Origin of the sequence: Anaeromyxobacter sp. (assembly GCA_016718565.1) — a bacterium.
Lineage (GTDB): Bacteria > Myxococcota > Myxococcia > Myxococcales > Anaeromyxobacteraceae > JADKCZ01.
This window is the reverse complement of record JADKCZ010000001.1, coordinates 342,511-570,829: the sequence shown is the minus strand read 5'-3', so window position 1 is coordinate 570,829 and position 228,319 is coordinate 342,511. Positions and strand designations below refer to the sequence as shown.

Annotated in this window: 192 protein-coding genes, 1 tRNA gene and 4 pseudogenes (2 of these 197 running past the window's edge); 79 read left to right on the top strand and 118 right to left on the bottom strand. The window is 74.4% G+C overall.

The window, feature by feature from the left end:
* The 5 genes in view from mqnE to IPO09_02445 are tightly spaced (at most 8 nt apart) and all read left to right on the top strand, a layout consistent with a single transcriptional unit that may run on beyond the window.
* Positions 1 to 518: the final stretch of an aminofutalosine synthase MqnE gene (gene mqnE / locus IPO09_02465; protein ID MBK9516214.1), read on the top strand. Its footprint begins 658 nt before the window's first position; only the last 518 of its 1,176 coding nucleotides appear in the window; the start codon falls outside the window, past its left edge; its stop codon occupies positions 516 to 518.
* An 8-nt stretch (positions 519 to 526) separates the two neighbouring features.
* Entirely contained in the window at positions 527 to 2,404 is a 1,878-nt protein-coding gene (mqnC, locus tag IPO09_02460) for a dehypoxanthine futalosine cyclase (GenBank protein MBK9516213.1), read from the top strand.
* Complete coding sequence (locus IPO09_02455) at positions 2,401 to 3,651, top strand: amidohydrolase family protein (GenBank protein ID MBK9516212.1); 1,251 nt, start codon at positions 2,401 to 2,403, stop codon at positions 3,649 to 3,651. The genes mqnC and IPO09_02455 overlap by 4 nt, the downstream gene beginning before the upstream one ends.
* The gene (locus IPO09_02450) at positions 3,648 to 4,508 is read left to right on the top strand and encodes a UbiA family prenyltransferase (protein ID MBK9516211.1); all 861 of its coding nucleotides are present in this window, start codon (positions 3,648 to 3,650) and stop codon (positions 4,506 to 4,508) included. Before IPO09_02455 ends, IPO09_02450 begins: the two co-directional genes overlap by 4 nt.
* A 2-nt stretch (positions 4,509 to 4,510) precedes the next feature.
* Positions 4,511 to 5,098, top strand: coding sequence for an ArsR family transcriptional regulator (locus tag IPO09_02445; GenBank protein MBK9516210.1), 588 nt, complete (start codon positions 4,511 to 4,513; stop codon positions 5,096 to 5,098).
* A gap of 61 nt (positions 5,099 to 5,159) precedes the next feature.
* Here the strand turns inward: IPO09_02445 and IPO09_02440 are convergent, their stop codons facing one another.
* Positions 5,160 to 7,313 (bottom strand): hypothetical protein, encoded by a 2,154-nt coding sequence (locus IPO09_02440; protein MBK9516209.1) that lies wholly within the window; start codon positions 7,311 to 7,313, stop codon positions 5,160 to 5,162.
* A gap of 79 nt (positions 7,314 to 7,392) precedes the next feature.
* Positions 7,393 to 8,703, bottom strand: a complete 1,311-nt coding sequence (locus tag IPO09_02435; protein ID MBK9516208.1) for an amidohydrolase family protein — start codon at positions 8,701 to 8,703, stop codon at positions 7,393 to 7,395.
* Between the two features lie 104 nt (positions 8,704 to 8,807).
* Here IPO09_02435 and prfA point away from each other — a divergent pair, with 104 nt between their 5' ends.
* The 5 genes and pseudogenes from prfA to IPO09_02410 all read left to right on the top strand — a co-directional run bounded on the left by prfA (position 8,808) and on the right by IPO09_02410 (position 13,351).
* Positions 8,808 to 9,902 carry a peptide chain release factor 1 gene (gene prfA / locus IPO09_02430; GenBank protein ID MBK9516207.1) on the top strand — a complete coding sequence of 365 codons (1,095 nt, stop codon included), beginning with the start codon at positions 8,808 to 8,810 and terminating at the stop codon, positions 9,900 to 9,902.
* 64 nt (positions 9,903 to 9,966) lie between these two features.
* Positions 9,967 to 10,831, top strand: a pseudogene (gene prmC / locus IPO09_02425) (peptide chain release factor N(5)-glutamine methyltransferase).
* Between the two features lie 60 nt (positions 10,832 to 10,891).
* Positions 10,892 to 12,157, top strand: a complete 1,266-nt coding sequence (gene murA / locus IPO09_02420) for a UDP-N-acetylglucosamine 1-carboxyvinyltransferase (GenBank protein MBK9516206.1) — start codon at positions 10,892 to 10,894, stop codon at positions 12,155 to 12,157.
* A gap of 32 nt (positions 12,158 to 12,189) precedes the next feature.
* Positions 12,190 to 12,849: an ATP phosphoribosyltransferase gene (locus tag IPO09_02415; protein MBK9516205.1), complete on the top strand. Its 660-nt coding sequence runs from the start codon at positions 12,190 to 12,192 to the stop codon at positions 12,847 to 12,849.
* A 118-nt stretch (positions 12,850 to 12,967) separates the two neighbouring features.
* Positions 12,968 to 13,351, top strand: a complete 384-nt coding sequence (locus IPO09_02410; protein ID MBK9516204.1) for a zf-TFIIB domain-containing protein — start codon at positions 12,968 to 12,970, stop codon at positions 13,349 to 13,351.
* Between the two features lie 55 nt (positions 13,352 to 13,406).
* On the opposite strand, the gene IPO09_02405 is transcribed toward IPO09_02410, so the two are convergent.
* Entirely contained in the window at positions 13,407 to 14,099 is a 693-nt protein-coding gene (locus IPO09_02405; protein MBK9516203.1) for a molybdopterin-dependent oxidoreductase, read from the bottom strand.
* Between the two features lie 90 nt (positions 14,100 to 14,189).
* Between IPO09_02405 and IPO09_02400 the strand changes: the two genes are divergently transcribed.
* Positions 14,190 to 14,265, top strand: a tRNA-Gly gene (locus tag IPO09_02400).
* Between the two features lie 456 nt (positions 14,266 to 14,721).
* Here the strand turns inward: IPO09_02400 and IPO09_02395 are convergent.
* The 6 genes and pseudogenes from IPO09_02395 to IPO09_02370 form a co-directional block, all read right to left on the bottom strand.
* A pseudogene (locus IPO09_02395) lies at positions 14,722 to 15,693 on the bottom strand (tyrosine-type recombinase/integrase).
* Between the two features lie 2 nt (positions 15,694 to 15,695).
* Positions 15,696 to 15,875 (bottom strand): hypothetical protein, encoded by a 180-nt coding sequence (locus IPO09_02390; GenBank protein MBK9516202.1) that lies wholly within the window; start codon positions 15,873 to 15,875, stop codon positions 15,696 to 15,698.
* A gap of 32 nt (positions 15,876 to 15,907) precedes the next feature.
* Complete coding sequence (locus IPO09_02385; protein MBK9516201.1) at positions 15,908 to 16,135, bottom strand: helix-turn-helix domain-containing protein; 228 nt, start codon at positions 16,133 to 16,135, stop codon at positions 15,908 to 15,910.
* Positions 16,135 to 16,566 carry a hypothetical protein gene (locus IPO09_02380; protein ID MBK9516200.1) on the bottom strand — a complete coding sequence of 144 codons (432 nt, stop codon included), beginning with the start codon at positions 16,564 to 16,566 and terminating at the stop codon, positions 16,135 to 16,137. The genes IPO09_02385 and IPO09_02380 overlap by 1 nt, the downstream gene beginning before the upstream one ends.
* A gap of 30 nt (positions 16,567 to 16,596) precedes the next feature.
* Positions 16,597 to 18,927: a hypothetical protein gene (locus IPO09_02375; protein MBK9516199.1), complete on the bottom strand. Its 2,331-nt coding sequence runs from the start codon at positions 18,925 to 18,927 to the stop codon at positions 16,597 to 16,599.
* A 110-nt stretch (positions 18,928 to 19,037) separates the two neighbouring features.
* Positions 19,038 to 19,211, bottom strand: coding sequence for a helix-turn-helix transcriptional regulator (locus IPO09_02370; GenBank protein MBK9516198.1), 174 nt, complete (start codon positions 19,209 to 19,211; stop codon positions 19,038 to 19,040).
* Between the two features lie 81 nt (positions 19,212 to 19,292).
* On the opposite strand from IPO09_02370, the gene IPO09_02365 reads away from it, so the two are divergent.
* The 3 genes from IPO09_02365 (at position 19,293) to IPO09_02355 (ending at position 21,357) form a co-directional block, all read left to right on the top strand.
* Positions 19,293 to 20,153, top strand: coding sequence for a hypothetical protein (locus tag IPO09_02365; protein MBK9516197.1), 861 nt, complete (start codon positions 19,293 to 19,295; stop codon positions 20,151 to 20,153).
* A gap of 173 nt (positions 20,154 to 20,326) precedes the next feature.
* Positions 20,327 to 20,644: a helix-turn-helix transcriptional regulator gene (locus IPO09_02360; protein ID MBK9516196.1), complete on the top strand. Its 318-nt coding sequence runs from the start codon at positions 20,327 to 20,329 to the stop codon at positions 20,642 to 20,644.
* Positions 20,641 to 21,357 carry a hypothetical protein gene (locus IPO09_02355; protein ID MBK9516195.1) on the top strand — a complete coding sequence of 239 codons (717 nt, stop codon included), beginning with the start codon at positions 20,641 to 20,643 and terminating at the stop codon, positions 21,355 to 21,357. Before IPO09_02360 ends, IPO09_02355 begins: the two co-directional genes overlap by 4 nt.
* 246 nt (positions 21,358 to 21,603) lie before the next feature.
* Here the strand turns inward: IPO09_02355 and IPO09_02350 are convergent, their stop codons facing one another.
* Both IPO09_02350 and IPO09_02345 read right to left on the bottom strand, forming a co-directional pair.
* Complete coding sequence (locus IPO09_02350; protein MBK9516194.1) at positions 21,604 to 21,912, bottom strand: hypothetical protein; 309 nt, start codon at positions 21,910 to 21,912, stop codon at positions 21,604 to 21,606.
* Between the two features lie 49 nt (positions 21,913 to 21,961).
* Positions 21,962 to 22,519 carry a SocA family protein gene (locus IPO09_02345; GenBank protein MBK9516193.1) on the bottom strand — a complete coding sequence of 186 codons (558 nt, stop codon included), beginning with the start codon at positions 22,517 to 22,519 and terminating at the stop codon, positions 21,962 to 21,964.
* Positions 22,520 to 22,881: 362 nt separating this feature from the next.
* Between IPO09_02345 and IPO09_02340 the strand changes: the two genes are divergently transcribed.
* Genes IPO09_02340 through IPO09_02330 form a run of 3 tightly spaced genes read left to right on the top strand, consistent with a single transcriptional unit; the run spans position 22,882 to position 29,241 of the window.
* Entirely contained in the window at positions 22,882 to 24,798 is a 1,917-nt protein-coding gene (locus IPO09_02340) for a type I restriction-modification system subunit M (protein MBK9516192.1), read from the top strand.
* A complete protein-coding gene (locus IPO09_02335) occupies positions 24,788 to 26,113 on the top strand; it encodes a restriction endonuclease subunit S (protein MBK9516191.1) in 1,326 nt (441 codons plus the stop codon). Before IPO09_02340 ends, IPO09_02335 begins: the two co-directional genes overlap by 11 nt.
* 14 nt (positions 26,114 to 26,127) lie before the next feature.
* Positions 26,128 to 29,241: a type I restriction endonuclease subunit R gene (locus IPO09_02330; protein MBK9516190.1), complete on the top strand. Its 3,114-nt coding sequence runs from the start codon at positions 26,128 to 26,130 to the stop codon at positions 29,239 to 29,241.
* 22 nt (positions 29,242 to 29,263) lie between these two features.
* Here IPO09_02330 and IPO09_02325 read toward each other — a convergent pair whose 3' ends face one another.
* The 13 genes from IPO09_02325 to IPO09_02265 all read right to left on the bottom strand — a co-directional run bounded on the left by IPO09_02325 (position 29,264) and on the right by IPO09_02265 (position 42,841).
* Positions 29,264 to 29,839 (bottom strand): hypothetical protein, encoded by a 576-nt coding sequence (locus IPO09_02325; protein ID MBK9516189.1) that lies wholly within the window; start codon positions 29,837 to 29,839, stop codon positions 29,264 to 29,266.
* 305 nt (positions 29,840 to 30,144) lie between these two features.
* Positions 30,145 to 30,843 carry a hypothetical protein gene (locus IPO09_02320; GenBank protein ID MBK9516188.1) on the bottom strand — a complete coding sequence of 233 codons (699 nt, stop codon included), beginning with the start codon at positions 30,841 to 30,843 and terminating at the stop codon, positions 30,145 to 30,147.
* Positions 30,844 to 31,411: 568 nt separating this feature from the next.
* Positions 31,412 to 32,146, bottom strand: coding sequence for a hypothetical protein (locus IPO09_02315; protein MBK9516187.1), 735 nt, complete (start codon positions 32,144 to 32,146; stop codon positions 31,412 to 31,414).
* Positions 32,147 to 32,388: 242 nt separating this feature from the next.
* Positions 32,389 to 32,997 carry a recombinase family protein gene (locus IPO09_02310; protein MBK9516186.1) on the bottom strand — a complete coding sequence of 203 codons (609 nt, stop codon included), beginning with the start codon at positions 32,995 to 32,997 and terminating at the stop codon, positions 32,389 to 32,391.
* Positions 32,998 to 33,409: 412 nt separating this feature from the next.
* Entirely contained in the window at positions 33,410 to 34,033 is a 624-nt protein-coding gene (locus IPO09_02305; GenBank protein ID MBK9516185.1) for a hypothetical protein, read from the bottom strand.
* Between the two features lie 320 nt (positions 34,034 to 34,353).
* Positions 34,354 to 34,635: a helix-turn-helix domain-containing protein gene (locus tag IPO09_02300; GenBank protein ID MBK9516184.1), complete on the bottom strand. Its 282-nt coding sequence runs from the start codon at positions 34,633 to 34,635 to the stop codon at positions 34,354 to 34,356.
* A 19-nt stretch (positions 34,636 to 34,654) separates the two neighbouring features.
* Positions 34,655 to 36,079 carry a tyrosine-type recombinase/integrase gene (locus IPO09_02295; GenBank protein ID MBK9516183.1) on the bottom strand — a complete coding sequence of 475 codons (1,425 nt, stop codon included), beginning with the start codon at positions 36,077 to 36,079 and terminating at the stop codon, positions 34,655 to 34,657.
* 21 nt (positions 36,080 to 36,100) lie between these two features.
* Positions 36,101 to 36,313 (bottom strand): helix-turn-helix domain-containing protein, encoded by a 213-nt coding sequence (locus IPO09_02290; GenBank protein ID MBK9516182.1) that lies wholly within the window; start codon positions 36,311 to 36,313, stop codon positions 36,101 to 36,103.
* A 5-nt stretch (positions 36,314 to 36,318) separates the two neighbouring features.
* Positions 36,319 to 36,642: a hypothetical protein gene (locus tag IPO09_02285; protein ID MBK9516181.1), complete on the bottom strand. Its 324-nt coding sequence runs from the start codon at positions 36,640 to 36,642 to the stop codon at positions 36,319 to 36,321.
* Positions 36,643 to 37,186: 544 nt separating this feature from the next.
* Positions 37,187 to 40,732 (bottom strand): hypothetical protein, encoded by a 3,546-nt coding sequence (locus IPO09_02280; protein MBK9516180.1) that lies wholly within the window; start codon positions 40,730 to 40,732, stop codon positions 37,187 to 37,189.
* Positions 40,733 to 40,858: 126 nt separating this feature from the next.
* Complete coding sequence (locus IPO09_02275; GenBank protein ID MBK9516179.1) at positions 40,859 to 41,416, bottom strand: type II toxin-antitoxin system HicB family antitoxin; 558 nt, start codon at positions 41,414 to 41,416, stop codon at positions 40,859 to 40,861.
* A gap of 395 nt (positions 41,417 to 41,811) precedes the next feature.
* The gene (locus tag IPO09_02270; GenBank protein ID MBK9516178.1) at positions 41,812 to 42,351 is read right to left on the bottom strand and encodes a hypothetical protein; all 540 of its coding nucleotides are present in this window, start codon (positions 42,349 to 42,351) and stop codon (positions 41,812 to 41,814) included.
* A gap of 49 nt (positions 42,352 to 42,400) precedes the next feature.
* Positions 42,401 to 42,841, bottom strand: coding sequence for a hypothetical protein (locus IPO09_02265; GenBank protein ID MBK9516177.1), 441 nt, complete (start codon positions 42,839 to 42,841; stop codon positions 42,401 to 42,403).
* Between the two features lie 154 nt (positions 42,842 to 42,995).
* On the opposite strand from IPO09_02265, the gene IPO09_02260 reads away from it, so the two are divergent.
* The 5 genes from IPO09_02260 (at position 42,996) to IPO09_02240 (ending at position 45,560) form a co-directional block, all read left to right on the top strand.
* A complete protein-coding gene (locus IPO09_02260) occupies positions 42,996 to 43,286 on the top strand; it encodes a nucleotidyltransferase family protein (GenBank protein ID MBK9516176.1) in 291 nt (96 codons plus the stop codon).
* A 91-nt stretch (positions 43,287 to 43,377) separates the two neighbouring features.
* On the top strand, positions 43,378 to 43,980 hold the full coding sequence (locus IPO09_02255) for a hypothetical protein (GenBank protein MBK9516175.1): 603 nt from the start codon (positions 43,378 to 43,380) through the stop codon (positions 43,978 to 43,980).
* Positions 43,980 to 44,285 (top strand): hypothetical protein, encoded by a 306-nt coding sequence (locus IPO09_02250; GenBank protein MBK9516174.1) that lies wholly within the window; start codon positions 43,980 to 43,982, stop codon positions 44,283 to 44,285. Before IPO09_02255 ends, IPO09_02250 begins: the two co-directional genes overlap by 1 nt.
* Before the next feature lie 12 nt (positions 44,286 to 44,297).
* Positions 44,298 to 45,047, top strand: coding sequence for a hypothetical protein (locus tag IPO09_02245; protein MBK9516173.1), 750 nt, complete (start codon positions 44,298 to 44,300; stop codon positions 45,045 to 45,047).
* A gap of 39 nt (positions 45,048 to 45,086) precedes the next feature.
* Positions 45,087 to 45,560 (top strand): hypothetical protein, encoded by a 474-nt coding sequence (locus IPO09_02240; protein MBK9516172.1) that lies wholly within the window; start codon positions 45,087 to 45,089, stop codon positions 45,558 to 45,560.
* On the opposite strand, the gene IPO09_02235 is transcribed toward IPO09_02240, so the two are convergent.
* The 3 genes from IPO09_02235 to IPO09_02225 all read right to left on the bottom strand — a co-directional run bounded on the left by IPO09_02235 (position 45,520) and on the right by IPO09_02225 (position 47,019).
* The gene (locus IPO09_02235) at positions 45,520 to 45,765 is read right to left on the bottom strand and encodes a helix-turn-helix domain-containing protein (GenBank protein ID MBK9516171.1); all 246 of its coding nucleotides are present in this window, start codon (positions 45,763 to 45,765) and stop codon (positions 45,520 to 45,522) included. The genes IPO09_02240 and IPO09_02235 overlap by 41 nt on opposite strands.
* A 383-nt stretch (positions 45,766 to 46,148) precedes the next feature.
* Complete coding sequence (locus tag IPO09_02230) at positions 46,149 to 46,340, bottom strand: type II toxin-antitoxin system HicA family toxin (GenBank protein ID MBK9516170.1); 192 nt, start codon at positions 46,338 to 46,340, stop codon at positions 46,149 to 46,151.
* 40 nt (positions 46,341 to 46,380) lie between these two features.
* Complete coding sequence (locus IPO09_02225) at positions 46,381 to 47,019, bottom strand: MerR family transcriptional regulator (protein ID MBK9516169.1); 639 nt, start codon at positions 47,017 to 47,019, stop codon at positions 46,381 to 46,383.
* 573 nt (positions 47,020 to 47,592) lie between these two features.
* Here IPO09_02225 and IPO09_02220 point away from each other — a divergent pair.
* From IPO09_02220 to IPO09_02195, 6 genes are all read left to right on the top strand, one after another.
* The gene (locus IPO09_02220) at positions 47,593 to 48,324 is read left to right on the top strand and encodes a hypothetical protein (GenBank protein ID MBK9516168.1); all 732 of its coding nucleotides are present in this window, start codon (positions 47,593 to 47,595) and stop codon (positions 48,322 to 48,324) included.
* 168 nt (positions 48,325 to 48,492) lie between these two features.
* Positions 48,493 to 48,861 carry a hypothetical protein gene (locus IPO09_02215; protein ID MBK9516167.1) on the top strand — a complete coding sequence of 123 codons (369 nt, stop codon included), beginning with the start codon at positions 48,493 to 48,495 and terminating at the stop codon, positions 48,859 to 48,861.
* 512 nt (positions 48,862 to 49,373) lie between these two features.
* On the top strand, positions 49,374 to 49,895 hold the full coding sequence (locus tag IPO09_02210) for a hypothetical protein (GenBank protein ID MBK9516166.1): 522 nt from the start codon (positions 49,374 to 49,376) through the stop codon (positions 49,893 to 49,895).
* A 282-nt stretch (positions 49,896 to 50,177) separates the two neighbouring features.
* The gene (locus IPO09_02205) at positions 50,178 to 50,549 is read left to right on the top strand and encodes a hypothetical protein (GenBank protein ID MBK9516165.1); all 372 of its coding nucleotides are present in this window, start codon (positions 50,178 to 50,180) and stop codon (positions 50,547 to 50,549) included.
* 216 nt (positions 50,550 to 50,765) lie between these two features.
* Positions 50,766 to 51,146: a hypothetical protein gene (locus IPO09_02200; protein MBK9516164.1), complete on the top strand. Its 381-nt coding sequence runs from the start codon at positions 50,766 to 50,768 to the stop codon at positions 51,144 to 51,146.
* A gap of 776 nt (positions 51,147 to 51,922) precedes the next feature.
* Positions 51,923 to 54,523, top strand: coding sequence for an insulinase family protein (locus IPO09_02195; protein ID MBK9516163.1), 2,601 nt, complete (start codon positions 51,923 to 51,925; stop codon positions 54,521 to 54,523).
* A gap of 124 nt (positions 54,524 to 54,647) precedes the next feature.
* Here the strand turns inward: IPO09_02195 and IPO09_02190 are convergent, their stop codons facing one another.
* Positions 54,648 to 56,984 carry a hypothetical protein gene (locus tag IPO09_02190; GenBank protein MBK9516162.1) on the bottom strand — a complete coding sequence of 779 codons (2,337 nt, stop codon included), beginning with the start codon at positions 56,982 to 56,984 and terminating at the stop codon, positions 54,648 to 54,650.
* A gap of 282 nt (positions 56,985 to 57,266) precedes the next feature.
* Between IPO09_02190 and IPO09_02185 the strand changes: the two genes are divergently transcribed.
* A complete protein-coding gene (locus tag IPO09_02185; protein MBK9516161.1) occupies positions 57,267 to 57,683 on the top strand; it encodes a hypothetical protein in 417 nt (138 codons plus the stop codon).
* A 37-nt stretch (positions 57,684 to 57,720) separates the two neighbouring features.
* Here the strand turns inward: IPO09_02185 and IPO09_02180 are convergent, their stop codons facing one another.
* On the bottom strand, positions 57,721 to 59,388 hold the full coding sequence (locus IPO09_02180) for an alkaline phosphatase D family protein (GenBank protein ID MBK9516160.1): 1,668 nt from the start codon (positions 59,386 to 59,388) through the stop codon (positions 57,721 to 57,723).
* Positions 59,389 to 59,583: 195 nt separating this feature from the next.
* Positions 59,584 to 60,138, bottom strand: a complete 555-nt coding sequence (locus IPO09_02175) for a DUF3365 domain-containing protein (GenBank protein ID MBK9516159.1) — start codon at positions 60,136 to 60,138, stop codon at positions 59,584 to 59,586.
* A gap of 316 nt (positions 60,139 to 60,454) precedes the next feature.
* Here IPO09_02175 and IPO09_02170 point away from each other — a divergent pair, with 316 nt between their 5' ends.
* Positions 60,455 to 62,179, top strand: coding sequence for a cyclic nucleotide-binding domain-containing protein (locus IPO09_02170; protein ID MBK9516158.1), 1,725 nt, complete (start codon positions 60,455 to 60,457; stop codon positions 62,177 to 62,179).
* Positions 62,176 to 62,664: a hypothetical protein gene (locus IPO09_02165; protein ID MBK9516157.1), complete on the top strand. Its 489-nt coding sequence runs from the start codon at positions 62,176 to 62,178 to the stop codon at positions 62,662 to 62,664. Before IPO09_02170 ends, IPO09_02165 begins: the two co-directional genes overlap by 4 nt.
* Positions 62,665 to 62,827: 163 nt before the next feature.
* Here IPO09_02165 and IPO09_02160 read toward each other — a convergent pair whose 3' ends face one another.
* The 3 genes from IPO09_02160 to IPO09_02150 form a co-directional block, all read right to left on the bottom strand.
* Complete coding sequence (locus IPO09_02160; protein ID MBK9516156.1) at positions 62,828 to 64,057, bottom strand: MFS transporter; 1,230 nt, start codon at positions 64,055 to 64,057, stop codon at positions 62,828 to 62,830.
* Positions 64,054 to 64,494, bottom strand: coding sequence for a winged helix-turn-helix transcriptional regulator (locus IPO09_02155; GenBank protein MBK9516155.1), 441 nt, complete (start codon positions 64,492 to 64,494; stop codon positions 64,054 to 64,056). The genes IPO09_02160 and IPO09_02155 overlap by 4 nt, the downstream gene beginning before the upstream one ends.
* A gap of 64 nt (positions 64,495 to 64,558) precedes the next feature.
* Positions 64,559 to 66,343 (bottom strand): PAS domain-containing protein, encoded by a 1,785-nt coding sequence (locus tag IPO09_02150; GenBank protein ID MBK9516154.1) that lies wholly within the window; start codon positions 66,341 to 66,343, stop codon positions 64,559 to 64,561.
* Positions 66,344 to 66,580: 237 nt separating this feature from the next.
* Between IPO09_02150 and IPO09_02145 the strand changes: the two genes are divergently transcribed.
* The 7 genes from IPO09_02145 to IPO09_02115 all read left to right on the top strand — a co-directional run bounded on the left by IPO09_02145 (position 66,581) and on the right by IPO09_02115 (position 77,095).
* A complete protein-coding gene (locus tag IPO09_02145; GenBank protein MBK9516153.1) occupies positions 66,581 to 69,427 on the top strand; it encodes a response regulator in 2,847 nt (948 codons plus the stop codon).
* 305 nt (positions 69,428 to 69,732) lie between these two features.
* Positions 69,733 to 70,179, top strand: a complete 447-nt coding sequence (locus tag IPO09_02140) for a response regulator (protein ID MBK9516152.1) — start codon at positions 69,733 to 69,735, stop codon at positions 70,177 to 70,179.
* Between the two features lie 16 nt (positions 70,180 to 70,195).
* Positions 70,196 to 71,554, top strand: a complete 1,359-nt coding sequence (locus tag IPO09_02135; GenBank protein MBK9516151.1) for an HDOD domain-containing protein — start codon at positions 70,196 to 70,198, stop codon at positions 71,552 to 71,554.
* Positions 71,551 to 73,482 carry a hybrid sensor histidine kinase/response regulator gene (locus IPO09_02130; GenBank protein ID MBK9516150.1) on the top strand — a complete coding sequence of 644 codons (1,932 nt, stop codon included), beginning with the start codon at positions 71,551 to 71,553 and terminating at the stop codon, positions 73,480 to 73,482. Before IPO09_02135 ends, IPO09_02130 begins: the two co-directional genes overlap by 4 nt.
* A 242-nt stretch (positions 73,483 to 73,724) precedes the next feature.
* Positions 73,725 to 75,161 carry an FG-GAP repeat protein gene (locus tag IPO09_02125; GenBank protein MBK9516149.1) on the top strand — a complete coding sequence of 479 codons (1,437 nt, stop codon included), beginning with the start codon at positions 73,725 to 73,727 and terminating at the stop codon, positions 75,159 to 75,161.
* A 14-nt stretch (positions 75,162 to 75,175) separates the two neighbouring features.
* Entirely contained in the window at positions 75,176 to 76,168 is a 993-nt protein-coding gene (locus IPO09_02120; GenBank protein ID MBK9516148.1) for a hypothetical protein, read from the top strand.
* Between the two features lie 63 nt (positions 76,169 to 76,231).
* Positions 76,232 to 77,095 (top strand): FixH family protein, encoded by an 864-nt coding sequence (locus IPO09_02115; GenBank protein MBK9516147.1) that lies wholly within the window; start codon positions 76,232 to 76,234, stop codon positions 77,093 to 77,095.
* Between the two features lie 97 nt (positions 77,096 to 77,192).
* Here IPO09_02115 and IPO09_02110 read toward each other — a convergent pair whose 3' ends face one another.
* The 8 genes from IPO09_02110 to IPO09_02075 form a co-directional block, all read right to left on the bottom strand.
* Positions 77,193 to 77,603: a hypothetical protein gene (locus IPO09_02110; protein ID MBK9516146.1), complete on the bottom strand. Its 411-nt coding sequence runs from the start codon at positions 77,601 to 77,603 to the stop codon at positions 77,193 to 77,195.
* A 263-nt stretch (positions 77,604 to 77,866) separates the two neighbouring features.
* Positions 77,867 to 78,850 carry an HDOD domain-containing protein gene (locus IPO09_02105; GenBank protein MBK9516145.1) on the bottom strand — a complete coding sequence of 328 codons (984 nt, stop codon included), beginning with the start codon at positions 78,848 to 78,850 and terminating at the stop codon, positions 77,867 to 77,869.
* 135 nt (positions 78,851 to 78,985) lie between these two features.
* Positions 78,986 to 79,426, bottom strand: a complete 441-nt coding sequence (locus IPO09_02100; protein MBK9516144.1) for a hypothetical protein — start codon at positions 79,424 to 79,426, stop codon at positions 78,986 to 78,988.
* 53 nt (positions 79,427 to 79,479) lie between these two features.
* A complete protein-coding gene (locus IPO09_02095; protein ID MBK9516143.1) occupies positions 79,480 to 82,068 on the bottom strand; it encodes a response regulator in 2,589 nt (862 codons plus the stop codon).
* 166 nt (positions 82,069 to 82,234) lie between these two features.
* Positions 82,235 to 83,038, bottom strand: a complete 804-nt coding sequence (locus tag IPO09_02090; protein MBK9516142.1) for a hypothetical protein — start codon at positions 83,036 to 83,038, stop codon at positions 82,235 to 82,237.
* 156 nt (positions 83,039 to 83,194) lie between these two features.
* Complete coding sequence (locus tag IPO09_02085; protein MBK9516141.1) at positions 83,195 to 83,944, bottom strand: class I SAM-dependent methyltransferase; 750 nt, start codon at positions 83,942 to 83,944, stop codon at positions 83,195 to 83,197.
* 13 nt (positions 83,945 to 83,957) lie between these two features.
* A complete protein-coding gene (locus IPO09_02080) occupies positions 83,958 to 85,244 on the bottom strand; it encodes a phosphatase PAP2 family protein (protein ID MBK9516140.1) in 1,287 nt (428 codons plus the stop codon).
* Between the two features lie 14 nt (positions 85,245 to 85,258).
* A complete protein-coding gene (locus IPO09_02075; GenBank protein MBK9516139.1) occupies positions 85,259 to 86,416 on the bottom strand; it encodes a methionine aminotransferase in 1,158 nt (385 codons plus the stop codon).
* Between the two features lie 275 nt (positions 86,417 to 86,691).
* Here IPO09_02075 and IPO09_02070 point away from each other — a divergent pair, with 275 nt between their 5' ends.
* Both IPO09_02070 and IPO09_02065 read left to right on the top strand, forming a co-directional pair.
* Positions 86,692 to 88,947: a M3 family metallopeptidase gene (locus IPO09_02070; GenBank protein ID MBK9516138.1), complete on the top strand. Its 2,256-nt coding sequence runs from the start codon at positions 86,692 to 86,694 to the stop codon at positions 88,945 to 88,947.
* Between the two features lie 3 nt (positions 88,948 to 88,950).
* On the top strand, positions 88,951 to 91,074 hold the full coding sequence (locus tag IPO09_02065; GenBank protein ID MBK9516137.1) for an NADPH-dependent 2,4-dienoyl-CoA reductase: 2,124 nt from the start codon (positions 88,951 to 88,953) through the stop codon (positions 91,072 to 91,074).
* A 45-nt stretch (positions 91,075 to 91,119) separates the two neighbouring features.
* Here IPO09_02065 and IPO09_02060 read toward each other — a convergent pair whose 3' ends face one another.
* Positions 91,120 to 92,352: a cytochrome C gene (locus tag IPO09_02060; protein ID MBK9516136.1), complete on the bottom strand. Its 1,233-nt coding sequence runs from the start codon at positions 92,350 to 92,352 to the stop codon at positions 91,120 to 91,122.
* Positions 92,353 to 92,594: 242 nt separating this feature from the next.
* Between IPO09_02060 and IPO09_02055 the strand changes: the two genes are divergently transcribed.
* Both IPO09_02055 and IPO09_02050 read left to right on the top strand, forming a co-directional pair.
* Positions 92,595 to 93,395: a hypothetical protein gene (locus IPO09_02055; protein MBK9516135.1), complete on the top strand. Its 801-nt coding sequence runs from the start codon at positions 92,595 to 92,597 to the stop codon at positions 93,393 to 93,395.
* Positions 93,396 to 93,398: 3 nt separating this feature from the next.
* Positions 93,399 to 94,058 (top strand): hypothetical protein, encoded by a 660-nt coding sequence (locus IPO09_02050; GenBank protein MBK9516134.1) that lies wholly within the window; start codon positions 93,399 to 93,401, stop codon positions 94,056 to 94,058.
* Between the two features lie 309 nt (positions 94,059 to 94,367).
* Here IPO09_02050 and IPO09_02045 read toward each other — a convergent pair whose 3' ends face one another.
* Entirely contained in the window at positions 94,368 to 97,424 is a 3,057-nt protein-coding gene (locus IPO09_02045) for a multicopper oxidase domain-containing protein (GenBank protein ID MBK9516133.1), read from the bottom strand.
* 647 nt (positions 97,425 to 98,071) lie between these two features.
* On the opposite strand from IPO09_02045, the gene IPO09_02040 reads away from it, so the two are divergent.
* Both IPO09_02040 and IPO09_02035 read left to right on the top strand, forming a co-directional pair.
* Positions 98,072 to 100,096, top strand: coding sequence for a tetratricopeptide repeat protein (locus IPO09_02040; protein MBK9516132.1), 2,025 nt, complete (start codon positions 98,072 to 98,074; stop codon positions 100,094 to 100,096).
* A gap of 493 nt (positions 100,097 to 100,589) precedes the next feature.
* Entirely contained in the window at positions 100,590 to 102,341 is a 1,752-nt protein-coding gene (locus IPO09_02035) for an acyl-CoA dehydrogenase family protein (protein MBK9516131.1), read from the top strand.
* A 270-nt stretch (positions 102,342 to 102,611) separates the two neighbouring features.
* Here IPO09_02035 and IPO09_02030 read toward each other — a convergent pair whose 3' ends face one another.
* Genes IPO09_02030 through IPO09_02020 form a run of 3 tightly spaced genes read right to left on the bottom strand, consistent with a single transcriptional unit; the run spans position 102,612 to position 107,239 of the window.
* Positions 102,612 to 104,753: a PD40 domain-containing protein gene (locus tag IPO09_02030; GenBank protein ID MBK9516130.1), complete on the bottom strand. Its 2,142-nt coding sequence runs from the start codon at positions 104,751 to 104,753 to the stop codon at positions 102,612 to 102,614.
* A gap of 2 nt (positions 104,754 to 104,755) precedes the next feature.
* On the bottom strand, positions 104,756 to 104,920 hold the full coding sequence (locus IPO09_02025; protein ID MBK9516129.1) for a hypothetical protein: 165 nt from the start codon (positions 104,918 to 104,920) through the stop codon (positions 104,756 to 104,758).
* Between the two features lie 12 nt (positions 104,921 to 104,932).
* Entirely contained in the window at positions 104,933 to 107,239 is a 2,307-nt protein-coding gene (locus tag IPO09_02020; protein ID MBK9516128.1) for a hypothetical protein, read from the bottom strand.
* A gap of 435 nt (positions 107,240 to 107,674) precedes the next feature.
* Between IPO09_02020 and IPO09_02015 the strand changes: the two genes are divergently transcribed.
* From IPO09_02015 to IPO09_02005, 3 genes are read left to right on the top strand one after another with little or no spacing between them, the layout of a single operon-like run.
* Complete coding sequence (locus IPO09_02015) at positions 107,675 to 108,664, top strand: nucleotidyltransferase family protein (GenBank protein ID MBK9516127.1); 990 nt, start codon at positions 107,675 to 107,677, stop codon at positions 108,662 to 108,664.
* Positions 108,665 to 108,703: 39 nt separating this feature from the next.
* Positions 108,704 to 109,417 carry a lasso peptide biosynthesis B2 protein gene (locus IPO09_02010; protein ID MBK9516126.1) on the top strand — a complete coding sequence of 238 codons (714 nt, stop codon included), beginning with the start codon at positions 108,704 to 108,706 and terminating at the stop codon, positions 109,415 to 109,417.
* A 42-nt stretch (positions 109,418 to 109,459) separates the two neighbouring features.
* The gene (locus IPO09_02005) at positions 109,460 to 110,443 is read left to right on the top strand and encodes a hypothetical protein (protein MBK9516125.1); all 984 of its coding nucleotides are present in this window, start codon (positions 109,460 to 109,462) and stop codon (positions 110,441 to 110,443) included.
* Between the two features lie 47 nt (positions 110,444 to 110,490).
* On the opposite strand, the gene IPO09_02000 is transcribed toward IPO09_02005, so the two are convergent.
* The 9 genes from IPO09_02000 to IPO09_01960 form a co-directional block, all read right to left on the bottom strand.
* Entirely contained in the window at positions 110,491 to 111,039 is a 549-nt protein-coding gene (locus tag IPO09_02000; protein MBK9516124.1) for a hypothetical protein, read from the bottom strand.
* 87 nt (positions 111,040 to 111,126) lie between these two features.
* Entirely contained in the window at positions 111,127 to 112,389 is a 1,263-nt protein-coding gene (locus IPO09_01995; protein MBK9516123.1) for a PD40 domain-containing protein, read from the bottom strand.
* A gap of 8 nt (positions 112,390 to 112,397) precedes the next feature.
* Positions 112,398 to 112,589, bottom strand: coding sequence for a hypothetical protein (locus IPO09_01990; GenBank protein ID MBK9516122.1), 192 nt, complete (start codon positions 112,587 to 112,589; stop codon positions 112,398 to 112,400).
* Between the two features lie 29 nt (positions 112,590 to 112,618).
* Complete coding sequence (locus tag IPO09_01985) at positions 112,619 to 113,590, bottom strand: hypothetical protein (GenBank protein MBK9516121.1); 972 nt, start codon at positions 113,588 to 113,590, stop codon at positions 112,619 to 112,621.
* Positions 113,591 to 113,643: 53 nt separating this feature from the next.
* Positions 113,644 to 114,234 carry a hypothetical protein gene (locus IPO09_01980; protein ID MBK9516120.1) on the bottom strand — a complete coding sequence of 197 codons (591 nt, stop codon included), beginning with the start codon at positions 114,232 to 114,234 and terminating at the stop codon, positions 113,644 to 113,646.
* Positions 114,231 to 115,244, bottom strand: a complete 1,014-nt coding sequence (locus tag IPO09_01975) for a peptidylprolyl isomerase (GenBank protein ID MBK9516119.1) — start codon at positions 115,242 to 115,244, stop codon at positions 114,231 to 114,233. The genes IPO09_01980 and IPO09_01975 overlap by 4 nt, the downstream gene beginning before the upstream one ends.
* Positions 115,245 to 115,575: 331 nt before the next feature.
* The gene (locus IPO09_01970; protein MBK9516118.1) at positions 115,576 to 118,983 is read right to left on the bottom strand and encodes a fibronectin type III domain-containing protein; all 3,408 of its coding nucleotides are present in this window, start codon (positions 118,981 to 118,983) and stop codon (positions 115,576 to 115,578) included.
* A gap of 41 nt (positions 118,984 to 119,024) precedes the next feature.
* Positions 119,025 to 119,612: a hypothetical protein gene (locus IPO09_01965; GenBank protein MBK9516117.1), complete on the bottom strand. Its 588-nt coding sequence runs from the start codon at positions 119,610 to 119,612 to the stop codon at positions 119,025 to 119,027.
* 493 nt (positions 119,613 to 120,105) lie between these two features.
* Positions 120,106 to 120,504: a hypothetical protein gene (locus tag IPO09_01960; protein MBK9516116.1), complete on the bottom strand. Its 399-nt coding sequence runs from the start codon at positions 120,502 to 120,504 to the stop codon at positions 120,106 to 120,108.
* A 457-nt stretch (positions 120,505 to 120,961) separates the two neighbouring features.
* On the opposite strand from IPO09_01960, the gene IPO09_01955 reads away from it, so the two are divergent.
* Positions 120,962 to 122,119, top strand: coding sequence for a nucleotidyltransferase family protein (locus IPO09_01955; GenBank protein ID MBK9516115.1), 1,158 nt, complete (start codon positions 120,962 to 120,964; stop codon positions 122,117 to 122,119).
* Between the two features lie 18 nt (positions 122,120 to 122,137).
* Here IPO09_01955 and IPO09_01950 read toward each other — a convergent pair whose 3' ends face one another.
* Complete coding sequence (locus IPO09_01950; GenBank protein MBK9516114.1) at positions 122,138 to 122,875, bottom strand: serine/threonine protein phosphatase; 738 nt, start codon at positions 122,873 to 122,875, stop codon at positions 122,138 to 122,140.
* Between the two features lie 102 nt (positions 122,876 to 122,977).
* Entirely contained in the window at positions 122,978 to 123,421 is a 444-nt protein-coding gene (locus IPO09_01945; protein ID MBK9516113.1) for a PAS domain S-box protein, read from the bottom strand.
* Positions 123,422 to 123,644: 223 nt separating this feature from the next.
* Between IPO09_01945 and IPO09_01940 the strand changes: the two genes are divergently transcribed.
* Positions 123,645 to 125,936 carry a nitric-oxide reductase large subunit gene (locus IPO09_01940; protein ID MBK9516112.1) on the top strand — a complete coding sequence of 764 codons (2,292 nt, stop codon included), beginning with the start codon at positions 123,645 to 123,647 and terminating at the stop codon, positions 125,934 to 125,936.
* Between the two features lie 135 nt (positions 125,937 to 126,071).
* Here the strand turns inward: IPO09_01940 and IPO09_01935 are convergent, their stop codons facing one another.
* The 3 genes from IPO09_01935 to IPO09_01925 form a co-directional block, all read right to left on the bottom strand.
* Complete coding sequence (locus IPO09_01935; GenBank protein ID MBK9516111.1) at positions 126,072 to 126,311, bottom strand: DUF2249 domain-containing protein; 240 nt, start codon at positions 126,309 to 126,311, stop codon at positions 126,072 to 126,074.
* A complete protein-coding gene (locus IPO09_01930) occupies positions 126,308 to 126,700 on the bottom strand; it encodes a cupin domain-containing protein (GenBank protein MBK9516110.1) in 393 nt (130 codons plus the stop codon). Before IPO09_01930 ends, IPO09_01935 begins: the two co-directional genes overlap by 4 nt.
* Before the next feature lie 185 nt (positions 126,701 to 126,885).
* Positions 126,886 to 128,415 carry a sigma 54-interacting transcriptional regulator gene (locus tag IPO09_01925; protein MBK9516109.1) on the bottom strand — a complete coding sequence of 510 codons (1,530 nt, stop codon included), beginning with the start codon at positions 128,413 to 128,415 and terminating at the stop codon, positions 126,886 to 126,888.
* A gap of 241 nt (positions 128,416 to 128,656) precedes the next feature.
* Here IPO09_01925 and napA point away from each other — a divergent pair, with 241 nt between their 5' ends.
* Complete coding sequence (napA, locus tag IPO09_01920) at positions 128,657 to 131,398, top strand: nitrate reductase catalytic subunit NapA (GenBank protein MBK9516108.1); 2,742 nt, start codon at positions 128,657 to 128,659, stop codon at positions 131,396 to 131,398.
* 11 nt (positions 131,399 to 131,409) lie between these two features.
* Positions 131,410 to 131,910: a nitrate reductase cytochrome c-type subunit gene (locus IPO09_01915; GenBank protein MBK9516107.1), complete on the top strand. Its 501-nt coding sequence runs from the start codon at positions 131,410 to 131,412 to the stop codon at positions 131,908 to 131,910.
* Positions 131,911 to 132,135: 225 nt separating this feature from the next.
* On the opposite strand, the gene IPO09_01910 is transcribed toward IPO09_01915, so the two are convergent.
* The 5 genes from IPO09_01910 to IPO09_01890 all read right to left on the bottom strand — a co-directional run bounded on the left by IPO09_01910 (position 132,136) and on the right by IPO09_01890 (position 138,516).
* The gene (locus IPO09_01910; protein MBK9516106.1) at positions 132,136 to 133,221 is read right to left on the bottom strand and encodes an alkene reductase; all 1,086 of its coding nucleotides are present in this window, start codon (positions 133,219 to 133,221) and stop codon (positions 132,136 to 132,138) included.
* 111 nt (positions 133,222 to 133,332) lie between these two features.
* A complete protein-coding gene (locus IPO09_01905) occupies positions 133,333 to 134,523 on the bottom strand; it encodes a DTW domain-containing protein (protein MBK9516105.1) in 1,191 nt (396 codons plus the stop codon).
* Positions 134,524 to 134,646: 123 nt separating this feature from the next.
* Positions 134,647 to 135,675: an L-threonine 3-dehydrogenase gene (tdh, locus tag IPO09_01900; protein ID MBK9516104.1), complete on the bottom strand. Its 1,029-nt coding sequence runs from the start codon at positions 135,673 to 135,675 to the stop codon at positions 134,647 to 134,649.
* Between the two features lie 67 nt (positions 135,676 to 135,742).
* On the bottom strand, positions 135,743 to 136,936 hold the full coding sequence (locus tag IPO09_01895) for a glycine C-acetyltransferase (GenBank protein ID MBK9516103.1): 1,194 nt from the start codon (positions 136,934 to 136,936) through the stop codon (positions 135,743 to 135,745).
* Positions 136,933 to 138,516 (bottom strand): M28 family peptidase, encoded by a 1,584-nt coding sequence (locus IPO09_01890; GenBank protein ID MBK9516102.1) that lies wholly within the window; start codon positions 138,514 to 138,516, stop codon positions 136,933 to 136,935. The genes IPO09_01895 and IPO09_01890 overlap by 4 nt, the downstream gene beginning before the upstream one ends.
* A gap of 132 nt (positions 138,517 to 138,648) precedes the next feature.
* Between IPO09_01890 and IPO09_01885 the strand changes: the two genes are divergently transcribed.
* Positions 138,649 to 139,593: an endonuclease/exonuclease/phosphatase family protein gene (locus tag IPO09_01885; protein ID MBK9516101.1), complete on the top strand. Its 945-nt coding sequence runs from the start codon at positions 138,649 to 138,651 to the stop codon at positions 139,591 to 139,593.
* Entirely contained in the window at positions 139,593 to 141,479 is a 1,887-nt protein-coding gene (locus IPO09_01880) for a DNA mismatch repair protein MutS (GenBank protein MBK9516100.1), read from the top strand. The genes IPO09_01885 and IPO09_01880 overlap by 1 nt, the downstream gene beginning before the upstream one ends.
* A gap of 27 nt (positions 141,480 to 141,506) precedes the next feature.
* On the opposite strand, the gene IPO09_01875 is transcribed toward IPO09_01880, so the two are convergent.
* From IPO09_01875 to IPO09_01855, 5 genes are all read right to left on the bottom strand, one after another.
* Positions 141,507 to 142,130 (bottom strand): hypothetical protein, encoded by a 624-nt coding sequence (locus tag IPO09_01875; protein ID MBK9516099.1) that lies wholly within the window; start codon positions 142,128 to 142,130, stop codon positions 141,507 to 141,509.
* 83 nt (positions 142,131 to 142,213) lie between these two features.
* Positions 142,214 to 142,636 carry a peptide-methionine (R)-S-oxide reductase MsrB gene (gene msrB / locus IPO09_01870; GenBank protein ID MBK9516098.1) on the bottom strand — a complete coding sequence of 141 codons (423 nt, stop codon included), beginning with the start codon at positions 142,634 to 142,636 and terminating at the stop codon, positions 142,214 to 142,216.
* Between the two features lie 90 nt (positions 142,637 to 142,726).
* Positions 142,727 to 143,896 carry a thioredoxin domain-containing protein gene (locus IPO09_01865; protein ID MBK9516097.1) on the bottom strand — a complete coding sequence of 390 codons (1,170 nt, stop codon included), beginning with the start codon at positions 143,894 to 143,896 and terminating at the stop codon, positions 142,727 to 142,729.
* A gap of 485 nt (positions 143,897 to 144,381) precedes the next feature.
* Positions 144,382 to 146,109 carry a protein kinase gene (locus IPO09_01860; protein ID MBK9516096.1) on the bottom strand — a complete coding sequence of 576 codons (1,728 nt, stop codon included), beginning with the start codon at positions 146,107 to 146,109 and terminating at the stop codon, positions 144,382 to 144,384.
* Positions 146,109 to 146,933 (bottom strand): hypothetical protein, encoded by an 825-nt coding sequence (locus IPO09_01855; protein ID MBK9516095.1) that lies wholly within the window; start codon positions 146,931 to 146,933, stop codon positions 146,109 to 146,111. The genes IPO09_01860 and IPO09_01855 overlap by 1 nt, the downstream gene beginning before the upstream one ends.
* A 209-nt stretch (positions 146,934 to 147,142) precedes the next feature.
* On the opposite strand from IPO09_01855, the gene IPO09_01850 reads away from it, so the two are divergent.
* From IPO09_01850 to IPO09_01840, 3 genes are all read left to right on the top strand, one after another.
* Positions 147,143 to 149,194, top strand: a complete 2,052-nt coding sequence (locus IPO09_01850) for a response regulator (GenBank protein ID MBK9516094.1) — start codon at positions 147,143 to 147,145, stop codon at positions 149,192 to 149,194.
* Positions 149,195 to 149,337: 143 nt separating this feature from the next.
* Positions 149,338 to 149,928: a hypothetical protein gene (locus IPO09_01845; protein MBK9516093.1), complete on the top strand. Its 591-nt coding sequence runs from the start codon at positions 149,338 to 149,340 to the stop codon at positions 149,926 to 149,928.
* Positions 149,929 to 150,105: 177 nt separating this feature from the next.
* A complete protein-coding gene (locus tag IPO09_01840) occupies positions 150,106 to 151,155 on the top strand; it encodes a hypothetical protein (protein ID MBK9516092.1) in 1,050 nt (349 codons plus the stop codon).
* 75 nt (positions 151,156 to 151,230) lie between these two features.
* On the opposite strand, the gene IPO09_01835 is transcribed toward IPO09_01840, so the two are convergent.
* The 3 genes from IPO09_01835 to IPO09_01825 are packed head-to-tail and all read right to left on the bottom strand — an operon-like array spanning position 151,231 to position 152,648.
* Positions 151,231 to 151,794 (bottom strand): OmpA family protein, encoded by a 564-nt coding sequence (locus IPO09_01835; GenBank protein ID MBK9516091.1) that lies wholly within the window; start codon positions 151,792 to 151,794, stop codon positions 151,231 to 151,233.
* A gap of 47 nt (positions 151,795 to 151,841) precedes the next feature.
* Positions 151,842 to 152,192, bottom strand: a complete 351-nt coding sequence (locus IPO09_01830) for a hypothetical protein (GenBank protein ID MBK9516090.1) — start codon at positions 152,190 to 152,192, stop codon at positions 151,842 to 151,844.
* 39 nt (positions 152,193 to 152,231) lie between these two features.
* Positions 152,232 to 152,648: a hypothetical protein gene (locus IPO09_01825; GenBank protein ID MBK9516089.1), complete on the bottom strand. Its 417-nt coding sequence runs from the start codon at positions 152,646 to 152,648 to the stop codon at positions 152,232 to 152,234.
* Between the two features lie 384 nt (positions 152,649 to 153,032).
* Here IPO09_01825 and IPO09_01820 point away from each other — a divergent pair, with 384 nt between their 5' ends.
* A complete protein-coding gene (locus IPO09_01820; protein ID MBK9516088.1) occupies positions 153,033 to 154,274 on the top strand; it encodes a sigma 54-interacting transcriptional regulator in 1,242 nt (413 codons plus the stop codon).
* Here IPO09_01820 and IPO09_01815 read toward each other — a convergent pair.
* From IPO09_01815 to IPO09_01795, 5 genes are all read right to left on the bottom strand, one after another.
* Entirely contained in the window at positions 154,177 to 157,245 is a 3,069-nt protein-coding gene (locus IPO09_01815) for an efflux RND transporter permease subunit (protein ID MBK9516087.1), read from the bottom strand. The two genes, IPO09_01820 and IPO09_01815, sit on opposite strands and share 98 nt — an antisense overlap.
* A 10-nt stretch (positions 157,246 to 157,255) precedes the next feature.
* Positions 157,256 to 158,629, bottom strand: coding sequence for an efflux RND transporter periplasmic adaptor subunit (locus tag IPO09_01810; protein ID MBK9516086.1), 1,374 nt, complete (start codon positions 158,627 to 158,629; stop codon positions 157,256 to 157,258).
* Complete coding sequence (locus IPO09_01805; protein MBK9516085.1) at positions 158,626 to 159,861, bottom strand: TolC family protein; 1,236 nt, start codon at positions 159,859 to 159,861, stop codon at positions 158,626 to 158,628. The genes IPO09_01810 and IPO09_01805 overlap by 4 nt, the downstream gene beginning before the upstream one ends.
* A gap of 108 nt (positions 159,862 to 159,969) precedes the next feature.
* Positions 159,970 to 160,302 (bottom strand): hypothetical protein, encoded by a 333-nt coding sequence (locus tag IPO09_01800; protein ID MBK9516084.1) that lies wholly within the window; start codon positions 160,300 to 160,302, stop codon positions 159,970 to 159,972.
* 125 nt (positions 160,303 to 160,427) lie between these two features.
* Entirely contained in the window at positions 160,428 to 162,062 is a 1,635-nt protein-coding gene (locus tag IPO09_01795) for an ABC-F family ATP-binding cassette domain-containing protein (GenBank protein ID MBK9516083.1), read from the bottom strand.
* A 107-nt stretch (positions 162,063 to 162,169) separates the two neighbouring features.
* Here IPO09_01795 and IPO09_01790 point away from each other — a divergent pair, with 107 nt between their 5' ends.
* Positions 162,170 to 162,856: a haloacid dehalogenase type II gene (locus IPO09_01790; protein ID MBK9516082.1), complete on the top strand. Its 687-nt coding sequence runs from the start codon at positions 162,170 to 162,172 to the stop codon at positions 162,854 to 162,856.
* 183 nt (positions 162,857 to 163,039) lie between these two features.
* On the opposite strand, the pseudogene IPO09_01785 reads toward IPO09_01790, so the two are convergent.
* Positions 163,040 to 163,759 (bottom strand): annotated as a pseudogene (locus tag IPO09_01785) (hypothetical protein).
* 74 nt (positions 163,760 to 163,833) lie between these two features.
* On the opposite strand from IPO09_01785, the gene IPO09_01780 reads away from it, so the two are divergent.
* Both IPO09_01780 and msrA read left to right on the top strand, forming a co-directional pair.
* Positions 163,834 to 164,922, top strand: coding sequence for a hypothetical protein (locus IPO09_01780; protein ID MBK9516081.1), 1,089 nt, complete (start codon positions 163,834 to 163,836; stop codon positions 164,920 to 164,922).
* A 50-nt stretch (positions 164,923 to 164,972) separates the two neighbouring features.
* Complete coding sequence (msrA, locus tag IPO09_01775) at positions 164,973 to 165,599, top strand: peptide-methionine (S)-S-oxide reductase MsrA (GenBank protein MBK9516080.1); 627 nt, start codon at positions 164,973 to 164,975, stop codon at positions 165,597 to 165,599.
* Between the two features lie 73 nt (positions 165,600 to 165,672).
* Here msrA and IPO09_01770 read toward each other — a convergent pair whose 3' ends face one another.
* A complete protein-coding gene (locus IPO09_01770; protein MBK9516079.1) occupies positions 165,673 to 165,987 on the bottom strand; it encodes a hypothetical protein in 315 nt (104 codons plus the stop codon).
* Between the two features lie 129 nt (positions 165,988 to 166,116).
* On the opposite strand from IPO09_01770, the gene IPO09_01765 reads away from it, so the two are divergent.
* On the top strand, positions 166,117 to 166,749 hold the full coding sequence (locus IPO09_01765; protein ID MBK9516078.1) for a GNAT family N-acetyltransferase: 633 nt from the start codon (positions 166,117 to 166,119) through the stop codon (positions 166,747 to 166,749).
* A gap of 59 nt (positions 166,750 to 166,808) precedes the next feature.
* Here the strand turns inward: IPO09_01765 and IPO09_01760 are convergent, their stop codons facing one another.
* From IPO09_01760 to IPO09_01750, 3 genes and pseudogenes are all read right to left on the bottom strand, one after another.
* Positions 166,809 to 168,128 carry an MFS transporter gene (locus tag IPO09_01760; GenBank protein MBK9516077.1) on the bottom strand — a complete coding sequence of 440 codons (1,320 nt, stop codon included), beginning with the start codon at positions 168,126 to 168,128 and terminating at the stop codon, positions 166,809 to 166,811.
* Between the two features lie 45 nt (positions 168,129 to 168,173).
* A pseudogene (locus tag IPO09_01755) lies at positions 168,174 to 168,251 on the bottom strand (ArsR family transcriptional regulator).
* A gap of 54 nt (positions 168,252 to 168,305) precedes the next feature.
* Positions 168,306 to 169,343, bottom strand: coding sequence for an arginine N-succinyltransferase (locus IPO09_01750; GenBank protein MBK9516076.1), 1,038 nt, complete (start codon positions 169,341 to 169,343; stop codon positions 168,306 to 168,308).
* A 27-nt stretch (positions 169,344 to 169,370) separates the two neighbouring features.
* Here IPO09_01750 and IPO09_01745 point away from each other — a divergent pair, with 27 nt between their 5' ends.
* The gene (locus tag IPO09_01745; protein MBK9516075.1) at positions 169,371 to 169,814 is read left to right on the top strand and encodes a D-tyrosyl-tRNA(Tyr) deacylase; all 444 of its coding nucleotides are present in this window, start codon (positions 169,371 to 169,373) and stop codon (positions 169,812 to 169,814) included.
* Between the two features lie 115 nt (positions 169,815 to 169,929).
* A complete protein-coding gene (locus IPO09_01740; GenBank protein ID MBK9516074.1) occupies positions 169,930 to 170,274 on the top strand; it encodes a histidine triad nucleotide-binding protein in 345 nt (114 codons plus the stop codon).
* A 91-nt stretch (positions 170,275 to 170,365) separates the two neighbouring features.
* Here IPO09_01740 and IPO09_01735 read toward each other — a convergent pair whose 3' ends face one another.
* Entirely contained in the window at positions 170,366 to 171,127 is a 762-nt protein-coding gene (locus IPO09_01735; protein MBK9516073.1) for an acyl-ACP thioesterase, read from the bottom strand.
* A gap of 293 nt (positions 171,128 to 171,420) precedes the next feature.
* Between IPO09_01735 and IPO09_01730 the strand changes: the two genes are divergently transcribed.
* From IPO09_01730 to IPO09_01695, 8 genes are all read left to right on the top strand, one after another.
* The gene (locus IPO09_01730; GenBank protein ID MBK9516072.1) at positions 171,421 to 172,113 is read left to right on the top strand and encodes a DUF4198 domain-containing protein; all 693 of its coding nucleotides are present in this window, start codon (positions 171,421 to 171,423) and stop codon (positions 172,111 to 172,113) included.
* A gap of 38 nt (positions 172,114 to 172,151) precedes the next feature.
* Entirely contained in the window at positions 172,152 to 172,601 is a 450-nt protein-coding gene (locus IPO09_01725; protein ID MBK9516071.1) for a hypothetical protein, read from the top strand.
* A complete protein-coding gene (locus tag IPO09_01720; GenBank protein MBK9516070.1) occupies positions 172,598 to 173,599 on the top strand; it encodes a transporter in 1,002 nt (333 codons plus the stop codon). Before IPO09_01725 ends, IPO09_01720 begins: the two co-directional genes overlap by 4 nt.
* Positions 173,600 to 173,601: 2 nt before the next feature.
* Positions 173,602 to 174,237, top strand: a complete 636-nt coding sequence (locus IPO09_01715) for an energy-coupling factor ABC transporter permease (GenBank protein MBK9516069.1) — start codon at positions 173,602 to 173,604, stop codon at positions 174,235 to 174,237.
* 75 nt (positions 174,238 to 174,312) lie between these two features.
* The gene (gene nikR / locus IPO09_01710) at positions 174,313 to 174,732 is read left to right on the top strand and encodes a nickel-responsive transcriptional regulator NikR (GenBank protein ID MBK9516068.1); all 420 of its coding nucleotides are present in this window, start codon (positions 174,313 to 174,315) and stop codon (positions 174,730 to 174,732) included.
* Positions 174,733 to 175,057: 325 nt separating this feature from the next.
* On the top strand, positions 175,058 to 177,013 hold the full coding sequence (locus IPO09_01705) for an HNH endonuclease (protein ID MBK9516067.1): 1,956 nt from the start codon (positions 175,058 to 175,060) through the stop codon (positions 177,011 to 177,013).
* 186 nt (positions 177,014 to 177,199) lie between these two features.
* On the top strand, positions 177,200 to 177,814 hold the full coding sequence (locus IPO09_01700) for a PaaI family thioesterase (protein ID MBK9516066.1): 615 nt from the start codon (positions 177,200 to 177,202) through the stop codon (positions 177,812 to 177,814).
* A gap of 10 nt (positions 177,815 to 177,824) precedes the next feature.
* Positions 177,825 to 178,580, top strand: a complete 756-nt coding sequence (locus IPO09_01695; GenBank protein MBK9516065.1) for a nuclear transport factor 2 family protein — start codon at positions 177,825 to 177,827, stop codon at positions 178,578 to 178,580.
* Positions 178,581 to 178,616: 36 nt separating this feature from the next.
* Here the strand turns inward: IPO09_01695 and IPO09_01690 are convergent, their stop codons facing one another.
* The gene (locus tag IPO09_01690) at positions 178,617 to 179,210 is read right to left on the bottom strand and encodes a class I SAM-dependent methyltransferase (GenBank protein MBK9516064.1); all 594 of its coding nucleotides are present in this window, start codon (positions 179,208 to 179,210) and stop codon (positions 178,617 to 178,619) included.
* Positions 179,207 to 179,500 (bottom strand): hypothetical protein, encoded by a 294-nt coding sequence (locus IPO09_01685; GenBank protein ID MBK9516063.1) that lies wholly within the window; start codon positions 179,498 to 179,500, stop codon positions 179,207 to 179,209. The genes IPO09_01690 and IPO09_01685 overlap by 4 nt, the downstream gene beginning before the upstream one ends.
* Before the next feature lie 11 nt (positions 179,501 to 179,511).
* Here IPO09_01685 and IPO09_01680 point away from each other — a divergent pair, with 11 nt between their 5' ends.
* A complete protein-coding gene (locus tag IPO09_01680; GenBank protein ID MBK9516062.1) occupies positions 179,512 to 179,943 on the top strand; it encodes a hypothetical protein in 432 nt (143 codons plus the stop codon).
* A 166-nt stretch (positions 179,944 to 180,109) separates the two neighbouring features.
* Here IPO09_01680 and IPO09_01675 read toward each other — a convergent pair whose 3' ends face one another.
* The 3 genes from IPO09_01675 to argC all read right to left on the bottom strand — a co-directional run bounded on the left by IPO09_01675 (position 180,110) and on the right by argC (position 182,585).
* The gene (locus tag IPO09_01675; protein MBK9516061.1) at positions 180,110 to 180,376 is read right to left on the bottom strand and encodes a PilZ domain-containing protein; all 267 of its coding nucleotides are present in this window, start codon (positions 180,374 to 180,376) and stop codon (positions 180,110 to 180,112) included.
* A 332-nt stretch (positions 180,377 to 180,708) separates the two neighbouring features.
* Positions 180,709 to 181,524 carry an acetylglutamate kinase gene (argB, locus tag IPO09_01670; protein ID MBK9516060.1) on the bottom strand — a complete coding sequence of 272 codons (816 nt, stop codon included), beginning with the start codon at positions 181,522 to 181,524 and terminating at the stop codon, positions 180,709 to 180,711.
* Positions 181,521 to 182,585: an N-acetyl-gamma-glutamyl-phosphate reductase gene (argC, locus tag IPO09_01665; GenBank protein ID MBK9516059.1), complete on the bottom strand. Its 1,065-nt coding sequence runs from the start codon at positions 182,583 to 182,585 to the stop codon at positions 181,521 to 181,523. Before argC ends, argB begins: the two co-directional genes overlap by 4 nt.
* Before the next feature lie 279 nt (positions 182,586 to 182,864).
* Here argC and IPO09_01660 point away from each other — a divergent pair, with 279 nt between their 5' ends.
* Positions 182,865 to 184,001 carry a M20/M25/M40 family metallo-hydrolase gene (locus IPO09_01660; GenBank protein MBK9516058.1) on the top strand — a complete coding sequence of 379 codons (1,137 nt, stop codon included), beginning with the start codon at positions 182,865 to 182,867 and terminating at the stop codon, positions 183,999 to 184,001.
* A gap of 112 nt (positions 184,002 to 184,113) precedes the next feature.
* On the opposite strand, the gene IPO09_01655 is transcribed toward IPO09_01660, so the two are convergent.
* Positions 184,114 to 185,154: a transglutaminase domain-containing protein gene (locus IPO09_01655; protein ID MBK9516057.1), complete on the bottom strand. Its 1,041-nt coding sequence runs from the start codon at positions 185,152 to 185,154 to the stop codon at positions 184,114 to 184,116.
* Positions 185,151 to 185,789: a DedA family protein gene (locus IPO09_01650; GenBank protein MBK9516056.1), complete on the bottom strand. Its 639-nt coding sequence runs from the start codon at positions 185,787 to 185,789 to the stop codon at positions 185,151 to 185,153. The genes IPO09_01655 and IPO09_01650 overlap by 4 nt, the downstream gene beginning before the upstream one ends.
* A 115-nt stretch (positions 185,790 to 185,904) precedes the next feature.
* Between IPO09_01650 and IPO09_01645 the strand changes: the two genes are divergently transcribed.
* Positions 185,905 to 187,122: a hypothetical protein gene (locus IPO09_01645; protein ID MBK9516055.1), complete on the top strand. Its 1,218-nt coding sequence runs from the start codon at positions 185,905 to 185,907 to the stop codon at positions 187,120 to 187,122.
* Here IPO09_01645 and IPO09_01640 read toward each other — a convergent pair.
* The 10 genes from IPO09_01640 to IPO09_01595 form a co-directional block, all read right to left on the bottom strand.
* Positions 187,116 to 191,816, bottom strand: coding sequence for a translocation/assembly module TamB domain-containing protein (locus IPO09_01640; GenBank protein ID MBK9516054.1), 4,701 nt, complete (start codon positions 191,814 to 191,816; stop codon positions 187,116 to 187,118). The genes IPO09_01645 and IPO09_01640 overlap by 7 nt on opposite strands.
* A gap of 2 nt (positions 191,817 to 191,818) precedes the next feature.
* Positions 191,819 to 193,825, bottom strand: a complete 2,007-nt coding sequence (locus IPO09_01635; GenBank protein MBK9516053.1) for a BamA/TamA family outer membrane protein — start codon at positions 193,823 to 193,825, stop codon at positions 191,819 to 191,821.
* 63 nt (positions 193,826 to 193,888) lie between these two features.
* Positions 193,889 to 194,698, bottom strand: a complete 810-nt coding sequence (locus IPO09_01630) for a hypothetical protein (GenBank protein MBK9516052.1) — start codon at positions 194,696 to 194,698, stop codon at positions 193,889 to 193,891.
* A 35-nt stretch (positions 194,699 to 194,733) separates the two neighbouring features.
* Positions 194,734 to 196,275 (bottom strand): DUF814 domain-containing protein, encoded by a 1,542-nt coding sequence (locus tag IPO09_01625; protein ID MBK9516051.1) that lies wholly within the window; start codon positions 196,273 to 196,275, stop codon positions 194,734 to 194,736.
* Positions 196,276 to 196,708: 433 nt separating this feature from the next.
* Positions 196,709 to 197,680: an ROK family protein gene (locus IPO09_01620; GenBank protein ID MBK9516050.1), complete on the bottom strand. Its 972-nt coding sequence runs from the start codon at positions 197,678 to 197,680 to the stop codon at positions 196,709 to 196,711.
* 46 nt (positions 197,681 to 197,726) lie between these two features.
* Positions 197,727 to 199,094, bottom strand: coding sequence for a phosphomannomutase/phosphoglucomutase (locus tag IPO09_01615; GenBank protein ID MBK9516049.1), 1,368 nt, complete (start codon positions 199,092 to 199,094; stop codon positions 197,727 to 197,729).
* Between the two features lie 2 nt (positions 199,095 to 199,096).
* On the bottom strand, positions 199,097 to 200,218 hold the full coding sequence (locus tag IPO09_01610; protein MBK9516048.1) for a mannose-1-phosphate guanylyltransferase: 1,122 nt from the start codon (positions 200,216 to 200,218) through the stop codon (positions 199,097 to 199,099).
* Entirely contained in the window at positions 200,215 to 200,805 is a 591-nt protein-coding gene (locus IPO09_01605) for a CoA pyrophosphatase (GenBank protein ID MBK9516047.1), read from the bottom strand. The genes IPO09_01610 and IPO09_01605 overlap by 4 nt, the downstream gene beginning before the upstream one ends.
* A complete protein-coding gene (locus IPO09_01600; GenBank protein MBK9516046.1) occupies positions 200,806 to 201,639 on the bottom strand; it encodes an undecaprenyl-diphosphatase in 834 nt (277 codons plus the stop codon).
* Between the two features lie 34 nt (positions 201,640 to 201,673).
* The gene (locus tag IPO09_01595; protein MBK9516045.1) at positions 201,674 to 202,252 is read right to left on the bottom strand and encodes a 2-hydroxychromene-2-carboxylate isomerase; all 579 of its coding nucleotides are present in this window, start codon (positions 202,250 to 202,252) and stop codon (positions 201,674 to 201,676) included.
* 159 nt (positions 202,253 to 202,411) lie between these two features.
* Here IPO09_01595 and IPO09_01590 point away from each other — a divergent pair, with 159 nt between their 5' ends.
* A complete protein-coding gene (locus tag IPO09_01590; GenBank protein ID MBK9516044.1) occupies positions 202,412 to 208,597 on the top strand; it encodes a PASTA domain-containing protein in 6,186 nt (2,061 codons plus the stop codon).
* Between the two features lie 87 nt (positions 208,598 to 208,684).
* On the opposite strand, the gene IPO09_01585 is transcribed toward IPO09_01590, so the two are convergent.
* From IPO09_01585 to IPO09_01525, 13 genes are all read right to left on the bottom strand, one after another.
* Complete coding sequence (locus IPO09_01585) at positions 208,685 to 210,145, bottom strand: adenosylhomocysteinase (protein MBK9516043.1); 1,461 nt, start codon at positions 210,143 to 210,145, stop codon at positions 208,685 to 208,687.
* Positions 210,146 to 210,263: 118 nt separating this feature from the next.
* Complete coding sequence (locus IPO09_01580) at positions 210,264 to 211,244, bottom strand: metalloregulator ArsR/SmtB family transcription factor (protein ID MBK9516042.1); 981 nt, start codon at positions 211,242 to 211,244, stop codon at positions 210,264 to 210,266.
* A 570-nt stretch (positions 211,245 to 211,814) separates the two neighbouring features.
* Complete coding sequence (locus tag IPO09_01575) at positions 211,815 to 212,975, bottom strand: methionine adenosyltransferase (GenBank protein ID MBK9516041.1); 1,161 nt, start codon at positions 212,973 to 212,975, stop codon at positions 211,815 to 211,817.
* A gap of 118 nt (positions 212,976 to 213,093) precedes the next feature.
* The gene (gene ptsP, locus IPO09_01570; GenBank protein MBK9516040.1) at positions 213,094 to 214,884 is read right to left on the bottom strand and encodes a phosphoenolpyruvate--protein phosphotransferase; all 1,791 of its coding nucleotides are present in this window, start codon (positions 214,882 to 214,884) and stop codon (positions 213,094 to 213,096) included.
* Positions 214,885 to 215,157, bottom strand: coding sequence for an HPr family phosphocarrier protein (locus IPO09_01565; GenBank protein MBK9516039.1), 273 nt, complete (start codon positions 215,155 to 215,157; stop codon positions 214,885 to 214,887). It lies immediately after the preceding gene.
* A gap of 2 nt (positions 215,158 to 215,159) precedes the next feature.
* Positions 215,160 to 215,972 carry a PTS system mannose/fructose/sorbose family transporter subunit IID gene (locus tag IPO09_01560; GenBank protein MBK9516038.1) on the bottom strand — a complete coding sequence of 271 codons (813 nt, stop codon included), beginning with the start codon at positions 215,970 to 215,972 and terminating at the stop codon, positions 215,160 to 215,162.
* A complete protein-coding gene (locus IPO09_01555; protein ID MBK9516037.1) occupies positions 215,969 to 216,664 on the bottom strand; it encodes a PTS sugar transporter subunit IIC in 696 nt (231 codons plus the stop codon). Before IPO09_01555 ends, IPO09_01560 begins: the two co-directional genes overlap by 4 nt.
* A 17-nt stretch (positions 216,665 to 216,681) precedes the next feature.
* Complete coding sequence (locus IPO09_01550; GenBank protein ID MBK9516036.1) at positions 216,682 to 217,176, bottom strand: PTS sugar transporter subunit IIB; 495 nt, start codon at positions 217,174 to 217,176, stop codon at positions 216,682 to 216,684.
* A gap of 31 nt (positions 217,177 to 217,207) precedes the next feature.
* Positions 217,208 to 217,624 (bottom strand): PTS fructose transporter subunit IIA, encoded by a 417-nt coding sequence (locus tag IPO09_01545; GenBank protein MBK9516035.1) that lies wholly within the window; start codon positions 217,622 to 217,624, stop codon positions 217,208 to 217,210.
* Between the two features lie 14 nt (positions 217,625 to 217,638).
* Complete coding sequence (gene rapZ / locus IPO09_01540) at positions 217,639 to 218,529, bottom strand: RNase adapter RapZ (GenBank protein MBK9516034.1); 891 nt, start codon at positions 218,527 to 218,529, stop codon at positions 217,639 to 217,641.
* Positions 218,526 to 219,491 (bottom strand): HPr kinase/phosphorylase, encoded by a 966-nt coding sequence (locus tag IPO09_01535; GenBank protein ID MBK9516033.1) that lies wholly within the window; start codon positions 219,489 to 219,491, stop codon positions 218,526 to 218,528. Before IPO09_01535 ends, rapZ begins: the two co-directional genes overlap by 4 nt.
* Positions 219,492 to 219,526: 35 nt before the next feature.
* Complete coding sequence (locus tag IPO09_01530) at positions 219,527 to 220,357, bottom strand: hypothetical protein (protein ID MBK9516032.1); 831 nt, start codon at positions 220,355 to 220,357, stop codon at positions 219,527 to 219,529.
* Positions 220,354 to 220,653, bottom strand: coding sequence for a Bor family protein (locus IPO09_01525; protein MBK9516031.1), 300 nt, complete (start codon positions 220,651 to 220,653; stop codon positions 220,354 to 220,356). The genes IPO09_01530 and IPO09_01525 overlap by 4 nt, the downstream gene beginning before the upstream one ends.
* A gap of 131 nt (positions 220,654 to 220,784) precedes the next feature.
* Here IPO09_01525 and IPO09_01520 point away from each other — a divergent pair, with 131 nt between their 5' ends.
* Both IPO09_01520 and IPO09_01515 read left to right on the top strand, forming a co-directional pair.
* Positions 220,785 to 221,753, top strand: a complete 969-nt coding sequence (locus tag IPO09_01520) for a phosphoesterase (GenBank protein ID MBK9516030.1) — start codon at positions 220,785 to 220,787, stop codon at positions 221,751 to 221,753.
* Positions 221,750 to 222,133, top strand: coding sequence for a response regulator (locus tag IPO09_01515; GenBank protein ID MBK9516029.1), 384 nt, complete (start codon positions 221,750 to 221,752; stop codon positions 222,131 to 222,133). The genes IPO09_01520 and IPO09_01515 overlap by 4 nt, the downstream gene beginning before the upstream one ends.
* Positions 222,134 to 222,186: 53 nt before the next feature.
* Here the strand turns inward: IPO09_01515 and IPO09_01510 are convergent, their stop codons facing one another.
* Both IPO09_01510 and IPO09_01505 read right to left on the bottom strand, forming a co-directional pair.
* Positions 222,187 to 223,443, bottom strand: a complete 1,257-nt coding sequence (locus IPO09_01510) for an MBL fold metallo-hydrolase (protein ID MBK9516028.1) — start codon at positions 223,441 to 223,443, stop codon at positions 222,187 to 222,189.
* A gap of 119 nt (positions 223,444 to 223,562) precedes the next feature.
* Complete coding sequence (locus tag IPO09_01505) at positions 223,563 to 224,846, bottom strand: DNA polymerase IV (protein ID MBK9516027.1); 1,284 nt, start codon at positions 224,844 to 224,846, stop codon at positions 223,563 to 223,565.
* Between the two features lie 97 nt (positions 224,847 to 224,943).
* Here IPO09_01505 and IPO09_01500 point away from each other — a divergent pair, with 97 nt between their 5' ends.
* Both IPO09_01500 and thiO read left to right on the top strand, forming a co-directional pair.
* Positions 224,944 to 225,627: a TetR/AcrR family transcriptional regulator gene (locus IPO09_01500; protein MBK9516026.1), complete on the top strand. Its 684-nt coding sequence runs from the start codon at positions 224,944 to 224,946 to the stop codon at positions 225,625 to 225,627.
* A gap of 155 nt (positions 225,628 to 225,782) precedes the next feature.
* Positions 225,783 to 226,901, top strand: a complete 1,119-nt coding sequence (gene thiO, locus IPO09_01495; GenBank protein MBK9516025.1) for a glycine oxidase ThiO — start codon at positions 225,783 to 225,785, stop codon at positions 226,899 to 226,901.
* A gap of 51 nt (positions 226,902 to 226,952) precedes the next feature.
* Here the strand turns inward: thiO and IPO09_01490 are convergent, their stop codons facing one another.
* Both IPO09_01490 and IPO09_01485 read right to left on the bottom strand, forming a co-directional pair.
* Positions 226,953 to 227,990, bottom strand: a complete 1,038-nt coding sequence (locus IPO09_01490) for a hypothetical protein (GenBank protein MBK9516024.1) — start codon at positions 227,988 to 227,990, stop codon at positions 226,953 to 226,955.
* A gap of 93 nt (positions 227,991 to 228,083) precedes the next feature.
* Positions 228,084 to 228,319, bottom strand: partial view of a hypothetical protein gene (locus IPO09_01485; GenBank protein MBK9516023.1) — the end only. The gene runs 514 nt beyond the window's last position; the window shows 236 of its 750 coding nt (coding positions 515–750); its start codon lies beyond the right edge, outside the window; the stop codon is at positions 228,084 to 228,086.

The window sequence follows — 228,319 nt, the reverse complement described above, 5'->3', positions numbered from 1 at the left end:
TGGGGCTCAAGTCCAACGCCACCATGCTCTACGGCCACATCGAGCGGCTCGACGAGCGGGTCGACCACATGCGCCGGCTGCGGGAGCTGCAGGACGAGACCGGCGGCTTCCAGGTCTTCATCCCGCTGGCCTTCCACCCCGAGCACAACATGATCGGGAAGGCCTACCCCAAGCCCACCGGGTACGACGCCCTGCGCACCCTGGCGGTGGCGCGCCTGTACCTCGACAACTTCGACCACGTGAAGGCCTACTGGGTGAGCCTGGGCGAGCGGCTGGCGCAGGTGGCGCTGGCCTTCGGCGTCGACGACCTGGACGGCACCGTCCTGGAGGAGCGCATCTACCACATGGCCGGCTCCACCGTGCCGCAGGCGCTCTCGGAGCGGACGCTGCACGAGCTGATCCGCGCCGCCGGGCGGGTGCCGGCCGAGCGCGACTCCAACTACCACGTGCTGAAGGTGCACCAGCAGCCGCTCCCGCCGGCCGCCCCGCCGCCGCCGCATCTCTCGGTGGTCGCCTAGAGGTCCCCATGCCGAAGCTCAAGGCCGCCGCCGTCTCCTTCCTGAACGCCTGGCCCCTCACCGCCGGGCTGGAGCGCTCCGACCGCATCGAGCTGGTGCTGGCCGAGCCCTCGCGCTGCGCCGCGCTGCTGGAGGCCGGCGAGGTGGACCTGGCCCTGCTGCCGGTGGGGGCGCTGGCCGGCAAGGACTACGAGGTGGTGCCCGGCCTGGCGGTGGGCGCCGACGGCCCGGTGCAGACGGTGCTGCTGGTGGGCGACCAGTCGCCCGCCATCTGGGACGAGGTCTTCCTCGACACCGCCTCGCGCACCTCGGTGGTGCTGGCCAAGATCGTCCTCGACGCCATGGGCGTCCACCCGCGGTTCACGCCGCTGCCGGCCGAGCAGGGCGTGGCGCTGGCCACCGGCACCAAGGGGGCGCTGGTCATCGGCGACCGGGCCTTCGACGTGAAGAAGAGCCAGGTGCTCGACCTGGGGCGCGAGTGGAACAAGCTCTCCGGCCTGCCCATGCTCTTCGCCGTCTGGGCGGCCCGCCCCGGCGTGCTCACCCCGGAGGACGTGCAGGAGCTGGCCCGCGCCGCCCAGCACGGCCAGGGCCTCCGCACCGAGCTGGCCCAGAAGTTCGCGGCGCAGCGGGGCGGCGACCCGGAGCGCTACCGCCGCTACCTCACCCAGCGCATCCGCTACGGCGTGGGGCCGCACGAGATGGACGGCCTGGAGGCCTTCCTGCGGGTGGCGGCCGAGAAGGGCTTCCTGCCGCCCACCACGGTGCGCTACGCCGACGACCACGTGCGGGTGAAGCGGGTGCGCCGCCCGGTCTCGGTGGACACCGCGCTGGCCAAGGGGGCGGCCGGCGAGCGGCTCGACCCCGACGAGGCCGAGGCGCTCGACGAGCAGGCCCCGCTGCTGGAGCTGGGCCTGGCCGCCGACGCGCGCCGCCGCGCCCTGCACCCGGACGGCGTGGTCACCTACATCGTCTCGCGCAACGTCAACTACACCAACGTGTGCACCACCGCGTGCCACTTCTGCGCCTTCTACCGGCCGCGCGGGGCCGCCGACGCCTACGTGCTCACCCGCGAGGAGCTGGCGGGGAAGATCGAGGAGACCCTGCGGCTGGGCGGCATCGAGCTCCTGCTGCAGGGGGGGCTGCACCCCGACCTGGGCATCGAGTGGTACGAGGACCTGTTCCGCTGGGTGAAGTCGAGCTACCCCACCATCACCCTGCACGCCCTCTCCCCCGAGGAGATCTGGCACATCGCCCGCACCAGCGAGCTGGCGCTGGAGGCCACCATCCGGCGGCTCGTCGGCGCCGGGCTCGACTCCATCCCCGGCGGCGGCGCCGAGATCCTGGACGACGAGGTGCGGCGCCGCATCGCGCCGCTCAAGTGCTCCAGCGACGAGTGGCTCACGGTGATGAAGACCGCCCACCAGGTGGGCCTCAAGTCCACCGCCACCCTGATGTTCGGGGTGGGCGAGGAGCCGCGCCACCGCGTCCACCACCTGTCGCGCCTGCGCGACCTGCAGGACGAGACGCACGGCTTCACCGCCTTCATCTGCTGGCCCTTCCAGAGCGCCAACACCCGCCTGGTGGCCTCCGACGGCAGCGCCCACGCCTACCTGCGCACCAACGCGCTGGCCCGCCTCTTCCTCGACAACGTGCCGCACCTGCAGGCCTCCTGGGTGACCATGGGCGGCGGGGTGGCGCAGGCGGCGCTGCACATGGGCTGCGACGACTTCGGCCAGGTGATGATCGAGGAGAACGTGGTCTCGGCCGCCGGCACCACCTTCTCGATGGACTCCGAGGAGGTGGAGCGGCACATCCGCGACGCCGGCTTCCGGCCCTCGCGGCGCACCATGCGCTACGACCGGCTGGGCGGGGCCGGCGCGTGATCCGCGTCCTCTCGGCCCCCTGGGTGCTGCCCGGCCTGGCCGCCCCGGCCGGCCCCGATCACGCCGGCCCGGCCGCCGAGGCCGCCCCGCCCCTGCGCGAGGGGGCGGTGGCGCTCGACGGCGACCGGGTGGTGGCGGTGGGGCCGCGCGCCGCGGTGGAGGCGCGCCACGGCGAGGGGGAGCGGGTCGACGGCGTCATCTTCCCGGCCCTGGTGAACGCCCACCTGCACCTCGAGCTCTCCCACCTGGCCGGGCTGGTGCCCGGCGGCCAGGGGCTGCCGGCCTGGATCGAGCGGTTCGTCGGGGTGCGGCGCGCCACCGGCGAGGCCGGGGCCGTGGCCGCCATGGCCGCCGCCGCCGCCGCGCTGGTGGAGGCCGGCGTGGCCGCGGTCGGCGACGTCTCCAACACCCTCGGGTCGCTGGCGCCGCTGGCCGCCGCCGGGCTGGTCGGCACCGTCTTCCACGAGGTCTTCGGCGCCACCGACGAGCGGCTGGCCGCCGCCCGGGAGGCCGCCGCCGCCGTCCGCGCCGCCGCGCCGGCCGCGCCCCACCTGCGGGTGGTGGAGAGCCCGCACGCGCTCTACTCCACCGCGCCGGCCGGCCTGCTGGCGCTGCTGCGCGGGCCGCCCGCCTCGCTGCACCTGGCCGAGGACCCGGCCGAGCGCGAGTTCGCGGCGGGCGGCGCCGGCCCCTTCGCCGCCCTGCGCGCCCGCATGGGCGGCCCCCCCGGCCAGCCCGGCTGGGCCCGGTCCCCGGTGGCCCTGGCGGCGCCGCACCTGGCCCCCGGCTGGCTGCTGGTGCACTGCGTGGACCTGGACGACGAGGACCTGGGCCTGCTGCGGGGCGCCGGCTGCACGGTGGTGCTCTGCCCCCGCTCCAACCACCACATCTCGCGCGCCGCCCCGCCGCTGCTGCACCTGCTGGCGGCCGGCGTGCCGCTGGCCATCGGCACCGACAGCCTGGCGTCCTCGCCCTCGCTGGCGCCGCTGGCCGAGCTGGCGCGGCTGCGCCGCGACTTCCCCGAGGTGCCACCCGGCTGGCTCCTGCCGCTGGCCTGGAACGGCGCCGCGGTGGGGGCGCCCGGCCTGGGCCGCCTGGCCGTGGGCGCCGCGCCCGGGCTGCTGGCCGCGCCGCTCGACGGCCGCCCCGTCGGCGACCCCTTCGACCACCTGCTGGCCGCCTCCAGCCCCGGCGCGCCGCCGCTGCGCTGGCTGGCCCGGCACCACCCGGAGGCCCCCTCGCCGTGAGCGTCGCCGCGCTGGCCCGCATGGTGCGGCTGTCGCACTCCCTCTTCGCCCTGCCCTTCGTGGCGGCCGCGGTGGTGCTGGTGGCCCGGGACGCCCGGCTCGAGCCCGGGCGGCTGGCGCTGGTGGCGCTGGCGGTGGTGGCGGCCCGCACCGCCGCCATGGCCATGAACCGCATCGCCGACCGGCGCTTCGACGCCCTGAACCCGCGCACCGCCGGCCGCGAGCTGGTCACCGGCGCGGTCAGCCCGCGCGCCGCTTGGGCGCTCCTCACGGGCGCCGCCGGGCTCTTCGTGCTGGCCGCCGCGCTCATCTCGCCCCTGACCGGCTGGCTGGCGCCGCCGGTGCTGGCCATCCTGCTGGGCTACTCCTACGCCAAGCGCTTCACCTGGGCCTGCCACCTGTGGCTGGGGGTGGCGCAGTCCCTGGCCCCCATCGGCGTGGCGCTGGCGCTCACCGGCGCGGCGCCGCTGCCCTCCATCGTGCTGGGGGTGGGCGTGGGCGCCTGGATCGCCGGCTTCGACCTGTTCTGGTCGCTGCAGGACGCCGACTTCGACCGCTCGGCCGGGCTGCACTCCATCCCGGCCCGCTTCGGCGTGGCCGGCGCCCTGTGGTGGGCGCGCGGCCTGCACGTGGTGGCCGCGGTGGCGGTGGCGCTGGCCGGGCCGCTGGCCGGGCGCGGGGTGGCCTGGCTGGCCGGCAGCGCGGTGCTCTCGGCGGTGCTGCTGGCCGAGCACCTCTACGTGGCCCCGGGCGGCGCCCTGCGCCCCGACCGGCTCAACGTGGCCTTCTTCGACTACAACGCCTTCGCCTCGGTGGCCTTCGCCGCCTGCGCGCTGCTCGACCTGTGGGTGGCCTGACCGTGCCCGCCCTCTCCCGCCCGCCCTCGCGCGCCCCCGCCAGCTTCGCCCTGCTGCAGGCCGACCAGGCCGTGGCCGACGCGGTGGGCGGCCTGATGGAGCTGTGGGGCTTCAAGCGGCAGCTGGGGCGGGTCTGGGCGGTGCTGTTCCTCTCCGACCGCCCGCTGGCGGCGCCCGAGCTGTGCGACCGGCTGCAGATCTCCACCGGCCTGCTCTCGATGTCGCTGGCCGAGCTGCGCCAGTGGGGCGTGGTGCGCGGCGTGGAGGTGCCGGGCGACCGCAAGGAGCACTACCTCGCCGAGACCAACGTCTGGCGGCTGGTGACCCGGGTGCTCAGGCAGCGCGAGATGGAGCAGGTGAAGGGCGCCCTGGCCACCTTCGACCGGGCGCTCGGCGACCTGCGCGCCGCCCTGGCCGACGTGGACCCGGCGGTGAAGGCCCAGGCCCGCTTCAAGGCGCGGCGGCTGGAGCAGCTCATCGAGCTGACCCGCGCCGCGCTCACCGTGCTGCGGCTGCTGGTGGACTCGGCGCGCGCCGACGTGGGGCCGCTCAAGGCCCTGTCGGAGGCGCTGGCGCGCCGCCGCGAGTGAGGGGCGGCTCCGTGCGCGCCCTCCGGGCCGCCGGGGCGACGGCCGGGCGCAGGTCGGCCCGTCAGGGCGGCGACGCCACCGTGAAGGCGGCCGTCCAGAGCACGCCCTCGGCGAACGGCACGCCGGCGCGGTAGGGGGTGGCCTCGCCCGCGTCGGCCGGGCAGGAGCGGGCCGCCAGCCGGATGGCGTAGGTGCCGCCGGCCGCCAGGGTGCCCACCGGGAGCTCGAGCTCGGTGGCGGCGCCGGGCAGCACCCACCGGGCCACCCGCGCGCCCTGGGTGGTGAGGCCGTCGGCCGAGGTCAGCCGCCAGACCTCGAGGCGCATGCTGGTGGCCACGCCGGTGTTGGGCGGGAACCACTTCAGGAGCGGGGTGGCCGGCACGCCCACCCGCGCCACCAGGGCGTCGAGGTCGTTCAGGCTGGGGGCCTGGGGCGCGCCCAGGGCCGGCCCCACCGGGCTCGGCAGCGCCGTCAGGGCGTCGCGGCGCAGCACCTGGTTCACCGCGCCGGGCAGCGGCGCGGCCGTGGCGCTGAAGCGGACCGGCGCCGGCAGCTCGTAGGCGGCCTCCAGGTACTCCCGGTACTGGGGCGGCAGGAAGCGGGCGTAGGTGAGCGTGCCGGCGTCCACGTCGAGCGCGATGGCCGGGAAGCTGGCCTCCACCAGCGTGGCGGCGGCGGCGCCCAGCGGCGACGGGGCCGCCAGCGGCGCCGGGATGGCGTAGACCCCCACCCGGTGCGGCTCGCTGAGCGGCGCCGGCGCGAAGTCGGCGCCCGCCAGCTCGAACTCGGTCTGGCGCCAGTCGAGCGGCAGCAGGCCGGAGAGGTCGTGCACCAGCGTGGCCGCCGGCGGCGAGAGGGCGAACGGCTGGCCGTCGGCGATGGTCACCTTGGTGGCCTCGTCGAGGGCGGTGACGGCCACCGCCTCGCGGTACTCGATGGTGGCCACCTGCTCACCGACGCCGAAGCGGTACTGCGCCACCACCAGGTCGTCGCCGGCCACCAGCAGCGGGCCGAGCAGGGCGGCCCAGTCGAAGGCGTACGGCTCGGGGTCGCTGAAGCCGGTCCAGTCCGCCGTGGGCACCAGCGGCCGGGCCAGCTGCGCGCCCCAGGAGAAGAAGCGCAGCGAGTCGAAGCCCTGCCAGGTGTCGAGCCCGCCCAGGGTGAGCGTGGCCTGGGTGGGCTGCGTGGCCTGGGCCACGTCGGCCCGCCCGCCCCGATCCTCGCCGAGGTCGAGGTCGTCGGCGCTGCTCCCCACGGTGATGGAGCTCCCATCGGCGAAGGCCACCTTGGCCTGGTAGGCGCCCGGCTTCACCCCGGCGCGCCACCGCCCCGCCTCGGCCGCCGGCTTCATGGTGGTGACGGTGAAGCCGCCCGCGCCGTCCGGCTGCGACAGGACCACCGCGCTCACGCCGGGATCGGCCGCCACCGCGGTGGTGCCCGCCGCGTCCCCGGCCCAGTGGGTGATCAGCCTGGACACGGTCACCACCCGGCCCAGCGCCAGCTCCACCGCCACGGTGCGCGGCGAGTTGGGCGCACCGGCCGAGGCCACCGACAGGGTGGCGGTGTGCAGGCCAAGCGGCTGGCCGGCGGTGGCCGCGGTCACCGTCACGGTGTAGGGCGGCGCCGAGCCGGTCACGGCGGCGGAGAGCCAGCCGGTGGCCCCGCCCGCGGGGTAGCTGATGGAGGTGGTCGGCGCGGGCAGCGCCCCGGCGCCCACCTTGTCCACCTGCAGCGCCTGCGCGGCCGGGTCGGTGCCCACCGCCGGCGAGCTGAAGGCCAGGGTGCTGGCCGAGAGCGAGAGCGCCGCCGGGGGCGCCGCGCCCACCGTGAAGGTCACGCCGAGGGCCGGCGAGTTGTCCGCCCCCGGCGCGGTGAGGGTCACCGTGCCGGCGTAGCTCCCCTGGGCCAGGGCGCCTCGTGCGGCCGTGACCGTCAGCGTGAAGGGCGCGGCGGTGCCGCTCACCTCGGCGGTGAGCCAGCCGGCGCCGCCCTGGTAGGTCACCACGGCCTCCGGCTTCGCCAGCGTGCCGTTGCCGGCGTTGGTCACGGTGACGGCCCTGGCCGCCGGGTCGGCGCCCTCGAGCTGGGCGGTGAAGGTGAGGGTGGAGACCGACAGCTTCAGGCGGGGCGGCCTGGGGGTGGGCGTGTCGTGCTCGGAGCAGGCCGCGAGGGTCAGGGCGGCCAGGGTGGCGGCCAGCAGGCGGGGTGCCGTCATGGGTCTCTCCAGGTGCGCTCCGGAAGCGGGGCCGCAGCGGGGGCGCCGCGGGGGGCAGCAGTATCGACGGGCCGGCCGCTCAGGCCAAGAGGTGGGCCGCCGCCTGGCGCGCCCGGGCCGCCACCGCGGCCTCGTCCACGCCCAGCAGCCGCCCCTCGCGCAGCCGCACCTGGCCGCCCACGATGGCCCAGGCGGCCGGCGCCCCGGCCCACAGCAGCGCCAGGTCGCCGAGCGGCAGCGCCGGCAGCGGGACGGCCGGGCGCCAGTCGAGGATCACCACGTCGGCCACCGCGCCGGGGGTGAGCTCGCCGAAGGCCGCCCCGAAGGAGCGGCCGGCCAGCCGCGCCGCGCAGGGCCAGAGCGTGCTGCCGGCCAGGTCCTGGGCGGCGCGCGGGGTGCGGGCCTGGCCGCGCTGGAAGAGCACCGAGGCCACCAGCTCGCAGGCGGTGTCCGGGAAGAGGCCGTCGGTGCCGAGCGCCACCGCCACCCCCGCGCCGGCCAGCTCGGCCAGCGGCGGCATCTGGGTGCCCCAGAAGGCGGCGGCGCGCGGGGTGGAGGCCAGGGTGGCGCCGGCCGCGGCCAGGCGCGCCCCCTCCTCGCGGATGGTGGTGGCGCCGTGGGCCACCACGGTGCGCGGGCCCAGCAGGCCGCGCGCCGCCAGCAGGTCGATGGGGCGCAGCGCCCCGCGGAAGTAGGCCGCCGCCAGGTCGGTCTCGTCCTCGGCGATGGAGGCCAGCAGGCCGTGGCGCGGGGCCAGCGCCGAGAGGGCGGCCAGGAGGTCGTCGGGCGCGGCGTCCAGGCCGTCGAGGCCGGCCGCGCCGCGCAGCAGCGGGTGGTCGCGGTGGCGCTCGGCGAAGGCGGCCGAGGCCCCCGCCTCGCGCAGGCCCAGGCCGGCGCCGTCGCGGTCGCTGGCGCCGTAGGCCAGCACCGCCCGCAGCCCCACCGCCTCCACCGCCCGGCCGGCCGCCGCCAGCGACTCGGCGGCCCGCCCGGGCGCGGCCCGCAAGAGGTCGAAGGCGCAGGTGACGCCGCCGCGCAGCGCCGCCACCGCGCCGGCCGCGGTGAGCGCCTCGACGTGCTCCGCCTCGGCGCGCGGCTCGAGCGAGGTGCGCAGGCGGGACCGCCAGGCGTGCAGCACCGCCGGCGCCTGGCCCGGCAGGCCGGAGAGGCGCGCCAGCGTGCCCAGGGCCAGGTGGGTGTGGGCGTCCACCGCGCCCGGCACCACCAGGCGGCCGGCGGCGTCCACCTCCCAGTCGCCCGGGCGGGGCGGCACCACCTCGGGGGCCGGCACCACCGCCGCCACCCGGCCGTCCTCCAGCACCAGGGTGGCCGGCGCGGGCGCGCCGGCCGCGGCCACCAACCCTCCCCTGATCACCAGGCGTTCCGGCATGGGCGGCATCATCCCATACCGCGGGTGCTGCGGGAACCCGGCGGCTTGCCGCCCCCCGGCGATGCGGGTAAACAGGGGCGCCCACATGCTCTCCCCCCGAGGTCCTGAAGAGGCTCGACGCCATCGAGCAGCGGTTCGAGGAGCTGACCCACTCCCTGTCGGATCCGGCCGTGGCGTCCAGCGGGGAGCGCTTCCGCAAGGTCTCCAAGGAGCGCGCCGCGCTGGAGTCCACCGTGGAGGCGCTGCGCGCCTGGCGGCGGCTCACCGCCGAGATCGCCGACAACGAGGCGCTGCTGGCCGACGCCGACATGCGCGACCTGGCCAAGGAGGAGCTGGGGCTCCTCAGGCCCCGCCTGGAGCCGGCCGAGGCGCAGCTCAAGCTCTTCCTCATCCCGCGCGACCCGGCCGACGACAAGGACGTCATCGTGGAGGTGCGGGCCGGCGCCGGCGGCGACGAGGCCGGCCTGTTCGCGGCCGAGCTGGTGCGCCTCTACATCCGCTACGCCGAGCGGCGCGGCTGGAAGGTGGACCTGCTCGACACCTCGGCCGGCACGCTGGGGGGCGTCAAGGAGGCCACCCTCACCATCGCCGGCGACCAGGTCTACTCCTGGCTCAAGTACGAGTCGGGGGTGCACCGGGTGCAGCGGGTCCCGGCCACCGAGGCGCAGGGGCGCATCCACACCTCCACCGCCACCGTGGCCGTCATGCCGGAGGCCGAGGAGGTGGACATCCAGATCAGCCCGGCCGACCTGGAGATCGACGTCTTCCGCTCCACCGGCGCCGGCGGCCAGTCGGTCAACACCACCGACTCGGCGGTGCGCATGACGCACAAGCCCACCGGCACCATCGTGAAGTGCCAGCAGGAGAAGAGCCAGCTGAAGAACCGGGCCATGGCGCTCAAGCTGATGCGGGCCAAGCTCTACGAGCTGGAGCAGGAGCGGCAGCGCAGCGCCCGCGAGGCCACCCGCAAGAGCCAGGTGGGCACCGGCGACCGCTCCGAGAAGATCCGCACCTACAACTTCCCGCAGGACCGGCTCACCGACCACCGCATCGGCTACACCCGCCACAACCTGCCGGCCGTGATGGACGGCGACCTGCAGGACCTGGTGGACGCCTGCCGCACCTTCTACGCCGCCGAGGCGCTGCGCGAGGCCTCGCGCGGCGAGAGCAGCGGCGGCGGGTCGGAGCGGGGCTCCTGAGGGCCGCCAGGCCTGGCCGGCCCGCCACGGCGGGTCGCCGCCGGGCGGCCGAGCGCGGCGCGCCATGACCGAGGCCTGGACCCCCCTCAAGCTGCTGGGCTGGACCCAGGGCTTCTTCGCCCAGAAGGGCGTGGACGCCCCGCGCCTCACCGCCGAGCTCCTGCTGGCCAGCGCGCCTGGGCTGCGACCGGGTGCGGCTCTACCTGGACTTCGACAAGCCGCTCGGCGACCCCGAGCTGGGGCGCTACCGCGCGCTGGTCAAGCGGCGCGCCGAGGGCGAGCCCACCGCCTACCTGGTGGGCGCCCGCGAGTTCTACGGCCACCGCTTCCTGGTGGACGCCCGGGTGCTGGTGCCGCGCCCCGAGACCGAGCAGCTGGCCGAGGCCGCCCTGCTGGCGCTGCCCGAGGGCGGGGCGGCGCTGGACCTCGGCACCGGCAGCGGCGCCCTGGCGGTGACCCTGGCGCTGGGGAGGCCGGGGGCGCGGGTCACCGCCGTGGACCTCTCGGCCGAGGCGCTGGCCGTGGCCCAGGCCAACGCCGCGGCCCTGGGCGCCGCCGTGACCTTCCTGCAGGGCGACCTCTTCGCCCCGCTGCCGGCGGGGGCGCGCTTCGACGTCATCGTCTCGAACCCGCCCTACGTCCCCACCGATGAGCTGGCCGGGCTGATGCGCGAGGTGCGGCGCGAGCCGCGGCTGGCGCTGGACGGGGGACCGGACGGGCTCTCGGTGCTGCGCCGCCTGGTGGCCGGGGCGCCCGGCTGGCTCGCCCCCGGGGGGGCGCTGCTGCTGGAGATGCACGAGACCCACCTCGAGGCGCTGCCGGCCCTGTGCCGGGCCGCCGGCTTCGCCTCCGCCGAGGCGCGGCGCGACCTGGCCGGGCTGCCCCGCCTCACCGTGGCCCGGATGGCGGCGGCCCCCGCCCCCGCGTAGAATCCGCGCCCGCCCCAGCCACCCCCACCCGCCCCCCACCGCCGCACCGGAGCAGGACAAGTGGACAAGATCGTCATCGAGGGGGGCGTGCCGCTGCGCGGCGTGGTGCAGGTCTCCGGGGCCAAGAACGCCGCCCTGCCCATCGTGGCCGCCGCGCTGCTGGCCGAGGGCGACCACCAGCTCCGCAACGTGCCGGACCTGGCCGACGTGCGCACCATGGGCCGGCTGCTCGGCCACATGGGCTGCACCTTCGAGCGCAGCGAGGACCACCACGCCGTCTCGGTGCGGGTGCCCGCGGCGGTGACGCCCGAGGCCCCCTACGAGCTGGTGAAGACCATGCGCGCCAGCGTGGTGGTGCTGGGGCCGCTGGTGGCGCGCTGGGGCAAGGCGCGGGTGTCCCTGCCGGGCGGCTGCGCCATCGGGGCCCGGCCCATCGACCAGCACCTGAAGGGGCTGACCGCGCTGGGGGCCGTCATCGAGCTCTCCCACGGCTACGTCACCGCCACCGCGCCGCGCGGCCGGCTGCACGGGGCGGTCTTCACCTTCGACGGGCAGACCGTCACCGGCACCGAGAACGTCATGATGGCGGCGACGCTGGCCGAGGGGCGCACCGTGCTCAGGAACTGCGCCCGCGAGCCGGAGGTCATCGATCTGGCCGCCGCGCTGGTGCGCATGGGGGCCCGCATCGAGGGGGCCGGCAGCGACGAGATCCGGGTGGACGGCGTGGAGCGGCTGCGCCCGCTCGACCACACCGTCATCGCCGACCGCATCGAGGCCGGCACCTTCATGGTGGCCGGGGCGCTGCCCGGCTCCGACGTGGTGGTGCAGGGCTGCCTGGCGGCGGATCTCGAGTCGCTGGTGGAGAAGCTGCGCGCCGTGGGGGCCACCGTCACCGCGGTGCAGGGCGGCGTGCGGGTGGTGGGCGACGGGCGCCCGCGGCCGGTGGACGTCCGCACCTCGCCGCACCCCGGCTTCCCCACCGACATGCAGGCCCAGATGATGGTGCCGCTCTGCCTGGCCGACGGCTCGTCGCGGGTCACCGAGACGGTCTTCGAGAACCGCTTCATGCACGTGCAGGAGCTGCTGCGGCTGGGGGCCGACATCACCATCGACGGCAAGACCGCGGTGGTGCGCGGCGTGCCGGCCCTCTCCGGCGCGCCGGTGATGGCCAGCGACCTCCGGGCCTCGGCGGCGCTGGTGCTGGCCGGGCTGGCGGCGGCGGGCACCACCGAGGTGCTGCGCGTCTACCACCTCGACCGCGGCTACGAGCGCATCGAGGCCAAGCTGGCGCCCCTGGGGGCGCGCATCCGCCGGGCCAAGGAGTGAGGCGCCCGCCGCCCACCCGCGCGAAAGGGACCATGACCTCCGAGCTCATCACCGTGGCCGTGCCCAAGGGGCGCCTCCTCGACGAGGCGTCCAAGCTCTTCGAGGAGGCGCTGGACGTCTCGCCCAAGGCGCTGCTCTCCGGCACCCGCAAGCTGGCCGCCGACGCCCCTGAGGCCGGGCTGCGCTTCATCTCCATCCGCGCCGCCGACGTGGCCAGCTACGTGGAGCACGGCGCCGCCGCGGTGGGGGTGGCCGGGCTGGACGTGCTGCGCGAGGAGCCGCGCGACCTCTACGAGCCGCTCGACCTGGGCATCGGGCGCTGCAGCGTCATCGTGGCCTGGCCCAAGGGGGGCACGCCGCTGCCCAAGGGGGTGGCCCCGCGCATCGCCACCAAGTACACCAACCTGGCCTCGGCCCACTTCGCCGCCCGGGGGCTGCCGGCCGAGATCATCCACCTGCACGGCTCCATCGAGGTGGCCCCCTCGCTGGGGCTGGCCGACGGGATCGTGGACATCACCGAGACCGGCGAGACCCTCAAGGCCAACGGCCTGGAGGTGGCCGAGACCGTGCTGGAGGTGTCGGCCCGGCTCATCGTCAACCGGGTGGCCCTGAAGCTCCACGCCGAGCGGCTGCGCCGGCTGATCGACGCCCTGCGCCGGGTGGTGCCCGCCGCCGGCGCCGGTGGGCGTTGATCGGCGGCGCGGTGTTCGACTAAGGTCCCGTACATCCAGCACCCCTGGACCAGAACGCGTGCCTCCCCACACCTCCCCTCGCAGTGCCCAACGGTCCCGAAGGAGGACCTGACACGTCATGGATTGCCCTCGGTGCAGCGTCGAACTCGCCGCCATCACGCAGGATGAGAGCTCCATCAACCGGTGCTCGGAGTGTGGCGGCTTGTGGGTCGACGGCACGGACCTGAACAAGATCCTGTTGCACAACAACCTCCCCGCCCTGACCGCCATCGGCGGCCAGATCAACGTGGAGGAGCTGGCCGGGATGTGCCCCGCCTGCAACGTGGACCTGGTGGTGGTGGAGGGCGGCGAGAAGCTCGGCCTGCACTACGACACCTGCGAGTCCTGCGGTGGCCTGTGGGTGGAGGGCGAGGACGTGGAGGTGGTCCCCGAGACCGCCTCGTTCAAGGAGGCCTCGACCGAGCTGGCCGGGTTCTTCAGGGCCTTCGCCAAGAAGAAGTAGGCGGGCGCGGGGCCGAGGGGGCGCGCCGCCAGCGCGCCCGGGCCCGCGGCGCCCCTCACCACATCCGGTCGTCGCGCCACGGGTGCGCCGTGTTGCTGTACCCGCGGATCTCCCAGTAGCCGCGCCGGTCGTGGGTCATGAACTCCAGCCGGTTGATCCACTTGGCGCCCTTCCAGGCCCACAGCTCCGGCACCACCATGCGCACCGGGCCGCCGTGGTCCACGGCCAGCGGCTGCCCGTCGAGCTGGTGCACCAGCAGCACCGCCGGCTTGAGCGCCTCCTCGAGCGGCAGGTTGGTGCAGTAGCCGTCGGCCGCGTGGCACATCACGTGGGTGGCCTCCGGCAGCGGCCGGGCCAGCGCCGCCAGGGTCTCGAAGCGCACCCCGCGGAAGGTCATGTCCAGGATCGACCAGCCGGTGACGCAGTGGAAGTCCTGCTGGTCGTCCACCTGCGGCAGGGCGTGGAACTGGTCCCAGGTGAAGGTGCCCGGGGTGGCCACCGCGCCGTCGACGGTGAGCTTCCAGGCGGCCGGGGCCACCTTGGGGGTGAGCCCGATGTCGAGCACCGGCCACTCCGCCTGCTCGAAGACGTTCTGGCCCGGCGGCTCCTGCGGCATGCCGTGGCGGTTCTTCGGCCCGTCGCCCTGCGGCGTGGCGTCGCTGCGGGCCGGGGTGGCGGCGATCCGGTCGGCGAAGCGGGCGCGCAGCTCGGCGAGCCCCTCTGCGATGCGGCGTTCGAGGTCGGTCACGGGGCCGACTCTACCCGCAGGGCGGGCAGGGCGCAGCGCCGCTCTTGCCTTGACTCGGGGCCGGGATCGGGGCAGATCAGGGGTCGTTTCGCGGGAATAGCTCAGTTGGTAGAGCATCAGCTTCCCAAGCTGAGGGTCGCCGGTTCGAATCCGGTTTCCCGCTCCAAATCTTCAAGGAATCGCGAGGGCTTCCAGGGCGACCTGGAGGCCCTTCGTCGTAGGTGGTGCCCCGGTCCAGCAAGGAGTCCAGCAAGCCGCCGCAGGCGGCCGCCTTGGCCTCCTCGGCCTTCGGCGCGGCCGGCGCCGCCATCGGGCCGAAGGTGAGCCGGTCGGCCTCGGACTTCAGGTAGCCCGGCGCCAGGTGACCGTAGATCTCGGTGGTGGTGCGGGGGTCCCGGTGGCGCATGAGGCGCTGGACGGCCGCCGGGTTGGCCCCAGCCATCATCAGCAATGAGGCAGTGCTGTGCCGGAGATCGTGGAACCGGATGGGTCGGATGAGCATCCGGGGCCAGAGCTTGTCGCCGTGGACGGGGCACCGGCGGGGCGCCCGGTCGGGCTGGGCCTCGACGTGCCCGCAGCGCGTGCCCTTGGGGTCCCTCTTGCCCTGGGCGTTCACCCGGGCCCGGCAGACGTGGCTGTAGCCCTGGACGATGCCAGCGCGGCCCAGTGCGCGCCGGAGGACCAGCTCCAGGCCGGTCTCCTTCGACATCATGGCGCCGTCGGCCGCCGGGAAGACCAGGCCGCTCGGGGAGGCCTCGACGGCCGCCTTGAGGTAGGGGGCCAGCTCGGCCGAGATGGGGATGACGTCGGTGTGGCCGCCCTTGGTGGTGTCGTGGTCGTAGGACCGGGCCACCAGGATCAGGCCGGCGTCGAGGTTCACGTCGGTCTTCCGGAGGCCGAGCAGCTCGCCCTTGCGGAGGCCGGTGAAGACCGCCGTCGCGTACAGCGCGCGCCAGCGAGGGTCCAGGGCCTCGATGACCGCCGGCACCTCCTCGGCCTTCAGGTAGTCGGGCAGGCGCCTGGGGATGCGGCGGCGCGCGGTCTCCTCGGCCGGGTTGGGGCCGGGCCACCGGCCGAGCTTCTTGGCGTCGTTGAAGGCCCGCACCAGGTAGCCGCGGACGTGGTTGACGGTCTGGGCCGCGAGGATCTTGTCGAGGCGGCGGAGGTGGGTCTCGATGCGTGGCGGTCTGACCTGGGCCAGCGGCAGGTCGGCAAGGTCGGAGGAGAGTAGGTGCTTCGTCACCGTCCCCCTCTCGGTGTCCCAGGACGGCGTGCCTTCCCGCGTCTCCAGCCACCACTTCATCAGCTCCTTCAGCGGCCCTCCACCGTCCGCGGGCAGCCCCACCTCCAGGCCGAGCCGGACCCGGGCGGCGCGCCGCTCTAGCTCCTCGGCCAGCCGACGGGCCTCAGTCTTGGTCTTGGCGCTCGACCGCTCGTCGACCCACTTCCCGGTGGAGTCGAGGTAGCGGAGGTACCAGGCGCCCCGCTCTCGGCGCTCGACCGGCGCGCCTTGCCGGATGAGGTCCCGCGCCTCCTCCTCCGAGAGGCGCTGACCCGACATGAGCCACCGGACCCTGCGGAACACGCTCGCCATGACTACCTCGCCTTCTTGGCGGCCGGCTTGGTCGGCTTCATGTAGCCGTTCTCGACCAGCCACGCCGTCATGACCGACAAGGTCAGGTTGCTCATGCTGCGCTGTTCGGCCTTGGCGGCCTTGGCGAGCGCCACCTTCACCTCGCTGGGAAACCTCATCATCATGATGGCGTTCAGAGTCATGACTTCGTTGTATAGCGGCACGACGTACACAATCAACGTGCGGCCCTATCCACCGGGAACGAGAGGATGTTTGAGGTCGGGACGGGCTGCCCGGCGGCAAAGGCCTTGATCTGCGCTGGGAGGAACCGGCGCAGGCCGAGGATCCTCACCGACGGCAGCGTCCCGGCCGCGGCGTGTAGGTAGGTCCAAGAGACCGACACCTTCAGGAAGGCCGCGGTCTCCTTGGCGGTCCAGAGGCCGTCGTCGACGACGGCGGCCATCAGGTCCCCTTCGTGAGGAGGCCCTGACGCCGGGCCTGCCTCGTGAAGATGTTCTCCTTCGGCGGCTCCATGGGGTGCGCGGAGCCCACCATCGTCAGGTGAACCTCGTACCCGTCACCGGGCACCGGCGAGCTGGTGACGATGGCGAGCACCTTGGCCCCCACGAAGACGTCGACGTTCAGCTCCTCGCCGCTCCACACGCCCATTCTGCCGGTGGCCTGGATCATCTTCCGTAAGTTGGACGTGCTCAGGCCGTAGGTGATTGTGAAAGTCTTGGCAGGCTCGGTCGGCATTGGGCCACCAGAGAAGTACCGCCTGGACACGAGCGTGAATGTGGCGCTCTCGTGGGGGGGCTTCCCGAAGATCGCCAGGTTCTCGATTCTCAAGAGATGGGCGCCCGGCGGGACGTAGGTCGTGGTGAAATTCAGCATTTCGCTCTCCGTGTTGGCTTTCAGGTTGGACTACGAAGACACGCTCGTCGTCGCGCGCCAGGTCTCGGCCGGCCGGCCAGCCGTAACCGTCTGCTCCACAACGGCCAGGCCACGCTGCTGGAGCACCGCCAGCGCCCGCGTGATCTCCACGGTCTTCTTGTGGCCTCCGAGGATGGCGCGGCTGATGTCGGTTCGGTTCAAGCCCTCCGGCCGCTGCCGCAGGGCCGCCAGTAGCGCGTCGGCCAAGGGATCGCCCAGCTGGTCTCCGAACACGATTCGGCACGACGTTTCTGTGTACTTCCAGAAGGCCAGCGCAGCTTCGAGATGTTCCTCGCGGATCACGGCGGACAGGTCGAGGAGCGCGAAGATCATGCTGAGGCGCACGACGTGCCCTTCGGCGCGGCAGGTCAAGGCGCCGACCAGGCTGTTCTCGTCTCTGGTCAGCTCCGGGTAGACGACACGCCATCGCGCCTTGGCGGCGGCGTCGCGCTGCATCTGGCCGACGGTCTTGGCGAAGTCGATGACCTTCCTGAACTCCATGACAAACGGCTCCAGGTCTTCCTGCCTGAGGTTGCCGCCTTCCGGCAGGAGCTTGGTGCGCTCGGCATAGACGAAGAGGAACCTGTTGCCCAAGCCGTTGGCCACTTCGGTTGCGTTGAGGAGGCGCCGCAGCTCGATGGCCGTGATGTGTGCCAGGATCGAGATGGCCGGCTCGGTTGCCTTGCAGCGGTTGTTCTTGGTCAGCGTCCCGAGATCCTCGCCGTCCCAGGCCATCCGGAAGATCGAACTCAAGATGTTCCCGTCGCGGTTCATCGCCTGGAGGGCGATCGCGAACTCGGCCATCTGGACCAGGAGCCGCTTGTCAGGGACGCCGGGGTCGACCACGACCTCGACTCCCTGCTTCTTGTCCAGCTCCTGAACCTCGTCACGGACTCGGTAGACGATGCCCTCTCCCGAGCTGGGAGAGTGCTCGATGTTGTCTGACACGAACTCCGGAACGAGCGCCTTCAGCATCCGTTGCACCCAGGCCCAGCTGGTCCCCTTCCTGGCTCGGGCGGAACGCCCCACGACGACCAGGAACTCGTTGCAGTGGTGCCTGGTCGCCTCGACGAGGACGAAGGGGGCTCGGCCGAAGACACTCCCCAGCGCCACCAGGAGCTGCGCCAGGATGGCGACGGTAGATGCTTCCGTGTGGGGCTCGATGGCCCGAACGAGCCGGCCGGCCAGCCCGTGGAAGAGGCGCGGGTCCGGCTCCGGGGCGGGAGCGTTCTCCGGGCTGATCACGACGGGCATGGTGTAGGGCGCCAGCCGGGCCGCGTCGATGGCCGCTCCGAATCCCGACTTCTGCCTGAACTCCTCCTCCCCAGCGACCTTCGTCCTGGCAGCGTTCAGCGCCCGCCTGACCTTGCCCTCGATCACGGCCATGGAGGGCGGCGGGTTCGACGGGTCCGTTCCGTTGGCCTCCATGGTCGCCACCGAGCCCGCGAAGAGCGCGGTGATGTCCTCGATGTCGGCCTCGGGGCAGGTGAAGGCGATGGAGCTGGCGATGCCGTGGGCCGCGGCGTCGCGACCACCCATGTCGGCGTAGGGCTGGCCGGCGAGCAGCTTCGAGATGCCGTCCGACCAGGCGTTCTGCACGCTACGGACGCGCGCCGCGATGTCGTCCCTTGTTGGCCTGGGCTTGAGGGCCAACGCGCCCTTCTTCTCGACCAGACCGCCGATGATGGAGACCGCCGGCGCCAGGGACGGCACGGCGGTTCGCGCCAGCGCCTCGGCGTACTGCGTCTCGGTCAGGCCCAGCGCGGCCAGCGGGTCGAGGGCGAAGACGCTTACCCCGTCGGCCGGGTGGTACTCCAGCTCAGTGTCAGTCGCGCCCTCGGGGGCCGCGGGCAGGTAGAAGAGCCTGCTCGCGTCCTTGGTGGCGGGGTCGACCGCGTCGGTCCCGACCATGTCCGCGACCAGGGCCCAGATCTGGGGGTGGAGCGAGGCCGGCAGCTCGCGCTCCAGGGCGATGATGGCGCGGAACCGCGGCTCCTCGGGGCGGTGTGAGTGCGTGGAGTAGAGGACGTGGTCGAAAGCCTTGAGGGTCTCACGCACCGCGGCCATGCGGGCCGGCGTGACGTGCTCCAGATCGAGGCCGACGGCGGTCACCACCTCGACGTTGTCGAGCGCCCTGGTGGTGCCCGGCCGGAAGACCGCGGGGCTGAAGGCCAGCCCGTCCTTGGCACCGCGTCGGTGGCCGGCGGCCACGAGGGCCTTGGCGAAGTCGGCGAAGGACGGCTCGCCCGACGGGTCCGGGTTGTTGTCGAAGCGGTTGTTGTAGAAGGAGAAGCGGAAGGCGCCGGCCGGCGTGACCGGCACGTTTGTGGCGGATGCGGTACTCTTGGAGTTCATCGCGTCTTCAGCGCGGTGATGTCGGCCTGCTCGGCCGACACGAACGCCTTCCCGCCCAACGGGAAGGCGTTCTGCTATCAGCGCTGCTCCTTTGAAGTGAGGGTTCCGGGGGAGAGGTGCAGCGCGTGCTCGACTTCAGACTCCAGGGACTCCGGTGCCGGCCTGGCCCCGCGCAGGTAGTCCGAGAGGGTGCTGGGCTTCACGCCCACCTTCTTGGCGAGCTGCCACTGCGCGAGACCGCGCTCCGCCAGCAGGCCCTTCAGCTTCGACTGGTCGATCATCCGAGGCTCCGTTCGGCGGCCGTCATCTGCCGCGTGGTAGCGTCGTTATGAATGAACATGCGGAAGGGCTCTAAGGGCACGGCCCGGACGACTCGTACCCCTGCGTCGGTGGCCCCTCTTGAGGACCAGGCGCCACATCAGACGGCGCTCGTCCATGTGGCTCTGCAAGGCGTCGGCTGTGCTGCGATCCCGCGCGCTGACCTGCTCCACCGAGACCACTTCGTCGTCTGGTCCCGGTTCTACGCCTCGCTAGGACCAGGCTATGACCTCTGGGGCAATAGCGCCTGGCGTGGTGTCGCTAGTGCGATCTTCCGCGCCGACCTGGAGGCCATCTCGGCCGGCGACCGACCGGCACTGAGTGTTATGCTTGTCAGCCTCCCCCAGTCCGTTGCGCTGACTGAGGTCCGGCTCGCGCTTGTCGATGTGTTGACCCACCGTGACAGGCAGACCCTGCGCGTCCTTCTTGCCGAGGTGCAGAAGCGGAAGGCACTGCGCCCCAACGGTCGACAGAGCGAAGACGCGGCCAGGGTCCAGGAGTCACTCAACGTCGAGAACTTCCGGAGGCAGTTCAAAGTGACGCAGCCTCGCGGGAAGAAGGCGTCCTTCCGTGGAGCGATCACGTCACTCTCGGGAGAGGATCCTGAAACCGATGGGGCGGCGCGGCGGCTGCACGAGAGCGCACAGGCCGGCAGCGACAGGGAGCGAACTCTGTACCGCGTGCAGCATGATGTCGGCCACTGCTCCTTCCACCTCAACGCAGAGGACGTCATCCTGCCGGATTTCCATTCTGACGAGCTGTGGAGTGATCCTGGGTGTCCCGGCATCAAAGATCCGGAGGCGGTTCCCAGGCGCCGTACCAGGAGGAGGCTCCCGCGACCGGAACTCCACCTAATCGCCGGGCTGGACGGTTGAGGTGATTTGCTGTGGCGCTCCGTTTTGGCGCGCGGCCATCTGAGCGTCGATCCGGACCCGCCCGTACTTCGATGCGGCCGGCCCCACCTGGCTGCCTCCATGCAGGCGCTCCCCATGAAGTTCGAAAGTGCGCTAGGGTTGCCAACCTCAAGGTTTGATATTATGAATGGAGCATGGATGCTCCGGTCACTACCAAGGCGGCCCTTCTTCAGGTCCTCATTTCGGGTCCTGGCTTCGGTCTCGACCTCATTGACCGTGCAAGAACTCGCACGGGCGGCGCGGTAAGGCTGAATCAAGGTTCCGTCTACCCTGCCTTGAGATCGCTGGAGAGCAGCGGGCTCATCGAGTCGTACGAGGAGGCCGATCCCACCGGGATTCGCGGCGGCCGCCCGCGCCGATATTACCGGATCACCGCCAAGGGCCACCGTGCTGCTACGGCGCAGAGCCAAGCCATCATGGCGCTCGTTCAGTTTCAGGTGGTGCGGCCATGAGCCCAATTCTCGCCTTCGCGCTTCTCAGTCTCGTTACCGCCGCGTTGACCTTCTGGCGAGCCTACAAGGCCTACAAGCCCCGCTGTGACGCTCGCCGAGCCGCGGCCCTAAGCGAAATCAAGGACGTGGTGCGGGAGATGGAGACCGTGGTGGGGATGCTGTCCTCAGCGCGGACGGGGGTCGGCGACCTGCGTCAGCGGGCCGCATTCAACGTGCAGCAAATGGAGGCTTGCCTCAAAGCTGGGCCGGCCCTGGTTCAGACCCGCGAGCCGGCGCTCATGCTTGAAGTGCAACAAGTAGCGGCCTGCGCAGCAGCACAAGGGGATGAGGTCGACTCCCTGTACACCCAGAGCGTGAGCAAGCTTCTGAGAATGAGGGAGGTCGCTGCTTCTCAAGTCCAGCGCCTGCAACCCCTCACAGCTCGAGAGTTGCTGCTCTTTGTCCTCGGACGCGAAAGGCCACGGCCGACAAATCGGCGCGTCTACTCGGCAACCGTGAGTGCGGAGCGGGTGTTCGGCTGGTTGGAATTGGTTGTCCCTCGCCGCATTGCGGATGAGCAACTCGGCGACGCACTCGAAGTTGTCCATCAGCTCGTTCGCGCTGGGCGACCCCGCAGCCACGTTCGGGCAAAGGTTGCAGCCACGGCATTTTGGGTTCTGGTCCACACCATCGGCGCCGTAGTCTCAGGAGTCACTGGGCGCAAGGGAGCCTGAGTAGGCTCCGACTCGGCTAGACCTCGAAGGTGCGGCCGCATCCACCGACTTCCGTCGGCCCGAAGTGGCCAGAAGCGACCGTCTGCGGCCAGCCTCCCCACCTCACCGCATGCGACCGCAAGAAGGCCGGCTGGGCGTTCTCGCCGGGCATCCGTTTTTCGCCAGGCGGCTCTGGCCCCCGCCGGTAGCCCGAGCCCCGCGCGATCCGGAACCTCGGCCATGTAGCGCCCTGTGCGCGACCGCCACCTACTCGGCGCCGTTCTCCGCCTCGTCCGGGACGTGGGGCGCCAAGTCCACCAAGAGCACCTTCCTCTCGCCACCGTTCACCTCGAAGGCGAAGAGCACGACGAGCCCTGGCCGAACAGCCGACTTCGGTACCACAAGGTAGTGGATCGGGCCCTTTGGCGTATTCGCGAGCACCGGATACCGCGTCAGATCCTGGGTTCGGACAAGCTCCCACTCCACGGCATCGATCACTTCGCCGAACGCAGCGTCAGCGGCGCACAGTTGTGCCGAGTGGCTTGTGTAGTCAGTCGAAGCGATCAGGCCCGGCATTCCTACATCCCCTTCCAGTTGAACTAGAGCGGGCGCACCAAGCTCGATTTCACGCCGAGGCAAACCGCTCGACCACTAGCCCAGCCCATGTCGCATCTCCTGTCGAGAGGGGTCCGACGTCCTCCGGCAGCAGCGCCGTGAAGTACGGAATCACCTCATTGTCCAATGCGAACTTCCACCCGGGCATGCGGTGGGAGAACTCGCTAACCGCTACCGCCGAGGCATCCTTGAATGCCTCGATGACTTCATCCACAACCGCAATCTCATCTGGCTCGAACCCCTTCAAGTTTGCGCGACGCAGGGGCACCAGGCGCTTCTCGGTATAGCCACCGGGAGTTACGCCTTCGCGCTTTACCACCGCCTGCAGAGCTACGAGCTGAGCTTGAACCGGAAGCAGCCGAACTGGAGCCGGCCCGTGGGGGAGCTTCTGGTACTCCGCCCCGGTGATCGGCTTGCCAAGGTTCTCGTACGCGATGAAGTCCGCGTAGAAGAGGATCTTGTTCAGTTTCGTGGCCCCAAAGCGGACGTGCTTCTCGCACTTGGAGGCGATGTAGACGATGAGTTCGCCGAGCTTGTGCTCGTCGTAGTCGAATCCTCGATTACGCATGGCAGTCCTCCAGGGACGGCGGGTCAAAGGGACCGCACGGCATCAACACGCAGGTGCGAGGGAGCCTTGCGAAGCTAAAGGAGCACCGCGCGGTAGCGGGCACGGCACGGGCAGAGGGTATCGGTCATCGCAGTCATCGTGGCCCCCAGGCTCATATAGTGCGAGTCCGACAGACACCGCCATCCCCGGCCGGTCCACGGCGCCGCGCTTCTCACATTCCGCTGCCGTCCGTCAAGCCAGGGGTGGCCCCTTCGGGTGGACGACCGAGAGTATAGACCAATCCCGCACCGGCTGTGTAGCTGGAGAGGCGCGATTCCCGTCGGGAATGCGCCATGAGTCTGCTCCCTTGCTACGATGTCGGCATGCCAGTGACTCCGAAGCACCGCCGCAAGGCCCTGGAATGCCTTGGTCGCGACCGCCTTCTCGAACTGGCCGACCAAGCCGAGGCCGCGGTCGCGGACAGGCGCTCGAAGGACGCCGCCATCGACGCCCTGGTCCGCTCCAAGAAGGTCGACTTCGGCGCCCTCCTGGCTGGCCTGTCCCGCGACGAGTTGAAGGGCATCTGCCGAGCGCTCGACTTGGACGACTCCGGCAAGGAGAAGGCCCCCATCGTCGAACGCATTCTCTCGGTCGGCGAGGAGCCGCTAGAGGAGATTCCCAGTTCGGAGGCGGAGCCGGAGGAGGAGGCGCCGCCCGAGCCCGCCCCTGCGAAGCGCGGCCGTGCCAAGAAGGCCGCGGAGGTCTCAACCTCCGGCACCGACCTGGGCTTCGAGAACAAGCTCTTCCAGGCCGCCGACAAGCTCCGCAACAACATGGACGCGGCCGAGTACAAGCACGTCGTCCTGGGGCTCGTGTTCCTCAAGTATATCTCCGACGCCTTCGAGGAGCTGCACGCCAAGCTTGAGGCGCAGCACGCCGAGGGCGCCGACCCGGAGGCGCGCGACGAGTACACCGCCGAGCGCGTCTTCTGGGTGCCGAAGGTGGCCCGCTGGGACCACATCCAGGCTAACGCCAAGCAGCCGTCCATCGGCCAGCTCGTCGACGACGCCATGGTCGCCGTCGAGCGCGACAACCCGGCCCTGAAGGGCGTGCTCACCAAGAACTACGGCCGGCCCACGCTCGACAAGCAGCGGCTCGGCGAGCTGGTCGACCTCATCTCGACCATCGGCCTCGGCACCAAGGAGCACCGCTCCAAGGACGTGCTGGGCCGGGTCTATGAGTACTTCCTGGGCCAGTTCGCCCTCGCCGAGGGACGCCAGGGCGGCCAGTTCTACACGCCCCGGTCGGTGGTGCAGCTCCTGGTCGAGATGCTCGCACCGTACAAGGGTCGCGTCTACGACCCCTGCTGCGGCTCGGGCGGCATGTTCGTGCAGTCGGAGAAGTTCATCGAGGAGCACGGCGGCAAGGTCGGCGACCTATCCATCTACGGCCAGGAGTCCAACCCGACGACGTGGCGGCTCGCCCGGATGAACCTCGCCATTCGCTCCATCGAGGCCAACCTCGGTGCCGAGAACGCAGACACCTTCCATCGCGACCTGCATAAGGACCTCAAGGCTGACTACGTCATCGCCAACCCGCCCTTCAACGTGAGTGACTGGGGCCAGGAGCGGATCCAGGACGACGTACGGTGGCGGTACGGGACGCCGCCCGCTGGCAATGCGAACTTTGGCTGGGTGCAGCACTTCATCCACCACCTGGCGCCGACCGGCCAGGCCGGCTTCGTCCTCGCCAACGGCTCGATGTCCTCAGGCCAGTCAGGTGAGGGGGACATCCGGAAGGCGCTCGTAGAGGCCGACCTCGTCGACTGCATGGTGGCGTTGCCTGGGCAGCTCTTCTACTCGACCCAGATCCCTGCGTGTCTCTGGTTCCTGTCCCGGGACAAGTCTGGCGGCCGGTTCCGCGACCGGCGCGGCGAGGTGCTCTTCATCGATGCCCGCAAGCTGGGCCGGATGATCGACCGGACGCAGCGAGAGCTGGGGCCGGAGGACATCGCCAAGGTGGCCGGCGCCTACCACGCTTGGCGCGGTGACAAGGGAGCGGCGAAGTACGAGGACGTTGCAGGGTTCTGCAAGGGCGCCTCGCTCGACGAGGTGCGCGGCCACGGGCATGTCCTCACGCCGGGCCGGTACGTCGGTGCCGAGGACGTCGTGGACGATGGTGAGCCGTTTGAGGAGCGGTTCCCGAAGCTCCTAGCGGAATTGGAGCATCAGTTCACTGAAAGTGCCAGCCTGGGCGCATCCATTCTGACCACCATGAAGAGGCTTGCTCGTGGAACGTAGGCTTCTCCTAGCGGAGGTCGCCGACATGACCTCCGGGGGGACTCCCTCCAAGTCCAACCCTGCGTTTTGGGGCGGTAGTATTCCTTGGCTGTCAGCAAAGGACATGAAGACCGCACGCATCTACGACACCGAAGACCACGTCACCGCCCTGGGTGCGGCGAACGGAACAAGGGTGGCTAAAGAGGGGGCCACTCTGCTCCTCGTACGAGGAATGACCTTGTTGTCCGATGTGCCGATTTGCTCGGCCGGTCGTGATCTAACGTTTAATCAGGACGTGAAGGCACTCGTTGCGAAGCCAGGGGTTGATCCCGATTTCCTCTTTTACTCGGTCCTCGCAGCAAAGCCGGAGTTGCTAGGCATGGTCGACTTGGCCGGTCATGGTACGGGGCGCTTACCGACCGACCGAGTCCAGTCACTGCCTGTCTGGGTCCCCGAGCTAACGGAGCAGCGCGCCATCGCCTCCGCGCTCCGGGCCCTTGACGCCAAGATCGACCTGAACCGCCAGATGAACACGACGCTGGAGACGACGGCGCGGGCGCTCTTCAAGAGCTGGTTCGTGGACTTCGACCCCGTGCGCGCCAGGGCCGAGGGGCGGGCGCCGGCGGGTATGGACGCAGCGACGGCTAGGCTCTTCCCGGACGGCTTCGAGAGGTCAGAGATCGGCGACATCCCGAGGGGGTGGCACGCAGGTGCCTACGGCCCCGGGCTTACGGTCGTAAAGGGTAAGTCCTACAAGAGCGACGAACTCCAGCCGTCACGCACTGCACTGGTCACTCTCAAGTCATTCCTTCGTGGGGGCGGGTACCGTGCTGACGGACTCAAGGAGTACGTTGGTCCTTGCAAGCTGGAGCAGGTAGTCAACCCCGGCGAGGTTGTTGTGGCATTCACCGACGTGACCCAAGCCGCCGAAGTGATTGGTAGGCCTGCGCGCATTCGGGCAGATGAACGGTACGAAAGGTTGGTCGCGTCGTTGGACGTTGGCATCATTCGTCCGTCTGCGCCGGAGTTGCCGCCCAACTTCCTCTACTACTGCTTCCTGGAGCCTGCCTTCCGGGACCACACCTACGCGCACTCGAATGGATCTACCGTCCTCCACCTGGCGGCAGGCGCCGTAGAGAAGTACGTCGGTCTCTGGCCGTCGGTGGAGTCCGCGTCGGCGTTCGCGGCCTTGGTGCGCCCATTCGTCGAGCACCAGGACGCGAACTGGCGCCAGAGCGATGGTCTGGCAGCTCTACGCAACGCCCTCCTCCCAAGGCTCCTCTCCGGCGAGCTTCGCGTCCGCGATGCCGAGAAGGCCGTGGAGCAGGTCGCGTGAGCCCTCCTGGTCCCATAGCGCACGCCGTCGCCGAGTCCGACGTCGAGGACCTGGCGCTCCAGCACTTCGCAAACCTCGGCTATGCCGTCATCAACGGCCCCAAGATCGAGCCCGAGGGGCCAGCGGCCGAGCGTGAGCGCTTCGAGGAGGTCGTGCTCCGCGGCCGACTGGAGGCAGCGCTACGGCGCCTCAACCCCGGCGTGCCGGCCCCCGCGCTCGACGAGGCGCTCCGGAAGCTGCTCAACCCGGAGCTGCCCTCGCTCCTTCGGAACAACCAGGCCGTCCACCAGCTCCTGCGCGACGGAATCGAGGTCGACGTCGCCGCCAAGGGTGGTGAGGTGCGCGGCGTCCGCGTCCGCCTGGTCGACTTCGACGACGCCGACAAGAACGACTGGCTCGCGGTCAACCAGTTCACCGTCGTCGAGGGGCACGCCAACCGCCGGCCCGACGTGGTGGTCTTCTTGAATGGCCTGCCGGTCGCTGTCCTGGAGCTGAAGAATGCCGCGGCGGAGAACGCGACCACCCAGGCCGCCTTCCAGCAGCTCCAGACCTACAAGAAGCAGATCCCGGCGCTCTTTACCTACAACGCCCTCCTGGTCATCTCCGACGGGATGCAGGCCCGCGTCGGCACGCTCACCTCGAACTGGGAGCGCTTCGCCCCCTGGCGCACCATCGACGGCGACGTGGTGGCCCACCCGGGCTCTCTGGAGCTGTCCACGCTCCTCGACGGCATCTTCGAGCAGCAGCGCTTCCTCGACCTCCTCCGCAGCTTCGTGGTCTTCGAAGACGACCACGGCGACCTCATCAAGAAGCTGGCGGGCTACCACCAGTTCCACGCCGTCCGCACGGCCGTCGATGAGACGGTCCGCGCCACGCGCCCCGGCGGCGACCGGAAGGTGGGCGTTGTCTGGCACACCCAGGGCTCCGGCAAGTCGCTGACGATGGCCTTCTACGCCGGCAAGGTGATCCTCGACCCGGCGATGGAGAACCCCACGCTGGTCGTCATCACTGACCGGAACGACCTCGACGACCAGCTCTTCGGAACCTTTGCCCGGTGCCACGAGCTGCTGCGCCAGAAGCCCGTCCAGGCCAAGGACCGCGACGACCTCACGGCCCTGCTCCGGGTCGCTGCCGGTGGCGTCATCTTCACGACCATCCAGAAGTTCCTCCCCGAGGAGGTCGGCGAGCGCTTCCCGCCCCTCTCCACCCGCCGGAACATCGTGGTGGTGGCCGACGAGGCCCATCGGAGCCAGTACGGCTTCCGCAGCCGTATGGTTGCCGGCGAGGGCGGGGGCCAGCTCGTGGCCGGCTTCGCGCAACACATGCGCGACGCGCTGCCCAACGCCTCCTTCATCGGCTTCACGGGGACGCCGGTCGAGAAGACCGACGCCAACACGCGCTCGGTCTTCGGCGACTACATCTCGGTCTACGACATCCAGCGCGCCGTCCAGGACGGCGCCACAGTGCCGATCTTCTACGAGAGCCGCCTCGCCAAGCTCACCCTCCGGGACGACCAGAAGCCGGTCATCGACAAGGAGTTCGAGGAGGTCACCGAGGCCGAGGAGGACCTCCGCAAGGACCGGCTCCGGTCAAAGTGGGCAGCACTGGAGGCAGTGGTCGGCGAGGAGAAGCGCATCCAGGTCGTCGCCGAGGACCTGGTCCGCCACTTCGAGAACCGCGTTCAAGCTATCGACGGCAAGGGCATGATCGTCGCCATGTCCCGCCGGATCTGCGTAGACATGTACGACGCCATCGTGAAGCTCCGGCCAGACTGGGGTGACGCTGATGACACAAAGGGCGCCATCAAGGTCGTCATGACCGGCTCGGCCTCCGACCCCGAGGCCTACCAGCCCCACTTGCGGAGCAAGCTGCGCCTCAAGGATCTGGCCGACCGCTTCAAGGACCCCGACGACCCGCTCAAGCTGGTCATCGTTCGGGACATGTGGCTCACCGGCTTCGACGCACCGTGCCTCCATACCCTCTACGTCGATAAGCCCATGCAGGGCCACGGCCTCATGCAGGCCATCGCCCGGGTCAATCGGGTCTTCCGCGACAAGCCAGGCGGGCTCGTCGTGGACTACCTCGGCCTCGCCGACGCGCTGAAGAGCGCGCTCGCGACCTACACCGAGGCCGGCGGCGAGGGCAGCACCGCGCTCGACCAGGCCGAGGCCGTAGCCGTCTTGCTGGAGAAGGTCGAGGTCTGCCGCGACATTTTCCACGGCTTCGACTACTCCAAGTTCCTCACCGGCGAGCCGGCCGACCGCCTCCGGCTCCTGCCGCCAGCTCAGCAGCACATCCTGGCGCTCGAAGACGGCCGGGACCGTTTTGTGAAGGCCGTCATGGATCTGGTGAAGGCCTTCGCCCTCGCCGTGCCCCATGACAGGGCCCTGGAGATCCGCGACGAGGTCGCCTTCATGCAGGCGGTCAAAGCGGCAGTGGTGAAGTCAACCACTGGCGGCTCCGGGAAGACCGACGCCGAAATGGACCACGCCATCCGGCAGATCGTTTCCAAAGCCATCTCGGCCGACGGCGTGGTGGACATCTTCGCGGCGGCCGGCTTGAAGCAGCCCGACCTCGGCATCCTCTCGGAGGAGTTCCTGGCCGAGGTGAAGGGGATGCCGCAGCGGAACCTCGCCGTCGAGCTGCTCCGAAAGCTGCTCAACGACGACCTGAAGATCCGGAAGAAGAAGAACCTCGTTCAGTCGGAGGCCTTCTCCGAGAAGCTAGAGAAGACCATCCTCAAGTACCGCAACCGTGCCATCGAGACCGTCCAGGTCATCGAGGAGCTGATCCGGCTTGCCAAGGAGATGCGGGAGGCCCAGGCCCGCGGCGCCGAGCTAAAGCTCACCGACGACGAGGTCGCCTTCTACGACGCCCTAGAGACCAGTGACTCCGCTGTGAAGGTCCTCGGCGACGAGGTGCTGGCGAAGATCGCTCGCGAGCTGACCGAGACCATCCGTAACTCGGTGACCATCGACTGGACCGTTCGCGAGAACGTGCGGGCGCAGATCCGGGTCCGGGTGCGGCGGCTGCTGGCGAAGTACGGCTATCCGCCGGACAAACGGGAGAAGGCCGTGGAGACTGTGCTCAAGCAGGCGGAGCTTTTGGCGGCGGAGTGGGCGGCGTAGTGCGCCACACGAAGCACCCCGCCTACTCTTCCAGCCAGTTGAGCAGAGCCTTTGTCGGGCACTCAATAAGGGACTCGCGCAACCTGCAATCTGCTTTGACCTGTTCGCCGAACTCCCTGGTCAGGTTGGCGTAGGCCTCGAACGACAGCGGCTTGCCGCCTTGAAGGTTGAGTTGGGCCCACAGCAACGAGTAGTCGAATCCCTTCGCCAATGCGCTCAAGATCAACTCCCGTCTTAGCTGGCGGAGCCTCGCTGGGCTCGCCGTTGGGACGAAGCAGTAGATGTTGTCGCCGTCCAGCATGTGCGTGCTGGGCATGATCGGGATGCCAGCCTTCCTCTGCTGAGCGTCGATCTTGAAGACACGAACGCTGGCATCCGGGTAGAGCGCGCCCAGAACAGCCGCGTAGCTCATGGCGCGCTCCCTAGAGGCGACTAACAGGTGGAGGTCCATGCCTCTGGCGGACCTCTCCAGGTGGAGGGCGCCTTCAAGGGCCATCTTCGGAGTGAACAGGCCGTTGGGCGACTGGACAGAGATCGCATACTGAATCCCGCGGAGCGGCCCTCCTGCGGCTCGATTCGATGCGCGACTCTTGGGCATTCGGGCTTTCCGAGTCTAGCAGCATCGCGGCCAGTCGTACGAGAACCGACCAGCTCGGGCGGCAGCAGCTCGCCGAGTTGCCGAAGCTTGCTAAATTTGGAGAGAGGCAGGCCCCGACGGATCCCGGTCTTGCGGTAACCAACCCGCGAATATCAGGCTGATCTGCCGTCGCTTCCAATCTCGAGGTCGTCCGTCGACTCGGTCCCCCGAGACAAAAGCAAAGAGCCGGCCCCGTGAGGAACCGGCTCCGTACTTGACGGGTCAAACCATATCAGAACGGCGGGTGGAACGGCTTACCCGACAATTCAAGTGCACCACTCAATCCATTTCGAACTGTCGTCCATGCGAACGGAAAAGCCCTCACCCAGACAGCTCTGGATGCTTGCGATGAAGGCCGAAATCGCTGCAGAAAGCGCGGCGCCGCCGGTTACATAACCCGCGATGATTGCCGCAACCAAGCCAGCAACAATGGACCTCTCGACACAACTGCGAGCCTTCGCCTCGTCAGGACCTTCGACCGTAAGTGTCAACTCGTGGTGCAGTTTCTTCATCTTGATCGAGCCGAATCCGCAGAAGCCGATGGGCTGGAAACTGTCGTCGTATGAGGCAATTGTACGCGTGTAAATGACATTGCCCGCTCTGGTTGTTCTCGAGAGTGCGGCTATCGGCGCTTCAATGGTTTCTTTGCCGCCAACCAGCAATGCATCAATGGCGTTTCCATTGGCATGCACACGCACGCCCTTTAGCCATGGCGGTGCTGGAAAGACGCCGCTCGCGTGAATTGGCTGCACGACCTGAAGGACGATTCCCGACGCAGCGTCGGCTTCAAACTCGAAGTCCCACATTCCGTCGCCAGGGGGCGTAATGTAGAAGCGCGGCGAGAGTCTTGGGCTTGACCAACCCGAGGTAGGTACAGTCCCTGCGGCGTGAACCAGCAGGCGATGAAATTCGCCGAGGGAGAAGTTGAAGGCTTCGGCGCTGACTACGGTTGGAACGAGGGCCATGAGATCTCCTCAAGATGCTGTTGATGGTGTGAGTCCGTCGAATTCCCGTTTGGTGCGGCCCCCGATGTTCGACGGTGCGGACGCTACTGTCCTGTTACCGAGGAAATGTTAGGCCGTGCGCAGCGTAGAACCACGCCCCGCATGGGTTCAAGGAGCCCGGAATCCCCGTCCCGAAACCCCCGAGCCCACGTCCCAAGACCAGATCCGCGCTTTCATGGGATGAGCTTTTTCGTGGCGTTCAGGGAGGCGGGGTCGGCGCCCGTAGCGCTCTCTGATGCTCGCCTGGATGGCGCACTTGGCCTGGAGCTGGGCGGGCCCGGGTAGTGACATGGGACTGGCCGTGGGTACCGTCGGCGTCGCCTTCTGGTCCACTGTCGCCGCCCGCCGGGTATCACGTTCTAGTTCTCCTTCCAGTTCGCGTTCCGCTTCGCGCGCTGCCGCACGCACTACCGTGATCCAGGCCGCGAGCCGGACCGCGGCGTCAGCGATGGCGAGCGCTGAAGCCCTGGCCGTCCGGAGCGCGCCGGCCCCGGGCGGATCTCATCACCCAGGTCGCTCCGGATGCCCTTCACCGCCCTCGGGTCTTGAAGTGGGCCGCAGTCGGCAGATGGGTACTAGCGAGCACCTTGAACCCCATCGGCCTGCCGGCCCGGTTGCGGTGCTTCTCACACCTGATGGCGGAGCCCTCCTCGACACGTTGCCGACCCGGCTGGCCGCACCGGTCGCAGGTCTTGTACGAGCGCGCCTCCGCCCGGTCGATGGCCGCACGCACCTCGGGGTTGGCCCTACCGATGTAGAAGCGGAGCCCGCCGAACTTCTCCTTCGCCTGCGCGAGCCGGCGGTTCCAGCCGAGCTTGATGAGGCGAACGATGAGCCGCTCGATCATGGGCAGCCAGCCAACCGGGAGCCAGTCCATCTCGCCGACTGGGTAGTGCCGCTTCGGATCGTGCTCCCAGCGCAGGTCGTACTTCACCACCAGCCGGATGAAGGCTGCGCCGGCCAGGCGCTCGGCCAGCGATGCGCGGGCGAGCATGTTCCGCTCGTTGCCGGAGGGAGGCGGGCATGGTCCGCAGCCCGCCAGGACGGCATCGTAGGTGCCCGCTGGCCGGGCCAGGAGGTCCAGTGCGAGGTCCATCATCCCGCGGGCGCGGGCGATGGTGGCGAAGCCGACCAGGAGCAGCGCGGGGTCGTTGGCGGCGGTGCTCTCAGCTTGGGCCGCCTCCCAGTATTGGACGACGTCGGCCCCGGGCCGCAGCGCGGCCGCTAGGTCCACCGTCATGGGCTTGCTCTTCTTCGTGGCCATCCGGCCTCCAGGTCTGGTTCGTTACTGGGACTGCCCCTGGCAGCATTTTGCGGAGCGCAGGGACACGCGGTCCGGCGCTCGCCCTGCGTTCCACTTGTCTGTGCCACACGGGCCCTCTACTGTGGCCTCGGGGTTCGACTGCTGGGGAACCGCGTGGGCAGCTTCCGGCTGCCAGCCTCCCGCATTTTCGGTCGAGCCCCTCTTCCTCTTCACCGGTTGCTGGGCGGCCTCGACCAAGCGAATCAGCCTTCCGAGGCCTTGGATGGAAGCGCGGTCCGGCGCTCGGCCATGAACCGCCGCAGCGTGGACCGCTTCACGCCCGAGCACCGGGCCGCCTCCGCGACCGCCATGCCGGCCGCCACCTTCTCGGCCGCGGCGTAGAGCATCACCGGGGAGTGCCGGGGCCTCCCGAGCGTCTTCCCCTGCCGGCGGGCTCGCTCCAGTCCGGCCTTGGTCCGCTCGATGAGCCGGGACCGCTCCTGCTCGGCGACCCAGCCGAAGATCGCGATGAGCAGGGGCCTCACCGGCCCGGTGGTGTCGAGCCAGCTCTCCCGCAGGCTGATGACCGGGACGCCCAGCCGGTCGCACTCCAGGATCGTCGTGAGGGCGCCGGTCATGGACCGGTGCAGGCGGTCGAGGGCCCACACCAGGATGGCGCTGACCCGGCCGGCCTTCACGTCCGCGATCATGGCCTCGAACACGGGCCGCCGCTTCGCGGCGCTCTCCGTCTCCGAGTAAATGACCGCGATGTAGCCCCTGGCGGCGGCCAGGCGCTGTAGCTCTTCGAGCTGGTTCTCGGCCGTCTGGTCGGCGGTGCTGACCCGGACGTAGAGGGCGGCGGTGGCTGGCATGGTCAGGGCCCACCTTTGTTCGCAAGTTCGCAGGAGGCGGCCTGGGGGGCGCCTTCCGGCCGGGGTAGGCCGAGGGCCAGGAGCGCCAGCCGGACGACCTGGAGGGCGTCCTGTAGCTCGGCTACGGCCCTGCACAGGTTCTCCCGGGCGGCCGCTCGGCGGTCGCGGACGTCGGAGACCCTGCACTCGCGGCGGCAGTACCTCGTGGTGGTCTTCGGAACACCAGCGAGGGTGGCGGGCAGCTCACCGCCGCAGCGGGCGCAGGAAGGGGGCTGGAGAGCTGGGAGGGGCATGGCGCAGGGGGTGCCGTTCGGGGTGTGCCGCACGCGAGCGCGGCTGCGAACATGCGAACTAAGTGGCCCCTCCCGGAAGGAGGCCGCACCGGGAGGGGCCGTTCACCGCCGGCCAGCGGCTACTTCTTGGACCGGCGGGAGGGGGCGACCTCGTCGCTCTCCTCCTCCAGGTCCTCGTCCTCGTCGTCCATCTCGTCGATGCCGTCGATGTCCTCATCGACGGAGTACTCCTCGGTGATCGTCCGCTTCACGAGCTGGGCCATGGTCTGCTGCTCCTCGCCGCCCTGGGCGGCATCTGTGGTCTCGACCGAACGTAACGAAGGGCTCTTGGCCGGGGCAGGGGTGGCAGCCAGAACGTGGCGACCACTGGTCGCCACTGCGCGCATACGGCGCTTGCAGAGGCGCTTGGCGAGCCGGCGTCGCCGGTCCACCGGCGCCGGTGTGCCTGCCAACGCCGCCAGCCGGTGGGCCACCGTGGTGAAGGGGACCCCTCCAGAGGCCAGCTCGGAAAGGATGGTGGCCTGCCGGGCCATGGACGAGCGCACGGCGTCGCGCGCCGACTCCTCCACCGAGCGCTCGGCGGCGAGCCGGTCGATGGCGGCGATCTCCTGGACGGTGAGCCTGACCGGCAGGGATCTGGTCCGCGGAGCCTCGGCGCGGGCTGGACTAGGGCGTGCCTGGTGGTTGGATTCTTCCGAGGGCCGGGGATCCCCGGGAAATGCTCCGTCGAGGTGCCCTGGCACCTCGGCCGTGGCCGAGGCAGGCGAAGGCGATGCGGAATCAGGAGCTTGGGCTCCGGCGGAGGCCCCCTTCCCTGCTGGGGGACCTGGGGAATCATGATTCCCCAGGCCCTGGGGTGTTCTCTGCCTGGCTTCAGCGGGTTCCCCTCCGCGGGCGCTCTTCCTGGCCCCTCTGCTCCCCCCGCCGCCAGCGCAGAGCCGCGCCTGGGCGCTGCCAGGGCCATCGAGCCGCCGGCCGGCCGCATCGACGCCGGCGGCGGCGTCCCGGGCCGCCCTGGCGGCCACCTGGGCGCGCTGCCGCTCCCGGCGAGCTGGGCAGATGCTCATGGCCCCACCCGCCCGCCTGCCAGGTAGGCCTCAAGGTCGGCCGGCGCCACCCGGATCGAGTTGGCCACCCGGGTGTGGGCCAGCTCGCCGCCATTGACCAGCTTGTACACGGTCGCCGTCGAGACGCGGAGCCGGCCCGCCACCTCGCGGACGGTAAGGAGCCGGTCTCGGCCACCATCGACGACGTACACCGCTGGTCCGCTTCTCGGCCCAGCAAGGAGTCCAGCAAACGGGTTGGGAAGGATTGTGTTTCTAGGGGTCCGCTGTGACGTGACCATACGTCCCTGCTGTGAAGATTCAGCAGGTTGCGAAGCATTGGAAGCATTGCGACGTCCTGAGGCCGCTTCCCAAGCTGAGGGTCGCCGGTTCGAATCCGGTTTCCCGCTCCAGACTAAAGGCCGGCAGCCCCTCAGGATTCGTCCGCGGGTTGCCGGCCTTCTTCTTTCCTGGGACGGGTTCGGGTAGCAACCGGGTAACAAACTCGCCCACCATCACCGTTCGCCCCGAGCGTAGGGCCGAAGGCCCGGAGTTGAGGGGCGGCACCGTCTCCAGCACGGCCGGTCCGAACGACAGCCGGTCCACCTCAGCCCGCAGGTACTCCGGCGCCAGGTGTGCGTAGACCTCGGTCGTGAGCTTCGGGTCGCTGTGGCGGAGGATGCGCTGCACCGCCGCGAGATCCGCGCCCAGCATGATGAGCAGGCTGCCGGTCGTGTGGCGCAGGTCGTGGAAGCGAATCGGCCGCACCACCGGCTTCACCCAGAGCCTCCTGCCGTCCTTCGGGCACCGCCGCTGCTCCTGGTCCGGCGCCGGCTCCACGTGGCCGCAGCCCTGCCGCCGGCAGACGTGCCGGTAGCTCTCGACAACGCCAGCGCGGCCGAGCGCTCGCCGCAGGGTGTGCTCGAGGTTCACGTCTCGCCGCATCATCGAGCCGTCCGTCTTCGGGAAGACCAGCCCGGACGGCGATCCCGCCATAGCCACCCTCAGGAACGGCACCAGCTCGGTCGCGATCGGGATCCCGTCCTGGTGGCCCCCCTTGGTCGTGCTGCGCTCGTGGGAGCGGGCCACGGTGAGGACCTGGCGGGGGAGGTCGACGTCCGCCTTCCGGAGGGCCAGCAACTCGCCCTTCCGCAGGCCCGTGTAGATCGCGGCCGCGAACAGGGGCCGCCAGCGCGGGTCGAGCGCCCGCAGGAGCGGCGGGACCTCGTGGACCCGCAGGTAGTCCGGCTTCCGTTTCGGCACCTTCCGCTTGCGGACGTCGAGAACTGGGTTGAGGCCCGGGTACCTCCCTGCGCGCCGCGCGGCGTTGAAGGCTCGGCCAAGGTAGCCGCGGAGATGGTTCACCATCTGGGGCGAGACCTGGCCGGTCTTCGCCTGCAGGAAGCTCTCGATCCGCCCCGGTGTCACTGCCGTCAGCGGCAAGGACGCGAGCTCGGACCCGAGGAAGTGGACGCGGATCGCGCTCTCGTTAGTGACGTGTGAGGCGAGCGGCTTCGAGTAGGTGTCGAGCCACCACTGGAGCAGCTCGGCGAGCGTGCCGCCGCCGTCCTCGGGCAGCCCGACCTCGACGCCCAGCCGGACCCGCTCGGCCCGCCGCTCGAGCTGGCCCTGGAGCCGTCGCGCCTCCGCCTTGGTCCGCGCGCCGCAGGCCTTGGCGCGCCAGCGCCCCGCGTCGTCCTTCCACCGCAGGTACCACGTGCCACGCTTCAGGTACGGAGACGCCATGCTGCACCTGCCTTCATCCCCTCACCGCGCGAGCCCGGCGCCAGGCCCGCCCTCCGATGCGTGCGCGAACTCCCGAATCCGCTCCGGGACGAAGCGAACCAGGCCGCCCACCTTGAGATAGGGGAGCAGCCCGGCTTCCGCCTTCTGGTAGACCCACGACCGGCTGACCTTGAGGTACCGGGCCACGTCCCGCGCGTCCCAGAGCGTCTCGATGCCGCCGTGCCAGTCGTCCATGGCGCTCACCTCTTCGTCTGCTTCACGTCGAAGCCCGGCCCCTTCTCTCGGACCGCGATGCTCCGCTCGTAGAGCAGGTGCAGCAGGTAGTCGTACGGATCCAGGTCGAGGGCCTGGCGGTCCCGGTCGAGCAACCGAGCGGCCGGCGGCGGCAGGCCGAAGTGGTTCCGCAGCCCTTCCAGCACCCGCGTCACGTAGCCCGTCAGGTCGCTCCCCCGCCGCGTCGCCTGGCCCTTCAGGAACGTCACCAGGTCCCGTGACATCCGGAACGTCTGCATGAGCTTCTCGGTCGAGGGAACGTCCGGCTCTATGGGCTTGCGAGGTGTCATGTATAGACTGTCTCTATACAGGCCACGTACCGCTTCGCAACCCAGCGCCCCAACTGATCCGCCGCCGCCGTCAATGACTCGTCTCCCCTTCCGCCGTCCTTGCACCGCACCGCCACACCTTCACTGTCAGAAACTCCTGACTGTGCACTACCAGTCCATACCCAGTTGGTCACTTTGGACCACGTGGTCCAAGAACAGCCCGGCCCCGCCGCCCTCTCTCACTTCGAAAGAGTTCAAGCCACCAGACCGATCCCCCGATCTCGTGGTTGAGAGCGAGGGATCGGTCTGGTGGCGCGCCTCACGTCGCGACGATGCCGCTCGCTGGCGGCGGGGCCGGGCCGCTGCGTTCACGCGGAGTTACGTCGCCCAGGCCTGATCCCAACCCTGATCCGAATCCTGCTCCCAATCCTGGTGACTCCGGGACACAGCCCCCGTGAACACCCCTCGTGAGCATTTTGGACCACGTGGTCCAACGCGACGGTCGTCTCGGGCGCGCTGGCGGCGCCGGGGCTGTACCCGTTTGCTCCATTTTGAACCACGTGGTTCACGTCTTCCCGGAGGGCCCCACCTCAGCTACCGCCGTCTCCTCCGGGCCCGCGTGTAGCAACGCACCAAACTCTTCGAAGCCTCGTTCCCCGAGGCGATGGACCAGGTGTACTGCGCGGGCACGGACCTTCTCGTCCTGGCACTCGAGAGCTGCGCGAAGTGGGGGTCCGATTCGCTCGAGCCGAAGAAATGGGAAGCGCGCCTTCAGCTCTCGTTCGACGAGGAGTTCCAGGATCTCGAACGCGCCAGCAGCGTCCGCGGAGGCAAGCTCACCAAGGCGATTCCAGGCATGCGGCCGACTATGCTCGTCGGCACTCGAAAGGATGGCTGTTCTCCGACCAAGCGAGATCGCCTCCTGCGGCGGGATGTACGAGCTCGAGAGGAAGTTCAGGAGACCGTCTGCTTCCTTCTCAGAATCGGGCGTCCGCGGCGTTGCCTCCAGCTCGGCTAGGCGCCACTGCCAGAACGCGACGAGACGCGAAACGAACTCGGGGGGGACCTTGCTGTCAGGCTCACTCCACGCTGCGAACAATTCGAAGTAGACGTCGGACTTCGACTCGGAAGAAACCCGGCGGAAGATGGACTCCACGAGGGCATCCGAGTCCCCGACCTTAGCGAGTCCGCGCACGACTGCCAGGAGCACGTGCTCTGCGAGTGCGCGTGGCACAGACCAGCGACGGTCCCCCGTGGACCCCTCGTTGGTCGCGGGAATGGACTCGCATGCGCGCACGTACCAGGGACGCAGGCGGCGGAATACCGGATCGAAGAAGCCTCCTCGCAGCAGGTAGGTTCCCCACGTCGGGTTCGATACCGGATCGTGGAGTCCGCCGGCGAGAAGCGTTTCCTCGTTCCGCTCCACCCATTCGGGCACCATGAGGTACAGTTGCGGCAGGTACTGCCCGACCATGGCGAGCGCACTGTGAGTAATGGTTCGGTCGCAGCCAAGAAGCCGATCGAGCAGGGGCGCCAGCCGAGCCGCAACCGCCAATCGATGCTCGCTCTCGGACCGACCACTATCAGCCTGAGCATCTCCCCCGTTCCGGTAGTCCCAGAGCGCTACTTCAAAGAGCGCCCAGGCCGCCGATCCGCTGGGTGAATTGAGCGCGGCGCTCAGAACGTCGTCCATCGTTGTTCGTGACTCGTTTCCGGCAGTCTCCCAGACCTGCGGCGATTCCATCACGGTTGAGACGAATTGCCAGACCATCGACGCGAGCGAGGTCGGGATTCGGTTCTTGTGCGCACCGACCCGAATCATCTCAATCGCAGTGCCCGTGACCAGCCTCCAAGGGTGTCGCCATCGCTGCTGGGCGTCTGGATCCGGCCTCTCCGGTGAGGACGCCAGAACTACAACATTGGTTGCGATCGCCAGGAGCGTGTCCCAGGACACCTCCGCTTCGGGGCCGGCGCGCTGAAGTCCCACAAACAACGCGGACAAGAATCCCGGGGCCATGCGCGCATCCACGCCGCGCCGAACAATATTGAGCCCCTTCCCCGGGTCTCGAGCGGCAAGCGTCGCGAGAGCATCCTCCAGGCCGGATCGCGAAGGACGCTCCCCGAACGACTCGGCTGGTCCCTCCCATTCACGAAGGAACGACAGGAGGTCGTCGGGGGCCATCCTGCTCAGTTCATCCGGCGACCTCGGACTCGGATCCGCGCCGACCCATGTCGCGGACCCGACGAAGGCACCGACTTCGTCAAGTGCTTGCCGCTCCTCGCTTGGGACCGACGGGCTTATGCTGAGTTGCCTCGCGAGAGGGAGCAGCGCCGGCGGGATCCCATCGTGAAACCACCTGATTCGCCTAGCCTGCCAATCGTGTACTGCCGCCTCGATGTCGTCGGAGGAGATTTCACCCTGCTGGCCGCTCGACAGCGGTGATTCGCGATCGCGTCGCCATGCAGCCATCCGCCGCGCTTCGTTCGCGTCTGGCCCCCGTTTAAGAGCGTATTGGAATACGGCCTTCGCCTCGTCCGACGCGTTCACGAACTGCGACCTGAGCAAGGCCGCTGCCTCCGCTCCTCCGAAGGGCGGGTCCAGCAGCCGTTCGCCTCCAACAACGTCATTCAGTTCATCACGGAGATGGTTGCCCGCACCCGCGAGCACGCTCCACCGGAGCCGCTCGAATATCTCGTGTTTCCCCGCGAGTAACGACCAGACCTCCTGCGCGTTTTCCGCCGCCTTCTCCGCAGTTCGCGCTGCCGCGCCCGCGAGGGCGACGGCGATGGTCTCTCGCTCGTCGTCGCGTTGGGAGCGCGACTTCACGCGTTCGCACCATGACGATGTGCTACCTGAGTGCTGCGCGCTTTCACCCGCGAGTGCATCGCCGAGCGCGACTGCACGGCTCAGTTTCTGAGCAAGCAATGCGATAGTCGATACTGCATCCAGCGCCTCGAGCGCTGGAACAACGCTGTCGACGAACTCGATGAGTTCATGCGTCTCGACCTTCGTGAGAAGGTTGTCTGGCTTCCTCTTTGATACCGGCTCCTCCGTCCGCGCGTCGCCTGGAACGCTCCTGAACCACAGGAGCGCATCAGCAAGTCGGAACGCAGCCGCCTGCCCTTCCCGAGCCAGGTACCGAACGAAGGCGATCGCATCCGCGGCGACTACGAAGCCGGTCTCCTGCTTGAGCGCGGCTATCACTGCCGGCACGAGCCGACTCGCGATGGGCCCAGGCATCTTCTCCGCGGCACCGATGACGCACGATGCCACCGCCGGGTTGTCGTTTTCCTTCGGAAGCGCGAGAAGAATCTCGGCGACCCGCTCCGGCGCCGCCGCGGCAAGGCGCAGCAGGCACTGCCCTTCCGGCCATCCCTGCAGTGCCCAGCTCCCATCGGGCTTCACGAGTAGCGGTGGAGGGGACTTGAACATTCCCGCGCGTGCGAGCGGCTCGAGCCACCCGGGATGCCCGAGTTTCGAGAAGAAGTGGCGTCTCTGCTGCGGCCGGAGGAGCAGTCGGCGCGCACGTTCGACATGTTCCGGGTCGGGATTCTCGATCGCGGCGAGTTGGTCCAGTTCAGAATGCGTATCGAAGTATGGGCCAACGAGGCCGTACAACAGTTCGCTGAAGTCGAGATAGGTCTGCCGCAGCCTCGACGGCGAGGGCTTCGCACCGAAGTGGCATGACGCAGAGAAGACGCGCCTGACCCGGAACCAGGCCGTGACAAGCGCGTGGTCGGGAGGAACGGCCAACATCGAAGCAATCCGCGCTCTGTTGCTCTCGTTCTCCGCGACCTGTTCTTCGGTCGGTGCTGGCGCAGCCCCGACGTCCTCGCCGGCGAGTATCCGCTCAAGACCGTTCGCAAGTTCGCGGCCCGCGTGCGCGACGAAGAAGCACACCCCCGGGTTGCTGAGGTCCTGCAGCAGCTCATGTCCAGTGGTGAACAGACCGGACAGGTGCAGGTCCAGTCGCGCGAGCGCCTCGGCCGTGTCCCGATTCCGTGGCGACAGGCGCCCATCGCGCAGGAGTGCAGGCGAGGCGGTCACTTGGGACGCGTCCGCCACGGCTGTGCCGGCCGCCTTCATCGGATCTCCGGTGTCGTCGGCCAAGTAGCCCTCCCCAGACCGAACTGTACCTCCCCGGTGGGCTACTGGCGGAGCGTTCCTCCACCGGCCTCGGCGCGCCTCGAAGAGTTTGCCCTCGCCCGTGCCTGCCTGCCGCAGTATGGACGTTTCTCAGCGTAGCGCCCTCCCTCGCGGGGACCGTGACGGCGGCGTCGCACGGATTCGGACCCCCTCCAGCTCGGCCACCGACAGCCACAGATCGATGGCCTCCTTCGTCATGCGCTTCGCCTCGGCGAGTGTGTCGCCCTCGGTGATGCAGCCGGGTAGCCCAGGCACGCGGACCGTGTAGCCACCTGCCTTCCGGTCGGGCGTGAGCACAGCGTGGTAGACGCGCCCCCGCACGCGGAGGACCACCACGCGCCGGCCGGGACGTGCCTTCCGAGGCGTCGGCTTACCTACCACTGGCACTCCTCCACGCGGCGAAGTCCCTCCGCACCTGCCACGCCGTGGCGAAGGATCCGTATGTCGCCCTCGCCAGCGCGGCGGCCGAGAGGTCCGGTTGCCGCTCCAGCGCCGCCCACATGTCGGCCCGGTAGGTGGGCCCGATGACGAGGCGCCAGCGGTAGGCGGCGTGCGACCTGGCCAGCTCGGCTGGCTGGAGCACGTCGGCCGGCCGGTCGCGCAGGACGTTGGCCGGCACGCGGAACTTCGAGCCGGCGAAGCGGTCATCCTCCCCGTGGCGCGCCACCTGGAAGTCGGTGCCGGTCGAGAGGAGGTCGAGCCGGGGACCCCGGTAGGCGCGGGCCAGCCTGGCGAAGCGCCGGTCGGTGGCCCGCCAGCGGGCGAGCGCAGACCAGAAGGCGCGGACCCGTTTCGACTCCTGCAGCGCTGCGAGCCGCGTCAGCCGGTCGGCGTTCACGTGCCCCGAGTGGACGCCGAACCAGGTGACGAGCACGGCCAGCACGCGCAGGTCGTCGCGCTCCAGGCCCTCAATTGAGGCGGCGAGGAGGGTGTCCTCGATGTTGGGGTCCCGCGAGCCCTCTCCGCCGACGAGCAGGCCGATCCCGACCAGGTTGGCCGTGAGCTCGTCGCCGGTTGGCACCTGGGCCGGCGCGATGGCGCGCCTATGGGCCATGGCCGAGCCTCCGGCCGAGGTCGCCGAGCGTGCTGCGGACGTGGGCCGGCCAGCGGGGGTTAAGGTCCTGCGGCTCGAGCCAGACCACGGCCTCCGCCAACTCCTCCGGCGTGGGCGCGAGAGCCAGGCAGTCCGGCAGGTCGAACCCCCGGTCGCACAGGGCGAAGAGCTTCGACTTGAGGAGGTCGCCGCGGTGCAGCGAGCGGAGGACCAGCACCCGCCCGCGGAAGACCTCCTGCAGCCGCAGCTCCCACCCCGCCGGGAGCAGTGGCGCGAGCGCGCTCGGCCCGTTGTTGAGCCAGTCCTCCTTGAGCTTCCCCCCCGCGGCAGTCACCTCGGCCGCGAAGGCCCGCGACGCCTCCACCACTTCGGGAGGGAGCGCCGGGTGGAGGATGTCGCAGTCGCGCGTCTGGCGCGTGATGACCCCGAGGAGGTTGAGCGCGGCGCCGCCCACGACCACGGCCTCCAGGGCGAGGCCCCGGTCGGCCAGGTACCGGTCGAAGGCGGTGAGCGTGGTGCGCGGGTCCATGATGGTATCAGTATATCCGATACTGGACTCGGCGCACGCGCTACTCCGGTCAAGGCGGCGCCGCGCCCCTCTCAAGGGTTCGGAGCGCGGGCAGAGCGAACAGGTCCCTCGTGAGCATCAGACCGAGGTAGGCGGCGATTGCCCCGAGCGCCGGGTTCGACGGCAGGGCATCCCGCGCGCTCATGGTCTGTAGGAGTGAGCCGGCCAGCAGGATGGCCGCCGACCCCCACTGCGTCCTCAGTGCCAGCCTCCCCGAACGAGTCGATGTCAACGCGCTCCGAACCTGGCGTGCCGTCGAGGCCTGGCGGAACGCATCAGGGTTCTCCGTCAGGCCGCGTCGCTGCATGATTCCAACCGGGATGCCCAGCAGCAGCCCCCCTGCGACAAGGCCGACCGGGATCGGATGCGCGAACCACGCCAGTAGGGCAGCAGCAGCCGCCCACAGCATCGCCAGCGGCAGCGTCTTCTTCCGGTCGAGACTCCAGTGCATGTTGTTGACCCCAGATTCGCGGTCGATCCGCGAGACGGACTGTCCTGCACCATTGGTCTGGGCGTCAACTCTCAACGACCGCTCGAGCGACCGTCGCCCAGCGACCGCCCGCCGAGGGCTTCCACACCGGCCTGCCCGGCTCTACTGTCCGGACGTGCGCCGCGCTGAAGCCATCGAGTTCTTCGCCTCCCACGTGGACGACCTCCGGCGGCTTGGCATCAGCTCGCTCCTCATCTTCGGCTCGGTCGCCCGCGACGAGGCCCGGCCCGATAGTGACCTCGACCTCATCGCCGAATTCGACCGGCCGGTCGGCTACCTCGGCCTGGTCCGCGTCCAGCACGAGCTCGAGAGGCTTCTCGGCTGCCGCGTCGACCTGGCGACTCCCGGCATGATCCGGCCTGAGCAGCGGGACCGCATCTTCGGCGAGGCCGTGAGAGCCGCCTAAGGCTCGCGCCGGCCCCTCCAAAGCGAATGCCGCCTTGCTCACATGTGCTCCAGGTCACCGGGCGCACTCTCCGTGAGCTAGACTCTGCACCATGACCGCCGGAACCCTCGCCCTTCTCATCGCCAGCGTCAGCGTTGCCACCGATGGCAACCCTGACCTGCCCGCCAAGCTCCAGCCGCACCTCAAGGTGCTGGGCATGACGGTCGGGAAGGACTCGGTTGACGGAGCGCTCAAGCGCCTCGGCAAGGCAGAGATCGCGCACAACGGGCTCGATGCAGCTGCTGGGGCACGGTGCGCCTGTTTCGTCGGCTCCGATGGCACCGCCCTCGGCCTCTGTTCCAACAGCGAGGGCAATGGTCAGTCGCTGCGCCTGACCACCATCCAGCTTGCGACGACCGTCTCCCGTCTGAGCTTCGCACCCGAACTCCCCGAGGAGGCTGTCGACGTCGACGTGAAGCGTCCCAAGTGCAGCCGCCTTGCCGGCCTCTCCAAGACCGCAGGTACCGCAGGGGGCATCCACCTTGGAATGTCAGTGGCTGATGTTGTCCGGGCTCTTGGCGACTCAGGGAAGCGTACGAAGGGCGTGCTGCAGTACGGGGCGCTGCCTCCAGAGGGCTCCGGCTACACGAAGCTGACGCTCCACATCTCGGGTCAGCTGGTCGACGGCATTGTGGCGTACATGGATCGGCTGTGATGGCCAACCGTTTCATCCAGAACCGGGCCGTCGGCCTCCTACTCGGGATGTTCTCCGGCGTGACCTTGGCCTGGGTCTCCTGGGCGGCCGCCACGCCGGGGGACTTCTTCGGCAATGGCTCCCGGCTCCTCCTCCCGTCGCTCGCGGCCGCCGCCATCATCGGCGGAGCCCTCGGGAGGACATTGGCCCCTCGGCTCCCGAGGGTGCTGGTGCTCGCTGCCATGGTCAGCATCGCGTACTGGGCGATCGTCCCGGACGGCTGGTGGGCCAAACCACCGCCGGGCTACGGCCGCAGGATGCCCTGAGGCGACGCAGCCATGGTGACCCGCACAGTTGGCCTAGATGAGTACCTGTCCGCCGGCTACTTCCTGTCGCGGCTCGTTGATCCTGTACGGCCAGGCCACCGGGCCATCACGCTGGGGCACGACCACTCGCCGCGGCGGTTCTTCCCGGAGTCCTGGGCGCTGAGCTGGTGCAAGGAGCCCCCGGAGCGCCGGGTCCGCGACGCCCAGCAGTTCGGCATCGCCGGGGCCGACCTGGCTCGAGTCCACGCGTGGGCCGACGCGGCCTTCGGCAAGGCGTTTGGCGCCTGGGACGTCATCTTCCGCATCGAGGATGCCCGGACCATCGCCCGCATGTTCCTGTCCGGGGCTCAAGGCCTCGAGCTTTGGGGGCTCGGCGTCCGCCGCTCGGTCCTGGAGGGCCTGCAGCAAGGAACCGAGCCTCCACCGCAGGTGCCGGGCTACGCGCCGACCGGAGCAAGCGGCGTTCACCTGACTACGGAGCTGGGTCAGCCGCTGGCCCCCGGAGGCACTCCGCTCGGCCACGAGCCCTTGATCGCCGAGGTGGGCTGCAGCTTCAACAGCCCGGCCTCGCTCCACCTCAACGAGGCCGCCGTGTGGAATCGCCTCGGGATTCGGCCCAACGAGCACGGGCTCATCGACTCCTACGACGAGGCCCTCGCTGGATGCCGCGAGTTCGCCAGTGCGGAGGTGGCAGGACCTGCCCCACTGTCCGCCTGGTTCCCGGGCCTCATCGTGAGGTACCCGCTCGAGCCTTCCGTATGACGCCATTCGTTAGTGACATGCGGCATGGAGGGCGCCCGAATGAAGGCACTCACGCGTGACGAGGCCGTCGCCTGGTGTGCCAAGCACGACGTCTTGGTGGACGAGCGGCACCGGCCGGTCATGACCGCCAGCGCCATCGACGAGAAGATCGAGAACGACGCGGGCCGCCGGGTGGCGATGGTGCGACAGCACTTCAGGGACTTCGGTGCGCCTGGCGAACTCCTGGTCTGGTTCACCGACTGGAGCGTTTGGCCCTCGGGCGAGCTCCCCCACCTCTTTCAGCGGTTGCGGCTTTCCTACGGCGAGCACCGCCCGCTCATTGAGACCCCGGCCCAGGTCTTCGCGGCCGACGAAGTAGAGGACGCGCTCTCGTTCGTGGCGCTCGGCGTCCTCTTCCTCTGGGATTGCTTCGTCCTGAGCGCGTCGCAGGGGCCGCTTGCCTTCTACTCCCACGACGAGGTCGCGACCGTCGTCAGGTCGGCTGTGGACCGGGACGCCGGCCCCCGGCCTTGAGCGAGTGGAGGGCCAGTTGCGGGATTCTCAACGCGTTCAACACCCGCACATGCGCGAGCTCCCCCCGCTCGCACAGCTTGTAGACCGTCGCCGTGGACACCCGGAGCAGCCTGGCCACCTCCAGCACCGTCAGCATCCGCTCCGGCTCCGCACTCACGGTCACTTTTCCGGGTAGCAAGGGGGTAACAAAACCCCTGAGAAGCATCTGTTTCGGCTGGGACCGCTGGACGCCACCACCCTCCCCATCGCCAGTCGTTGCCAGCGCTTGCGAGCCCCTATCAGCCGATGGACTGTCAGTGAAGTCCATTCCCAAGCTGAGGGTCGCCGGTTCGAATCCGGTTTCCCGCTCCAGACTTTCCGAGGGGTTACCCGGCAGCGGGTAGCCCCTCGGGCGTTTCTGGGGGGTGCAGATCGTTGTCTGCGGGCGTTGTCCGCTTCGTGCCGCAGGCCCCGAGTCCTCGAATCGACCGGGGATTCTCAGGGAGGCCCGTCAGCCTCACGCGCTGAGGCCTCGGTCCCGCGCCTGCCGCGCCCGCGGTGGATCCTCTCCAGCTCGCCGGGCGGCGACCACGTGCTGGCCCTCCTGCTTCAGTAGGCGTCGAAGAACGTCTCCTCGTCGATCCCGCCCTGGCGGAGGATGGAGCTCGCGGTCCCCTCCTTCAGCTTGGCGCCCTTCTTCACGGGGACCGTGACGGGGTTGTGGCCCGGCCTGGTGAGGATGTGATGGCTGCCCGCCGCCCGGTCCAGCGTCCAGCCGAGGCGCACGAGCGCCCTGATCATCCGGAGAGCCTGCAGCGTGGCCATCCTCCCCACGGGCTTCCTACCCCGGCCTGGCCCGGCCCCCGGTCTTCGCCGGCTCGGCCGCGGAGAGCCACGCCTCGATGGCCTCCCGGGTCGTGCGCTTCGCTTCGGCCAGGTCGTCGCCCTCGGTGATGCAGCCAGGCAGCTCGGGCACCTCGACGCTGTACCCGCCCACCTCGAGGTCCGGCGTGAAGACCGCGCGGTAGGCCCTGCCACGCACCCGGACCGTGACCTCCCGGGGGGCGCTGATCCTGGTGACGCCTTCCTTGAGGTGCCGCTCCAGCGACGCCACGCTGATGCTCAGCACCACCTGGCCGTTCTCGCTGGCCTCGATCAGCTTGGTGGGGTCGTCGGTCAGCGTGAAGACCTTCCGTCCGTGCCCAACCAGGTTGAGCATGGACAGCGGCTGTTCGCCATGCCGCTTGAGGAACGCCACGGCCTTGCGGATGGTCTGGACGCTCACGCCGGCCTCGCGGAGCTGGCCGACCACCCGCAGGGCGACGAGGTCCTGGAAGGAGTAGACCCGCCGCGACCCGCGCCCGGTCGCCTGCCGCACCGAGGAGCGCACCAACCCCGTCCGCGCCCAGTGGTCGAGCTGGCGGTAGCTGATGCCGATGAGCTGAAGGACGGCCCTCGCGCCGTAGCCGGTGGCGAACATGGATGCTGAATAACATTCGTGTAGTCCAACCTCAACGCCCATGGTCGCTCGCAGCCCGCAGCTTCACTTACCTCCGTCCCCATTCGCACGACCTCCGTCGCTCTTCCTGGAGACTATCGCCAGGAAAGGCGGGACTCCGATCGTCGCCACCGCGGTCGGTAGGCGTGACGCCGAGCCCCGAGTGACTGGCGTGGCGGCCCGTGGAAGCTCTGAGGCGATCGAGATCGGCGCGGTCCACGTCCCGCGCTTCGTCTCGATCCTCTTCATCCAGGCCGGAGGACCGAGGCGGCGGCCAGCACCGGCGGCCCTTCGGGCACCCGCGCCAGGTCGGCGAGCAGGGCCGAGAGCTGCCCGGCTCGGGCTGGAGGGAGTGCGCCACCGGACGGCGACGTTGGCACGCACGACGGTTCACGGCCAGGCGCTGCCGGAACACTCCGGTCCACTCCGTATTGTCGGGCCGTACGGAGCGTGCCAGTGTGGAGCTCGGGACTCCGGAAGGGCACACGAGCGTAGCCCCCTCCGGGGCGTCGGCTCCGCACCGGGGATCTCCTCGTCTCTCGCTGGAGGAGCGCCATGCTTCGCCGGACCCTGGTCCCCGTGTCCCTTGCGCTCCTGCTCGCCGGGTGCGCCACCATCGGCACCTACCAGCCCGCCTACTTCGACCAGGACGGTACGGCCGAGGCGCCGGCGATGGACGAGCCGATCCTCGTCGTCACGGGCGCCGCCGAGGATGGCCTGGTCTTCAAGGGAGGGCCCACCACGAGCACCGGGAGCGGCCACATCCTGGAGCTTCCGCTCGGCGTCATCGTGCGAGAGGCGGCGCTCCGGGCCTTCGGGGAGGTCTCCCGCGGCGGCGCCCGGCACGGGAGCCAGCGGCCCGAGGGACCTCTCCTCCAGGTGGTGGTGACGCCACGCGTGATCACGTTCGACTGGGCGTGGCAGGCCGAGGTGTTCGGCGCGGGGAGTCCCCAGGTGCGGCTGGAGGTCTCCGTGTCGCGCCTCGACGGCGCCGGGCAGGTCGCCTGGGAGCGACGCTACCAGTTCATCGAGGAGCAGTCCCTCGGCTTCTCCGCCGTCGGCGACCTGCTCAGCTGGCTCACCCACCAGGCGGCGCAGAAGGCCATGCGCCGCGCGGCGCGGGATCTCTCCTCCGCTCCGGCCACGACCGCCCCGGCGACAACCCAGGTCCCGCCCTCCCCGATCGCTGCGCCGACGACCCCGAACCCGGCCACCGCGACGGCGCCAGCCATCGAGCTCCCCGCCCCGCCCCGCGGCCCCCTCCACCCCGAGCGCCCAGTCCGCTGAACCTCTTCCTGGAGACCGGCCTCGGCGTGGGGCACCGCCTCCCTCCCTCTCCAGGAAACGGATGGCGGCGTCTACCGGCTCAACGCCGGTGGGGGCGTCCGGCTGCTGGGCGGCGCGCGATTCCTCCGGCTGGCCGGCGAGCGCCTGGAGACCCGCGCCGCCCTGGGCATGACGGCCGGGCCGCTCGCGGAGCTCGGCGCCACCGTCCCGGCCCTGTGGCTCTCGCTCGACGCCCAGGTGACCGAGGACCTCCGGCTCGGGGCCATCTCGCTGGGTGCCGGCTGGTTCCAGCATCTCGCCGTCGATGTGAGCAACGCCGCCGTGGTCAACGAGGGGTGGCGCGGGCGACCGAGCTGGGTCGTTCACCTGGAGCACGCCAGCGATGTGACCTTTGGCACGGCCTCCTTCGGGCTCCGGCTGGCGGGGGAGCGGCTGGCCTCCGAGAGTGGGAGCGTCGTGAGCGGTCTGGTGGTCGGGGCCTACTGCTCGCTGGCAGGCGACCTGTTCGCGCCGTCGAGAACGCCACGGGCGAACTGAGCGTCGCGACCCGGACCGGACGTGGGCCTCGGAACGTCCTCGAGAAGGGCGCTGAGGGGAGCATGGCCCGCGGTGCCGAGCCGTGGGCTTGATCCGGCTCGGTAGACGGCAAGCGAACGGTCAAGGAGCTGCGCGGACTTGTCCGCGCGTCCGCGGACAACAATCGAACAATGATCTGCTGCTGGAACGCCCTTCAACGCCCCTGAACCAGCGCAACGCCCATCGTGATTCCGCGGACCTGGCCTGATCCTGCGGCCAGGGCACATTTTCCCAAGCTGAGGGTCGCCGGTTCGAATCCGGTTTCCCGCTCCAGACTCGAGAAGGGCCCTGCCTCGCGGCGGGGCCCTTCGTCGTTTCGGGCCTCGGCGATATCGGTCCAGTCGACTGGACTCGGGCGCGCCCGCCGGTTCTGATCATGAGCCAGTGGCGCCGCGACGGGCACTGTCGGGGCGGCGCTGGCCGCGGCGCGGCGGCGGGGATAGGTTCCGGCCACCTCCATGGGAGCGCCCGTGATGCTCACCGACCTCATGTCCCGCTACCTGCTGGGCGAGAAGCTCGAGTCGCTGGTCTTCATCGTCCCGCTTGGCCTGCTCAGCGCGCTGTTCGGCGCCTGGCTCCTCACCGAGCGCTTCGGGCCGTTCGCCCGCGGGGCCGCGTGGCCGTTCCTGGTCATCGGTCTGCTCCTGGCGGGGACTGGCGCCGTGGTCGGGTTCCGGACCCCGGCGCAGGTGGAGCGGCTCACCGCCGGCTTCGCCGCAGCGCCCGAGGCGACCCGGGCCGCGGAGCTGGCGCGCATGGAGAAGGTCAATGGCGCCTGGTCCGTCTACGTGGCCGTGTGGGCGACCTTCGCGGTCGCCGGGCTGGCCCTCCGGTTCGCCCTTCGGAGCCCGCTGGCGCACGGCGCCGGCGCCGCCCTCCTCTTCTTCGCAGGCGTCGGCCTCCTGGTGGACGGCTTCGCCGAGCACCGGGCGCGTGGGTACACCGAGGCGCTGGAGGCGGAGCGCGCCGAGCGGTCGGCACCGCCCGGAGGATGACGCACGGGCACCCCGTCCGCCCATGAGCACGGGGTGACTACGACGGGGCGCTCGGCGAGCCGCCGGTGATCCCCGCATCCGCACCGGGGACTCCAGGCCCTGCGTCACCGCGACGGGCCGCGCGCCCCGATCCCAGGGACGTGGTTGCCAGCTCGGCGGAACCTCGCCGCGCGCGCTGGCCCGCCTCCTGCACTGGCTGGTGGATGCGATCGCGGTCCGGGCGCCTGCCGCGTCGTCGCGGAGTACTGCACCCCTGGCGAGCCGGAAGACGGAGAGAGAGCCATGGGCCGGAAACTGGGGCGATCAGCGCTGGGCCTCCTCGCCAGCGCCGCGGTGATGGCCACGCTCGGCTGCGGTGTCACCACCGACAACGGCGGCAACCCCGACGGGACCATCACCGTCCGGAACAACTCCAGCTACGTGCTCACCGGGCTCTACGTGGCGCAGGTGAACCAGGTCAGCTGGGGACCGAACCTGCTCCCCGACGTGCTCTTCACCAGCGAGCAGCTCACCGTCCTGGTGAGCTGCGACACCTACGACGTGATGGTCATCGACGATCGGCAGCGCGACTGCGTGCTCACCGACCTCGACCTCTGCTTCGCCGACGAGCTCTGGGTGATCGACAACAGCACGCTGCGGAACTGCGGCTACTGACCGCGGCCCGGTCGGCCCGCTTGGAGGGCGCCCGCCCGTGGGGCGCCCCTCGCAGGCGTTCGCGGTGACGCCGCTGCACGGCACCGGGAGCCGGTGGGCGCCGTCCGGGCGGACGTTCGGGAACGTTCCACTCGGCGAGTGCGTGGTGGCCAGCGCACGGGTAGGGCCAGGGCTCCCGCGTGGACGGACCTCGCCCGACCCACCTATCCTCCCGGCGTGCTCTCCTCTCTCGAGGGGCTCCCCGAGCTCTGGCGTACCCGCTACCGCGGCCGCGGCTTCACGCTCCGCGCCGTGACGCGCGAGCCGAGGGCGGCCGCCATCGCCCGCGCCGAGGGGGCGGTGCAGGCCCGGCGAGGCGACATCCTCGATTTCAAGATGTTCAGCAACCTCGCCCTCACCCTCCTCGTCGAGCTGGACGCTGCCGAGGTGGTGGTGCTCGCCGACGCGCTCCAGGGGTTCGGCTGGTCGGTCGACCTCGAGCCGCCGCGCCAGGCGCTGGCCGCCCTCGCCGGCGAGCGGATCGAGGGGACGGTGCTGCTCGACTTCCCGGAAGGGGACGGCGAGCTCGTCATCCCGCTGCCGAAGGTCCCCGGGTAGGGAGTCCGCGCGGGCCTGGACGACACGCCCCCACTCCGGCGCCACCGTGTTGCCCTGCTGGTCGTCGAAGTCGTTGGCCCGGGCGTTGTGGTTGTCCCCGGAGAGGACCACCAGGTCCTTGTCGAGGGCCCGTGCCGTGCCGAGCACCGTCTCCGGTGTTCCGGTCCGGCGAGCAGGTGGACCACCACGTGCCCCTCGGGATCGGCCCGGTGGAGCGCGCAGGCCAGCGTGGCGCCGGCGACCTCCACGTCGAGCCGTGCCCTGGGTCGCGCGGAGCGCGGGAAGAAGTGGCGCTCCGAGATCAGCGGGTGGTCGAGGAGGCTCACCGCGCCCCAGCCGCCACGCTGGACCCAGACCTCCGGGAAGGCGCCCTTGATCCTGCCCTCATGGGAGGCGACCCGGCCGGAGGTGAGGTGCCTGGCCAGCGCCATCGACCAGCTCGTCGACCAGGCGCGCCAGCACCTCCGGCGCCGGCGCCAGGACGGGCGCCGCTGGAGGTGCTCCAGCCAGGTGGAGTGGTGGGGTCGCCACCTCCCAAGCTCAGCCGAACGGAGCGGGCCCTGCCGCGGACCTCCCTCGACATCATCATCTCGCCCCCCGGGCTCGGCGCGTCGTACGCTCGGTCTGTCCACCGCCCTTCCTGGTCATCCTCCCCGGGGTCACGCATGCGTGCCGCCACTGCCGTCCTCGCCGCCGCCGTCCTCTCCGTCCTGACCGGGTGCCATTCGGTCGCCTACCGGCAAGCCGCCAGGTCCCTCCAGACGGCGCCGCCGCCGATGGACCACGGGCTCGACGCCCAGGTCCTGCCGAGCGGCCTGCAGCTGGCGGTCTTCCAGGTGCCGGGCCAGCGCGACGTGACGGTCTGGCTCTCCCTGGGCGGCGGCGCCGCCGACGAGCCAGAGGAGCGCTCGGGCCTGGCCACGGTTGCAGTGCGCGCGGCCGCGCTGGCGCGACGCAGCGCGGGAGGCGCCACCCTGATCGAGCGCCTCTTCTCTGCCGGCGCCTTCTGGGACGGCACGGCCCTCCCCGACGAGACCTCCATCTCCGTGCGCTGCCGCCCTGCCGCGCTGCCGGAGGTCTTGGCGGCGCTCTCCGCGCTGCTCGAGGACCCGGCGGGCGGGCTGGACGAAGAGGCCGTGGCGGTGGCCCGCGAGGAGCTGGCCACCGGCCTGGAGCGGGACGCAGGCAAGGCCGAGGCGGCCGTTCGCGAGGTGATCCGGCTCGGGCTCCAGGGAACGCCCTTCGAGCGGAGGCCCCCGACACCGGCCCTGGCGCGCAGCATCACCCTGGAGGAGGTCGCCGCCTTCTTGCGCGCCTCCTACCGGCCGGAGCGGGCCGTCCTGGGCGTGGCCTCGGCCCGCGACGCGGAGCCCATGGCGGCGGCGGTGGTGGGCGATCTCCGCGGCCGAGCGGCCGGCGATCCGGCGAGCCCGGTGGCCCCGGCGCCCAGCTTCTCGAGCGAGCCCCCGCCCTCCCCCATCGTTCGACAGGAGATCAGCGTCACCGGGGGGGAGAAGCCACGGCTGATCCTGGCCTGGCGCGCGCCGGGGTTCCGGTTCAAGCCGGCCGCCGACATGGGGGCCCGTGCCCTCCGGGACACGCTCGGGAGCCGCGCCGCCCGACCCGACCTCGACGCCAAGGTGACCCACGTGGACGCCCACTTCATGGCCCTCGACCGTGCCGGGCTGCTGCTGGTCGAGGTGGGCCTCGAGCGGCTGGAGGACGCCCCGGCGGTCCGCAAGGCCCTGCTGGAGGAGGCGCCGACGGCGGACAGCACCTGGCGTTACCGCGGCCCGGGCGCCGACGCGGCCTGGCGCCAGTCGCTCCGGCTGGAGCGGGAGCTGGCGATGGCGCGCGGCTGGGTGGGCCCGGTCGGACGCCTGGTGCGCACCACCGGCTCCGCCGACGTGCCGACCTGGCTCGACCTGAACGAGCGGGCCCAGGTCGGCCCGAGCGTCTCGGCCTGGCTCGATGCATGGGTCGATCCCGGCCCGGCGGTGATCGCCACGGTGGCTCCTGCGCCGAGCGGACTGGACGCCGCAGGCTCGGAGCGGGCCGGCCAGGCGCTGCCGCCGGAGGCGGACGAGCGCCAGCTGGCCTGGCCGATGGCGCACAGCCTGGTGGATACGGCCGCGCCGGGCCCGGCGGCCATCGCCTCGCTCCTCGGCGCCACCGGCTTCACCGATGCCCGGCGAGTCACCCTCTCCAGCGGCCTGGAGCTGGTGGTGCTGCGCCGCCCGGCTTCCCCGGTGGTGGCCCTCAAGCTCTTCCTCCCCGGCGGAGCCCGGACGCCGGGGGAGTGGCGCCCGGCCAGGCGGGCGCTCGACGAGGCGCGCCGCCAGCTCCAGCGGGAGGGCTTCGGCCTGGCGCCAGCCGCCCTCAGCTACACCGACGGCGTGGTGATTCAGACCTATGGCGCCACGGCCTGGCTGCCGGCCGTCGTCGAGGCGGTGGCCTGCTGGAGCCGCGGGCTCTCAGCGCCGCGGACCAGGCCTCCGGGCATCGACGACGACCTGACCTCCAGGGCCTCCGAGGCCGTGCAGACCGGCGGCGCGCTGCCGCCCGCCTACGGCGGCACCACCTGGACCGAGGCGTTCCTCGACCGGGTCGGCGACGCCGAGGGCGCGGTGGTGGTGCTGGTCGGCGACGTGGATCCGGTGGAGGGGCTGCGGCAGCTCCAGGCGGCCTTCGGTCGGTTCGAGCGCCGGACCGGGGAGCGCCGCTCCGGTCCGGCCACGCCGACCTGGCCAAAGACCCGGCGGGTGATCCTGCGGGACGTGCCAGGCGCCGCCCTGGCCACCGCCACGGTGCTGCTCCGCCTGCCCGATGACTCCGACGCCGGAACCGAGGAGGCCGCGGTGCTCGACCACCTGCTCACCGACCGAGTCCAGCGCACCTTCGGCTCGAGGGGGCTGGAGGTCGGTTCCAGGGTCTGGGGCATGGGCCGGGCCGCCTTCCAGGCGCTCACGCTGGAGGGCCCGCCGGGGCTGGTGGCCCCCGCCTCCCGCGAGCTGCTGCGCCAGCTCGGCCGGCTGGCCGAGGAGGGGCCCGCCGGGCTCGACGTGGAGGTTGCCCGCTGGTCTCGGGCCCGCGTCCTGGCCTTTGCCTTCGACACCCCACACGAAGCGGTGGCCCAGCTGCAAATGCTGTCCAGCGCCGGGCTGCCGTTCGACCACGCGGACACCGCCGGTCAGCGCCTGGCCCAGGTGGACCTGGCGGCGGTGCGGCGGTACCTGGCCAAGACCGGGATCGGCGCCGAGGGGCTCCTCTTCACCGGCGACGCCGCCGCGTTGCTCCCGCTGCTCCAGAAGGAGGGGCTCACGCCCGAGGTCCTGGCGGCGCCAGCTCCACCAGCTCCCCAGGTCGAGCGGCGGTAGGCCACACCAGCGGCTACCAGAGCCGCCGCGCCGCCGACGGTGGGCTTCGAGGCGGAACTCACGGCCTGGGCGCCGAGGCACCCGCGCTCGGCCGCGAGGGCCAGGACGGAGGGCGCCCGGCCGGCTACTTCGGGGCCTCTCCCGCGGGCGGCGTGGTGACGAAGCTCCGGCCGCTCAGCTTCTCCAGCAGGGCGATGCCGAAGAGGCCGTTCACCAGGCTGTTCCCCTCCCCGCCGCCGCCGCCGCCGATCACCAGGTTCTCCGGGATGAACTTGAGGTTGCTGGCCGCGATCCGGTCGATGACGCGGATCTGCCCGAAGACCTCCCGCCCCATGGCCGCGACCTCGAGCTTGTAGGCCTCGGCGGTGGAGGTGCCCTTGGCGAGGATGATCCCGGCCTCGGCGGTGCCCACCTTCTGGATGGCCTCGGAGTCTGCGGCGGCGTTGACCTTGGTGGCCTCGGCCTTGCCGCCGGCCTCCAGCCGGACGGCGGTGGCCTGCCCCTCGGCCATCAGGATGGCCGCCTGCTTCGAACCCTCGGCCTCCTTGATGCGTCCCTCGGCGAGGTTCTTCTGGATCTCCACGTTCCGCTCGGACTCCACCACCTTCGGCTGCATGTTGGCCTGGGCCTTGGCGTTCTCCAGGCTGCGCCGCTCGTCCTGGGCCTCCTTCTGCGTGGCGAAGGTCTTCTTCTCCTGCTCGGCGATCTGGCGGTCGGTGACCGTCTTGGTGAGCTCCTGCGGCAGCACCACGTCGGCGATGAGGGTGTCCTTGGAGTCGATGTGGTGCACCCGCAGCACCGCGTCGATGTGCTCCTTGGCCTTCTCCTGGAGCTCCCGGCGCTGCGTGTAGAGGTCGAGCGCCTGGATGTACTGGGCCGCGTTGCGGAAGTGGGAGCTGATGGCCGGCTCCAGCACCTGGGAGATCATGTTCTTCACCGAGCCCAGGTTGGCGATGACCTTGGGCGCGTTCTTCACCGGGATGTGGATGATGACGCTCACGTCCATGTTGACGTTGAACGCGTCGGCGGTGCGCAGCGTGATGGTCTTCAGGCTGGAGTCCAGCTCGTGGGCGCTGGAGCGGGTGTCCGCCCAGTTCAGCAGGATCTGGGTGGTCGGCACCAGGTCCACCTTGCAGATCTTGGTGTTGAGCGGGTGCTTGCCGGGCTGGAGCGGCTCGGCCCAGATGCCCTTGCTCCCGTTGGCCACGATCTTGGCGTTGACGGCGTCGTCGGTGAGGTCGGCGCCCTCGGCGCCCACGTAGCTCGTGACCACGCCGCAGCTGCCGATCTGGACCTGGATCATGTCCACCAGGTCGATGGTGGCGAACCAGGGGTTGATGGCGTAGTTGCCGGCGCGCAGCACCGGGATCTGCAGCCCCTTCTGGCCGCCCGCCTGGAGGAAGGCGTCGGCGTTCTGGAAGTTGTCGTGCACCCCCAGCGGCAGCTCGTCGGCGGCGATCTTGGAGGGATCGGTGATGGGCTTGCCCTCGTTGATGGTCACGATGCCCACCTGGTCGGCCCCGATGTGGGTCCAGTCGGCGATCTCGATGACCTTGAAGAGCATGGGGTTGAGCCGGTAGACGCCGGGCATCAGCACGTCGAGCTGCCGCCCCTTCTCGCCGCCGTTGCGGAGGAACGCCTCGCCGTCGAAGAAGTTGCTGTGGCCGGTGACGCGGGCGGCCAGCAGCCGCCCCTCGGGGATGCGCGCGCCGTCGGTGGCCTCCACCAGGCCGACCTTGCCGCCCGGGATCTTGGTGATGGGCAGCTTCTGGACGCGGAACATGATGGTGTTGATGCGGTAGTAGCCGGGGGGCAGGAACTGGAGCTGCGGCCCCTTCTGCCCGCCGTTCTTGATGAAGGCGTCGGCGTCCTGGAAGCTGTCGCACTCCACCGGCGAGCCGAAGTTCCCGCCCTCCCGGGCCACCCGCTTGCCGTCGATCGACTCGACGTAGCCCACCTCCTTGTCCTCGATCATGATGGCCGGGACCTCGAGGACCTCGAAGAGGTGCGGGTTGATCTTGTACTCGCCCTCCGGGAGCATCGCGAGCTGCGGCCCCTTCTCGCCGCCGTTGCGGAGGAAGGCCTCCCCGTCCTGGAAGAGGTCGCACGCCACCGACCTGGCCATGAAGCTGCCGGAGGGGATGGGCGCGCCCGCGACGGCGCGCACCACGCCCACCATGTTCTCGTGGATGACGCAGAAGTCCTTCTTCATCACCCGGTAGATGAAGGGGAGGAGCAGGTGGAACCCGGGGCCGAGGACGCGCGCCTGGACGCCCACCTCGTCCGACAGCGCCACGGTGCGGCCGTCCGGCATCTGCTTCCCGAACCAGCGCCGCTCCAGGAGGATGACCTGGTTGCCCTTGGCGATGGTGAAGGACCGGGAGAGCACCACCAGGAGCAGCACGGCGCCGAGCAGCTCGAGCAGCAGCGTGAGCGACGGCACGAAAGCCTGCAGGTCCACGTCGAATCCCCCCTCTTGGCCAGGACGGCCGCCCTGCACCTTCCGGCGCGCCGTGCGAGGCGGGGATCCTACCCGACTCCTACCCTGGGTGGAGGAGAAGCTGGCGCCCCGACAGCGCTTCCTCCGGGACCTCGCTCCTCCGCGGGGCCGGAGCTCGCGCACGGATCGGCCCTGGGTCCCCTCGCCACGGCCCCCCAGGAGGCGGCACCACCGGGTGGGCGTAGCCGTACGGAGAGTCCCGACCCTAGATTCGCCGACCACCCGCCGAACGCGAGGTCCACCATGCCTGGTCTCACCGTCCGCAGCGCCATCCTCTCCAGCCTGCTCGCAGCGGCCGCGGCCTGCGGGGGCTCGTCGGATCCATCGCCCAACGAGATCTCGATCTCGCCGGCCACGGTCACGGTCCCCGCGGGCGGCGCCGGCGTCACCTTCACGGTGCAGACCGGCGCCGCCAGCACCTTTGGCTGGAGCTTGGCGCCCGGCCTCGGGACGCTGTCGAGCCAGACCGCGACGACCGTCGTCTACACGCCGCCGGCCACCGTCGGCGCCTCCACCCAGGAGGTCCTCAGCAACGCCATCTGCGCCGCCGACGCCAGCCAGCAGCCGGTCGCCCGGCGCAACGGGACCCCGACCTCGGCCATCGGCTGCGGCGGAGGGACCGAGGTGCGAGCCTCGGCGATCATCACCGTCAATCCCTGATCCACCGACGCCTGCCACCTCCGCGCCGCGTCCCCCCCTACGGCGCCACCAGCCGGCGGCCGCTGGCCCCGGGCTGCACCTTGAGCACCTTGCCGCTCTCGCTGGTGTAGGTCCGCGAGGCCACGGTGGAGACGTAGCGCCAGTCGCCGGTCACCTCGGTGGGGGTGGCGGTCACCAGCAGCCAGCCGCGCCGGCTGGTGTCGGCGTAGACCAGCGGGCCGATGAGCTGGGTCACGCCGGCGGCGAAGAGGGCGGGATCGTCGCTCACGAAGATCTCCTCGAGCCCCGGGGAGGAGACGCCCGGCCCGGCCAGCTCCACCGCCACCGGGTTGCCCTGCAGGTCGTCGAGGTCGTTGGCCCAGGCGTTGTGGGTGTCGCCGGAGAGGACCACCAGGTCCTTGTCGAGGGCTCGCGCCGTGCCGAGCACCGTCTCGCGCGCCGCCTGGTAGCCGTCCCAGGCGTCCAGGTTGTAGGGCACCGCGGGGGCCTGCAGGATGGCCAGCTCGGCCGGGGTCAGCGAGCCCGGGTCGGTGGCCGCCCGCTGCGCCAGGGCGGCGTACGCGGTCACCGTGACCTGCTGCAGGGCGATGGGCACCGGCACGTTCATCCGCCCCATCACGACCTGCTGCCCGAGCAGCTGCCAGGTGGCCGTCGACGCGCCCAGCTTGCCCTGCAGCCAGGTGGTCTGCTCGGCCCCGAGGAGCTGGCGGGCCGGGGCGCCGATGGCGGCCGTGAAGCCGGCCGCGTCGAAGGCGCCGCCGGCGCCGAAGAAGGTGGTGATGTCCACCTGGCGCTCGCGCCCGGCGTGGCGGGTGTCGAGCATGTGGAGCGAGGCCAGGGTGCCGAAGTCGAAGGAGCGGTAGATGGCGTCGGGGCGGGCGGGATCGGCGAGGCGGGTCGGCATCCACTCGTGGAAGGCCTGCATGGCCGCGGCGCGGCGGGCCGCCCAGCTCCCCTCGGTCGCCTCGGTGTGGTTCTGCGCGCCGCCGGTCCAGGCGTCGTTGGCCACCTCGTGGTCGTCCCAGACCACGATGAGGGGGACGGCGGCCGAGAGCGTCTGCAGGTCGGGGTCGGTGCGGTACTGCGCGTGGCGCCGCCGGTAGTCGCCCAGGGTGAGGAGCTCGCCCTCGGGATCGACCAGCCGGCCCAGGGCTGCGGCCTGCTCGGAGGCGTACTGGCCGCGGGCGTACTCGTAGATGGTGTCGCCGAGGTGGACGGCGGCGTCCAGGTCCGGCTCGGCGGCCGCGTCGTCGTACACGTTGAAGTGGCCGGCCGGGTAGTTGGCGCAGGAGAAGACGGCCAGCTTCACCCGGCTGACGGGGCCGGTGGGCAGGGTCTTCGTCCTGCCCACCGGGGAGACCTGGTCGCCGTGGCGGAAGCGGTACCAGTAGGTGGTGCCGGCGGCCAGGCCGGTGACGTCCACCTTGACGGTGTAGTCGGCGGCGGCGGAGGTGGTGGCGGCGCCGGAGGCGGCCAGGGTGGTGAAGGCGGCGCTGGTGGCCACCTGCCACGCCAGGCTCACCGGCTCCTGGCGCGACGGGGCGACGTGCGTCCAGAGGATGACCCGGTCGGCCAGGGGATCGCCGCTGGCGACCCCGTGGCCGAAGGTGACCGTGGTAGGCGGGTCATCCTTGGAGCAGGCGGCCAGGGCCGTGGCGAGCAGGAGGGCGGCGAGGGCGAGGCGTGGGCCTGGGGAGCGGCTCATGGTGAACCTCCACGGGTGGGCGGTGCGCGCGGAGACCGATACCCTGGGCGCGGCCGGCGCGCGTGACGGTGCTGGGTGCTTGAGGTGCCGAGTTGGCGGCGCCGTGACACGGCCCTGGCGGGTGGTCCCGTGCGGTTGGTGCGCCGGCGCGGGTGACGCGGGCCGGCATGGGGCGTGGCCGGCGCCCGGCCCGCCTCACCGGCCGGCAGGGCCTTCGGCCTTCGGCGCCTCCGCCCACCAGAAGCCGCGCAGGTCGCCGAGGGCGTACCCCACCGCGCGGTCCTGGGGGTAGGCGCGGTCGAGCCAGGCGCGGGTGCCCTCCGCGAGCGCCTGGCGCGGCGCGTGGCAGTGGAGGCAGCGGCGCCTGACCTCGATGGGCCGGAGCAGGCCGACCCGGTCGCCGAGGTCGAAGACCACCGCGGGCACGTCGGCCGCCCGCCTCCCGTCGGTGGCCGCCACGTGGGCGCGCGCCCAGGCCGGCGGCGCGTTGCCCGGGTTGCGCAGCCGGGCGCTGGTGCGCCCCACCACCACCCGGGCGTCGGGCGCCGCCCCGTCGCAGCGCGCCGCGGTGGCGTCGGGATCGCCCTCGCCGAAGCGCCGCTCCACCTCGCAGGCCGCGGCGCGGATCCCCTCCTCGGCCAGCACAAGCGCCGGCCGCAGCGCCGCCGGGGCGGCGCCGGTCTCGACGGGAACGGGCCCGGCCGACCCGGGCTGCGACGCCAGGAGGACGTGGAGGACGAGGGCGCGCATGGACACCTCCGGCGCCCTCATAGCGCCGGACGGGACCGGGCGCAGGGGCCTGGTCGCCCAGGGGCGGCGGCGGTCCGGTCCGACGCCCGCGACGGGGCGAGCCGGGCCGAGGACCGGCGGCTCGAGCGCGCGAACCGGGAGCGGCGGTACCCGCCGCGGCCCGGATCGGGTAGACGAGTGGCCATGGCGACCAGCGCGGAGCTGCTGAAGCGGGCGGAGAAGGCCGGGGCCGACGGCCAGTGGATCGACGCGGCCACCCTCTTCGAGCGGGCGGCGACCTGGAGCGGGCCATCGCCGCCTACACCAAGGGCGGCGGGTGGACCGGGCCGCCTGGCTGCTGGAGCAGACCGGGCGGGGGCCGCAGGCGGCGGCGCTCCTCTCCTCCTGCGGCCAGCACCTCAAGGCGGCCGCCCTGCACGAGAAGTCGAAGGACTACCGGCGCGCCGCCGCCGCCCTGATGCGCGCCAACGAGCGCGAGCGGGCCGCCGCCGTCTACGAGCGCGGCGAGGCGTGGGAGGACGCCGCCAAGATCTACGCCTCCCTGGGCAACCACGGCCGCGCCATCCAGCTCTACGAGCTGGCCGGGCTGGCCGACAAGGCGGTGGAGCTGCGCGCCGCCCACGCCGGCGCCGAGGCGGCCGCGGCCGAGGAGGTGCTGGAGCTGGACCCCTCCATGGAGATCGCGGCCGACCAGTACCTCGACTCCGGCACCCTGACCGACTCGATGGTGGCGCTGCTCAGGCGCGGCCGGGTGGACGACGCGGCCCGGCTCTACGGCAACTGCCAGGAGGACCTGGGCTACGGGGTGCTGGCGGCGGTGGCCGGCGACCGCGAGGTGGAGCTCAGGGCCGCCGAGATGTTCGTGGCGGCCAAGGACTACGCCAAGGCCGGCCAGGTCTTCGAGAACCTGGAGCGCTGGGCCGACGCCGGCGCCATGTTCGAGCGGGCCGACGACGCCTACATGGCGGCCGAGATGTACGTGCGGGCCGGCGACCGGCTCAAGGCCGCCGAGATGTTCGAGAAGAACTCCAGCTGGCAGCAGGCGGCCGAGCTCTACCTGGCGGTGGAGGCCTGGGACAAGGCGGCCGTCAACTTCGAGCGGTCGGTCAACCACTTCGTGGCCGGCAAGCTCTACTTCCGCATGAAGCGGATGGACAAGTCGCTGCAGCTCCTCCAGAAGGTGCAGAAGTCGGAGCAGCAGTACTTCGAGGCCTGCCGGCTCATCGGCGAGATCCTGGCCGCCCACGGCCACCTCGACCTGGCCATCCGCAAGTACCTGGAGGTCTGCCAGGCGGCCGAGCTGGGCAAGGAGACGGCCGCGGTCTTCTACAACCTGGGCCGGGCGCTGGAGCAGCGCGGCAACGTCCAGCAGGCGGCCCAGATCTACAGGCGGCTGCTCACCTTCGACTTCTCCTTCCTGGACGTGGGCGCCCGGCTGAAGGCGCTGCAGGCGGCGCCCCCGCCGGCCGCGGCCCCGCCGCTGCCCACCACCCCGCCGCCCGGCGCCTCCCCGGCCGCCCCCAGCCTGGCAGCCGCCGCCGGCACACCGGGTGCGCCGCCGCCGGCCCCGGGGCGGGCCACCCAGCTGGTCATGATGATGGACGGGTTCGACTTCCTGAAGGGCACGCCGCTCTTCAAGGAGCTGGCCCTCGACGAGATGAAGGCGGTCTACCAGGCCTTCGAAATCCGGCGGTTCAGGGCCGGCGAGGTGCTCATCGAGCAGGACCAGCCGGGCGCGGCGCTCTTCGTCCTGCGCAAGGGCACGGCCCGCGTGCTGCGCCGCAGCGGCGCCCGGGAGGAGGCCATGGCGCGCATGGGCCCGGGCTCGCCGGCCGGCGAGATGGCGCTGGTGGACGACGCCCCCACCAGCGCCCGGGTGGTGGCCGAGGTGGACGTGGAGGCGTTCTGCATCACCCGCGAGCGCTTCCAGAAGCTCCTGGCGCTGAACGACCGCATGGCGGTGAAGCTGCACCGCTTCTTCGTGGCGACCCTGGCCAGGCGGCTGCGCGCCACCAGCGAGCGGCTGGCGGGCAAGGCGTGACCTCCCAGGGCGAGCCCACCGAGCTGCGCGTCGGCGCCGACACGGCCAACCACGTCTGCCTGCGACCGCTGCGCCGCTCCTACCCGGCCACCCAGGAGTTCTGGGACGGCAACTGGCTGAAGGTGGACCTGGAGGTGCGCGCCGGCGCCTTCCGCGGCCGCTTCGAGGCCGACCTGCGCTGCGAGGAGTTCGAGCGCTTCGCCGAGCAGCTGGCGGCGCTGCAGGCCTCGGGCCGGGGCGAGGCCCTGCTGGAGACCATGGAGGGCTGGGTCTCGCTCCGGCTGGTGGCGGACCAGCGCGGCCACCTCGAGGGGACCTGCGAGGTGCGGGACGACCCCGCGCTGGGGAGCTGCCTGCGCTTCGGCCTCACCGCCGACCTGACCCACCTCCCGCCCATGCTGGCGGCGCTGGGGCTGATCCTGGTGGCCTTCCCGGTGGTGGGTCAGCCGGACGAGGCGGATGGGGCCGGCTTCGACGGGCCGTGACCGGGGCGCCGCGCCCGGCCGGCGACGCGGCGCCGCCCTCAGTTGCAGCGCAGCAGCGCCTCGGCCAGCTCGCCGGTGAAGCCCGGCTGCAGGTAGGAGACGAAGGCCCACAGCGCCACCAGCGCCAGGAGCACCAGCAGGAGGGCCCGGAGCACGGTGCGGCTCACGTGGCGCGCGCCGGGGCGGCGCCGAGGCGCGCCACCGGGACCTCGCGGACGGGCACGTTGAGGAGCGCGGCCACCAGCGCCAGCCCCACCGAGAGCCACCAGACCACGTCGTAGCTGCCGGTCAGCACGTAGAGCCGCCCGCCCAGCCAGCCGCCCAGGAAGGCGCCCACCTGGTGGAACAGGAAGACGATGCCGCCCAGCAGGGCGAAGTCGTCCGGGCCGAAGACGGTGGCCACCGTGCCGTTGGTGAGCGGCACGGTGGAGAGCCAGAGCAGCCCCATGGCGGCGCCGAAGGCCCAGGCCGTCACCTCGGTGACCGGCAGCAGGATGAAGGCCGCCAGCACCACGGCCCGCGCCGCGTAGAGCCCCACCAGCAGGCCAGGCTTGCTCCGGCGGCCGCCCAGCAGCCCGGCCAGGTAGGAGCCGGCGATGTTGAAGAGCCCCACCAGCGCCAGCACCACCGCGCCGGTCCGGGGCGGCAGGCCGCGGTCGGTGAGGAAGGCCGGCAGGTGCGTGGCGATGAAGACCACGTGGAAGCCGCACACGAAGAAGCCGACCGAGAGCAGCCAGAAGCCGCGGTGGGCCAGCGCCTCGGCCAGCACGGCGCGCAGCGGCCGGACGGCCCGGCGCGCCGCCCCGGCGGCGGGGCGCTCGGTGAGCGCGGCCGCCAGCGGCGCCATGAGCACGCCGAGCGCCGCCAGCCCGAGGAGCGTGGCGCCCCAGCCGAAGGCCTCGATGGCCGAGAGGGCGCCCGGCAGCATGGCGAACTGGCCGAGCGAGCCCACCGCCATGGCCACCCCCATGGCCAGGCTGCGCCGCTCGGGCGGCGTGGAGCGGACGATGGCCCCGAAGACCACCGGCATGGTGGTGCCGGAGAGCCCGAGCCCGATGACCAGGCCGGCCGAGGCGGCCAGCATGGCCCCGCTGTGCGCCCCGGCCATCAGCACCAGGCCGGCCACGTAGAGGGCGCTGCCCACCAGGATCACCCGGGCGGCGCCGAGGCGATCGGCCAGCCGCCCGGCGAAGGGCTGGGCCAGCCCCCACACCAGGTTCTGCAGGGCGATGGCGAAGGCGAAGACCTCGCGGGTCCAGCCGTGGTCGCGCGACATGGGCGCCAGGAAGAGGCCGAAGGCGTGCCGGATGCCGAGCGAGATGGCCAGCAGCAGCGCGCCCGCGCCCAGGATCACCGCCGGGCTCCGCCAGCCGCGGGAGGCGGGGCCGGTCACGGCGCCTCCACCTGCGCCGGGCCGGGCCGCGCCAGCGCCACCACCCGCCTGGCCACCTCGGTGAACCGCCCGGCGTCCTCGCCGAGCGCGGCCCCCAGGGAGCCCTGCAGCGCCCGCCAGGCCTCACCGGCCTGCCGGAGCCGCTCGCGTCCTGCCTCGGTGAGCGCCACCACCCGGTCGCGCAGGTCGTCGCCGGGCGAGAGCGCCACCAGCCCCAGCCCCTCCAGCCCGCGCAGGTTGCGGCCGAGCGTGCTGCGATCGAGCCCGGTGGCCTCGGCCAGCCGCGTCAGGTTGGGCGCCCCGTGCCGCTTGACCGCGTGCAGCAGCGAGAACTGGGTGACCTTGAGGCCGTGCGGGGCCAGCGCCGCGTCGTAGCGCGCCGTCAGCACCAGGGCGGCGCGGCGGGCGTTGGTGCAGAGGCAGGAGACCGGATCCATTGTGGGCATCTACCCGCATCGGCGAGGGGGCGCAACGCCTGGCCCATCCGGGACTGACGGGCGCTCACCCGGAGGCGTCGAGCACCGCGCGCACCCGCGCCAGCAGGGCGCCGGAGGTGAAGGGCTTGGCCAGCAGCTCCACCCCGGGATCGAGCACCCCGTGGTGGCTGATGACGTCCTGGGAGTAGCCGGAGACGAAGAGGACCCGCAGCCCCTGGCGCCGGCGCCGCAGCTCGTCGGCCAGCGCCAGCCCGTCCATGCCGGGCATCACCACGTCGGTGACCAGCAGCTGCAGCGGCCCCTGGTGCCGCGCCGCCACCTCCAGCGCCTCGACCCCGCCGGCCGCCACCAGCACCCGGTAGCCGCCGCTCCGCAGCGCCCGCGCCGTGATCTCCCGCACCAGCGGGTCGTCCTCGACCGCCAGCACCGTCTCGGTCCCCCCGGCCACCCGCTCCGGGACCACCGGCCGCGGCGTCACGGCCGCCGCCAGCCGGCGGGGCAGGTTGACCTCGAAGCTGGCGCCCTGGCCCGGCCTGCTCCGGGCCCACACGAAGCCGCCGGCCTGGGTGACGATGCCGTACACCGTGGCCAGCCCGAGCCCGGTGCCGCTCCCCTTCGGCTTGGTGGTGAAGAAGGGCTCGAAGAGGTGGGCCAGCGCCTCCGGCGAGAGGCCGGTGCCGGAGTCCTCCACCGTGAGGCGGACCCACTCGCCGGCCCGGGCCTTCACGTCGCGGGCGGCCTCGGCCTCGTCCACCACGTGGTTGCGGGTGCGCAGGGCCAGCCGGCCGCCGCGGGGCATGGCGTCGCGGGCGTTGACCACCAGGTTGAGGATGACCTGCTCCAGCTGTCCGGGGTCGCAGACCACCGTCCAGGGCCGGGGCTCCAGGTCGACCGAGAGCGCCACGTCCTCGCCCAGCACCCGGCGCAGCAGCCGCTCGCTGGAACGCACCACCTCGTTGAGGTCGAGCGGCACCGGCGCCGTCACCTGCCGGCGGGCGAAGGCCAGCAGCTGGCCGGTCAGCTCGCGGGCCCGGCCGCCGGCGGCGGCGATCTGCGACACGTCCTCCAGCGAGGCGGGCCGGCCCGCCTCCAGATCCTCCTGCAGCACGCTGCTGGCGCCCAGGATCACCGTGAGCAGGTTGTTGAAGTCGTGCGCCACCCCGCCCGCCAGCCGGCCCACGCTCTCCAGCTTCTGGGCCTGCTGGACGCGCTCCTCGGCGGCCAGCAGGTCCTGCTCGGCGCGCTTGCGGTCGGTGATGTCGCGGGCGTTGCCGATGAGCCCCGCCACCCGGCCCTCGGCGTCGCGGTAGGGCGCCTTGGAGGAGAGGAAGGTCCGGTAGCCCTGGGGCCCGAGGATGCGCTCCTCCAGCACCTCCGCCACGCCGGACGCCATGATCCGCTGGTCGGTCTCCATCAGGGTCGCGGCGACCGCCTGGTCGCCGTAGATCTCGAGGTCGGTCCTGCCGAGCACCTGGCCCGGCGCCTTGCCCATGACCTGCAGCGTGGCCGGGTTGGCGAAGAGCCACCGGCCGTCGCGACCCTTCAGGAACACCGGGTCGGGGATGGCGTCGGTGATGGCGTGCAGCAGCGCCTCGCTCTCGCGCAGGTGGCGGGCGCCGGCCAGGTCGCGGCGCCGGGTCAGGCGCAGCCCGGCGTAGAGCAGCGCGGCGGTGACGGCCACGAAGCCGAGCCCCTTGTAGACCGAGAGGAGACGCTGCTGCTCGATGGAGCCGGCCATGGCCGCCACCAGCGCATCGGACCCGTAGATGTAGCCCCCGGAGACGGCCGCATAGAGCGCCGGGATCCACCACTCCGGGTGCCAGTCGCGCCCGCGGCCACGTCGAGCCATGCAGCCTCCACCCTCCTGTCCGGCGGCGCCTCAGCAGCCCCGCTGGGCACGCGCCCACGATACCCCGACGCGCTGGCCCGCCCTACCCGCCGCCTCGGCGCGGCTGGCCGGGAGGTGCTGGGAGCCTGGACCGCCGCCCTGGAGGAGCGCAGGCACTGCGGCGTCTCGCCGCACGCCGGCGCGTCCCACCACGACAGGGCCTTCGCGGCGGCGCGGGTGTGGCAGCATGTCCAGTCGATGCGACGCCGTGCCACCTCCCTCGCCGTCGCGCTCCTGCTCGGCTCACCCGCCGCGACCGCGGCGGCCCCGCTGGTCCTCGACGAGCGACCGGGTCGGGAGCTCGGCGCGCACCTCGACTACCTGGTCGAGGAGGGCACCCCGCTCGACGGGCCGGCGGCGCTGGCGGCCGCCCGCGCCGGCCGCTACCGGCCGGTGGGCGCGCCGGCGCGCGGGCTCGGCGTGGGCGCCCGCGTGGTGTGGCTCCACGCCAGGCTGCAGGGGGGCCCGCCGGGCTCCTGGCAGGTCACCTGGGACCAGCCGCTGGTGGATCGGCTCGACGCCTGGGTGGTGGGTGGTGGTGCGCCCGTCCACCTCCGGGGCGGCCTGACGGTGCCGCCGGCCGAGCGCACCATCCGCCACGCCGGGCCCTACCACCAGCTCCCGCTGGCCCTGCCGGCGGGCGCGGAGGCGGAGCTGTTGCTGCGGGTGGAGTCGAGCAGGCCCGTCGTGGTGGAGGCGCACCTCTGGAGCGCCTCGGGGCTGGAGGTGCACGCCCTGGGGCTGGGGCTCCTGGCCGGCCTGGAGACGGGCGCGCTCCTGCTGGTCGTCATCCTCAGCCTGGTCATGGGGCTGGTGCGCCGCGACCGCTGGAGCGCTCGCCTGGCGGCGGTGCTGGCCGCCTACCTGGCCTACGAGCTGGCCATCACCGGCCTGGGGGCCCGCTGGCTCTGGCCGGGCTCGCCCCGGTGGGCGGTGGCCGCGCCCCCGTTCTTCGCGGCGGCGACCGCGCTGCTGACCGCCGCCTACGCGCGGGCCTACTCGGACGCCCAGGTGCACCACCCGCGCCTCGACCGGGCGGCCCGCCTCGTGACCTGGACCGGCGTGGGCTGCGCCGCGGCAGCCCTGCTGCTGCCCCCCGCCGGCCTCGGGCGCCTGGCGCTCTACTGCGGCGTGGCGCCGGCGGTGGCGGCCTTCGGCGTGATGGTGGCGCTGGGCGTGGCCGACCACCGGCGCGGCGCCGCCACCGCCCGCTGGTTCCTGGCGTCCTGCCTGGTGGTGGCGGCCTTCGGCCTGGTGCGCATCGCCTCCATCACCGGCCTCCTCCCGGGGGGGTTCGCCTCGCTCAGCGGCCTCGGCCCGGCGCTGCTCACGGCCAGCCTGCTGCTCTTCGTGGGCGTCATCGTGCGCGTCGAGGCGGAGCGGCGGGAGGCCACCGCCGGCCTGTCGCGGGCGGTGCTGGACCAGACCGCCAGCCTGCGCCAGACGGTGGCCCGGCTGCAGCTGGAGGTGACGGAGCGGGAGCGGGCCGAGCAGCAGCTGCGCGAGGCCGACGAGCGCTTCCGCATGGCCTTCGAGACCAGCCCGGACGCCATCAACCTGAACCGGCTCTCGGACGGGGTCTACCTGGCCATCAACCCCGGCTTCACGCGCATGACCGGCTGGACCGAGGCCGACGTCCTCGGCCGCTCATCGCTGGAGCTGCAGATCTGGGCCGACCCGGCCGACCGGGGCAGGCTGGTGGAGGGGCTCAGGGCCCACGGGGTGGTGCAGAACCTGGAGGCGGCCTTCCGCTTCAAGGACGGCCGGGTGCTCCAGGGGCTCATGTCCGCCCGGGTGCTGCAGCTCGGCGGCGTGCCCGCCATCCTCTCCATCACCCGCGACATCACCGAGATGCGGCGCGCCGAGCTGGAGCGCGACGCGCTGGCCGAGCAGCTGCGCCAGGCCCAGAAGATGGAGGCCATCGGGCGGCTGGCCGGCGGGGTGGCCCACGACTTCAACAACCTGCTCACCGCCATCACCGCCAACGCCTCGCTCCGGCTGCTGGACCTGCCGGTGGAGGAGGCCTGCCGGCCCTACTTCGAGGAGATCCAGGACGCCGCCGCGCGCGCCACCGGGCTGACCCGCCAGCTGCTGGCCTTCAGCCGCCGCCAGGTCATCGCGCCCAGGTCGCTCGACCTGGCGCGCCACGTCACCGGGCTGGCCAGCATGCTGCGGCGGGTGCTGGGCGAGGACGTGGCGGTGAGCTTCGCGCCGGGCGGCGACGCGCCGCCGGTGCTGGCCGACCCCGGCCAGGTGGAGCAGGTGGTGCTCAACCTGGCGGTCAACGCCCGCGACGCTGTCCGCCCCGGCGGCCGCATCGTCATCTCCACCGCGCCGGTGGAGGTGGTCGAGGCCGGCGCGGACCGGCGACCCGGGCGCTACGGCGCCATCGTGGTCCAGGACGACGGGGCTGGCATCGAGGCGGACGTCCTGCCCCACATCTTCGAGCCGTTCTTCACCACCAAGGGGGGCAAGGGCACCGGCCTGGGGCTCTCCACGGTCTACGGCATCGCCAGCCAGCACGGCGGCTTCGTGGAGGTGGACTCGGCGGCGGGCCGCGGCACCCGCGTCCGCGTCTGCTTCCCGGCGTCGGACGCCCCGCCGCTGGACGAGCCTGGGGCCGCCGCGGCCGAGCCGCTGCCCGGCGGCCACGAGACGGTGCTGCTGGTGGAGGACGAGCAGGCGGTGCGCGCCGTGACCCGCGCCCTCCTGCTCCGGCTCGGCTACCAGGTGCTGTCGGCCGGCGACGGCGCCCAGGCGCTGGCGCTGGCGGCGCGCCAGACCGGCCCGCTCGACCTGCTCCTCACCGACGTGGTCATGCCCGGCCTCAACGGCCGCCAGCTGGCCGAGCGCCTCTGGGCGGCGCGCCCCGGCCTGCCGGTGGTCTACATGTCGGGCTACTCGCAGGACGTGGTGGACCAGGCCGGCGTGCTGGAGGAGGGGCTCATCCTGGTGCAGAAGCCCTTCCAGCCGGCGCGCCTGGCGGCGGCGCTGCGGCAGGCCCTGGCGACGGGCGTCGCAGCGGCGGACTCCCGGTCGCGGTGAGCCGGCCGGCCGAGGCCGTTCCCCTGATCCGAACCTCCCCTGATCCCGGCCTCTGACCAGCGGTCGCCCGGGGCTCGGGTCGTCCATCGGGACCCAGTGGGTCCGCGACGCACCAGGCGCCGGACCTCCTGGCCTGGAAACCAGGCAGCGCTTCGTCCATGAAATCGGTGAGTTGCGAGCACCGCTCGACCCTGCGTTGGCCGTGCGCTGGGTCCCTGGATTGCAGAATCCCTCGCTGGGAGCGACAGCATGTGCGGCGATGTGGACTCGGCGCGCCCTGACGGGGCGGTGGGAACCTGGGCGTCATGACCGGGCCAGGAGAGGCACGCCGGCCGCCGCCGCGCCTGCTCGTCGTGGACGACGACGAGGTGCTCCTGCGCGCCTTCGAGCGGACCTTCCGGCGGGTCTACGACATCCGCGTCGCCTCCTCGGGCCAGGCCGCGCTCCTGGTGCTGGCGGAGCGTGAGGTGGACGTGCTCCTCACCGACTTCTCCATGCCGGTGATGAACGGCATCGACCTGCTGCAGCAGGTGGTGACCCGCCACCCGGGCGTGGCCCGCCTCATGTTGACCGCCTACGCCGACATCCCGGAGGTGGTGGCCTTGAAGCAGCAGGGGCTGGTCAGCGCGGTGCTGATGAAGCCCTGGAGCCGCGAGGAGGTCGAGGCGGCGGTGGCGCAGGCCCTCCGCCTGGCGGCCATGCGCCGCGCCGTGGCCAGCCTGCAGGTGCGGGTCGGGCCGCCGCGACCGTGACCACCCGAGACCGACCGTGACCCCCCGCGCCCCCATCGACGAGCGCCTGGCCGCCCGGATCCTGTCCTCCCCGGACCTGCCCAGCCTGCCGGCGGTCGCCTTGCGCGTGCTGGAGCTCTGCCAGGAGGACGAGGTCAACCTGGCCGCCATCGCCGCGGCCGTCGCTCCCGATCCGGCCATCTCGGCCAAGCTGCTGCGACTGGCCAACTCCGCCTCCTTCGCCACCCGCGGCAAGGTGGCGTCGCTCTCCCGGGCGGTGGCCCTGCTCGGCACCAACGCCACGCTGGCCGTCACCCTCTCGTTCTCGCTGGTGGGCGGGCGCAGGCGCCACGACGCCAGCGGCTTCGACCACGCCGCATTCTGGCGGCGCGCCCTCTTCTCGGCCATCGCGGGCCGGGCCCTGGGGCTGGTGGTGGAGCACGACCAGGAGGACGCCTTCGTGGGCTGCCTCCTCCAGGACCTCGGCATGCTGGCGCTGAACGGGGTCTTCCCCGGCGACTACGGCCAGGTCTGCCTGGCGGCCCAGGCGGAGCACGACACGCTGGCGGCGCTGGAGGCCGAGTTGCTCGGCGCGGACCACGTGCAGGTGGGCTGCCTGCTGGCCCGCCGCTGGAACCTCCCCGAGCGGCTGCAGGAGGCCATCTGCCTGAGCCACGCGCCGCCCGAGCGGCCGGCCGGACGCGCCGGGCTGACGCTGCCGGAGGCGGTCTACCTGTCGGGCTGCCTGGCCGACCTCTGGATCTCCGACCGGCCCACCGCGGCCACCCGGGCGGCCCTCGGGTCGGCCACGGAGCGGCTCGGGCTGGCGCCGGCGACGGTGGCGGCCGCGCTGACGCGCATGGCCGCGGCGGTGCCGGAGGCCTCCACCGACTTCGACCTCGACCTGGGGGGGCCAGGCCGGGTGCAGGCCGTGCTGGAGGAGGCGCAGCGGCTGCTGCAGGCGCGGCGCCCCACCGGGGCCCCGCCGGAGCCGGAGGGGGTCGGCCCCGTGCCGGCCGAGACCTTCCTCCTGCTCCTGGAGGAGGAGGTCGAGCGGGCCCGGAGCGGCGAGCGGCCAGTGGCGCTGCTGGCCTGCCGGGCGCCCGCCGAGCCGGACCAGGCGGACGCCGAGACGGCGCTGCTGCTGCTGGCCTCGCTGCGCCAGTCCGACGTGCTGTCCCGCCAGGGCGGGCACTACCTGGCGCTGCTGGTCGACACGCCAGCCGGCGGCGCGCAGGTGGTAGCCAAGCGCATCCAGGCCTGCCTGGCCGCAGCGAAGCGCGACGCCGCGGTGGGCCTGGCCTGCCTCCCGGACGCCACCATCCACACGGCCGCCCAGCTGCTCGCCGCGGCCGAGGGCCGCCTCGGGCCGGCGGCGGCGGGGGACGCGCCGTGACCCTGCGCGGCCGCCTCTCCTTCTTCGGCGCCGCCTCGGTGCTGGCCACCCTGGCGCTGGGGGGCACGGTCTACTGGGGCGCCTCGAAGGCCCAGCAGATCCTGCTGCAGCGGCAGCGGACCAGCGCGCGGGCCGAGGCCTGCCAGTCGCTCTCGCTGGCCGTGCCGGCGCTGCTCCACGGTCCGGCCGCCGACCCGGAGCTCGCCGAGACGGCGCGCCGTCAGCTCGACCTGGCCGCCGGCCTCTTCGCCCCGGGCGACGGGGCCGAGGAGGTCGAGGAGCTCCGCCAGGTGGTCGAGGCGGCCCTGCAGGCGGGCCCGGTCGGGGCCGGGGACCTGCCCGACGCCGCCGCCCACTTCGCGCGCGACGTCCTCGGCCCCATCACCCGGCTGGCCGCGCACAACCGCCAGATCGACGCCGACACCGCCCGGCTCTCCGCCGAGTCCATCGCCCGCGCCCGGGCCATCGCCGGCGTGGTGGCCGCGCTGGGGCTGATGCTGGGGCTGCTGGGGGCGACCGCGGTGGCGCCGCGGCTGCGGCGCGGCCTGGCGGCGCTGGAGGCCGGCGCCAGGCGCGTCAGCGCCGGCGACCTGACCACCCGCATCGCCCTCGACGGCACGGACGAGCTGGCCTCGCTGGGGTCGGCCCTCGACGCCATGGCGGCGCGGCTGCACGGCACCATGCTCTCGCGCGGGCAGGCCGAGGCGCTGGTGCGCGACCGCACCGCCGAGCTGGAGCGCACCCAGCAGGACCTGGCGGCCCGCCTGGCGCAGCTGGAGGCGGTGCGCATCCAGCTGGACGCGGCGGACCGGCTGGTGGCGGCCGACCGGCTGGCGCGCGGCCTGACCCATGAGATCAACAACCCGCTGGCCATCCTGCTGGCGGACGTGGAGTTCGCCTACGAGGAGCTGGAGGCGCGGGCCGCCGCGGCCCCCGGCGGCCCGCCCGACGAGGTGGTCTCGGCGCTCGGGGAGGCGCGCCAGGCCGGGCGGCGCATCTCCCTCATCGTCCGGGAGCTGATGTCCTTCTCGCGCGACCGCTCGGCGGGCGACCTGGGCCCCACCGACCTGGCCCAGGCGCTGGCCCATGCGGTGCGGCTGGCCGGCCCGGAGATCCGGCAGCACGCCACCCTGGTGGTGGAGCTGCCGCCCGGGCCGGTGCTGGTGCAGGGCAACCAGGCCCGCCTCGGCCAGGCCTTCCTGGAGCTGCTGCTGGGGGCCGCGGCCGCGGTGGCCGGCGCCGGCGGCGCCGGCAGCCAGGTGTCGCTGGTGGTGCGGCAGGAGGATGGGGGGGCGCAGGTCGAGGTGCGCGACGACGGCCTGCCCATCCCGGCGGAGCTCCGGCCGCACCTCTTCGATCCGTTCTTCACGCCGACGGCCGGCTTCGCGGCCGACAGCGCGGGGCTGCGCGGCGCCGGGCTGGGCCTGGCGAGCTGCTTCGGCATTATCCAGGCCGCCGGCGGCCGCCTGGAGGTCGACTCCGCCCCCGGCACCGGCACCGTCTTCCGCGCCTGGCTCCCGGCCGCCAGCTCCCAGAGCCGCCTGGCCCTGCGCGCCCCGGCCGCGTCGCGCAACGGCGGGCGGCCTCGCCTGCTGGTGGTGGACGCCGACCCGTTCGACTGCGCCACCGCCTACCGCACGCTCTCCAGGGACTTCGACGTGGCGCCGCACGCCAGCGTCCCGAGCGCCCTGGCCGTGGTCCGGGCCGGCGAGCGCTTCGACCTGATCCTGTGCGACCCGGCCTCCGGGCGGGCGCTGGCCGCGGCGCTGGCGGCCGACGGCTCGGACCAGGCCGGGCGGCTGGTGTTCGCGGGCGACGACCCCGCGCCGGGTGAGGCCGCCGCCCAGGGCGGCCCGGCCCGGATCCCCAAGCCCATCTCGGTGGAGCAGGTCCTGGCGCTGGTGCGCGGCGGCGGCCGGCCGGCCTGAGCGGCCGGGACGGAGTCCCCCTCCGGTCGCTGGCCGGCGTGCGGGCGGGCACCGGCCGCACCGCCGCGCCAGCCACGAGGGCGCCGGCTCCGCCACCCTCCAAGATGTCGCACCGTTTGCGACAGGTTGGCCCTTCCAGGCCGGGCGACCCGTGCGGGAGATTGGACCCCTCGGCGTGACGGTGAGTGACCAGGGCGGGCATCCGGCCCGCTCGCCGCGCGCCACCTCGGGGAGGGGACTCCATGCGAACGAAGCGGATGGCGGGGCTGCTGCTGGTGCTCGGCCTCGGAGTGGCTGGTTGCCAGGACAAGGCGAAGGACGCGCCGGAGCCACCGGGCCTGGTCGCCTCGCAGGCGGGCACGGCCGGGGCGGTGGCCCGCTTCGACGCCGACGCCCACGACGACCTGCTGGTCGGCGCCCCCTTCGCCGAGGGCGGCGGCACGCTGGGCGCCGTCTTCGTCCACCAGGGCAGCGCCAGCGGCTTCTCCCCTGCGCCCACCTGGACGCTGACCGGCGGAGACAACTTCGGCGGGCAGGTCGCCAGCGTGGGCGACCTCGACGGCGACGGCGTGGCCGACTACGCGGTGGCCGCCCTCAACGGCGACGGCCCGGACGCCTCGCTCTCCGGCGCGGTCACCGTCTACCGGGGCGGCAGCGGCGGCCAGGTGCTGCGCACGCTCGGCGGCGAGCAGGCCCTCGACAAGTTCGGCACCTCCATCACCGGCGGCTGCGACCTCAACGCCGACGGCAAGGCCGACCTGGTGGTCGGCGCCCCGAGCCACTCGCCCGGCCCGGACCGCTACCTGGGCGGCGCCTACTACGTCTACTTCGGCCCCGGGCTGGCCGACGCCACCCGCGTGAAGGTCCCGGCCACGCTGCACACCGGCATCCTCGGCTTCTCCTCGGCCTGCGGCGACCTGAACGGCGACGGTCAGGACGACCTGGTCACGGCCGCCATCTGGACCCACGGCGTCATCTGGCACGCCTCCAAGGTGCTGGTCCACTACGGCAAGGCCGGGTTCGCCCCCGACGCCGACGCCGCCGACGTGACCATCGACTCCACCAAGGGCCACTTCGGCGACGCGCTGGCCGTGCTCGGCGACCTCGACGGCGACGGCTACCGCGACCTCGCCATCGGCCTGCCGGAGTTCTACGCCATCCCGACCCCCTCGACCGCCAACCCCATGACCACCCTGAAGGGCCGCGTCTTCGTCGTGAAGGGCGGCGCCGGCACCCGCACCATCAACCTCTCGCCCCCGGTGGGGACGCCCATGCCTCCCGAGCTCCTCACCAGCATCACCGGCGGCGACTACCTGGAGCGGTTCGGCACCTCCATCGAGCCGCTCGGCGACCTCGACGCCGACGGCAAGCCCGACTTCGCGGTGTCCTCGCCCCACGGCAGCGCGGCGGGCGCCACCAGCCTGGCGACCGGGCTCTCGACCGGGAAGGTCTGGGTCTTCCGCGGCAAGGACCTGCCGGTCAACGGCGCGGCCACCACGGCGACCGCCATCGGCGCGCCGCTGGCCAGGTCCGAGCGGACGCTCCACTTCGGCTCCTTCCTGGCCACCTTCCAGCAGGGCGGGGCCACCCGCTTGCTGGTCGGGGCCCCCACCGCCAACCGCCAGGCCGGCACCGTCTTCATCGAGGACCCGGCCTCCGCCACCACGCCCGCGCCGTGACGGGAGGACCCCACATGACCAGGAACCACACCCTCGCCGCGCTCTCCTTCCTCGCCGCCACCGGCATCGCCCTCGCCGCCGCGGGCGTCTCCGCCGCCACCGGCTTCACCATGGACGGGAACAAGTGGCGGCCCGCCCCGGCGGGCCACGTCCCCGGCAAGGACAACGTCGCCGGCACCCTCGACGCCGACCACCACCCGGGCGACGACTGCGGGATCTGCCACGCGCCGGCCTCCACCTCGCCGACGGCCATCTACAGGCCTGTGGCGAGCGCCCGGGTCTTCACCATGACCGGCACCATCTTCGACAGCCGGGCCGCCCGCCGCCCCGTGCCGGGTGGCGAGCTGGTGCTGGAGGACGCCGCGGGCAACGTCCTCAGCGTGACCGCCAACGACCTCGGCAACTTCTACACCGAGGCTCCCCTGGCCGGCGATCCGTCCATCACGCCGGGCCTCTCCGACGGCTCCGACGCCTGGCGCTACAAGGCGTGGGTGAAGTCCGACGGAGGGACGCGGCCCATGATGACCATGCCCGCGGTCGGCGGGATGATGGTGCCGCGCATGAGCTGCTCCATGCACCACGTCAACTCCGGCACGGTGATGGGGGCCTGGGCCTCGCCCCGCGCCACGCTGAAGAGCTTCCCGGCCACCGGCCTCTCCTACCGGAAGCACGTCTTCCCCATCCTCCGCTCCAAGTGCGGTCCGTGCCACATCCCGGGGCCGACCGAGGCCTCGCAGGCCGGCGAGACGTTCGACTACGGCGCCGGGCTCGACCTCCTCACCTACGCCGGGTCCGCCGTGGGCATCACCGACTCGACCGGCGCGGTCCGCACCTGGACCAAGATCGGCATCCGCGCCGTGGTCAACACCGACGTGCCCGAGGCCAGCCTGCTCTTCGCCAAGACCATGGTCGGCAGCACCCACGGTGGCGGCGCCTTCTGGTCCACCGACAGCGCCGACTACCGGGCGCTGCGCACCTGGATCGCCGAGGGCGCGCGGGACAACTAGGGCCCGCCGGGGGTCGGCGCCCGCCGGCCCCCGGCCGTCCACCGAGGGCGAGCCATGCGCAGGGTGTCCACCTGTTTCCACCGGCGCTCGAGCCGGGTGGCGGTGCCGCTGCTCCTGGCGGCGCTCCTCCTCGGCTGCCCGGCCGCAGAGGACGGCGGAGGAGGGCCCGTCGGGCCGACTGGGCCGACTGGGCCGACTGGGCCGACCGGGCCGACTGGTCCCCTCTCCTGGACCTCCCTCGGCACCGCGGTCGCCGGGCCGCTGGGGGTCGAGCTGCTCTCCGACCGCCCACTCGGGACCGGCCTCGCCCTGCTGGCGGTGGAGGTCACCGGCGCGGGTGGCGCTCCGGTGGCCGACGTCGCGGTCCGCCTGGTCGCCTGGAGGGCCGCGGCGGGCGGGGTGGACCGGGTGGCGCCCGGGCTCGGCCTGCCGGTGCCCGGCGCCGACGGGCGCCACCAGCAGCTGGTGGCGTTCCCGGAGGCGGCCGCCGTCGCGGACGGCTGGTCGATCCGCGTCGACCTGGCGCGCCCGCCCGAGGCCGAGGTGAGCGCCACGTTCACCGGGCTGGCGGTGGTCGAGCGGTGGCTGGCCCAGCCCTTCGGCGAAGGTCCGGTCCGGTACCTGCTGGCCGTCCGCTTCGACGCCGCGGTCTCGGCCGACCTGAACCCCATCACGGCCTCGCTCCACGAGACCGCCGACCAGGGCGCCAGCTACGCGCCGGTGCCGGACGCCACCTTCGAGGTGGAGCCCTTCATGCCCTCCATGGGCCACGGCTCCATCGGCAGCGTCGCGCCGACCCCCACCACGACGCCCGGCTGCTACCAGGGCAGCCTGGCCTTCTCCATGGCGGGCGACTGGGAGACCACCTTCACCGTCCGGCGCGGCGGCGTGGTGCTGGGCCGCCCGGTGATCACCGTCTACTTCTGAGCCTCGCCGGCCCCCGGTGGGCGCGACGAGGGCCGGTCACCTCGCGGTGCCGGCCCCCTCGCTGCCGCGCGCGGCCCCCTCAGACCGCGCCGGCCCGCTACTCGTCGCGCTTCGCCTTGATCTCCCCCTCCAGCTTCTCGATCTCGGGCGTCACCGGCGCGTCCTTCTTCTCCTCGTCCTTGTGGCCGGCCAGGTAGGCCGCGCCGGGAGCCAGGTCGGGCGCCACCGAGGCGGCCAGCGACGAGGCGCCCTCGGCCACGTGCCCGGTCACCTTCATGACCAGGGCCTGGGCGAAGAGCGCGAACCCGATGGCCGGCAGGAACATGAGGAACGCCAGCCCGACCACCGGCACCACCAGGAAGAGCGCCGGGAAGGGCACCGAGACGTACTTCGCCGTGGCGGCGCCGGACAGCGTGCCGCCGCCCTCGGGGACCACCTCGATGGCGAAGCTGCGGGTGCTCAGGTAGTAGCCGCTCGGGACGCTGCTGTTGCCGTTGAAGGTCGTCATGGGTTCGTTCCTTTCTGAAGAGGACTATCCGCCTTTCGCGCGCACCGCGATATTGGGCCGACACCCCGATCCGGCGCCTTTGAGTCCGTGGAGGGGCGGCGGCGGCCACCCGACCGGCCAACGGTGCGGCGCCCCGGGAGGTGCGGCGCGCAGTCCGGATCCCGGCATCGGGCGAACACCCGAGCCCGGGTGGGGGAGGCCTGGAACCAGCCGGGAACCGGCCTGAAACCGGTCCGGCGGGCCCAGGAGACCCGGCCGGCCTCTCAGGCCCGGCGCGCCGCCGGCCGGGCCGGGGCAGGCGCCGCGCCGCCCAGCCGCTCCACGATCTGGAACGCCTCGGCGCGCGCCGCGGCCAGGGCCAGGTCGTCGAGCCGCAGGTGGCGGCGCGCCTCGTCCACCAGCCCGCTCCAGTTGACGTCCACCCCTTCGATGGGCGGCTCGGGCGTGGTCATGGAGAAGGCGGTGGCGTCCTGCGGCGGCGGCTCGAGGCCGGCGCCGGCCTCCCAGCAGAGCTGCTCCGCCACGATGAGCGTGGCGTTGACCAGCTCCACCTTCCCGCCGGGCGCCGGCTCGTGGTGCGTGGCCACCATGCGCTGGATCCCCTCCGGCAGCTTCCAGAGCCGCGCCAGCAGGCCGGAGGCCTCCTCGTGCACCTCGTCGAGCACCGGCGCCAGCGCCTCGAAGGAGGCCCGGCGCCAGCCCGGGTCGTCGCACAGCGCCAGCAGCGAGGCGGCGAAGCCCACGTCGTGCAGCAGGCCGCACAGGAAGGCGTACTCGGCCTCCACGTTGGTGCGCCGGCAGACGGCGCGCATGACGTGGGCCACCGCCGCCGAGTGGCGGGCCAGCCGCTCCATGGCCGCCTCGTAGCCCGGGACGCGGAAGACCTTCAGGTGGATGGCCGCCTCCAGCACCACGTCGCGCATGGCGGTGAGGCCGAGGCGCACCGAGGCCTGGTGCAGGGTCTGGATGGGCGAGCGGGCGGCGTAGGCGGAGGACTGGGCGATGCAGAGGACCCGGCCGGCCAGCACCGCGTCCTTCTGCAGCAGCGTCACCACCTCCTCGAACTTCACGTTCGGCCGCTGCGACAGCTGCATCACCTCGAGCGCCACCTCCGGCAGCATGGGCGGCTGGTAGCCGGGGGCGCCGAAGGTGCGCTGCAGGCGCACCACCACGTCGTGCCGGTCGAGCCCGCCCACCGAGTCGGCGGCGGCGGCGAGGGCGGCCTGGGTGGCCTGGGCGAGGGACATGCCGGGGAGCGTCGGTAGCCAGGGCCGTGCCAGCGCCAGGGCGACCAACCCGGCGCGAACACGGCGGGATCCGGGGCGGCGGCGGGGTCTGGACGGACCACGGGTCGCATCGACCCGGGCCGCGCCGGGGCGAGGCTAGCGCAGCACCTCGCTCACCAGGTGCTTGCCGAGCCGCGACAGGCCGCCCTCCAGCATGGCCCGCCCCTTGTCGCTCTCCAGCGTGGCCCGCATCTGCTCCGGGGCCAGGCCCAGCTCGAGGTTGATGCGGACCAGGACCGCCGCGATGGCCGGGTGGCTGGGCGCCGCCTTGACCCGCCCTCGCCGCTTCTGCACCCCCTTGGCCAGCTTGTCCATGAGCTGGTCCTCGCTGGTGCGCTCGCCCTGCACCTCCTCGAGCGCCGAGGAGAGGCCGCGGTAGATGGCCTCCAGCAGCTCTGGCCTCCCCAGGGCGCGCGACAGCCGGTCGAGCGCCTCGTCGTCGTCCACGCCCATGAGGTCGACGTAGGTCTCGAGGAGCATCTGGGCCAGGTCGGCCCGGGTGACGACGTGCGGCAGGCGGCGGGAGAAGAGGGTCACGGTGCGCGACCATACCGCGCCGGCGCGGGATGGGCAGGGCCGCGGCCGAGGGATCAGGCGCCGCGCCCCGCGTCGAGCAGCCGGCGCACCGTGGCCGCCAGCTCGGCCACCGCGAACGGCTTCTGCACGAACACGCCGTCGGCGCCGCGCGGCCCGACCCCGTCGGCGGCCGGCTCGGCGTAGCCGGACATGAAGATCACCGGCGAGGCCGGGTGGCGCTCCCGGAAGTGGCGGGCCAGCTCGGGCCCACCCAGGTTGGGCATGACCATGTCGGTGAGCAGGAGGTCGACCCGCCCGGCGTGGCGCTCCAGCAGCGCCACCGCCTCGCGGCCGTCGGCGGCCACCAGCACCGTGTAGCCCTCGGCCGCGAGCTGGCGCTGCAGCAGCGCCCGCACCTGCGGCTCGTCCTCGGCCACCAGCAGCACCTCCTCGGAGCGCCCGGAGCGGGTGCGGGCCGGCGGCGCCTCGGGATCGTGGCCGGCCGGCGCGGCGGCGGCGGCGGCGGTGTCACGCGGCAGGAACACGTCGAAGCGGGTGCCGGCGCCCGGGGCGCTCGAGACGCCCAGGAAGCCGCGGCTCTGCCGCACGATGCCGAAGACCGTCGAGAGCCCCAGGCCGGTGCCGCGGCCGCGCTCCTTGGTGGTGAAGAACGGCTCGAAGACCCGGGCCCGGGTCGGCTCGTCCATCCCCTCGCCGGTGTCGGCCACCGAGAGCCGGACGAACTCGCCGGGCGCCCCCTCCACGAAGCGCCGGGCCTCGGCCTCGCCCAGCGCCACCGCGGCGGTCGAGATGGTGATGGTGCCACCGGCCGGCATGGCGTCCCGGGCGTTGACCACCAGGTTGACCAGCACCTGCTCCAGCTGTCCCGGGTCGACCTCCACCAGCCAGGGGGCGGCGCCCGGGACCACCACCAGCTCGGCCCTCTCGCCGGCCAGGCGGCGCAGCAGCTTGTCCACCCCGGCCACCGCCTGGTCGAGGTCGAGCCGCTGCGGCCGCAGCACCTGCTTTCGGCCGAAGGCCAGCAGCTGGCGGACCAGCTCGGCCCCGCGGGAGGCGGCCCGCTGGATCTCCTGCAGGTCCTCGCGGACCGGATCGCGCTCCGCCACCAGGTCGAGGGCGGCGCCGGCGTAGCCCTTGATGGCGGTGAGCAGGTTGTTGAAGTCGTGGGCCACCCCGCCCGCCAGCGTGCCCACCGCCTCCAGCCGCTGGGCGTGGCGCAGCCGGTCGAGCAGCTGCCGCTGCTCGGTCACGTCGCGCGCCACCACCACGTAGCTGACCAGGGCGCCGGCGGCGTCGCGCACCGGGGAGACCACCATCTCCACCTCTCGCGGCTCGCCCCCGCCCGGCGCCCAGGACACCTCGCCCTTCCAGGCCTGGCCGGCCCGCATGGCCCGGGTGATCTCGGCCAGGGCCGGGCGGCCCGGCTCGCCCAGGAGCTCGCTGGCGGGCCGACCCAGGACGGCGCCGGCGGTGCACCCGGCCGCCCGGATGAAGGCCGGGTTGACGTACTCGAAGACCCCGTGGACGTCGGTCACCGCCATGGCCTCGTCGGCCTGCTCGGCCGCCATGGCCAGCCGGGCGTGGGCGGCCTCCAGGCGCCGCCGCTCGGCCACCTCGCGCTCCAGGGCGGCGTGCTTGTCGGCCACCTCCTGCCCGCGCCGCAGCGACTCCTCCAGCCGCGCCCTGAGGACCAGGGAGGCGGTGTTGAGGTACAGGGCCAGGCCCACCACCAGCAGGATGGCGCCGGCCGCCAGCGACAGGCCCAGGGCCGACGCGCCGGAGCTGAGGCCGCCCAGCAGGTCGCTGGCGCGCCGCACCAGCACCACCGAGAGCGGGTGGCCGGGCACCGCCACCCGCACGGCCAGGAGCGCGCCGCCCGCCACCTCGACCGGGCGGCCGTCGAGCGGCAGCCCCTCCAGGCCGGCCGGCGGCCCGAGCGCCACGCCCAGCGGGCGCTCGGGCCGGTAGGCGCGGCCGCCCTCGTCCAGCAGCTGGAACCCGACCCGATCCAGCGCCGCGTGCTCCCCGCCCGTGAGGGCCACCGCGACGCTGTCCTGGCGCAGCCAGCCGACCAGGTGGCCGACGCAGCGACCCTTCCACCAGTGGGCCTGCACCACCACCAGCTGGCTCGCGCCGGGGTCGATCAGCACCCGGCCCTCGACGCCGGCCGGATCGAGCGGACCGGCCCAGGGCTGCGAGCCGGGCGAGGCGCTGCCCGAGTCGGCCAGCAGGCGGCCGGCCTCGTCGAGCAGCACCAGGCGCCGGAACGGAGGCGGCTCGTTGGGCGGCGCCCGCGCCGCCTGCCGCTGCAGCTGCTCGTGGATGGGGACCAGGCTGAGCGCCAGGCCGTACTCCATGGTCATGCCCAGGTCGCGCCCGGCGAAGTAGGCCGCCACCTGGTTCGAGCCGGCCACGGTGGTGACCGCCTCGACGGCCGACGAGAGGAAGTGGCCGAGCGCCACCGCGTGCAGCTGGTCCTCCTGGGCGTGCTGCCGGAGCAGGTTCTCCCGCAGCGTCTGGGCCGAGCGGTGGTTCGAGAGGAGCAGGAGGGCGACCAGGCCGAAGAGCGCCGCGCCGGCCAGCGGCGCGAGCCAGGCCCGGAGCAGCCGCCTCAGGCGCTGGAGCCGCGCCGCCGTCACCACTCGTCCACCTCGCTGACCTGCCCCGGAAGAAGCTGGACCGGAGGTGCCCAGTGTGACCTAGACGGACGGTCCGAATCCATCCCTCATCTGCCCACCTCGCGGGTGCGACGGCTCGACCGGACACCCCGCCCGGGGTCGGGCCCCCGGCGCCCGCCTCCACCCATGGTCACCTCGACCGCACCCGCACCGCCAGCCGTGCCACCCGCTCCGCCACCCCGCGCAGCGCCGCCGGCTCCGACAGCCCCACCTGGCAGGCGAAGGTGAGCCCCTCGGAGGTGGCCAGCAGGCCGAAGCGATCCACGGCCCAGGCGGCCGGCGTCCCCTCCGCGGCCTGCCGCAGGCCAGCCAGCAGCGCCTGCCCCTGATCGTCGAGCAGGCCGGCCGCCAGCGAGGCGTCGGTGGAGAGCACCAGGAAGCCCTCGGGCCCCGCGGGTCGCGCCGCGCCGGCGGCGTTCACCAGGGCGCGGTGCTCGGCCCCGAAGGTGCCGCCCACGTAGAGGTCGAGCAGCCCCTCGGCCGCCTGGTCGGCCAGCTTCCCCAGGAACCCGCGCGCGCCCGGCGCCGCCGGGTCCGGCAGCTTCACCCCTGGTGGAAGGGCCATGGCGAGGAAGAAGGCGCCGGGCGCGGCGGCGACGCCGGGGAAGGTGAGCCGGGTGCGCTGCCGCCAGGCGCGGCGCGGCCCGGCGCCGTCCGGATCGGTGTCCACCTCCACCTGCGCCGTCCAGGCCAGCCCGGCGCTCGATCCCGAGTAGAGGAGCGCGCCGGGCGGCGCGGCGACCGCGCCGGGGACCGCGCCCGGGCTGGCCTCCCCGGTGGCCACCTGGAGGCGCAGCCCCCGCTGCGCCGCTTCGACCCGGAGCCGCTCCGCCTGCTCGGCTCGTCTCCCCGCCCCGAGCCGGCGCACGATGCCCGGGACGAGGAAGCCGAGGATCGTGAGGCCGAGCGCCAGGAGGAAGAGGTCGTCGGTCACGGGAGGTCCTGGCGTGGGGGCGGGTACCTGTCGGGCGGACCCGGCAGCGGGAGCGGTCATCCTAGGAGGGCGAGCCTGGTTCGGAAACTCCGTTCGTGCCGGACCGGATGATCGCGACTGGTGCGCCGGCGCCTGGGCGCGGCGGGCGGTGGCGCCCTACCCGATCCGCCCCGCCCGCACCGTCAGCCTCCAGGTGACGCGGCGCTCCAGCCCCGGCGGCCCCCAGGCCTCCGCCAGCGCGGCCGCCACCAGCTCGCGCGGATCCTGGCCGCGCGCCCTCCGGTAGGCGCTCACCGCCGACCAGGTGCCCAGGTAGCCCACCAGCCGCGTCAGGCTCCAGCGCTCCTCCATCACGAGCGCCGGCGCCTCGAGCTCCGGCCACGGGAAGGGGAGCGTCCGGTAGGCGGCGTCCACGTGGGCCCGCTCCGGCGGCCACCAGGGCCCGACCACCTCCCGGTAGAAGGGGCCGAGCACCGCGTCCACCGCCGGGTCCACCTGGCAGAGGTCGTAGGTGAAGGCGGCGAAGATGGCCCCGGTGCGCGCCAGGCGGTGCAGCTCCGGCCCGAGCCGCTGGTGGTCGAACCAGTGGAAGGCCTGGGCGGCGGTGACCAGGTCGGCCGAGCCGGCGGGCAGCCCGGTGGCCTCGGCCGGCGCCACGGCGTAGTGCACCCGCGGGTGGGCCTCCGCCTCGGCCACCTGCGCCGCGCTCGGGTCGAGCGCCACCACCTCGTCGAAGCACGCGGCCAGGGCCACCGAGGCCTGGCCGGTGCCGCAGCCGAGATCGACCGCCCGCCCGCGGGCCGGGGCCACCGCGGCCAGCCACTCGAAGAGGGCCGCCGGGTAGCCGGGCCGGTTGGCCTGGTAGCCCCTCGAGACGCCGGAGAAGTGGTCCTTGAAGCCCGCCATCGCGCCGTCCTCCTCACTCCCGGACCACCCGCCCCGTGGCCACCCGCACCTGCACGCCGGGCCGCTCCCCTCCCCTCACCCGCACCTCGCCCTCCTCCACCGCCACCTCGAGCCGGGCGCCGGGCGCGAACCCGCCCAGGTCCAGGGTGACCGTCCCCCGGCCGAGCCGGACCTGCAGCGGCCGCGCGCCGTCGGCAGGCAGCCGCAGGGAGACGCCGGTGCGCCGCTCGGTGAACCAGCCGAGCTGCTCGATGGCCAGCCGGGCCCCCTCGGGCCCCTCGCGCCAGGTGAAGTTGAGCCGGCTGGTGGGGAAGCCGAAGGCCTGCACCTCGTAGGCGGCGTCGAGCGCCGGCCCGGCCTCCACCCGCACGGTGGCCTGGTCCAGCTCCACCAGGAGCGGCGCCGCGCCCAGGGCCAGGAGCTGGGCCGGGCTGCGGGAGAAGGTCTTCTTCGAGAGGTAGGGGGTGGCCACCAGCACCGCGCCGGTGAGCGCCGCCAGCAGGCCGCCGGCCACCACGGTGACCAGGCGCGCCCTCCCCCGGTCGCGGGCCAGGTCGGCCTCGGCGGGCGGCGGCGGCGGGCGGTCGAGGTCCATCAGCCGGTGCAGCCCGAGCGCGGTGAGCCAGACCAGGCCGCCGGCCCAGGCCACGTCGCTCACGAAGTGGCCCCCGGCCATGACCCGGGCCGCGCCGAGCAGGCCGGCGGCCCCCAGGCCACCCAGGAGGAAGCCCCAGGCGGCGCGCCGGTGGCGCCTTCGCAGCACCAGCCAGGGCACCCCCACGTAGAAGCCGATGGCGCAGTGGCCGCACGGGAAGGACTTGGCCTGCCGGTCGCTGCCCGGCACCAGCACCTTGAGGAACCGCTCCTGGCCGCCCAGCTCCAGCACCTCGCGCGGCCGCGGCCGGCCGTAGTGGTCCTTCAGGATCACGTTGACCACCAGCCCGGGCCCCAGCGCCGCCACCAGCACCAGGAAGAGGGCTGGCCGCCGCCAGGTGAGGAGCGCCCGCGGCCGCCAGTAGGAGGCGGTGAGGAGCACCAGCGCCGCCGCGGCGATGAGCACGCCAGGCAGCACGCCGTAGCGGAAGACCAGGCTCCAGGGCGGCCGCTCGGCCGCGGGCCAGCTGCAGCAGGGCTGCCGGAAGGCGTCGGCCGCGGCCAGGTCCACCGGCGTGAGCCAGGCGGCCAGCGTGGCGGCCACCAGCAGGCCGAGCACCACCGCGAGCTCGGTGCGCAGGCCGGGCCGCGCCTCCCCGGACCCGGTCCGGCCGGGCGCCGGGGCGGCGGGGGGCGGACCGGGCACCGGGCGCACCTCGCTCACAGCCGGGCCAGCCGCTCGCAGGCGCGCGCCAGCGTCTCCTCGCCCTTGGCGAAGCAGAAGCGCAGCACGCGGTCCTGGCGGGGGTGGGCGTAGAAGGCCGACACCGGGATGCTGGCCACCTTGAGCTCGCGGGTGAGCCGCTCGGCCAGCGCCAGGTCCGGCTCGTCGCTCACCCGGGCGTAGGAGGCCAGCTGGAAGTAGGTGCCGGCGCAGGGCAGCGGCTCCAGCCGGGTGGCGGCCAGCCCCTGGCGGAAGAAGTCCCGCTTCTGCTGGTAGAAGGCCGGCAGCTCGCGCCAGCCGCGCGGGTCGGCCAGGTGCTCGGCCAGCGCCAGCTGCACCGGGGTGTTGACGCAGAAGGTGATGAACTGGTGCGCCTTGCGCAGCTCGGCGGTCAGCTCCGGCGGCGCCAGCACGAAGCCCACCTTCCAGCCGGTGACGTGGAAGGTCTTGCCGAAGGAGCCCACCACGAAGCTGCGCGCCGCCAGCTCGGCCGAGCCGGCGCAGCCCAGGTGGCGCCGCCCGTCGTAGACCATGTGCTCGTACACCTCGTCGGAGAGCACCACCACGTCGGTGCCGCGCAGCAGCGCCGCCAGCTCGGCCAGGTCCGCGGCGGTCCAGGTCGAGCCGGTGGGGTTGTGCGGGGTGTTCACCACGATCAGGCGGGTGCGCGGCGACAGCAGCGCCCGCACCTGCGCCCAGTCCGGCCGGTAGTCGGGGTAGGCCAGCTGGGCCCGCCGCGGGGCGCCGCCGTTGAGCTCGACCGCCGGTGCGTAGGCGTCGTAGGCCGGCTCGAAGAGGATGACCTCGTCGCCCGGGCGCACCGCGCAGGCCACCGCGGCGTAGATGGCCTGGGTGCCGCCGGCGGTGATGGTGATCTCGTGCTCGGGGTCGTAGCTGGCGCCGTGCGCCAGCCTGGCCACCTCGGCCACGGCCTCGCGCAGCTGCGGGGCGCCGGCCATGGGCGCGTACTGGTTCTGGCCGGCCCGCATGTGCTTCGCCACCAGGTCCACCAGCGCCGGCGACGGGGCGAAGTCCGGGAAGCCCTGCGAGAGGTTGATGGCGCCGCACTCGGCGGCCAGCCGCGACATCACCGTGAAGATGGTGGTGCCGACGTGCGGCAGGCGCGACGGCAGGTGGCCCGGGAAGGTGGGCATGGGCGCCGAGTGTCCGCCGGCGCGGGGCGGCGGCGCAAGGTGCCCCGGCTCCCGGCGCGACCGACCGTGGCGCGGACGGCGGGCCCGCTCACCCCGGGTGCCCCTGGCGGGGCTCGGCTGGCCTCCACCTCGACCCGCCTCTCCGCTTGCCGCGCCGCGGCCCCCGTGGAAACCTGCCGCCCCGAACCATCCGAATCCCGCTGCCGATCCCAGGACCGGCGGTTATCTCGACGCCTCCCACGGGCCCGCGAGGCCCTCGCCCGGAGACCCACCCCATGACCACGCCCCTCGCCGGCCTGCTCGCCTCGGCGCTGCTCCTGGCCAGCCCGGCCTCCCCGCCGGCGCCCGCCGCCCCGGCCGCGCCTGCCGCGCAGCAGGCCGCGTCCGCCAAGCCCGCCAAGCCCGCCAGGGCCTCGAAGGCCGCCAGGTCCAAGGAGACCACGGTGAAGAACCCCCTGCTGCAGAAGTGGTCCGGCCCCTACGGCGGCGTGCCGCCCTTCGCCCTCGCCAAGGTCGAGCAGTTCCAGCCGGCGCTGGAGACCGCCATGGCGGACCAGCTGGCGGTGCTGGAGGCCATCGCCCGCGACCCGGCCAAGCCCACCTTCCAGAACACGCTGGCGGCCATGGAGCGCTCGGGGCGCTCGCTGGAGCGGGCCCTGGCGGTGTTCGGGGTCTTCTCCTCCACCATGAGCACGCCGGCCTTCCAGGCGGTGGAGCGCGAGATGGCGCCCAAGCTGGCGGCCTTCTTCGACCGCATCACCCAGAACGAGGCGCTCTTCGCGCGCGTGGCCGCGGTGTACCAGGCCCGCGAGCGCTCCGGCCTGACGCCCGAGCAGCAGCGGCTGGCCTGGCTCCAGTACACCAACTTCGTGCGGGCCGGCGCCAGGCTGGACGCCGCGGCCAAGGCGCGGGTGGCCGCCATCAACGAGCGGCTGGCCTCGCTCTACACCACCTTCACGCAGAACGTGCTGGCCGAGGAGGAGGCCGGGCTGGTGCTGCTGGAGTCGGAGGCCGACCTGGAGGGGCTGCCGCCGTCGGTGCGCGCCGCCGCCGCCAGCGCCGCCGAGGCCCGCGGCCAGAAGGGCAAGTGGGCGGTGACCAACACCCGCTCCAGCGTCGAGCCGTTCCTGGCCTACTCCAGCCGCCGCGGGCTGCGCCAGCAGGTCTGGCAGATGTTCGTGGGCCGCGGCGACCACGGCGACGCCCACGACAACAAGGCCGGCATCACCGAGATCCTGGCGCTGCGCGCCGAGCGGGCCACGCTGCTCGGCTACCCCACCCACGCCCACTGGCGCGTCGAGGACTCGATGGCGCGCACGCCGGAGCGCGCCATGGCGCTCATGGAGGCGGTCTGGCCGGCCGCGGTGGCCCGGGTCAAGGAGGAGGTGGCCGACATGCAGGCCATCGCCGACCAGGAGGGCGCCAGGCTCACCATCGAGCCCTGGGACTACCGCTACTACGCCGAGAAGGTCCGCAAGGCCAAGTACGACCTGGACGAGAACGAGGTGAAGCCCTACCTGCAGCTGGAGCAGCTGCGCGAGGGGATGTTCTGGGTGGCCGGCCGGCTCTTCGACCTGCACTTCTCGCCGGCCCGCGACGTCAAGGTGGTCCACCCGGACGTGCGGGTCTGGGAGGTGCGCGACGGCGCGCGCAAGCTGGTGGGGCTCTGGTACTTCGACCCCTACGCGCGCCAGGGCAAGCAGTCCGGCGCCTGGATGAACGCCTACCGGAACCAGGAGCGGTTCGACGGCGAGATCACCACCATCGTCTCGAACAACTCCAACTTCGTGAAGGGCGAGCCCGGCCAGCCCATCCTGGTGAGCTGGACCGACGCCGAGACCCTCTTCCACGAGTTCGGCCACGCCCTGCACGGCCTGGCGTCCAGCGTCACCTACCCCTCGCTCTCCGGGACCTCGGTGGCGCGCGACTACGTCGAGTTCCCCTCGCAGATCCTGGAGCGCTGGCTCCCCACGCCCGAGGTGCTGAACCGCTTCGCCCGCCACGTCACCACCGGCCAGCCCATCCCGCAGGCGCTGCTGCAGAAGATCGAGCGGGCCGAGCGCTTCAACCAGGGCTTCGGCACCGTGGAGTACCTGGCCTCGGCGCTGGTGGACATGAAGGCCCACCTGGCCGGGGCCACCCCGGTGGAGCCGGCCGCCTTCGAGCGGGACACCCTGGCGGCGCTGGGCATGCCGCGCGAGATCGTGATGCGCCACCGCATGCCGCACTTCCAGCACGTCTTCGCCGGCGACGGGTACTCGGCCGGCTACTACAGCTACCTGTGGGCCGACACCCTGAGCGCCGACGCCTTCGAGGCCTTCACCGAGGCCGGCGGGCCCTACGACCGGGCCGTGGCCGCCAGGCTCAAGGCCCACGTCTTCTCCATCGGCAACACGGTGGACCCGGCCGCGGCCTACCTGGCCTTCCGCGGCCGCGAGGCCGGCATCGGCGCGCTGATGCGCAAGCGCGGCTTCCCCGAGCCCGCCGCGCCGGCCGCCCCGGCGGCGGCGCCCGGCGCCGGGACGAAGTAGCCGGTGCCCACGCCCTACCCGCACCTGCTGGCCCCGCTCGACCTGGGGTTCACCACCCTGAGGAACCGGGTGCTGATGGGCTCGATGCACACCGGCCTGGAGGACCGGGCCCGCGACTTCCCCAAGCTGGCCGCCTACCTGGCCGAGCGGGCCCGCGGCGGGGTGGGGCTGATCGTCACCGGCGGCTTCGCCCCCAACGTGGAGGGGTGGCTGACCCCGCTCGGCTCGCGCCTGGCCAGCCGCTGGGCGGCGCGGCCCCACCGCCTGCTCACCGGCGCGGTGCACGCCGAGGGCGGCAAGCTGGCGCTCCAGATCCTGCACGCCGGCCGCTACGGCTACTCGCCGCTCTCGGTGGCGCCCTCGCGGATCAAGTCGCCCATCACCCCCTTCACGCCCCGCGCGCTCACCGCCGGCGGCGTGGAGCGGCAGATCCGGGCCTTCGTGCGCTGCGCCCAGCTGGCGCGCGAGGCCGGGTACGACGGCGTGGAGGTGATGGGCTCGGAGGGCTACTTCCTCAACGAGTTCCTGGCCGCCCGCACCAACCGGCGCACCGACGCCTGGGGCGGCAGCTGGACCAACCGGATGCGCCTGCCGGTGGAGGTGGTGTCGCGCATGCGCGCGGCGGTGGGCCACGACTTCATCATCGTCTTCCGCCTCTCCATGCTGGACCTGGTGCCGCAGGGGTCGAGCTGGGAGGAGGTGGTGGCGCTGGCCCAGGCGCTGGAGGCCGCCGGCGCCACCCTGCTCAACACCGGCATCGGCTGGCACGAGGCGCGGGTCCCCACCATCGCCACCAGCGTGCCGCGCGCCGCCTTCGCCTGGGTGACCAGGAAGCTCAAGGGGTCGGTGGGCATCCCGCTCTGCGCCACCAACCGGATCAACTCCCCCGAGGTGGCCGAGCGGCTGCTGGCCGAGGGCTCCGCCGACCTGGTCTCCATGGCCCGGCCGCTGCTGGCCGACCCGGAGCTGGTGAAGAAGGCGGCCGAGGGGCGCGCCGACGAGATCAACACCTGCATCGCCTGCAACCAGGCCTGCCTGGACCACGTCTTCGCCCGCAAGCGGGCCAGCTGCCTGGTGAACCCGCGCGCCTGCCACGAGACCGAGCTGATCGTCGCCCGGACGGCCCGGCCGAAGCGGGTGGCGGTGGTGGGCAGCGGCCCGGCCGGCCTGGCCTGCGCCACCGTGGCGGCCGAGCGCGGCCACGAGGTGCACCTCTTCGAGGCCGCGCCGCGCCTGGGCGGCCAGTTCAACCTGGCCGCCAGCATCCCCGGCAAGGAGGAGTTCCGGGAGACCTTGCGCTACTTCGCCCGCCGGCTCGAGGTGACCGGCGTGCGGGTCCACCTGGGCGCGCCGGCCACCGCCGAGGGGCTGGCCGCCGGCGGCTTCGACGAGGTGGTGCTGGCCACCGGCGTGCTGCCGCGCGATCCCGGCATCCCGGGGCAGGGCCACCCGAAGGTGATCGGGTACCTCGACGTGCTGGCGCGCGGCGCGCCGGTGGGTCCGCGGGTGGCCATCGTCGGGGCGGGCGGCATCGGGTTCGACGTGGCCACCTTCCTGGTGCACCCGGGGACGGCGCCGGGCGAGGGCGTCCCTGCCCCGTCCGGCGGCGCGCTGGCGGGGGGCGCCGCGCCGGAGGGCGCCGAGGCCCCGCCGGCTTTGGGCCCCGCCGTGCCCGACCCGGGCCTGGCCCGCTGGCTGGCCGAGTGGGGCGTGGCCGATCCCGCGCTGGCCCGCGGCGGCCTGGCCGCGCCGCGCCCCGCGCCGCCGGCGCGCCAGGTCTGGCTGCTGCAGCGCACGCCCGGCCGCCCCGGCGCCGGCCTCGGCAAGACCACCGGCTGGATCCACCGCGCCGCCCTGAAGGCCAGGGGGGTGGTGATGCTGGGCAGCGTCACCTACGAGGGCGTCGACGACGCCGGCCTCACCATCCGCATCGGGGAGGGCGGCCGCCAGGTGCTGCCGGTGGACACGGTGGTGCTGTGCACCGGCCAGGTGCCGCGCCGCGACCTGGCGGCGCCGCTGCGGGCCGCCGGCCTCCCGGTGCACCTCATCGGCGGCGCCGACGTGGCCGCCGAGCTGGACGCCCGGCGGGCCATCGAGCAGGGCACCCGGGTGGCGGCGGCGCTGTAGGCCCGGCCCCCCGCCGGCCGCCCCCGGTCCGGGAGCCGCGGCCCGCTACCTCTTCGCCTTGCGCGCCGCCCTGAGCTCGGCGGCCAGCTGCTTCACCGCCGCGGCGTCGTCCTGCAGCTCGGCCATCCAGCGGACCGCCTGCGGCGACATGTGGAAGGCGTGGGCCAGCAGCCTGGCCCGGTGGTCGAAGAACATCAGGCCGAGCCGCTTCTCCGGCGCGCTGCCGGTGGGCCAGGCCACCAGGTCGGGGAACGGGCCGGGCCCCTTCTTCCGGAGGACGCCGTCGGCGTAGAGCCCGGCCACCTCGCGGACCGAGACCGCCACCAGCGCGTCGGCCTGGCGGATCAGGCCGTCGCGCTGGTCGAGCTGCTCGCGGATGAAGGAGGTGGCGTGGCACTGGCGGCAGGCCTGGGTGAGCTGGCCCCGGTCGCCCTGGAAGCCGAGGCGGTCGAGCTCGGCGATGCGCGCCTCCTCGAAGGCCTGGCCGCGCACGCCGTTGTTGCCGGCGGCGTCGAGCACCCCGAGCGCCACGAAGAGCGCGTGCTTGTCGGCCGCCCAGGCCTGGTCGTCCTCCAGCGGCAGGCGCAGGGCCACGTTGCCGAGCGGCGCGCGCACCGCGTGGTTGCCGCCCTGCAGGTGGCAGGTCTGGCAGGTGGGGGCGGCGGCCTGGGCCGGCAGCTGGCCGGCGCGCACCGCGGCGTGGCGGGTGCCGTGCTTGGAGTTGCTCCAGGCCTCGTACTGCAGGTCGCCGTGGCAGGCCTTGCAGGCCTCCGGCTCGCGGGCCTCCTTCACCGAGAAGGTGTGGCGGGTGTGGCAGGCGTCGCAGCTGCCCAGGCCGTGGCGCGACCCCGCCTTCAGGAGCGAGTCGGCCAGGTCGGGGGTGAGCAGGCCGATGCGGTGGCAGGCGGCGCAGCCGGTGGGGTCGCCCACCTTGCCCTCCTGCAGGTGGTGGAAGGTCGGCAGGGTGGTGAGGGCCTGCCAGGCCCGGGCGTGGTCACCGGCGCGGAACTGGCTGGCCTGCAGCTCGTGGCAGCGCTGGCAGGTGGCCACCGTGGGGTGCTGCACCTTGCCGAAGTCCTCGGCGGTGGCGTGGCGCGAGCCGTGGCAGTCCTGGCAGCCCACCTCGGCGGAGGCGTGGCGGGAGAGCCGCCAGTCGGAGACGATGCCCGGCTGCAGCTGGAGGTGGCAGGCCACGCAGGCGCCCTCGTCGGCGGAGGCCCCGGGCGGGGTGGCGGCGGCCAGGGCCACCAGGGCCGCCAGCGCGAGACGGTGCGTCATGGGGGGACCTCCAGCGAGGCGAGCGACCCCGCCATCCTGCCGAGCGCGGCGGGTGGGCCGCAAGGCGCAAATCGGCGCGTGGCGGCTGGTCGGTGGAACGCGGGACGCCATCCCGGCCAGCCAGCCGCTCGGCGCGTACCGGGGGTCCGCGCCAGGGCCCGGCGGGCCGGCTGGGCGAGCCGCCCGGTCGGGTCCGGTCGCCCGGGGGAAGGAACCGCCGCGACCGATGTTACATTCGGGACATGCTCGACCAGCTCCTCGCCGCCGCCCTCGTCCTCGCCCTGCAGGCCGGCCCGGACACCGCGCCCGATGCTGCGCCCGATGCGGCCGACGCCGGAGGGACCACGCCTGGGCGGGAGACGGGCGTGGCGCCGGACGACTACGGCGCCGTCCGGGCAGCCCCGACCGGCTCGCCCCAGGACGTGGAGCTGTGGCGGCGGGGCGACGAGGTGACGCTGCGGATGTGGGAGGAGCGCGCCCTCGCCCGGCGCCTGCAGGCCAAGGGCAAGGGCGAGGCGCTGCTGGCCCGCCTGGCCACCGCCGCCGCGGCCAGCCCCCACGAGGAGGCGGAGCAGCTGACACGCGTCCGCACCAGGCTGAAGACCCGCTGGGACGAGAACGTGGAGCTCTACGCCAGCCAGTGGCCGGTGGATCCCACCCGCGGCTGCAGCTACGCCCACCTCTACTTCGACACCTCCATGCGCCTCCCGGACGGTCCGTCCAAGCGGGGTGAGCTGGGCGCCGCGCGGGCCGACCTGCAGGGCTGCGTCGACCGGGCCGGGGTGCCCGCGGCCGCCATGCACCGGGCCAACCACGAGCTGGAGGAGGCGCTGCGCGAGGCGCGCAAGGCGCTCAAGGCGGCCGACGCCAAGGGGATCCCGACCTGGCCCGCCGTGGTCGCCCCGGGCGACGCGCCGGGCCCGGCGGCCACCCCCGCCCCCCCTGCCGCGGACGCCCATGAGCGGCACGAGGCCCGGGAGCGCGACGAGAAGGCCCGGCGCCGCGAGGCCCGCGAGCACCAGGGCCACGGCGAGAGGAAGTAGCGCGTGAGGAAGCTCGTCGCCGGGGGCGTCGTCGGCATCGCCGTGTTGCTGGGCGGCAGCCTGCTGGCCGTGGACCGGCTCTTCGGCGACGGCCCCTCCGGCGGCCCGGCGCCGACCGTCCCCGACGCCCCGGAGGTGGCCGCGCCGGCCGGCCCGCTCCCGCCCCGCGAGGTGCTCGACGCGCTCCGCTCGGCCACGACGCCAGACAACAGCGCCCTGCTGGCCCGGCTGGAGAAGGAGAAGGAGGTCACGCCGGCGCCCCCGCCCCCGCCCAAGGGGTCCTGGGAGGCCGTGCCCGTCTCCTCCCTGCGCAACCGCTCGCTCGGCTCGCTCGGCGCCTCGGTGCAGGCCGAGCTGAACGAGCTGCACGAGCCGCTGGCCCGGTGCTTCGACGAGGAGACCGAGGCTCGCCACGGCGCCGGGGCGGTGGCCGTCATCAAGGACGCCCAGCCGCCCGACGAGGGCGGCGCCACCTCGCTGGTGCTGCAGCTCGAGACCCGCAGCGGCGAGGTGCTGGTGGTGGACGCCCCGGTGGAGACCCGCGGCTCGGCCGGCGACGGCACCCTGGCCTGCGCCCAGCGCCTGCTGCGCGGCAAGGTCCTGCAGGTCCCCGGCGCCACGCCCGGCGAGCGCCACCGGGTCAGGTACTCTCTGTCGCCCTAACTCGCGGCGCCCAACACGCGCCGCCTTGGCGGCGCGGCTTGTGGCCATCCGATCCTCCTCCCGGGCAAGCGCCGCTTCACCCCCAACACGCGCCGCCCTGGCGGCGCGGCCTGTGGCGTCCCCACCCTCCTCCCGGGCAAGCGCCGCTTCACCCAAGGGTCGCCTGAAGCGTCCGCCCAGCCCGGTGCGCTCCCGAGAGCTCAGCCCCCCCCTCACGCGCCGCCCAGGCGGCGCGTGAAAAGCAGAAGGGCGGCGCCATCGCTGGCGCCGCCCCTCGTTCAGCTCTTCAACTCGTCGTGCTCGGCGTGCTTACGGCACCACCAGGCTGGTGCGCATCATCTCCGAGTCCTCGTGCGAGTTGATGTGGCAGTGCCAGACGTACGGGCCGGTGGTGACCGGCTCGTAGGTGTAGGGCGCCGCGCAGCTGCCCGGGCTCGAGAGGCAGGCAGCGCCCGCCACCGTGCCAGGAGCGGTCGGCACGGGGGCCGCCGTCCAGTTGCCGTCCCACCGGGCCACGATGGTCGTGACCTGGCCGGGCAGCGCGACCGACGCGTCCTTGAAGCCGCCGTTGAAGTCGGTGGCCAGGGTGAAGGTCGGGGCGCCGATGAGGTACAGCGGCGTGAGGCCGACCACGGCGTCCACGTCGGGCACCAGCTGCATCTCGTTGCCGGGCGAGGTGCCGGGCTGGCAGGTGGTGGAGCCGCAGAGGGCCCGCTTGTAGGCGCCGACGTTGAGGCGCTGCGTCGAGACCCGCTGGTGCTTCACCAGGTGCGGGTGCATCGGGTGGGCGTCGACGGTCAGGTTGATGATCTTCCAGACCTCGACCGAGCCCTCCACCGGCGTCTCGGTGACCTTGTACTCGAAGGGCACGCCGTTGATCTGCATGCCGAGCGGGGCGCCGGTCAGGCCGTCGACGCGCTCGTTGAGGTACAGGTGGCGGATGGCCGAGACGCAGCCGGGCACCGCCGAGTTGAGGCCGGTGGCCGGGACGAAGCCCGGGGCGCACATCTGCGGCGTGCCGTTGACGAAGCGGGGCGCGGCGCGCAGGTCGGCGATGTTGGAGTCGGGCGTGGTCGGGATCTTCATGCAGCCCTTGTTCGCCCAGGTGGTGGCGCCGTTGGCGCCGGCCACGCCGGGGGCATCGACCGCCGCGTTGTAGGTGAGGGTCCCGGCGCCGCAGCTGAGCACACCCGGGGTGGCCGTCACGTCGTAGCGCATGATGGAGTTCATCTCGATGTCCGGCCCGGCCACGAACGGCGAGCCGCCGAACGGGTACGGGGCGTTGGCCGAGTTGGTCATCCAGACCTGGCCGGGCGCGCCGGCGACCTTGCCGGGCAGCTTGCCGAAGTCCACCAGGATCTCGTACCGCTCACCGGGGCAGAAGGTGAGGGTCTGCTGGTTCTGCTTCGGCACCGAGAGGTAGCCCTGGTCGCTGGCGATGACGGTGAAGCGGACGTTGTTGACGGGGCGCACGCCGGGGACGGGCTCGGTGGTGGTGAAGCCGAGGGTCCAGCAGCGCGAGTCGGAGCCGTTGGCGAAGCGGATGCGGTACCAGCCCGCGTCCACCGTCTTCTTCGGCCAGATGACGCCGTTCACGATGGGGTGGTCGCCGAAGTACTCCGGGATCCAGACCGGGTGCACGTCCGGGTTGGCGCCGTTGACCACGCCGTTGGGGTCGGCGCCGATGGTGGTGGTGCTGAGCCCCTGGCCCTGGCCGTTGGAGAAGTTGATCGAGCCGTCGTCGCTGAAGGCGCGGTCCTGCAGGGCGAAGAACAGGTCGTACATCGGGACCGTGAGGAAGTTGCGCGGCTCGGTGACCGGGTCCAGCCAGGTGTACTGGCAGGGGGTCAGGTTGCCGGGCGTCGGGGCCACCGTGCAGGCGCCGGCGCTGACCGCGCCGTGCTTGCTGGGGTCCTTCACGGGGAAGAAGCCGGCGGGGCCCGCGATGACGTTGTGGTGGGTCTTGCCGAGGGTGTGGTCGTGGAACCAGATGAGGGCCTCATCCTGGTTCATCGGGTAGGTGTAGGTGTCGTTGACGTTCGACTGGATCGACGTCGGCGAGTAGGCGCCGCCCGGCCGCATGATGTGCGGGGCCGACGGCGGGCCGTCGAAGTGCGGGCTGATGTGGGTGGCGTTCGGGCTGTAGAGCGGGCCGGTGATCCGGTTGCCGAACCACTTCATGGCGAAGCCGTCGGTCGAGGGCGGGATGTCGCCGCCGTGCAGGTGGGTGACCCACGAGTTGTCCGGCTGCTGCGGCGAGCCGTACTTGTTGACGCCGTCGGTGGAGATGGCGGGGAAGCTGACGCCGATGGCCGGGTCGACCTTGGCCTTCACGCCCATGAAGGTGCGGTCGATGGCGCACGGCCAGTCGGCCGCGTCGGGGTGCGGGCAGAAGATGTGGTTGTTGGTGAACTCGTTCACGTAGCGCACGACCACCGGACGGCCCTTGGTGGCGCGGATGCTGATGGACGGCCAGGTGGCAACGTAGTCATTGGCAGACCAGGGCGAGGCCACGCTGGTGTTGAAGGCGGTGACCAGGCCGAGCGGCGTGCAGACGCCGGTGCAGGCGGGCAGCGTGGGCAGGGCGTTGCCGACCCAGCAGAGGTTGCCGGCCGGGACCGAGTTGGAGCAGGTGCCGAGGAGGCGATCGAGGACCGCCGTCACGGTGCCGCCCACGCCGAGCGGGCTGCGGATCTGGCCGACGCCCCAGATCGGGGTGTAGACCGGGCGGCCGGCCGGGATCTTGCCGGCGGCGGAGCAGTAGGTCGCCTGGAAGCCGGCGGCGAGCTCGGCCGGGCAGGAGCAGCCCAGCGGGTTGGTGCAGATGGCGCCGGTCCACTGCATGCCGTCCGGAACCGCCGGGGCGCCGACCGACGTGCAGACGGCCGCCGGGTTGAAGGCGGTGCAGGCCGCAGGGACGGGCGTGGCCGGGGTGGTCACCTTGCAGAAGGCCTGGCCGGTGGCGGTGGGGCAGGAGCCGGCGAGCAGCGGGTTCGGGAAGAGGCCGGCGGCGGCGATGGCCTGGAAGCCCTTGGCCTCGTGCAGGCCGATCTCGTAGTAGTCAGCGCCGGGGAAGGTGGTGGTGTCCGGCCAGTAGTCCACCGGGTTCAGGACCTCCCACTGGTACTTGGGGGTCGGGATGGCCGCGGCGGCGGTCGAGTCGGAGATGAGCGGGGCCACGGCCGTGTACGGCACCACCGCGCCGCAGGCGCGCCAGCCGCCGGCGGTGTAGTTGGCGACGCCGGGAACCGGGCAGTCGAACGACGTCGAGGCGAGCGGGCGCAGGGCGCAGCTCTCCACGCCCCACGGCAGGAGCGGGTCGGCGACGCACTGCCCGGGGTACGGGTAGTTGGTCTGATCGGCCACGCCGCGGGCGCCGAACGGGTTCTGAGGCGCGAACAGCTGCGCGTTCGTCGCGCTCGCAAAGAGAAGCGCCAAGGCGCCTCCGAGACACTTGGACCAGCTCATGTAGGATCCCTCCCGGTCCCCTCTGCGAGAGGGCGACCACTTGCCACGCTTCCATCCGGACTCAGCAGAATGCTTCCTCCGGACCGGTCGAAACGCTCCCCGCTCGACCGCTTGTGGCAGCAAAATCAGCCTAAATGTTTGTTCAACAAAGTACCGCGGACTAGGGACTGGTCCGGGCGAGCTCGTCCCCTTGAGGACAAACGGTCCTGCGATCAAGCACATGTGCCCGATCGGTTGACGCGCGAGCTCCCCGATCCGGGCCGCGAGCCTTGGTGCGGTTAGTTGACGCACCAAGAATGTCCCCTGCACCGTGGACATGCGGACGGCGCGTTGAGCCGATTTTGTCCCTGGACCCGGGTACGCAATCTGACGGAGGCCCGGCGCACCCGGCCTGGCGCTGGTCGCTGGCCGTGGAATCCCGCGCGTGGAGCGCGTTGTCGCACCCTCACCGCCAGTGCCAGCGCCCGGCGTCGGCCCGCCCTGGGCGCCACCCTTTGTTGACGGTGGGTGAACATCAGCCCGGCGCGGTAGGATGGTCCCGCCCCGTGCCACGCGATCACCAGCCCCGCGCCCCCGAGCGCGTCGCACCGCCGGCGGCCGGCGCGCCGCTCGCCTGGCTGCTGGTCGCGCCGCTCCTGCTCGCCCTGGCCGCCTACGCGCGCGTGCTGCACGGCGAGTTCGTCTTCGACGACCTGCCCAACGTGGTGAACGCCCCGGCGGTGCGGCAGCTCCCCGCGGCGCTGCGCGCCTTCGTGCCGGACCTGCTGGCCGGCCGGCGGCCGGTCACGGTGCTCACCCTGGCGCTGGATCACGCCGCGGGCGGGCTCGAGCCCTTCACCTTCCACGCCACCAACCTGGGGCTGCACCTCCTGGCGGTGCTGCTGGTCTTCGGCTTCACGCGCGCGGTGCTGCGCCTGGCCGGCGCCGGCCTGCCCGCCGCCGGGCGCGGGGGGTCGCCGGCTGCGCGCGCCGCCCTGGACCCCGACGCCCTGGCCCTGGTGGTGGCCGGGCTCTTCGCCCTGCACCCGCTGCAGTCCCAGGCGGTGAGCTACGTGGTGCAGCGGGCGGAGGTGCTGGCCTCGCTCGGCTACCTCGGCGCGCTCTGGCTGCTGCTCCTGGCCGAGCGGCACGGCCCGGGGTGGCGCGGCGCGCTGGCGTACGGCGGCGCGCTGCTGGCGCTGGCGCTGGGGCTCGGCTCGAAGGCCATCCTGGTGACGCTGCCGGTGGCCTACCTGCTCCTCACCTGGGCCGTGCCGGGCCCGGCCGCGCGGGGCGCCCTCACCACCTGGCCTCGGCGGCTGGCGCTGCTGGCCGCGCCGGTGGCGCTCATCGGGCTCTTCGCGGCCCGCACCTCGCGGCGGCTGGAGGGCAGCACCGACGCCGGCTTCGCCGTGCCGGGGCTGCCGGCGGGCGACTACTTCCTGACCCAGTGGCGCGTGGTGGCCACCTACCTGCGGCTGCTCCTCTGGCCGGCCGGGCAGAGCGCCGACTGGGCCTTCTCCACCTCGCACTCGCTCGGAGAGCCGGCGGTCCTGCTCTCTGGCGCGCTCCTGCTCGCGCTGGTCGCGGCGGCGGCGGCGCTGCTCTGGTGGTCCCGGCGCCCGGCCGGCGCGGGGGGGCCGGCCAACGGCGGCGGCCTGCCCGAGGCCGACCGGCTGGCGGCGCGCCTGGCGGCCTTCGGCATCGGCTGGTTCTTCGTGGTGCTGTCGGCCACCTCCAGCGTCATCCCGCGCGAGGACGTGCTGGTGGAGCACCGCACCTACCTGGCCTCCTGGGGCGTCTTCCTGGCGCTGGCCGTGGCCGCCGAGCGGGGGCTGGCGCGGCTGCCGGCGCGGCGGCGCACGCTGGCGGCGCTGCTGCTGGTGGGGCTCACCTGGAGCGGGCTGGCGGCGCTCACCTGGCGGCGCAACGCCGTCTGGGAGTCGGCGCTGGCGCTCTGGAGCGACGCGGCGGCCAAGGCGCCGGGCAAGCCGCGCGTCCACCTCGGCCTCGGCAACGCGCTCCTGGCCCGCGGTGAGGCCGAGGCGGCCATCGCCGAGTACCGGCTCGGCCTGGCCACCCTGCGGGCCGACGCCGCCCCGGCCGAGGCGCCGCTGCAGCAGAACCTGGGCGCGGCGCTGGCCCGCGCCGGCCGCCCCGCCGAGGCGGTGGCCCCGCTGCGGCGCGCGCTGGCGCTCGACCCGCGCAGCGCCGACGCGGCGGCCGGGCTGGCGGTGGCGCTGCTCGCCGCAGGGGAGCTGGAGGAGGCCGGCCGCGCCGCGGTCGCCGCGCTGACGCTCCGGCCCGAGGATCCGGTGGCCCACCGGGTGGCGGGGCGGGCGCGGCTGGCGGCGGGCGACGACGACGCGGCGGCCCTGGCGCACCTCGAGCGGGCGGCGCGCGCCTTCCCGGCCGACGCGCAGGTGCAGCTCGAGCTCGGTCATGCGCTGGCGGCCACCGGGCGCAGCGGCGAGGCGTGCGCGGCGTGGGCGCGGGCGGCCGCCAGCGGCGCCGCCTTGGCCGAGGTGCGCGCGCAGGCCGCCCAGGCGAGCGAGCTCCTGCGCTGCCCTCCCGCGCGAGACCCTAGATGAAAAAACAAGGCCCCGAAGGAGACGACGCCCGGGCGGACGGTCGCCGCCGGTCGGTTTCCCCACGGACCTCGCGCAGTTGGCCAGGGTGAGCCCGCCGCCGCTTTTCGGACGACACACCGCGGCGCGTCCGCCACCTTGCGAGCCCGGAAGATCGGCGTAAGGATCCAAACAGTCGCAACACCGAATAGGAGGCAAGAGATAGCAGACCAGTTGCAGCACACGACCACTGCGCATTCTCGACCGGCGTGAGCCGGACCAGCGCTCGCCCATGAGCGCTCCTGCATCGAAGAGAAGAGGCCCCTGACTCGGGCCTCTTCTCATTTCTGGGCCACGCCTGATTCCAGAGTCAACTTCGCTTGCCGCGGCGCGTCACGGTCGATATGGTGCTGGGCGACCCATCCGCGCCGTCCCCGCGCCACTCCCCGGATCCCCGCCGGGGCGGCCGGAGCCGGCGCCACCCCATCCGCGTGCCCTGCGCGCGCCGGAGGCCGCCGTGACCGACAAGAAGGTGGACAGCTTCGTCCAGTCGCTCTGCCTGGGCCGCATCGAGGAGGAGATCATCTTCCCCTTCCCGGCCATCCGCGCCGGCGACCGCGAGGTGCTGGAGCAGGTGCTGGCCAGCGTCAACCAGCTGCTCGGGCCGCGCGCCCGCGACTTCCGCGAGTGGGACGTCAAGGGCGAGCTGCCGGCGGCCTTCCTGGAGGAGCTGAAGGCCTTCGGCCTCTTCGGCCTGGTCATCCCCGAGGCCATGGGCGGCCTGGGGTTCGGCTCGGCCGCCTACTCGCGCGTGCTGCAGGAGATCGCGCGGCACGACGGCTCGGTGGCGCTGACGGTGGGCGCCCACAGCTCCATCGGCATGCGCGGCCTGCTGCTGTTCGGCAGCGACGCCCAGAAGGCCACCTGGCTGCCGCGGCTGGCCTCGGGCGAGCTGGTGGCCGCCTTCTGCCTCACCGAGCCGGGCGCCGGCTCCGACGCCGCCGCCATCACCACCTCGGCGCGGCGCGACGGCCAGGGCTGGGTGCTGAACGGCGAGAAGCTCTGGATCACCAACGGCGGCATCGCCGGCTTCTACACGGTCTTCGCCAAGACCCCCGCCGAGACCGGCGAGGGCAAGGCCCACATGACGGCCTTCATCGTCCCGCGCGACCTGCCCGGCGTCTCCACCGGCCCGCACGAGGACAAGATGGGGATCCGGGCCTCCAACACCACCAGCGTGCACTTCGAGGACGTCAAGCTGGGCCCGGAGCACGTGCTCGGCGAGGTGGGCAAGGGCTTCAAGGCGGCCATGCGCATCTTGAACGCCGGCCGGTCCGGGCTGGGCGGCGGCTGCGTGGGCGGCATGAAGCGGCTCATCGCCCTCTCGACCAGGCAGGCCAAGGAGCGCCGCCAGTTCGGCCGGGCCATCGCCTCGTTCGGCCTGGTGAAGCAGAAGCTGGGGAACCTGGTGGTGGACACCTACGCGGCCGAGGCGACGGTGGGGCTGGTGGCCGGGCTGGCCGACCAGGGCTACGAGGACTACGCGGTGGAGGCGGCCATCTCCAAGGTGTTCGCCACCGAGGCGCTGTGGCGCGCCGCCGACGAGGCGCTGCAGATCGCCGGCGGCAACGGCTTCATGCGCGAGTTCCCCTACGAGCGGGTGGTGCGCGACTCGCGCATCAACCGGATCTTCGAGGGGACCAACGAGATCCTGCGGCTCTTCATCGCGCTCACCGCGCTCAACCGGGTGGGCGACCAGCTCAAGGAGCTGGTGCAGGGGGTGAAGGGGGCGCTGGCCGATCCCATCAAGGGCTTCGGCGTGCTCTCCGACTACGCCATGAAGCACGCCACCATCCGCACCGGCCTGGTGGGCGAGAAGCGCAGCTTCACCCGGCTGCACCCCACCCTGCGCGACCCCGGGGAGCAGCTGGAGGGGCTGGTGCGCGAGCTGGCCTGGGTGGCCGACCGCGAGCTGCGCCGCCACGGCAAGGGGATCGTCGAGCAGCAGTTCGCCCTGAAGCGCATCGCCGACATCCTCACCGACCTGTTCGTCACCTCGGCGGTGCTCTCCCGCGTCACCGCCTCGCTGGAGGCCGGCGGCGAGGCCGCCGCCGCCCGCGAGCTGGAGATCGCCCGGGTCTTCGCCCGCGACGCCCGCAGCCGCATCCGCGGCAACCTGCACCGGGTGGACTCCAACGACGACGCGCTGGTGGTGGCGCTGGCCGACGACGCCCTGGAGCGCGAGGGGTACGCCTGGGACCTGCCCTGACCCACACGGCCGGATCCGGCCGTCCCCGGACGCGGCGACGGACGGGCGACCAGGGGATGGGCCGCGCCGCGGGTGGCGGCGCGACGGCGGCGGCGGCCCCGGGCGGCGCGCCAGGGCCGGGAAGGCTGGGCTCCCCGCGACCCGACGCCGGACGGTTCGACGCCGTACCATCGGCCTCGACGGGCGTGCGTCGTATCCGCCGGTGACTGGGGAAACGGGGTCGCGCCACCCACATCGGACGACCCCGCCGGGCCGCGCCCGCGGCCGCTGCTACCGCGGGAAGGCCGGGGTGCCGGCCACCGCGCCGGTGGTGAGCCGCTGCACCTCGGCACCGCTGGCGAGGTCGAGCAGCACCACCTCGGGCAGCCCGTGGCGCGTGGTGCGGACGGCCAGGCGGTCGCCGCCGGCCGGGAAGGCCGGCTCCGAGTCGCCCTGGTCGGAGAGCACACGGGACTCCACCGCCACCAGCGAGCGGAGCACGATCCGGCTGAAGGAGCCGGGGGTGGTGGACGCCACCGCGTAGGCCAGCCTCGTCCCGTCGCCCGAGACCGCCACCCGGCCGATGAGCGTGTTGACCGTGGCCAGCACCAGGGCGCCGGTCCCGCTGGACGAGGCGCGCATCAGGAGGATGGTGGTGGACTCCACGCCCTGCGGGCTGGTGCTGAAGACCGTGCGCACGAAGTAGAGCCACTGGCCGTCGGGCGCGAAGGCCGGCCCGGAGTCGCTCTGGAGCGGCACGTCCAGGTTGGCCACCAGCTGGACCGGCGCGCCGCCCGCGAAGGGGATCTTGAAGAGGTCCGAGGTGGTCTGGAGCGAGGTAGGGGAGCGGAAGGCGCGGTCCTCGTACACCACGGCGGTCCCGTCCGGCGTCAGGGTCGGGCTGGCGGGCAGGTGGGGGCCGGTGTCGAGCACCCGCTCCACCCGGTCGTGCAGGTCCATGGTGACCAGGCGGCCGACGCCGCCGCGGCTGCCGGTCCAGACCAGCCGGCCGGTGCCGGCGTCCCAGCTGGGCGAGAGGTCGTCGCCCGGGGCGGTCACCACCAGCTGGTCGCAGGTGCCGTCGAGCCGCACCGCGCGCAGGTCGTAGCCGTTCACCACGCCACCCCAGGCGGCGTAGAGCAGGAAGCCGGCGCCCGCCGGCGTGAGCGGGCACGGGTCGACGATGCAGGCGCCCGCCTGGCAGACCTGGCCCGCGCCGCAGGTCACCAGCGTGGGCTGGTAGTCGCACACCGCCTGCGGGCCGCTCGGCGTGCAGGCGCCCACCGCGGCGTGGCGCAGGGCGGTGGTCTGGGAGGGGCAGCTGTCGGCGGGTGGGGTGGTGCAGACGCCCGGCGCCGCGCACGGATCCGGCGGCGCGACGCAGGCCCCGGCCTGGCAGACCAGGCCGGCGGCGCAGTCCAGCAGCACCGGCGGGTAGTCGCAGGAGGGCAGCCCGCCGGCCGCGGTGCACTGGCCGGTGGCCGGGTAGGTGACGCGCTGGCCGCCCAGGCTGCAGCCCGGCGCCGGCGGCGTGGTGCAGACGCCGCTGGCCGCGCACGGGTCCGGCGGCGTGACGCAGGCCCCGGCCTCGCAGACCCGGCCGGTGGCGGCGCAGTCGGTCTGGATGGGCGGGTAGTCGCAGGAGGCGGTGCCGCCCACCGGCGTGCAGGTGCCGCTGGCCGGGTAGGTGGTGGCGCTGGTGGGCGTGGCGCAGCTGGGGGGCGGCGGCGAGGTGCAGGCGCCGCCCACGCAGGGGTCCGGCGTCACGCAGGCCCCGGCCTGGCAGACCTGGGCGGTCAGGCTGCAGTCGGTGAGGACGGGCGGGTAGTCGCAGGAGGCCAGCCCGCCCACCGCGGTGCAGGTCCCGGTGGCGGGGTAGGCCACGGCGCGCCCGCCGCCGTCGCAGCCGGCGGGCGGCGGCGAGGTGCAGGCGCCGCTCACGGCGCACGGGTCGGGCGGCGCCACGCAGGCGCCCGCCTGGCAGACCTGGCCGGCCAGGGCGCAGTCGGTCTCGGCCGGCGGGTAGGTGCAGGAGGCCTGGCCGTCCACCGCGCTGCAGAGACCCGGCGAGGGGAAGGTGAGCGCCCTGGTGGGCGTGCTGCAGGTGGCCTGCGGCGGCGTGCTGCAGACGCCGCTCGCGGCGCACGGGTCGGGCGGCGCCACGCAGGCGCCCCCCTGGCAGACCTGGCCGGCCAGGGCGCAGTCGGTCAGCACCGGCTGGTAGTCGCAGGAGGCCGCCCCGGCCACGGCGCTGCAGGTGCCGGTGGCGGGGTAGGCCAGGAGCGAGGCGGCCGCCGCACACGAGTTCGGCGGCGGGCTGGTGCAGACGCCCGCCGCCGCGCATGGATCCGGCAGGGCAGGGTCGCTGCCGCCGCCGCAGGCGGCGAGCCAGAGCAGCGCCAGGAGGGGCGCGCCGGCTCGCCGGACAGGCACGGCTAGTTGCCGCCGACGCCGCCGCCGGGGGTGACGGTGCCGCTGCCCAGGGTGATGCGCTCGAGCGAGCGCTTCCGGGTGATGCGCGGCGCCTCGTAGGCGGGCTGCTCGGACCGGTCGGTGGTGCGCGTCTCGAGGACGGCGGGCTGCTTGGTGGCGGTGGTCATCTCAGTCCTCGGTCAGGGAACGATGGTGAAGGTGCCGATGGCCGACCAAGCGGCCAGGTCCGGCACGCCAGCGTAGTAGGCGGCCAGGCCGTCGTCCACGACGCGCCAGAAGTAGGGCTGGTCGAGCGTCAGCGCGGTGCGGGCGTCCGCCAGCACGAAGTGGCTGTTGGCCGGCTGCAGCGTCAGGTCGTCGGCCACGATGGCGACGCCCGCGAACAGCGTCGCGGCGGCGTCGTCGTAGAACTCGACCGTGGTGGCGAGCAGCTGCGGCGGGCCCGTCCAGGAGAGCGGGATGGGGCCGGCGAGGCGGGAGAGGTTGGTGACGGGGGCGGCGGCCGGGTCCTTCAGCGCGAAGGCGGCCGGGCCGACCGGCACCGCGGTGACGGTCACGGTCGACAGGGTGCCGGCGCCGAGCGCCACGCCGGTGAGCGGATCGAGGTTGTAGACCACCCAGTAGTAGGTGCCCGGAGCCAGGTAGCCGCCGTTGCTCAGCAGCACGAAGTCCTGGAGCAGGTCGGGCGTCGCCGCCGGATCGTAGGTGTAGCTGGTGCCGCCCGGCACCGTCGGCGGGACCGCCGTCGGGGGCAGGATGTCGGCCGTCAGCGCGTCACACACGATGGTCGAGCAGATGACGAGCTCGGTGGCGGTCACGCCGGCCGGCGCGGTCCAGCTCAGGGCCACCGGGATCGCCGAGGTGAAGGCGTTGGCCGGCGCGGTCACCGCGCCGGGGACCACCGGGGCCGGCGGCATGGCGTCGACCACGATGAAGGAGGCGGTGGTGGGGACGCCGACGGCCAGGCCGGCCACCACGTTGCTGATGGTCCAGACGTAGGTGCCGGGCAGCAGCCAGAGGTCGGCGGTGGCCGGGTCGGTCGGGATGGCGAGGCTGACGTCCACCGCGTAGGAGAACGGGTCGCCGGTGGCGCCGGGCACGCCGGCGAGCACGCCCTGGCTCAGCACGTTGAGGCCGCCCACGCCCGGGCAAGGCGCGGAGGAGCAGAGGAACCACTCCGAGCTGGTGATGGTCTGGTCGGTGGTCCACTCGAGCACCACCGGGAAGCCGGCCACCACGTCGTTCGCCGGGATGGTGGCCAGGTCGGGCGGGCCGACCACCACCGGGCTCGGGGCCGCGGCGGGGGCGACGGTGAAGTTGGTGGTGGCGGCGGCGCCGAAGGTCACGGCGGTCAGGTCGTCGAAGTTGTGCACCGCCACGGTGTAGGCGGCGGGCAGCAGCCAGGCGTCGAGGGTGGCCGGGTCGGTCGGCAGCAGCGTCGACAGGTCCACCTCGTAGCTGGTCACGCCGGGCGTGAGGAAGAAGCCCGGCTCGATGTTCTCGTAGACCAGGTTGGCGAGATTGGGGTCCACCAGGGCGAAGGGCACCGGGCACGGCCCGGTGCAGATCTGGAAGACCGAGCTGGCGACGGTGAGGCTGGTGTCCCAGGTGAGGAGCAGCGGGACGGCGTTGGCGAGGATGTCGGCCGGGACGACGGTCCCGGGCGCCGGGGCGGTGATGACCGGCGCAGGCGCGCCGAGCGGCGGCATGGCCGTGAAGCTGTCCCAGGGCGACGGGTACCAGCCGGGCACCTGGCCGGCGCCGATGGCGTTGAAGACCCGCCAGTAGTAGGTGGTGCCGGCCACGGTGGCCGGGACGGCGGAGAAGAGGTACGGGACCGGGCCGAGCGGGTTGCTGGCGGCCACCAGGGTCTTGGTCGGGCCGGGGCAGTTGCCGTTGTTCAGCATCGGATCGGTGGCGCAGACCTCGAGCTGGGTGACGGGGCTGGTGATGGACGACCAGGAGAGCGGCTGCCCGACTTCGAGCTCGGCGCCCGCGGCGTTCAGCTCGGCCTGGCCGGCGTCGGCCCAGACCACGAAGTGGAAGCGCACCGGGGTGTTGTCCGGGAACTTCATCCACCAGTTCTTGGAGAGGCTGGAGCCCACGCCGTTCACCGCCACCGCGGTGCCGAGCAGGTTGCCGTAGTTCCAGGCGCCGAAGGTCGCGCCCGGGGTGACGTCGGCCGGGGCGCCCACGCTGCTCAGCACGCCGTCCGAGTTGCAGGACTCGCGGCCGGTGAGCGCCATGTCCGTGATCTGGATCTGGACGTTGCGCAGCGTCTCGGGCGCCTTGTTGATGAGGTTGACCGGCGCGACCAGCGCGGCGGTGGCGGCGCAGGGGTTCGCGCCCCCGACCACCGACGTCCCGCCGGCGGCGGTGACGGTGGCCTCGAACTTTCCGGCCACGCTGACCAGCCCGGTGCCCGCGGCGTCCGGCGAGACCTCGATGCGGGCGGTGCGGCCGCCCGACCCGGCGATGGGCGTCACGGACATCGTGAAGCCGCCGACCTTCCGGGCGGAGGAGACAGTCCTCGGTGACTTGGAGACCACGCCCTTGGGCGCCTCGGTGCAGGCCAGACCAAAGGCAGCCACGCAGGCGGCAGCCAGACTCAAGCGGTAGTTCATGGATTCAGCCCCCTCGGACTGATAGCAACGTACCGAAGGAATGTACGCAGTACGTAAAAGGGGTGCAAGAGGTCGCAACCCCTCGCTACCTCCCGTAAATACGGGACTTATACCGTGTTCCAGGGACACGGCATCGTTGGTCATAATTGTCGCAGGCGACCTCCATGAGACCGATCAGACTCGGGTAAAATCTTGCTCCTCGTGAAACTCGGATCCAGCGAACGTGCGCTCCTTTTGCTCACCCTTTCGGGCGAAGCCGGTGGTGATGAGGCCGCGCTGGCGCTGGCGCGGAGCGGCGTGCGCTGGCCGACCCTGCTCGAGGCCTCCCAGATCACCCGGACGGCTGGGTTCCTGGCGCGGGTCGTACTCGACGCTGGGTTGGAGCTGGGCGAGACCGGGGAGCGGCTGCGCGAGGAGGTCGAGAGGGTGGCGGTGCAGGCCTCGCTGACGCTGCTGACGGCTGCCCGCGCCCAGGCTTGCCTCGAGACCGCCGGCGTGATTTCGCTGGCGCTCAAGGGGTTGGCGTTCCAGGCGCACGACCCGGCGCACCTGGTCCGCCGGCACTTCGACGACGTGGATCTGCTGGTGCGGGCCGCCGACCTACCCGCCGCGGGCGCCGCGCTGCGCGGGGCCGGCTTCACCGCCGACGCGCTGCTGCCCGACTACGGCGGGGCCGCACTGGACGGCGGGGCCGTGAGCCCCGCGCTCCACCGGACCGCCAACTTCCAGGGGCCGGCGCGGACCCTGCTGGAGCTCCACACCACCCTTCCCACCTGCCAGGGGCCCGACGCCACCTTCGAGGCGCTGGTCTCGCGGTCGGTGCTGGTGGAGCACCCGGACGGCCGGCTGCGCCTGCCCTGCCGGGAGGACGCGCTTGGGATGCTCTGCCGGCACGTGGTGGTTCAACATTCGGCCGATTGCGGCCACCTGCCGCGCCACGTGGCGGACGTGGCGGCCCTGCTTGCCGCCGGAGCCGATCCGGCGCTCACGGCGGCCCGCTACGACGCCGACGGGCGGGGTTCAGTGGCCTGGTCGCTGGCGCTGCTGGACGCGGCGCGGCGGGGGCACGGGCGGGCGGCGCGGGCCTGGTCCTGGATCTGGGGCCCGCTCGACGCGCTGCGGGTCCGGCTGGTGGAGTACCGCGGCGCCGCCGGCCTGGGGATGATCTTCCCCTCGCGCCGGTACATGGCGCAGCGCTACGGTGTGGCGCCGGCCTCGCCGCTCCTCCCGCTGCTCTACGCCTGGCGCCCGGTACGCGGGGTGGTGAAGCTGCTGACGGGGCGGTGAAGGTTGAAGGGCGACCCGACTCCGACCCCGACCCCGACCATGCCCCCCGGCCCCCTTCGCACCTCCCTCACCGCCCTCCGCCACCGGCTGCTGCTGCCGCTCATGCTGCGGAAGGGCTCGCTCCCAGCGCTGCTGGAGAAGCTGGAGGCCGAGGCGCGGCCCGGCGGGGTGGCCGGCCCGCGCGGCGAGGTGGTGGAGCGGCTGGTGGGCCGGATGATGCGCCCGCTCTCCTTCTGGCGGACCACCTGCCTGTGGCGCTCGCTGGCTGGCTACTCGGCGCTGCGGGCGGCGGGGCAGGAGGTGCGCTTCGTCATCGGGGTGCGCCTCGACGAGCGGGGCGAGCTGGCGGCCCACGCCTGGCTGGAGCGGGACGGGCGGCCCTCCATCGGCGCTCCGGGCCCCGAGGACGGCTTCAGCGTGGCCTTCGCATGGCCGGCCGATTCGGCTACCCTGACGGCTCCCATGGAGCGGCCCCAGAACGCGATCCGGACGAGCGCCGAGGCGATCCTCACCGAGCTGAAAGACGGCACGGGCGTGGTGCTCCACCTCGGCTCGAAGCAGTACTTCACCCTCAACGGCTCCGGCGTCGTTGCCTGGAAGGCGCTGGCCGACGGCTCCGCAGTGACCCAGGAGGCCCTCGCGGAGCTGCTGCATTCCCGCTTCCCCGCCGCCGGCGCCGATCAGATCCGCGCCGACGTCTCGGCCCTCCTCGCCGAGCTGGCCAGCGAGGGGCTGATCGAGCTCCCCACCTGAGGGCCGGCGACGGCGCACCCGCCGCCGCGCCGTCCGACCTCCGTGCCCCGCCACCGCTTCCACCACCTGGTCGTCGAGACGCGGTCGAGCCTCGACTTCGATCCCATGGCGCGGCTGCTGTCCACCCTGCCGGGCGCGCCGCCGGAGGCCCCCGCCGATGTGCTCGTGGAGACGCGGGCGGCGGGTCCCGGAGAGCTGGCGCCGGCCATCGCACATCCTCCGGCCTTCGTCTTCGGCGACCTGGCGCTCCGGATCGAGGGCGGCGCCGTGGAGCTGTGCTGGCCCGGCGCCCGCTACACCGTGGGCGCCCTGGTGTTGCCGCGGGTGGCCGGCCTGATCGATCCGGCGGCGGCCGGCACGCCGCTGGCGCGGCACGCCCTGGCGCAGGTACCCGCCCTGTTCGCGCTGGCCACAGCGCTCCGGGCCCGCGGGGTCTTCCACCTCCACGCCGCCTGCCTGGTGCTGGCGGGCGAGCGGACCGTGCTGGTGCCCGCCCTGGCCGGCTCGGGCAAGAGCACCCTGGCCACCGCGCTGGTGGCGGCCGGCGCCGAGTACCTGGGCGACGACACCGTCTTCGCCTGCCGCCGCGACGGCGCGATCCGGCTGCTCGCCCTCCCGCGCGAGTTCCACCTGGCGCCCGCCTCGGCGCGGGCGGTCGGCCTGGAGCACCAGCTCGAAGGCGACCACCGGACCATGGCCGGCAAGGGACGGCTCGACGCCGGGGCGGCTTTCCCCGGCCGGTTCCGCTGGGAGGCCCCGGCCCCGGCACACCTCCTGCTGCCGCGCATCACCCGCGAGCCCGAGACCCACCTCTCGCCCGCAGGGCCGGCCGAGGCGCTCGGCACGCTGCTCGAGTCATCGGCGCTGGTGGCCACTCGCGGCCTGCCGGGCGGCGAGGGGCACCTGCCGCTGCTGGGGGCGCTGGCCGACGGTGCTCGGGTCTGGCACGCCGAGCTCGGGCTCGACCTCCTCGCGAACGGGCGCACCGTGGCGCGGCGGCTGCTGGAGCGCCTGGCCGACGCCTGACGTCGTGGGACCGGAGGGGCGCCGCCGCCAGCCGCGGCCGACGCGGCTCAGAGCACGAACGAGACCCTGATGGTCACCGCGCGCCCGGGCCGTGCCCCGGCGGCCTCGACGACCTGGCCGGCCAGCCCCTCGAGCGCGCAGCCAAGGACCGCCGCGCTGGCGTCGCCCCGGGAGAGCGCCGACGACGACAGGACCCGCATGCGATCGGCCTCTGGCTGGAGGACCACGGCGAGCACGGTGGGGCGCGAGCGAGGCCTCCTCCCGAGTGCCCGGCAGGGTTCGACGAGCGCCTGCAAGCTCGCCCTGGCGCGCAGCTCCGGCGTCGCAGGTGGCGCGGCCGGCAACGGGGCCGGTGGCGACGGCACGGGCTTCGGCGCGGCGTCGGGCGGTGGCGGCGGCACCGTCGGCCCGCCTGGCGCGATGGTCACCGGCTCGACCACCTCCCGGGCGACCTCGGCCGGCGCCGCCGTGGGCGGGCGCGCAGGCCGCCCCGGCCGCTCCAGGGCAGGCGCGTCGACCGCCTCGCCGGTCAGGCGCCAGACCAGCCAGAAGCAGCCGCCGAAGAAGAGCGTCGCCGCCGCGAGGCTCCAGAGCACCAGCCGCCTCACCGGGCCACCTGCGCGGTGGGGCGGGCGCGGCGCCCCGGAGCGCGCGGAGGCGGCAGGCTCCGGCCGGCGCCGGGGTCAAGGCGCATAGGCCGGCAGCCCCTCGGTACCCGGCGCGTCGGTCACCCGGACGTCCGGCCCGCCTTGGAGGTCCAGCAGGTGGACGTCGGCGAGACCAGCGCGGGTGCTGGAGACCGCGAGGCGACCGCCGTCGGGGTCGAAGGCCGGGTCGGCGTCGCCGGGCGCGCCGACCAGCTCCAGGAGCCCGGTGGCCAGGGTCAGCAGGACGGTCTCCGGCTGCTGCCCGGGCCCGCGGCGGGCGTATGCGAGCCTGGTGCCGTCCGCAGAGACGGCGGGGCGGCCGATCACGCCGGCGCCGGTGGTGACCCGCGTCGGCGCGGCGCCGGTGACGTCGGTCACCCAGACGTCGTAGCCCCCCGCCGCGTCGGACCTCACGAAGTAGAGCTCACCCCCCGGCCCCCAGGCCGGCCCAGACTCCGAGGCGGCCGTGCCGGCCACCGTGACCGGCGCCCCGCCGTCGGCGGGAATCACCTGGAGGTCCGAGTCGAGGCCCCCCAGGGGCGTCGCCTCGAAGGCCAGCAGCGCGCCGTCGCGGGAGTAGGCCGGGGCCGAGGCGTTGACGTCGCCCAGATCGAGCGTGGAGGCCGAGGCCGCCTCGACCGCCTGGACCGCCAGCCGCTGCCGGCCGCCGCCGATGGCCACGTAGGTCAACTGCCCGCCCGCCCCGGGCCGGAAGGCCGGATAGAGCTCCTGGCCCGCGCCGGTGGTCACGGCCCGCTCGCAAGCTCCGTCGGCCCGCCGCAGCCGGACGTGGAACGCCCCGGCCTCCTGGTCCGAGACGTAGGCCAGCCAGCGGGCGCCGGGGGTGGTGAAGGCGCACGGGTCGGCCTCGGCGGGCGCCACCGTGAGCGCCACCGCGACGATGCGCGGCGAGCCCGAGGCCCCAGCCGAGGCGACGGCGATCGTGGCGGCGTAGCTGCCGGCGGCCAGGCCGGCCGTCGAGGGCCGCACGGCGATGGCGAACGGCGCCGCGGCACCGGAGACGGTTGCCGTGAGCCACCCCGCCCCGGCGCCGTAGCCGACGGTCACGGTCGGGAGCGCCAAGGCCCCGGCGCCCGACCCAGTGGCCTGAACCTCCTGGGCCGCCGGGTCGGGGCCTCCCTCCGAAGTGGTGAAGGAGAGGGAGGCCGGCGCCACCTGGAGCACCGGCGCGGCGACGTCGGGAGCGTCCACCCCACGCCCGCAGGCGCAGAGCGAGAGCGCCAGCAGGTGCGCCAGGGCGCGCCGGCCCGCGGGCCGGCCCAGCAGTCCGCTCGCCACCACGGGCCTCAGTTGCGGCCGAACGCGCCGCCGCCGAAGTTGCCGCCGCCGTCGAAGGCGGAGGCGAGCGTGAGCCGCTCCAGCGACTGGCGGCAGAGGATTCGCGGCGGCTCGTAGGCGCCGGCGGAAGGGCGCTCGGTGGCCTCGGCCCGCTCCGCGGGCGCGTCCTGGTGCTGCTTCACGGGGTGCTGATCGTTCATGGGGTGCTCCTCCGGGTTCCGGTGCGGGCTCAGGGGGTGACGGTGATGGTCGCGGACGTGACCTGCGTGCCGTCGCGCTGCACGGTCCCGTCGAGGGTGAAGAGGTAGTAGACGTCGATGCGGGTCGGCACGCCGGCCACCAGGTCCCCGGCGTTGAAGGGGATGGGCCCGGTCTGGTCGAACAGGGGGGCCGCCACGAACACCGGGGTCGGGTCGGGCGGGTTGTAGACGACGGCCAGGGCGCTGTCGATCACCACGCCGTGGAGGTTGAGCTCGGGGAAGGTCAGCGTCCCGTAGGTGAGCGTGAAGGGGGCGGAGGCGCTCACGGTGGCGCCATTGGCCGGCGCGCCGTTGAGCCGCAGGTTGGTCGGAGCGGGGGGCATGATCTCTGCCTGGAGGGTGCCGTGGAAGGTGAAGTCGGCAGTGGAGGGGAGGTCGAAGGACCAGAAGAGGCCGCTGGCGGGGAAGGTGTTCACGCCCTGGTCCAGCTGCGGGTAGGCGACGAGCCCGGCGTTGACGGCCAGCTCCGGGAAGCCAGGGTTGGGGTCGTTGACCCCTGGGCAGAGGGTGAACCCGGTCGGCGCGACGTTGTCGAGCCGGGCGTAGACGTTGACCAGTCGCTCCGGGAAGCTGGAGAGGAGCCCCACGTTGCCGTGGAGCGAGAGGCCGTCGACGCAGCCGCCGGCCAGGTGGTGCACCCCTCCGGCCGCCTCGGCCACCACGTTGCCGGGCACGGTCGGATCGGCGAAGAGCTGGACCGTCCCGGCCGCAGCGGTGGCCGAGTTGCCGTCGCCGTCGATCGGGATCGCCACCAGGCCGAGGCGGCTGCCGGCGCCGCCGAAGGAGAGCGAGCCCTTGGACGGGCTCCCGGTACCGCTGAAGGCGAACGACGCCGGCGGGGGCCCCGCCTCGCCCGGCACCTGCTCGGTCGAGCACCCGGCCACCGCCAAGGACGCCACCGCCGCCACCAAGATCGCCACGCTCCTGCCGTTCCAGTTCATGTGTTCCTCCCTCGTGGACACCATTCGTACCGTGCGAACTCGCCTCGAAATCCCTACCCACCGCTCGGGGAGCCCGGGCGCCCGCCGCCCGGGCCCGGCTGCGCCGAGCCGATCAGGTCGAGCACCGCCTCGGCCCGGGCCGAGAAGGCTGCGACCTCCTCCGGGGCCCCACCGCCCCGCGCCGCCGCCCAGTCCCGCCGCAGCGCCTGGTGGTCGGCCCGAGCCCGCGCCAGCACGGCCAGGTCGGTTCCGGGCAGCCGACCCCCCGACCCGTCCACCGCGGCGAAGAGCTCGTCGAGCGCCCCCAGCGTCTCCACCAGGCTCGCGACCGCCTCGCCCCGCTCTCGCTCCCGGGCCGCCGCCCGCTCGGCGCAGGCCGGGCCGAGCGCCACGGCAGCCTCCGCGGCGACCCGCGCCGCCGCCAGCGCCTCGGCGTGGCGCCCGGCCGCCTGGCTGGCCCGCGCCGCCGCCACCGCCTCGGCGGCGGCGCGGTGCCGCTCCGGCACCAGCCGGGCGGCCTCGGCGGGCGCCGCGGCCAGGGCGGCCTCGGCCTCGGCCAGGGCCCGCTCGGCCGGCGCCGCGGCCGGGTCCTGGCAGCCCGCCAGGAGGCAGGTGGCCAGCACCACCAGGGCTCGGGGGCTCACTTGGCCACCACCGCGCGGGCGGGCGCGGCGGGAGGCGCGGCGGCGACGTCCTCGATGGAGGACTGCGCCTTGCGCTCCGCCAGCCACCGCTCCACCGCCTCGCGCCCCCGCTGGGCGCGCAGGTGCGCCCTGATCTTCTCGCCGGCCAGCGCCAGCGGCGCGAACTCCGCCGCCTTGACCTCGTCCACCCGCAGCAGGTGGTAGCCGATGGGCGTCTCGACCACCTCGCTCAGGGCGCCGGCCGCCAGGCCGAAGGCCGCCCGCTCGAACGGCGGGGGCATCTGGCCTCGGGCCACCCAGCCGATGTCGCCGCCCCGCGGCGCGCTCGGACAGGAGGACTCCTGCCTGGCCACCTGCTCCAGCGGCTCCCCGGCGGCGATGCGCTCGCGGAGCCTGGCCGCCCTGCCAGCCGCCGCCGCCTTCTGCCCGGCGGTGGCCGCCTTCATCCCCAGGCCCACCAGCACCTGGTGCATGCGCCGGCTCTCCTCCATCGTCTTGAACCCGTCGCGGTGCTGCTGGTAGTAGGCCTCCACCTCCTGGTCGGGGATGGTCACGGCGCTCACGAAGCGCCGCTCCACCAGGTCGGCGATGAGCACCTCGCGCCGGGTGAAGGCCTTCAGCTCCTCCTCGGTCAGGTCCGCCGCGGCGAGCGACTTGCCGTAGGCCTCGGCCGTCTTGAACTCGGCCCGCTTGCGCTCCAGGGCCCGGGCGACCAGGTCGTCGAGGCCGACCGGTGGCGCCTTCAGCGCCTCCTCGTGAAGCAGGGCGGTCTCCACCGCCTTCTGCCGGGCCTCCAGGCCCGACTCCGCCAGGATCTTGGCCCGCTTCTCACCGGCCGCCTTGACCACCTCGGCCCGCCGTTCCGGATGCCGGCGCAGCTCCTGCAGCAGCCCGCTGGTGAGGGCGTCGTTGATCTGGTCCAGCTCCAGCCTGGTCTTGCCCGAGACGATCAGGGCCTCGAAGCGGTCCACCTCGCGCCTGGTGATCGGCGTGCCGTTGACCCGCAGCACCACCACCTCGCCCGCGGCGGCCGCCTTCCTGGCAGCCCCCTTGACGGGGGGCGGCCTCGCCGCAGCGGGTCGACCTGCCTTCGGCGCCGCGGCCTTGGCCTGCGAGGTCGCCGGCCCTGCAGGCGGTGCGCCCCGCTGCGCGGGCGCCTCCGCGGCTGCGGCGGCGCCCGTACTCGGGGCCAGCAGCGGGAGGAGTGCGACCAGGGCGAGTCGGCGTGCGGCTGCGTGCGGCCAGGAGCTGCTCATGCTTGGAACGTCCTCTGCGTCGGCTGGGGAAGAACGGGAGAGGCGGCGGAGGCGCCCGGAGGCACCCCCGCCGCCCGGATCGGCGTTACGGCAGCGTGGCCGCGATGAGCACCGGGCTCGGCGCGGAGCGCACCGCGCCGTTGAGCGCCCTCACCCGGAAGTAGTAGGTCGTGCCGGGAGTGAGCCCCGTCGCGACGTGGAGCCGGGCATTGGGCGACTTGGTGGCGATCGTGGTGAACGTGACGTTGTCGGTGCTTCGCTCGACCACGAAGCCGCTCTCGGCCGCCGAGTTGTCGTTCCAGCGGAGGGTCACCGAGAACCTGGTCGCCAGCGTCCTGGTGAGGCCATTGGGCGCGTACGGGTTGGTGCGCGCCTCACGGGGACCCGGGGAGGCGTAGAGCGACTGACCCGAGGCGTTCACCGCGGCCACCCGGTACGAGTAGACCCTGCCGGCCTTCGCGGTGGCGTCGGTGAAGGTCACCCAGCCGCCGGTGGCAGGCGTGGTGACGGAGGCGGGCGTGCCGACCACGGCATAGCCGCTGATGACGCCGGTGGAGGGGTCTGGCAGCTCCTGCCGCTCGACGATCCAGCTCACCTCGTCGGTGGAGGTGTCCCTCCACCGCAGCGCCACCGAGGCCTCGCTCACGCCCACCAGCTCGAGCTGGCTCGGGGTGGCCGGGACGGTGCCCGGCGTGGTGGCCTCGACCAGCGCGCTCAGCGTCTCGCCCTTGCCGTTGAAGGCCGCCACCTCGTAGCCGTAGGTCTTGCCCGGCTTGAGGCCGTCATGGACGAAGGAGGTGGCGCCGATGACCACGGCCACCGGGCCGCGGCTCGGGGCGATGCCGCCGGGGCCGTCCACGGCGGCGGTGCCGAAGCGGGCCTGGATGCGGTACCCCTCGGCGGCCGGGACCGCCGGCCAACTGAGGTTGATGGAGTACTGGTCCACCGCGGTGGCGGTCACCACTGGGGCGGCCGGCGCCGCCGCGTAGGCCGTGCTGTCGGCGTCGATGAGCGCCGGGGCGCCGCGGCCGGTGGCGTTCCAGGCCGCGTACGCCAGGCTGCCCCAGTTGTCCTGGAGCGGCTGCCCGGCGAGGTCGGTCTGGCCGGCCAGGTTGATCCGCGCCCCCAGGTAGTTCGGCGTGTTCGGATAGTTGGGCTCGAGGATGCTGGGCGTCCCCTCGGGGCGGGGACCGCCCAGGGTGTTCGGGCGCGCCGGGTGGAGCGGATCGCCGGCCAGGTCCTTGGCGGTCTCCTCGTTGTTCCGGTCCTTCAGGTACTCGACGAAGTCCCGGGTGTGGCTCTGGTAATAGAACCGGGCCTCGGCCTGGGTCGGCACGGTGGGCGACTGGAACCGGTAGGTGACGGTGTCGGTGCTCTGGCCGACCTCGTAGCGCCCCCCCTGGCTGCCGGGCGGCTGCAGCGGGTCCGGGTTGACGTCGAACGGGGTGAGGGCCGTGTCGCTGCCGGAGTAGTCCACCAGGCGGACGCCGGCGGCCAGGGCCGGCGCCTCCCAGCCGGTCGGCCGGAGCCGGTTGTCGAACACGATGACCGGGTTCAGCAGGCTCTCACCCATGGTGAAGGTGCCGTCGCCGTTGGGCGCGCCCGTCCGCTTCTCGTAGAGCATGACGCGGTTCTGGACGGTGGCGTCGATGAGCGGGGTGTGGGCGCGGGTCAGGGTGGCGGCGCCCATGCCGTTGGTGAGGTGTGCGGTGGCCTCGTCGTAGCTGCCGCTCTGGTAGACCAGGCTGTTCGACGCGTCGCGCACGTTCAGCGTGATGAAGGCGCGGCGGCCGTCCGGGTAGCCGGAGGGGAGCGCGTGGCCGGTCAGGTTGGTGACCAGGACCTTCACCTCGTAGATGTCGGTCTGGCCGACCACCAGCGTCGGCTGCTGCGTGATCTGAATGGTGGCCGCATCGCGGATCTTCTGGTTGCCGTACTGCTCGTGGCGGTCCCAGGCCCGGTCGCGGCCGGAGACCACGCCGATCTCGGTGCGGGTGTCGCGGCCCGTCTGCCTGCCGGTCGCCTCCATGTCCACGTCCGGGTTGAGGTACTTGAGGATGGGCGCGAGGTCGCGGTTGGCCGGGCTGAAGCGGTGCACGGCGGAGAGCGGCCGCTCCTTGGCGTACGGGAAGAAGCCGGCCTTGGCAGGGTCGGCCTTGTACGTCCCCTCGCCCGTCAGCGCGTCGGTGAAGCCGTCCTTGTACTCGTGGGCGGTCTCACCCATGTGGCAGTCCTGGCAGATGATGTTGCCGGGCCGGCCGGTGCCGTAGTCCGAGTAGAACCACTCGGTGTAGGTGCGCTGCTCCGGCATGCCGCTGTTGAGGGTGGGGACGGTGAGGTCGTGGCAGCTGCCACACATCTCGGCGGTCACCACGTAGCGGTAGGGCACGTTGCCGGTATCGGCGCTATGGCCGTTGGCCTCCGCGCCGGCGCCGACGTGGGTGCCGTGGCGCGGCGAGAGCGACTGCTCGAGGTGATCGACGATCTCGAGCCCGCTGACCGGGTCGAGCACCGGCAGCCCGGTGACCGGGTCGAGCACCGGCGGCCCGGAGATGCCGACCTCGAACTGCGTCTTGGCGCGGCCGTCCGGCAGGTAGACGATCTCCTGGTCGAGCGAGTTGTACTTGGGCATGCCGGTGGGGGTGGCGCGGCGCGGACCGTCGTAGTTGTTCGGGTAGATGCCGTAGGTCTGGCCGGTGTAGGTGCCGAGCGGCGCCGCCGGATCGGTGATGAAGCCCGCCTTGAAGCTCGGGACGTCGTTCCAGAAGATGAGGGTGTTGCCCGCCAGGTCGGCCTGGTAGATGCGGCTGTCGGTGAACTGGAAGGTGGTGTCGCCGTAGGGCAGGCCGGCCACCGGGCCCTCCGGGTACGCGTTGCCGGCGTGCGGCCAGTCGGTGGCGCCGGCCAGCAGCTTCCAGGCCGGGTCGGCCGGGTCGAGGCCGGCCCGCTGCTGGGTCACGTTGCCGATGGTGCGGTGGCAGAACTCGCAGGAGATTCCCTGCATGTCGGTCGAGGCCACCATCGACTGCTGGACGGTGGTGGCGTCGATCCGGCCGCCCAGGGTCTCGTCGAGGCGAGAGGAGTACCAGCCGTTGGGGCTGTGGCAGCGCCAGCAGATGTTGCCCACGCCGTTGACGCCCTGGCCGGGGCCGAGCAGCGCCTCGGTGATGTAGTAGGCGTCGGAGTTGACCACCAGGTTGTTGGCCCGGAAGAACGGGTCGCGGCCGGAGTTGGCCATGTTGGAGCCGGACCAGTTGCCGTAGTGGCTCACGCTCGCGTCGATGGTGCCGCCGTGGCAGCTGGCGCAGAAGAACGGTGAGTCGAAGACGTTGTAGACGCCCCCGTGCGGCGTGATGTTGCTCAGCTCCTGCGTCTGCGTGCCCGGGTTTGGGACGAAGCCGGTGGGCGGCGTCCGGCCCGGGACGTCGGCGAGGGCCGCACCGGCCGCGAAGGCGAGCGCCGCGAGGGCGGATGCGAGGTGGGTGAGCTTCATGGTGCGGGTCTCTCCGGGGGGTACGATTCTGGCGGGGCTCATCACTGCACCGCCGAGGTCATGGTGGGGTGGAGGGTCACGTCGGCCTTGAGCACGCCCTCGAGCCGGCCGTTGCCGACGAAGGTGCCGGTCCCGCGGGTCCAGCGGCCACCGACCTGCGACGGCTCGAGGACCACGGCCGCCTGAACGGGCAGCGCGCCCTGCTCGGCGGGGTTGGCGGCGAGCGCGGCGTCGAGGTTTCCCTCGGCCACGAACGGGTTGTGGCGCCCCTTGAGCAAGGAGGGATCAGCCCCCGCGCCGGTGATGGTCCAGGAGCCGTGCAGGTACCACTGGCCGGCCTTCTGGCCGGGCCGGTCGGCGAACGGGGAGAAGACCGTGCCGGTGAAGACGAAGGTGGCCTTCCGAACCGGGTTGCTGGCGGCGGTACCGGTGGCCCGGGCTTCCACCGTGTAGTCAGTGACCAGCAGGCCCTGCGGCGTCCGCACCGGCGCGCTGGCCTTGGTGACCCTGGCGCCGCTGAGGCGCCAGGCGTAGGTCGCCTGGTCGAGCCTGGCCGCCTTGAGCTGCTCCGTGGCGCGCTCCGGCGCTGCGGACGGAGCCGAGGGCCCCACCGCCGCGAGAAGCACCACACCTGAAAGCAAGAGACCCCTCGTGGTTCGCATGTTCGCTTCCCTCCCGGTTGGCGGCTTCGGAGCACGCCGGACCCCCCTCGGGTCATGCGGCCGGTCCAAATCCGATGGTGGGAATCTACGGCCCCGTTGCACCGGTGAATAGCCGCACCAGCCAATGACGGCGAAGCGAACATTTGCGTGCATTGCCCCAGGTTCCACCTACGACAATGGCGCAGTGCCACGGAGCTGATGCTGGGTTGCGACGTGCCGCCGCGCGCGGCCTATCCCGGATTCATTGGCGTTCTCGATGCCTCGGCGGCATGCGCACCCGGCTTGTCGCGACCCTGTCGCACCTCGTGGCGCTGTCCTCGAGAATCGCAACATCGGATCGAAACACCGGATCGAAACGTCATCGGCGATGAGCCGCGGCCTCCAGGGCGCACCAGCTCAATGCCGGTCCACATGGATCAGCCAGCTGGTCGTGCGGGGGGATGGCGGAGGTGGCCGCGACTCAACGCGCCGCCGGCCTGGTGGCGCCGAGGCCGAGCAGCCGCTTGGCGCGCGACGGCACCAGGCGGTACCGCACCGCCAGCCGGCGGGCGAACAGCTCCTTCTGCTGCGCCGACAGGTGCGAGTCGATCACGAAGCGCAGGGCCTCCAGGTGCACCTGGTTCGCCGCCTGCTGGATGGCGAAGCGCCGGCCCCCGGTGTCCGGCATGGCATCCGCCCAGAGCCTGAACCAGCGCCGAAGCGTGACGGTTGAGACCCCGAGCGTCCTCGCCACGTGCTCGCGCTGGACCCCGGCCTCGATCCAGCGGACCGCCAGGAAGACGTCGGCCAGCGAGAAGCGGCGGGTGCCCGCGGCCAGGTCCTCGGCGCTGAGCCCGGCCACGCCGAGGTCGGGGCGCACACCGGCCGGCCCCGGGCGGCCCGCCGCGGATCCCACAGCCAGGGGGCCGTCCGCCGGGTCCGGCTGGCCGACGGGTCGCGTCCTTTTCTTCACCCAGCCTCCGGGTCGGCGATGGTCCTGCCTGGGCATCGCCGCGGCGGCGTGGCCCTGATTGCTCGGAGGACCGTGTACGGCTCCTTATTGCGTTCTCTGTTGCTGGCGCACAAGGGGTTCGGGCGGGCCAGAGCGGCCAACCAACCGACCCAGCGGCCTGGCTGGCTGGCAAGCTGGATCCAATTACGTGAAGGATAACCAAGGTATCATGCGCTTCTGGGACCCGGTTGCATCCCTGGAGTCTCGCCTGAGTCTATTTGTCCCAATTCGACCTCACCTGGATTGCCGGGATGGTTGCGGCTCCTTGTCGCGCATCACGCCTCGCTCAATTGAGCCAGGCGCGGCTCCAGCCTATGCTCCGGCCGTGACCCGCGCCGCCCCCGCCGCCCAGGCCCGCCTCCTCTGCGAGGCGCTCCGCGCACCCGACCCACGGCCCGAGGCGCTGCGCTCCCGCGCCGCCGGGATCGACTGGCCTTCCACCTTCTCGGCCGTCAAGGCGGTCGGCCTGGCGCCCCTCGTCTGGAACGCCATCGCCGCCGCTGGGCTCGAGCCCTCCCTGCCCGGGGAGATCCAGGCTGCCTTCCGTGAGGAGGCCCGGCGGAACGTGGCGCAGACGGCCCAGACGCTCTGGGAGGCCTCGCGGCTCACGGGTGCGCTGCGGGCCGGCGGGGTGGAGTGCCTGCTGCTCAAGGGAGCTGCGCTGGCGGCGCTCGACCCTGCCTACGGCGCCCTGCGCCACCTGGATGACCTGGACCTGCTTGTGAGGCCGGCCGACCTCGAGCGGGCCGTGGCGCTGCTCTCCGCCGGCGGCGCACGGCAGACCGCCCTCTCGCACGGCCCGGACGGGCGGCCCCTGCGCGGCGAGGACGCCGTCATCTTGGGCCATCACCACCCCGCCAGCTTCCGCACGCCCGCAGGGCTGCTGGTCGAGCTGCACGTCATGGCCTCCACCGGCCCCGGGCTGCGGCCGGCGGTCGGAGAGGCGCTCTGGGCTCGCGCCGTCCGGGTGGCCTGCGCCGGCCAGGAGGTGCTCGTGCCCTCGCTCGTGGACCTGGTCGGGATGGCGGTCCACCACGCCCTCCTGCACCACGAGGGCGATGCGCGCTTCTGGCCCAGGCTGGCCGCGGACCTGAACATGCTCGTCCGCCGCGGGGCTGACCCGGGCGAGGCGAGCCGGCTCTACGACGCGGGGGAGGCCGGCGGCCCGGTGGCCACCACGGCGAGGCTGCTCGCCGAGGCCGCCCGGTTGGACGGCTCCGGCCGGCTGCTGGATCACCTGGCGGCGGCGCTCGATCCCCAGATCGCGCATCAGCTCACTGCCGTGCAGGGCTTCCGGCAGGGCCGGCTCGCCAGGGTTCGCAACCTGCTCCGGGTGGCGTGGCGAGGCGGCCTCGAGGCGGTCTTCCCATCGCGCCAGTTCATGGAGGCCCGCTACGGCCGCCGCGCCGCGGGCTGGCGCCTCTCCGGGCTCTACGTCTACCGGCTCTGGCGGGCGTTGGTCTTCGTCGCCTGGGGCGGCTGACGGCCCGCCGGTCGCCTCTCAGTCCTCGCCCGCCCAGCGCGGGTGCTCGTGCCAGGCCCGCTCGGCCTTCACCTGCACCAGCTCCGGCCTGGCCTCCCGGTCGAGCGTGGTCAGCACCGCCGCGGTGAGCTTGCCCCCGTAGACCAGGCCGGTGTCGATGCCGAGGGAGCGGCGGCGCGCCACCACCTCGGGCTGCGCGTCGTGGCCGTAGAGGACGCGCCACGGCCCGTTCCAGCGGTCGCTCCAGTGGATGGCCTCGGCGGGGCTGGCGTTGGCCTCCTCCAGCGAGAGGGCGCGGCCGGTGCGCCGGTGCAGGTAGCGCAGGTTGAGGGGGCGCAGCGGGCGGGAGAGCGGGCGGCCGGGCATGAGCCCCCCGTGCACCAGCACCACCGCGTCGGAGAGGCGCGCCACCACCGGCGCGCTGGCGAGCCACTCGATGTCGTCGTCGGAGAGGCTGCGGTGGATCTCGAGGAAGTGCTCGGACGGCGACATGGGGATGCGGTACTCGGGGTCGGCGGCCCGGCGGGCCAGGTGGCGCCGGTAGCGCACGTGCTTCTCGTCGTGGTTGCCCTGCACCAGGTTGGCGCCCAGCTGCCGGACGCGGCGCACCACCCCGGCGCTGTCCGGCCCGCGGTCCACCAGGTCGCCCAGGAACCAGAGGTCGTCGGCCGCGCCCGGGCGCACCAGCTCCAGCAGCGCCTCCAGCTCGCGGAGACACCCGTGCACGTCACCGATGACGATGGTCCGGCCGGCCATGGCGGTCTGGGGCCAGATGCTACACCGCGCCGCCCCCGGACAGGGCGTCGCCCCCGGCGCGGCGGCCCGCCCACCTGCCCACCCGGCCGGACCGGGGCCGACCTACCCCCCGCCGACCTTGGCCTCCAGCTCCTTCAGGCGCAGCTTGAGCGCCTTGTCGCGCCCGAAGCGCTCGGTCACGTCGCGGAAGATGGCCACCACCCACTCGATGCGGCCGTCGGCGCCGGCCAGGAGCTGGATGGAGAACTCCACCGAGAGCTGCCGGCCGTCCCGGTGCTGGGCCGGCACCGCCAGGAGCTGCCCGTCGCCGTAGCGGGTCACGCCGGTGGACATGACGTGGTCCCAGCCGCCCCAGTGCCGGCCGCGCAGCCGCTCCGGGATGATGAGGTCCATCGAGGCGCCCAGCGCCTCGGCGTCGGGGAAGCCGAAGAGCCGCGTGGCCGCCGCGTTCCAGCCGCGGATGGCGCCGCCGCGGTCGGAGACGAGCACGGCGTCGGGGGAGCCCTCGAGGATGCGGCGCGGCAGGCCTTCGGGCAGATCGTCCATGGGCGAACCGTGGCGCGCACCCCGCCCGCGCGCAAGCCGGCTCCCCACCCGTGAGGCGCCGCACCCGGATGCGGGTGGCCCGGCCACCGGCATTTCGGTGGAGACCGGGCGGGCCTCGAGGCGAAGCGCCCTGATCCCGTCGGCTTGGCGTCTGGCCGGGCGCTTGCTCAGGGGTGGGCGCTTCGGAAGCGCTCGGCCCCGGAGGGCCGGCGGAAAGAGAGACATGAGCCACACCGGTCGCGCCGTCCTGCTCTTCGTCATCGTGGGGGCCTTCACCGTGCTGCTGTTCGGCGGCGCGCAGATCTCCAGGCACAAGCCGCCCATCCCGGCGCGGGTGGTCGACGCCTCCGGCCAGGTGGTCAGCGGGGCCGAGGCCATCGGGCTCGGCCAGCGCGCCTACCTGTCGCGCGGCGGGCAGTCCACCGGCTCGGTCTGGGGCCACGGCAGCTACCTGGCGCCCGACTGGTCGGCCGACGCCCTGCACCGCGTGGCGCTCACCGCCGCCGGCCTGGCGCACGGCCTCGACCCGCGGGCCGCCACGGCCTTCGGCCAGGCCGACCTGGAGGCGCTGGCCCCCGGCGAGCGCGGCCGCGTCGAGGCCGAGGTGGCCGCCGAGCTGAAGCGGAACCGCTACGACGCCGCCACCGACACGCTCACCCTCTCGCCGGGCCAGGCCGCGGCGCTGCCGGCGCTGCGGGCCCACTACGCCGCGCTCTTCACCGGCGGGAGCGACGCCATGTCGATCCCGGCCGGCTTCATCGCCGACGCCGCCGAGGCCGGCCACGTCTCCGACTTCTTCTTCTGGACCGCCTGGGCTGCCATGACCAACCGGCCCGGCGACACCGTCACCTACACCGCCAACTGGCCCTACGACCCGCTGGCCGGCAACCTGGCCCTGCCGTCGGCGCTCATCTGGTCCATCGCCTCGGTGGTCCTGCTCATCCTGGGCACGGCCCTGGCCATCTTCTTCTACCTGCGGCTCAGGGCGAAGGACCCGGAGCACGCGGCGGCCATCCCGGCGCTGGGCGTGCCGCAGCCCACCCCCAGCCAGCGCGCCACCATCCCCTTCTTCGCCGTCGCCATCGTGCTCTTCGGCCTGCAGATCGTGCTCGGCTCCATCACCGGCCACTACGCGGTGGAGGGCAACCGGATCTTCGGCGTGGACACGGGGAAGATCCTGCCCTACGCCGCCTCGCGCACCTGGCACCTGCAGCTGGCGGTCTTCTGGATCGCCACCTGCTGGCTGGCCACCGGCCTGTTCATCGGGCCGGCGGTGGGCGGGCACGAGCCCAAGGGCCAGAAGGTCCTCACCTACGTCCTGCTCGGCGCCCTGGTGGTGGTGGTGGTGGGCTCGCTCGGCGGCACCTGGGCCGGCGTCATGGGCAAGCTCTCCGGCCCCGACGGCTGGCTCATCGGCCACCAGGGCTACGAGTACATCGAGCTGGGGCGCGTCTGGCAGGTGGCCCTCATCGGCGGCCTGGTGCTGTGGCTCTGGCTGGTGCAGCGGGCGCTGGCCCCGGCGCTCCGGGCGGAGACCGACAAGGGCGGCCTGACGCACCTCCTGCTCTACGCCTCGGTCTCCATCCCGCTCTTCTACTCGGTGGGGCTCTTCTACACGCCCGGCACCCACCTCTCGGTGGCCGACTACTGGCGCTGGTGGGTGGTGCACCTGTGGGTGGAGAACTTCTTCGAGGTCTTCGCCACGGTGGCGGTGGCCTTCGTGCTGGTGCGCATCAACGCGCTGGGGGCCCGGGCGGCGCTGCGCGCCACCTACTTCTCCATCGTGCTCTACCTGGGCGCCGGCATCATCGGCACCTTCCACCACCTCTACTTCTCCGGCACGCCGCTCTTCATCACCTCGCTGGGCGCCACCTTCTCGGCGCTGGAGGTGGTGCCGCTCTCGCTGCTGGGCTTCGAGGTCTACGAGCACCTCAAGCTGGCGCGCTCGGGGGAGAACGCCCGGCCCTGGCGCTGGCCGCTCTGGTTCTTCGCGGCGGTGGCCTTCTGGAACATGCTGGGCGCCGGCGTCTTCGGCTTCCTCATCAACCCGCCCATCGTCCTCTACTACTCGCAGGGCATCGACACGACGCCCATCCACAGCCACGGCGCGCTCTTCGGCGTCTACGGCTTCCTGGCCATCGCGCTCATGCTCTTCGCGCTCCGCTCCATCGTGCGGCCGGAGGCCTGGAGCGACCGGCTCCTGAAGGTGGCCTTCTGGGGGCTCAACCTGGGCCTGTTCACCATGATGTTCCTGTCGCTCCTGCCGGCCGGCATCTACCAGCTGCACGCGGCCGTCGAGAAGGGCACCTGGTGGGCCCGCAGCCCCGAGGTGACCGGCAGCGCCTTCATCCACGCCGCCACCTGGGCGCGCGTGGTGCCCGACCTGATCTTCGACGTGGGCGTGGTGGCGCTGCTGGCCTTCGTGATCCGCGCCTGGGTGCTGGACGCGTCCATCCGGCGGGCCGAGCGGGCCGCCGCGGCTCCGCGGGCGGCCGAGGCGCAGCGGGCCGCCTGAGGCCGGGGCGTCCGGCGTGACGGGAGGCCCCGGGGCGCAGGCCGGCCCCGGGGCATCGTCGCGTCGGGGGCTCGCCGCGGCGCGGTCCGCGGCGGCGGCCCGGGGGCCCGCGCCGGGCGCGCCGGGCCGACCCCCTCAGCCGCCGCGCGTGAAGGTGGTGAGGCACTCGTCCGGGCCGAGCTGCTCCGAGGCCGCGGACAGGCCGAGCGGCCGGGCCTGCTCGATGATGGGGCCGGGCGGGTGCGGGGTGACGAGCTCATAGGCCTCGCCGGGCAGGAGCGCCCGCAGGTCGGTGAGCACCTGCTCCACCGGGTGGATGCCGCGCGCCCGGAGCGGCCGGGCGTCGAGGCGCTTCACCACGCGCGCGCCGCTCACGCCGCCCTCGGGTCGCGGGCCGCGCCGCCGGCGGGCTGGCCGCGCAGCATGGTGAGCAGCATCTTGAAGCGCGTGCGGGCCCTGAGCGCGTGCGGCACGTGGGCCGGCATGAGGACCGCCTCGCCGCCGCGGGCGGTCACCGGGGCCCCGCCGATGGTGAGGTCCACCTCGCCGTCGAGCACCTGCACCACCGCGTCGAAGGGGGCGGTGTGCTCGGAGAGCTCCTGCCCGGCCTCGAAGGCGAAGAGGGTCAGCGAGCCGCCCGGGGCCTTCACCAGGGCCCGGCTCAACACCGCGCCGTCGGCGTAGTCGAGGAGCTGCTCCAGCCGCACCGCGGCCGCGGGCGGCAGGGCCGCGGGGTCGATCACCTTCAAGCCAGCCAGGGCCATGTCGCACCATCCCTCTTCGGACCGCCGGGTGGCCGGGAGTGGCCGCGGGCGGGGGTCCGACGCTCCTCGTGAGCAAGGGGCCTGCCAGGACCGGGGTGCCGTGGTGGCGGGGGGTTGAACGGGGGCGGCGCGGGGGGGCACCGGGATTTCGGTGCGGTGGACCGGCCGGGCGGTGGGGGTGGCACCTACAAGCCATACCGCTTCATCTTCCCCTGCAGCGTGGTGGGCTTGAGCCCGAGCAGCGCCGCGGCCCCCTTGGGCCCGTAGACCTGTCCGCCGCAGGCCAGGAGGGCCCGCTCGAGGACCTGCCGGGCCTCCTCCTCGAAGGTGCCGGGCGCGCCGTCCCGGCCGGCCCCGCGCTGCGCCGGCGCCCCGCCGCCGGGCGGCCCCGGCAGCGCCAGCACCGGCCCGGGCGAGAGGATGAGCGCCCGCTGCACGAAGTTCTCCAGCTCGCGCACGTTGCCGGGCCAGGGGTGGGCCTCCAGCGCGCGCCAGAAGGCCTCCGGCACCTCGGGGGGCCTGCGGTGCATGGCGGCGGCGTGGCGCTCGAGGAAGTGCAGGGCCAGCGGCTTCAGGTCGGCGCGCCGCTCGCGCAGCGGCGGCAGCCGGAGGGGGAAGACCGCCAGGCGGTAGTAGAGGTCCTCGCGGAAGGTGCCGGCCGCCACGGCGCGCTCCAGGTCGCGGTTGGTGGCGGCCACCACCCGCACGTCCACCTTCACCACCTCGCTGCCGCCCACCCGGGTGAGCTCGCGCTCCTGCAGCACGCGCAGCAGCCGCACCTGCACCGAGGCCGGCGCGTCGCCCACCTCGTCGAGGAACACGGTGCCGCCGTCGGCCTGCTCGAAGCGGCCGGTGCGCCGCCTGACCGCGCCGGTGAAGGCCCCCTTCTCGTGGCCGAAGAGCTCGCTCTCGATGAGCCCCTCGGGGATGGCGCCGAGGTTGACCGGCACGAAGGGCGCGCCGGCGCGCGGCGAGAGGTCGTGCAGCATGCGCGCCAGCCCCTCCTTGCCGGCCCCGGTCTCGCCGCGGACCAGCACGGTGGTGTCGGAGGGCGCCACCCGGCGCACCTGCTCCAGCACCTCGCGCATGGGCGCGCTCTCGGCCAGGTAGCGGGCCTGCGGCTTCACCTGCCGCAGCTCCTCCTTGAGCAGCGCGTTCTCGTGCCCCAGCAGCCGGTTGAGGCGGCGCACCTCCTCCACCAGCAGGCTGTTGTGCAGGGCGATGGCCACCAGCGAGGCCACCTGCCCCGCCACCTGGAAGCAGCAGTCCAGCAGCCCCTCCTGCGGCGGGTGCGCGATCTCCAGCACGCCCAGGGCCTGCCCCTCGAAGACCAGCGGGAAGGCCACCAGCGAGCCGTAGCCCAGGGCCGCCAGGCGCGGCTCGTCGCGGAAGCGGGGGTGGGCCGGGTCCACCGGATCCACCACCACCGGCCGGCGCGTCGCCAGGGCCTGGCCGGCCGCGGTGCCGGCCAGCTCGAAGCCGTCGCCCACCCCGGCCGGCGGGTGGCGCGGGTCGGAGACCAGCGCGGTGACGGCCCGCCCCTCCGGCTGGCCGTCCACCCGGTGGATGACCACCCGGGTGGCACCGAAGCGGCGCTCCAGCAGCCGGCCGGTCCGGTCGAGCACCACGTCGAGCTCCACCGTGGCCAGCACGGCCTGGATGGCCTCTTCGACGATGGTGTCGTGGACGTCGTGGGTGACGATGGGCAGCGGCATCGGGTGCAAGGGTACCTCCACCGACCCTTCGGTGCAGGCCCCAGGCCAGGCGCGTTTCCCCTGGCAGGCCGGGCGGCTGGGCGCGGCGCGGATCCTTTGACCACCCACCGTTCGGTGCGCCGCCACCGACCGGTGGGTGCGCCGGCCCGCCCGGCCGCCCGCCGCCTCAATGGGCGCGGGCGCTTGCGGGGTGGCGTGGCCCTTGCTCCTCCTCTCCCCCTTCACCCTGGGAGGGATCACGATGTCCTGGACGCTGACGCGGCGGCAGCTCCTCGAGGCGGGCCTCACCACCCTGGCGGTCGGCACGGCGGGGGTCCCCCTGCCGGTGCTCCCGGCGGAGGCCACGGGCTGGACCTGGGACAAGGGCGTCTGCCGCTTCTGCGGCACCGGCTGCGGCATCCAGATCGCCACCACCGAGGGGCGCGTGGTGGCGGTGAAGGGCGACCCGCAGAGCCCGGTCAACCGCGGCCTGCTCTGCGCCAAGGGGTACGCCTGCGCCCAGATCCTCTACGGGCAGGACCGCCTGACCCGGCCGCTGCTGCGCAAGCGCAACGGCGTCTTCGACAAGCAGGGCGACTTCGAGGAGGTCTCCTGGGAGGAGGCCTTCGACGAGATGAAGCGGCAGTGGACCCGCGCCCACGCCGCCCTCGGCCCCACCGGCGTGGGCGTCATGGGCTCCGGCCAGTACACCATCATGGAGGGGTACGCCGCCTCGAAGCTGGTCAAGGCCGGCTGGCGCTCCAACAACCTCGACCCCAATGCCCGCCACTGCATGGCCTCGGCGGTGGCGGCCTTCATGCAGACCTTCGGCATCGACGAGCCGTCGGGCTGCTACGACGACATCGAGCTGACCGACACGGTGGTCACCTGGGGCGCCAACATGGCCGAGATGCACCCCATGCTCTGGGCGCGCATCGTCGACGAGCGGCAGCGCCGCCCCAGCTACCGCACCTTCAACCTCACCACCTACGCCAACGCCACCTCCGAGGCGGCCGACCTGGAGGTGGTCTTCAAGCCGAACTCGGACCTGGCCATCTGGAACTACCTGGCCCGCGAGGTGCTGAAGCGCGGCGCGGTGGACCAGGACTACGTGGCCAGGCACTGCGTCTTCGCGGCCGGCCCCACCGACATCGGCTTCGGGCTGCGCGGGGACGACCTCAAGGCCTTCCCGGCCGAGAAGGACACGCAGGCGCGGCAGCGGACCATCGTGCTCACCCGCGAGGAGGCGGTGGCCCGCGGCCTGGACCCGGCCACCCGGCACGAGAAGGCGCAGGGCGCCGCCGGGGCCCCGCAGAAGCACTGGCTCATCTCCTTCGAGGAGTTCGCCAGGGGCGTCGAGCCCTACACGCTCGACTTCGTGGCCCAGCTGGCCAAGGGCGACCCCGACGAGCCGCTGGCCGACTTCAAGGCCAAGCTCAAGCTGCTGGCCAACGAGTACTGCTCGCCCTCCCGCAAGGTGGTCTCGTACTGGACCATGGGCTTCAACCAGCACACCCGCGGCACCTGGGTGAACGAGCAGGCCTACATGCTGCACCTGCTCACCGGCAAGCAGGCCAAGCCGGGCAGCGGGGCCTTCTCGCTGACCGGCCAGCCCTCCGCCTGCGGCACGGCCCGCGAGGTGGGCACCTTCTCGCACCGGCTGCCGGCCGACATGACGGTGGACGACGCCAGCCACCGCACCCACGCCGAGGAGCTGTGGAAGCTGCCGCACGGCACCATCAACCCCAAGGTGGGCAGCCACATCGTGCAGATGATGCGCGACCTGGAGGACGGCACGCTGCGCTGGCTCTGGGTGCAGGTGACCAACCCGTTCCAGTCCACCGCCAACGCCAACCACTGGATCGAGGCGGCGCGGAAGCTCGACAACTTCATCGTGGTCTCGGACGTCTACCCGACGCTCTCGTCCAAGGTGGCCGACCTGATCCTGCCGTCGGCCATGATCTACGAGAAGTGGGGCGGCTACGGGAACTCGGAGCGGCGCACCCAGCTGTGGCGCCAGGTGGTGAGCCCGCCCGGCGAGGCGCGCAGCGACGTCTGGCAGATGCTGGAGTTCTCCAAGCGCTTCACCCTGGCCGAGGTCTGGGGCGAGCAGCGGGTGCCCGGCCTGGAGGCCGAGGGGTTCGAGAAGGGCAAGCTGCCGTCGGTGCTGGCCGGCGCGGCCGGGCTGGGGCTGACCCCCGAGTCCACGCTCTACCAGGCGCTCTTCGCCACGCCGGCGGCCCTGAAGTTCAAGTGGCCGGAGCCGGTCTCGGCCGGCAAGCCGAACTGCACGGTGTCGGCCGGCGGCCTGGACTGGTTCCCCGAGAAGGCGCTCTTCGAGGAGTACCGGACCTTCGGCCTGGGCCACGGCCACGACCTGGCCTCCTTCGACACCTACCACCGCGACGACGTGCGCGGCCTGCGCTGGCCGGTGGTGGACGGCAAGGAGACGCTCTGGCGCTTCAACGACCAGTACGACCCCTACGCCAGGAAGGGCTCGGGCTTCGACTTCTACGGGAAGTTCGCCAAGAAGCTGCCGCAGGGTGACCTCTCCGGCGCGAAGCCGGGCGACCCGGTGGCGCTGGCCGGCAAGGCCAAGATCTTCTTCCGCCCCTGGCAGGAGCCGCCCGAGTCGCCCGACGCCACCTACGACCTGTGGCTGTGCACCGGCCGGGTGCTGGAGCACTGGCACTCCGGCACCATGACCCGGCGGGTGCCGCAGCTGCACGCCGCGGTGCCCGAGGCGCTGCTCTGGATGAACGAGAAGGACGCCGCCTCGCGCGGGCTGGCGGTCGGCGAGCTGGCCTGGATCGAGTCCCGGCGAGGCAAGATCCAGGCGCGCGTCACCGTGGGCGGCCGCAACCGGGTGCCGCGCGGGCTGGTCTACGTGCCCTGGTTCGACGAGGGGGTCTTCATCAACAAGCTGACCCTCGACGCCACCTGTCCGATCTCCAAGGAGACGGACTACAAGAAGTGCGCCGTCAAGATCACCAAGGTCGCCTGAGCGAGGCCCCCATGCGCACCCACCTGACCGCCCTCCTCGCCGCCGCCGGGCTCGCCGCCCTCTCCGCCTGCGCCGCACCCAGGGCCACCGCCCCCGCCGCGCCGCCCGCCCCGGCGGCGGCGCCGGTGAAGGACCGGGACCTGGGCCTCTCGAAGACCAGCGTCTTCGAGGTGCCGGCGCCCCCCGCCTGGAAGGCCGAGGACTCGGCCCCGGGCGAGAAGACCCCCCCGCCGCCGCGGCTCGGGACCCAGATCCCGCCGGTGGTGCCGCACGGCGTGGCCGACCTGCTGCCCATCACCCGCGAGCAGAGCGCCTGTCTCGACTGCCACCAGCACGCCGGGCCCAAGGTGCCCGGCGAGCCGACGCCGCTGCCGCGCAGCCACTACGTGGACCTGCGCCACGCGCCGGACCAGGTGGGCGAGAAGGTGGCCGGGGCGCGCTGGATCTGCACCGCCTGCCACGTGGCGCGCACCGACGCGCCGCCACTGGTGGGGAGCCGGTACCGGCCGTAGACGGCCGGGCTGCGCCGGCGCGGCGCCCGGCGCGGCGCCCGGCGCGCCCGCCCCGGCGGCTCAGAGGCCGTGAGGGAATCCCCGGACCGAGCCGGGCGGTCGAGGCGCAAGCAGCGCAAGGCGCGCCGACCGAGCATATCTCGCCGATATGTGAGGGAGGCGCGACGCAGCGATGCGCCGCGCATCGGCCGATCCGGCGACGGGAGGGGATTTCTTCACGGCCTCTCAGGCCGCCGCGGGGTAGTCGGTGTAGCCCTTGGGTCCGGGCAGGTAGAAGGTGGCGAAGTCGGGCGCGTTGAGCGGCACCCCGCGCTGGAGCCGCGTCACCAGGTCCGGGTTGGCCAGGAACGGCCGGCCGAAGGCGACCAGGTCGGCGCGCCCCTCCGCCAGCGCCGCCTCGGCGCCGGCCCGGTCGAAGCCGCCGGCCAGGATGAGGGTGCGCGGCCAGGCCTGGCGCAGCGCCAGCTTCAGCGCCGCCGACACCGGCGGCGCGCCCATGGCCGAGTGGTCCACCAGGTGGACGTACTGGATCCCGGTGGCGACCAGCGCCTTCACCAGCGCGGTGAAGGTCTCGTCGATCTCCGGCCAGGCCACCATGCCGGCGTTGACGCCGTAGGGTGAGAGCCGGATGCCGACCCGCTCCCCGCCGATGGCCGCCGCCACCTGCCGGGCCACCTCGAGCGGGAAGGCCAGCCGCTTCTCGATGGAGCCGCCCCAGGCGTCGCTGCGCCGGTTGGTGTCTGGGCTGATGAACTGCTCGAGGAGGTAGCCGTTGGCGCCGTGCAGCTCGACGCCGTCGAAGCCGGCGGCCACGGCGTTCCTGGCGGCCGTCACGTGCTCGGCGATGGCGGCGCGCACCTCGGCCTCGGTCATGGCGCGGGGCACCGGGTGCGGCTGCAGCCCCTTGGCGTCGGTGTACATCTCGCCGGGCGCCTGCACCGCGCTGGGCGCCAGCACCTCGGCGCCGGCCGGCAGGTTGAGCGGGTGGCCCACCCGCCCGGTGTGCATGAGCTGCACGAAGATGCGCCCGCCGCGGGCGTGGACGGCGTCGGTGACCAGGCGCCAGCCGGCCACCTGGCCGGCGCTCCACAGGCCGGGGATGCGCGGGTAGCCGACGCCGTTGGGCGACGGCGAGGTCCCCTCGGTGACGATCAGCCCGGCCCCGGCCCGCTGGGCGTAGTACTCGGCCATCAGGGCGTTGGGGGTGTTGGCCTCCACGGCGCGGCTGCGGGTCATGGGGGCCATGACCAGCCGGTTCGAGAGGGCCAGGGGCCCGAGGGTGGCGGGGGCGAAGAGCGAGGCGTTCGGCATGGGTTCCACTCCGTGTGAGGTGCCGTTATGAGCAACCGGTTTGGTTACAGATAAGGCCAGCGGCGCCCGAGTCAAGCGGACCGGTCGCGGCGCCCCCGCCGGGGCCGGCCGTCAACCTGGCTGGCCGTCGCCGGGGCGGCCGGGCTGTCGGTCCTCCTCGACCAGGCGGCCCAGCACCTCGAGCAGGCAGGCCAGCCGGCGCCCGGCCCGGCCGGGCCCGAGGGGCGGCGGCAGCGCCTCGCGCCCCAGCAGCCGCACCGCCTGCTCCACGCCGCCCGGGCGCCGCTGCAGCCGGCGGGCGCAGGCCAGCCGCAGGTCGGCGAACTCGCGCTCCGGCCCGCCCTCCGCCCGGAGCAGCCCGAGCGCGTAGGGGCCCCAGCCGCAGAAGAGGTCGCCCGGCCGCAGGAAGGCCTCGAAGCGCGCCAGCGCCCGGGCCACCGGCTCGCCGCCGAGCAGCAGCCCGGCCTCGACCTCGAGGTGGGTCGGCACCCCGGGCCCGAGCGGGCGCCGCGGGGCCAGGAAGGCCTCGAACCGCTCGCCGGTGAGCGGCCGGGCGGCGCTGAGCTGGATGAGCTCGTCCTCCCCGGCCACGCCGCTGCCGGTGGCCCAGCCGTTGGCCTCGGCGTAGAGCGCCACCACGTCGGCCGGCCGCGACCGCAGGGCGGACACCGTCAGGTCGGCCCGGGGCTGCCGGGCGCGGGGCCGGCGGCGGCGCGGCGGGCCGGCGCGGGCGTCGCGCGCCGCGATCTGCAGGTCCACCATGGCGTCGAAGGCGTCGAGGATGGGCCGGTACCGCTGCGGCGCGCCCTCCAGCGCCCCGAGCAGGTGGACCACCGCCTCGATGGTGGAGACGTACTCCAGCGACGGCTCCAGCCGGATCCGGTAGTTGCTGGGCTGCTCGGGCGTGAAGGCCAGGCGCGGCAGGCCGAGCAGGAAGGGGTTCCGCTTGACCACCTTGCGCGCCTGCGACCAGGTGCCGTCGACCACGATGACCGTGGTGGGCGCCTGGCCGCGCAGCGCCGCCGGGTCGAGCGCCCCCTCGCCGGGGAAGAGCAGCGCCGTGCCCGGCTCGGCCGCCAGCGCCCGCACCCGCGGGTGGTCCTCGAAGGAGACCCCCAGGTGCAGCTCCGAGTTGGGGAGCGACAGGTGGGCCATGCGGGCCGTGCCGATGGCGGTCCGCTCCTCGCGCGGGTGCTGCAGGAAGCAGGTGCGGGTGGCGCTCTCCACCGGCCGGAGGTGGGGGCACCAGCAGGCGCGCTGCGGGCGCCGGCAGCGCAGGCAGCGCTGGCGGTGGGGTGGCAAGGCGAGCTGGGTCACGGGTGGTCGGCGGGGCCGACCGGGCGAGCATAGGCCCAGCCGGCGGCGCGGGATACCGGCGGAGGGGGGAGTCGGCCCGGCGCCGCCCGGACCGGCCGGCGCCTGCGCTCAGCTCCAGTCCAGGATCACCTTGCCGGAGCGGCCGCTGCGCATGACGTCGAACCCCTCCTGGAAACGGTCGATGGGGAAGTGGTGGGTCACCACCGGCGAGAGGTCCAGCCCGCCCTGCAGCATGGCCGCCATCTTGTACCAGGTCTCGAACATCTCCCGGCCGTAGATGCCCTTGAGCGTCAGCCCCTTGAAGACCACCTGGCTCCAGTCGATGGCCTCCTGGCCCGCCATGATGCCCAGCAGCGCCACCTTGCCGCCGTGGTTCATCACCTCCAGCAGCTGCCGGAAGGCGCCGCCGTTGCCGCTCATCTCCAGGCCGACGTCGAACCCCTCCTTCATGCCGAGGCCGGCCATCACCGCCCGCAGGTCCTCCCTGGCCACGTTGACGGTGCGCGAGGCGCCCAGCCTGGCGGCCAGCTCCAGCCGGTAGTCGTTGACGTCGGTGACCACCACGTGGCGGGCGCCCACGTGGCGCGCCACCGCCGCCGCCATGGCGCCGATGGGGCCGGCCCCGGTGATGAGCACGTCCTCGCCCACCAGGTCGAAGGAGAGCGCGGTGTGCACCGCGTTGCCGTAGGGGTCGAAGATGGCGGCGATGTCGTCCGGGACGTCGTCGGGGATCAGGTAGGCGTTGACCGAGGGGATGGAGAGCAGCTCGGCGAACGAGCCGGGCCGGTTCACCCCCACGCCGACGGTGTGGCGGCACAGGTGGCGCCGGCCGGCCCGGCAGTTGCGGCAGAAGCCGCAGGTCAGGTGCCCCTCCCCGCTGACCCGGTCGCCGGGCTTGAAGGCCTCCACCTCGGCCCCCACCCGCTCCACCACCCCGACGTACTCGTGCCCCACGATCATGGGCACCGGGATGGTGCGCTGGCTCCACTCGTCCCAGTTGTAGATGTGCACGTCGGTGCCGCAGATGGCGCTCTTGCGGACGCGGATCAGCACGTCGTGCACGCCCACCGCCGGCTCGGGCGCGTCCTGCACCAGCCAGATGCCTTCCTTCCGCTCGGTCTTCGCCAGGGCCTTCATGCCGCCTCCTCGGATCCGCCGCGCCGCTCCCGCCCGCCGCCGCGCCGCGCCGCCGCGCGCCGCCGGGTCACCTGATCACCCCGAGCGCCCGGCCGGTCCGCTCGAAGGCCGCCACCGCCACCTCGAGGTCCTGGCGCGAGTGGGCCGCGCTCATCTGGGTGCGGAGGCGGGCCTTGCCCTTCGGCACCACCGGGAAGAAGAAGCCCACCGCGTAGACCCCCTCCTCCAGCAGGCGGGCCGCGAAGGCCTGGGCCAGCGGCGCCTCGTCGAGCATGACCGGGATGATGGGGTGCTCGCCGGGCAGCAGGGTGAAGCCCAGCCGCGCCAGCTCGCCGCGGAAGAAGGCCGCGTTGTCGCGCAGCCGGGCCCGGAGGTCGTCGCCCCGCTCCACCAGGTCGAGCACCGTCAGGCTCACGTCGGCGATGGCCGGCATGAGCGTGTTGGAGAAGAGGTAGGGCCGCGCCTTCTGGCGCAGCCAGCCCACCACCTCCCGGGAGCCGGCCACGTAGCCGCCCGAGGCGCCGCCCAGCGCCTTGCCGAGCGTGCCGGTGACCAGGTCCACCCGCCCCTCCACCCCGAAGTGCTCGGGCGTGCCGCGGCCGTGGGCCCCCACGAAGCCGACCGCGTGGCTGTCGTCCACCATGAGCAGCGCGCCGTGCCGCTCGGCCAGGTCGCAGATGCCCGGCAGCCTGGCCAGGTAGCCGTCCATGGAGAAGACGCCGTCGGTCACCACCAGGGTGAAGCGGGCCCCGTCGGCCGCGGCCTGGCGGAGCTGGACCTCCAGGTCGGCCAGGTCGCCGTTGGCGTAGCGGTAGCGCCTGGCCTTGCACAGCCGGATGCCGTCGATGATGGAGGCGTGGTTGAGGGCGTCGGAGACCACCGCGTCCTCCTCGCCGAGCAGGGCCTCGAAGACGCCGCCGTTGGCGTCGAAGCAGGAGGAGAAGAGGATGGCGTCCTCGTACCCGAGGAAGCGGGCCAGCCTGGCCTCCAGCGCGGCGTGCACGTCCTGGGTGCCGCAGATGAAGCGCACCGAGGAGAGGCCGAAGCCGTGGCGCGGCAGCGCCGCCTGGGCCGCCGCCACCAGCTCGGGCCGGCCGGCCAGGCCCAGGTAGTTGTTGGCGCACAGGTTCAGGACCCGCCGGCCGCCCACCTCCACCCAGGCGCCCTGCGGGCTGGTCATGACCCGCTCGCGCTTCAGCAGGCCGTCGGCCTCGAGCCGGGAGAGCTGGCCGGCCAGGTGGGCGGTGAAGGCGGGGTTCATGGCGTCCTCCAGGTGGGCCGGTCGGGGGCGTCGGCCACGGCCTGGCCGAGGTCGAGGACGAACTGGGCGTGCTGCACCATGCCGGAGAGGTCCCAGGCCGGATCGTAGTCGTCGCTGGCCTGGTGGTAGCGCTCCAGGTTGGCGGCGGCCCGGGCGCGGCTGGCCTCGCCGTCGCGCAGGTAGTCGCGCTGGCCTGCCAGGCTGAAGCCCGGGCTCAGGGCCGGCACGCCGGCGCGGGCGAAGGGGAAGTGGTCGCTGCGGAAGGAGAGGCCGGCCGGGTCGGGGTCGTCGAGGCGGAGCGTCAGGCCGGTGAGGGGCGCCACCCGCTGGGCCAGCGCCAGCAGGGTGGAGCGCCGCCCCCCCAGGAACTCCACGTCGCGCGAGGGGCCGACGAAGTTGAGCGACTCGAGGTTCAGGTTGGCCACCGTGTCGGCCACCGGCCAGGGCCCCTCCTGCACCCAGGCGGAGGCGCCGAGCAGCCCCTGCTCCTCGCCGAAGGTGAAGAGGAAGACCTGCGAGCGGCGGGCCGGGCTCCCCGCCGCGGCCTGCGCCAGCGCCAGCGCGGCGGCGCAGCCGGAGGCGTTGTCCACCGCGCCGTTGCGGATGGTGCCGTCCACCACCCCGAAGTGATCCCAGTGGGCGCTGTAGAGCACCGCCTCCCTCGCCAGGGCGGGGTCGGTGCCGCGCACCACCCCGGCCACGTTCTCCTGCGTGAAGGTGCGGACGTCGGAGGTGAGCCGGGCCGTCAGGCCCAGGCCGAGCGGCACGGGCCGGAAGCCGCGGACCAGGGCGCGGGCGCGCAGGGCGTCGAGGTCCTGGCCGCCGGCCGCCGCCAGCCGCCGGGCGAAGGCCTCGGTGACCCAGCCCTGCAGCGGCGTGAGGCGCGGCCCCGCCGCCAGGCGGAACTTCTCGCCGCCGAAGCCGGTGCGCACCACCCCCCAGCCGTAGGAGGCCGACTCGGTGGTGTGCACCAGCAGCACCCCGGCCGCGCCGCGCCGGGCCGCCTCCTCGAACTTCCAGGTCCAGCGGCCGTACTCGGTGAGGTCGGCGCCGCCGAAGCGGCCCGGCTCCCCGGCGGTGGGCGGCGGCTCGTTCACCAGCATGAGCAGCAGCTTCCCCCGCAGGTCGGCCCCCTGGTAGTCGTCCCAGCGCTCGGCGGCGGCCTGGATGCCGAAGCCCACGAAGACCACCTCGGCCTCGAGCCGCACCTCGCCGCTGCCCTGCCCGCTGGCCGCCACCAGGTCCTCGCCGAGCGTCGCCGGCAGCGCGCCGCCGGGGCCGTGGAAGGTGAGCGCGCTCTCGGCGGGCCGGAGCTTCACGCCCTGCACCTCGGCGCGCTGCAGGTAGCCCTGGCCCACCGCCGGCGCCAGCCCCAGCGCCCTGAGCTGGGTCTCCAGGTAGCGGACCGCCAGCGCCCCGCCGCGCTGCCCGGTGCCGCGCCCCTCCAGGAGGTCGTCGGCCAGGAAGGCCAGGTGGGCGCGCAGGGGGGCCTCCTGGACCAGGGGGCGGGGCCGGGCGGCCGGGGCCGCCGGGGTCGCGGAGAGGACGGCGGCGAGGAGGGCGGCTGGCAGCGCGTGCATGGCGGGGGACCCCACGGGTGGCGGCGGATCCTAGCCCGCGCCCGGGATCCGCGCAGGCGCCCTGCGCGCCCTCGCCGCGCCCCCCCTCGGAGCGGGCCGCCGGCCGGCCTGCGGGCTATACCTGCACCCACGGTGCCTTCGAACCCGCTCCGCGTGGTGAGCTACAACGTCCGCTACTTCGGCCACGCGCTGAAGGGGCTGGCCTCCACCCGCGCCTCGCAGCGGCGCATCGCCGCCCGCCTGGCGGCGCTCGACCCCATCCCGGACCTGCTGTGCCTGCAGGAGATCGAGACCAGCTCGCTCCGCTCCCGCCTGGCCATCCGCGGCGCCGCCGCCGGGGAGACCCAGCTCGAGGGCTTCATGGACGAGCTGCGCGCCGCCTTCCTGGCGCGCGACCGGCGCTGCCCCTACGAGGCCTTCTACTTCCCGGCCCACGCCCACCGGCTGCGCGGCCTGCCCATCACCACCGCCGGGCTGGCCATCCTGGTGAACGAGCGGCGGCTGCGGGTGGAGGGGGAGAACTCGGCCGAGCCCCACTCCATCACCCACCACCACGTGGTCCGCTTCAAGGCGCGCAAGCAGGCCCGCATCTGCGCCCACATGGAGCTGCGCACGCCGGGCGGCCGGCGGCTCCACCTCTTCAACACCCACCTCTCGCTGCCCACCCCCTTCGCCCGGGCCTTCTGGGCCGAGAAGCGGCGGCTCGGCTTCGGCTCGAACCAGCTGGCCGAGGCCCGCACCCTGGCCACCTTCGTGAAGGCGCTGGCGGGCCCGGAGCCCTTCCTGGTGTGCGGCGACTTCAACAGCGCCCCGGGCTCGCCGGTCTACCGCTACCTGCGCGACGAGGCCGGCTTCGACGCGGCGCAGGAGCGGCTCGGGCAGTGCGACGCCGCCAGGCCCGGCGCCTTCCCCACCGCCGGCTTCTTCAACCTGCGCATGCACCTCGACCACCTCTTCTGCGGCAACGGCGTGACCTTCCTGGACCTGGAGGGGACCCGGCCTTTCGGGGCGCGCGGGGCGCCCTTCTCCGGCCTCTCCGACCACGTGCCGCTCATCGGCAGCTTCCGGTGCGGCTGATGGCGCCGGATCCGCGGACCCAGCTGTCGGCCCGCCGGGCCGCGCGGCTCGCCGAGGTGGCGCGGCGCGACGCCCAGGACGCCTGGCTGGGCCGGGCCCGGCTGGCGGCCTTCCTGGCCTTCGCGGCGCTGGCCTGGGCCACCCTGGGCGCCCCCCGCTTGCCCGCCGCCTGGCTGCTCCTGCCCGCGGCGGCCTTCCTGGCCCTGGTGACGCTGCACGACCGGGTCTACGCCGCCCGCGACCGGGCCCGCCGGGGCGCCGCCTTCCACGCCGCCGGCCTGGAGCGGCTCGACGGCCGCTTCGCCGGGCGCGGCACCGCCGGCGAGCGCTTCGCCGATCCGGCCCACCCGTACGCCCAGGACCTCGACCTGTTCGGCCCGGGCTCGCTCTTCGAGCTCTTGTGCGCCGCGCGCACCCGCCCCGGCGAGGACCGGCTGGCCTCCTGGCTGCTCTCCCCCGCCGCAGCCCCGGAGGTGAGGGCCCGGCAGCGCGCCGTGGCCGAGCTCACGCCGCGGCTCGACCTGCGCGAGGACCTGACGGTGCTGGGCGAGGAGGTGCGGGCCGGGGTGGACGCCGCCCTGGTGGCCACCTGGGGCGCCGGGCCGCCGCTCCTGCCCGGCTGGACCGGGCCGGCCGCGGCCGCGCTGGTGGCGGCGACAATGGGCGCGCTGGCGGCCCTGGTCGCCGGGCTGATGGGCCCTGCCCCCTTCGCCGCGGCGCTGCTCGCCGAGGCCGCGCTGCTCAGGGTGCTGCGCGACCGGCTGGCACGGGTGGCGGGCGGGGTGGACCGGCCGGCGGCGGAGCTGCGGGTGCTGGCGCTGGTGCTGGCGCGGCTGGAGCGCGAGCCCTTCCTGGACCCGCGGCTGCTGGCGCTGCAGCGCGTGCTGCTCGACGGCCCGGCCCCGGCCTCCCACCGCATCGCCGCGCTCGGGCGCATCGTGGAGCGGCTCGGCTGGGCCCACAACCAGGCCTTCGCCCCCCTGGGCTTCCTGCTGCTGTGGCGGCCGGCGCAGGCGCTGGCGGTGGAGCGCTGGCGGCGCGGGAGCGGCGGCGCGGTGGCCCGCTGGCTCGACGCGGTGGCCGAGCTGGAGGCCCTCTCCTCGCTGGCCGGCCACGCCTTCGAGCACCCGGGCGACCCCTTCCCGGAGGTGCTGGACCCGGCGCCGGGCGCGCCGGCCCGCCTCGAGGCGGCCGGCCTGGCCCACCCCCTCCTGCCGGGCGCCGTGCCCAACGACCTCGCGCTCGGCGGCGGCGCCCCGTGCGCCGTGCTGGTGTCCGGCTCCAACATGTCCGGCAAGAGCACCTGGCTCCGGACGGTGGGCGTGAACGTGGTGCTGGCGCTGGCGGGCGCGCCGGTGCGGGCCGGGCGGCTCGCGCTCACGCCGCTCGGGGTGGGGGCCACCCTGCGCATCCAGGACTCGCTGCTGGCGGGCCGGTCGCGCTTCTACGCCGAGATCACCCGGCTCAAGCTGCTGGCGGACCTGGCCGCCGGCGCGCCGCCGCTGCTCTTCCTGCTCGACGAGATCCTGCACGGCACCAACTCGCACGACCGGCGGGTCGGGGCCGAGGCGGTGCTGCGCGAGCTGCTGGCGCGCGGGGCCATCGGGCTGGTGACGACCCACGACCTGGCGCTGACCGCGCTCGGCGATGGGTCGGCGCCCGCGCCGGACGAGGCCGGACTGGCACCGGGCCAGGGCGACGGGGCTGGCGGCGGGGTGGGCGGCGCCCCGACCCCGCCGGCCGGCGCCGGGCTTCCCATCCTCAACGCCCACTTCGAGGATCAGGTGGTCGACGGCCAGCTGGCCTTCGACTACCGGCTCAAGCCGGGCGTGGTGCGCCACTCCAACGCGCTGGCGCTGATGCGGGCCGTGGGGCTGCCCGTGTAACGCCGCCCGCCGTCGCCGGCCCCCGCCCTACTGGTAGGCGCGCAGGAAGAAGAGGCCGTTGGTGCCGAGGTCGGTGGAGCTGGAGCCGCCGCCGGTGTGGATGACCAGGCCGACCTGCCCCTCGATGCCGAAGGAGAAGTGGGGATCGGCCAGCCACTCGACGCCCGCCGCCGGGAGCAGCTGGATGTCGGTGCGGCTCTGCGAGGCCGTGCCGGCGGTGCTGCCCACCGAGACGATGGCCAGGCCGAGCCGCCCGCCGGCGTAGGCCTGGAAGGTGCGGCTGGGCCGCACCATCAGGAAGCCGCCGGCGCCGAGGGCCACCACCGTGGTGCTCGGGCCGCCGCCGCTGGCGCCCTGGCGGCCGAAGCCCAGCCACGGCTCGATCCGGAGGGTGCCGAGGTCGATGGGCAGGTAGAGGCTCACCGGGGCGGGGCCGCCGGCGGCGAAGGTGTCGGCGCCGGTGACGGCCAGGCCCACACCGAGGTGCGGCGCGCCCGGCCCCGAGTCGCGGACGGCGGGCGCCTCCCGGGCCGAAGGGCGCGCCTCCCGGGCGGGGGCGGCCGGCTGCTCCTTGGCCGGGGCGGCCAGCGCGGCCGGGGCGAGGGCCAGCAGGCCGAGGAGGAGGCAGGAGCGGAGGGTCGTGGAGCGCATGCGGGGTGTCCTCGCGGTGGGGCTGCGGCCGGTGGGTCCGGCGCGGCTGGACCCCAGACTCTGACCGATTCCCCCGCCCGCCGCTACCGCGGCGCCGGGTCGAGCGGCTGCCCCTCCGGCACGTGGCGCATGGCGACCGAGTTCATGCAGTACCGCTGGCCCGTCGGCCTGGGCCCGTCCGGGAAGACGTGGCCGAGGTGGCCGTCGCAGCGGGCGCAGCGCACCTCCTCCCTGGTCATCCCGTAGGAGCGGTCGACCACGATGGTCACCGCGTCCGGGCCGACCGGGCTCGTGAAGGAGGGCCAGCCGGTGCCCGACTCGAACTTCTCGCCGGCGCGGAAGAGCGGGTTCCCGCAGCCGGCGCAGACGTAGGTGCCGGGGTCGTGGGTGCCGACGAAGCAGCCCTGGTGGGCCCGCTCGGTGCCGTGGCCGCGCAGCACGGCGTAGGCCTCCGGGGTGAGGCGCTGGCGCCACTCGGCGTCGGTGAGCGTGAGCTTGGCTGGCATGGTGGGCCTCCGGTGGCGGCCCGGGAGATAACGGGGCGGCGGCGCCGACGCCAGCGGCGGGTCGCACCCGGCCGGCCGTCCTGCGCCCCGCTACGGCGCGGCCGGCTTGAAGACCTCGACCGGCAGCCGGCCGGCGTACTGCACCCCGCCCACCAGGTAGGTGGGCGTGGCCTTGATGCCGTCGGCGATGGCGGAGGCGATGTCGCCCTGCAGCCGCCGCTCGGTCTCCGGCGAGGCCAGGCAGGCGCGGAACGCCGCCAGGTCGAGCCCCTGCTCGGCGGCCAGCGTCTCGACCGGCCGCTTGCCGTGGCGGTTCTCGAAGAGGGCGTCGTCCATGGGCCCGAGCTTGCCCTGGGCCTCGGCGCAGATGGCGGCGCGGGCGTAGGCGCAGGCGTCCTGGTGCATGGGGCGCTTCACCACCGGGTTGCAGGCCACGTCGAGCGGGAAGTGGCGCTTCACCACCCGGATGTCCGGCCGGTGCGACAGCACCACCTTGAGGTCGGCGTGGGAGACCGCGCAGTAGGGGCACTCGTAGTCGCTGTAGACGATGGCGCCCGCGGCCGGATCGCGCGAGCCGGGCGGCAGGGTCGGGACGGCGGGGGCGCCGGCCGGGGCCGCGGCGGGCGCCGCCAGGAGCGCGGGCACGCGGGGGCGCTCCCAGTAGCGCGGGTAGAGAGAGGCCAGCAGCGCGATGGCCGCCAGGCCGAGCACGGCCACCGCCGAGGCGCGGCGCGGCGCCAGCCCCAGGGCGGCCAGGTCGGCGCGCACCGCGGCCAGCGGGCCGGCGGGCGGACAGGCGGCCCAGGCGGCCACGAGCAGGAGCAGGGCGATGGACCAGGAGGCCATGCAGAGCACGCACCAGGCGCCGATGAGGAGCTTGGAGATCAGCGCCAGCGCCACCGAGGCGCCCACCGCCGCGGCCGCGACCAGGAGGAGGAGCCCCGCCGGCCAGCCCGGGTGGAGCCGTCGCGGCGTGAGCCCCCACCCGGCGAGCGCGGCGGCCAGGCCGTAGCCGAGCGCGCCCCAGACCGCCACCGGCAGGCGCAGCACCACCGAGAAGGGGCTCATGGCCACCTTGTCGCAGTTCATGGTCTCGCTGATGGCGCAGAAGCTGGAGAGCCCGGCGTGGGCCTGCTCGTGCAGGCGCACCAGCACCAGCGCCACCACCAGGCCGCCCAGCGAGAGGAGGAGCGCCGCCAGGAAGGCGAGGCGCGGCGTGGCTGCTGGGGGCGGGCTGGCCGCCTGGGCCTTGCGGGTCATTGGTGTCCGGTCGAGGTCAGTCGATCTGGCAGGGCTTCACCGGCTCGCAGGGAGCGGGCTCGGCCGGCTTCGGCGCGGGCGGCTTTGGCGCGGCGGGGCTGGCCGCGACGGCCGGCTTCACCGCGACCGCCGGCCTGCCCGAGGCAGCGGCCTTGGCCGCGCCCGGCGGAGGGGTGGCGGAGGGCGCGACGGCGGCGGACGCGCCCACGGGCGCGGCCGTGGCGGGCGCGACCGCGGGGGGCGAGGTGGTCTCGGCGGCGCCGGCGGAGAGCGCCAGGGAGGCCGCGAGCGCGGCAGCGGGGAATCTCATAGGGGGACCTCGACGGGGCAGTTAACCCGGGGACCGCCCGGGGCGCAACCAGCCCTGGTGGAACCGGCGGGCCGACCGGTTCTTCCGTCACCGGCCCCGCCCCCGGACCCGTCGGGGCCGCGGTGGCCAGCCCGCGCCCCGGCGGGGGGCGTCCGCCTGCCGGCGCCGGGGGACCCTAGGGCCCGGGTCGCGCCGGCGCCTTCTCGCCTGGCCCCTTGCCACGCAGGGCGTCGCGCTCGCGCTCGGCCGCAGCGGCGCGCGCCGCCTCCCGGTCGGTGGCCGCCCGGGCCGTGGCCAGCGCCGCCGTCCGCTCCGCCACCTCGCGCTCCAGCCCCAGGCGCCGCTCCTCCAGGAGGCGCACCCGCGCCTCGAGCTCGGCGGCGTGGCGCCGCGCCTCGTCCCGCTCGCCGGCCCGCAGCCCGGCCTCGCGCTGGGCCAGCCCCTGGCGCGCCTCGGACCCCACCAGCGAGTCGCGCGTCACCTCGAGCTGGGCCGCCAGCCCGGCCGCCCGCTCCCCCGCCTGGCGCGCCTCGCCCTCCCGCCGCGTCAGCTCCTCCCGCGCCAGGGTGGCCTCCTCGCGGGCGGCCCCCAGCGCCTGCTCCAGCCGCGGCAGCTGCTTGAGCCGCCCCTCGATGCGCCCCAGCTCCTGCTGCTTGGCGGAGGCCTCGCCCTCCATGCGGGCGGTCTCCCGCTGCAGCCCCTCCCTGGCCCGCTCCAGGCCGTCGATCTGGCCGCGCAGCGCCGCCTCGCGCGCCGCCAGCTCGACCACCCGGCTGGTGAAGACGTGGTAGGCGGCCAGGGCCAGCGGGGCGACGACCGCCAGCACCGCCGCCAGGGTGAGGAGCTCGCGGGCGTGGCGCCGCGAGAAGAGCAGCGCCTGGCGGCCGGCCGAGCGCCGGTCGTGCCAGGTGGGCTCCAGGGCGCGGTAGCGGCGCAGCTCCTCGGCCAGCGCGCCGGCCGAGGGCGGGCGGTCCTCGGGCCGCGGGGCCAGGGCCCGCTCCACGATCTCGCGCAGCCGCACCGGCAGGCCGGCCGACAGCGGCGGCGGCGCCGGGTCGGCCCCCTGCTCGCGCCCGCCGTGCGGCGCCAGGCCGGACAGCAGGAAGTAGAGCGTTCCACCCAGGGTGTAGACGTCGGAGGCCTCGGAGGGCGGCAGGTGGTCGCGCCACTGCTCGGGCGCCATGTAGGCCACCGTGCCGATGGGGGTGGAGCCGGGCGAGGACGAGGCGGCCAGCGAGGTGGCGATGCCGAAGTCGGCCAGCATGACGCGGCGGCTCTCCGGCGTGAGCAGCACGTTCTCCGGCTTGACGTCGCCGTGCACGACGCCGGTGCGGTGGGCCGCGTGGACGGCGCGCGCCAGGTCCTCCACCAGCCGGGCCGCCTCGGCCGGCCCCAGCCCCACCTGCGCCTCGGCCAGCGAGCGGCCGATGCGGATGGAGCCGGGCGCCTCCTCGTCCGGGTCGGCGCAGACCGCCATCTCCACGTAGAAGGGGCCGCCGTCGATGCGCCCGGCGTCGAAGACCGGCACCACGTGCACGCTGGGGATGCGGCGGGCCCGGCCGGCCTCGCGCCGCACCTGCTCCACGAACTCGCTCATGCCGGGGCCGGGGCGCAGCAGCTTGACCGCCACGTACCCCTCCAGCGGCGGGCGGCGCGCCAGGTAGACCTTGCCGTGGGCCCCGGCCCCGAGCTCGCGCTCCAGGATGAAGGGGCCGAGCTCCACCGGGTAGGGGCCGGCCGGCAGCGGGGCGTCGGGCCGGTCGTAGTGGGCCAGCAGGCGGGCCACCAGCGCCTCCAGCCCGGCGTCGCCGCCGCACAGCTCGGCGGTGAGCCGCGGCCACTCGGCCCGGTCGTACTTGAGCACCACCTCCACCACCACGTCCGCGCCGATGGGGGTCGACATCACGCCTCCTCGCCCGCCTGGCGGCGGCCCTCGGCCGCGCCGCCGGGCGCCGCGCCGACGCCACCCCTGGCCTCGCGCGCCGCCACCCAGGCGGCGAAGAGGCGCAGGTCCTGCTCCACCCGCGCCGGCGGCAGGCCCAGCGCCGCCGCGATGCGCGCCCGCGGCTCGCCCGCCAGGTAGAAGCGGCGCGCCTGCTCCGCCAGCAGCGCGCCGCGCGCCAGCCTGGGGTCGGCCGCCGCCGCCGCCACCGCCCGCTCCACCAGGCCCAGGTCCGGCGCCACCGCCAGCCTCGCCCAGGCCAGGAAGAAGGCGATGCGCTGCTGCACCATGCCCTTCGACTCGCCCAGCAGGTCGGCGGTCTCGGCCTGGCTGAAGCCGGCGATGAGGTGCCACTCCACGGCGCGGGCGATCTTGCGGCGCCGCGCGATGTGCCGGTCGGCGCGCAGCCGGTCCAGCAGCGAGAGCATCCCCAGCGCCTCCTCGCGCGCCGGCGTCACCGCCTCGCCGGCGATGAGGGTCAGGACCGGCAGCAGCGAGGCCGCCTCGCGCCCGCGCCGCCGCGCGGTGGCCCGGCGCCGCGAGATCCAGAGGCGGCGGATGAGGAACAGGCAGTAGGCGGTGAAGTGGCGCCGGTCGCGGAACGGGGTGCGGCGGCGCAGGATCCGCTCCAGCGCGGTGTGCAGCCCGGCCGTGCCCGCCAGCGACGGCGGCGCGCCGCGGCTCATGGCCCGCACCCGGTCGCGCAGGTCGTCGTAGGCCTCGGCCACCAGCGCCTCGACGCTGGCCCGCCCGGCCGCCCCGGTGGTGGTGGTCTCGTCCGGCATGGATCCGTGGAGCCCGAGCGTACGCCAGGGCGGCGCGCGGCGTCAGGGGTGGCGCGACGCCGGGGCCGCGGGGCCATCCCGATTGGCGCCGGCCGGCGCCGCGTGGGAGGCTGGAGCCGCTGGTGGGGGGGAGCCACGGGGTGGGGCGCGCGCGGCGCGGCCGCCCGGGGCGGAGGGTGGGCCGAAGGGCCCGCCAGGCGAGGAGCCGGGTGCACGTCGAGCGCAGGCCGCTGCTGCTGGCCCTCACCGTCCTCGCCGGCGTCCTGGCGGCCGGCGCGCTGCTGGTGACCCACCTGGCGGGGCTCGACCGGCAGGAGCGCCGGCGCTCCGCCACCGACCTGGCCAGGACCTCGGCCTTCGCCATCGAGCAGGAGCTGGCGCGCTCGCTGGACTCGGCCGCGGTCCTGGCGGCGCTGGTGGCGCAAGGGGCCTCCGACGCGGAGCTGGCCGCGGTGGCCACCAGCCTGCTGCGCCTCCACGGCGCGACCGCCAACCTGCAGCTGGCGCGGGACGGGGTCATCAGCCACCTGTGGCCGCTGGCCGGCAACGAGGCGGCCCGCGGGCTGGACCTGGTCTCCCACCCCATCCACGGCGCCTACGTCCGCAGCGTGCGGGCGACCCGCCGCCCGGCGCTCTACGGCCCGTTCCAGCTGGTGCAGGGCGGCGCCGGCCTGGCGCTGCGGCTCCCCGTGTTCGTGCCGGACGGCGGCGGCGAGCGCTTCTGGGGGCTCTCCAGCGCCATCATCCGCCTGCCGGTGCTGCTGGAGGCGAGCCGCATCCCGCGGCTCGAGCAGGCCGGCTTCGCCTACCAGCTCACCCGCGCCGCCGCCGGCGGCGGCGACGAGCTCCTGACCAGCTCCGGCGGCCAGGGCCGCTCCCTGGTGGACCCGGTCGAGGTGACCGTCCAGCTGCCCGACCAGACCTGGCTGCTGGGCGTGGCCCCCAGGTCCGGCTGGGCCGCCGTACCTCCGCCCCGCGCGCTGCTGGTCGCCGTGCTGGTGGTGGCGCTCCTGGCCGGCGGCCTGGCCTACCGCCTCTTCGGCCTGCCCGAGATCCTGCGCCGCGAGGTGGCGGCGCGCACCGCCGAGCTGGCGCAGGCCCACCAGGCGCAGCAGGCGGCCCTGGAGGCGCAGCGGCAGTCGCAGAAGCTGGAGGCGGTGGGGCTGCTGGCCGGCGGCGTGGCGCACGACTTCAACAACCTGCTGGCGGCCATCCTGGGCCACGCCGACCTGCTGGCGCAGGAGGCGCCCCCCGGGAGCCAGACCGAGGAGGCCGCCCGCACCATCGCCCAGGCCGCCCAGCGGGCCGCCACCCTGACGCGCCAGCTGCTGGCCTTCGCCCGCCTGGGCCACCACCGCCAGGAGGCGGTCGACCTCCACGCGCTGGTGCTGGAGGCCACCGGGCTGCTCGGCCGCACCCTCGACAAGGCCATCGTCCTGCAGGCGCGCCTGGAGGCGCCGCGCCACCACGTGCGCGGCGACCCGGGCCAGCTCCAGCAGGTGATCGTGAACCTGGCGGTCAACGCGCGCGACGCCATGCCCTCCGGGGGCACGCTCACCCTGCAGACCCGGGTGGTGGCCTTCGACGGGGCCGGTGGGCCGGCCGGCCGGGCGCCGGGCGAGTGGCTGGAGCTCTCGGTGACCGACACCGGCGTCGGGATCCCGCCCCAGCTGCGGGAGCGGATCTTCGAGCCGTTCTTCACCACCAAGGGCGAGGGGCGCGGCACCGGCCTGGGGCTCGCCACCGTCTACGGCATCGTCAAGGGGCACGGCGGCGAGGTGGCGGTCTCCAGCCAGGAGGGGGTGGGCTCCTGCTTCACCATCCACCTGCCGCTCCTGGCCACCCCGGCCACGACCGCCGCGCCCGCCGAGGCGGCGGCGCCGCGCGGCGGCGGCGTGGTCCTGGTGGTGGACGACGAGGCGCTGGTGGGCCGCACCGCCGGCCGCCTGCTGGCCTCCCTCGGCTACCAGCCCGAGGTGGTGGGCGGGGGGCAGGAGGCGCTGGACTGGCTGGCCTCGCACGCCGCGCCACCGGCCGCGGTGCTGCTCGACCTGGCCATGCCCGGCATGGACGGGGCCACCTGCTTCCGCCGCATGCGCCAGGCGCTGCCCTCCCTGCCGGTGGTCATCACCTCCGGCTTCGATCGGAACGACCGCGCCCAGGAGCTGCTCGACGAGGGCGCGCGGGAGTTCGTCCAGAAGCCCTACCGGACGCTCGAGCTCGCCACGGCCCTGGCCGCGGCGCTGCGCGACCCGGCCTGAGGCACGGCGCGGCGCCCCGGTCGATTTATCCCCAGGCGCGGCGCCAGGTTGGCTCCTGGTGCGCCCGCCGCCGGTAGCCGTTCTGGCCCCGGGTGGCGCTTCTCCTGTGAAGGGCGGTGAGCGCCGCCCGGGAGACGACCGCCATGCCGACCCTCGACGCCGTGACCAGCGCCCCCTGCAGGCCCGCCGCCGCGGCCACCACGCCCCGCCCGGCCCGCGCCGCCGAGGCGGCGGGCTGGACCGCGCTGCTGGCCCAGGCCCGGCTCTCCGCCGCGCGGGTGCTCCGGCTGCCGACCACCCACCCCGACGTGGAGGATCGGGCGCAGGATGCGCTGGTGGCCTTCCTGGTCTCGGGCCAGGCGCGCTTCGACCCGCGCCAGGGCACGCTCGGGGCCTACGTGGCCACCATCGCCAAGAACCAGGCCCTCACCCACCTCCGCGACCGCTCCACCCGGGCCCGCCTCGACGCCCGCTTCGCCGACGACCGGCCCGGCGCCGGCGGCGCGGCGGGCGAGGCGCCGCAGCGGCAGGTGGACGCCGTGCGGGACCTCGGGGTGGTGCTGGGCCGGCTCTGCGCCGGCCACGCCGAGGCCCTGCGGCGCATCGACCTGGCCGGCGAGGGCATCGGCGAGGCGGCCGCCCGCATGGGCAAGAGCTACCAGGCCATGAACGGCCAGGTGGGCCACGCGCGCGCGGCGGCGCGGCGGGTGGCGCGGGAGCTGCTCGCGGCCTGAGCGGCCGAGCAGCGCTCCCATCCCGCCACCGGATCGGCCCGGGGTGGCGTGGCGCCCGCGGCACACCCGGGCGGGCTGGCCACGCTGGCCCGCTGGCCTGCCGGGCCACAACCCCTCGCCGTTCCAGGCGGCCTGCCTGGCCCCTGCCGTGCAGTGGTGGTGCGGGAGGGGGCCACCGTGACCAGTCACCACCACACCTCGCACCTCCGGCCGCGGGGGCTCGCGGCCATCGCCGTCCTCACCGCCTTCAGCTTCGGCTGCACCACCCTCCGGGTCCCCGTCAGCACGGTGGTGGACCCGGTGCCGCTGCGCGACGGCGCGGCCGACCCGCAGCTCGAGCTCTGGCTGGAGAGCGCCGAGCCCGTCTCGCCGGAGGAGGGGGCGCGCGCCTCGGCGGCGGCCCACGCGGCCTTCCAGCGGGCGCTGGAGGGGCGGCAGGTGGGCGACGGCAGCCAGGTGCTGGTGGTGCGGGCGCAGGGCGTGGCGCGCACCGCCTCGCACCGGCGCGACCAGACCGCCGCGGTGGTCGGCCTGGTGGTGGGATCGGTGGTGGTGCTGGTGGGGCTGGCCGTGTGGCTCTCGAAGGGTGGCGGTGGTGGTGGCGGCCACGGGGGCGCGCCGGCCCTGACGGCGGCGCGGCCGCGGTCGCCGGGCGCCGCCATGGCCGCCTCGCACGCGGTCTGGGCGCCCCGCCCGCTCCCGACGGTGCTCGCGGGCGGCCTGCACCCCCGGCCGCCGGGGCTCCGCCCCCCGACCTCGGGCCGCCACCCCGGCGGGCACGGCAGCGGGCACGTCGCGGTGGGCATCGACGCCCGGGTGGTGGTCCCCGTCGAGCTCGAGCCCGAGCCGCTGGACGGGCCGGTGGTGCTCTCCTCGCAGGTCTTCACCGAGGAGCCGGGCCAGGCCGCCGCGCCGGAGGCGTCGCCCGGGCCCGCCGCAGACGCGCCGCCGTCCGGCGAGGCGCAGGGCCTGGCCGCGGCGTCCGCGGAGGCGGCGCCGCTGGAGGCGGTCTGGCTGGCGCCGCTGCCGCCCTTCGACCCGTCGACGCGCGGCTTCTTCGACCGCGACGCGCTGCTGGTGGAGCTGACCCTGGTGGACCGGGTCTCCGGCGCGCCCCGCCGCACCAAGTGGGTCGAGGCCCGCGCCGACCCGCGCGACGCGAAGGCGGTGCGGGCGCTGCTCGACTCGGCGCTCGGCGAGGCCGAGGGCTGGGTCGAGGCGCCCTGAGGTCGCCCCGGCGCCGCCGCGCGGACGCCGCGGCGCCCCACCGCTCGCGGCGGCGGGGGCCGCGGCCCCGTCGCCCTACCGCCCCGCCACCACGTTCCCGTCGGTGCGCCGCTCGCCCGGCAGCTTGAGCTCGGCGCGCCGGTTCTGGCTCCAGGCCTCCTCGCCGGCGCCCGGCACCAGCGGCAGCTCCTCGCCGAAGGAGATGGCCTGGAGCGGCGCCGTGACGCCCAGCTCGGCCAGGTAGGCGGCCACGGCGCTGGCGCGCTTGTTCCCCAGCGCGATGTTGTAGGCCGCCGTGCCGCGCTCGTCGCAGTGCCCCTCGACCACCACCTCGGCCGGGCGCCGCTGCGAGAGGCAGGTGGCCGCGTCCTTCAGCGCCTGCCGCGCCGGCGCCTCCAGCCCGGCCGAGTCGAAGTCGAACTGGACGCGCGAGAGCGAGCAGGTGGCGGCCGGCGCGGGCTCCGCGGCCGGGGGCGTCGCGGGCGCCGCCGCCAGGGGCGCCGCCGGGCCGGCGCCGTCCACCACCTCGGTGGAGGGCCTGGCGGACTTCGAGGCGCCGGCACAGCCGGCCACCAGCGCGACCAGCAGGCCCGTGGTGGTGAGGGTGAGGAGGGTGCGATCGAGACGGGCGACGGACATCGTGGACCTCGCTTCAGGTGGGCGGGAGAGACCTCCCGCACCCTTCCCTACTCGCGAGGTGGCAGCGGCCTCTCGCCGTCCCGCTCGGGGCCGTCCGCCGGCTGGCGCGGCCCGGCCTCCACCACCGGGCCGCCGGGCTCGCGCTCGATCCACCCGGGCGGCAGCGCCTCCACCACCTGGTCGGCCGCGCGGCCTGCCTGGGGCCCTCCTCCGCGGCCTGGGCCGGGCTGGCCGCCCATGAGGCGCCGCACCGCGCGCACCACCGCCAGCACCACCAGGAACCCGGCGGTGGCCAGCACCACGGCCAGGCCGGCGGTGAAGGCCACCGCGGCGAGCGCGGCGACCAGCAGCAGCACGGCGAGCGTGGGCAGGCAGCCCTGGACGCGGACCTGGCGCATGGGAAGGGAGTCTAGCCGAGGCGCGGGGCGGCGGCGGCGCTACCGCCGGAGGAACACCGCCCGCGGCACCTTCTTGCAGGCCGCCCGGGCGGCCTTCTCGGTGAGCGGGGCGAAGGAGCGGACCAGGGTCCGGTCGTCCGTGCCGGTCTCGCGCTGGGTGCAGGTGCCGAGCCGGCCGGCGCTGGGGCACGCCCCGGCCCGCCAGGTCCCCCTGGCCTGGGCGCAGCGGGCCCTGGCCAGGCCGCCCGGCCAGGCGCCCTCGTAGTCGATGCAGGTGTCGCGGGCCACCTGGCAGCTCCCGGCCAGCACCGCGTCGTCGGCGGGCGGGCTCACCCCGGCGGGCGCCGGCTCGGCGGCGGCGCGCGCCGGTGGCGCCCTGGGCGCGGCGGCCGCGGCCAGCGGCGCGGCGAGGAGGACGGCGAGCAGCGCGCGGAGCCAGGCGGCGCGACGGGGCATGGGGCTCTCCCTCGGGTGGTGTGCCGGAGCGGGCCCGATCGTACCGCGCCCGGGCCGCCCCAGGGGGCGCCGCGCGCGCCGCCCCGTTCACCCGCGGTGTGTCTCCGCCCTACACCGGCGCCGCGGTGGACGCGACGGCCGGCAGCTCGCGCCGCCGCCACAGCAGGGAGACCGCCGGGTAGACCAGCCTGGGTGGTGGAGCTCGAGCAGGCCACCGCGGAGCTGGACGCCATCTGCCGGCAGCGCTCGTGGGCGTCGAGGTCGCCGCCGGCCAGGAAGAAGAGGGTCCAGCGGAGGGCGGCCTGCTGCACCGCCCGCACCTGCGCCGCCACGTCGCCGATGGTGGTCTCGAACCGCTCCACCAGGCGGTCGGTCCGATCCTGGATGCGGGCCACCACCAGCTGCGCCTGGCCGTGCTGCTCCTGCACGTCGGCCGCCTGGCGGCGCAGCACCGCCGGCACCATGCGGCAGGGCGCCTCCGACTACCTGCAGAAGCCCTTCGACCCGGACGACGCCAGCCTGGTGGTGGCGCGGGCGCTGGAGCGCCGGCGGCTGGCCGGGCAGGCCGCCACGCAGCGGCGCGAGGCGGAGGGGGTCTGCTCGTTCCACGCGCTGGTGGGCAAGAGCCCGCGCATGCGCCAGCTCTCCGCGCTCCTGCAGCAGGCGGCCGGCCTGGACATCACCGTGCTGCTCGGCGGCGAGACCGGCACCGGCAAGGAGCTGGCCGGCATGGCGCGCGAGAGCCTGCACCGGCTGCTCAAGCGCCACGGGGTCCGGTCGGACGACGACAAGGCGCGGGAGGCAGGCCCCCGGCCCTGGCGGAGGTGCCTCCCCGGGCGGCGGCCCGCCCGGCTGCCCCGAAGCGGCTCAGACGCCGTGCTTCGCGCCCATCATCCCGCAGTGGTGGTTCTGCATGCGCTCGGCGTGGGCGCGCACGGCGGTCTGCACCCGCAGGAGGTCGGCCTGGTTGGTGGGCGTCACCTTGAGGCTGGCGCCGTTGTCGAGGTCGAAGACCGTGACGCTGGTGAAGGGCGCGCGCAGGTCGTCCATGCCGTGCTCCATGGTCAGGCCGCTCCGATCGCCGTGGCTGCCGTCCACGGCCTGCCGCTCGGCGTGCATGGCGGCCATGGCGTGGACCCGGCGCTGCAGCTCGAGCACCTGGGTGCGGGTGGTGAAGGTCATGGTGGAGCCGTTCACCTCGTCGACCGCCGACACCTGGGTGTCGGCCACGCCCATGGGGCACATGGCCATCATGCGCTCGGCCCGGGTGGGGGTGGTGGCGCAGGCGGAGAGCAGGGAGAACGCGGCGGCGGCGGCGAGCAGGATCTTGGTCATGTGGGGCTCCGGTGGCGCGAGGAGGCGCCGCGCGACCGTGGGCCGGCGGGCGAGGTGCGCCGCGGAACTGGACTGCACGGGACGTACCGCGCACCGCGCCGCGCAACCTGCCGGGATTGCCCGCGACGGACCCCCCGGGGCGGCGGGGCGGGTCCGACCGCGAACGTTCCCTGGTGTTCGGGGACCGCCTCGGTCACGCCCCGGCGCGCTCCCTCCGCCTGGCCAGCGCCAGGTAGAGCGCCGGCAGCACCAGCAGCGTCAGCGCGGTGGAGGTCACCAGGCCGCCCATGACCACCACCGCCAGCGGCTTCTGGATGTCGGCCCCCGAGCCGCGCGCGTAGAGCATGGGCAGGTGGCCGATGAAGCTGGTGAGCGCGGTCATGAGCAGCGGGCGGAAGCGCAGGCCGCAGCCCTCGCGGACCGCCTCGGCCGCGCTGCGCCCCTGCTCGCGGAGCTGCCTGAGGAAGGCCACCAGCACCACGCCGTTCTGCACCGCGACGCCCAGCAGGACGATGAAGGCCACGGCCGCCGAGACCGAGACCGGCATGCGGAAGGCCACCACCGCCACCACCCCGCCCACCAGGGCGAACGGGAGGTTGAGCAGCACCAGCATCGAGTCGGCGAAGGAGCCGAGCGCCAGGTAGAGCAGCAGCAGGATGAGGGCCAGGGCGATGGGGACCACCACCGCCAGGGTGCGCATGGCGCGCTGCTGGTTCTCGAACTGGCCGCCCAGCTCCAGGTAGGTGCCCGGGGGCAGCTCGCGCTCGAAGGGCCGGAGCCGCTCCTGCACCTCGGCCACGAACCCGCCCAGGTCGCGGCCGCGGATGTTGGCCTCCACCACCACGCGGCGGGTCCCGTTCTCCCGCGAGATCTGCGCCGGGGCCTCGACCAGCCGGATGTCGGCCAGCTGGCCCAGCGGCACCCGCTCGCCGCCCGGGGCGGCCACCAGCAGGCGGCCGATCCGCCCCAGGTCGCTGCGGCTCTCCGGCGGGAAGCGGACCACCACGGCGAAGCGGCGCTGGTCCTCGATGAGCGTGGTGGCCGCCGTGCCGGCGATGGCGGTCTCGATGGTGTCGTTGACGTCGCCGACGGAGATGCCGTGGCGCGCCGCCGCCTCCCGGTCGATGACCACGTCGTACTGGTTGAGCCCGGAGACCTGCTCCACCTTGACGTCGGTGGCGCCGGCCACGCCGCCCACCACCACCGCGATGCGGTCGGCGATCCCCTTCAGGAGGGCCAGGTCGGCGCCGAAGATCTTCACGGCCAGGTCGCTCTTGACGCCCGAGATGAGCTCGTTGACGCGCAGCGCGATGGGCTGGGAGAAGGAGAAGCGCAGGCCCGGCAGCTGGCCCAGCTCGAGCTTCATGGCCTCGGCCAGCTCGGCCCGGGAGCGGGAGCCGTCGAAGGCCCGCCGCTCCTTCAGCATGACGAAGACGTCGGTCTGCTCGGGGCCCATGGGGTCCTCCGAGATCTCGGCCCGCCCGGTCTTGGAGACCACCGTGGCCACCTCGGGGAAGGCCTTGAGCCGCTTCTCCAGGTAGCGGGCCACCTCCACCGACCCCTGCAGCGAGGCGTTGGGCAGGCGCACCACGTTGATGGCGATGGCCCCCTCGTCGAGCGCCGGCATGAACTCGGTGCCGACCAGCGGCACCAGCGCCCCCGCCCCCAGCAGCACCGCGGTGGCCAGCGCCAGGGTGCGGCCGGGCCGCGCCACGGCCCGGTCGAGGAGCCCGAGGTAGCCGGCCTGGAGCCGGCGCACGAAGGCGAACTCCCGCTCGGGCGCCTGCCGCAGCGCCAGCTCGGAGAGGACCGGGACCACCAGCAGCGCCACCGCCAGCGAGACCAGCAGGGCGATGAGCATGGTCGAGGCCAGCGGGGCGAACATCTTCCCCTCGATGCCCTGCAGCGCGTAGAGCGGCACCAGGATGACCGCGATGACCAGCACCGAGAAGGCCACCGGGCGGGCCACCTCCTGGACGGCCTCGGCGACGACGCGCCGCTTGGGCGCGTCGACCCGGTGCGCCAGGTGCCGGCGCACGTTCTCCACCACCACGATGGAGGCGTCCACCACCATGCCCACCGAGAAGGCCAGGCCGCCCAGCGACATGAGGTTGGAGGTCAGCCCCACCCGGCCCATGACGATGAAGGTCACCAGGAAGGTGAGCGGCAGGGAGACCAGCACCACCAGCGCGGTGCGCAGCTCGGCGACGAACAGGAAGAGCACCAGGACGACCAGCAGGCCGCCCTCCAGCAGGGCGTCCACCACGGTGCGGATGCAGGCCTCGATGAGCGAGGTCCGGTCGTAGAAGACGTCGATGCGGGCGCCCGGCGGCAGGGTGCCCTGGGCCCTGGCCAGGGCCTCCTTGACCCGCGCCACCACGTCCTGGGCGTTCTCGCCCTTGAGCATGATGACCATGCCGGCCACGGTCTCGCCCCGGGCGTCGCGGGTCACCGCGCCCTGCCGGGGCTCGGCGCCGATGACCACGTCGGCCACGTCGCGCAGGTAGAGCGGGGTGCCGTCGTGGGCCCGCAGCACCACCCGCTCGATGTCGGGGATGTCGCGCAGCAGGCCGACGCCGCGCAGGTAGGTCTGCTCCCAGCCCTCCACCACCACCCCGCCGCCGGCGTTCCCGTTGGAGCGCTCCAGCGCCTCGGCCACCTCCCGGACGGTCAGGCCGTACTTCACCAGCCGCTCCGGCCGCACCTGCACCTGGTACTGCTTCACCTCGCCGCCGAAGCTGTTGACCTCGTTGACGCCCGGCACCGGCTTGAGCAGCGGCGCCACGATCCAGTCCTGGATGGTGCGCAGGTCCATGGGCGACAGGCCCTCGCCCTCCAGGGTGTACTGGAAGATCTCACCCAGGCCGGTGGAGATGGGCCCCAGCACCGGCTCGACCCCCGGGGGGAGCCCCTCCCGCACCGCCGCCAGCCGCTCGAAGACGATCTGGCGCGTCCAGTAGGTGTCCACCCCGTCCTCGAAGACCACCACCACCTGCGACAGCTCGGCCTTGGAGAGGGAGCGCACCGAGGTGACGCGCGGCAGGCCGCGCAGGTGCTGCTCGATGGGGAAGCTGACGCGCGCCTCCACGTCCACCGCGGCCAGGCCGGGCGCCTTGGCCAGGACCATGACCTGGGTGCTGGTGACGTCGGGGAAGGCGTCGATGGGGAGCCGCGTCCAGGCCACCACCCCCCCGAGCGCCAGGGCGGCGGTGACGAGCAGGACGAGGAAGCGGTGGCCGAGGACCCACTGGATGGCGCGCATGTGGTGGCCCTCAGTCGGCGCAGCCGGCGCCCATCTTGGAGCGCAGCACGTCCGACTTGAGCAGGAAGGCGCCCTCCACCACCACCTGCTCGCCGCCGGACAGCCCCCTGGTCACCTCGATCCAGTCGACGCTCTCCCGGCCGGTCTCGACCGGGCGGCGCATGAAGAAGTCGCCCTGGCTGTGGACGAAGACGAAGGACCGCCCCTCGTCGGCCAGCACCGCGGCGCGGGGCAGGGCCAGCGCCTCCTCGTCGCCCGGCAGGTAGAGCTTCACCGCGGCGAACATGCCGGCGCGGAGCTTGCCGGCGCCGTTCTGGACGGCGATGCGCACCTTCACGGTGCGGGTCTTCTCGTCCATGGTCGGGCCGACGAAGTCCACCGTCCCGGGGAAGACCTCGCCGGGGAAGGCCTTGACGGTCACCCCGGCGCGCAGGGTCGAGCGCTCGACGGCCACCACCCGGCCGAGCTGGTCCTCGTAGAGATCGGCCCACAGCCAGAGCGCCGAGAGGTCGCCCACCGTGAGGATGGTCTGGTCGGGGCGCACCAGCTCGCCGGGGACGGCGTGCATGTCCAGCACCACCCCGGCGGCGGGCGCGCGCAGGAGCAAGGTCCCCCGCCCGGCCGCGCCGCCGCGCGACGGCAGCGCCTCCACCTCTCCGGGCGCCAGGCCGAGCCGGACCAGCTTCTCGCGGGCCGCCCGGGTCCGGATCTCCGCCGCCTCGTGGTCGCTGCGCGCCTGCAGCCACTCCTTCTCCGAGGCGATCTGCTCCCGGCGCAGCCCCTCCGACCGCTCGGCCGAGCGGCGCGCCAGCTCCAGCGCCCCGCGGGCCTCCAGGTACTGGCTCTGCGCCTCGCCGAGGGCCACGCTCTCGAGCTCCACCAGCGGCTCGCCGGCCCGGACCTTCTGGCCCAGGCTCACCCGCACCGCCCGCACCATGGCCTCGGTGCTCGGCGCCAGGTGGGTGACGCGCCGCTCGTCGAAGCGGATCTCGCCGGTGAGCGGGAGCGGCGCCTCCAGCCTGCGGCGCGCCGCCGTGGCGGTCTTGACCAGGCCGTCCTCGAGGAGCGCCCGGGGCACCCGCGCCACGCCCACCTCGTAGCGGCACTCGTCGCACTGGTAGGTCTTCAGGCCGTGCTCGCAGCTGCGGGCCAGCAGCGCCTCGGGGGGCTGGTCCAGGTCGGAGGGCTCGGCGCCCGCGCCGTGCCCGTGGGCGTGCTCGCGCGCCTCGGCGCCGCCCACCTCGGCGGCCTCGTCGTGGCCGCGCTCGGCCCGCTCGTCGTGGGCCGGCGTGGCCGCCGGCGGGGGCGGCGCGGCGGGGGGCTCGCGGCGGCAGCCGGCCGCCAGCAGGGTGAGGGCCAGCAGCAGCGGGGCGGGGCGGGTCATGGCAGCTCCAGTCCGGCCAGCGCGGCGAGCTCGCCGCAGGCGGTCTGCATGTCGAGGAGGAGGTCGAGGTGCTCGCGGCGGGTCTCGAGGAGGACGCGCCGGGCGTCGATGACGTCGAGGAGCCCGGCCTCCCCGAGCTCGAAGGCCCGCCCCAGGGTGCGCGCCGAGGCCTCGGCGCGCGGCAGGATCCCGCCCTGGAAGCGGCCGGCCGCCGCCTGGCCCGCGGCGCAGCCCCGCCAGGCGTCGGAGAGCGCCGCGGTGAGCTCGCGGGAGGCGGCGTCGAGGCGGGCCTGCTCGGCCTGCAGCGCCGCCTCGGCCTGGCGGATCTTCCCGCCGTTCCAGCTCCAGAGGGGGACGGTCACGGTGGCCGCCACGGTGCTGGCCCGCCGGTCGAGCTCCTCGGTGCGGCTGCCGCCCACCGAGAGCCTGGGCAGCCGGTCCCAGCGCTCGGCGCTCCGCTCCGCGGTGGCGGCGTCGAGGCGGGCCCTGGCGCCCAGGATGGCCGGGCTGCGCTCGAGGAGGCGCCCCTGCAGCGCCTCGAGCGGCGGGAGGTCGAGGGCCTGCCCCAGGTCGCCCTCCACGCTGGTGACGGGTGCGCCCAGCCAGGTGGCGAGCCGCAGGCGGCGGGCCTCGGCGCCGGCGCGGGTGCGCTCCTGGCCGGTGCGCAGCCGCTCCAGCTCCAGCTCGATCCTGGCGACCTCGGTGGGCCGCCCCTCGCCGCGGTCGACCCGCTTGCGGATCAGGGCCGCCAGCTGGGCCACCTGCGCCTCCAGCTCGGCGCCGGCCGCCAGCACCGCCTGGTCGTGGGCCACCGCCACGAAGAGCCGCCTGAGCTCGCGGAGCGCCTGGGCGCGGGCCCCCCTGGCGTCCTGCCGGGCCCCCTCGGCGCCGGCCCTGGCGGCGCGCACCCGCCCGGCGCGGCTGGCCAGGAAGTCGAGCGGCAGCTCCACCGACCAGGCCCACTCCCGCCGGCTGGCCGAGCCGTCGCGCGCCACGCCGTCGCCGACCGAGAGGCCGACCACCGGGTTCGGGAGCTCCTCGGCCGCCCAGATCACGCCCGTGGCGCCGCGCTCCCGCGCGGCCGCCTCCTGGACGAGGGGGTGCTGGTCGACGGCCGCGACGACCTGGGGCCAGCGGAGCGGCGCGGGCACCGCCTCCACCGGCGCGGCGAGGCGTGGGACGGCCAGCAGCATGAGGGACAGGGCGAACCCGCCCGACCAGGTGATCGACACGTGGACCTCGAGGCGTGGGCGCGGCCGGCCCCGCGCCGCAGTGGCGGCACGGCGCTCGGGGCGCGCGTGGAGGTGGAGGCCGCGCCCGGTGGGCGCGGCCCCGACGGCTCACGCGTCCGAGGCGATGGGAGGGCGCTGCGGCGGCGAGGGCTCGTGCAGCGAGGCCAGCCACTGGCTCGGCGGCGCGTGGCGCACGGCCAGCGCCGGCGCGCCGCGCACCTCGACCACCGGCGCCGCGGCCAGGACCTGCGAGGCGCAGCAGCCGCACTGGTGCTGGGTGGTGCCGCAGCCGTGCTCGTCCCCCTGGTCGCCCAGGTCGCCGTGGTCGGCGTCCGAGTGGGCCAGGTGGCCGGTGGCCGCCAGGTGCACGACCGCCTCGGCCACCTCGCCGAGGGCGGGCGTCAGGCCGTGGACCAGCAGGAGGACCAGCAGGAGGCGCATCGAGCCAGGGATGCTAGGCGGGCCGGTGGCCGGCCGGCAAGCCACGGTGCGTCCCGTGACCGGCGGACGGATCGGCCGACGCCCTCGGCCCGCCCCGCGGCGCCGCCCGCGGGCCGGCGCCCGGCTCAGCGCCCGTCGACGTGGCGCAGGCCCGGCGCCTCGCGCCCGGTGCGCGCCACGTACTCGGTGTAGCCGCCGCCGTAGGGCACGATCCCCTCCGGCGTCAGCTCCAGCACCCGGTTGGAGAGCGCGCCCAGGAAGCGCCGGTCGTGGGAGACGAAGATCATGGTCCCCTCGAAGCCGGACAGCGCCTGCACCAGCATCTCCTTGGTGCCCACGTCGAGGTGGTTGGTGGGCTCGTCGAGCACCAGGAAGTTGGGCGGGTCGTAGAGCATGGACGCCAGCACCAGGCGCGCCTTCTCGCCGCCGGAGAGCACCCGGCAGGTCTTCTCGATCTCGTCGCCGGAGAAGCCGAAGCAGCCGCACAGCGCGCGCAGGCTGCCGATGGAGGCCCGCGGGAAGGCGTCCTGCAGCGTGTCCCAGACGGTCTGCTCGGGCTTGAGCAGCTCCATGGCGTGCTGGGCGAAGTAGGCCAGCTTGACGCTGGCGCCCACCACCACCGTGCCGGCGTCCGGCCTGGCCGCGCCGGCGATCATCTTGAGCAGGGTGGACTTGCCGGCGCCGTTGGCGCCCATGATGGCCCAGCGCTCGCCGCGGCGGACCAGGAAGTCGAGCCCGTCGTAGATCACCTTGGAGCCGTAGGCCTTGCGCACCCCGGTGAGCTTGGCCACGTCCTCGCCGGAGCGGGGCGGCGCCTTGAAGTCGAAGACCACCGACCGCTTGACCTTGGGCGGCTCGACCTTCTCGATCTTGTCGATCTTCTTGACCCGGCTCTGCACCTGCGCGGCGTGCGAGGCGCGCGCCTTGAAGCGCTCGATGAAGGCCAGCTCCTTCTTCAGCATGGCCTGCTGGCGGTCGAACTGGGCCTGCTGGTGCTGGTCGGCGATGAGCCGCTCGCGCTCGTAGAAGTCGTAGTCGCCCGAGTAGGTGGTCAGCTCGCCGGCGTCGATCTCCACGATCTTGCTGACCACCCGGTTCATGAACTCCTTGTCGTGGGAGGTCATGAGGATGGCGCCCGGGTAGCCCTTGAGGAACTCCTCCAGCCAGATGATCGACTCGAGGTCGAGGTGGTTGGAGGGCTCGTCGAGCAGCAGCGCGTCGGGGCGCATGAGCAGGATGCGGGCCAGCGCCACCCGCATCTTCCAGCCGCCGGAGAGGCTGCCCACGTCGCCGTCCATCATCTCGTCGGTGAAGCCGAGGCCGGCCAGGATCTCGCGGGCGCGCGACTCCAGGGCGTAGCCGCCCAGCTCGTCGAAGCGGGCCTGCACGTGGCCGAAGCGCTCCACCAGCTTCTCCAGCTCGTCGGCCCGGTCCGGGTCGGCCAGGGCGTGCTCCAGCTCGTGCAGCTCGGCGGCCACGGTGGAGACCGGGCCGGCGCCGTCCATGGTCTCGGCCACGGCGCTGCGCCCGCTCATCTCGCCCACGTCCTGCGAGAAGTGGCCCACCGTGATGCCGCGGTCCACCGAGACCTGCCCCTCGTCGGGCTGCTCCTCCTTGGTGACCAGGCGGAAGAGCGTGGACTTGCCGGCGCCGTTGGGGCCGACCAGGCCGACCTTCTCGCCGTCGTGGATCACGGCCGAGGCCTCCACGAAGAGGATCTGGAGGCCGTGCTGCTTGCAGATGGCGTCGAGGCGGATCACGGGGGTCGCCTCGTAGCACGGCCGCGGCCACCGCGGCCAGCCGCCGACGGCGGGGAGGCCTGGGGGGGGGCGGCGGCGGCCCTCGGCGCGGTGCTAGCCTCCGCCGCATGACCGCCTCCCTGGCCGGGGCCCGCGCCGTGGTGTTCGACGCCTACGGGACCCTCTTCGACGTGCACGCCGCCGCCGCCGCCGCGCGGGACCAGCTGGGCGAGCGCTGGCAGCCGCTCTCCGACCTGTGGCGGCAGAAGCAGCTCACCTACAGCTGGCTGCGCGCCCTGATGGGCCGCCACGCCGACTTCTGGCAGGTGACCGGCGACGCCCTCGACTTCGCGCTGGAGGCGCTGCGGGTGGACGAGCCTGGCCTGCGCCAGCGGCTCATGGACGCCTACGCCCGGCTGGGCCCCTACCCCGAGGCGGCCGAGGTGCTGGGGCGCCTCCGGGCGGCCGGGCTGAAGACCGCCATCCTCTCCAACGGCGCGCCGCGCATGCTGGCCTCGGCGGCCGCCAGCGCCGGCCTGGCCGACCTCCTGGACCACGTCCTCTCGGTGGAGGAGGTGGGCACCTACAAGCCGCACCCGTCGGTCTACCGGCTGGCCTGCGACCGGCTGGGCGCCTGGCCGGTGGAGCTGGTCTTCGTCTCCGCCAACGGCTGGGACGCCTGGGGCGCCAAGGCCTTCGGCCTGCGGGTGGCCTGGTGCAACCGGAGCGGCCAGCCGCGCGAGCGGCTCACCGAGCCGCCCGACGCCGAGGTGCGCTCCCTGGCGGAGCTGCCGGCGCTGCTCGGCCTGGGGTAGGCGGGGCGGACCCGTTCGCCCCGAGCGGAGGGCCGAAGGCCCGGAGTCGAGGGGCGCCCCACGGCGATCCTGGCCGGCTGGCCCCCGCGCCGGCGCCCTACCGCCGCCTGGGCGGGCGCGCCCCGCCCGGCCTGGGCTTGCCGCCGGCCCTGGGCGTCCCGTCGGCGCGCGGCGCGGCGAGCGGCGGCGCCTTGAGCCGCGCTGGCGCCGGTCCGGCCGCGCCCCGGGGCGCTCCGAGTCGCGCTTCACGGCCAGGAAGATGACGTGCTTCAGCCCGCCGGCGGCGCCGCGGGCCGGCACGATCTTGCACTCGGCCTGGAAGCCGCTGCGCTGCAGCCGCTCCAGGTAGCGCTCGTCGTGGTGGGCGCTCCAGACCGCCAGGCAGCCGCCGTCCTTGAGGGCCTCGCGGCAGGCGGCGATGCCGCCCTGGCCGTAGAGCCGGTGGTTGGACTCGTGGACCATCGAGGCCGGCCCGTTGTCGATGTCGAGCAGGATGGCGTCGTAGGCGCCCTTGGCCTCGTGGATGCGCTGCACGCAGTCGCCCATGTGGACCTTGGTGCGCGGGTCGTCGAGCGGGCGGCCGGCCAGCTTGCCCACCAGGCGGCGGTTCCAGTCGAGCAGGGCCGGGGTCAGCTCGGCCACCACCACCTTGGCGTCCACCGGCAGCCGGTCGAGCGCCGCCCGCACCGTGAAGCCCAGGCCGAGCCCGCCCACCAGCACGGCGCGGCGCTGCTTCACCTTGGCCAGCGCCAGGGCGGCCAGCGCGTCCTCCGAGCCGTGCTGCCGGCTCGACATGAGGACCTTGCCGCCGTAGCGGACCACCCACTCGTCGTCGCGGCGGGCCAGCACCAGCTCGGTGCCGTCGGGCGCCAGCGCCTTCTCGACCGTCTCCCAGGGCTTCACAGGGCGGGTGTACCGCAGCCGGGTCCCCGGCGCGAGCCCGCCGCCGCCGCCGGGTCGGCGGTAGGATGGCCGGCATGAGCCTCGCCACCCTCGCGCTCCTCCTCCCGGCCCTGCTGGCCGCCGCGCCCGCGACGCACGCCGGGGACGGAGCGGGTCACGGCGCCACCCCCGCCGTGGCCGCGCCGGCCGACCCGCACGGCCCGCCGGCCGAGCCCGCCCCGCCGCCCACCCCGGCGGCCAGCAGCCTGGTGCTCTACCCGTCGCTCGGCCGCCCCACCCTGGTGACCGTATCCGGGCGGGTGGTGGCCTCGCGGCCGGCCGGGCGACCCCAGGGCCCGGCCCGCCTGGTGGCGGAGGTGGCGCTGGCTGGCCAGGTGCGCCGGGTCGAGGCCGGCCCGGACGGGCTCTTCCAGGTGTCCTTCCCCGCGCCGGCCGACCGACCGCACCAGGTCGGGCTGCGGCCGGTGTCGGCAGCGGCCGGGGGCCTCACCGCCGACGGGCTGGTCCAGGTGGTGGACGACGGCGCCCCCTTCCTGCTGGTGGTCGAGGTGGACGACCTGGCCGGCGTGGTGACCCGCCGCGAGGCCGGCGCCCAGGCCGCCACCCCGGCGGCCATGGCCGCGCTGCTGCGCTGCATGGTCGCGGGGACCCAGCCGGCGGTGGGCGCGGTGGCGGTGTCGGGCGCCGCGCCCGAGCGGCTCGGCCGGCTGCAGGCGGCGCTGCAGGGCGGGTTCCCCTTCATGGGGCTGCAGCTCCGGCCACCCGGCAGCCGCGGCGACCCCGCCGAGGCGGCGCTCCGCGCCCTGCTCTCCGGCTTCCCGCACCCGGTGCTGCTCCTGGGGGACGCCGGCGGCCGCGCCCCGGAGCGGTTCGCGGCGCTGCGCCGCGAGTTCGGCCAGCGGGTCATCGCGGTCTACCTGCGGGGCAGCGCCCCCGGCGCGGTCAACCCGCGCTTCCAGGACATGACGCTCTTCACCGAGCCGCTGCGCGCCGCCCAGCTGGCGGCCGGGCGCGGCCTGGCCGACCAGGCCTGCGTGGAGGCGGCGCTGGAGGCCGCCGCCGCGCCGCCGCCGGCGCCGGCCGCGGCGGGGGGCGCGCCCTGTCCGGCCTGCCCGTGCCCGTGCCCCGCCCAGCCCGCCGGGCCGCCTCCCCCCGGGCCCTGAGGGACGGCCCAGGTGCGGGGCGGGGGCGCGCCCGTTAGATCGGCGCCACCATGTTCGGCCACCTGCGAGACGCCCCCGAGTCCGAGCTCCACCACGTGAGCGGTCACCCGCTCCGCCCGCCCTTCCCCGAGGGGCTGGAGACGGCCTGCTTCGGGATGGGCTGCTTCTGGGGCGCCGAGAAGGCGTTCTGGTCGATCCCGGGCGTCTTCTCCACCTTCGTGGGCTACTCGGGCGGCCGCGCCGAGGCCCCCACCTACCAGCAGGTCTGCTCCGGCCGCACCGGCCACGCCGAGGTGGTGGGGGTGGTGTTCGATCCCCGCCTGGTCTCCTACCAGCGGCTGCTGCAGGTCTTCTGGGAGGGGCACGACCCCACCCAGGGCGACCGGCAGGGCAACGACGTGGGCACCCAGTACCGCTCGGCCATCTACACCACCACCCCGGCGCAGGCGGCCGAGGCGCTGGCCTCGCGGCAGGCCTACCAGGTTGCGCTGGCCGCCGGGGGCCACGGCACCATCACCACCGAGCTGCGCCAGGCCGGCCCCTTCTTCCACGCCGAGGGGTACCACCAGCAGTACCTGTCGAAGAACCCCGGCGGCTACTGCGGCCACGGCGGCACCGGCGTGGCCTGCCCCATCGGCACCGGCGTCGGGGCGGCCGCGGCAAAGCCGGCGCCCTGATCGGCCGGAGGCGGCGATGGGCGCGCGACGGCGCAGCCCTTCCGGCGACGGCCCGTGGGCGCCGCCCCGGCGCTCACGCCGGCGGCGGGTCCTGGTCGCCCTCGTACCAGTCGAGGTGGCGCGACCACTGGTGACAGGCCAGGCAGACGGTCTTGGTCCACTGGTGGCTGCAGCGCGGGCAGACGCCGCGGGTCTGGAAGGTGTTCCAGGCCATGCCGCAGCCCAGGTGCGAGCAGTACCAGCGGTCGCCGCGGCGCGGCCGCCAGCGGCAGAGCGGGCAGCGGATGCGCGGCCCGCGGCGCAGCCCGGCGCCGCGCAGCACCTCGTCGACCAGCCCCGGGTCGCCGGGCTGGCCAGTGGTGCCGTCGAGCAGGCGGAAGGTCTCCACGGCGAGGAGCCTGGCACGGGGACGGACGCGGGGGCCATCGGCCTGGCGCCCGGGCCGCGGCCAGCCTGGCGCCGGCGCGCCCGGGCCCCGGGCGTCGCGCCCGCCGCGCGGGTGGCATAGAACCTGGCCATGCCCCTCCCCGGCCCGCTCGCCTGCCCCACCCTGGCCGGTCACCTGGTCCGGCTCGAGCCACTCTCGCCGGCCCACCTCGACGGGCTCCTCGCCGCCGCCACCGCCGACCCGGCCGAGGCCTTCCCCTTCACCATCGTGCCGCGCGACCGCGCCGCCATGGCGCGCTGGCTGGACGACGCCCTGGCCCTGGCCGCCGACGGGCGGGCCCTGCCGTTCGCCACCTGCTCGGCCCTGGACGGGCGGGTGCTCGGCGCCACCCGCTTCGGCACCCTGGAGCGCTGGGACTGGCCGGCGCCGCCGCCCGACCCGCGCCCGCTCGACGCGGTCGAGATCGGCTGGACCTGGCTCTCGCGCCCGGCGCAGCGCAGCGGCGCCAACACCGAGGCCAAGCTCCTCATGCTGCGCCACGCCTTCACCGGGCTGGCGGTGCGCCGGCTCACGCTCAAGACCGACGCCCGCAACGCCCGCTCGCGCGCCGCCATCGGACGGCTCGGCGCCCGCCTCGACGGGGTGCTGCGGGCCCACTCGCCGGCGGCCGACGGCGGGGCGCGCGACACGGCGCAGTTCTCCATCCTGGAGGCCGAGTGGCCGGCGGTGGAGGCGCGCCTGGTGGGGCTGCTGCGTCGCTGAGGCGCCCCTCGTCGGGCGCGGGGCCAAGGGCCTCGGGCCGGGTGGGATCCGGCCCCCCGCTACCCCGCCGCCCCGGAGGCCTCTCCCTCGGCGTCCGCCTGGCGCGCCGCGCGCTGCCCGGCCTCCACGTCCACGCCAACCAGCAGGAGCGCCCCCGCCGCGAAGAACACGATCACCGAGAGGATGGCGGCGCGCGACGAGCCGGTCAGCCAGACCGCCACGGTGAAGAGCCCGGGGCCGAAGATGCCGGCCACCTTCTCCATCACCGAGAAGAAGCCGAAGAACTCGCCGGAGCGGCGCCGCGGCACCAGCGAGGCGAAGAGCGAACGCGACAGCGCCTGCGCCCCGCCCTGCACCACCGCCACCAGCGCCGCCAGGGCGAAGAAGTGGGCGGCGCTGGTCATGAAGTACCCCACCACCGAGATGAGCGCGTAGACGCCGAGCGCCAGGAGCACGCTGCGCTTGGCCCCGATGCGCCCGGCCAGCCCGCCGAACAGGAAGGCGAAGGGGATGCCCAGGAACTGCACCAGCAGGATGGCGCCGATGAGGGCCCCGCGCGAGATGCCGAGCTCGGTGCCGTACACCGTGGCCATGCGGATGATGGTGCCGATGCCGTCGTTGTAGACCAGGAAGGCCGCCAGGAGCCGGGCCGCCTGCGGGTGGCGGCGCAGCGCCTGGCCGGTCCGGCCCAGCTGCCCCAGGGCGGCGCGCAGCGGGTGCCCGGCCGGGGCGCCTGAGGCGGCGGGCGGCTCCCGCACCCGGCGCAGCAGCGGGATGGAGAAGGCCACCCACCAGAGCGCCACCGCCAGGAAGCCGAGGCGGGTGGGCAGGGTGGCGTCGGCGTCCGAGAGCCCGGGGCCGGACGGCAGGCCGACGAGGTCGGGCCGGAGGATCCAGGCCAGCACCACCGCCAGCAGCAGGCCGCCGCCCAGGTAGCCGAGCGCGTAGCCGGCCGAGGAGACCCGGTCCACCTCCTCTGGCCGCGCCACGTGCGGCAGGAGCGAGTCGTAGAAGACGAAGCTGGCGCTCAGCCCGACGTTGGCGAGCACGAAGAGCGCCGCCGCCAGCCGCCAGTCGCCCGGGCCCACCAGGAACAGGCCGGCGGTGGCCCCGGCGCCGAGCGCCACGCCGGCCGCCAGCAGCCGCTTCTTCAGGGCGCCGGCGTCGGCCAGCGCCCCCAGCAGCGGCGAGGCCACCGCCACCAGCACCAGCCCCACGGTGGTGGCCAGCCCGTAGGCGGCGGTGGCGGCCGCCGGCGCCAGGCCGCGCGCCGCCACGGTGGCGAAGTAGATGGGGAAGACCGCCGTCACCACCACGCAGACGAAGGCCGAGTTGGCCCAGTCGTAGAGCGCCCAGGCCCGCAGCTCGGGGCGGTGCAGGCCGAGCCGCTCGAGGAGCGGGGGGCGCCGCGCCGGCCCGGCGCCCGGCCCGGCGCCCGGCCCGGCCCCTGGCCCGGCCCCTGGCCCGGCCCCTGGCCCAGCCCCTGGCCCAGCCCCTGGCCCAGCAAAGTGCGGGCTGGCCGGCGGAGGTCTGGGGCCGGAAGGGGTGTGCACGCGTCACTCGAACGGCGTCAGGTGGAGCAGCTCGCCGGGCCGGGCGCCCAGGAGGTCGCGCGCCGCCGCCGGCAGGTGGAGCCGCCCGGCCACCAGCCGCGCCCGGGTGCGCACCGCGCGCAGGTGGGTGGGCCCGCGGGCCGGCAGGCGGGCCACCAGCACCTCCGGCCCCTCGCCGCCGTCGGCGCGGTCGCCGAGCGGCCGGGGCGAGAGCGGCGCGGCCCGGTGGGCCCGCACCAGCGTCACGTCGCGCAGCCTGGCCTCGTAGTGCGGGCCGCCGTCGAAGGGGTCGACGCGGTTGACGTAGCGGAAGCCCAGCCGCCGGAGCAGCCGCTCCGCCGGCCGGGTGGCCGGCCCCACCGTGCCGAGCTGGCGCTGCACCCCCTGCGGCAGGAGCGAGGCGTAGACCCCGCCCGGCGGGAAGAGCTGCTGGATGAACTCCTTGTTCTCGCGCGAGCGCTTGTCGGCCTCCTGGTAGTCCAGGCCGGTGAAGCGCCGCCCGAAGGCCTCCCAGAAGGCGCTGCGCCCGTCGGCGGTGAGCGGCGGCATGAGCTCGGCCAGCACCACCTCGCGGAACCGCTCGGGGTGGATGGCCATGTAGAGGAAGCGCACGTGGGACAGCTGCTTGCCCGGCTGCTCCCTCGAGCCGCGGTGGCGCGGCGCCACCACCAGGCCGCCGATCTCGGTGGGGCCGTCGAAGTGGTAGCCGAGCGAGAGGACCGGGTGGCGGAAGTGGCGGTCCAGGGTGGAGGAGTAGTGCTCCCGCTCGGACACGTCGAAGAAGGTGCAGGGCGACTCGCGGGTGCCGTGCTGCGCGATGACCATGGAGGTGCCCACCACGGCGCGGCGGCGCGGGTCCTCGGCCACGAAGAGGTACTGGCGCGACAGCGCCGGGAGCCGCCCCGCGAAGCTCTGGCGCGAGCGGGCCAGGATCTGCCCCAGCGCCCGGGGGTCGTCCGGCAGGTTCACCGTGTCGAGCACCCGGGCCAGCCGGCGCAGGGAGGGCAGGTCGGAGGGCTGCGCGTCCCTGAGGAGCAGCATGGGCCGAAGGAGTATCATGCCGCCCGCATGCGCGCCGTGGTCCAGCGGGTCAGCCGAGCCGAGGTGCGCGTCGACGGGGTGGTCGTCGGCGCGGTGGAGCGGGGCTTCCTGGTGCTGCTGGGGGTGGCCCGCGGCGACGGCGAGGCCGAGGCGGCGGCGCTGGCCGACAAGGTGGCGGCCCTGCGCATCTTCGAGGACGCCGAGGGCAAGCTGAACCTGGCGCTGGCGGAGGTGGGCGGCGGGGTGCTGGTGGTCTCGCAGTTCACCCTGCTGGGTGACGCCCGCAAGGGCAACCGGCCGAGCTTCCTGGAGGCCGCCCCGCCCGAGCAGGGGAACGCGCTCTACCAGCGGTTCTGCGACGCCCTGGCGGCCAAGGGGCTGCCGGTGGCCACCGGGGTGTTCCGCGCCACCATGCAGGTGGAGCTGGTCAACGACGGGCCGGTGACCATCCTGCTCGACACGGCGCGGTAGGCCGCGGGCCCCGCGCCCCGGACGCCCCGCGCGGAGGCGGGCCCCCCGCGTGGTGAGGCCGGGGGCGGTGGTCGGTGCTGCACCCGGCGCGGTCCTGTGGATAGACTGCCGGACCATGTCCGACTGCCTCTTCTGCAAGATCGCCTCCGGGAAGATCCCGGCCACGCTGGTCCACCAGGACGACGAGGTGGTGGCCTTCCAGGACCTGAACCCGCAGGCCCCCATGCACGTGCTGGTCATCCCGCGCGCCCACGTGCCCACCATGAACGACCTGGGCCCGGAGCACGACGCCCTCATGGGCAAGCTGCTCCGCGTGGCCGGCGCCGTGGCCAGGGAGCGGGGGTTCGCCGCGTCCGGCTGGCGCGCCGTCCTGAACGCCAACGCCGACGCCGGCCAGACGGTCTTCCACCTGCACCTGCACGTGCTGGGCGGGCGCAAGCTGGGCTGGCCGCCGGGGTAGGCGGGGAGGCGGAGGGCGGGAAGGCAGCGGGCGGGGCGAACGGGGCGCTCCCGGGTCCTGCCCGGTCGTCTCGGGCCCGGCGGGCCGGCCCTCAGCGCGGCGTCCAGGTGGTCCGCACCCGCGCCAGCTCCTTGCCGTCGGCCTCGCGCACGATGGCGTGCAGCCGGGTCTCCTCGCCGAAGGGGGCCGAGCGCGAGCGGACGTAGGCGCCGTGGTGGCACTCGGCCAGGAACTGCAGGTCGAGCGCCCTGAGCCGCTGCCCGCGCCAGCAGGCCTCGTCCACCGCCTCCAGCGCCCAGGCCACGTAGCTGGCGTTGGTGACGTGCAGGTTGGCGTCGATGTCGGAGAAGCGGACCTGGAAGCGGCGCTCCAGCTCCGGCGAGCCGAGCTCCGGCAGCGGCGGGGCGGCCAGCGGCAGCACGTGCCCGGTCTGCGCCTGGTACCGCTCCGGCAGGAGCTGGTCCGGGCGGACCGGGCGCCGGCTCTGCAGGTCGAGGGCGAACCAGGTGGTGAGCGAGCGGCCCACCTCCACCCCGTCGCGGCGCAGGAGGTAGTTGCGCAGCGCCGCCAGCCGGTCGACGCCGGAGGGCCAGGTCTCGATCTCCAGCGTCTCGCCCCAGCGCAGCGGCTGGTCGAGCTCCAGCCGCTGGCGCCCCAGCACCCAGGTGAGGCCGCGCCGGTTCAGGTCGGCCAGGCCGAAGCCGAGCGCGTCGGCCGAGCGGCCGGCCGCCTCCTGCAGGTAGCCGGCCAGCGCGGCCGGGGTGAGGAGGCCGAAGGCGTCGGCGTCGAAGGAGTGGACCACGAAGCTGGCGCGGGTGATCTCGCGGTCGGGGGGCGCGCCGGTGGCTGGCATGGCGGGCATCATGGGACGGAGCCGGGTGGAGGTCGAGGTCTCCCTCGACTTCGGGCCTGCGGCCCTACGCTCGGGGTGAGCGGTCGGGGTCGGGGTCGGGGTCAACTGTTCTCCCTCTCCCCCAGCCTGCTGGGGGAGAGGGCCGGGGTGAGGGGGCCGCGTCGGCCGCGGCCGGCGCCGGCCCTGGTAGCACGACGCACCCGGTCGTCACATTCCCGCTTGAACTCCGCCCGCCGCTCCGGTAACACGGACTGCCTCGTCGTGCTACCACGGCGGTCCTCCCGGGAGCGTCCATGCGGTCCACCCTGCTCTGCCTCGTCGTCGCGGCCGCCGCGGCCCCAGCGCCGGCCGCGGCCCACGACCTCTGGCTGGAGCGCGCCGGCGAGGCGCTGGTCCTGCGCTCCGGCCACCGCGGCGGCGAGCTGCAGGCCATCGACCGGGCCAAGGTGAAGGCGGTCCGCTGCCTCGACCAGCGGGGCCAGCGCGACCTGCTGTCGGCGGCCGTCTTCGCCCCGAAGGAGGTCACGCTGCTGGCCCGCTGCGGCGCCGCCTCGGCCTCCGTCGACGGCGGCTTCTACTCGCTCACGCCCGACGGCGAGGTGAACCGGCCGAGGAACCAGGTGGCCGACGCCGTCAAGGCCTGGGCCTCCCGCCAGTACGCCAAGTGGGTCGACCCGGCCTCGCCGAGCGCCGGCGCCGCCCTCGGGGACGAGCTCGAGCTGGTGGCCGTGAGCGACCTCTCGAAGGCCCACCTCGGCGACAAGGTCACCGTCCGCCTCCTCCTGGCTGGCAGGCCCGCGGCCAACGCCACCGTGGCCATCGACCACAAGCCGCTCGCCGAGACCGACAGCGCCGGCGAGGCGCGCGTCAGGGTGCGCAGCGCCGGCGTCGAGACCATCAGCGCCACGCTGCGCCAGCAGGTGGCCACGCCGGAGGCCGACGCGGTGGTGCTGGAGGCGTCGCTCAGCTTCGAGGTGGCGCGGTGAGCGCCCGCGGCTCCTTCACCCTGACGCCAGCCCTGCCGGTGGGCCCGCTGCTGGCCGCGCTGGTGGCCCTGGCCGCCGCGCCCGCCCTGGCCCACGAGACGCTGCACGAGGTGCGGCGCGGCGCGGCCATCGCCGTGAAGGCCTTCCACGTGGACGGCGAGGTGCTGGCCTACACGGCCTACGAGGTCTACTCCCCGGCCGACCCGAAGATCCCCCATCAGAAGGGGCGCACCGACCGCGGCGGCTGGGTGGCCTTCGTGCCCGACGCGCCCGGGAGCTGGCGGGTCAGGGTCCTCGACGACACCGGCCACGGGCTGGACGTCCTGGTGGACGCCGGGGCGCCGGGCGAGCAGGCCGGCCAGGTCGCCACCGCCGGCGGGCTGCCGACCGCCGCCTTCGTGCTGCGCCCGCTCATCGGGCTGGCCGTCATCGGTGCGGTCTTCGCCGCGCTCTACCTCTCCCGCCGCCGCAAGGACCGGACCCCGTGAAGACCCTCCCCGCCCGCCTGCGCCACCTCACCGCCCTGCTGCTCGCAGCGCTCGCCGCGGCGCCCGCCCTGGCGCACCACGGCACCGCCGCGGTCAGCGCCATCGGCGCCGAGGGGCCCGGCGCGGCCCTCGACACCACCTCGCCGCTGCCGCTCGGCCAGGGCACGGTCTTCGCCCTGGCCAAGAGCGAGTACGCCTCGTTCCGCCAGCGGTCCGGCTTCACCGACCAGAAGCGGTACGCCTCCTTCAACACCCTGGCCGCGGGCTACGGCCTGCGTCCGTGGCTCTCGGCCTTCGTCTTCCAGCCCTACAACTGGAAGGCGCAGGACGGGGTCGGCACCAACTCCGGGCCCGGCGACACCAACCTGATGCTCAGCGGCAGCGTGAAGTGGGACGAGGGGCTCAGGCTGACCCCCGAGAAGGAGAGCCTGGACGAGCTGGAGGACTGGCACTTCGGCGTCTGGGCCTCGGTCTCCCTGCCCCTCGGGCCGACCACCCACCGCGACGACGCGGGCGAGCTCTACGCCCCGGACATGCAGACCGGGTTCAACGGCCCCAGCCCGGCCCTCGGCCTCACGGCCTTGAAGCAGCTGGCCCCCGATCTCACGCTGCTCGTCGAGGCCAACCTCCAGGGCTTCTTCGACCAGCGCTACGGGAGCGCCGGACTCTCCTACCGGTTCGGCGCCGAGACGCGGGTCAACGCGGCGCTGGCCTGGCGGGCCTGGGCCTCCGGGCGGAGCCGCCTCGACCTGGTGCCCGAGCTCTCGGTGCTCGACCTGCAGCGCGATCGGGAGGACGGCGTGGCCCTGCGGGCCTCCGGCGGCACCATCCTCTACGGCCAGCTCGGCGCGCGGGCCACCTTCGGCGCGCTCTCGGTGGGCCTGGGCGTCAAGCGGGCCCTGGCCACCAGCCTCAACGAGGCCGCCGACCAGCAGGGGTCGGAGGGGCTGGAGGCCTACCGGGCGGCGCTGGTGGTCGGCTACGCCACCCGGCTCTGACCATGCACGTCCCGGACGGCTTCCTCTCGCCGCAGATCACGCTGCCCGCCCTGCTGGTGGCCGCGCCGCTGGCCGTCTGGGCGGCGCGCCGCCACTTCGGCCGGGAGGCCACCGAGGCGCTGCCGGTCATCGGCTCGCTCACGGCGCTGGCCTTCGTGGTGCAGACCATCATGATCCCCGTGCCCGGCGGCACCTCGACCCACCTGGTGGGGGTCCTGCTGCTGGCGGTGCTCCACCACCCGCTGGTGGCCTTCCTGTGCGAGGCGCTGGTGCTGCTGGTGCAGGCGCTCTTCTTCGGCGCCGGAGGCGTCACGGTGCTCGGCGTGAACGCCCTGGCCATGGGGCTCCTGGGCCCGCTGGCGGGCTGGCTGGCCTGGCGGGCGCTGCGCCGGCTCTCGGAGCGGGCGGCGCTCTTCCTGGCCGGCTGGGTGGCCATGCAGGTCTCGACGCTGGCGGTGGTGGGGGCGCTGGCGCTGCAGCACTGGCTCGACCCGGGCTACCTGCCGGTGCCGCTGGAGGTCTCCCTCACCGCCATGCTGGTGCCGAGCCTCACCGTGGCCGGGGTGGTGGAGGGGCTCTACACGGTGTTCGCCCTCTCCCTGCTGCGCCGGGCCAGGCTGCAGGGCCTGGAGCGGTGAGGGCGCGGACGCGGGCGCGCCTCGCGATTGCCTGGGACCTGCGCCGCGGGTAGGGTCCTGCGCCTCGGAGGCAGCATGATCGAGCGCATCGGGATCTCGCTGGAAGACGACCTGCTGGCCAGGTTCGACCGGCTCATCGAGCAGAAGGGCTACGTCAACCGCTCCGAGGCCATCCGGGACCTCATCCGCGACACGCTGGTGCAGCGCGAGTGGTCGGAGTCGAGCGGCGCCGAGGAGCGGGTGGCGGTGGTCACGCTGGTCTACGACCACGACTCGTCGAGCCTGGCGCAGAAGCTGGCCCACATCCAGCACGAGAACCACAAGGCGGTGGTCTCGGCGCTGCACGTCCACATGGACGAGCACAACTGCCTGGAGGTGCTGGTGCTGCGCGGCCGCGCCAGGGAGGTGGTGCGCATGGGCGAGGGGCTGGTCTCCACCAAGGGCGTGAAGTACGGGAAGGTCGTGCCGGCGACGACGGGGCACGGGTTGAGGTAGGGGGGCGATCGAGGTCGCGGTCCACCGCTCTCCCTCAGCCCGCTGGGGGAGAGGGCCGGGGTGAGGGGGCCGCGGCGGTCGAGGTCGGGGTCGAGGTCGGGGTCGAGGTCGAGGTCGGGGTCGAGGTCGGGGTCGAGGTCGAGGTCCACCGCCCTCCCTCTCCCCCAGCAAGCTGGGGGAGAGGGCCGGGGTGAGGGGGCAGCACGAGGGAGGGGGCCGCCTGAGCAGTGCCCGCGAGCCCCGCCTCCATTCACCCTCGGTGACCACCGCCCTCACCACGCCCCCCGGCGCCCCGGCTGTCAGACCCGCGGCGCATACTGTACGCATGAGCAGCCGCGCTCCAGGTCCGGGTCTCCTCCTTCCGCCCCCCGGCGCGGAGGCCCTGTCTCCCTCGGCCGCGCTGGCCGAGGCCGCCTGGCAGCTCGAGCAGGTCCCCTTCGACGAGCGGCGCCACGTGCTGCGCGGCGAGGCCGGCCTGCTGATCGACGGCCTGCTCACCCGCGTGGCCCGCGGCCAGGGCGCGCTCGAGGTCTCCCTGGCCGAGGGGCTGGCGGCCCTCTCCGCCGGCGACCGGCTGCTCCGGCTCGGCTACTCCTGCGTGGGCGACTACGCCCGCGAGCGGCTCGGCCTGGCCGGCCGGACCGCGCAGGCCCTGGTGCGGCTCGGCGCGGGGCTGGCCGAGCGGCCGCTGCTCCGGGCTGCGGTCCGCCGCGGCGAGGTGACCCTGCGCCGGTCCCAGGTGGTCCTGCCGGCGGCGCGCGGCGAGGCCGAGGCCGCCTGGGTGGAGCGGGCCCGGGGTGAGACCACGCGGGCCCTCGAGGCGGCCGTGGCGGCCTGGGCGCGGGGGGAACGGGAGGCTGCGGAGGAGGACGAGGCCGCAACTGCGGACGGGGCAGCAGCAGGAGGCCAGGGTGCGCAGGTGCGGGCGCCACCGGCTTCACCCGGGTTCGACGACGACGAGCCCTGGGAGCGGCTGGTCCTCCCGCTCCCTCCCGAGACGGCCGACACGCTCGACCGGGCCTGCGCCCTGGCCGGCCGCCTGCTCGGCGCCGCCTCCCCCACCTGGCAGCGGCTCGAGGCCATCGCCCAGGAGTACCTCGGCGAGCACCCGCCCGACGACGCCGACCACGAGGTGGCGGCCTGCGGCATCGAGGCCTGGGACCCGCCGCCCGACGGGACCGATCCCGAAGGGTCCTGCCCCGGAGACCTGTCGCCCTGGGCCAACGGCACCCGGCCTGGCCGCCCTCCCTCCCTCTCCGAGCCCATCCCCGCTTGGAGCGCCGACCTCGAGGCCGTCCTCGAGCAGGAGTTCCACCGCTGGGACTTCCTCGCCACCGTCGAGCCGGTCGGCTCCCCTCCCCTGCGCTCCCTCGGCCTGTCTCCCCAGGACCTCGACCTCGAGCTCCGACACCTCTCCTCCCTGCGCGCCCGCTGGGACGAGCTCCTCGGCCACCTCGCCCTCCTCCTCCGCTCCCTCGGCCTCTGGCGCGACATGGGCTTCCTCTCCTTCCCCCACTACCTCAAGGAGCGCCTCGGCCTCGGCACCCGCGCCGTCGAGCAGCGCATCGCCCTCGAGCGCCGCCTCCACGAGCTCCCTCCCCTCCGTGCCGCCCTCCGCGCCGGCCGCCTCTCCTACGAGCAGGCCCGCCTGGTCGCCCGCGTCGCCACAGACGACCTCTCCACCGAGGCCTGGGTGGCCCGCGCCGAGGGGCTCTCCTGCCTCGCCCTCCAGCGCCTCCTCGACACCTCCTCCTCCGCGCAGGTGCGGGCGCGCGGCCACCTCGACCTCCGCGTCCCCAGAACCGTCGGCGTCCTCCTCGCCGCCGCCTTCCGCGCCGCCGAGCGCGCCTCCGGCCGCTGGCTCTCCCAGCCCGCCTGCCTCTCTGCCCTCTGCGACCACTTCCTCCTCACCTGGGCCGGCCTCCCTCCACCTCGCCGCTCCGTCCAGCGCAGGGTCCTCCACCGCGACCACGGCCTCTGCCAGGTCCCAGGCTGCAGCCGCGCCGCCGCACACGCCCACCACCTCACCTTCCGCTCCCGCGGCGGCTCCGACCTCCCAGACAACCTGGTCGCCCTCTGCGCCGCCCACCACCTCCACGGCGTCCACGCCGGCTGGCTCAGGGTCCACGGCTCCGCTCCTCACCACCTCTCCTGGGAGCTCGGCGAGCGCTGCCCGCCGGGGCCGGACCTCGGGCACCGGGCGCCGACGGGACGGGACATAGGCGAGCATCTGCCGCAGGGCCAGGAAGCTCAGCTCCTGCCGGTGGACTCACGACCCTGAGTTGAGCCGGCCAGGGGGCTGGGGCGGGCAGTGATGCTGGGCAGTGGTGCCGGGCGACGGTGTGGAGCGAGCGGTGGGCGGTAGGCCAGGCGGGGTTCGGCTGAGCAGGGCTCGCGGGGGGCCGGGGGAAGCCCCCGCGCGATCCCGCGCTCGACCGCGACGCCCATCCGTGGCCTCATTCGGTCCATGGCCTCCGCGAAACCTGCCGCCCCGCGCCGCACTGGTCGGTCTCCCTCGGCCGCGCCCCCTCGCCGGACCTCCTCCTCCGGCAGCGCTCCCAGGGCCACCGCCGCCGCCGCGGGGGCCAGCGCTCGCCCGGCCCGTCCCGCCGCGCCGGGGGCGCGCCCCGCCCCGCCGCCCCCACCCTCCCCAGCCTTCCTGCGCCGCTTCTTCAAGCGGGACCGCTTCGCGGCCCGGGCCGGCATCCGGCTCCGGGAGGTGCGCCCGGGCTACGCGCTGGCCACCATGCCCATCCGGCCCCACCACCTGAACGGCGTGGACGTCGTGCAGGGCGGCGCGGTCTTCACCCTGGCGGACCTCACCTTCGCGGTGGCCTGCAACACCCTGGGCCCGGTGGCGCTGGCCATCGACGTCTCCATCTCCTTCCTGGCGGCCACCACCGGCGGCACCCTGACGGCCGAGGCCCGCGAGGTGTCGCGGTCCTCGCGCCTGAGCCGCGTCGAGGTGGAGGTGCGCGACGACCAGGGCGCCAGGGTGGCGCTCTTCCACGGCACGGCCTACGTCACCAGGGACTCGCTGGAGGCGGCCGCCGCCAGGCCGCGTCGCACCACCCGCAGCTGAAGGAGGCACCGTGCCCCATCCCACCGCCCCGGCTCCCTCCTCGCGGCCTCGCCCCTGGAGGTGGGCGTCGGCGCTGGCGCTCCTCCTCGTCGCCGCGGGGTGCGCGGCGGGCCCGCCGAGCTCCCCGGGCTCGCCCGGCGGTGGCGCGAGCCCGAGCCTGGGCGGGGCGCCGAGCGGCGGCACCAGCGGCGACGATCGCTCCGCCTCCGCGGCGCTGGAGGCCAGCGACGCCGACCGCGCCATGGCCGCGGCCGTGGCGGCGGGCGACCTGGAGGCCTTCGTGGCCCACGTGGCGGCGGACGGCATCTTCTTCGGCGCGGGCGGCGCCGCCGCCGGCCGCGCCGCGGTGGCCTCCTCCTGGGCCCGGTTCTTCGCCCCCGGGGGCCCCCGCCTCGCCTGGAAACCGGACCGGGCGCTGGCGTCCGCCAGCGGCGACCTGGTCTTCACCTGGGGATCGTCGAGCTTCACCCCGCCCGGCGGCGGCCCGCCCTCGGCCGGCCGCTACCTCACGGCCTGGCGGCGCGACGCCGACGGGCTCCTGCGGGTGGCCCTCGACGGCAGCGACGAGCCCCTGCCCGAGCTGCCGCCCGGCGTGACGCACCACCCGCTCCGCACCATCTTCTCGGCCGACGGCGCGCTGCTGGCCGAGGCCGGCCTGGTGGTGGATGGCACCCGCGAGGCGGGGCACTCCCTGCGCCTGAGCCAGCGCGAGGGGCCCGGCTTCGTCACCCTCTCCGAGACCGGGGCCTGGCGCCCGCCGCGCTGACGCGCCAGCCGGGCGAGGTCCGGGCGCCCACCGGGCTCAGATCTTGGTGAGCCGGGCCAGCCAGGCCTGGGCCGGCGGGCCCTGCTTCTCGAAGCTCGCCGGCACCACGTCCATCACCGCGAAGATCGACCGGAAGGCGTCGCGGATCTCGTGCTCCTGGACGCGGCGCGGCCCGGGGCCGGGGGGCTCCTGGTCCGACCAGCACAGGATGAAGAGATCCGAGCCCGAGGCGGTCACCTCGGCGAGCGAATGGGCGTAGGCGCGCCGCTGGTCGTCGGCGAAGACGTGGAACAGCCCGCTGTCGATGACGGTGTCGAACGACTTGCGGAGCCGGTTCAGCTGCAGCGCGTCCCACACGTGGAACTGCACGCCCGACACGCCGCGCTCGGCCGCCTTCTGGCGGGCCCGGGTGATGGCGGTCTCCGAGCCGTCCAGCCCGAAGACGGCGTGGCCGCGGGCGGCCAGGTACAGGGCGTTCTCGCCGGTGCCGCAGCCCACGTCGAGCACGGTGCCGACCACCAGCCCCTGCTCGGCCAGCCTGACCACCTCGCCCTGGGGGCGCTCGATCTCCCACGGGGTGGCGCCGCCCTGGTAGGCGGCCTCGAAGTCGCGCGGCGGTCCGTCGGTCATGCGGCGCTCTTAGCGCGGGGCGGCCCGAGGTGCCAGCGCCAGGCGGCGGTGGCGGTGGCGGTGGCGGTGGCGGTAGCGGTGACGGTGGCGGTGGCGGTGACGGTGGCGGTGGCGGTGGCGGTGGCGGTGACGGTGACGGTGGCGGTAGCGGTGGCGGTGGCGGTGACGGTGGCGGTAGCGGTGGCGGTAGCGGTGGCGGTGGCGGTGGCGGTGGCGGTAGCGGTGGCGGTGGCTCTGGCGCTGGCGCTGGCGCCGGGTTGCGCCTTGCCGGCCGGCGCCGGCCCGCGCACAATCCTGGGCCATGCCCTTCGAGCCCGCCTTCATGCGCAGCCTGCCGGAGTTCAAGGCCGCCCTCGCGGAGGTCCGGACCACCGACCAGTGGATGGCCTTCAAGCGCCACTGGTTCGCCGACCAGCCCTGGCCGCACCGCGCGCCGGAGGTGGTGCAGTCCCTCGGGCCAGGTGAGCTGGTGGAGGCCGGCGGGCGCACCTTCCGCCGCGCCCCGCTGCCGGACGACCTCACCCCCGAGGCGCGCTACGAGTACTTCGCGGCGCTGCAGGCCGGGTTCTCGGCGCTCTTCCCGCCCGCCGAGGCGCCCGGCGCGCCGGGCGTGAAGGTGCGGGTGCAGTGCCCGGCCTGCGAGCTCTGGAGCGACGACGAGGGCGGCCTGGAGTGTCCGGTGTGCGCCCGCACGATGCTGCAGCTCAGGCTGGATCCGCCGCGCCGCGGGTGAGGCGGGCGCCGGGCGCCGCAGCACCTGGGGCCGCAGCGGCGGCACGCGAGCCCGCTGGCAGTCGAGGTGGGTGGGGATCGGGCCGGTGAGGTGGATCGCGGAATCGGGCGGGTGAGGCCGCCCCTCACGGCGATCCACGGAGGCGGCGACGCCCGGCCCGCGGCCTTCAGCTCAGGCCGGTGAGCGCCGGCGCGTTGAGCAGCAGCCGGATGTCGGCGGGCAGGCTGATGAAGCGGACCCCGATGCGGCCGCGCAAGGACATGTGCGGCGCGCCGGCCTTGGCCCAGGCGATCTCGCCGGTGAAGCCGACCTCGCTGCCGTTGAGCCGGATCGACCCCTTCACCGAGGTGCCCGGCGGCTGCACGCGCATCAGCTCGGCCGAGAACCCACCCGGGCCGATGTCCGAGGTGAAGACGGGGGTGGTCCCCACCATGAGGCGGAGGCGGCGGCGGTGTCGCACAGTGGAGCGCTTGGCTGACATGTCCCTACAGACAGGATGTCGCCTTTTGTGTGATGCAGCAAGCCCCGTCGGGGGAGTCTCCAGGACAAGTTGCTGGAACGGCACATACTTTCAGTCTGTATATTGGACCACAAACGGACCACGGGTGCGGGCCGGGGCCGGGGCGGGAGGGGCGCCGGGCCGGCTGCGAGCCTGCGCCAGCCGATCACCCGGGCCCGCCAGGGCGACGCGCGAGCTGCGGCATTCCGTCGAGTTCGGCCCATGTTCCGGTGACGGCGGCCTCGCCCCACCGCCCAGGTGAGATCTCAGTCCACCAGGACGGTCCCGGCGCTCCCCGGCTCGGCCACGGCCCGCAGCAGGTCCCCCGGCGCGAGCGCGCCGATGATCACCACCGACCTGGCCCCTCCCCGGAGGATCTCGAAGGACTCCTCCAGCTTCGGGATCATCCCGCCCGAGATGGTGCCGTCCTTCACCAGCCGCTCGAACTCACCGCGGGTGATGCGCGGGATGCGGCTCTGCGGGTCCTTCACGTCGCGCAGGACGCCGGGCGTGGAGGTGACCAGCACCAGGGCGTCGGCCCTCATGGCGCCGGCCAGCTGGCTGGCCACGGTGTCGCCGTTGATGTTGAGCACCTGGCCCTTCCGGTCGCAGCCCAGGCAGGCGATGACCGGCACGTAGCGCCGCTCGTGCAGGTCGCCGAGCAGCGGCAGGTTGAAGCCGGTCACGTCGCCCACCAGGCCGAGGTCCACCGGCTCGTCGCCGGCCCCCTGCATCACCTTGGGCGGGCGGCGCGCCGCCTGCACCATGTGGCCGGAGGCGCCGTGCAGCCCCACCGGCATGACCCCGCGGGCCAGCAGCCGGGCGCACAGGTCCACGTTGAGCTGGCCGGCCAGCACGTACTTCATGACGTCGAGCGTGGCCGGGTCGGTGAAGCGCCGGCCGGCGATCATCCTGGGCTCGAGGCCCAGCCGCCGCTGCAGCGCGGTGGCCTGGGGGCCGCCGCCGTGCACGATGGTGACGCGGCTCCAGGCGTCCACCAGCACCCGGATGTCCTCGGCCACCAGGTCCAGCTCCGGCGACTGCACGATCTCCCCGCCCAGCTTGACGACGACGTTCTTCATGGCGGCCACGGCCCCGGGTCGGCGAGCGACGCCTGCTCGTCGAGCCCCAGCATGAGGTTCATGTTCTCGATGGCCTGGCCGGCGCCTCCCTTCACCAGGTTGTCGAGCGCTCCGAGGATCGTGACCGTCCGCAGGCCCCGCTCGACCGGCCCGGCCACCACGCCCACCTCGGCGAAGTTGGAGCCGGAGACCGCCGCCACCTCGGGCAGGCGCCGCCGCGGCACCCGCACGAAGGGCTCTGCGGCGTAGGCCTCGCGGTAGAGGGCGTCCAGCCGGGCCTGGTCCCAGGCCTCCGGCAGCTCCACGAAGGCCGTGGCCAGGATGCCGCGCCCCAGCGGCGCCGAGACCGGCACGAACCGAAGCCGCACCTCCGGCGAGCCGGCCTGCCAGAGCGCCGCCTCCACCTCCGGGACGTGCTGGTGGACGAGCGGCTTGTAGGCCTTCAGGTTGCCGGCCCGCACCGGGTGGTGGGTGCCGGCCGACGCGGCCGCCCCCGAGCCGGAGGAGCCGGTGATGCCCTGGACGTGCAGCACGCCGGAGAGCAGGCCGGCCCGGGCCAGCGGCAGCAGCGCCAGCTCGATGGTGGTCGCGAAGCAGCCGGGCGAGGCCACCAGGCGGGCCGCGCGGATGCGATCGCGGTTCAGCTCCGGCAGGCCGTAGACGAAGTCCTTCATCAGCTCCGGGCAGGGGTGGACCTTGCCGTAGTGCTCCCGGTAGGCGGCGGCATCCTGCAGCCGGAAGTCGCCGCTCATGTCCACCACCCGGAGCCCCGGGATGGCCACCAGCTCCGGCACCTTCTGGGCCGCCACGCCGTGTGGCAGGCCGAGCAGGACCACGTCCACCCCGCGCGCCGCCTCGGCCGGCGGGATCCCCTCGAAGGTGAGCTCGGTGCGCTGCTCCAGCGCCGGATCGGCCGCCGAGAGCGGCTCGCCCACCAGGTCCACCGACGCCACGCGGGTGAGCTCGACGTCTGGGTGGATGAGCAGCCGCCGGATGAGCTCGGCGCCGCCGTAGCCTGAGCCGCCGATGACGGCGGCCTTGAACCGCTTGCCCGTGGCCATGGCGCGACCATATACCGAGCCGGCCGCGCGCCGGCCAGCGCCGGGGTAACCTGCGCGGGTGGTGACCACATGAGCGCTCCAGGGCACGAGGCGGATGGCGGCGGGACCGGTAGGACCGGCGGGACCGGTAGGACCGGCGGGACCGGTAGGACCGGCGGGACCGGTGGGACCGGCGCAGCGGTCGGCGGAGCATCCGGCGCCGGTCCTGGTGGTCCGGAGGGCGCGGACGCCGCCCGGCTCGGCGAGGCCCTCGGCTGGCTTTCGGGCCAGCGCCCGGCCATGGAGGCGCTGCTGCGCGAGCTGGTGCTCACCGGGTCCTCCACCCGCGACCCCTCCGGCGTGGCCCGGGTGGTGGCGCGCCTCGAGGTGGCCCTGGCCGAGGCGGGCCTCGCCACCGAGCGGCTCGACGGCGGGCCGTTCGGGCCGCACCTGGCCTTCCGCGGTCCGGCGGCGACCGCCGTCCCGGCGCCCATCTTCCTCATCGGCCACACCGACACCGTCTTCCCGCCTGGCACCTTCGAGGGGTTCGAGGTGGCGGGCGACGAGGCCTGCGGCCCGGGCGCCTTCGACATGAAGGGTGGCCTGGTGGTGCTGGTGGCCGGGCTGGCCGCGGCCCGGCGCGCCGGGCTGCTCGACCGGGTGCCGCTGGCGGGCCTGCTGGTGAGCGACGAGGAGGTGGGGTCGCCGGACTCGCAGCCCCACCTGCGCCGGCTGGCGACCGGCGCCCGCGCCGCGCTCTGCTTCGAGTCGGGCCGGGCCGGCGACCTGGTGGTGACCCGGCGCAAGGGCACCGCCTCGGTGCGGGTGACGGCCCACGGGGTGGCGGCCCACGCCGGCAACGCCCACGAGCAGGGCCGGAACGCCATCTGGGCGCTCAGCCGCTTCGTGGACCTGGCGCAGCGGCTCACCGACCGGCCCCGCGGCGTCACCGTCAGCGTCGGCACCTTCCGCGGCGGCACCACCAAGAACACCGTTCCGGACCGGGCGGAGTGCGAGGTGGACCTGCGCTTCCTCACCGCGGCGGACGGCGCCGCCCTGGAGGCGGCGCTGCTGGCCGCGGCCGGCGCGGCGGCGCGCGAGGTGGAGGGCACCAGCCTCGAGGTGGCGCGCACCGGCTGGCGCGACCCGCTGGCGCGCACCCCCGCCTCGGCGGCGCTGGCGGCCGCCTACGGCGCCTGCCAGCGCGAGAGCGGCCTGGGGAGCGGCGAGGCCGACCTGGCGGGCGGCGGCTCCGACGCCTGCACCACCGGCGCCCTCGGCGTCCCGTCCATCGACGGGCTGGGGCCGCGCGGCCGCGACTACCACACCCGCCAGGAGACCGTGGACCTCTCGTCGCTGGTGCCCAAGGCGCAGGCGTTCGTGCGCTGGCTGGCGACGCAGGACCCAGGGCCTCTCCCCCGCTCGCCCCGGGCCTAGCGCCGCAGGCGCGGAGTCGAGGGGCCGCGCTCCCTCCCCCGCTCGCCCCGAGCGTAGCGCCGCAGGCCCGGAGTCGAGGGGCGCCCATCGTTCGAGGCGCCCAGCCCGCCCCTCACCGCCCGCCCGTCACCGCCCCGCGTCCCCAGCAGGAGACGATGCGCACCCCGGCGTTGCGCCGCGCCCCGTCGTCGTCGTCCTCGTACGTGGCCAGCGTGAAGCGCGGGCCGCGCGCCGGGGCCTGGCGGAAGGAGGGATCGACCGGCACCCATCGGCCACCCACCAGCACCTCCGCCCAGGCGTGCCAGACGAACCCGCCGCCGTCCCAGGCCGCTCCCACCGCGGTGCGGCCGAGCAGCCCGGCCGCCCGGACCCGGGTGAGCCAGTCGGCGGTCCGCTCTCGGCAGGTGGGCCCCGCGCCCACCGGCGCCGGCAGGCCGTCCGCCGCGTCGGCCGCCACCTCGGCGTCGCGCTCCACCCCGCAGAAGGCCCGGGCCTCGCGCGGATCGGCCGGACCCGGCAGGGCGCTGCCGTAGAGGCGGGGCGCCGACGCCGGCAGGCCAGCCGCGGCGTCGAGCAGGAAGCGCACCCCCTGCCCCGGCACCAGGATCTCGCTGGGGAACCGGCCGGGCCGCACCCGGACGCGCGCCGCCTGCCGGCCCGCCAGCATCACCAGCCACTCGCCCTCGCGGCGGGCGCAGGCCGTCAGCGTCTGGCCGGTGAGCTCGTCCACCGCCTCCAGGCAGGTCTCTCCGGCCTGGGCCGGCGTGCCGTCGGCGCGGGTGGCGCCCGGGCCCTGGCCGGCCTCCAGCCCGGCGTCCCCCAGCGCCACCTCCACCAGCATGGCCGGCACCCGGCCGTGCGGCAGCGGCACATCATGGGTCCGGCCGCCCTCGCTCACCCGCGCCGGCCCGCGGGCCAGCCCGCGCCGGTCGATGGGCACCACCACCCTGCGCGCCAGCACCTTCCCGCCGGCCTCCGCCGGCATCCGCTGGCGCGACTCCCAGGCGGCCGTGCAGGCCGGCCCGTCGCAGCGCAGCGAGAGCTCGATGAGCCCCACCGGCTCGCCACCCAGGGTCATGGCATAGCGGGCGGTGCCGAGCGGCAGGGCCCCCGCGGCGGCGGCGGCCAGGGCCAGCAGCGGGAGGGCGCTCACCGGACGCCCGGCCTGGCGCGGAGCCGCCGCCAGGCCGCCCAGGCCAGCAGCAGCAGCGCGACCGCCCCGAGCACCACGCCGACCCCCCGCATGTAGCGGTCCACCAGCCCCACCAGCTCCTCGAGGTTCTTGGCCACCAGCCCGCCGGCCGCCAGGAGCAGCCCGTTCCAGGCCAGCGCCGAGAGGCCGCCCAGCAGCATGACCCGCCGGGCCGGGATGCCCGACGCCCCGGCCGCCAGGAAGAGGAAGGCGCGCAGCCCCGGCAGGAAGCGGTTGGCCAGCAGGAGCCAGTCGCCCCAGCGGCGGTAGGCGGTCTCGAAGGCCGCCAGCCGCTTCGGCGGCAGGAGGCGCGAGTGCATGGCCCGCTCCGCCAGCCGCGAGCCGATCAGCATGCCGATGCGGTGGTCCACCCAGGCGCCGGCCACCGCGCCGGCGGTGCTGAAGACCAGCAGGAGCGGCCAGGAGAGCTCGCCGTTGACCGCGTACCAGGCGCCCAGCACCACCAGCAGGTCCCCGGGGAAGGGCGGCACCACGTGCTCCACGAAGGTGGCGGCGAACAGGATCAGGGGCGCCCACGGTCCGGTGATGGCGGCGGCCTGCGTGAGCGCCTCGGTGAGCGCCAGGAGCGAGGGCATCGGGCGCAATGTAGCGCAGGGACCGGGGCGGTGCTCGCGGCGCCGTGGGGCGGGCCAGGCCGCCCGGGCGCGGCGGCGCTCGGCGCGGCCGGTCGCGTGCTAGCGTCCGCCGCGCGTGAACCGCCGCGCCCTCCTCGTCGCCCTCGCGCTCCCCGCCCTCTGGCTGGGGCTCGGCCTCGCCAACGTGTGGCGCGGCGTGGACCAGCCCGGCGCCCGCTACAAGTTCTGGGCCTTCCAGCACCACTGCTACTCCGACGTGCTGGCGCTCTACGGCGACCGCTACGAGGGCGGCGGCCGCCCGGTGCCCTACCTGGAGGATCGGGTGGAGTACCCGGTGCTGCTGGGGCTCACCCTGTGGCTGCCGGCCTTCGCCCCGGGCGGCGCACGCGGCCACCTCCTGGTCACCGCGCTCCTCCTGGCGGCCTGCCTGGCGGCGGCGGCCTGGGCGCTCCACCGGCTGCCCGGCGCGCGCCCCTGGTGGCTGGCCGCCACGCCGGCGCTGGCCTACTACGCCTTCCTCAACTGGGACCTCCTGCCCATCGCCCTCACGGCGCTGGCGCTGCTGGCGCTGGAGCGGGGTCACCACGCCTCGGCCGGGGCGGCGGCGGCGCTGGGGACGGCGGCCAAGCTCTTCCCGGTGGCGCTGCTGCCGGCGGCGCTCGGGGCGCTGGCGGGGCGGGCCTCGGCGCCGCCGCCGGCGCGCGACCACCGGCCCCTGCTGCGCTTCTCCGCCGCCGGCGCGGCGGTCCTGGTGGCCCTCAACCTCCCGGTGGCCCTGCTGGCCTTCGAGGGCTGGGCCTGGTTCTTCCGCTTCAACGCCGGACGGGGCGCCGAGAACTCGCTGTGGCACGCGCTCGGCCTGGCGAAGGGGCCGCTCCTCGACCTGGTCTCCCTCGGGCCGGTGGCGCTGGCGGCGCTGGCCTCCGGCTGGCTGGCCTTCCGCGCCGCCCGCGCCGGCGGCGACGGGGCGCGGGCGGCGCGGCTCGGGGCGGCGCTCACGCTGGTCACCTGGATCGCCTGCAACAAGGTCTGGAGCCCGCAGTACGCCCTCTACGGCTTCCTGGCCGGGGCGCTGGCGGCCGGGCCGGGCTGGCTCTTCGGCCTGCTCAGCGCCGCCTCCATCGCCGACTTCCACCTGGAGTTCGAGCTCCGGGCGCGCCGCTGGGACCCCTGGTTCCTGGAGGCGCTGGTGAAGCCCAGCGAGGTGGCGCGCACGCTGCTCTGGCTGGTGCTGGCCGGCTTCGTGGCGCGGCGCCTCGCCGAGGCGTCCCGGCCCGGCCCGCCGGGCGCCGCGCTGGCCAGCCAGGTCACCGCCGGCGGCGCCCCTCAGTAGTCCTTCGACCACATCAGGCTGGCGCCGCCCGAGTTGCCGTTGCCGTAGCGCGACTCCAGCATCCAGCGCGGCGAGACCTGGTACTCCAGCCGCACCTCGTCCACGTTCTCGCCCTTCTCCGGGTTGGCCTCGAAGCGGCGGGTGTAGCCCACGAAGAGCTTGTCGGTGACGTACTTGCCGGCCCGGATGGTGGAGGCGTCCACCGACACCGAGTCGAGCGGCAGCTTGTCCTGCACCAGCGACTTGAAAGCCACGCTGACCGCCGCGTTGGCGGCGGCCATGCCCACCTCGGCGCCGGTGAGCGACCCGATCTCGCTGGTGCCGGCCTTGAGCTCGGTCCGCCCGGTGGCGATGAGCATGGCGATGGAGGCGTCGTCCATGGAAGGGCGCGAGGTGAGCTGCACGTTCGGGTTGGAGATCGGCCCGCCCACCGTGACGGTCACCACCGCCAGCGGGTTGTCGTAGCGGGCCACCGCGTCCACCTGCGCCGCCATCAGCCCCACCCCGGTGAAGGTCACCTTGCCGCGGTCCACGTGGAAGACCCGGCCGGAGATGGGCTCCACCACCCCGCGCACCACCTCGACCGGTCCCTCGGCCCGGAGCTCGCCTTCCACCCAGCGCCAGGTCGAGTCGGTCTTGAGCTCCAGGTTCATCTTCGGGCTGTCGCTCTTCACGAAGAACCGCCCCGGCACCAGCACGTGGCAGACCACCTCGAAGGGCTTCCCGGCCGCCCCGAGCAGCCCGCCGGCGCCGGTCCGCCCCTTCACCTTGGGCCGGCCCACCACGATGTCCTCGCGCCGCTCCAGCGTCTGCAGCGTGCGCGGCGTCTTGGCGGGCAGCGTCAGCGTGCCGCCGGTGGTGGTGAGGGTGGTGTCGAGCAGCCCGGGCGTGAGCGTGCCGGTCAGCTCCAGCGGGAAGTCGAGCGTGCCGAAGACCATGCCGGCGCGGGAGACGGCGAACTCCTTGAAGGTGACCTGGGCCTTGACCGGCGCGCGGCCGCTGCCCAGCTCGCGGATGGAGAGCGAGCCGGTGAGCCGGCCGCCGCCGCGGCGCGCCTCCAGCCGGGGCACCTCCAGCGCCCGGTCGGTCAGGGCGGCGTCGAGGTACAGCCCGGACCAGTCGCCGTACTCGGAGATGGCCAGCCGCCCGTCGGTGAGCTTGACGGTGCCGCGCGGCACCAGCGCGCCGAGCGGCCCGGCCGCGGTGGCCTCCAGGGTGAGCCGCCCGCTGGCCTGGCGCACCACACCCTGCGCCAGGGCCGGCAGGAACCCCAGGTCGAGCTCGGTGCTGGTGACCTTCAGGGTGGCCGGCGCCGCCAGCAGGTCCTCCCGGTCCGTGTCCAGGCCGAGCGGCGCCTCCAGGGTGCCGCCGGCCCAGAGCGAGCCGCCCGCGGTGGGGCGGATGCCCAGCTCGGCGGTGGTGCGCCCGGCGGCGTGGCGCGCCGCCACCGTGAGCTCCCCGAGCGACCGGCCGTCCAGCGTCACCTGGCTGGCCGAGAGCTCGAGCTCGCCCTCCGCCACGGCGGGCGTGCCGCGCACGCTGAGCCGGCCCGCCAGCGTGCCGCCCAGCGCCTTCTCGAGGCCGTCCAGCGCCGACAGCGGCAGGTCGGGGATGGTCGCGGTGAGCGCCAGCGGGGCCCGGCGCGCCGCCGCCCCGTCCGCCAGCCGCTCCGCCGCGGCGCCCAGCGAGGCCGTCAGGGTCAGCGCCGGCGCGCCGCCCACCGAGGCCGCCACCACCAGGGCCGTCCGGTCCTCGCCGAGCTCCAGCGTGAGCTCGCCGGCCAGGTCGTCCTGGCCACCGGCGGTGCCCCTGGCCAGCGCCAGGGCCACCCGGCCGCGCGGCGCCTCGAGCGTGCCGGTCAGGTCGGCCGTGCCGCGCACCAGCCCGGCCAGCCCCTCGGGCAGGCCGCCTCGCCCGGACACCGCGGCCAGCTCGAGCCCGAGCACGCCGAGCGTGGCGACGATGGGGGCCCGGGTGAGCCCGCGCCCGGTGGCGGCGGGCTCGGCGAGGAGCGCCGCCACGTCGAGCGGCAGGCCGGCCTCGAGCCGGAGGACCGGCGCGCGCTCCAGGGTGGCGTCGGCGGTGAGGCGGGCGTCGCCGTCCGGGTCGACGAGCTCGGCGGTGAGGCCGAACGGCCCGAGGTCGCCCACCGTGGCGTCGTCGAGCGTCAGGCCGGCCGTGAGGGTGGGCGCGCCCACCGTGCCCGCCAGCGCCAGGGAGGCGCCGGCGGTGCCCTTGAGCGCCGGGCCCGAGCCACCCTCCCACGTCACCGGGGCTGGCGAGCCCGGCGCGCCGCCCCCCGCCGCGCCCTGGGCGCCGCCCGCCGGCGAGTCCGCCGCGCGCTCCAGGTCGGCCACCGGCCAGCCGGAGGCGACGAGGGTGAGCGCCAGCGGCTCCTCGCGCCGGGTGCGGCCGGGCGGGAGGAACGGGACGGGCAGGTCGGCGGTGAGCGCCAGCTCCCCGCCCGAGTTGCGCGCCAGGAAGAGGTCGGCGCTGGCCCGCTGCCTCCCCCCGTCGAAGCCCAGGTCGCCCTGCAGCTCCAGGCCGTCCAGGCCGTGGGCCGCGCCGCCCGACCAGGCCAGCTGGGCCACCACCACCGGCGCCGCGGTGGAGCCGGTGGCGCGGGCATCGAGCGAGACCTCGCCGGCGACGCCCAGCCCGGGCGCCAGCACCCCGCGCGGCAGCCGCGCCAGGTCGAGCCGCACCACCTCCAGCCGCGCGTCGAGGGAGCCCTTCGGCCCCAGGCCTCCCGAGAGCGCCAGCCGGTGTGGCCCGTCGGCCAGCTCGGCCCGGTCCACGCCCGCCGGCTGGAAGGTCACCTGCGCCGGCCGGAGCAGGGCGTAGCGGGCGCCGGGCCAGGCCAGGGAGAGCTCCGTGAGCTGGGCGCCGTCTCGGCCCGCGGCGAGGAGGGCGGCCGCCTTCAGGGTCACGGGGCTCCGGCCCGCCACCGGGAGCCCGGCCGTGAGCGACAGGGCCGCCTCGTCGCCGGCCAGCCCGGCCTCGAGCTCGAGCCGGTCCAGCGCGGCCTGGCCGAAGGTGGCCCGGTCCAGGCGGCCGCCGATCCGTCCGCGCGCCCGCGAGAGCGGCCCGGCCGCCTCCACGGACAGGTCGACGCCGCTGAGCGTCGCCCCGGCCACCTGCACCAGCGGCGCCTTCACCGAGCCGCGCAGCGCCGGGGCCGCGGCGCTCCCCGAGAGCGTGACCTCGGCGAGGGCCCGCCCGCCCAGGGCCGGCACGCCGGGCACCCCCAGCGCCGAGAGGTTCCTGCCCATGCGCGCCAGGTCGTCGGCGTCCACCGTGACGGCGCCGCTCACCGGGCCAGGGGCCTGCCAGCGGGCCTGCCCGGACAGCCGGAAGCCGGGCAGCCGAGCCTCGAGGCGGGCCACCTGGTAGTGGCCGCGGTCGGCGCTGGCGCGCACCTCGATGGGCCCGAGCTCGCCCTGCCCCAGCCGCGAGGGGGCCACCGCGAGGTCGAGCTGCCCGCGCAGGCCGGCCAGGCCCGCCTCGCCGCCCAGGCCGGTGACCGCGCCGTGGGCCGTGAGGTCCACCCGGCCCTCGGGCGCCTGCGCCACCAGCCGGCGCGGGTCGAGCGCCACCGCCACGGCGTCGAAGCCCAGGGCGGCGGCCTTGAAGGGGAGCCGGAGCGCCACCGCGGCGCGCGCCGAGCCGCCCGAGGCCACAGCGGCGGCGGGGACCACGACGACGCCGGTGGGGGCCACGCCCGGCGCGCCGGGGGGCGGCGCGGCGGCCCCATCCGCGGGAGCGGTCGGGCGCACGTCGGCCGCCGCCGTGAGGAGCGCGCCGTCCGACTCGGCGTAGAGCGTGCCCGAGAGATCGCCGCCCAGCCCGGCCCGCGGCGCCACCTGCGCCACCTCGGCGCGCGAGACGCCGAGCCGGGTCACCGCCGCGCGGAAGGCCAGGGTGGAGAGGTCCGCCTCGGCCAGCGCCTCGACCGCGGTGTCGCCCAGGGAGGCGCGCAGCAGCGGCAGCAGCAACCGGTCGCCGTCGCGGCTGGCCGCCAGGTCGAGCGCCACCGGCCCCTCCAGCGGCGCCGCCATGGCCCCGCGGAGCTTCAGGTCGAGGGCGCCGCCAGCCGGCCCGTAGGACCCGGCCGCGTCGAGGTCGAGCGAGGAGGCCTCCGCCGCCGTCGCCCCGGCCGCGTCCTGCCACCAGACGTCGGCGCCGCGCACCGTCAGCCGGGTGAGCCGCAGCGTCCAGGTGGGGCGGACCAGGGCCGCCGGAAGCTCGTCGGGCTTCACGGCCGCGGGCTTGGTGGGGGCGAAGGCGCGGGCCAGCGAGAGCGTCCCATCGGCGTCGGTCTCCAGCAGCACCGCCGGCCGATCCAGCTCCACCACCACCCCGATCTCCCGGGCGCGCAGGCGCGTCAGGTCCGGGAAGAGCCGGGCGTGGTCCACCTGCAGCACCAGGCGGCCCTCCGGGTCGTACACCTCCAGGCCGTGGATCTCGAGCCCACCGCGCGGCAGCACCTCGAACCCGGTGAGCACCACCCGGCCGGCCACGGCGGCGTCGAGCTGCCGCACCAGCAGCCGGGCCACCACCGGGCGGCCGAAGGCCGAGGCCGAGAAGGCGGTGGCGGCCGAGAGCGCCACCCCCACCAGGGCGGCCAGGCCGAGCAGGGCCCAGCCCAGGGCGCCGAGGAGGCGGGAGAGGCGGCGGCCCACGGCGAGCCCCATGGCTAGAAGGCCTCCCCGAGCGAGAGGTGCAGGGCGGCGATGGGCTCGCGGTGGCCGGAGCCGCCGGGCACGGTCGGGAAGCGGTGGGCGAACGGGACGCCGGCGCTCCAGTCGGTGGGCACCCGCATGGCCACGTCCACCCGGAGCGGGCCGAAGGGCGTGGCGTAGCGGATGCCGAGGCCGCCCGCCAGCTGCAGCTGGCTGACGTCCAGGGCGCGCTGGTACTCGGTGGGCAGCGCGGAGGCGCCTGAGACGTTGCCGGCGTCGACGAAGAGGGCGCCGCCCAGGTTGCCCGAGATGGGGGTGCGCAGCTCCAGCGAGCCGTCGAGCAGGCCGTTGCCCCCGGTGGGGACCCACAGCGAGTCCTGGTAGGTCATGGGCGAGAGCCGCTGGGTGCCGTAGCCGCGCATGTTGAGCGGCCCGCCGGAGGTGAAGAGCGCCACCACCGGCGCCGCCTCCGGCTCACCGAGGGGGATGAGCGCGCCGACCCGGACCCGCGCCGCCAGCACGGTGCTCTGGCCCAGCGGCAGGTAGCCGCGCACCTCGGGCAGGAACCGCAGGTAGGTGTAGCCGGCGCCCGCCAGGTGGAACCCCTCCTGCACCGAGATGGCGGCGTAGAAGCCCCGGGTGGTCGTGATGGGGTCGTCGCGCCGGTCGTAGGAGAGCCGCTGCTCCAGGTAGGAGAGCAGGCAGACGTCGCCGGGGCAGTTCCGGAACTGCACCGGCGGCGCCCCCGCGTCGAGCACCAGGTCCTGCAGCTGGTAGACCTCGAGGTTGTAGCTCGGCACGAAGCTCCAGCGCGGTGCCACCCGGATGGGCGTGCTCAGCCGCAGCCGCTCCGAGTAGAAGCCGTAGGCCTCCTCCAGGCTCTTCTCCAGCTCCACACGCACCGAGGCGTCCACCCGGCGGGTCAGGGCGCCGGGCTGCGAGAACTCCAGGCCGAGCAGCCCCACCACCCCCTCGCGCTTGCGCTGGAACGGGCTGGGGATCCAGGCGTAGCCGGCCCGAAGGTCCACCTGCACCCGGCGCAGCTCGCCGAAGTAGTTGCGATCGGTCCAGGAGGCCAGGCCCTGCGCCTCCCAGCGGGTCACCTGGAACCCGAGGCCGGGCCCGACGCGCACGGTCCGGAAGGGGGCCTCGCGCACCGCCACCACCACCGGCACGGTGCGCGTCTCCGGGTCGGGCGTGCCGCGGCTCACCCGCACCCCGGCGAAGACGCCCAGGTCGAAGACCCGGGTCTGGACGCGCGCCAGGCGGGCCTCGTCGTACCAGTCGCCCTGCCGGATCTCGATGCCGGCCTGGTCGGCGATGCGGTGGCGCGGCACCGCCGCGGTGCCGGCCACGAAGACGCGGCCGAAGCGGAAGCGCGGGCCCGGCAGGACGTCGTAGCGGACCTCGGCGGTCCCCTCCTCCGGCAGCACCCGCGCCTGCTGCGACACGGTGGCGACGGCGTAGCCGGTGGACGAGAGCGCGCCCACCAGCTCGGCGCGCGCCGCGTCGTAGGCCGCCTCGGTGAAGACCTGCCCCTCGCGCAGGGCCAGCCGGCCGGCCTTCTTCCTGGCCTCGGGCGCCTCGTCGAGGCCGGTGACGGTGAGCCGGACCACCTTGACCGGCGGCCCCTCGACGATGCGCATGCCGATGCGGACGCGCCCCTCGCCGGCCGGCATCACGTCCACCTTCTCCACCTTGGCCTGGTAGTAGCCGCGCTCGCGGTAGTAGGCCTCCACCCGCTTGCGGTCGGTGGCCAGGGCGTCCGGGTCGAGCCGCCAGGCGTCGCTCCAGCGGTAGCGGCCGGAGGGCTGGGTGGCCAGCCGGTTGCGCAGGTGGCCCGCGTCCACCGCCTCGACGCCCTCCAGGTGGAAGGAGATCACCACCGGCTCGTCGGGGGTGCCGCGCGCCGTCAGGCAGCCCGCGGCCGGCCCGGCCAGCCCGAGCAGCAGCGCCAGCGCCGCGAGGCGGCCGGCCGGGGCGGGCCGGGAGGAGGCGTGGCGCGGGGTGGGCCGGGGCATGTGGCCGGATGATGTCACAGGGCCGGGGCGGGCGCCGCACCCCAGGCGCCCGGAGCGGGCGGCTCACGCGTCGGGCGAGGAGAGGAGCAGCCCGAGGTGGCGCACCTCCCAGGCGTGGGCCCGCTGGTGATCGACGTAGGCGCGCTCGCGCGCCTTGAACTCGCGGCCGTGCACCACCCGCCGGCCGCCCACCTCGCGCGCCGGCACCGCCTGGTGGAGCATCTCGTGGAAGACCACCGCCGCCACGTAGAACTCGGGCACCTCCGGCCGGTCCAGCGTGGGGTGGATGCGGATGACGCGGGCGTCGTGCAGGTAGACGCCGGTCTTGACGGTGCGGCGCCGCCGGCCGGTCCGCACCGCCCCCCAGCCGATGCGGGCCTCTATGGCGCCGTCGAACTCGGCGGCGTTGAGCCGGTCGAAGATGGCCTGCAGGTCGTGGGCCCGCCCGCGCGGCTGCAGCCGGCCCACCCGCGGCGCGCCGATGCGGTCGCGCCGGGCCCGCACGAAGGCGTCGATGTGGCGTCCGGCCTCGCGCCGCCGCGCCGCCGCGCCGCGCCCCCCGCGGCGCCCGGCCCCGGCGGCGGGCGGCGCGCCCGGGGCGACGGCCGGCGGGCCGGCGAAGTGGGCCAGGGCCTGGACCACCGCGGCCGGCGCCTCCAGGAACATGTGGTGCACCCGGTAGTGGACCCCGCCGCCGGCCCGCCGGAAGGAGACCATGGTGGAGCGGTTGTCGTGCACCGTGAGCCGCACCCGCTCGCCCAGGTGGAGGGCGATCTCGTCGGCCACCCGGCGCGCCACCAGGAGCCGCGCCTCGCGGGCGAGCTGGCGGGCGTCGAAGAGGTCGAGCTGGCGGCTGGCCTGGCGGGTCGGCACGTGGGGGCGATCCTATTGGCCCCCCGGGGCGCGGTTCAAGCCTGGCTGGCCTCTTCCTCGGCCAGCAGCCGGGCCAGGCGCGCCGGCTCCAGGCGCAGCAGCACCACCCGCTCCTGGCTGTAGGTGACCGCGCCGGGCGCCGCCCCCCTGGCCTTCTTGACGTGCTTCACCCGGGTGGCGGCCACCTCCACCTGCGGCTCGCCGCGGCCGTCGGAGAAGTGGACCGCCAGGTGGGCCGCGTCCAGGAAGGTCTCCTGGTCGGGGGCCGCCTTGCCGAGCCGCACCACCACGTGGGCGCCGGCCAGGCCGCGGGCGTGCAGCCACAGGTCGTTGCCGCGCGCCACCCGGCGGGTCAGCTGGTCGTTCTCGGCGGCGCCGCGCCCCACCAGGATGGGCAGGCCGGCCGCCGACCGGAAGGCGCGGTAGGGCGGCGCCGGCTGGTCGTCGCGCCGGCGCGGCCGGGGCGCCGGGCGCGGGCCGGCCCCCATGGCGCGGGCCTGGCGCTCCAGCCGCGGCAGGGCGTCGACGCTGGCCGCGTCCACGGCCGCCAGCAGCGCCACCAGGGCGGCGTCCCGGGCCTGCACCTCGGCCAGGCGCGCCTGCACCCGGGCGGCGCTCTCGGTGATGCGCCGGAAGCGCCTGTAGAGCCGCTCCAGGTTCTCCTTTGGCCCCAGGGCCGGGTCGAGGGGCACCACCACCTGGCGCGGCCCCTCCTCGGTCCACTCGGTGACCTCCACCTCGTGCTGGCCCCGCTTGACGGCGTGCAGGTGGGCCTTGAGGAGGTCGCCCAGCCGCCGGTCGCCCTCCGCCGCCGGCACCCGCGCCGCCTCGTCGGCCAGCTTCTCGAGGGCCCGGCGGCCGCGGGCCAGGGCCGCCCGGGCCGGCTCGCGCAGCCGCTTGCGCGCCTCGGCCAGGGCGCGGGCCTCCTCCTGCGCCAGGTAGTGGCGCTCGACGGCCGCCGACAAGGGGAACGGGGCTCCTTCTCCCTCTCCCCCCCGGGGAGAGGGCCGGGGTGAGGGGACCGCGAGCTCGTCGGCGAACCGCTGAGGGCGAGGGCTCGAAGCCACCCCTCCCTCTCCCCCCTGGGGAGAGGGCCGGGGTGAGGGGTGCTCGGGCGCCACGTACCGCTTTCCCGGGACGAGCTCGCGCCGCGTGGAGAGGTTCCGGCCGGCGCTGGCGCGGATGGTCCCCTCGGCGTCGAGCAGGAAGAGGTTGCCGTGGCGGCCGGTCAGCTCGGCCACCAGCACCGCCGGGCCGGCCGCCCGCTCGAAGGTGAGCGCCACCACCCGGTCGCCCGGCCAGCGGGCCAGGCCGGCCAGCCGCGCGCCCTCCAGCTCGCGCCGCAGCAGCCCCTGCCAGCCGAAGGGGGTCTCCGGCTGGGGCGGGCGGGCCGTCGCCACGTGCAGGCGGGTGGCGTCGGCCTCGGCGGAGAGGAGCAGCAGCGCCTCGCGGCCGCGCCCGTGCAGCTCGAGGGTGAGGGCCCGCTCGGCGTGGCACCGCACCGCGTCCACCCGGGCGCCGCACAGCGGCGCGAGCTCGGAGAGCAGCAGGTCGAGCTCGTCGGTGGAGAGGGACACGGGGCTCCTCGGGGTGCGCTGGTCGGCCGACACGGCGGGTGCGACCGCCTCGAGAGGCCCTGCCACCAGCGAGATCCGGGCCCACAAAAGGCTGCGGCCGCCCGAAGGCGGCCGCGGCACAGCGTGCTGCAAAGGCCAACTACTTCTTCTTCGCGGCCTTCTTCGCAGCCTTCTTCACAACCTTCTTCGCGGTCTTCTTGGCAGCCATGTGTTCCCTCCTCGGAACGTCCATTCACTTCGTAAGGACTTCGGAATGGACAATGTGCGCGCACGTTATCAATGCCGGATCGATCCCGTCAAGGAACCGCAACAGAAAAGTGATCGCGTGGATCGCCTGCCCCGCCGCACGATCCGAACGGGTATGGCTCCCCGTGAACCCGGATTTTCACGATGGGTGATCGGATCGCGCCGTTCGGATCACTGCTCGTATGGGTCAGCAGACCCCGGGACCGAGCAGCGCCGCGCCCACCACGCCGGCGTCGTCGCCCAGCCCGGCCGGCACCACCACCAGGGCGCCGCGCGCCGCCCGCAGCGTGCGATCGTGCAGGTGGGCGTGCGAAATACGCAGCAGGTGGGGGCAGCCCAGCAGCACCCCGCCGCCCAGCACCAGGCGCGCCGGGTTGAGCAGGGTGCACAGGTTGGCGAGCGCGGTGCCGAGCAGCTCGCCGGCCTCGGACCACAGCTCGCGCGCGTAGGGGTCGCCGCCGGTGTAGGCGGCCTCCACCGCCGAGGCCGACACCTTGGAGGGATCACCGCCGGCGGCGGCCAGCACGGCCGCCCCCTTCCCCTCCGCCAGGTCCTCCCGCACGCGCGCGGCCAGGTTCATGCCGCCGACGTAGGCCTCGAGGCAGCCCCACTCGCCGCAGCCGCACTGGCGCGGCGCGGCGCCGCGCGGCGCCACCTTGATGTGGCCCAGCTCGCCGGCCACCCCGCTGGCGCCGTCGTGCAGCCGCCCGCCCAGGATGAGGCCGGCCCCCACGCCGGAGCCGACGAAGGCCAGCACCGCGTCGTCCACCCCGCGCGCCGCGCCGAAGGCCCGCTCACCCCAGGCCGCCACCGAGAGGTCGTTGGCGATGCGCACCGGCAGCCGGAGCTCGGCGGCCAGGAGCGCGCCGAAGGCCACCTCCCGCCAGCCGAGGTTGGGCGCGTTCAGGACCACGCCGGTGCTGCCCAGGCACTGCCCGGCCACGCCCACGCCGGCCCCGCCCAGCGCCGCCACCGCCACGCCGGCCTGCCGGGCCGCCTCCGCCACGGCGGCCGCCACGGTGCGGGCCACCGCCGCCGGCTCCCGCTCCTGGTGCCGCAGCTTGTGGGAGGCCACCACCTCGCCGGTGGCCTGATCCACCAGCGCGGCGCGGGCGTTGGTGCCGCCCAGGTCCACGCCCAGCCGGAGGCGGGCGGTCACGGCGCCGCCCCTGTCCCCTGGTCGAGGGTCGCGCCAGGCGCCGCCATCAGGCGCCCAGCTCGGCCAGGAGGCGGGTCACCTCGGCCTCCACCAGCGCCCGGATCTCGGCGAGGCGGGCCTGGGTGGTGGCCTCGAAGCGCAGCACCAGGATGGGCTGCGTGTTGGAGGCGCGCACCAGCCCCCAGCCGTCGGGGAAGACCACCCGCACCCCGTCCACCGTGATGGCCTGGTAGCGGGCCGAGAAGAAGGCCTGGGCCCGCTTCACCAGCTCGAACTTGAGCGCCTCCGGGCAGTCCACCCGCAGCTCCGGGGTGGAGAAGGTCTTCGGCACGTCGGCCAGCAGGCTCGAGAGGGGCGCCGCGGTGTGGGAGAGCAGCTCCAGCAGCCGCCCCGAGGCGTAGATGCCGTCGTCGAAGCCCAGCCAGCGGTGGCCGAAGAAGATGTGGCCGCTCATCTCGCCGGCCAGCTCGGCGTGCTCCTCCTTCATCTTGGCCTTGATGAGCGAGTGGCCGGCCTTCCACATGATGGGCCGGCCGCCGCGAGCCCGGATGTCGTCGTAGAGCGTGAAGGAGCACTTCACCTCGCCCACGATGGCCGCCCCCGGGCGCTCCTTCAGGATGGCGCGGGAGAAGAGGATCATGAGCTGGTCGCCCCACAGCACCTGCCCCCGCTCGTCCACCGCCCCCACCCGGTCCGAGTCGCCGTCGTAGGCGATGCCCAGGTCGGCCCGGGTCTCCAGCACCTTCTGCTTCAGCTGCGCCAGGTTCTGCTCCACCGTGGGATCCGGGTGGTGGTTGGGGAAGCGGCCGTCCGGCTCCAGGAACAGCGGCACCACCTCCAGGCCCAGCCGCTCGAAGATGGGCACCGCCACGCCGCCGGTGCCGTTGCCGGCGTCCACCACCACCTTGAGCCGGCGGGCCCCCAGCCGCAGGTTCTCCGCCACGTAGTCCTGGTAGGGCGTGACGATGTCGTGGGTGGTCAAGGTCCCGGCGCCGCTGGCGAACTCGCCCTTCAGCACCAGCCGCAGGATCTCCTGGATGGCCTCGCCGTAGAGGGTGGTCTTGCCCACCCCGATCTTCATCCCGTTGTACTCGGGCGGGTTGTGCGACCCGGTGATCATGCAGAGCCCGTGCACGTCGAGCGTCTGCGCCGCGAAGTAGGTGAGCGGGGTGGGCACCACGCCCAGGTCCACCACGTCGCAGCCGGTGGCCAGCAGCCCCGCCACCGCGGCCCGGTGGAAGGCCGGGCCGGAGAGGCGCACGTCGCGCCCCACCACCACCCGGCGGCCGCCGGCGGCCCGCACCTGGGTGCCCAGGGCCCGCGCCACCAGCCCCACCGTCTCCTCGGTGAGGTCGGTGCCCGCCACGCCGCGGATGTCGTACTCGCGGAAGACCACCGGGTTGACGGCCGCCATGGCTAGAGCACCTCGTCGCGGCCGCGCCGCGCCAGCTCGTCGACCGCCTTGCGCACGTCCTGCGAGCGGTCCTTGCGGCACACCAGGATGGCGTCGCCGGCGTCCACCACCACCACGTCGTCCAGGCCGATGACCGCCACCGGGCGGCCGCCCCCGGCCAGCACCACGTTGTTGCGGCCGTCGATGACCAGGGCGTCGCCCTCGGCCACGTTGCCGAGGTGGTCCCGCTCCCGCACCTCGGGCAGCGCGGCGAAGCTGCCCACGTCGCTCCAGCCGAAGTCGGCCGGCACCACCACGATGCGCTGGCTCTTCTCCATGACCCCGTAGTCGATGGAGATGGAGGGGCAGTCGGGGAAGACCCGCCCCAGGACCTTCTTGTAGGAGGGGGTGCCCAGCGCGGCCTGGATGACCCCCAGCTGCTCGCCCAGCACCGGCATGGCGCGCCGGATCTCGTCGAGGATGACGTCGGCGCGGAAGGCGAAGATGCCCGAGTTCCACAGGTAGTGGCCGTCGGCCAGGTAGCGGGCCGCGGTGACCACGTCCGGCTTCTCGACGAAGCGCTCGACGCGGTGGGCGCCGCCCGGCGCGCCCTTCTTCCCCTTGGCCCCGGGCGCCTTGCCCCTGGCCAGGCCGCGCGCGGCCAGGCGGGCGCCCACCTTCAGGTAGCCGTAGCCGGTCTCGGGGGCGTGCGGGCGGATGCCGATGGTGGCGATGTGGCCGGCCTCGGCCAGGCGGGCGGCCGCGGCCAGCGCCTCGCGGAAGGCCGCTGGCTTGCCGATGTGGTGGTCGGCCGGCAGCATCACCACCACGCCCTTCGGGTCGCGGGCCGCCACGTGCAGCGCGGCCAGCCCGACGCAGGGGGCGGTGTTGCGGGCGCAGGGCTCCACGATGAAGTTGGCGGCCGGCAGCTCCTTCACCAGCCGGCGGGCCGCCGCGGCGTGGGCCGGGCCGCACACCACGTAGGTGTCGGCGGCGCTGGCCAGGGGCGGCAGGCGCCGCACCGTGGCGGCCAGCAGCGGCTCGTCGCCGGCCAGCGCCAGGAACTGCTTGGGGCGGCTGCGCCGCGACAGCGGCCAGAACCGCGTGCCCGAACCACCCGCCATGATCACCGGGAAGACCTTCACAGCTGCCTCCAGATCCCGAGCAGCTCGGAGAGGACCCGGGCGGTGGCGCCCCAGATCGTCCGGCCCTCGACGTCATAGGCGTGGACGTCGACTTCCATGCCGTAGAAGAGGCGGCGCTCGGTGCGGTGGACCCCCGGCGCCAGCAGGGCCGCGAGGGGTACGTGCCAGATGGCCTCCACCTCCCGCGGCGCCGCCGCGTACGGGTAGGGGTATGGCACGGACCCGACCCATGGCGTCAAGCGGAAGGCCGACTGCAGCACCACCGTCTCGGAGAGCCGGCCCAGCACCTCCACCCTGGCCGGGTCGAGGCCGATCTCCTCCTGGGCCTCCCGCAGCGCCGCGGCCCGGGAGCCCTCGCCGGGGTCCACCCGGCCGCCCGGGAAGCTCACCTGCCCGGCGTGGCGCCTCAGGTCGCCGCGCCGCACCGTCAGGAGCACGCACGGGCCGGCCGGCCCCGGGTGCAGCGGCACCAGCACCGCCGCCTCGCCGAACCCGCCGGCCGGCAGGTGCTCGGGGGCGATGCGCTCGAGCGGCGCCGGCGCCGGGACGTGGGCGGCCAGCGCCCGGGCCAGCGCCTCGAGCGACATCTACGGGGGGAGCACGCCCGTGGTGATGAGCGCGGCCACCACCACGCCGGCCACCACGCGCCAGGCCACGAACAGGTAGGTGGAGCGGGTGCGCAGCCAGCCCAGCAGCCAGCCGATGACCAGGTAGCCGGCCACGAACGAGACCAGGGTGGCCAGCGCGGTGGCGGCCTGCCAGTCGGGGGCGGCGCGCAGGGTGGGCAGCACCTTCCAGAGCTTGTAGCCGCCGGCCGCCAGGATGATGGGGACCGAGAGCAGGAAGGAGAAGCGGGCCGCCGCCTCGCGGGTGAAGCCCAGCAGCATGCCCATGGTGAGGGTGCAGCCGGAGCGCGACGAGCCGGGGATGAGCGCCCAGGCCTGGGCCAGGCCGATCAGGGCGGCCTCGCGCGGGCCCACCGCCTCGATGGGCCGCTCGTGGCGGGCCAGCCGCTCGGCCAGGAGCAGCACCAGGCCCAGGAAGACCAGCGAGCCGGCGATGACCCAGTTGCCCAGGGCCTCGATGCGGTGCTCCAGCAGCTTGCCGAGGAGGGCGGCCGGCACCGTGCCCATGACGATGAGCCAGCCGAGCCGGGCCTCGGGGGTCCCGAGCGGGCGGCCGGCGGCCAGCGCCCGCAGCGAGCCCGAGAGGATGCGCCACAGGTCGGCGCGGAAGTAGACCACCACCGAGAGCGCCGTGCCGACCTGGATGACGTCCACGAAGGCGCGGAAGGTGGGGTCCTGCAGCGAGTGGCCGCCCACGAGCTCCCCGAAGACCAGCAGGTGGGCGGTCGAGGAGACCGGCAGGAACTCGGTGGCGGCCTGGACCAGGCCGAACAGGACCGCGGCGAGGAGCGACATGCCGGCGGACCCTACCCGACGAGCCCGGGCGGCGCTACCGCCCGCGCAGCGCCTGCTCCACGAAGTCGAGCCGGTCGTTGCCCACGAAGAGCTCGCTCCCCACGAAGAAGGTGGGGGCGCCGAAGGCCCCGCGGTCCACCGCCTCCTGGGTCTGGGCCACCAGCGCCTCCTTCTGGCCGGGCGCGGCCGCCACCAGCGCCGCGCCGTCGAGGCCCGCCTCGGTGAGCACCGCCGCCAGCACCTCCGGCTTGCCCACCTCGCGGTCCTCCGCCCAGACGGCCCGGAAGACCGCCTGGCTGGCCGCCCCCAGCGCCTCGGGCGGGGCCGCCAGCACGGCCCGCAGCGCCAGGATGGAGGGGATGGGGAAGGTCTGCGGCCGCCGCAAGGGCACCTCCAGCCGCTTCGACCAGCGCAGGAGGTCGGTCCACATGTGGCGGCCCTTGGCCACCGTCTCGATGGGCGCCCGGTTGCCGGTGGCCTTGAAGACCCCGCCCAGGAGGAAGGGGCGGTAGCGCAGCGTGGCGCCGGTGCGGGCCGCCAGCGCCTCCACCTGGGTGGAGGCCAGGTAGCTGTACGGCGAGGTGAAGTCGAAGAAGAACTCGAGGGTGGCCATCCACCGAGTCTTAGGCCGACGCGCCGGTCCCGTCACGCCCCCCCGAATTGGTCGCGCCCCGGCGCCGCCCGCGCTGCGTCACACGCGGTGCGGCTTGCCGTCTACACCACGGGCAGCTAGAGCCCATGCCGGCCCTCCCCGCACGACCCTGGAGTCCACATGCGCCGCCTCGAGCCTTCCCGCTGCTCCTCGCGCACCGGGCGGCTCCTGCCGCTCCTCGCCGCGGCCTTGCTGGGCGCGGCCTGCGGCGGCTCCGGCGGTGGCGCGCCGGTCACGCCTCCCACCGTCACCGTCCCGAGCCTGGTCGGCCTCTCGCAGGCGGCGGCGACCACGGCCCTCACGGCCGCCGGCCTCTCGGTGGGCGAGGTGGGCCTGGCGAGCAGCCCCACGGCGCCGGCCGGCCAGGTCGTCGGCCAGGACCCGGCGGCGGGGGCCACGGTGGCGACCGGCGCGGCGGTGGACCTGGTGGTCTCCTCCGGGCCGAGCACGGTGACCGTCCCGTCCCTCGCGGGCCTGACCCAGGCCGAGGCCCAGGCCGCGCTCGACGCCGCCGGCCTGAACCTCGGGGCGGTGACCACCTCCGCCTCGCCCACCGTCCCGGCTGGCCAGATCATCTCCCAGGTCCCGAGCGCCGGGGAGGTGGTGCTGCCCCTGTCCGGCGTCGCGCTGGTGATCTCCTCCGGCCCGGGCCAGGGGCCGGTCCTGCCGCCCGACCCCTCCACCGTGGCGCCTCCCGTCCCGGCGGGCGTGGCCACCACCCTGGCCGCCTCGACCGCCTTCCTCTACGAAGGGCCGGACCCCATCCAGACCGGCGTGGCCCCCGGGACCATCCGGCCGGAGCGCGCCGCGGTCCTGCGCGGCGCCCTCTGGACCCGCGCCGGCGCGCCGCTGTCGGGGGCCCGGGTCCGCGTGGTCGGTCACCCCGAGCTCGGCGAGACCCTCTCGAGGGCCGACGGCCGCTACGATCTGGCCGTGAACGGTGGCGGCACCATGACGGTCTCGATGGAGGCCGAGGGTTACCTCCCGTCGCAGCGGCAGGTGGTGGCGCCCTGGGCCGGCTTCGTGAGCGTGCCGGACGTGGTCCTCATCCCGCTCGACCCCGCCGTGACCACCGTCGCCTCCGGGGCCATCGCCCTGCAGGTGGCCCGGGGCACCGCCTCGAGCGACGACAGCGGGACGCGCCGCTCCACCGTCCTGTTCCCCGCCGGGACCTCGGCGTCGCTCCTCATGCCCGACGGCACGACGGTGCCGGCGCCGGTGCTCCACTTCCGGTCGACCGAGTACACGGTCGGCGCCAGCGGCCCCGAGGCCATGCCCGGCACGCTGCCGGCCAGCAGCGCCTACACCTACGCGGTCGAGCTCTCGGCCGACGAGGGGCTCGCCGGCGGCGCGAGCCACGTCGTCTTCTCGACGCCGGTGGTCCACTACGTCGAGAACTTCCTCGGCTTCCCGGCCGGCACGGCCGTGCCCTACGGCTGGTACGACCGCGACGCCGGGCTCTGGCGGGCGGGCGAGAACGGGGTGGTGCTCACGGTGCTCGGCGCCACCGGCGGCGCCGCCGACGTCGCGCTGGATGCCGGCGGCGCGCCGGCCGACGCGGCGGCCCTGGCTGCCATCGGCATCGATGTGGAGGAGCGGCAGGCCCTGGCCTCGCTCTATGCCCCGGGCCAGTCCCTGTGGCGAGTCCGCATGAGCCACTTCTCGCCGGCCGATCTCAACTGGGGCATCGCCCTCCCCCTCGACGCCCGCCCGCCCCCTGCGCCACCAGGGCGGGATCCCTTGGTTCCCGATCCCTTCGAGGAGTGCGGCTCGGTCATCGGCTGCGAGGGCCAGTCGCTTGGTGAGTCGCTGCCGGTGGCCGGCACCCCCTGGCGCCTCCACCATCAGAGCGAGCGGATGCCCGGGTTCAGGGCGGAGAGCCACCTCGACCTCCCGCTCACCGGCGCCAGCATCCCGCCCAGCCTGCGGCGGGTGGAGCTCCGGATCCAGGTGGCCGGGCGGGACTTCGCCTGGGGGTATCCGGCCGCCGCCGGGCTCTCCCAGCCGTTCGACTTCGACGGCAAGGACGCCTACGGGCGCGACGTCTGGGGAACCCTGCCGGTGCGGGTGCGCCTCGGCTACACCTACGCGGCCGTTTACAGCTCGTCGCGAGGCTTCGGGTACCCGGGCTCGAGCGGCCTCGCCCTCGCAGGGAGCCCGACCCGCCTGGAGATCACGATCTGGAGGGAGTACCAGACGTCCGTGCGGCGCTGGAACGCCGGCGGCCTGGGGCTGGCGGGCTGGTCGCTCTCGGTCCACCACACCTATGACCCGTCGAGCCGACTCCTCCTCTACGGCGACGGGCGGACGCGTCAGATCCCGACCGCGGTCATCCAGACCGTCATCCCGACGGCCCTCGACTCTGGCACCAAGCCCCACAACGGGTCCGTCGCCGTCGACCAGGACGGCTCTCTCTGGATTGGCATCTCATTCCCCAGTCCCGGGGGGATCATCCACTCCACCCCGACCGGCACGACGATCGGGACCTTGATCCCGCGAGCGAGCAAGCAGGTGGTCGGACCAGACGGGTGGCTCTACGCCATCACCAACTCCGACGGCCAGGTGACCATCCGGCGGTTTCCGCCCGGCCACACCGGGGGCTCCTTCGGGAGCACGCTCCTGGCCGGCCCACCCGACACCGGCCCGGCGGTGGGGGTGGGAGACGGGATCCCCGCCATCGGCGCCATCATCCAGCCCGACGCGATGGCGGTCGGCCAGGACGGTTCCGTCTACTTCACGGAGACGACCGGTGTCCGGATCCGGCGGATCGGCACCGACGGCATCCTCTCCACCTTCGCAGGTGACGGGAGCTTCCCCGACGCCACCGGCGACGGCGGCCCGGCCACCGCCGCCGGCCTCGGCATCATCGGCAACATCGCCGCGGCGCCGGATGGCAGCCTCTACCTGGAGGACCGCTGGAACGCCCGGGTCCGCCGCATCGGGCCCGACGGCATCATCCAGACGGTGGCCGGGAACGGCACCGCGCCGACGGTGGCTGGGCAGGGCGACGGCGGGCCGGCCACCGAGGCGGCCGTCGATCCGGTGGGCATCGCCATCTCGCCCGACGGGCTCCTCACCATCCTGCAGGCGATCATCCCCGCCATCAGCCAGCCTGCCTCCGTCCGCCAGGTCGCGGCCGACGGCACCATCAGCACCATCGCCGGCGGTGGCTTCGCCGGCGATGGCCCGGCCATCGGCGCCAACATGAGCTTCGCCGGCGTGACCCCCAAGGTGACCTGGGGTCCGGACGGGCTCCTCTACCTCGGGGGCGGCAACGCCCAGGGAACGGCCATCATGCGTATCCTCCCGGCCCTCCCGGCTGGCGGGCAAGGTGAGCTCCAGATCCCCGACGAGGATGGGCAGGAGGTCCACGTCTTCACCTCCGAAGGGCGGCACCTCAGGACCGTGGAGGGGACGACGGGCGGCCTCATCCGAGCCTTCACCTATGACGCCTCGGGGCGCCTCACCAGCATGACCGACGGCGCCGGCAACGTCACGGCGGTGGAGCGGTCGGGGAGCACGCCAACGGCCCTGGTGGGCCCCTACGGCCATCGCACGCTCCTCGGCGTGGACGGCGCGGGCTGGCTTGCCCGAGTGGAGGACCCCACGGGTGGAGTGCGGACGGCCATCTCCTCGGCCGCCGGCCTGCTCCAGTCCTTCGAGGAGCCCGGTGGCAGATCCCACAGCTACACCTACGATTCGCTCGGCCGCCTCACCGAGGACCGGGGCCCGGGCGGCGCGGTCACCACGCTGGCCCGCAGCGGCACCCAGGGCGATCGCACCGTGACCACCACCTCGGCGCTCGGCCGCAACCGCCGCTACCGGGTGACCGAACTCCCGCAAGGCGGCTTCGTCCGCACCGTGGTGGACGCCTCGGGCGCCACCCGCTCCTGGACCACCAACGCCGCCGGCGGCGTGGTCGCGACCGCCGAAGATGGGACCGTCACCACGGTGGAGTGGGGGCCCGACCCGCGCTGGGGGCTGGTCGCTCCCGTGGCTGCCTCCATCATGGTGGAGACCCCGAGCGGGAACACGCGGACCATCACCGCGACCCGCACGGCGTCGCTGGCGCTGCGCTCGAATCCATTCAGCGTCACCGCCCTCGAGGAGACGGTGACCGAGGCGGGCCAGACCTGGCGCGCCGCCTACGCCGCCGCGACCCGGACCTGGACGTTGACCTCACCCACCGGCCGGGCCGGCTCGCTGCAGCTCGACGCCGAGGGGCGGGCCACCACCCTCTCACCGGCCGGCCTGACGCCCGTCACCTTCGGCTACGACGCGCGAGGCCGGGTGTCCGGCCGCGCCGAGGGGACCCGGACCAGGGCCTTCACCTACGGCGCGGATGGTCGGCTCTCCAGCCTGACCGACGCCCCGGGGCGGACCTTCGGCTTCGCCCGGGACGCGCTCGGCCAGGTCACCGGCGAGTCCCTCCCCGGCGGCCGCCTGCTCGGGCTCGGCTGGGACGCCGCCAGCCACCTCGCCACCGTGACGCCGCCCGGCCGGAGCGCCCACACCCTCGCCTGGGCGCCGACCGACTGGCTGGCCAGCGTCACGCCGCCGGCGGTGAGCGGGGCGGGGACCCTGTCCACCCTGGTGACCCGCGACGCCGACAGGAGGCTGGCCCGCCTCGACCTGCCGGACGGCGACGCGGTGGTCCAGACCTACGCGGCAGCTTCCGGTGGCCTGCCCGGCACCGCTGGCCAGCTCGTCGCCTCGACCATGGGGGCCGGCACGGCCGCCTTCACCTGGGACGCGGCCGGGCGGCTCTCCACCGCCGCGGCCGGCGGCGTGACCTTCACCGCGGGCTGGGACGGCGCGCTGCTCACCGCCCAGGCCTGGTCCGGAGCCGTGGCCGGCGCGGTCACCTCCACCCACGACGCGCGCCACCGGCCGGCCTCCACCTCGGTGGGCGGCGTCACCGCCGCCCTCACCTACGACGCCGACGGCCTGCTGGTCGGGGCGGGCGCGCTCGCCATCGGCCGGGCCGCCGCGAGCGGCCTCCCCACCTCCACCACCCTCGGCACCGTGACCACCAGCGAGGGCCACGACGCCTTCGGGGCACCTGCCACCTTCGCCGCCTCGGCCGGCGGGAGCCCCCTCTACGCCGCAGCCTGGTCGCGGGACGCGCTCGGCCGGATCACCGGCGTGGTCGAGACGGTGCAGGGCACCACCCGCGCCATCGACTACGGGTACGACGCGGCCGGCCGGCTGGCCACCGTGACGGTGGACGGGGCGCTGGCGTCCACCTCCGGGTACGACCCGCAGGGGAACCGCACCTCCCACGCCTCCGGCGGGCCGGCCGTGAGCGCCACCTTCGACGCCCAGGACCGGCTCCTCGCCGCGGGCTCCACCACCTACGCCTGGACGCCCACCGGTACCCTCGCCTCGCGCACCGGTGGCGCCGGCACCACCAGCTACCAGCACGACGCGCTCGGCCGGCTCCGCGGCGTCCTGCTGCCGGACGGCCGGCAGCTCGACTACCTCCTGGACGGGCTGGGGCGGCGCATCGGGAAGCGGGTGAACGGCGCGGTCGCCGAGGCCTACCTGTTCGACGGCGAGCGGCCGGTGGCCTGGCTGGACGGCGCCGGTGCCGTGAAGGCGGTCTTCGTCTACCGCCCGGGCCACCACGCCCCGGACTACCTGGTGAGCGGCGCGGGCACCTTCCGCATCCTCTCCGACCAGCTCGGCAGCCCCCGCCTGGTGGTGGACGCCGCCAGCGGCGCGGTGGCGCAGCGGCTCGACTACGACGCCCTTGGCCAGGTCCTCCTCGACAGCAACCCCGGCTTCCAGCCGTTCGGCTTCGCCGGCGGCCTGCGCGACCTCGACACCGGCCTGGTCCACTTCGGGGCCCGGGACTACGACCCGGCCACCGGACGCTGGACCTCCAAGGACCCCATCGGCTTCGCGGCCGGCGACACCAACCTGTACGCCTACGCCGGCAACGACCCGGTCAACCGGATCGATCCCTCCGGCCTGGAGGACGTCTGCGCGGGCCGGCGGAGGGTCAGGCCGGGCGACACGCTCTTCGTCTCGTCCCACGAAACCGATTTCTACGACTCCTCTCGGCTGTCGCCGAACGGGTTCCGGCGGCACCTGAACCTGAACGAGCCGGTCACCTTCCGCGGGATGGATCCGAGCGACAGCCGCTTCGTCATGGTCGAGCAGGGTGGGCAGGCGGGGGTCATCCTCAAGGAGAACCTCTCCACCAAGCAGTACGGCGTCGAGACCCAGCCAAGCCATCGGGACTTCGGCCCGCCCATGGACACCAAAGCCTACGAGTCGCACGGCGCCGGCACCAAGGGGTGACGGTCCGCCAATGACGACGCGGCGACCCCGGGAGGAAGTCCTGGGGCGCCGCGGTCTGGGCTACAAGCAGCGGCCGCGAAGCGGCCGCTAATACCGGTAGTGGTCCGGCTTGAACGGCCCCTTGGGCGAGATGCCGAGGTACTCGGCCTGCTTGGGGGTCAGCTTGGTGAGGCGCGCCCCGATCTGCTCGAGGTGCAGCGCCGCCACCTTCTCGTCCAGGTGCTTCGGCAGGGTGTAGACCTCCTTGCCGTACTTCTTCCGGTTCACCGCCAGCTCGATCTGGGCCAGCGTCTGGTTGGTGAAGGAGTTGGACATCACGAAGGACGGGTGGCCGGTGGCGCAGCCCAGGTTGAGGAGGCGCCCCTCGGCCAGGATCAGCACCCGGTGGCCGTCGGGGAAGACGAAGGCGTCGTACTGCGGCTTGATGTTGACGCGCGTCAGCCCCGGCACCTTCTTCAGGCCGGCCATGTCGATCTCGTTGTCGAAGTGGCCGATGTTCCCGACGATGGCGCAGTCCTTCATCTTCGACATGTGCTCGGTGGTGATGACGTCGAGGTTGCCGGTGGCGGTGACGAAGACGTCGGCCGTCTTCACCACGTCCTCGAGCCGGACCACCTGGTAGCCCTCCATCGACGCCTGCAGCGCGTTGATGGGGTCGATCTCGGTGACCACCACGCGGGCGCCCTGCCCGCGCAGCGCCTGGGCGCAGCCCTTGCCCACGTCGCCGTAGCCCAGCACCACGCAGAGCTTGCCGGCCAGCATCACGTCGGTGGCGCGGTTGAGCCCGTCCACCAGCGAGTGGCGGCAGCCGTAGAGGTTGTCGAACTTGGACTTGGTGACCGAGTCGTTGACGTTGATGGCCGGGAAGAGGAGCTGCCCCTTCTTCTGCATGTCGTAGAGGCGGTGCACCCCGGTGGTGGTCTCCTCGGTGACCCCGGCGCAGGCGGCCGCCACCCGGGTCCAGCGCTTCTTGTCCTGCTTCAGCGTGGCCGCCAGCAGCTGCAGGATGACGGCGTACTCCTCGGAGTCGGCCGTCTCGGGGCCCGGCACCTTGCCGGCCGCCTCGAACTCCACGCCCTTGTGGATGAGCAGGGTGGCGTCGCCGCCGTCGTCCACGATCTGGGTCGGGCCCTTGCCGGCGCCGAAGTCGAGGGCCCGCTCGGTGCAGAGCCAGTACTCCTCGAGGGTCTCGCCCTTCCAGGCGAAGACCGGCACGCCGGCCGGGGCGGCCTCGGTGCCCTTCCGGCCCACCGCGATGGCGGCGGCGGCGTGGTCCTGGGTCGAGAAGATGTTGCAGGAGGCCCAGCGCACGTCGGCGCCGAGGTCCACCAGGGTCTCGATGAGGACCGCGGTCTGGATGGTCATGTGCAGCGAGCCGGTGATGCGCTGCCCCTTGAGCGGCTGGCGCTTGCCGTACTCCCGGCGGATGGCCATCAGGCCCGGCATCTCCTTCTCGGCCAGCTCGATCTCCTTGCGGCCCCAGGCGGCCAGGGAGAGGTCCTTCACGTTGAACTCGAGCTTCGAGGCGGGCTTCTTCTTGGCGGCCATGGTTCGTCTCCTTGTGTTCGTGGCGTCTCGGTGCGGCGTCAGGGCTTCGGTGCGGCGTGGTCTGGTCCGGCGGCGGCGCGGGCTCGAGGGCTCCGCGCCGGGAGGAGGGAAGCGGCGCCTAGGGGCCCGGCCGGTGGGCGGTGGCCAGCAGCAGCGCCGGCCCCTTGGCGCCCGGCTCGGGCGGCAGCGGGCGGACGGTGGCGCCCGCGAGGCCGGCGGCGGCGAGGGCGCGGGTGAGATCGGCGGGGGCGAAGCCCAGGCGGGCCTGGCCGAGCCGGCGGGCGAAGTCCTGGTCGTCGTGGCGGGCCAGGTCCACCAGCACCAGGCGACCGCCCGGCCTGAGGATGCGGGCCGCCTCGGCCAGCACCGGCGCCACCTCGGGCACGTAGGCCAGCACCAGCACCAGCAGCGCCGCGTCGCAAGAGGCGGCCGGCAGCGGCAGCGCCTCCAGCCCGGCGCGGTGCAGCTCCACGTTGGCGGCGCCGTCGAGGCGGCGGCGGGCGGTGCGCAGCATGGCGGCCGACTGGTCCACCCCGATGACCCGCGCCACGTGCGGGGCCAGGGCGGCGGTGAGGGTGCCGGCGCCGCAGCCCAGGTCCGCCACGATCCAGTCCGGCGGCAGGAGGGCGCCCAGCGCCTCGCGCTCGAAGGCCGCGCCGTAGAGCTCGGCCCGGAGCGCCTCCCACTCCTGGGCGGCGCCGGCGAAGAACTCCTGGGCCCCGGCGCGGCGGGCCTTGAGGCGCGCCTCCAGCCGCAGCTCGTCCTGCCCGGCGGCGGCCCAGGCCTCGGTCTCGGCGCGGGCCAGCTTCCAGAGCCGGCGGGCCCCGGCCTCGGCGTCCGGCGAGAAGGCGTAGAAGCTGGCGGTGCCCTGGCGCCGGCTGGTGAGCCAGCCCTGGTCCGAGAGGGTCTTCAAGTGGCGCGAGACGGTGGACTGCGGCAGCCGCAGCACGTCGCACAGCTCCTGCACCGAGAGCGCCTCGCGCTCCAGCACCCGCAGGAGCCGCAGGCGGGTCTCGTCGGCCAGCCCGTCCATCCAGCCGAGCAGGGCGGCGGGCCGGGAGGGGTCGGCGGCAGGGGGCTGGGCGGGGGCGGGTTTCATCGCTCTATCCGGGTGAACGGATATAACGATCACGGGTGGCGGATCAAGTCGGGGCGGTCTTTCCCCCCTCTCCCCACCCCTCACCCCTGCCCTCTCCCCGGAGGGGAGAGGGAGCAGACAAGGCGTGCCGCCTGGCAGGGACGGCTTCTGCCCCTGGAATGCCGGAAGTGCGGGCTCCGTCCACCACCAGCTAGACGGTGGTGCCGCCCACCCTGCCGCGGAGAACCACGGTCTGCGCTCCCTCTCCCCAGCTCGCTGGGGGAGAGGGCCGGGGTGAGGGGGCCGGATGACCTCGAACACCGGGAGACTCAGTCCGCGGGAGCCGTGGACTCGTCCGCTCGAGCTCCCTCTCCCCCAGCTTGCTGGGGGAGAGGGCTGGGGTGAGGGGGCCGGGGGGCGGGGCGGAGGCTGGCCTCTCTATCTGCCGCTGCCGCCCACCCCTCCCCCCAAAGGATGGTTCGGACGTCCGAACCGATATCGGTCCAGGCGTGTGAACTGACCCCCTCCACGCCGAAGGGCCCGCCACCTCGGCGAGCCCCCCGGAACAGCCCTGCGGCGCGGCGCCGGAGACTACCCGGCCTGCTTCTTCAGCCCGCCCGCTGCGGCCAGCTCCTCGGCCTTGTCGGTCCGCTCCCAGGTGAAGCTCTTCTCGGTGCGGCCGAAGTGGCCGTAGGCGGCGGTCTTCTCGTAGATGGGCCGCCGCAGGTCGAGCTGCTCCATGATGGCGCGCGGGGTCAGGCCGAAGACCCGGCGCACCGCCTTGCCGATCTTGTCCTCGGCCACCGTGGCGGTGCCGAAGGTCTCCACCAGCACCGAGACCGGCTCGGCCACGCCGATGGCGTAGGCCACCTGCACCTCGCAGCGGGTGGCCAGGCCGGAGGCCACCACGTTCTTGGCGATGTAGCGCCCCATGTAGGCGGCCGAGCGGTCCACCTTGGACGGGTCCTTGCCGGAGAAGGCGCCGCCGCCGTGGCGGCCCATGCCGCCGTAGGTGTCCACGATGATCTTGCGGCCGGTCAGGCCGGTGTCGCCCATGGGGCCGCCGGTGACGAAGCGGCCGGTGGGGTTGATGTGGATCTTGGTCTTCTTGTCGAGCAGCTTGCGCGGCAGCGACTTGGCGATGACCAGCTCGCGCACCACCTCGTGCAGCTCCTTGTTGGAGACCTCCTCGGAGTGCTGGGTGGAGACCACCACCGTGTCGATGCGGAAGGGCTTGCCGTCGCGGTACTCCACCGAGATCTGGCTCTTGCCGTCCGGCCGGAGGAAGGCCACGCCGCCCTTGCGCACCTTGGCGAGCTGCCGGGTGACGGCGTGGGCGTACTGGATGGGCGCCGGCATGAGGGTGGGGGTCTCGTCGCAGGCGTAGCCGAACATCATGCCCTGGTCGCCGGCGCCGCCGGTGTCCACGCCCTGGGCGATGTCGCGCGACTGCTCGTCCACCGCCACCAGCACCGCGCAGGTGCTGAAGTCGAAGCCCATGGCGCTGTCGGTGTAGCCGATGTCCCGCACCACCCGGCGCGCGATCTTGGGGAAGTCGAGCAGCGCGTCGGAGGTGATCTCGCCGGCGATCATGACGTAGCCGGTCTTGAGCAGCGTCTCGCAGGCCACCCGGCCCTTGGGGTCGGTCTTGAGCACCGCGTCGAGCACGGCGTCGGAGATCTGATCGGCCATCTTGTCCGGATGGCCCTCGGTGACGGACTCCGAGGTGAAGAGGTAGTCGGTGGCGGACATGTGGCTCCTGACGGTGGTTCGAAAGGGCCGCACCGTATTCGGCCCCGTAAGGGACTGTCAACATGGCGGACGGCACTGTCGCCCGTCCGCTCCGGCGGACGGACCACCGCCGCGGCGGCTACCCCGAGACCGGCCCCACCTGGGCGTCGTGGTCCAGCAAGGCGCCGAAGCGCCGGCTCATCTCGTCCTTCACCTCGCGCTCGATCTCGTCGGCCGAGGTGAGCGTCAGCACCCGCGCCGCCAGGGCCCGCCCGTCCTCGGCGCGGGCCGCCCGGATGACCCGCTTCACCAGCGGGATGGACGGGCCGTTCATGGAGAACTCGGTGACCCCCAGCCCCATCAGCACCAGCGCGTTCATGGGCTCGCCGGCCATCTCGCCGCACATCGAGACCGGGATGCCGGCCGCCGCGGCGTTGTCGCACACCAGCTTGAGCAGCCGCACCACCGCCAGGTGCAGCGGCTTGTAGAGGTAGGCCACGTCCTTGTTCTGCCGGTCGATGCCGATGGTGTACTGGATGAGGTCGTTGGTGCCGATGCTGAAGAAGTCGCACTCGGCCGCCAGCCGGTCGGAGATGACGGCCGCGCTGGGCAGCTCGATCATGATGCCCACCGGGATGGGCGGCAGGTCGTGCCCCTCGCGCCTGAGCTCCTCGCGCACGTCGGCCAGGGCCCGCTTGGCGGCCCGCAGCTCGTTGATGCCCGAGATCATGGGGAACATGAGCCGCAGGTTGCCGTGGGGGGCGGCGCGCAGGAGCCCGCGCAGCTGGGCCCGGAAGAGCTCCGGCTGGCGCAGGCAGTAGCGGATGGCGCGCAGCCCCAGGGCCGGGTTCTCGGTGTGCACCCGCATGCCGGCCGGCAGCTTGTCGCCGCCCAGGTCGAAGGTGCGGATGGTGACCGGCCGCGGCGCCAGCTGCTCCAGGATGCGCCGGGCGTCCTGGTAGTGGTCCTCCTCGGTGGGCAGCTGCTCGCGCTGCAGGTAGAGGAACTCGGTGCGGTAGAGCCCCACCGCCTCGCCGCCGTGCGAGAGCAGGCTGGGCACCTCCTCGGCGAACTCGATGTTGCCGGCCAGCCGCACCGTGACCCCGTCCTGGGTCGAGGCCGGCAGGTCGCGGGTGCGCAGGAGCTCCTGCTCGTGCTCCAGCCAGCGCTCGCGCGCCACCTGGTAGTCGGCCCGCTCGCCCGGGGTGGGGTCGATGATGACCACCCCGCGCGCCCCGTCCACGATGATCCAGTCGCCGCGATCGGCCAGGGCGGTGATGCGCCCCACCGCCACCACCGCCGGCACCTCCAGCGCCCGCGCCACGATGGCGGTGTGGCTGGTCTTGGCCCCGGCGTCGGTGACGAAGGCCGCCACCTTGCGGTCGTGCAGCAAGAGCGCCGTGTCGGCCGGCGAGAGGTCGTGGGCCACGATGATGGCCCCCTCCGGCGGCGGCTCGTCCACGTCCACCTGCTCGCCCAGCAGGTTCTTGATGATGCGCTCGCCGACGAAGTCCACGTCGGCGCGCCGCTCCTTGAAGTACTCGTCGGCCGCGTCGGAGAAGGCGGCCTTGATCTTGCGGACGGCCCGCTTGACGGCCCACTCCGCGTTGATGCGCTCCTCGCGGACCAGCCGCTGCGCCTCCAGGACGAGCATCTCGTCCTTGAGCATCATGCGGTGCATGTCGATGATGGCGACGTGGTCGCCGGCGCTGCTGCCCTCGGCCTCGGCCACCTTGCGGCGCACCTCGCCCAGCTGCTGGTCGGAGCGCTCCAGGGCGGCGCGGAAGCGGCCCAGCTCAGGCTCCACCTCCTCGGGCCCGAGCCGCCGCTTGGGGGTGCGGACCTTGCGCCGGTCCACCGGCCAGCAGCGGCCGATGGCGATGCCGGCGGAGGCGCCGATGCCGACCAGGATGGTGGTGCCGGTGGCCACCTAGCCCTCCCCGAAGCCGGTCTCGATCATCTTGCCGATGGCGGCCAGGGCGGTCTCGGCGTCCTCGCCCTCCACCGTCACGGTGAGCTGGCTGCCGCGCGCCGCCGCCAGGGTGAGCACCCCCATGATGGACTTGGCGTTCACCTCGGCCCCGTCCTTGGCGAAGAGCACCTCGCTCTTGTGCCGGTTGGCCGCCTGGACCAGCTGGGCGGCCGGCCGGGCGTGCAGCCCCAGCGGGTTCACGATGGTGAAGGTCTTCTGCAGCCGCGACATCGTCACGAGCCCCCGTTCCAGCGCCCACCGAGCGCCATCGCCGCCACCGCCGCCGCCGCCGCCCCGGCGTAGACCACCGGGAAGAGCGGCACCCCGCGCGCCAGGGCCAGGTAGCCCAGCGCCGCGCCCAGCGCCACCGCCGCCGCGCCCGCGGCCCCCACCGCCCCGGCCAGCGGGCCGCCGGCCGTGCCGCCCGAGACCGCCAGCTGGCCGCCCACCGCCGCCAGCGCCAGCAGGCCGGCGGCCGCGCCGCACAGCACCGCGCCCAGCAGCCGGAGCCGGTCGGCCAGGCGGGGCAGCGCCAGCCGCGCGATGTCCGCCACCACGCCGTCGCCCTTCTCGTAGCCGGCCCGGAACAGCCCCCAGCGGATGGAGGCGTGGATCAGGTTGTAGGCCAGCAGCGCCGCCACCACCGCCGGCCAGCCGATGGTGAGCGCGCCCACCGCCGCCACCGCGCCGAAGAAGGGGCGCAGCGCGGTCCAGAAGAAGCCGTCGCCCACCGCCGCCAGCGGCCCCTGCAGGGTGGCCTTGTAGGTGAGCGGGGCGGCCCCGGGCTCCTGCCCGGCCGCCACCTTCTCCTCGTGGTGGATGGCCCCGCCCAGGATGGCCGCGGCCATGTAGGGGTGGCAGTTGAAGAACCCCAGGTGGCGCTGCAGCGCCTCCTCGCGGGCCACCGGGTCGGCGTAGAGCGCCCGCAGCGCCGGGTCGATGGCGTAGGCGAAGCCCAGGTTCTGCATGCCGCGCCGGTTCCAGGCGGCCTGCAGGAAGAGGCAGCGCCAGAAGACGCGCAGCAAGGTGGCCTGGCGCAGCCTCACGCGGCGCCTCCCATGAGGAGCCCGCCGGCCAGCACGGCCACCGCGGCGGCCGCGAAGGCCCAGCCGGCGCGGCGGGCCCTGAGCGCCTTGGCCCCGGCGGCGCAGGCCACCCCGGCGAAGGCCCACCAGGCCAGGGTGAGCGGGGCGCCGGCCCCGGGGGCGGCGCGCAGCAGGGCCGGCACCGCCGCGCCGCACAGGGCCGCGCCCACCGGCACCAGCAGGGCCGAGAGGGCGAAGGGCAGGAGCAGGCCGTGCAGGTTCTGGCGCACCGCCGCCTGGGCGTGGTGGCAGGCCAGCTCGTGCTCGGCGCGGGCCGCCAGCTGCTCGTTCTTCACCTCCACCAGCCGGTCGGCGCGGCGGCCCAGCAGCGCCAGCGGGGCGCACAGCAGCACCGCCAGGATGGCCACCGGGGCGGTCACCCCGGTGCCGAGCGCCTGCCCGGCCAGCACCGCGCCGGCGGCGATGGCGGCGGTGCCGATCGACTCGTGCAGCGGCAGGGCCGCCCCCATGTTGACGGCGCCGAGCCAGAGCAGCTCGAGCGGCGCGGCCACGTAGAGGCCGCCGGCCGGGTCGCCCAGGGCCAGCCCGGCCACCGGCGCCAGGGCGATGGGGCGCGACAGCATGGCCTGCAGGAAGCCCTTGCGCTCCACGGCGGCGAAGCCGGCGATGAGGCCGAGGAGGAGGTAGGGCACGGTGTGGGGAGTCTAGCCTATCGGGCGGCGGCGTACCGGCGCGCCAGCTCGGCCAGCCCCGCGGGGGGGTCGGTGGGCAGCGCCCGCGCCTCCACCTCGAAGCCGGCGGCGGCCAGCGCCTCCAAGGCGGCCAGCTCGGCCGCGCTCAGGAACACCGACGGGCTGACCGGCCGGCGCCCCTCGGCGAAGTGGACGTTGCCCAGGTTGAGGCGGCGCGCCCGGGCCGGCGTGAGCCCCCCGGCGGCGGCCCGGACCAGGCCGGCCACCTCGCGCACCAGCACCAGCACCGGGCCCGGGGCGGCCGCCAGGGCGGCGAAGTCCACCCGGTCGAGCGGCAGCACCTCCACCGGCACCTCGGCGGGGACGCACAGCGTCATGGCGGCCTGCGCCAGCGGGCTGGCCGCCGCCGCGTCGTCGGCCACCACCACCCTCGCCACCTGCAGGCGCGGCATCCAGGTCTCCAGCACCTGGCCGTGCAGCAGGCGGTTGTCGACGCGGACGACTGGGATCACCGGCGGGGGGCTCTCGGGCAGGTGCGGCGGGTCAGCGGCGGGCGGGCTGGACCTTGGCGCGCAGGAGCGCGCTGGCCAGGGTGATGTTCTTCTGGCCGTGGGCGCAGGCCAGCTCGGCGGCGGCCGCCAGGCCGTCGGCCCGGGTGGTGGCCAGCTTGATCAGCATGGGCAGGTTGACGCCGGTGACCACCTCGATCTGCTCGTCGAGGAAGGTGAGCGCCAGGTTGGCCGGGGTGCCGCCGAACATGTCGGTGAGCACCAGCACGCCCTCGCCGTCGGTCCCCACCTTGTGGATGGCGGTGGCCAGCCGGCCCCGCGCCTCCTCCACCGAGGTCTGCGAGTCGACCGAGACCGCCGACGCCAGGGCGACCGGGCCGACGATGGCTTCGGTGGTGCGGAGCAGCTCGGCGGCGAGCTCCCCGTGGGTGGCGACGACCAGTCCGACCATGGCGGGCGGGGAACCTACTCCTTTTCCACGTCGCGATGCCAGAGCCGCACGGCCTGCCCGGCCGACTCCAGCCGGCGGGCCAGCTCCCCGGCGATGGCCACCGAGCGGTGCTTGCCGCCGGTGCAGCCGATGGCGATGGTCAGGTAGCTCTTCCCCTCGGCCCGGTAGCGCGGCAGCAGGAAGCCGCCGAAGTCCACCAGCCGGTCCAGGAAGGCCTGCGCGTCGGGCTGCCCCAGCACGAAGTCGCGCACCTCCGGCTCGGTGCCGTCGTGCGGCCGGAGCGCCGGCACGAAGTAGGGGTTGGGCAGGAAGCGGACGTCGAGCACCAGGTCGGCGTGGGCCGGGATGCCGTAGCGGAAGCCGAAGGAGACCACCGTGACGCCCAGCCGGGCCCCCTCCCCGCCCACGAAGCGGCGCGCCACCTGCTTCTTCAGGTCGTGCACGTTCAGGGTGGTGGAGTCCACCACCTCGTCGGCCAGCGCCCGCAGCCCCTCCAGCGCCAGCCGCTCGGCGGCGATGCCGTCCTGCACCGTGCCGCCCTCGCCGGCCAGCGGGTGGCGGCGGCGGGTCTCCGAGTAGCGGCGCACCAGCGCCTCGTCGGCGCAGTCGAGGAACAGCACCGTCAGCGCCACCCCGCGGGCCCGCAGCTCGCCGATGATGCGGGGCGCCTCGCCCAGGAAGCGGGTGTCGCGGGCGTCCACCACCGCGGCGATGCGCGACACCTCGCCGGCGGTGTGGCCGGAGAGGTCGAGCAGCTTCTCCAGCAGCACGATGGGCAGGTTGTCGACGCAGTAGAAGCCGGCGTCCTCCAGGGCCCGGAGCGCGGTGGTCTTGCCGGAGCCGGAGACGCCGGTGAGGATCAGGAGCTCGGGCGGCCGGGGGGCGGCCTCGGCGGGGGCGGTCACTCGACGTCCATCTCGCCGGCGCGCGCGCCCGGCGAGAGCGCGATGGCCCGGTTGAGCCGCTCCTGGAACTCGCGGGCCGAGTGGTGGCCCTGCTGCTTGAGCAGGTGGTTGCGGGCCGCCACCTCGATGATGGTGGTCATGTTGCGGCCGGGGCGGACCGGCACCACCAGCATGGGCACCTCCACGTCGAGGATGCGGTACTTGCGGTCCTCCACGCCCAGGCGGTCGTACTCCACGGCCGGATCCCACTCCACCAGCTCGAGGACGATCTCCACCTTCTTGCGCTCGCGGATGGCGGCCACGCCGAAGAGGTCCTTGATGTTGATGATGCCCAGGCCGCGGATCTCCATGTGGTGCTTGATGATCTCGCTGCCGGCGCCCACCACCGCCTCGGGCGACTTGCGCTTGACGTCCACGATGTCGTCGGCCACCAGGCGGTGGCCGCGCATGATGAGGTCGAGGGCGATCTCGCTCTTGCCGATGCCCGACTTGCCCAGGAGCAGGATGCCCACCCCGAAGACGTCCAGCAGCACCCCGTGCATCGAGGTCTGGGCGGTCAGCACGTCCTCCAGGTAGTTCTGGACGGACTCGATGAAGGTGGAGGAGAGGTGGCTGGTGCGGAAGACCGGCACCCCCACCTCGTCGGCGGCGGCCACCAGGGGCGCCGGCACCTCCAGCCCCTTGGTCACCACCAGGCAGCCGATCTCCTGGGCGAAGAAGTTGCGGGCCAGCTCGACCTGCCGCTCCGGCGGCAGGGTGGCCAGGTAGCTCATCTCGGTGTTGCCGAAGACCTGCACCCGCTCGCGGTGCAGGTACTCGGTGAAGCCGGCCAGCACCAGCCCGGGCTTCTGGATCCTGGTGGAGCTGATGCGCCGGGAGAGGCCCTTCTTCCCGGCGACCAGGGAGAGCCTGAGATCGAACTTCTTGTCGTCGAGGAAGGCCCCGACGCGGATGGCGTCCATGCGGGGCCGAGTGTACCGGGCGGGGGCGGGGGCCGCTACTCGGCGGGCGGCCGGGCGGCGGGGGGCGCGGCCGGCCGGGCCGGTCCGTCGGTCGGCCGGGGCGGCTTGCGGGCCGGGGCCGGCTCGGCCAGCAGCCGGTCCACCATGGCCGGCAGGGCGTCGAGGAAGGCCTCGTCGCCGGCCCCCTTGAGCCGCTCGGAGACCGCCGCGGCGCCGCGCGCCCTGCGGGCGTCGAGCGAGGCGATGTTCACCAGGAGCGAGCCGCCCACCCGGCCCACCGTGCCGTGCACCACCCGGTCGGCCCCCAGGGCGCCGCCCAGCTCGGCCAGGCAGCCGGCGTCGGTGCAGCCGGCCACCACCTGGCGCCGCTTCTCGGCGCCCAGCAGCGCCGCCACGTCCGAGTCGGCCAGCACCGAGACCCCGGGGCGGCGCCGCAGCTCCCCGGCCAGCGCCTCGGTGAAGAGCGCCACGGTGGCCTTGTCCACCTCGCCCAGCGGGGCCAGCGGCAGCAGCACCAGGGTGAGGGTGCGGGCCGCGCCGGCCGGCTGGGCGCAGGTGACCCGCACGGTGGAGGGGTCCCACAGGTGGGCGTTCAGCACCCACAGGCCGCCGGCCCCGGTGAGGAGCTGGCCCAGCCAGTTGAAGAAGGTGACCTGGTTCTCCACCGCGGCGAAGTCCTCGGGGCAGACCTTGTCGAGCGCGATGGGGCCGGAGGCGTCGACGGCCCCGCCCACCAGGCCGTGGTGCCACTGCTCGCGCGGGGCGCCGGCCTCGGGGGCGCCGCGCCGCTCGTAGCGGATGGTGTAGCAGCCGGACAGGGCCAGGGCGCAGGCGGCGGCCGCGGCGGCGCGCAGGGCGCGGCTCACCGCGACACCTCGGCGCACTCGATGACCACGGTGCGCGGGCTCCACAGCCCCAGCGTCACCACCCCGGCCAGCCAGCCGCCGAAGGTGGCGCCGCTCCGCCAGCGGGCCACGCCCTCCGGGCAGGCCGCCTCGAGGTCCACCACCGGCTTGCCGACCAGCCCCCAGAGGAAGAAGTGGTGGGTCTGCTCGACGTGGCGGGCCGAGGCCGGCCGGGCCGTCTGGTAGCGGACGGTGTGGCAGCCGGCCAGCGCCAGAGCGGCGGCGAGGGCGAGCGGGGCGAGGCGCGGGGGGCGCATGGGAGGGGCATCCTACCGCGCAGGACCGCGCGCGCCAGCCTGCCGCACCGCCCGTGTTCACCCCGGTGGGTGCCCCCCGCCCGCCCGCGGACGCCGGCGTGTTCGCTCGGGTATTGTCCGGCACCCTCGCGATGGACCTCTCGATCCTCTATCACGGCAACTGCTTCGACGGCTGCGCCAGCGCGGCGCTCTTCGGCCGCTTCATGGCGGCGCGTCAGGGGGTCCAGCTCGGCGCCATCCGCCACCGCCCCATGGCCCACGGCCAGGGTGATCCCTTCCCGTCCGACGCCTTCTCGGGCGGGCTGACGGCCTGCGTCGACTTCCGGTTCTCGGCCAGCCCCGGCCTCCACTGGTGGTTCGACCACCACCAGAGCGCCTTCCTCTCACCGGCCGACCGCGCCACCTTCGAGGCCGACCGCTCGGGTCAGAAGTTCTGGGACCCGGCGGCGCCCTCCTGCACCGGCTTCATCCACCGGACGCTGCGCGACCGCTTCGGCTTCGAGGACCCTTCGCTGGCCGAGCTGGTCCACTGGGCCGAGATCATCGACGCGGCCCGCTTCCCCTCGGCGGCGGTGGCGGTGCGGCTGGAGGAGCCGGCGCTCCGGATCATGACGCTGCTCGAGGCCACCCGCGACCCGGCGCTGCCCGACCGGATCATCGAGGCCATGCGGACCACGCCGCTGGCCGCCCTGGCCGCCGCCCCCTGGGTGACCGAGCCCCTGGCGCCGCTGCTGGAGCGCCACCGGGCCGCCATCTCCCTCTTCCGCCAGCTGGCCCGCCTCGAGGGCGGGGTCGTCGAGGTGGACCTGGGCGACACGCCCGTCGAGGCCGCCAACAAGTTCATCGCCTACGACCTCTTCCCCGCCGCCCGCTACACGGTGGTGGTCTCCAGGGACGCCAAGCGGACCAAGGTGTCGGTGGGCTCCAACCCGTGGCCGGTGACGCCGCGCACCCACGACCTCTCGCAGCTGTGCCAGCGCTACGGCGGCGGCGGCCACCCGGTGGTGGGCGCGGTCACCCTGCCGCCCGGCCGGCTCGACGAGGCGCGCCGCGTCGCCGGCGAGATCGCCCGGGCGCTGCGGGTGGAGCCCTCGCCGTGACCCCCGGCCAGTACATCCTGGTGGTGGACGACGACGACGACTTCCGCGAGGCGCTGGTGGAGGTGCTCTCCTCGGCCGGCTACCCGGTGGAGCAGGCCTCCAACGGCGAGGAGGCGCTGCTGCGGGTGGCCGACGAGATCCCCGGCATCATCCTGCTCGACCTGAAGATGCCCGGCATCGACGGCTGGGGCGTGATGGAGCGGCTGCGGGCCGAGCCGCGCTCGGCCGCCATCCCCATCCTGGTGCTCTCCGCCTACGGCTTCGAGTGGGAGGCCGAGCTGCTGGGCGCGCAGGGCTACATCCCCAAGGCCGACGTGCAGCTCGACGGGATCCTGGAGCGGGTGCGCACCGCGGCCGGGGACCCGCCCATGCACCACTGAGAGGCCGTCACGGTCGTGGCCGCCGGCCCGGGCGCCGGCCGGCACGCCACCCCTCAGCCGGTCTCGTCCGAGGCGCCCTGCAGGATGGGTCGCCCGGTGGCCTCGAGCCAGGCGGAGCGGGCGATGGGCGAGGTCCACCAGGCCTGGAAGAGCGCCACGGGGTAGGGCTCGTCGCCGATGAGCGCGGCGCGGAGGCGCTCCAGGTCGAGCGCCTGGCGGGTGGCCTCGAGGTCCAGCCCCCTGGCCACCGAGGCCGCCACCTGGCGCCGCACCTCGCGCAGCAGCGCCTGCATGGCGCGCAGGTGGCCGGCGTCGCGCTGCACCTCGCCGTGCCCCGGCACCAGCAGCTCGAAGTCGAGCGCCGCCAGGCGCTCCAGCGCCTCGATCCACTCCCTGGGGAAGCTGCCGAAGCCGTAGGGGATGGGCGCCACCACCAGGTCGCCCGCCGCCACCACCTTCTCGCGCGGCAGCCAGACCACCAGGTCCCCCTCGGTGTTGCCCCGCCCCAGGTGGCGCACGTGGATCTCGCGCTCGCCGCGGTGGAGCACCAGCGCGTCGGCCACGGTGAGGTCCGGCGGCGAGGCGACGGTGCGCCTGGCCTCCGTGAGCGCCTGCTCGCCGTCGGCCAGGAGGGCGCGCTGGCGCTCCGAGGCCTCGCCCCTCCCCTCCCGCTCGCGCAGGTCCTGCAGCATGGGCGCCAGCTGGGCCGGCATGCTGGCGAGGTAGCGCGCCTGCGCACCCAGGATGTCGCGGCGCGTGCTGGGGTGGCCGACCACCACCAGGCCGGGGTAGGCGGCCCGCCAGGTGGCGGTGCCGAAGGTGTGGTCGCCGTGCCAGTGGGTGTTCACCAGCACCGAGACCGGCTTCGAGGTGATGGAGCGGACCAGCCGGATGGCGTTCTCGGCGGCGCGCGGGGTGCCGCCGGCGTCCACCACCACCACGTCGGCCTGGTTGACGATCACCAGCACGTTGGGCTCGACCGGCTGGCGCAGCACGTCGGGGCGGCGCAGCAGGTAGAGGTCGGGCCGGAGGGGCACCAGCTCGAGGTCCCAGGCGGTGGTGCGCGCCGGGGTCAGCGTGACCGGCGCGGCCACCGGCGAGGGGGCAGCGCGATCGGGGGGCTGCGCGGGCCCGACCACCCGCGGCGGGACGGGCGGCGGCGCGGCAGGCGGCGGCGCGGCCGCGGTCAGGTGGGGGACGAGCGCGAGCGCCAGGGCCAGCTGCAGGCGCGCGGGGCTGGCGGTGCGGCGCGGCGGGGGGACGGCGGCGTGGCGCGCAGCGGGCATGGGCACCTCGGGCAGGGGGCTCATCGGTGGGAGGCGTGGGCCGCCCTGGCGTGACAGGTCGCGACGGGGCGGCGGCGCCCGCCGCCCGCCGCGCCCGTGGAACGCCGACGCGCCCGTGGGACGCCAGGGCGCCCGGGCCGTCCTCACTCCCGGTCGCGGCGGCGGTGGCTCGGCCAGGCGTCGCGCACCTCCTCGCCGGCCAGGTCGGCCCGCTTCACCGTGCCCGAGCCGAACCGGTCCGACAGGGCGTCCACCGCGGCGTTGAGCTTGCGGCGGCGCGCCTCGGCCGGTGAGCCCCCGGCCGGCGCGCCGCCCGCGGCCTGGCCCTGGCCGCCCGCCGCCCCCGCCGCCCCGCCGAACAGGTCGAGCTGCCCGGCCTCCGGCGGACCCGCCTGCTCCTCGAACCCCGAGACCGTCACCCCCGCCAGCCGCACGGCGCGCGACGGGTCGATGCGCCCGAGCTGCCCCCGGGCCGCCTGGTAGATGGCCTCGTCGTCGTCGGTGGGGCTGGCCAGCGTCACCCGGCGCGTCACCAGCGTGAAGTCGGCGTACTTCACCTTGAGCGTCACCACCCGCCCGCGCAGGTGGTGGGCCCGCAGCCGCCGCCCCACCCGCGCCGCCTGCAGGAGCAGGCAGCGCGCCAGGGCGGCCTCGCCGCGCACGTCCTGCTCGAAGGTCTCCTCGCCGCCCACGCTCTTCAGCCCCTCGTCGGGCACCACCTCGCGCGGGTCGCGCCCCAGCGCCAGCTCGCGGAACGCGTGGGCGCGCTCGGCCCCCAGCGCCGCGGCCAGCGCCGCCTCCGGCGTGCTGGTCAGGGCGCCGATGGTGGTCACGCCCAGCCGGCGCAGCGCCTCCTCGGTCACCTCGCCCACGCCCCAGAGGCGGCCGATGGGCAGCGGCGCCAGGAAGGCGGCCACCCCGCCGGGCGGCACCACGGTGAGCCCGTCGGGCTTGCCGAAGTCGGTGGCGATCTTGGCCGCCAGCTTCACCTCGGCCACGCCGGCCGAGACCGTCAGGCCGGACTCGGCGCGCACCGCGGCGCGGATGGCGGCCGCGATGGCGGGCCCCTCCCCGTGCAGCGCCCGGGAGGCGGTCACGTCGAGGAAGGCCTCGTCGAGCGAGAGCGGCTCCACCAAGGGCGTGTAGCGCCGGTAGACGTCGAAGATCCGGTCCGACAGCTCGCCGTAGCGCTCGAAGCGCGGGTGCAGGAAGACCCCCTCCGGGCAGAGCCGCCGCGCCCGGGCGGAGGGCATGGCCGACCGGACGCCGTACTTCCTGGCCTCATAGCTGGCGGCGCAGACCACCCCGCGCCCCGAAACGCCCCCCACGATCACGGGACGGCCGCGCAGCGACGGGTCGTCGAGCTGCTCCACCGAGGCGTAGAAGGCGTCCAGATCGAGGTGGAGGATGGTCCGCGGGGCGCTCAGGAGTCACCGGTCCATGGTTGTGCTTCGACGCACATCACCCGTGTGGGGAGTAATCCTGCTTGACCCCGGTCAATTACGGGGATAAGTCAGTTGCCGAATGGACGGCTCAGTCGCAAACATGCGCCGGCTCGGCCCGCCCCGCAGCGGTATCGCGGAGCGGATCTGGGAAGCGGCCAGGCTGGAGTTCTCGAAGCGTGGCTACCACGGCGCGCGGGTGCAGGGCATCGCGCGCGGCGCGGCCTGCAACGTGGCGCTCATCTACCGCCACTGGTCCTCCAAGAAGGCCCTCTACCTCGACATCCTGCGCTCGGTCTGGCTGGGCGCGGCCAACGAGATCGCCGAGCTGGTCCAGAACGGGCCGGGCGGCGCGGGCGCGGTGGTGAGCGCCTACCTCGACGCCATGATGAAGGACCAGATGGGCGCGCAGCTGCTGATCCGGGAGTACCTGGACGGCGCCCCGCACCTGGCCCAGCTGGCCCAGACCGACCCCGCGCTGCTCGAGCCGGTGCGGCGCGCCGCCGCCGCCATCGCGCTGGCGGACGGCGGCCACAACGAGGTGGATCCGGTCCTGGCGGTGGTGACCATCGGCGGCCTGGCCGCCCTGGTGGCCAGCGCCCAGGAGGCGGCCCGCCCGTTCATGGAGTCGCCGCTGCCGCCCGAGGCCTGGCGCAAGCACGTGCACGACCTCCTGCTGCACGGCCTGGCGCCCAAGGCGCGCTCGGCCAGCACCCCCCCCCCGCCCAGCGCCAGCAGCAACGGCGCCGGGCACCCCTCCCCGTAGACCGTCGAGCGCGATCCGGAGGCCCCGGTCGCGCGGAGTCGAGGGACGCCCCGTGGTCGCGGGGCGCCCCCGCGCCGGTCGTCGGCCGCGGCTCGTCCGGCCGCTGACGCGGCGGCGGTGGCGCCGCCCCCGGCCTCGTTCTAGTGTGCGCCGCCATGAGGGCCGACGCGGTGGTGATCGGGGCGGGCGTGCAGGGCTGCGCCGTGGCGTGGCGCCTGGCGCAGGCCGGGCTGGACGTGGTGGTGCTGGAGCGCGCCATCCCGGGCGCGGAGGCGTCCAGCGCGGCCGGCGGCATCCTCTCCCCGGGCGTGGAGGCGCTGGAGCCCGGCCCGTTCTACGCGCTGGGGCGCAGCTCGCTGGCCCGCTACCCGGCCTTCGCCGCCGAGCTCGAGTCGCTCACCGGCGTGGGGCTCGGGTACCGCGGCGGCGGCACGCTGGAGGTGGCCTTCGACGACCAGCACGCCCAGCTCCTGGCCGGGCGGGCCGGCAAGATCCAGTCGGCCGGCCTGCCGGTCACGGTGCTCGACGACGGCGAGGTCCGCCGCCTCGAGCCGGGCCTCTCGCCCGAGGCGCGCGGCGCGCTCTGGTTCGAGGACGAGGCCTCGCTCGACCCCAGGCAGCTCGGCCGGGCGCTGGCCATCGCGGCGGCGCGGGCCGGGGCGCGCTTCGTCGCCGGGCAGGTGCGGGCCATCCGGCACGAGGGTGGGCGGGTGGTGGGCGTGGCGCACGAGCAGGGGCCGGTGGACGCGCCCTGGGTGGTGCTGGCGGCCGGCTCCTGGTCGATGCTGGTGGCCGGGCACGGCCTGCCGCCGGGGGCGGTGCGGCCGGTGCGCGGCCAGATGGCGGTGCTCGACACCCGCCCGCCGCTCCTCTCGCGGGTGATCTTCTCCGGCCACGGCTACGTGGTGCCGCGCCCCGACGGGCGGGTGCTGTGCGGCTCCACCATGGAGGAGGCCGGCTTCGAGAAGCAGGTCACCGCGGGCGGGCTGCGCCACGTGCTCGAGGTGGGCATGGGCATCGCGCCGGCCCTGGCCGCGGCCCCGCTGGTGGAGACCTGGTCCAACTTCCGGCCGGCCAGCCCCGACGGCGAGCCCATCCTCGGCGCCGGCGACGTGCCCGGCCTGCTCTACGCCACCGGCCACACCCGCAACGGCATCCTGCTCTGCCCCATCACCGCCGACGCGGTGGCGGCCTGCGTGCTCGGCGCGCCCCCGCCGGTGGACCTGGCCCCCTTCTCGCCGGCCCGGCTGGGCGCGGGGCGGCCCACCCGGTAGCGGGCGCGGCTGGAGCGGGCGCGGCGGGTCCAGGCCGGTCCGGGCCAGGGCTCACCAGGCGGCGGCGCGCCAGCCCAGCGCCAGGGTGGCCACGGCGCGGCGGAAGCCGGGTACCTCGGCGCTGCCGTCCGCGTGGTACCAGGCCAGCACCAGCGCCACCTCGAGCGGCCCGGCCAGCGGCCGGGAGAGGCGCGCCTCCACGGTGTCGAGCGCCTCCTGCCCCTCCGCCAGCCGCTGGCTGGCCGGCAGCAGCAGGGGATCCGGCCAGTGGGTCCACTGCAGCGCCAGGCGGGCCGCCAGCGTGAGCTCGGCCGGCAGGCGGGCCGCGGCGCTGGCGGTGAGCCGGTGGCGCTCGAAGTCCCCACCCCGGGCGTCGGAGCGGTTCACCGTCAGGGCCCAGCCGGCCGAGAGCAGCGCCGCGCCGCGCCAGCTCCAGTCGAGGCCGAGGAGCAGCGCCCGGTCGGTGCGGCTGGGCGAGGCCGGGGCGCCGAGCGCGGCCCAGCCCGGGAAGCCGGCCAGGCTGGCCCCGAGGGCGGCGCCCAGCCGGTGGGCCTCCGCGGGCGCGGCCGAGAGGCGCAGCCAGCCCTCCGGCCCGGACGAGCGGAACGGGCGCAGCGAAGGCTCGCGAGGCACGAAGAGCGACCAGCCGGCCGCCAGCGCGCCGCCCCAGGCGGCGCGCCCTGCGGCCAGCGAGGCCTCGGCCCGCAGCGCGTGGCGATCGAGCAGGCCGGACCGCTCGCGGTAGTCGGTGGCGGCGCCGCTGGCCGCCAGGGCCAGGCCGGCGCCGAGCTCCCAGCGGGCCGCCCCCTCCAGCCGCGAGGCCAGCGCGTCGGCGCCCTCGGCGGTGGGGTAGAGCCGGCCCGCCTCGGTGAGCGAGAGCGCGGCCCGCCGCCCCTCGCCCTCCAGCTTCAGGCGGGCCCGGCCGAGCAGGGAGGTGAAGCCGCGCGCCGCGCCGTCGGTCCCGGCCAGCCGGGCCGGGTTGGTGTCGGCGCCGCCGCCCGCCTCCAGCCACAGGTCGAGCTCGCCCTCGGCGCGCGCGGCGGGCGCCAGGGCGAGCAGCGCGACCAGGATCGCGGCGAGGCGGGGCACGCCGCGGGAGGCTAGCACGCGCCGTTCGTGCCGGCGGGCGCGCCGGGCAGCCGATTCACTCGGGCCAGGCACGCCGCCGCCGGCGCCGCGGCCTCACCGCGCCCCGTCGGCCGCCTTGGCCTCGGCCTCCAGCGCCTCGGCCTGCCGGCGCAGCCCCTCGACCGAGCGGACCAGCTCGGCGCGGCGCCGCTCCAGGGCGCGCGGCTCCTCGGCGCCGGTGAGCCCCGCGACCCCGCCCGGGGCCGGCGCGGCGCGCAGCTCGGACGCCGCCGTGGCAGGGCTCGCCAACGGCCCGCCCACGGCGGCCCCGACCTCGCCGGGGCCGACCG

Bases quoted from the DNA above. Each gene is read 5' to 3' on its own strand.
- mqnC (MBK9516213.1), top strand. From the start codon at position 527: ATGCCGAAGCTCAAGGCCGCCGCCGTCTCCTTCCTGAACGCCTGGCCC.
- IPO09_02440 (MBK9516209.1), bottom strand. From the start codon at position 7,313: ATGACGGCACCCCGCCTGCTGGCCGCCACCCTGGCCGCCCTGACCCTC.
- IPO09_02435 (MBK9516208.1), bottom strand. From the start codon at position 8,703: ATGCCGGAACGCCTGGTGATCAGGGGAGGGTTGGTGGCCGCGGCCGGC.
- IPO09_02415 (MBK9516205.1), top strand. From the start codon at position 12,190: ATGACCTCCGAGCTCATCACCGTGGCCGTGCCCAAGGGGCGCCTCCTC.
- IPO09_02410 (MBK9516204.1), top strand. From the start codon at position 12,968: ATGGATTGCCCTCGGTGCAGCGTCGAACTCGCCGCCATCACGCAGGAT.
- IPO09_02390 (MBK9516202.1), bottom strand. From the start codon at position 15,875: ATGACTCTGAACGCCATCATGATGATGAGGTTTCCCAGCGAGGTGAAG.
- IPO09_02385 (MBK9516201.1), bottom strand. From the start codon at position 16,135: ATGGCCGCCGTCGTCGACGACGGCCTCTGGACCGCCAAGGAGACCGCG.
- IPO09_02380 (MBK9516200.1), bottom strand. From the start codon at position 16,566: ATGCTGAATTTCACCACGACCTACGTCCCGCCGGGCGCCCATCTCTTG.
- IPO09_02365 (MBK9516197.1), top strand. From the start codon at position 19,293: ATGAACATGCGGAAGGGCTCTAAGGGCACGGCCCGGACGACTCGTACC.
- IPO09_02360 (MBK9516196.1), top strand. From the start codon at position 20,327: ATGGATGCTCCGGTCACTACCAAGGCGGCCCTTCTTCAGGTCCTCATT.
- IPO09_02355 (MBK9516195.1), top strand. From the start codon at position 20,641: ATGAGCCCAATTCTCGCCTTCGCGCTTCTCAGTCTCGTTACCGCCGCG.
- IPO09_02350 (MBK9516194.1), bottom strand. From the start codon at position 21,912: ATGCCGGGCCTGATCGCTTCGACTGACTACACAAGCCACTCGGCACAA.
- IPO09_02345 (MBK9516193.1), bottom strand. From the start codon at position 22,519: ATGCGTAATCGAGGATTCGACTACGACGAGCACAAGCTCGGCGAACTC.
- IPO09_02340 (MBK9516192.1), top strand. From the start codon at position 22,882: ATGCCAGTGACTCCGAAGCACCGCCGCAAGGCCCTGGAATGCCTTGGT.
- IPO09_02325 (MBK9516189.1), bottom strand. From the start codon at position 29,839: ATGCCCAAGAGTCGCGCATCGAATCGAGCCGCAGGAGGGCCGCTCCGC.
- IPO09_02320 (MBK9516188.1), bottom strand. From the start codon at position 30,843: ATGGCCCTCGTTCCAACCGTAGTCAGCGCCGAAGCCTTCAACTTCTCC.
- IPO09_02315 (MBK9516187.1), bottom strand. From the start codon at position 32,146: ATGGCCACGAAGAAGAGCAAGCCCATGACGGTGGACCTAGCGGCCGCG.
- IPO09_02310 (MBK9516186.1), bottom strand. From the start codon at position 32,997: ATGCCAGCCACCGCCGCCCTCTACGTCCGGGTCAGCACCGCCGACCAG.
- IPO09_02300 (MBK9516184.1), bottom strand. From the start codon at position 34,635: ATGGTCACGTCACAGCGGACCCCTAGAAACACAATCCTTCCCAACCCG.
- IPO09_02295 (MBK9516183.1), bottom strand. From the start codon at position 36,079: ATGGCGTCTCCGTACCTGAAGCGTGGCACGTGGTACCTGCGGTGGAAG.
- IPO09_02290 (MBK9516182.1), bottom strand. From the start codon at position 36,313: ATGGACGACTGGCACGGCGGCATCGAGACGCTCTGGGACGCGCGGGAC.
- IPO09_02285 (MBK9516181.1), bottom strand. From the start codon at position 36,642: ATGACACCTCGCAAGCCCATAGAGCCGGACGTTCCCTCGACCGAGAAG.
- IPO09_02275 (MBK9516179.1), bottom strand. From the start codon at position 41,416: ATGACCGCTTCGCCGGCTCGAAGTTCCGCGTGCCGGCCAACGTCCTGC.
- IPO09_02270 (MBK9516178.1), bottom strand. From the start codon at position 42,351: ATGGACCCGCGCACCACGCTCACCGCCTTCGACCGGTACCTGGCCGAC.
- IPO09_02265 (MBK9516177.1), bottom strand. From the start codon at position 42,841: ATGCACTGGAGTCTCGACCGGAAGAAGACGCTGCCGCTGGCGATGCTG.
- IPO09_02255 (MBK9516175.1), top strand. From the start codon at position 43,378: ATGACCGCCGGAACCCTCGCCCTTCTCATCGCCAGCGTCAGCGTTGCC.
- IPO09_02250 (MBK9516174.1), top strand. From the start codon at position 43,980: ATGGCCAACCGTTTCATCCAGAACCGGGCCGTCGGCCTCCTACTCGGG.
- IPO09_02245 (MBK9516173.1), top strand. From the start codon at position 44,298: ATGGTGACCCGCACAGTTGGCCTAGATGAGTACCTGTCCGCCGGCTAC.
- IPO09_02240 (MBK9516172.1), top strand. From the start codon at position 45,087: ATGAAGGCACTCACGCGTGACGAGGCCGTCGCCTGGTGTGCCAAGCAC.
- IPO09_02235 (MBK9516171.1), bottom strand. From the start codon at position 45,765: ATGCTTCTCAGGGGTTTTGTTACCCCCTTGCTACCCGGAAAAGTGACC.
- IPO09_02230 (MBK9516170.1), bottom strand. From the start codon at position 46,340: ATGATCAGGGCGCTCGTGCGCCTCGGCTGGACGCTGGACCGGGCGGCG.
- IPO09_02225 (MBK9516169.1), bottom strand. From the start codon at position 47,019: ATGTTCGCCACCGGCTACGGCGCGAGGGCCGTCCTTCAGCTCATCGGC.
- IPO09_02220 (MBK9516168.1), top strand. From the start codon at position 47,593: ATGCTTCGCCGGACCCTGGTCCCCGTGTCCCTTGCGCTCCTGCTCGCC.
- IPO09_02215 (MBK9516167.1), top strand. From the start codon at position 48,493: ATGACGGCCGGGCCGCTCGCGGAGCTCGGCGCCACCGTCCCGGCCCTG.
- IPO09_02210 (MBK9516166.1), top strand. From the start codon at position 49,374: ATGCTCACCGACCTCATGTCCCGCTACCTGCTGGGCGAGAAGCTCGAG.
- IPO09_02205 (MBK9516165.1), top strand. From the start codon at position 50,178: ATGGGCCGGAAACTGGGGCGATCAGCGCTGGGCCTCCTCGCCAGCGCC.
- IPO09_02195 (MBK9516163.1), top strand. From the start codon at position 51,923: ATGGACCACGGGCTCGACGCCCAGGTCCTGCCGAGCGGCCTGCAGCTG.
- IPO09_02185 (MBK9516161.1), top strand. From the start codon at position 57,267: ATGCCTGGTCTCACCGTCCGCAGCGCCATCCTCTCCAGCCTGCTCGCA.
- IPO09_02180 (MBK9516160.1), bottom strand. From the start codon at position 59,388: ATGAGCCGCTCCCCAGGCCCACGCCTCGCCCTCGCCGCCCTCCTGCTC.
- IPO09_02175 (MBK9516159.1), bottom strand. From the start codon at position 60,138: ATGCGCGCCCTCGTCCTCCACGTCCTCCTGGCGTCGCAGCCCGGGTCG.
- IPO09_02155 (MBK9516155.1), bottom strand. From the start codon at position 64,494: ATGGATCCGGTCTCCTGCCTCTGCACCAACGCCCGCCGCGCCGCCCTG.
- IPO09_02150 (MBK9516154.1), bottom strand. From the start codon at position 66,343: ATGGCTCGACGTGGCCGCGGGCGCGACTGGCACCCGGAGTGGTGGATC.
- IPO09_02145 (MBK9516153.1), top strand. From the start codon at position 66,581: ATGCGACGCCGTGCCACCTCCCTCGCCGTCGCGCTCCTGCTCGGCTCA.
- IPO09_02140 (MBK9516152.1), top strand. From the start codon at position 69,733: ATGACCGGGCCAGGAGAGGCACGCCGGCCGCCGCCGCGCCTGCTCGTC.
- IPO09_02125 (MBK9516149.1), top strand. From the start codon at position 73,725: ATGCGAACGAAGCGGATGGCGGGGCTGCTGCTGGTGCTCGGCCTCGGA.
- IPO09_02120 (MBK9516148.1), top strand. From the start codon at position 75,176: ATGACCAGGAACCACACCCTCGCCGCGCTCTCCTTCCTCGCCGCCACC.
- IPO09_02110 (MBK9516146.1), bottom strand. From the start codon at position 77,603: ATGACGACCTTCAACGGCAACAGCAGCGTCCCGAGCGGCTACTACCTG.
- IPO09_02105 (MBK9516145.1), bottom strand. From the start codon at position 78,850: ATGTCCCTCGCCCAGGCCACCCAGGCCGCCCTCGCCGCCGCCGCCGAC.
- IPO09_02085 (MBK9516141.1), bottom strand. From the start codon at position 83,944: ATGGCGGGCTTCAAGGACCACTTCTCCGGCGTCTCGAGGGGCTACCAG.
- IPO09_02075 (MBK9516139.1), bottom strand. From the start codon at position 86,416: ATGCCCACCTTCCCGGGCCACCTGCCGTCGCGCCTGCCGCACGTCGGC.
- IPO09_02070 (MBK9516138.1), top strand. From the start codon at position 86,692: ATGACCACGCCCCTCGCCGGCCTGCTCGCCTCGGCGCTGCTCCTGGCC.
- IPO09_02060 (MBK9516136.1), bottom strand. From the start codon at position 92,352: ATGACGCACCGTCTCGCGCTGGCGGCCCTGGTGGCCCTGGCCGCCGCC.
- IPO09_02055 (MBK9516135.1), top strand. From the start codon at position 92,595: ATGCTCGACCAGCTCCTCGCCGCCGCCCTCGTCCTCGCCCTGCAGGCC.
- IPO09_02025 (MBK9516129.1), bottom strand. From the start codon at position 104,920: ATGACCACCGCCACCAAGCAGCCCGCCGTCCTCGAGACGCGCACCACC.
- IPO09_02010 (MBK9516126.1), top strand. From the start codon at position 108,704: ATGCCCCCCGGCCCCCTTCGCACCTCCCTCACCGCCCTCCGCCACCGG.
- IPO09_01990 (MBK9516122.1), bottom strand. From the start codon at position 112,589: ATGAACGATCAGCACCCCGTGAAGCAGCACCAGGACGCGCCCGCGGAG.
- IPO09_01985 (MBK9516121.1), bottom strand. From the start codon at position 113,590: ATGAACTGGAACGGCAGGAGCGTGGCGATCTTGGTGGCGGCGGTGGCG.
- IPO09_01970 (MBK9516118.1), bottom strand. From the start codon at position 118,983: ATGAAGCTCACCCACCTCGCATCCGCCCTCGCGGCGCTCGCCTTCGCG.
- IPO09_01950 (MBK9516114.1), bottom strand. From the start codon at position 122,875: ATGGCCGGCCGGACCATCGTCATCGGTGACGTGCACGGGTGTCTCCGC.
- IPO09_01945 (MBK9516113.1), bottom strand. From the start codon at position 123,421: ATGGACGATCTGCCCGAAGGCCTGCCGCGCCGCATCCTCGAGGGCTCC.
- IPO09_01940 (MBK9516112.1), top strand. From the start codon at position 123,645: ATGAGCCACACCGGTCGCGCCGTCCTGCTCTTCGTCATCGTGGGGGCC.
- IPO09_01930 (MBK9516110.1), bottom strand. From the start codon at position 126,700: ATGGCCCTGGCTGGCTTGAAGGTGATCGACCCCGCGGCCCTGCCGCCC.
- IPO09_01925 (MBK9516109.1), bottom strand. From the start codon at position 128,415: ATGCCGCTGCCCATCGTCACCCACGACGTCCACGACACCATCGTCGAA.
- napA (MBK9516108.1), top strand. From the start codon at position 128,657: ATGTCCTGGACGCTGACGCGGCGGCAGCTCCTCGAGGCGGGCCTCACC.
- IPO09_01915 (MBK9516107.1), top strand. From the start codon at position 131,410: ATGCGCACCCACCTGACCGCCCTCCTCGCCGCCGCCGGGCTCGCCGCC.
- IPO09_01910 (MBK9516106.1), bottom strand. From the start codon at position 133,221: ATGCCGAACGCCTCGCTCTTCGCCCCCGCCACCCTCGGGCCCCTGGCC.
- tdh (MBK9516104.1), bottom strand. From the start codon at position 135,675: ATGAAGGCCCTGGCGAAGACCGAGCGGAAGGAAGGCATCTGGCTGGTG.
- IPO09_01895 (MBK9516103.1), bottom strand. From the start codon at position 136,936: ATGAACCCCGCCTTCACCGCCCACCTGGCCGGCCAGCTCTCCCGGCTC.
- IPO09_01890 (MBK9516102.1), bottom strand. From the start codon at position 138,516: ATGCACGCGCTGCCAGCCGCCCTCCTCGCCGCCGTCCTCTCCGCGACC.
- IPO09_01880 (MBK9516100.1), top strand. From the start codon at position 139,593: ATGGCGCCGGATCCGCGGACCCAGCTGTCGGCCCGCCGGGCCGCGCGG.
- IPO09_01875 (MBK9516099.1), bottom strand. From the start codon at position 142,130: ATGCGCTCCACGACCCTCCGCTCCTGCCTCCTCCTCGGCCTGCTGGCC.
- msrB (MBK9516098.1), bottom strand. From the start codon at position 142,636: ATGCCAGCCAAGCTCACGCTCACCGACGCCGAGTGGCGCCAGCGCCTC.
- IPO09_01865 (MBK9516097.1), bottom strand. From the start codon at position 143,896: ATGACCCGCAAGGCCCAGGCGGCCAGCCCGCCCCCAGCAGCCACGCCG.
- IPO09_01860 (MBK9516096.1), bottom strand. From the start codon at position 146,109: ATGTCGACCCCCATCGGCGCGGACGTGGTGGTGGAGGTGGTGCTCAAG.
- IPO09_01855 (MBK9516095.1), bottom strand. From the start codon at position 146,933: ATGCCGGACGAGACCACCACCACCGGGGCGGCCGGGCGGGCCAGCGTC.
- IPO09_01845 (MBK9516093.1), top strand. From the start codon at position 149,338: ATGCCGACCCTCGACGCCGTGACCAGCGCCCCCTGCAGGCCCGCCGCC.
- IPO09_01835 (MBK9516091.1), bottom strand. From the start codon at position 151,794: ATGTCCGTCGCCCGTCTCGATCGCACCCTCCTCACCCTCACCACCACG.
- IPO09_01830 (MBK9516090.1), bottom strand. From the start codon at position 152,192: ATGCGCCAGGTCCGCGTCCAGGGCTGCCTGCCCACGCTCGCCGTGCTG.
- IPO09_01825 (MBK9516089.1), bottom strand. From the start codon at position 152,648: ATGCCCCGTCGCGCCGCCTGGCTCCGCGCGCTGCTCGCCGTCCTCCTC.
- IPO09_01820 (MBK9516088.1), top strand. From the start codon at position 153,033: ATGCGGGCCACCACCAGCTGCGCCTGGCCGTGCTGCTCCTGCACGTCG.
- IPO09_01815 (MBK9516087.1), bottom strand. From the start codon at position 157,245: ATGCGCGCCATCCAGTGGGTCCTCGGCCACCGCTTCCTCGTCCTGCTC.
- IPO09_01810 (MBK9516086.1), bottom strand. From the start codon at position 158,629: ATGACCCGCCCCGCCCCGCTGCTGCTGGCCCTCACCCTGCTGGCGGCC.
- IPO09_01800 (MBK9516084.1), bottom strand. From the start codon at position 160,302: ATGCGCCTCCTGCTGGTCCTCCTGCTGGTCCACGGCCTGACGCCCGCC.
- IPO09_01790 (MBK9516082.1), top strand. From the start codon at position 162,170: ATGACCGCCTCCCTGGCCGGGGCCCGCGCCGTGGTGTTCGACGCCTAC.
- IPO09_01780 (MBK9516081.1), top strand. From the start codon at position 163,834: ATGAGCCTCGCCACCCTCGCGCTCCTCCTCCCGGCCCTGCTGGCCGCC.
- msrA (MBK9516080.1), top strand. From the start codon at position 164,973: ATGTTCGGCCACCTGCGAGACGCCCCCGAGTCCGAGCTCCACCACGTG.
- IPO09_01765 (MBK9516078.1), top strand. From the start codon at position 166,117: ATGCCCCTCCCCGGCCCGCTCGCCTGCCCCACCCTGGCCGGTCACCTG.
- IPO09_01750 (MBK9516076.1), bottom strand. From the start codon at position 169,343: ATGCTGCTCCTCAGGGACGCGCAGCCCTCCGACCTGCCCTCCCTGCGC.
- IPO09_01745 (MBK9516075.1), top strand. From the start codon at position 169,371: ATGCGCGCCGTGGTCCAGCGGGTCAGCCGAGCCGAGGTGCGCGTCGAC.
- IPO09_01740 (MBK9516074.1), top strand. From the start codon at position 169,930: ATGTCCGACTGCCTCTTCTGCAAGATCGCCTCCGGGAAGATCCCGGCC.
- IPO09_01735 (MBK9516073.1), bottom strand. From the start codon at position 171,127: ATGCCAGCCACCGGCGCGCCCCCCGACCGCGAGATCACCCGCGCCAGC.
- IPO09_01730 (MBK9516072.1), top strand. From the start codon at position 171,421: ATGCGGTCCACCCTGCTCTGCCTCGTCGTCGCGGCCGCCGCGGCCCCA.
- IPO09_01715 (MBK9516069.1), top strand. From the start codon at position 173,602: ATGCACGTCCCGGACGGCTTCCTCTCGCCGCAGATCACGCTGCCCGCC.
- nikR (MBK9516068.1), top strand. From the start codon at position 174,313: ATGATCGAGCGCATCGGGATCTCGCTGGAAGACGACCTGCTGGCCAGG.
- IPO09_01705 (MBK9516067.1), top strand. From the start codon at position 175,058: ATGAGCAGCCGCGCTCCAGGTCCGGGTCTCCTCCTTCCGCCCCCCGGC.
- IPO09_01700 (MBK9516066.1), top strand. From the start codon at position 177,200: ATGGCCTCCGCGAAACCTGCCGCCCCGCGCCGCACTGGTCGGTCTCCC.
- IPO09_01690 (MBK9516064.1), bottom strand. From the start codon at position 179,210: ATGACCGACGGACCGCCGCGCGACTTCGAGGCCGCCTACCAGGGCGGC.
- IPO09_01680 (MBK9516062.1), top strand. From the start codon at position 179,512: ATGCCCTTCGAGCCCGCCTTCATGCGCAGCCTGCCGGAGTTCAAGGCC.
- IPO09_01675 (MBK9516061.1), bottom strand. From the start codon at position 180,376: ATGGTGGGGACCACCCCCGTCTTCACCTCGGACATCGGCCCGGGTGGG.
- argB (MBK9516060.1), bottom strand. From the start codon at position 181,524: ATGAAGAACGTCGTCGTCAAGCTGGGCGGGGAGATCGTGCAGTCGCCG.
- argC (MBK9516059.1), bottom strand. From the start codon at position 182,585: ATGGCCACGGGCAAGCGGTTCAAGGCCGCCGTCATCGGCGGCTCAGGC.
- IPO09_01660 (MBK9516058.1), top strand. From the start codon at position 182,865: ATGGAGGCGCTGCTGCGCGAGCTGGTGCTCACCGGGTCCTCCACCCGC.
- IPO09_01650 (MBK9516056.1), bottom strand. From the start codon at position 185,789: ATGCCCTCGCTCCTGGCGCTCACCGAGGCGCTCACGCAGGCCGCCGCC.
- IPO09_01640 (MBK9516054.1), bottom strand. From the start codon at position 191,816: ATGGGGCTCGCCGTGGGCCGCCGCCTCTCCCGCCTCCTCGGCGCCCTG.
- IPO09_01635 (MBK9516053.1), bottom strand. From the start codon at position 193,825: ATGCCCCGGCCCACCCCGCGCCACGCCTCCTCCCGGCCCGCCCCGGCC.
- IPO09_01615 (MBK9516049.1), bottom strand. From the start codon at position 199,094: ATGGCGGCCGTCAACCCGGTGGTCTTCCGCGAGTACGACATCCGCGGC.
- IPO09_01605 (MBK9516047.1), bottom strand. From the start codon at position 200,805: ATGTCGCTCGAGGCGCTGGCCCGGGCGCTGGCCGCCCACGTCCCGGCG.
- IPO09_01600 (MBK9516046.1), bottom strand. From the start codon at position 201,639: ATGTCGCTCCTCGCCGCGGTCCTGTTCGGCCTGGTCCAGGCCGCCACC.
- IPO09_01595 (MBK9516045.1), bottom strand. From the start codon at position 202,252: ATGGCCACCCTCGAGTTCTTCTTCGACTTCACCTCGCCGTACAGCTAC.
- IPO09_01590 (MBK9516044.1), top strand. From the start codon at position 202,412: ATGCGCCGCCTCGAGCCTTCCCGCTGCTCCTCGCGCACCGGGCGGCTC.
- IPO09_01585 (MBK9516043.1), bottom strand. From the start codon at position 210,145: ATGGCCGCCAAGAAGAAGCCCGCCTCGAAGCTCGAGTTCAACGTGAAG.
- IPO09_01580 (MBK9516042.1), bottom strand. From the start codon at position 211,244: ATGAAACCCGCCCCCGCCCAGCCCCCTGCCGCCGACCCCTCCCGGCCC.
- IPO09_01575 (MBK9516041.1), bottom strand. From the start codon at position 212,975: ATGTCCGCCACCGACTACCTCTTCACCTCGGAGTCCGTCACCGAGGGC.
- IPO09_01565 (MBK9516039.1), bottom strand. From the start codon at position 215,157: ATGTCGCGGCTGCAGAAGACCTTCACCATCGTGAACCCGCTGGGGCTG.
- IPO09_01545 (MBK9516035.1), bottom strand. From the start codon at position 217,624: ATGGTCGGACTGGTCGTCGCCACCCACGGGGAGCTCGCCGCCGAGCTG.
- IPO09_01535 (MBK9516033.1), bottom strand. From the start codon at position 219,491: ATGGACGCCATCCGCGTCGGGGCCTTCCTCGACGACAAGAAGTTCGAT.
- IPO09_01525 (MBK9516031.1), bottom strand. From the start codon at position 220,653: ATGCGCCCCCCGCGCCTCGCCCCGCTCGCCCTCGCCGCCGCTCTGGCG.
- IPO09_01520 (MBK9516030.1), top strand. From the start codon at position 220,785: ATGGACCTCTCGATCCTCTATCACGGCAACTGCTTCGACGGCTGCGCC.
- IPO09_01510 (MBK9516028.1), bottom strand. From the start codon at position 223,443: ATGAGCCCCCTGCCCGAGGTGCCCATGCCCGCTGCGCGCCACGCCGCC.
- IPO09_01500 (MBK9516026.1), top strand. From the start codon at position 224,944: ATGGACGGCTCAGTCGCAAACATGCGCCGGCTCGGCCCGCCCCGCAGC.
- thiO (MBK9516025.1), top strand. From the start codon at position 225,783: ATGAGGGCCGACGCGGTGGTGATCGGGGCGGGCGTGCAGGGCTGCGCC.